204 protein-coding genes, 2 tRNA genes and 3 pseudogenes (1 of these 209 running past the window's edge) are annotated in these 227891 nt (G+C 72.0%); 112 read left to right on the plus strand and 97 right to left on the minus strand.

The window, feature by feature from the left end; all coding sequences use genetic code 11:
- A pseudogene (locus ACWENQ_RS17305) lies at positions 1-234 on the plus strand (IS5/IS1182 family transposase); the annotation flags it as partial.
- A 236-nt stretch (positions 235-470) separates the two neighbouring features.
- Here the strand turns inward: ACWENQ_RS17305 and ACWENQ_RS17310 are convergent.
- From ACWENQ_RS17310 to ACWENQ_RS17325, 4 genes are all read right to left on the minus strand, one after another.
- Positions 471-1139: an alpha/beta hydrolase family protein gene (locus ACWENQ_RS17310; RefSeq protein ID WP_452415037.1), complete on the minus strand. Its 669-nt coding sequence runs from the start codon at positions 1137-1139 to the stop codon at positions 471-473.
- A gap of 521 nt (positions 1140-1660) precedes the next feature.
- Positions 1661-2062: a hypothetical protein gene (locus ACWENQ_RS17315; RefSeq protein ID WP_354913471.1), complete on the minus strand. Its 402-nt coding sequence runs from the start codon at positions 2060-2062 to the stop codon at positions 1661-1663.
- A gap of 10 nt (positions 2063-2072) precedes the next feature.
- Entirely contained in the window at positions 2073-2474 is a 402-nt protein-coding gene (locus ACWENQ_RS17320; protein ID WP_449922766.1) for a hypothetical protein, read from the minus strand.
- A 766-nt stretch (positions 2475-3240) separates the two neighbouring features.
- The gene (locus tag ACWENQ_RS17325) at positions 3241-3582 is read right to left on the minus strand and encodes a histone-like nucleoid-structuring protein Lsr2 (protein ID WP_354913469.1); all 342 of its coding nucleotides are present in this window, start codon (positions 3580-3582) and stop codon (positions 3241-3243) included.
- 1248 nt (positions 3583-4830) lie between these two features.
- On the opposite strand from ACWENQ_RS17325, the gene ACWENQ_RS17330 reads away from it, so the two are divergent.
- The gene (locus ACWENQ_RS17330) at positions 4831-5478 is read left to right on the plus strand and encodes a hypothetical protein (protein ID WP_449922762.1); all 648 of its coding nucleotides are present in this window, start codon (positions 4831-4833) and stop codon (positions 5476-5478) included.
- 1164 nt (positions 5479-6642) lie between these two features.
- On the opposite strand, the gene ACWENQ_RS17335 is transcribed toward ACWENQ_RS17330, so the two are convergent.
- On the minus strand, positions 6643-6888 hold the full coding sequence (locus ACWENQ_RS17335) for a helix-turn-helix domain-containing protein (RefSeq protein WP_449922759.1): 246 nt from the start codon (positions 6886-6888) through the stop codon (positions 6643-6645).
- A 121-nt stretch (positions 6889-7009) separates the two neighbouring features.
- Here ACWENQ_RS17335 and ACWENQ_RS17340 point away from each other — a divergent pair, with 121 nt between their 5' ends.
- Entirely contained in the window at positions 7010-8221 is a 1212-nt protein-coding gene (locus ACWENQ_RS17340; protein ID WP_452415039.1) for a cytochrome P450, read from the plus strand.
- A gap of 441 nt (positions 8222-8662) precedes the next feature.
- On the opposite strand, the gene ACWENQ_RS17345 is transcribed toward ACWENQ_RS17340, so the two are convergent.
- Positions 8663-9622 (minus strand): GNAT family N-acetyltransferase, encoded by a 960-nt coding sequence (locus ACWENQ_RS17345; protein ID WP_452415041.1) that lies wholly within the window; start codon positions 9620-9622, stop codon positions 8663-8665.
- A 409-nt stretch (positions 9623-10031) separates the two neighbouring features.
- Here ACWENQ_RS17345 and ACWENQ_RS17350 point away from each other — a divergent pair, with 409 nt between their 5' ends.
- From ACWENQ_RS17350 to ACWENQ_RS17370, 5 genes are all read left to right on the plus strand, one after another.
- Complete coding sequence (locus ACWENQ_RS17350; protein ID WP_452415042.1) at positions 10032-10601, plus strand: GNAT family N-acetyltransferase; 570 nt, start codon at positions 10032-10034, stop codon at positions 10599-10601.
- 36 nt (positions 10602-10637) lie between these two features.
- On the plus strand, positions 10638-10907 hold the full coding sequence (locus ACWENQ_RS17355; RefSeq protein ID WP_452415043.1) for a hypothetical protein: 270 nt from the start codon (positions 10638-10640) through the stop codon (positions 10905-10907).
- Positions 10908-11227: 320 nt separating this feature from the next.
- On the plus strand, positions 11228-12148 hold the full coding sequence (locus ACWENQ_RS17360) for an alpha/beta fold hydrolase (protein ID WP_449922749.1): 921 nt from the start codon (positions 11228-11230) through the stop codon (positions 12146-12148).
- Between the two features lie 9 nt (positions 12149-12157).
- Positions 12158-12784, plus strand: coding sequence for a TetR/AcrR family transcriptional regulator (locus ACWENQ_RS17365; RefSeq protein WP_452415045.1), 627 nt, complete (start codon positions 12158-12160; stop codon positions 12782-12784).
- A gap of 187 nt (positions 12785-12971) precedes the next feature.
- Positions 12972-13817, plus strand: coding sequence for a hypothetical protein (locus ACWENQ_RS17370; protein ID WP_452415046.1), 846 nt, complete (start codon positions 12972-12974; stop codon positions 13815-13817).
- Between the two features lie 188 nt (positions 13818-14005).
- On the opposite strand, the gene ACWENQ_RS17375 is transcribed toward ACWENQ_RS17370, so the two are convergent.
- The gene (locus ACWENQ_RS17375; protein ID WP_452415048.1) at positions 14006-14443 is read right to left on the minus strand and encodes a VOC family protein; all 438 of its coding nucleotides are present in this window, start codon (positions 14441-14443) and stop codon (positions 14006-14008) included.
- Positions 14444-14518: 75 nt separating this feature from the next.
- Between ACWENQ_RS17375 and ACWENQ_RS17380 the strand changes: the two genes are divergently transcribed.
- Positions 14519-15154 carry a TetR/AcrR family transcriptional regulator gene (locus ACWENQ_RS17380; RefSeq protein ID WP_452415049.1) on the plus strand — a complete coding sequence of 212 codons (636 nt, stop codon included), beginning with the start codon at positions 14519-14521 and terminating at the stop codon, positions 15152-15154.
- 247 nt (positions 15155-15401) lie between these two features.
- Here the strand turns inward: ACWENQ_RS17380 and ACWENQ_RS17385 are convergent, their stop codons facing one another.
- Complete coding sequence (locus tag ACWENQ_RS17385) at positions 15402-16283, minus strand: alpha/beta fold hydrolase (protein ID WP_452415051.1); 882 nt, start codon at positions 16281-16283, stop codon at positions 15402-15404.
- A 128-nt stretch (positions 16284-16411) separates the two neighbouring features.
- Here ACWENQ_RS17385 and ACWENQ_RS17390 point away from each other — a divergent pair, with 128 nt between their 5' ends.
- Positions 16412-18424: an AfsR/SARP family transcriptional regulator gene (locus tag ACWENQ_RS17390; RefSeq protein ID WP_452415053.1), complete on the plus strand. Its 2013-nt coding sequence runs from the start codon at positions 16412-16414 to the stop codon at positions 18422-18424.
- A 156-nt stretch (positions 18425-18580) separates the two neighbouring features.
- Here the strand turns inward: ACWENQ_RS17390 and ACWENQ_RS17395 are convergent, their stop codons facing one another.
- Positions 18581-19825, minus strand: a complete 1245-nt coding sequence (locus tag ACWENQ_RS17395; RefSeq protein WP_452415055.1) for an MFS transporter — start codon at positions 19823-19825, stop codon at positions 18581-18583.
- Positions 19826-19897: 72 nt separating this feature from the next.
- Between ACWENQ_RS17395 and ACWENQ_RS17400 the strand changes: the two genes are divergently transcribed.
- Positions 19898-20740 (plus strand): LysR family transcriptional regulator, encoded by an 843-nt coding sequence (locus ACWENQ_RS17400; RefSeq protein ID WP_452415056.1) that lies wholly within the window; start codon positions 19898-19900, stop codon positions 20738-20740.
- Between the two features lie 73 nt (positions 20741-20813).
- On the opposite strand, the gene ACWENQ_RS17405 is transcribed toward ACWENQ_RS17400, so the two are convergent.
- A complete protein-coding gene (locus ACWENQ_RS17405; protein WP_449922734.1) occupies positions 20814-21221 on the minus strand; it encodes an HIT family protein in 408 nt (135 codons plus the stop codon).
- A 139-nt stretch (positions 21222-21360) separates the two neighbouring features.
- Entirely contained in the window at positions 21361-21999 is a 639-nt protein-coding gene (locus ACWENQ_RS17410) for a hypothetical protein (RefSeq protein WP_452415058.1), read from the minus strand.
- 132 nt (positions 22000-22131) lie between these two features.
- Here ACWENQ_RS17410 and ACWENQ_RS17415 point away from each other — a divergent pair, with 132 nt between their 5' ends.
- Positions 22132-22641 (plus strand): sigma-70 family RNA polymerase sigma factor, encoded by a 510-nt coding sequence (locus tag ACWENQ_RS17415; RefSeq protein ID WP_449922730.1) that lies wholly within the window; start codon positions 22132-22134, stop codon positions 22639-22641.
- Positions 22634-23275, plus strand: coding sequence for an anti-sigma factor family protein (locus ACWENQ_RS17420; RefSeq protein ID WP_452415059.1), 642 nt, complete (start codon positions 22634-22636; stop codon positions 23273-23275). Before ACWENQ_RS17415 ends, ACWENQ_RS17420 begins: the two co-directional genes overlap by 8 nt.
- 173 nt (positions 23276-23448) lie before the next feature.
- Here ACWENQ_RS17420 and ACWENQ_RS17425 read toward each other — a convergent pair whose 3' ends face one another.
- The 4 genes from ACWENQ_RS17425 to ACWENQ_RS17440 form a co-directional block, all read right to left on the minus strand.
- The gene (locus ACWENQ_RS17425; protein ID WP_452415061.1) at positions 23449-29556 is read right to left on the minus strand and encodes an RHS repeat domain-containing protein; all 6108 of its coding nucleotides are present in this window, start codon (positions 29554-29556) and stop codon (positions 23449-23451) included.
- 177 nt (positions 29557-29733) lie between these two features.
- Positions 29734-32994, minus strand: a complete 3261-nt coding sequence (locus ACWENQ_RS17430) for a LamG-like jellyroll fold domain-containing protein (RefSeq protein ID WP_452415063.1) — start codon at positions 32992-32994, stop codon at positions 29734-29736.
- 26 nt (positions 32995-33020) lie between these two features.
- Positions 33021-33548, minus strand: a complete 528-nt coding sequence (locus tag ACWENQ_RS17435) for a hypothetical protein (protein WP_452415065.1) — start codon at positions 33546-33548, stop codon at positions 33021-33023.
- Positions 33549-33589: 41 nt separating this feature from the next.
- On the minus strand, positions 33590-34654 hold the full coding sequence (locus ACWENQ_RS17440) for an FUSC family protein (protein WP_452415066.1): 1065 nt from the start codon (positions 34652-34654) through the stop codon (positions 33590-33592).
- Between the two features lie 335 nt (positions 34655-34989).
- On the opposite strand from ACWENQ_RS17440, the pseudogene ACWENQ_RS17445 reads away from it, so the two are divergent.
- Positions 34990-35166: pseudogene (locus tag ACWENQ_RS17445) on the plus strand (ATP-binding protein); the annotation flags it as partial.
- Positions 35163-35282 (plus strand): hypothetical protein, encoded by a 120-nt coding sequence (locus ACWENQ_RS17450; protein ID WP_452415469.1) that lies wholly within the window; start codon positions 35163-35165, stop codon positions 35280-35282. The pseudogene ACWENQ_RS17445 and the gene ACWENQ_RS17450, both read left to right, overlap by 4 nt.
- Here the strand turns inward: ACWENQ_RS17450 and ACWENQ_RS17455 are convergent.
- The gene (locus ACWENQ_RS17455; RefSeq protein WP_452415068.1) at positions 35243-35968 is read right to left on the minus strand and encodes a FadR/GntR family transcriptional regulator; all 726 of its coding nucleotides are present in this window, start codon (positions 35966-35968) and stop codon (positions 35243-35245) included. The two genes, ACWENQ_RS17450 and ACWENQ_RS17455, sit on opposite strands and share 40 nt — an antisense overlap.
- Positions 35969-36056: 88 nt before the next feature.
- On the opposite strand from ACWENQ_RS17455, the gene ACWENQ_RS17460 reads away from it, so the two are divergent.
- From ACWENQ_RS17460 to ACWENQ_RS17515, 12 genes and pseudogenes are all read left to right on the plus strand, one after another.
- Positions 36057-37565, plus strand: a complete 1509-nt coding sequence (locus ACWENQ_RS17460; RefSeq protein ID WP_354913421.1) for an ABC transporter substrate-binding protein — start codon at positions 36057-36059, stop codon at positions 37563-37565.
- Positions 37562-38500 carry an ABC transporter permease gene (locus ACWENQ_RS17465; RefSeq protein ID WP_449922714.1) on the plus strand — a complete coding sequence of 313 codons (939 nt, stop codon included), beginning with the start codon at positions 37562-37564 and terminating at the stop codon, positions 38498-38500. Before ACWENQ_RS17460 ends, ACWENQ_RS17465 begins: the two co-directional genes overlap by 4 nt.
- Positions 38497-39318: an ABC transporter permease gene (locus tag ACWENQ_RS17470; protein WP_452415070.1), complete on the plus strand. Its 822-nt coding sequence runs from the start codon at positions 38497-38499 to the stop codon at positions 39316-39318. The genes ACWENQ_RS17465 and ACWENQ_RS17470 overlap by 4 nt, the downstream gene beginning before the upstream one ends.
- Positions 39305-40207: an ABC transporter ATP-binding protein gene (locus ACWENQ_RS17475; protein WP_449922712.1), complete on the plus strand. Its 903-nt coding sequence runs from the start codon at positions 39305-39307 to the stop codon at positions 40205-40207. The genes ACWENQ_RS17470 and ACWENQ_RS17475 overlap by 14 nt, the downstream gene beginning before the upstream one ends.
- A complete protein-coding gene (locus ACWENQ_RS17480) occupies positions 40176-40961 on the plus strand; it encodes an ABC transporter ATP-binding protein (protein WP_354913413.1) in 786 nt (261 codons plus the stop codon). The genes ACWENQ_RS17475 and ACWENQ_RS17480 overlap by 32 nt, the downstream gene beginning before the upstream one ends.
- Positions 40958-42139: a M20 family metallopeptidase gene (locus tag ACWENQ_RS17485; RefSeq protein WP_452415072.1), complete on the plus strand. Its 1182-nt coding sequence runs from the start codon at positions 40958-40960 to the stop codon at positions 42137-42139. Before ACWENQ_RS17480 ends, ACWENQ_RS17485 begins: the two co-directional genes overlap by 4 nt.
- A complete protein-coding gene (locus ACWENQ_RS17490; protein ID WP_452415074.1) occupies positions 42136-43221 on the plus strand; it encodes a P1 family peptidase in 1086 nt (361 codons plus the stop codon). The genes ACWENQ_RS17485 and ACWENQ_RS17490 overlap by 4 nt, the downstream gene beginning before the upstream one ends.
- An 11-nt stretch (positions 43222-43232) precedes the next feature.
- Entirely contained in the window at positions 43233-44651 is a 1419-nt protein-coding gene (locus ACWENQ_RS17495; protein WP_452415076.1) for an aldehyde dehydrogenase family protein, read from the plus strand.
- Positions 44652-44706: 55 nt separating this feature from the next.
- Positions 44707-47730: a chondroitinase family polysaccharide lyase gene (locus ACWENQ_RS17500; protein WP_452415078.1), complete on the plus strand. Its 3024-nt coding sequence runs from the start codon at positions 44707-44709 to the stop codon at positions 47728-47730.
- Between the two features lie 178 nt (positions 47731-47908).
- Positions 47909-48493: a helix-turn-helix domain-containing protein gene (locus ACWENQ_RS17505; RefSeq protein ID WP_452415080.1), complete on the plus strand. Its 585-nt coding sequence runs from the start codon at positions 47909-47911 to the stop codon at positions 48491-48493.
- Between the two features lie 54 nt (positions 48494-48547).
- Positions 48548-48991, plus strand: a pseudogene (locus ACWENQ_RS17510) (DUF998 domain-containing protein); the annotation flags it as partial.
- Positions 48992-49047: 56 nt separating this feature from the next.
- Entirely contained in the window at positions 49048-49950 is a 903-nt protein-coding gene (locus ACWENQ_RS17515; protein WP_452415082.1) for an alpha/beta hydrolase, read from the plus strand.
- Between the two features lie 192 nt (positions 49951-50142).
- Here the strand turns inward: ACWENQ_RS17515 and ACWENQ_RS17520 are convergent, their stop codons facing one another.
- From ACWENQ_RS17520 to ACWENQ_RS17535, 4 genes are all read right to left on the minus strand, one after another.
- Positions 50143-51909, minus strand: a complete 1767-nt coding sequence (locus ACWENQ_RS17520; protein ID WP_452415084.1) for an ABC transporter ATP-binding protein — start codon at positions 51907-51909, stop codon at positions 50143-50145.
- Positions 51906-53639: an ABC transporter ATP-binding protein gene (locus tag ACWENQ_RS17525; protein ID WP_452415086.1), complete on the minus strand. Its 1734-nt coding sequence runs from the start codon at positions 53637-53639 to the stop codon at positions 51906-51908. The genes ACWENQ_RS17520 and ACWENQ_RS17525 overlap by 4 nt, the downstream gene beginning before the upstream one ends.
- 173 nt (positions 53640-53812) lie before the next feature.
- Complete coding sequence (locus ACWENQ_RS17530) at positions 53813-54487, minus strand: response regulator transcription factor (protein ID WP_354913397.1); 675 nt, start codon at positions 54485-54487, stop codon at positions 53813-53815.
- Positions 54484-55647, minus strand: coding sequence for a sensor histidine kinase (locus tag ACWENQ_RS17535; RefSeq protein ID WP_452415088.1), 1164 nt, complete (start codon positions 55645-55647; stop codon positions 54484-54486). Before ACWENQ_RS17535 ends, ACWENQ_RS17530 begins: the two co-directional genes overlap by 4 nt.
- Positions 55648-55811: 164 nt before the next feature.
- Here ACWENQ_RS17535 and ACWENQ_RS17540 point away from each other — a divergent pair, with 164 nt between their 5' ends.
- From ACWENQ_RS17540 to ACWENQ_RS17560, 5 genes are all read left to right on the plus strand, one after another.
- Positions 55812-57053 carry an alpha/beta hydrolase family protein gene (locus tag ACWENQ_RS17540; RefSeq protein ID WP_452415090.1) on the plus strand — a complete coding sequence of 414 codons (1242 nt, stop codon included), beginning with the start codon at positions 55812-55814 and terminating at the stop codon, positions 57051-57053.
- A 146-nt stretch (positions 57054-57199) separates the two neighbouring features.
- The gene (locus ACWENQ_RS17545) at positions 57200-58435 is read left to right on the plus strand and encodes a sensor histidine kinase (RefSeq protein WP_452415092.1); all 1236 of its coding nucleotides are present in this window, start codon (positions 57200-57202) and stop codon (positions 58433-58435) included.
- Positions 58428-59549, plus strand: coding sequence for a hypothetical protein (locus ACWENQ_RS17550; protein ID WP_449922686.1), 1122 nt, complete (start codon positions 58428-58430; stop codon positions 59547-59549). The genes ACWENQ_RS17545 and ACWENQ_RS17550 overlap by 8 nt, the downstream gene beginning before the upstream one ends.
- Positions 59519-60178, plus strand: a complete 660-nt coding sequence (locus ACWENQ_RS17555; protein WP_449922685.1) for a response regulator — start codon at positions 59519-59521, stop codon at positions 60176-60178. Before ACWENQ_RS17550 ends, ACWENQ_RS17555 begins: the two co-directional genes overlap by 31 nt.
- A gap of 112 nt (positions 60179-60290) precedes the next feature.
- Entirely contained in the window at positions 60291-61055 is a 765-nt protein-coding gene (locus ACWENQ_RS17560; protein WP_449922683.1) for a hypothetical protein, read from the plus strand.
- Between the two features lie 106 nt (positions 61056-61161).
- Here ACWENQ_RS17560 and ACWENQ_RS17565 read toward each other — a convergent pair whose 3' ends face one another.
- Entirely contained in the window at positions 61162-61926 is a 765-nt protein-coding gene (locus ACWENQ_RS17565; RefSeq protein ID WP_449922681.1) for an SDR family NAD(P)-dependent oxidoreductase, read from the minus strand.
- Positions 61927-62020: 94 nt separating this feature from the next.
- On the opposite strand from ACWENQ_RS17565, the gene ACWENQ_RS17570 reads away from it, so the two are divergent.
- Positions 62021-62410 (plus strand): GNAT family N-acetyltransferase, encoded by a 390-nt coding sequence (locus ACWENQ_RS17570; RefSeq protein WP_452415094.1) that lies wholly within the window; start codon positions 62021-62023, stop codon positions 62408-62410.
- 48 nt (positions 62411-62458) lie between these two features.
- On the opposite strand, the gene ACWENQ_RS17575 is transcribed toward ACWENQ_RS17570, so the two are convergent.
- The 4 genes from ACWENQ_RS17575 to ACWENQ_RS17590 are packed head-to-tail and all read right to left on the minus strand — an operon-like array spanning position 62459 to position 68072.
- Entirely contained in the window at positions 62459-62677 is a 219-nt protein-coding gene (locus ACWENQ_RS17575) for a cold-shock protein (RefSeq protein ID WP_449922677.1), read from the minus strand.
- A 7-nt stretch (positions 62678-62684) separates the two neighbouring features.
- The gene (locus ACWENQ_RS17580; protein ID WP_449922675.1) at positions 62685-63137 is read right to left on the minus strand and encodes a hypothetical protein; all 453 of its coding nucleotides are present in this window, start codon (positions 63135-63137) and stop codon (positions 62685-62687) included.
- Between the two features lie 5 nt (positions 63138-63142).
- Positions 63143-64771: an alpha/beta hydrolase gene (locus tag ACWENQ_RS17585; RefSeq protein WP_452415096.1), complete on the minus strand. Its 1629-nt coding sequence runs from the start codon at positions 64769-64771 to the stop codon at positions 63143-63145.
- Between the two features lie 31 nt (positions 64772-64802).
- Positions 64803-68072: an indolepyruvate ferredoxin oxidoreductase family protein gene (locus ACWENQ_RS17590; protein WP_449922671.1), complete on the minus strand. Its 3270-nt coding sequence runs from the start codon at positions 68070-68072 to the stop codon at positions 64803-64805.
- Between the two features lie 79 nt (positions 68073-68151).
- Here ACWENQ_RS17590 and ACWENQ_RS17595 point away from each other — a divergent pair, with 79 nt between their 5' ends.
- A complete protein-coding gene (locus ACWENQ_RS17595) occupies positions 68152-68604 on the plus strand; it encodes an Lrp/AsnC family transcriptional regulator (protein ID WP_354913374.1) in 453 nt (150 codons plus the stop codon).
- Between the two features lie 96 nt (positions 68605-68700).
- On the opposite strand, the gene ACWENQ_RS17600 is transcribed toward ACWENQ_RS17595, so the two are convergent.
- Entirely contained in the window at positions 68701-69525 is an 825-nt protein-coding gene (locus ACWENQ_RS17600) for an alpha/beta fold hydrolase (RefSeq protein ID WP_452415098.1), read from the minus strand.
- Between the two features lie 383 nt (positions 69526-69908).
- On the opposite strand from ACWENQ_RS17600, the gene ACWENQ_RS17605 reads away from it, so the two are divergent.
- The 12 genes from ACWENQ_RS17605 to ACWENQ_RS17660 all read left to right on the plus strand — a co-directional run bounded on the left by ACWENQ_RS17605 (position 69909) and on the right by ACWENQ_RS17660 (position 84408).
- Positions 69909-70187, plus strand: a complete 279-nt coding sequence (locus tag ACWENQ_RS17605) for an FmdB family zinc ribbon protein (protein WP_354913371.1) — start codon at positions 69909-69911, stop codon at positions 70185-70187.
- A 125-nt stretch (positions 70188-70312) separates the two neighbouring features.
- Positions 70313-70972 (plus strand): AmiS/UreI family transporter, encoded by a 660-nt coding sequence (locus ACWENQ_RS17610; protein WP_449922668.1) that lies wholly within the window; start codon positions 70313-70315, stop codon positions 70970-70972.
- Between the two features lie 87 nt (positions 70973-71059).
- Positions 71060-72307, plus strand: coding sequence for a formamidase (gene fmdA, locus ACWENQ_RS17615; RefSeq protein ID WP_354913368.1), 1248 nt, complete (start codon positions 71060-71062; stop codon positions 72305-72307).
- A gap of 371 nt (positions 72308-72678) precedes the next feature.
- Entirely contained in the window at positions 72679-73107 is a 429-nt protein-coding gene (locus ACWENQ_RS17620) for a hypothetical protein (protein WP_354913367.1), read from the plus strand.
- A gap of 205 nt (positions 73108-73312) precedes the next feature.
- Positions 73313-77416 (plus strand): hypothetical protein, encoded by a 4104-nt coding sequence (locus ACWENQ_RS17625; protein WP_452415100.1) that lies wholly within the window; start codon positions 73313-73315, stop codon positions 77414-77416.
- Positions 77417-77479: 63 nt separating this feature from the next.
- Positions 77480-77782 carry an antibiotic biosynthesis monooxygenase family protein gene (locus tag ACWENQ_RS17630; protein WP_354913363.1) on the plus strand — a complete coding sequence of 101 codons (303 nt, stop codon included), beginning with the start codon at positions 77480-77482 and terminating at the stop codon, positions 77780-77782.
- Between the two features lie 168 nt (positions 77783-77950).
- The gene (locus ACWENQ_RS17635) at positions 77951-79786 is read left to right on the plus strand and encodes an ABC transporter substrate-binding protein (RefSeq protein WP_452415102.1); all 1836 of its coding nucleotides are present in this window, start codon (positions 77951-77953) and stop codon (positions 79784-79786) included.
- Positions 79779-80786 (plus strand): ABC transporter permease, encoded by a 1008-nt coding sequence (locus ACWENQ_RS17640; RefSeq protein WP_449922661.1) that lies wholly within the window; start codon positions 79779-79781, stop codon positions 80784-80786. The genes ACWENQ_RS17635 and ACWENQ_RS17640 overlap by 8 nt, the downstream gene beginning before the upstream one ends.
- Positions 80783-81601 carry an ABC transporter permease gene (locus ACWENQ_RS17645; RefSeq protein ID WP_354913357.1) on the plus strand — a complete coding sequence of 273 codons (819 nt, stop codon included), beginning with the start codon at positions 80783-80785 and terminating at the stop codon, positions 81599-81601. The genes ACWENQ_RS17640 and ACWENQ_RS17645 overlap by 4 nt, the downstream gene beginning before the upstream one ends.
- Entirely contained in the window at positions 81594-82559 is a 966-nt protein-coding gene (locus tag ACWENQ_RS17650) for an ABC transporter ATP-binding protein (protein ID WP_452415104.1), read from the plus strand. Before ACWENQ_RS17645 ends, ACWENQ_RS17650 begins: the two co-directional genes overlap by 8 nt.
- The gene (locus ACWENQ_RS17655; protein WP_449922657.1) at positions 82556-83449 is read left to right on the plus strand and encodes an ABC transporter ATP-binding protein; all 894 of its coding nucleotides are present in this window, start codon (positions 82556-82558) and stop codon (positions 83447-83449) included. Before ACWENQ_RS17650 ends, ACWENQ_RS17655 begins: the two co-directional genes overlap by 4 nt.
- Positions 83446-84408 carry a S66 peptidase family protein gene (locus ACWENQ_RS17660; RefSeq protein WP_452415106.1) on the plus strand — a complete coding sequence of 321 codons (963 nt, stop codon included), beginning with the start codon at positions 83446-83448 and terminating at the stop codon, positions 84406-84408. The genes ACWENQ_RS17655 and ACWENQ_RS17660 overlap by 4 nt, the downstream gene beginning before the upstream one ends.
- A gap of 19 nt (positions 84409-84427) precedes the next feature.
- Here the strand turns inward: ACWENQ_RS17660 and ACWENQ_RS17665 are convergent, their stop codons facing one another.
- Positions 84428-85399 (minus strand): adenylate/guanylate cyclase domain-containing protein, encoded by a 972-nt coding sequence (locus tag ACWENQ_RS17665; RefSeq protein ID WP_452415108.1) that lies wholly within the window; start codon positions 85397-85399, stop codon positions 84428-84430.
- 44 nt (positions 85400-85443) lie between these two features.
- Here ACWENQ_RS17665 and ACWENQ_RS17670 point away from each other — a divergent pair, with 44 nt between their 5' ends.
- Together ACWENQ_RS17670 and ACWENQ_RS17675 are read left to right on the plus strand one after the other, a co-directional pair.
- Complete coding sequence (locus ACWENQ_RS17670; RefSeq protein WP_452415110.1) at positions 85444-86130, plus strand: sugar phosphate isomerase/epimerase family protein; 687 nt, start codon at positions 85444-85446, stop codon at positions 86128-86130.
- Positions 86127-87203: a Gfo/Idh/MocA family protein gene (locus tag ACWENQ_RS17675; protein ID WP_449922649.1), complete on the plus strand. Its 1077-nt coding sequence runs from the start codon at positions 86127-86129 to the stop codon at positions 87201-87203. Before ACWENQ_RS17670 ends, ACWENQ_RS17675 begins: the two co-directional genes overlap by 4 nt.
- A 40-nt stretch (positions 87204-87243) precedes the next feature.
- Here ACWENQ_RS17675 and ACWENQ_RS17680 read toward each other — a convergent pair whose 3' ends face one another.
- Positions 87244-88218 carry an aldo/keto reductase gene (locus ACWENQ_RS17680; RefSeq protein ID WP_354913343.1) on the minus strand — a complete coding sequence of 325 codons (975 nt, stop codon included), beginning with the start codon at positions 88216-88218 and terminating at the stop codon, positions 87244-87246.
- 62 nt (positions 88219-88280) lie between these two features.
- Here ACWENQ_RS17680 and ACWENQ_RS17685 point away from each other — a divergent pair, with 62 nt between their 5' ends.
- Both ACWENQ_RS17685 and ACWENQ_RS17690 read left to right on the plus strand, forming a co-directional pair.
- The gene (locus ACWENQ_RS17685) at positions 88281-89186 is read left to right on the plus strand and encodes a LysR family transcriptional regulator (protein WP_449922646.1); all 906 of its coding nucleotides are present in this window, start codon (positions 88281-88283) and stop codon (positions 89184-89186) included.
- 89 nt (positions 89187-89275) lie between these two features.
- Positions 89276-90250, plus strand: a complete 975-nt coding sequence (locus tag ACWENQ_RS17690) for an acetylxylan esterase (RefSeq protein WP_449922644.1) — start codon at positions 89276-89278, stop codon at positions 90248-90250.
- 19 nt (positions 90251-90269) lie between these two features.
- Here ACWENQ_RS17690 and ACWENQ_RS17695 read toward each other — a convergent pair whose 3' ends face one another.
- Positions 90270-90887 carry a bifunctional 4-hydroxy-2-oxoglutarate aldolase/2-dehydro-3-deoxy-phosphogluconate aldolase gene (locus ACWENQ_RS17695; protein WP_449922642.1) on the minus strand — a complete coding sequence of 206 codons (618 nt, stop codon included), beginning with the start codon at positions 90885-90887 and terminating at the stop codon, positions 90270-90272.
- Positions 90888-90972: 85 nt separating this feature from the next.
- Here ACWENQ_RS17695 and ACWENQ_RS17700 point away from each other — a divergent pair, with 85 nt between their 5' ends.
- The gene (locus tag ACWENQ_RS17700; RefSeq protein ID WP_449922640.1) at positions 90973-91917 is read left to right on the plus strand and encodes a sugar kinase; all 945 of its coding nucleotides are present in this window, start codon (positions 90973-90975) and stop codon (positions 91915-91917) included.
- Positions 91918-91924: 7 nt separating this feature from the next.
- Here the strand turns inward: ACWENQ_RS17700 and ACWENQ_RS17705 are convergent, their stop codons facing one another.
- The 5 genes from ACWENQ_RS17705 to ACWENQ_RS17725 all read right to left on the minus strand — a co-directional run bounded on the left by ACWENQ_RS17705 (position 91925) and on the right by ACWENQ_RS17725 (position 96383).
- Positions 91925-92215 (minus strand): HesB/IscA family protein, encoded by a 291-nt coding sequence (locus ACWENQ_RS17705; protein WP_354913333.1) that lies wholly within the window; start codon positions 92213-92215, stop codon positions 91925-91927.
- Positions 92216-92308: 93 nt separating this feature from the next.
- Complete coding sequence (locus ACWENQ_RS17710; RefSeq protein ID WP_449922638.1) at positions 92309-93358, minus strand: LLM class flavin-dependent oxidoreductase; 1050 nt, start codon at positions 93356-93358, stop codon at positions 92309-92311.
- Positions 93359-93442: 84 nt separating this feature from the next.
- Positions 93443-93697, minus strand: coding sequence for a hypothetical protein (locus tag ACWENQ_RS17715; RefSeq protein ID WP_449922636.1), 255 nt, complete (start codon positions 93695-93697; stop codon positions 93443-93445).
- On the minus strand, positions 93694-95202 hold the full coding sequence (locus tag ACWENQ_RS17720) for an FAD-binding oxidoreductase (RefSeq protein ID WP_449922634.1): 1509 nt from the start codon (positions 95200-95202) through the stop codon (positions 93694-93696). The genes ACWENQ_RS17715 and ACWENQ_RS17720 overlap by 4 nt, the downstream gene beginning before the upstream one ends.
- Positions 95202-96383: a (Fe-S)-binding protein gene (locus ACWENQ_RS17725; protein WP_452415112.1), complete on the minus strand. Its 1182-nt coding sequence runs from the start codon at positions 96381-96383 to the stop codon at positions 95202-95204. Before ACWENQ_RS17725 ends, ACWENQ_RS17720 begins: the two co-directional genes overlap by 1 nt.
- 74 nt (positions 96384-96457) lie before the next feature.
- On the opposite strand from ACWENQ_RS17725, the gene ACWENQ_RS17730 reads away from it, so the two are divergent.
- The 5 genes from ACWENQ_RS17730 to zwf all read left to right on the plus strand — a co-directional run bounded on the left by ACWENQ_RS17730 (position 96458) and on the right by zwf (position 101947).
- Complete coding sequence (locus ACWENQ_RS17730; protein WP_452415114.1) at positions 96458-97213, plus strand: FadR/GntR family transcriptional regulator; 756 nt, start codon at positions 96458-96460, stop codon at positions 97211-97213.
- Positions 97210-97911, plus strand: coding sequence for a PDC sensor domain-containing protein (locus ACWENQ_RS17735; RefSeq protein WP_452415116.1), 702 nt, complete (start codon positions 97210-97212; stop codon positions 97909-97911). The genes ACWENQ_RS17730 and ACWENQ_RS17735 overlap by 4 nt, the downstream gene beginning before the upstream one ends.
- A gap of 23 nt (positions 97912-97934) precedes the next feature.
- Positions 97935-98891: an acetylxylan esterase gene (locus ACWENQ_RS17740; protein ID WP_449922628.1), complete on the plus strand. Its 957-nt coding sequence runs from the start codon at positions 97935-97937 to the stop codon at positions 98889-98891.
- 70 nt (positions 98892-98961) lie between these two features.
- On the plus strand, positions 98962-100587 hold the full coding sequence (gene pgi, locus ACWENQ_RS17745; RefSeq protein WP_452415118.1) for a glucose-6-phosphate isomerase: 1626 nt from the start codon (positions 98962-98964) through the stop codon (positions 100585-100587).
- A gap of 4 nt (positions 100588-100591) precedes the next feature.
- Entirely contained in the window at positions 100592-101947 is a 1356-nt protein-coding gene (gene zwf / locus ACWENQ_RS17750; RefSeq protein ID WP_452415120.1) for a glucose-6-phosphate dehydrogenase, read from the plus strand.
- 3 nt (positions 101948-101950) lie between these two features.
- On the opposite strand, the gene ACWENQ_RS17755 is transcribed toward zwf, so the two are convergent.
- The 5 genes from ACWENQ_RS17755 to ACWENQ_RS17775 form a co-directional block, all read right to left on the minus strand.
- Complete coding sequence (locus ACWENQ_RS17755; RefSeq protein ID WP_452415122.1) at positions 101951-102790, minus strand: alpha/beta fold hydrolase; 840 nt, start codon at positions 102788-102790, stop codon at positions 101951-101953.
- 211 nt (positions 102791-103001) lie between these two features.
- Positions 103002-104006 carry a HEAT repeat domain-containing protein gene (locus tag ACWENQ_RS17760; protein WP_452415124.1) on the minus strand — a complete coding sequence of 335 codons (1005 nt, stop codon included), beginning with the start codon at positions 104004-104006 and terminating at the stop codon, positions 103002-103004.
- Positions 104007-104012: 6 nt separating this feature from the next.
- Entirely contained in the window at positions 104013-104681 is a 669-nt protein-coding gene (locus ACWENQ_RS17765; protein ID WP_452415126.1) for a HEAT repeat domain-containing protein, read from the minus strand.
- Between the two features lie 48 nt (positions 104682-104729).
- The gene (locus ACWENQ_RS17770) at positions 104730-105005 is read right to left on the minus strand and encodes a helix-turn-helix domain-containing protein (RefSeq protein ID WP_452415128.1); all 276 of its coding nucleotides are present in this window, start codon (positions 105003-105005) and stop codon (positions 104730-104732) included.
- 150 nt (positions 105006-105155) lie between these two features.
- Positions 105156-106346: an esterase-like activity of phytase family protein gene (locus tag ACWENQ_RS17775; RefSeq protein ID WP_452415130.1), complete on the minus strand. Its 1191-nt coding sequence runs from the start codon at positions 106344-106346 to the stop codon at positions 105156-105158.
- Between the two features lie 157 nt (positions 106347-106503).
- On the opposite strand from ACWENQ_RS17775, the gene ACWENQ_RS17780 reads away from it, so the two are divergent.
- Positions 106504-106860, plus strand: coding sequence for an arsenate reductase family protein (locus ACWENQ_RS17780; protein WP_354913306.1), 357 nt, complete (start codon positions 106504-106506; stop codon positions 106858-106860).
- Here the strand turns inward: ACWENQ_RS17780 and ACWENQ_RS17785 are convergent.
- Positions 106857-108812, minus strand: coding sequence for an alpha/beta fold hydrolase (locus ACWENQ_RS17785; RefSeq protein ID WP_452415132.1), 1956 nt, complete (start codon positions 108810-108812; stop codon positions 106857-106859). The genes ACWENQ_RS17780 and ACWENQ_RS17785 overlap by 4 nt on opposite strands.
- Before the next feature lie 82 nt (positions 108813-108894).
- The gene (locus ACWENQ_RS17790) at positions 108895-109452 is read right to left on the minus strand and encodes a TetR/AcrR family transcriptional regulator (protein WP_452415134.1); all 558 of its coding nucleotides are present in this window, start codon (positions 109450-109452) and stop codon (positions 108895-108897) included.
- A 987-nt stretch (positions 109453-110439) separates the two neighbouring features.
- On the opposite strand from ACWENQ_RS17790, the gene ACWENQ_RS17795 reads away from it, so the two are divergent.
- The gene (locus tag ACWENQ_RS17795) at positions 110440-110754 is read left to right on the plus strand and encodes a hypothetical protein (protein WP_449922608.1); all 315 of its coding nucleotides are present in this window, start codon (positions 110440-110442) and stop codon (positions 110752-110754) included.
- Positions 110755-110927: 173 nt separating this feature from the next.
- A complete protein-coding gene (locus tag ACWENQ_RS17800; protein WP_452415135.1) occupies positions 110928-112835 on the plus strand; it encodes an ArnT family glycosyltransferase in 1908 nt (635 codons plus the stop codon).
- 122 nt (positions 112836-112957) lie between these two features.
- Here ACWENQ_RS17800 and ACWENQ_RS17805 read toward each other — a convergent pair whose 3' ends face one another.
- Complete coding sequence (locus ACWENQ_RS17805; RefSeq protein ID WP_452415137.1) at positions 112958-114076, minus strand: ROK family transcriptional regulator; 1119 nt, start codon at positions 114074-114076, stop codon at positions 112958-112960.
- Positions 114077-114134: 58 nt separating this feature from the next.
- Here ACWENQ_RS17805 and ACWENQ_RS17810 point away from each other — a divergent pair, with 58 nt between their 5' ends.
- Genes ACWENQ_RS17810 through ACWENQ_RS17820 form a run of 3 tightly spaced genes read left to right on the plus strand, consistent with a single transcriptional unit; the run spans position 114135 to position 117325 of the window.
- Complete coding sequence (locus ACWENQ_RS17810; RefSeq protein WP_452415139.1) at positions 114135-116258, plus strand: alpha-galactosidase; 2124 nt, start codon at positions 114135-114137, stop codon at positions 116256-116258.
- Between the two features lie 4 nt (positions 116259-116262).
- Complete coding sequence (locus ACWENQ_RS17815; protein ID WP_452415140.1) at positions 116263-116613, plus strand: GerW family sporulation protein; 351 nt, start codon at positions 116263-116265, stop codon at positions 116611-116613.
- 46 nt (positions 116614-116659) lie between these two features.
- Positions 116660-117325, plus strand: coding sequence for a YoaK family protein (locus ACWENQ_RS17820; protein WP_452415142.1), 666 nt, complete (start codon positions 116660-116662; stop codon positions 117323-117325).
- Here ACWENQ_RS17820 and ACWENQ_RS17825 read toward each other — a convergent pair.
- Both ACWENQ_RS17825 and ACWENQ_RS17830 read right to left on the minus strand, forming a co-directional pair.
- On the minus strand, positions 117244-117945 hold the full coding sequence (locus ACWENQ_RS17825) for a hypothetical protein (RefSeq protein WP_449922598.1): 702 nt from the start codon (positions 117943-117945) through the stop codon (positions 117244-117246). The two genes, ACWENQ_RS17820 and ACWENQ_RS17825, sit on opposite strands and share 82 nt — an antisense overlap.
- 102 nt (positions 117946-118047) lie before the next feature.
- Positions 118048-119214 carry a cytochrome P450 gene (locus ACWENQ_RS17830; protein WP_449922597.1) on the minus strand — a complete coding sequence of 389 codons (1167 nt, stop codon included), beginning with the start codon at positions 119212-119214 and terminating at the stop codon, positions 118048-118050.
- Between the two features lie 86 nt (positions 119215-119300).
- Here ACWENQ_RS17830 and ACWENQ_RS17835 point away from each other — a divergent pair, with 86 nt between their 5' ends.
- Positions 119301-122699, plus strand: coding sequence for a phosphodiester glycosidase family protein (locus ACWENQ_RS17835; protein WP_452415144.1), 3399 nt, complete (start codon positions 119301-119303; stop codon positions 122697-122699).
- A 187-nt stretch (positions 122700-122886) separates the two neighbouring features.
- Here the strand turns inward: ACWENQ_RS17835 and ACWENQ_RS17840 are convergent, their stop codons facing one another.
- The gene (locus ACWENQ_RS17840) at positions 122887-123951 is read right to left on the minus strand and encodes a PfkB family carbohydrate kinase (RefSeq protein WP_452415145.1); all 1065 of its coding nucleotides are present in this window, start codon (positions 123949-123951) and stop codon (positions 122887-122889) included.
- A 153-nt stretch (positions 123952-124104) separates the two neighbouring features.
- Here ACWENQ_RS17840 and ACWENQ_RS17845 point away from each other — a divergent pair, with 153 nt between their 5' ends.
- The 8 genes from ACWENQ_RS17845 to tuf all read left to right on the plus strand — a co-directional run bounded on the left by ACWENQ_RS17845 (position 124105) and on the right by tuf (position 135385).
- Positions 124105-125088 carry a substrate-binding domain-containing protein gene (locus ACWENQ_RS17845; RefSeq protein WP_452415146.1) on the plus strand — a complete coding sequence of 328 codons (984 nt, stop codon included), beginning with the start codon at positions 124105-124107 and terminating at the stop codon, positions 125086-125088.
- 1 nt (position 125089) lies between these two features.
- Entirely contained in the window at positions 125090-126055 is a 966-nt protein-coding gene (locus ACWENQ_RS17850) for an ABC transporter permease (RefSeq protein WP_449922589.1), read from the plus strand.
- Positions 126052-126864, plus strand: coding sequence for an ATP-binding cassette domain-containing protein (locus ACWENQ_RS17855; protein ID WP_449922587.1), 813 nt, complete (start codon positions 126052-126054; stop codon positions 126862-126864). The genes ACWENQ_RS17850 and ACWENQ_RS17855 overlap by 4 nt, the downstream gene beginning before the upstream one ends.
- Positions 126865-126898: 34 nt before the next feature.
- Positions 126899-127918: a LacI family DNA-binding transcriptional regulator gene (locus tag ACWENQ_RS17860; RefSeq protein ID WP_452415148.1), complete on the plus strand. Its 1020-nt coding sequence runs from the start codon at positions 126899-126901 to the stop codon at positions 127916-127918.
- A 281-nt stretch (positions 127919-128199) separates the two neighbouring features.
- The gene (locus ACWENQ_RS17865) at positions 128200-130998 is read left to right on the plus strand and encodes a glycoside hydrolase family 2 TIM barrel-domain containing protein (protein WP_452415149.1); all 2799 of its coding nucleotides are present in this window, start codon (positions 128200-128202) and stop codon (positions 130996-130998) included.
- Positions 130999-131250: 252 nt separating this feature from the next.
- Positions 131251-132552: an erythromycin esterase family protein gene (locus ACWENQ_RS17870; protein WP_449922581.1), complete on the plus strand. Its 1302-nt coding sequence runs from the start codon at positions 131251-131253 to the stop codon at positions 132550-132552.
- Positions 132553-132624: 72 nt separating this feature from the next.
- Complete coding sequence (locus tag ACWENQ_RS17875; protein WP_452415151.1) at positions 132625-133866, plus strand: ATP-binding protein; 1242 nt, start codon at positions 132625-132627, stop codon at positions 133864-133866.
- 352 nt (positions 133867-134218) lie between these two features.
- The gene (gene tuf / locus ACWENQ_RS17880) at positions 134219-135385 is read left to right on the plus strand and encodes an elongation factor Tu (protein WP_354913266.1); all 1167 of its coding nucleotides are present in this window, start codon (positions 134219-134221) and stop codon (positions 135383-135385) included.
- Between the two features lie 170 nt (positions 135386-135555).
- On the opposite strand, the gene ACWENQ_RS17885 is transcribed toward tuf, so the two are convergent.
- Both ACWENQ_RS17885 and ACWENQ_RS17890 read right to left on the minus strand, forming a co-directional pair.
- Positions 135556-137715: an MMPL family transporter gene (locus ACWENQ_RS17885; RefSeq protein ID WP_452415152.1), complete on the minus strand. Its 2160-nt coding sequence runs from the start codon at positions 137713-137715 to the stop codon at positions 135556-135558.
- 24 nt (positions 137716-137739) lie between these two features.
- Complete coding sequence (locus ACWENQ_RS17890; RefSeq protein ID WP_452415153.1) at positions 137740-138288, minus strand: TetR/AcrR family transcriptional regulator; 549 nt, start codon at positions 138286-138288, stop codon at positions 137740-137742.
- A gap of 171 nt (positions 138289-138459) precedes the next feature.
- On the opposite strand from ACWENQ_RS17890, the gene ACWENQ_RS17895 reads away from it, so the two are divergent.
- The 9 genes from ACWENQ_RS17895 (at position 138460) to ACWENQ_RS17935 (ending at position 150453) form a co-directional block, all read left to right on the plus strand.
- Complete coding sequence (locus ACWENQ_RS17895) at positions 138460-140295, plus strand: S9 family peptidase (RefSeq protein WP_449922572.1); 1836 nt, start codon at positions 138460-138462, stop codon at positions 140293-140295.
- Positions 140259-141569: a serine hydrolase gene (locus tag ACWENQ_RS17900; protein WP_449922571.1), complete on the plus strand. Its 1311-nt coding sequence runs from the start codon at positions 140259-140261 to the stop codon at positions 141567-141569. The genes ACWENQ_RS17895 and ACWENQ_RS17900 overlap by 37 nt, the downstream gene beginning before the upstream one ends.
- A 9-nt stretch (positions 141570-141578) precedes the next feature.
- The gene (locus ACWENQ_RS17905; protein WP_452415155.1) at positions 141579-142904 is read left to right on the plus strand and encodes a serine hydrolase domain-containing protein; all 1326 of its coding nucleotides are present in this window, start codon (positions 141579-141581) and stop codon (positions 142902-142904) included.
- Positions 142897-143745, plus strand: a complete 849-nt coding sequence (locus ACWENQ_RS17910; RefSeq protein ID WP_449922568.1) for a serine hydrolase — start codon at positions 142897-142899, stop codon at positions 143743-143745. Before ACWENQ_RS17905 ends, ACWENQ_RS17910 begins: the two co-directional genes overlap by 8 nt.
- Positions 143746-143774: 29 nt before the next feature.
- A complete protein-coding gene (locus ACWENQ_RS17915; RefSeq protein WP_354913253.1) occupies positions 143775-145358 on the plus strand; it encodes a PucR family transcriptional regulator in 1584 nt (527 codons plus the stop codon).
- Between the two features lie 87 nt (positions 145359-145445).
- Positions 145446-147035, plus strand: a complete 1590-nt coding sequence (locus ACWENQ_RS17920) for an ABC transporter substrate-binding protein (protein ID WP_452415157.1) — start codon at positions 145446-145448, stop codon at positions 147033-147035.
- A gap of 3 nt (positions 147036-147038) precedes the next feature.
- Positions 147039-147968, plus strand: coding sequence for an ABC transporter permease (locus tag ACWENQ_RS17925; RefSeq protein WP_449922565.1), 930 nt, complete (start codon positions 147039-147041; stop codon positions 147966-147968).
- Complete coding sequence (locus ACWENQ_RS17930; protein WP_452415159.1) at positions 147968-149779, plus strand: dipeptide/oligopeptide/nickel ABC transporter permease/ATP-binding protein; 1812 nt, start codon at positions 147968-147970, stop codon at positions 149777-149779. The genes ACWENQ_RS17925 and ACWENQ_RS17930 overlap by 1 nt, the downstream gene beginning before the upstream one ends.
- Positions 149776-150453 carry an ABC transporter ATP-binding protein gene (locus ACWENQ_RS17935; RefSeq protein ID WP_452415161.1) on the plus strand — a complete coding sequence of 226 codons (678 nt, stop codon included), beginning with the start codon at positions 149776-149778 and terminating at the stop codon, positions 150451-150453. Before ACWENQ_RS17930 ends, ACWENQ_RS17935 begins: the two co-directional genes overlap by 4 nt.
- 68 nt (positions 150454-150521) lie before the next feature.
- Here ACWENQ_RS17935 and ACWENQ_RS17940 read toward each other — a convergent pair whose 3' ends face one another.
- The 4 genes from ACWENQ_RS17940 to menC all read right to left on the minus strand — a co-directional run bounded on the left by ACWENQ_RS17940 (position 150522) and on the right by menC (position 154038).
- Complete coding sequence (locus tag ACWENQ_RS17940) at positions 150522-151043, minus strand: universal stress protein (RefSeq protein ID WP_354913244.1); 522 nt, start codon at positions 151041-151043, stop codon at positions 150522-150524.
- Between the two features lie 42 nt (positions 151044-151085).
- A complete protein-coding gene (locus tag ACWENQ_RS17945) occupies positions 151086-151820 on the minus strand; it encodes a GNAT family N-acetyltransferase (protein WP_452415162.1) in 735 nt (244 codons plus the stop codon).
- Positions 151817-152845 (minus strand): dipeptidase, encoded by a 1029-nt coding sequence (locus ACWENQ_RS17950; RefSeq protein ID WP_452415164.1) that lies wholly within the window; start codon positions 152843-152845, stop codon positions 151817-151819. The genes ACWENQ_RS17945 and ACWENQ_RS17950 overlap by 4 nt, the downstream gene beginning before the upstream one ends.
- 89 nt (positions 152846-152934) lie before the next feature.
- Positions 152935-154038 (minus strand): o-succinylbenzoate synthase, encoded by a 1104-nt coding sequence (menC, locus tag ACWENQ_RS17955; protein ID WP_452415165.1) that lies wholly within the window; start codon positions 154036-154038, stop codon positions 152935-152937.
- A 205-nt stretch (positions 154039-154243) separates the two neighbouring features.
- Between menC and ACWENQ_RS17960 the strand changes: the two genes are divergently transcribed.
- The 3 genes from ACWENQ_RS17960 (at position 154244) to ACWENQ_RS17970 (ending at position 157140) form a co-directional block, all read left to right on the plus strand.
- Entirely contained in the window at positions 154244-155062 is an 819-nt protein-coding gene (locus ACWENQ_RS17960; RefSeq protein WP_354913236.1) for an MBL fold metallo-hydrolase, read from the plus strand.
- Positions 155063-155188: 126 nt separating this feature from the next.
- Positions 155189-156265, plus strand: coding sequence for a Gfo/Idh/MocA family protein (locus tag ACWENQ_RS17965; RefSeq protein ID WP_452415167.1), 1077 nt, complete (start codon positions 155189-155191; stop codon positions 156263-156265).
- A complete protein-coding gene (locus ACWENQ_RS17970) occupies positions 156262-157140 on the plus strand; it encodes a sugar phosphate isomerase/epimerase family protein (protein WP_452415168.1) in 879 nt (292 codons plus the stop codon). The genes ACWENQ_RS17965 and ACWENQ_RS17970 overlap by 4 nt, the downstream gene beginning before the upstream one ends.
- Before the next feature lie 116 nt (positions 157141-157256).
- Here the strand turns inward: ACWENQ_RS17970 and ACWENQ_RS17975 are convergent, their stop codons facing one another.
- From ACWENQ_RS17975 to ACWENQ_RS18000, 6 genes are read right to left on the minus strand one after another with little or no spacing between them, the layout of a single operon-like run.
- The gene (locus tag ACWENQ_RS17975; protein ID WP_354913230.1) at positions 157257-158216 is read right to left on the minus strand and encodes a M24 family metallopeptidase; all 960 of its coding nucleotides are present in this window, start codon (positions 158214-158216) and stop codon (positions 157257-157259) included.
- Positions 158213-159124, minus strand: coding sequence for an ABC transporter ATP-binding protein (locus ACWENQ_RS17980; RefSeq protein ID WP_452415170.1), 912 nt, complete (start codon positions 159122-159124; stop codon positions 158213-158215). The genes ACWENQ_RS17975 and ACWENQ_RS17980 overlap by 4 nt, the downstream gene beginning before the upstream one ends.
- Positions 159121-159954, minus strand: coding sequence for an ABC transporter ATP-binding protein (locus tag ACWENQ_RS17985; protein WP_354913226.1), 834 nt, complete (start codon positions 159952-159954; stop codon positions 159121-159123). Before ACWENQ_RS17985 ends, ACWENQ_RS17980 begins: the two co-directional genes overlap by 4 nt.
- Entirely contained in the window at positions 159954-160799 is an 846-nt protein-coding gene (locus ACWENQ_RS17990) for an ABC transporter permease (protein ID WP_354913224.1), read from the minus strand. The genes ACWENQ_RS17985 and ACWENQ_RS17990 overlap by 1 nt, the downstream gene beginning before the upstream one ends.
- Positions 160796-161932 carry an ABC transporter permease gene (locus tag ACWENQ_RS17995; protein ID WP_452415171.1) on the minus strand — a complete coding sequence of 379 codons (1137 nt, stop codon included), beginning with the start codon at positions 161930-161932 and terminating at the stop codon, positions 160796-160798. The genes ACWENQ_RS17990 and ACWENQ_RS17995 overlap by 4 nt, the downstream gene beginning before the upstream one ends.
- A gap of 6 nt (positions 161933-161938) precedes the next feature.
- A complete protein-coding gene (locus ACWENQ_RS18000) occupies positions 161939-163516 on the minus strand; it encodes an ABC transporter substrate-binding protein (protein WP_452415172.1) in 1578 nt (525 codons plus the stop codon).
- 119 nt (positions 163517-163635) lie between these two features.
- Between ACWENQ_RS18000 and ACWENQ_RS18005 the strand changes: the two genes are divergently transcribed.
- Complete coding sequence (locus ACWENQ_RS18005) at positions 163636-164262, plus strand: Lrp/AsnC family transcriptional regulator (protein WP_452415173.1); 627 nt, start codon at positions 163636-163638, stop codon at positions 164260-164262.
- Here the strand turns inward: ACWENQ_RS18005 and ACWENQ_RS18010 are convergent.
- Positions 164246-165739 (minus strand): glycoside hydrolase family 88 protein, encoded by a 1494-nt coding sequence (locus tag ACWENQ_RS18010; protein ID WP_452415174.1) that lies wholly within the window; start codon positions 165737-165739, stop codon positions 164246-164248. The genes ACWENQ_RS18005 and ACWENQ_RS18010 overlap by 17 nt on opposite strands.
- Positions 165740-165996: 257 nt before the next feature.
- On the opposite strand from ACWENQ_RS18010, the gene ACWENQ_RS18015 reads away from it, so the two are divergent.
- Together ACWENQ_RS18015 and ACWENQ_RS18020 are read left to right on the plus strand one after the other, a co-directional pair.
- A complete protein-coding gene (locus tag ACWENQ_RS18015) occupies positions 165997-168465 on the plus strand; it encodes a discoidin domain-containing protein (RefSeq protein ID WP_452415176.1) in 2469 nt (822 codons plus the stop codon).
- Between the two features lie 57 nt (positions 168466-168522).
- The gene (locus ACWENQ_RS18020; RefSeq protein ID WP_449922540.1) at positions 168523-169587 is read left to right on the plus strand and encodes an NAD(P)-binding domain-containing protein; all 1065 of its coding nucleotides are present in this window, start codon (positions 168523-168525) and stop codon (positions 169585-169587) included.
- Positions 169588-169597: 10 nt separating this feature from the next.
- On the opposite strand, the gene ACWENQ_RS18025 is transcribed toward ACWENQ_RS18020, so the two are convergent.
- Positions 169598-170197 carry a DUF4396 domain-containing protein gene (locus ACWENQ_RS18025; protein WP_452415177.1) on the minus strand — a complete coding sequence of 200 codons (600 nt, stop codon included), beginning with the start codon at positions 170195-170197 and terminating at the stop codon, positions 169598-169600.
- A gap of 140 nt (positions 170198-170337) precedes the next feature.
- On the opposite strand from ACWENQ_RS18025, the gene ACWENQ_RS18030 reads away from it, so the two are divergent.
- The 3 genes from ACWENQ_RS18030 (at position 170338) to ACWENQ_RS18040 (ending at position 174462) form a co-directional block, all read left to right on the plus strand.
- Positions 170338-172197, plus strand: coding sequence for a protein kinase domain-containing protein (locus ACWENQ_RS18030; RefSeq protein ID WP_452415179.1), 1860 nt, complete (start codon positions 170338-170340; stop codon positions 172195-172197).
- 104 nt (positions 172198-172301) lie between these two features.
- The gene (locus tag ACWENQ_RS18035) at positions 172302-173294 is read left to right on the plus strand and encodes a coiled-coil domain-containing protein (protein ID WP_449922535.1); all 993 of its coding nucleotides are present in this window, start codon (positions 172302-172304) and stop codon (positions 173292-173294) included.
- A gap of 13 nt (positions 173295-173307) precedes the next feature.
- On the plus strand, positions 173308-174462 hold the full coding sequence (locus tag ACWENQ_RS18040; RefSeq protein ID WP_452415180.1) for an aminotransferase class V-fold PLP-dependent enzyme: 1155 nt from the start codon (positions 173308-173310) through the stop codon (positions 174460-174462).
- A 3-nt stretch (positions 174463-174465) separates the two neighbouring features.
- Here ACWENQ_RS18040 and ACWENQ_RS18045 read toward each other — a convergent pair whose 3' ends face one another.
- Together ACWENQ_RS18045 and ACWENQ_RS18050 are read right to left on the minus strand one after the other, a co-directional pair.
- Positions 174466-175389, minus strand: coding sequence for a pirin family protein (locus tag ACWENQ_RS18045; protein ID WP_452415181.1), 924 nt, complete (start codon positions 175387-175389; stop codon positions 174466-174468).
- Between the two features lie 2 nt (positions 175390-175391).
- Complete coding sequence (locus tag ACWENQ_RS18050) at positions 175392-176504, minus strand: MBL fold metallo-hydrolase (protein WP_452415470.1); 1113 nt, start codon at positions 176502-176504, stop codon at positions 175392-175394.
- A 314-nt stretch (positions 176505-176818) separates the two neighbouring features.
- On the opposite strand from ACWENQ_RS18050, the gene ACWENQ_RS18055 reads away from it, so the two are divergent.
- The 3 genes from ACWENQ_RS18055 to ACWENQ_RS18065 all read left to right on the plus strand — a co-directional run bounded on the left by ACWENQ_RS18055 (position 176819) and on the right by ACWENQ_RS18065 (position 179987).
- Positions 176819-177565, plus strand: coding sequence for a hypothetical protein (locus tag ACWENQ_RS18055; protein WP_452415183.1), 747 nt, complete (start codon positions 176819-176821; stop codon positions 177563-177565).
- 220 nt (positions 177566-177785) lie between these two features.
- Complete coding sequence (locus tag ACWENQ_RS18060) at positions 177786-178655, plus strand: Cgl0159 family (beta/alpha)8-fold protein (RefSeq protein ID WP_452415184.1); 870 nt, start codon at positions 177786-177788, stop codon at positions 178653-178655.
- 105 nt (positions 178656-178760) lie between these two features.
- Positions 178761-179987 (plus strand): MFS transporter, encoded by a 1227-nt coding sequence (locus ACWENQ_RS18065; RefSeq protein WP_452415186.1) that lies wholly within the window; start codon positions 178761-178763, stop codon positions 179985-179987.
- Between the two features lie 188 nt (positions 179988-180175).
- Here the strand turns inward: ACWENQ_RS18065 and ACWENQ_RS18070 are convergent, their stop codons facing one another.
- Positions 180176-180502 (minus strand): hypothetical protein, encoded by a 327-nt coding sequence (locus ACWENQ_RS18070; protein ID WP_449922528.1) that lies wholly within the window; start codon positions 180500-180502, stop codon positions 180176-180178.
- A 145-nt stretch (positions 180503-180647) separates the two neighbouring features.
- Here ACWENQ_RS18070 and ACWENQ_RS18075 point away from each other — a divergent pair, with 145 nt between their 5' ends.
- Positions 180648-181808, plus strand: coding sequence for a cysteine desulfurase family protein (locus ACWENQ_RS18075; RefSeq protein ID WP_452415188.1), 1161 nt, complete (start codon positions 180648-180650; stop codon positions 181806-181808).
- Between the two features lie 40 nt (positions 181809-181848).
- Positions 181849-182376 carry a DinB family protein gene (locus ACWENQ_RS18080; RefSeq protein WP_452415190.1) on the plus strand — a complete coding sequence of 176 codons (528 nt, stop codon included), beginning with the start codon at positions 181849-181851 and terminating at the stop codon, positions 182374-182376.
- Positions 182377-182389: 13 nt separating this feature from the next.
- Here the strand turns inward: ACWENQ_RS18080 and ACWENQ_RS18085 are convergent, their stop codons facing one another.
- Entirely contained in the window at positions 182390-182713 is a 324-nt protein-coding gene (locus ACWENQ_RS18085) for an AzlD domain-containing protein (protein WP_354922206.1), read from the minus strand.
- Positions 182710-183387, minus strand: coding sequence for an AzlC family ABC transporter permease (locus ACWENQ_RS18090; RefSeq protein WP_449922521.1), 678 nt, complete (start codon positions 183385-183387; stop codon positions 182710-182712). The genes ACWENQ_RS18085 and ACWENQ_RS18090 overlap by 4 nt, the downstream gene beginning before the upstream one ends.
- A gap of 84 nt (positions 183388-183471) precedes the next feature.
- On the opposite strand from ACWENQ_RS18090, the gene ACWENQ_RS18095 reads away from it, so the two are divergent.
- Positions 183472-184008 carry a helix-turn-helix domain-containing protein gene (locus ACWENQ_RS18095; RefSeq protein WP_354922212.1) on the plus strand — a complete coding sequence of 179 codons (537 nt, stop codon included), beginning with the start codon at positions 183472-183474 and terminating at the stop codon, positions 184006-184008.
- A 16-nt stretch (positions 184009-184024) separates the two neighbouring features.
- On the opposite strand, the gene ACWENQ_RS18100 is transcribed toward ACWENQ_RS18095, so the two are convergent.
- A complete protein-coding gene (locus tag ACWENQ_RS18100; RefSeq protein ID WP_449922517.1) occupies positions 184025-184459 on the minus strand; it encodes a sensor histidine kinase in 435 nt (144 codons plus the stop codon).
- 161 nt (positions 184460-184620) lie between these two features.
- Here ACWENQ_RS18100 and hypF point away from each other — a divergent pair, with 161 nt between their 5' ends.
- On the plus strand, positions 184621-186894 hold the full coding sequence (gene hypF / locus ACWENQ_RS18105; RefSeq protein WP_452415191.1) for a carbamoyltransferase HypF: 2274 nt from the start codon (positions 184621-184623) through the stop codon (positions 186892-186894).
- Between the two features lie 10 nt (positions 186895-186904).
- On the opposite strand, the gene ACWENQ_RS18110 is transcribed toward hypF, so the two are convergent.
- The 19 genes from ACWENQ_RS18110 to ACWENQ_RS18200 form a co-directional block, all read right to left on the minus strand.
- Positions 186905-187300, minus strand: a complete 396-nt coding sequence (locus ACWENQ_RS18110; RefSeq protein WP_452415193.1) for a hypothetical protein — start codon at positions 187298-187300, stop codon at positions 186905-186907.
- Positions 187301-187324: 24 nt separating this feature from the next.
- Entirely contained in the window at positions 187325-188584 is a 1260-nt protein-coding gene (gene hypE, locus ACWENQ_RS18115) for a hydrogenase expression/formation protein HypE (RefSeq protein ID WP_449922511.1), read from the minus strand.
- Entirely contained in the window at positions 188581-189705 is a 1125-nt protein-coding gene (gene hypD / locus ACWENQ_RS18120; RefSeq protein ID WP_449922509.1) for a hydrogenase formation protein HypD, read from the minus strand. The genes hypE and hypD overlap by 4 nt, the downstream gene beginning before the upstream one ends.
- A 6-nt stretch (positions 189706-189711) precedes the next feature.
- The gene (locus ACWENQ_RS18125) at positions 189712-189990 is read right to left on the minus strand and encodes a HypC/HybG/HupF family hydrogenase formation chaperone (RefSeq protein ID WP_449922507.1); all 279 of its coding nucleotides are present in this window, start codon (positions 189988-189990) and stop codon (positions 189712-189714) included.
- Complete coding sequence (locus ACWENQ_RS18130; protein WP_452415194.1) at positions 189968-190330, minus strand: hydrogenase maturation nickel metallochaperone HypA/HybF; 363 nt, start codon at positions 190328-190330, stop codon at positions 189968-189970. Before ACWENQ_RS18130 ends, ACWENQ_RS18125 begins: the two co-directional genes overlap by 23 nt.
- Positions 190323-190940 (minus strand): hydrogenase maturation protease, encoded by a 618-nt coding sequence (locus tag ACWENQ_RS18135; RefSeq protein ID WP_449922503.1) that lies wholly within the window; start codon positions 190938-190940, stop codon positions 190323-190325. Before ACWENQ_RS18135 ends, ACWENQ_RS18130 begins: the two co-directional genes overlap by 8 nt.
- Positions 190937-192298 (minus strand): hypothetical protein, encoded by a 1362-nt coding sequence (locus tag ACWENQ_RS18140; RefSeq protein ID WP_449922823.1) that lies wholly within the window; start codon positions 192296-192298, stop codon positions 190937-190939. Before ACWENQ_RS18140 ends, ACWENQ_RS18135 begins: the two co-directional genes overlap by 4 nt.
- Positions 192299-192300: 2 nt before the next feature.
- Entirely contained in the window at positions 192301-192942 is a 642-nt protein-coding gene (locus tag ACWENQ_RS18145) for a DUF6084 family protein (protein ID WP_449922501.1), read from the minus strand.
- Positions 192935-193564: a DUF5947 family protein gene (locus ACWENQ_RS18150; RefSeq protein WP_452415196.1), complete on the minus strand. Its 630-nt coding sequence runs from the start codon at positions 193562-193564 to the stop codon at positions 192935-192937. Before ACWENQ_RS18150 ends, ACWENQ_RS18145 begins: the two co-directional genes overlap by 8 nt.
- The gene (locus tag ACWENQ_RS18155; protein WP_452415197.1) at positions 193561-194127 is read right to left on the minus strand and encodes a NifU family protein; all 567 of its coding nucleotides are present in this window, start codon (positions 194125-194127) and stop codon (positions 193561-193563) included. The genes ACWENQ_RS18150 and ACWENQ_RS18155 overlap by 4 nt, the downstream gene beginning before the upstream one ends.
- 12 nt (positions 194128-194139) lie before the next feature.
- Entirely contained in the window at positions 194140-195927 is a 1788-nt protein-coding gene (locus ACWENQ_RS18160; RefSeq protein WP_449922497.1) for a nickel-dependent hydrogenase large subunit, read from the minus strand.
- A gap of 16 nt (positions 195928-195943) precedes the next feature.
- On the minus strand, positions 195944-197017 hold the full coding sequence (locus ACWENQ_RS18165) for an NADH-quinone oxidoreductase subunit B family protein (RefSeq protein WP_452415199.1): 1074 nt from the start codon (positions 197015-197017) through the stop codon (positions 195944-195946).
- Positions 197018-197045: 28 nt separating this feature from the next.
- Positions 197046-197738, minus strand: coding sequence for a D-sedoheptulose-7-phosphate isomerase (locus ACWENQ_RS18170; protein ID WP_452415200.1), 693 nt, complete (start codon positions 197736-197738; stop codon positions 197046-197048).
- Positions 197735-197962: a HypC/HybG/HupF family hydrogenase formation chaperone gene (locus tag ACWENQ_RS18175; RefSeq protein WP_354922254.1), complete on the minus strand. Its 228-nt coding sequence runs from the start codon at positions 197960-197962 to the stop codon at positions 197735-197737. The genes ACWENQ_RS18170 and ACWENQ_RS18175 overlap by 4 nt, the downstream gene beginning before the upstream one ends.
- Positions 197959-198573: a D-sedoheptulose-7-phosphate isomerase gene (locus ACWENQ_RS18180; protein ID WP_452415202.1), complete on the minus strand. Its 615-nt coding sequence runs from the start codon at positions 198571-198573 to the stop codon at positions 197959-197961. Before ACWENQ_RS18180 ends, ACWENQ_RS18175 begins: the two co-directional genes overlap by 4 nt.
- A gap of 386 nt (positions 198574-198959) precedes the next feature.
- Positions 198960-199808, minus strand: a complete 849-nt coding sequence (locus tag ACWENQ_RS18185) for a universal stress protein (protein WP_452415204.1) — start codon at positions 199806-199808, stop codon at positions 198960-198962.
- 121 nt (positions 199809-199929) lie between these two features.
- Positions 199930-201714, minus strand: a complete 1785-nt coding sequence (locus tag ACWENQ_RS18190; RefSeq protein WP_452415206.1) for a DUF3152 domain-containing protein — start codon at positions 201712-201714, stop codon at positions 199930-199932.
- Positions 201715-201748: 34 nt separating this feature from the next.
- Positions 201749-202003, minus strand: coding sequence for an FAD-dependent oxidoreductase (locus ACWENQ_RS18195; protein ID WP_452415208.1), 255 nt, complete (start codon positions 202001-202003; stop codon positions 201749-201751).
- 53 nt (positions 202004-202056) lie between these two features.
- The gene (locus ACWENQ_RS18200; RefSeq protein WP_452415209.1) at positions 202057-202572 is read right to left on the minus strand and encodes an NAD(P)/FAD-dependent oxidoreductase; all 516 of its coding nucleotides are present in this window, start codon (positions 202570-202572) and stop codon (positions 202057-202059) included.
- Positions 202573-202635: 63 nt separating this feature from the next.
- On the opposite strand from ACWENQ_RS18200, the gene ACWENQ_RS18205 reads away from it, so the two are divergent.
- From ACWENQ_RS18205 to ACWENQ_RS18215, 3 genes are read left to right on the plus strand one after another with little or no spacing between them, the layout of a single operon-like run.
- Positions 202636-203988, plus strand: a complete 1353-nt coding sequence (locus tag ACWENQ_RS18205; protein WP_452415211.1) for a Tm-1-like ATP-binding domain-containing protein — start codon at positions 202636-202638, stop codon at positions 203986-203988.
- On the plus strand, positions 203985-204806 hold the full coding sequence (locus ACWENQ_RS18210) for a phosphoenolpyruvate hydrolase family protein (protein WP_354922272.1): 822 nt from the start codon (positions 203985-203987) through the stop codon (positions 204804-204806). Before ACWENQ_RS18205 ends, ACWENQ_RS18210 begins: the two co-directional genes overlap by 4 nt.
- The gene (locus tag ACWENQ_RS18215; RefSeq protein ID WP_452415213.1) at positions 204807-205214 is read left to right on the plus strand and encodes a cupin domain-containing protein; all 408 of its coding nucleotides are present in this window, start codon (positions 204807-204809) and stop codon (positions 205212-205214) included.
- Between the two features lie 28 nt (positions 205215-205242).
- Here ACWENQ_RS18215 and ACWENQ_RS18220 read toward each other — a convergent pair whose 3' ends face one another.
- On the minus strand, positions 205243-205674 hold the full coding sequence (locus ACWENQ_RS18220; protein ID WP_449922476.1) for a type II toxin-antitoxin system PemK/MazF family toxin: 432 nt from the start codon (positions 205672-205674) through the stop codon (positions 205243-205245).
- A gap of 40 nt (positions 205675-205714) precedes the next feature.
- A complete protein-coding gene (locus ACWENQ_RS18225) occupies positions 205715-205969 on the minus strand; it encodes a hypothetical protein (RefSeq protein WP_449922475.1) in 255 nt (84 codons plus the stop codon).
- Between the two features lie 421 nt (positions 205970-206390).
- Between ACWENQ_RS18225 and ACWENQ_RS18230 the strand changes: the two genes are divergently transcribed.
- The gene (locus tag ACWENQ_RS18230; protein ID WP_452415215.1) at positions 206391-206951 is read left to right on the plus strand and encodes a hypothetical protein; all 561 of its coding nucleotides are present in this window, start codon (positions 206391-206393) and stop codon (positions 206949-206951) included.
- 148 nt (positions 206952-207099) lie between these two features.
- Here the strand turns inward: ACWENQ_RS18230 and ACWENQ_RS18235 are convergent, their stop codons facing one another.
- On the minus strand, positions 207100-207804 hold the full coding sequence (locus ACWENQ_RS18235; RefSeq protein ID WP_452415217.1) for a TetR/AcrR family transcriptional regulator: 705 nt from the start codon (positions 207802-207804) through the stop codon (positions 207100-207102).
- A gap of 158 nt (positions 207805-207962) precedes the next feature.
- On the minus strand, positions 207963-208691 hold the full coding sequence (locus tag ACWENQ_RS18240) for a dienelactone hydrolase family protein (protein ID WP_452415219.1): 729 nt from the start codon (positions 208689-208691) through the stop codon (positions 207963-207965).
- 270 nt (positions 208692-208961) lie between these two features.
- Here ACWENQ_RS18240 and ACWENQ_RS18245 point away from each other — a divergent pair.
- The 4 genes from ACWENQ_RS18245 to ACWENQ_RS18260 all read left to right on the plus strand — a co-directional run bounded on the left by ACWENQ_RS18245 (position 208962) and on the right by ACWENQ_RS18260 (position 211467).
- Positions 208962-209034, plus strand: a tRNA-Gly gene (locus ACWENQ_RS18245).
- Between the two features lie 11 nt (positions 209035-209045).
- Positions 209046-209120: transfer RNA gene (locus ACWENQ_RS18250), tRNA-Ala, on the plus strand.
- 17 nt (positions 209121-209137) lie between these two features.
- Positions 209138-210388, plus strand: a complete 1251-nt coding sequence (locus tag ACWENQ_RS18255; RefSeq protein WP_449922467.1) for an SDR family NAD(P)-dependent oxidoreductase — start codon at positions 209138-209140, stop codon at positions 210386-210388.
- Entirely contained in the window at positions 210382-211467 is a 1086-nt protein-coding gene (locus tag ACWENQ_RS18260; RefSeq protein WP_452415220.1) for a ribonuclease inhibitor, read from the plus strand. The genes ACWENQ_RS18255 and ACWENQ_RS18260 overlap by 7 nt, the downstream gene beginning before the upstream one ends.
- 21 nt (positions 211468-211488) lie before the next feature.
- On the opposite strand, the gene ACWENQ_RS18265 is transcribed toward ACWENQ_RS18260, so the two are convergent.
- Positions 211489-212265, minus strand: coding sequence for a WXG100 family type VII secretion target (locus ACWENQ_RS18265; RefSeq protein ID WP_452415222.1), 777 nt, complete (start codon positions 212263-212265; stop codon positions 211489-211491).
- A 353-nt stretch (positions 212266-212618) separates the two neighbouring features.
- On the opposite strand from ACWENQ_RS18265, the gene ACWENQ_RS18270 reads away from it, so the two are divergent.
- Positions 212619-212843 (plus strand): hypothetical protein, encoded by a 225-nt coding sequence (locus tag ACWENQ_RS18270; RefSeq protein ID WP_452415224.1) that lies wholly within the window; start codon positions 212619-212621, stop codon positions 212841-212843.
- Positions 212844-212910: 67 nt separating this feature from the next.
- On the opposite strand, the gene ACWENQ_RS18275 is transcribed toward ACWENQ_RS18270, so the two are convergent.
- Complete coding sequence (locus ACWENQ_RS18275) at positions 212911-213966, minus strand: slipin family protein (protein ID WP_452415225.1); 1056 nt, start codon at positions 213964-213966, stop codon at positions 212911-212913.
- Between the two features lie 174 nt (positions 213967-214140).
- Between ACWENQ_RS18275 and ACWENQ_RS18280 the strand changes: the two genes are divergently transcribed.
- Together ACWENQ_RS18280 and ACWENQ_RS18285 are read left to right on the plus strand one after the other, a co-directional pair.
- Positions 214141-216063, plus strand: a complete 1923-nt coding sequence (locus ACWENQ_RS18280) for an amino acid transporter (protein ID WP_449922458.1) — start codon at positions 214141-214143, stop codon at positions 216061-216063.
- A 150-nt stretch (positions 216064-216213) separates the two neighbouring features.
- Positions 216214-216477, plus strand: a complete 264-nt coding sequence (locus ACWENQ_RS18285) for an SAV_915 family protein (protein WP_452415227.1) — start codon at positions 216214-216216, stop codon at positions 216475-216477.
- 259 nt (positions 216478-216736) lie between these two features.
- On the opposite strand, the gene ACWENQ_RS18290 is transcribed toward ACWENQ_RS18285, so the two are convergent.
- Positions 216737-217783: a magnesium transporter CorA family protein gene (locus tag ACWENQ_RS18290; RefSeq protein WP_449922455.1), complete on the minus strand. Its 1047-nt coding sequence runs from the start codon at positions 217781-217783 to the stop codon at positions 216737-216739.
- 422 nt (positions 217784-218205) lie between these two features.
- On the opposite strand from ACWENQ_RS18290, the gene ACWENQ_RS18295 reads away from it, so the two are divergent.
- Positions 218206-218997, plus strand: a complete 792-nt coding sequence (locus ACWENQ_RS18295; RefSeq protein ID WP_452415229.1) for a DUF2785 domain-containing protein — start codon at positions 218206-218208, stop codon at positions 218995-218997.
- A gap of 181 nt (positions 218998-219178) precedes the next feature.
- On the opposite strand, the gene ACWENQ_RS18300 is transcribed toward ACWENQ_RS18295, so the two are convergent.
- Together ACWENQ_RS18300 and ACWENQ_RS18305 are read right to left on the minus strand one after the other, a co-directional pair.
- A complete protein-coding gene (locus ACWENQ_RS18300) occupies positions 219179-219586 on the minus strand; it encodes an SRPBCC family protein (RefSeq protein WP_452415230.1) in 408 nt (135 codons plus the stop codon).
- The gene (locus ACWENQ_RS18305) at positions 219583-220416 is read right to left on the minus strand and encodes a helix-turn-helix domain-containing protein (protein ID WP_452415231.1); all 834 of its coding nucleotides are present in this window, start codon (positions 220414-220416) and stop codon (positions 219583-219585) included. The genes ACWENQ_RS18300 and ACWENQ_RS18305 overlap by 4 nt, the downstream gene beginning before the upstream one ends.
- A 407-nt stretch (positions 220417-220823) precedes the next feature.
- Here ACWENQ_RS18305 and ACWENQ_RS18310 point away from each other — a divergent pair, with 407 nt between their 5' ends.
- From ACWENQ_RS18310 to ACWENQ_RS18325, 4 genes are all read left to right on the plus strand, one after another.
- Entirely contained in the window at positions 220824-221189 is a 366-nt protein-coding gene (locus ACWENQ_RS18310; RefSeq protein ID WP_449922449.1) for a VOC family protein, read from the plus strand.
- Between the two features lie 492 nt (positions 221190-221681).
- Positions 221682-222269, plus strand: a complete 588-nt coding sequence (locus tag ACWENQ_RS18315) for an ArsR/SmtB family transcription factor (RefSeq protein ID WP_452415233.1) — start codon at positions 221682-221684, stop codon at positions 222267-222269.
- Positions 222266-222997, plus strand: a complete 732-nt coding sequence (locus ACWENQ_RS18320) for an SRPBCC family protein (RefSeq protein WP_452415234.1) — start codon at positions 222266-222268, stop codon at positions 222995-222997. Before ACWENQ_RS18315 ends, ACWENQ_RS18320 begins: the two co-directional genes overlap by 4 nt.
- Positions 222998-223260: 263 nt before the next feature.
- Positions 223261-223857, plus strand: a complete 597-nt coding sequence (locus tag ACWENQ_RS18325; RefSeq protein WP_449922445.1) for a dihydrofolate reductase family protein — start codon at positions 223261-223263, stop codon at positions 223855-223857.
- 301 nt (positions 223858-224158) lie between these two features.
- Here the strand turns inward: ACWENQ_RS18325 and ACWENQ_RS18330 are convergent, their stop codons facing one another.
- The 4 genes from ACWENQ_RS18330 to ACWENQ_RS18345 form a co-directional block, all read right to left on the minus strand.
- Positions 224159-224338, minus strand: coding sequence for a ferredoxin (locus ACWENQ_RS18330; RefSeq protein ID WP_449922443.1), 180 nt, complete (start codon positions 224336-224338; stop codon positions 224159-224161).
- The gene (locus ACWENQ_RS18335; RefSeq protein ID WP_452415236.1) at positions 224335-225486 is read right to left on the minus strand and encodes a cytochrome P450; all 1152 of its coding nucleotides are present in this window, start codon (positions 225484-225486) and stop codon (positions 224335-224337) included. Before ACWENQ_RS18335 ends, ACWENQ_RS18330 begins: the two co-directional genes overlap by 4 nt.
- A complete protein-coding gene (locus ACWENQ_RS18340) occupies positions 225483-227042 on the minus strand; it encodes an MFS transporter (RefSeq protein WP_452415237.1) in 1560 nt (519 codons plus the stop codon). The genes ACWENQ_RS18335 and ACWENQ_RS18340 overlap by 4 nt, the downstream gene beginning before the upstream one ends.
- 706 nt (positions 227043-227748) lie before the next feature.
- Positions 227749-227891, minus strand: partial view of an AfsR/SARP family transcriptional regulator gene (locus ACWENQ_RS18345; RefSeq protein WP_452415239.1) — the final stretch only. It continues 3100 nt past the right edge of the window; 143 of the gene's 3243 nt are visible here — the last part of the coding sequence; its start codon lies off the right edge, out of view; it ends in the stop codon at positions 227749-227751.

Consider the following 227891-nt stretch of genomic DNA (forward strand, 5'->3'; position numbering starts at 1 on the left):
CGCCACATCATCCCCGAGCCTCGTGATCAACGGGCCAACCGGCGCAGGCGCGGCTCGGCGGGAGGCCGCCCGGTCGGGTTCGACGCCGAGCGGTACAAGAAGCGCAACGTGGTGGAGCGGGCGATCAACCGGCTCAAGAACTTCCGCGCGGTGGCCACCCGCTACGACAAACGCGCCTACATGTTCCTGGGAACCGTCACGGTCGCAGCCTTGGTCATCTGGCTCCGCACGTGATCCAGGAAACAGCTCCTAGAGCCGTCCGCTGACCCTGCGGCGCGGCTCTCGCCGTCCCCACGTTCGGCGTGCCGGTGATCACGCCGAGTACACGGGAGCATACGGTAACCGTTCGGGCGCGGATAGTCCTTTCATGGCAAGATGCGAACGATGTTCTGTGACGATTCGCTGAGCACCGCCCGCTTGTGTGGCTTCGCGGCACCCTGTCGGGCCGTTCGGCAGGAGTCCGTCGTCTTCTATCCGGGCGAGGAGGTCAGCCGCGGCTTGTGGGTGTCGGCCATCACCCGGCCCGTCTTGGTCGCGCACGGCCGCTGGGGTTGTGGCGCCGCAGGTCGGGCAGGGATTGTCGAACGCTGCGATCTCCTGCGCGCGGGATCCGTCAGGATCTTGGAGTGCCTTGGTTCGCTGTGAGGAGAACGGTAATGGGCTCCCTGGATGACGAACAAAGGTGCCGTGATCCCGTCGGCGTGGGTGACGGGGCTGCGCTCCAGGAGGTGCTCGGCGCGGGTGTCGGGGTCGCCGAGGACGGTGGCGACGAACGTCTTCCAGGTAGGAGGTGACGCCTTCGCCAAGGTGAGGAGGTTGCTGGGACCGCACATGGAAACACTCGCGGCCCACGGGTAGGGAAGGCGGGCCAGGCAGGACAGAGCAGCGAAGCCACCGTAGGAAGCACCCATGACGGCAAGGCGGTTCGGGTCGGCCCAGTCGAGGGTGTAGAGGTGTTGGACGGCGTGGTCCAGGTCGTCGAGGTCGATGCCGCCCCCGTCGCAGTAGATGAGCTTCTGGTGGGCGGTGCCGTAGTGGGTGGATCCGGCGAAATTGGGGGCCAGGATGGCGATTGTGGAGGAGATGCTGGTAGAGGCCGGAGCGGGCGTAGATGGGGCGTTCCTGGGATTCCGGGCCACCGTGGATGGACAGCAGAACTGGATGGGGGCCGGGGCGACGCGCCTCCATGCGGTCGCGCTCCCGGCGGCGGGCAGCGCGACGTGAGCGCATTCAACGTCAGCCATGCGAGACCAATCGGCGCGGAGCGAGTGCTCGCAGGCTGCTTGGCCGGCGCTGTCACCAGGACCCGCGCACCCCGCTCCGGAGGCCGATCCGCGATCTCTCCGTGGCCTGGCTCTTGTGCATCATCTGGCAGCCTCCTGCCCGCGTGGGGGCTCGAACCGCCCTGAGCGATGGCTTGTCAGCCCCGTCCAGCTACAACCGCATCACCGGCCCATGCGCCGAGCCCGCCACCCGGCGCGTCACCGACGCTGAAAGGACCGGCTCCATCGCCCCACCCCAGCCTGGACTCAAGATCCTCGCGCTGCAAGCGCAGGAAGAGGCCACCCGCCACGCCATTGGCCGTTCGGCTCCGGGCCCGTACCTGATGGGCGATCGTCGGCGCGCGGTACCTTTCATTATTCCGGTGTTGCTCAAGCCCCTATTCGACGCGTTCGGCGTTGGAGTCGTAGCCGCCCCCGTCCGGGTAGACCCAGGCTCCGGTGAGGCTGCGGCCGTCGGGGCTGAAGACGCCCTGGTAGTAGGCAGGGGAGCCCCGATCCCCGGCCCAGATGGTGAGGGTGTCGCCCTCTAGCTCATAGGTGTAGTCGAGGGTGCTGCCGTCATCGCCGTAGTAGCGAGACTTGATGTCGGCGCTGGGCTCGGCCATCAGCGTCCGTTCCCGGCCGATGATCTCGATGCCGTGTGCGCCGCCCAGGTGGACATCCTGCTGAAGGAAGAAGTCGTTCAGCCAGCGGTAGGTCACGCTTCCCTCGTGCCCTCCTGTGATCTTCCACGTACCGATGAGCCTGGCCAGGGCCTGCAGTGCTGGGTCGTTGGTCATCGCATCCCTCTCAGAGTGGGTCGTTACCTCTCCAGACCGGCCTCAGAAGGATCTCACCGGTGTCAAGAGCGTACAAGCCCGAGTAGCCCGACAGCGCGCATCCCACCACTCCGCCCGAGGAAGTGGTGCAGACCCGCGCGACACCTACCAGGTCCTCGGCCAGGTCGTACGGCTCCGCGACGAGCAACCCGGCCCCGACCTGACCGGCGCCCTGATCGCCGCCCCGCGCGACGACCCGGACATGCTCACAGAGGAACTGGTCGGCACCCCGTGGCTGAATGATCGCCGCTGGACATGAAGCCACCTCAGCCGGCTCCTCAACGCCGTCCGCGCCCTGCTCGCCCATCTCGCTCCGCTGGGAACGGCACGCCAGCGAGCCGTCGCCGATCCGGCGGGCAACGAGCCCGCCCACAAGATCTACACCAGGGTCAGGTTCCGGCTCGGCGATGCGCGTAGCCAGAGGAAGCCCCTGGAGGCTTGGGTCTGCGGACCAGCGGGATGCGGGCGGCGATCGCTGGGGTCGTCACGCTGCTCCCCTCTACGGCCAGTCGACGACGAGTCGGCTGTAAGTTTTGTCAATGACGAAGCGCGGGTCGCTGGCTTTCAGCATCTCCCGGGCGGTGCCGGTGGCCATGCGGAAGCCGGGGCTGGGGCGTTGTTGCCGTAGTCGCGGTCCAATCATCCGGCGATGTTGACGAGGCCGACGCTCTCATAGAAAAGGGGCACCGAGTGTGGCCGAGGCCGATGGCCGGCCAGGTGACAAAGCGCCGCAGGTCTTGCCGGTTTACCGTGCTGGAGCGCACTTCGCGCACGGCGGGATCGACATAGCGGTCGATCCACTCGGCGAGGCTGTCGGGCGTTTCGGTGAGGCGCTCCGAAACCGGGACACCCTTCGTGAAGTGATTTTGCTGCGATCCTGGCTGCCGCCCGACGCGGCGGAGTTGGAGCTGGGCGCGGGGACGTGGCCATGCGTCAAAGTCGTTCTTATGCTCCTGCTATCCGTCGAGATCAATAGGGGAGTGGCATCTTCAAGCTTTCAACGACAGTCACGCCGCAGCTATTCGCGCGGCTGGCGCAGGCATGGTCGATTCCCTCATTGGCGCTGCGCTCGTCGGCGCCGTCTGCTCTCCATAACGCGAAAGCCCCCTCCGAAGAAGGAGGGGGCTTTCGCGTTCGTCCTAGTGGGCGGCCTCGTACTGCTCGACCACGGACGAGGAGATACGGCCACGCTCGCTGACCTGAAGGCCGTGCGTCTTGGCCCACTGGCGAATTTCGGCGCTTTTCTCCCGGCTCATGGCAGTGCTGCCGCGTGAGCCACCGCGACCGGCTCGGACGCTGCGAGGCTGCACGACCTTCCGCGCCTTGACGATGTAGGGAGCGAGAGCTTTCTCCAGCTTCTCGCGGTTCGCTCCCGACAGGTCGATCTCGTAGTTCTCGCCGTCGAGAGCAAACTTGGTGGTCCGCTCAGCAGCAGTCCCGTCAAGATCATCAATGAAAGTCTGTACGATCTGTCTAGCCATTGATCGGTCCCCAAATCGGTATGCTAAGACGAGCTCAGCTGGCTTCTCCAACGCTATACCGTGCAGGCATAGCGGTAATCCATACTTCAACAGCCGTCGGCGTGTTGCACGAACCCTATACCTACGGAAGCGCTTGCCGGCAGACGACTTCAGCATTCTCGTGCTCTGCTTCTTTTGACAAGCTCGGGCAGTCATCATGACCATCAGCGGGTTGTGTGGCAGGGGGCGCCACTCACACACGAGCAGGCGCAGGCCGCCGAGTACAACGGAAGCAAGACAGCCGCGCGACCAAGATAGGGCCACATGAGGCGTGCCACCAACGCGAACCGGCAACTGAGCCGCGGGTGGCTGATCTGCCGGCATGTTCTCGACCGCGCGACGGCCGGGACTTTCTGGAGCCGTTGCTGGCCGATGGGTGGATTCTGGCCGCCATCGCTCGGCACGCGGTGGACCCGCTCGCTGAGCGCGTCGATCGAACCGTTCATCGCGGCGCCGCCGCGGCCGATGGTGCTCTTCTTGTTTGTGGAAGCAGGTCCTCAGGGTGAAGCCGTCGCCGGTGACGTAGGCAGCGGGCGCGCGGATGTGGCCGTGCTTGGCGTGGGAAACGCGCAGGGCCGCCGTGGCCACGCTCGCGGCCGCCCCCAGTGCATCCCGAGAGCCTCCAGCGCCTGGACATCGTCCACTGCGAGGGTATGAGTCGTTCTCGGGATGGACCCGCGACGCAGAAGGCTGTCGCAGGCTGACCATTCTCCACTGGTCACGCATCAGCTCAGCTCGCGCTCCTGAGGAGCAGGTCAAGATGGAGCGCCCGGAGGCAGAGCCGAGGACGAACGAGGCTGACCGGAGCCGATCAGCACCTACGCGCGCGTGAAATCACCGCAAACACGGCATGGCACACAACGATGTCGCCAAGGTGATCAGCGGCACCATAGGCTCGCCATCGACAATCGGCCTGACTCGCGCGAAGGAGTTGAACGCCGTGACGACGTTGCCCCTTTCGTCCGCCACCGGCACCGGCACCGGCACCGGGTCGGGTCGACTGGTGCTGCGTGATCCCGCGGTTAGGTCACGCTCGAATGTCCGGCCCCTCGCAAGTTCGTCGAGCGAGTCCCCGCCTCTGCCGAGCCGGCCAGCACCACAGCGCCCTCGGATAGCCGTGTCATCACGGATGGGACCGAAGGACCGGTCGACAGGGGTTGCGCACGACGCGCAGCCGGCCCTCGCCGCCGTCGTGAGCTCGTTCCAGGCATGGTGATCCGCAAGCGCGCCGCGCGGTCCGCGCAGCGAATCGACGTGATCCGCCTTCCCGAGGACGTCGTGGCACTCATCGACGCCCTCGAGCCTGGTGAGGAACTGGTGGTCACGCGTGACGGCGCGTCGATCGCGACGATCTCCAGCACCATCGACGTGGTGCAAGGCGCCATCGTCGATCGCGATGCGCCAGACGAGGCCGATGATCAAGCACCGATCGACTACGACAGTGTGACGGTCGTGGCCACCGCGATGGAGCTGTCGGCCGCGGCTCGGGTGGCGCTGTCGACCCAACTCGGCGCGGACTACGTCGTGCTCGACATGCACGCAGCTCCCAAGACAACCGACGTGCTGCTGGTACCGCCAGGCAGCCCGCAGTTGATCGGAGCGCTCCGATCGATGTTCCCGGAAGCTCGCGTCATCGTCACCGAAATCGAGGATCACGAGCTCGGAGTCAATTACCACGGTCCGGTCCGACGCCTGCTCAACGCCGGCGCTGATGCGTATCTACCTCCGGCGAGCCTCCCGCGCCTGGCCAGGCAGCTTGACTACACGCTCAATCACGCTCACGAGATCACCGGCGGGGCCGCCGCACCACTGCAGATCGCGGCGGGCACGGAGCCAGCAGGCCCCGACGACGAATAGTCCACCGCTTCTCCTGGAGAACGAGATCAGCTCGCCAGTCGGACGCCGGCCGCATCCGCCGACAACGCAAACAGCCCGCGTCCACCCCTGACTGCCTCGGCATCACCGTCGCCAGCCACATCCTCGGCTACGCGGTCCTGACCGCCACCGCAGAGATCCTCGCCTGACCGTCGAAGCCGTAGCTCCTCGATGAGCGGTTCGGTCAGCCCGGTCGCGACGCGCAGCCGTACACACTCGGCGACCAGTGGGGCCGGCGCGGGCAGGACACGGGTGCACAGCAGCCCCGAAGGGCCGGCCAGGTGCACCGGCGCGCGCGCCACCGGACGAGCGCAGCACCGTCGAGCCGGAGCTGACAGACCAGCGCACGGCACTGACCCCCGCCATCCACTGACACCACGGTGAACCCGGGCCCGCTGAGGAGGTGGTGCAGGTCCGCGACGGTGACACCAGCTACGCCCACACGTCTACGGCGGTCGCCGGCTCGTACGGGCCCGACGGCTCCCGGGGCCACGCCTGGGAGGGCCTGGCCGACGCAATCGCCTCTGCTCTCTGAAAGCCATCCCCGCGCGGTTCCCTATTTCCGACGACGTGGATCACCCCGATCTGGCCCAGATGACGCAAGGGACGGGCCGTCCGCTTGAGCGCGGGCGGCCCCTCGAGAGCCGGACTGGCCGACCGGGACGATGCCGCTGGCGCCGAAGAACTCGCTGATCGGGAGAGCATCCTGGTCGAATACCCGCGAGAGGGGGCTACTTCTTCGACTACTTGCGCCGCGAGCAGGAGCAGCTTCGGGAAGTCCCCCCACCAAAGCTCGCTCGTGTCATGAACAGCAAGAACTTCGCGACGACTCCGCACCACCCGGCGAGGAGATCGACTCGCCCGGCAGACGGGCAGCTGGAGCGGTCTGATGGAGGCACAGTCGACCTGGTTGCGGGCGGGGCTGCTGAGCACAGCCCGCCCGGCTCGGCCGAGGCGGTTGAGCAGCGATGGGCCGTTGCGATGAGGCGTCGCAGTGCCGCGTGGGCGGGTGGGCCCCACGTGGCCTTGCCGCCTGGGAGGCCGCGGACGCCGGCTTCTCCGATATGGATGCCGCCGAGGGCGCGGCGTACCGCCCATTCGCGTGCGCGGCGCAGGGTGGCGGCGTCCAGGGCCGGCTGGTAGGCGTCATGAAGGCGGTCGGCGGCGCCGTCCGGCAGCAGGTGGCAGCAGGTCGTCGCACTGCGGCCAGCGCCGGTAGAGCATGGGACGACTCGTGCCGGCGCGGGCGGCGACCGCTTCGTAGGCGGAGCCGTGACATCCCTGCTCGACCAGCACGTCCCATGCGGCGTCGTGGGGTTCGAGGCCGTGTCGACAGGATGCGCCGCCGCCTGCGCGTCGATCGCCCCGCGATCCGCCCCACTTAGGATCCACTTGCGTATCTTATCGCGCTGACTTACGGTGTCCACCATTAGATGCAGCTGTGTACTCTAAGGCCCTTCTAGAACAGGACGTGCTGATGGCCGACAACAGCTTGACCGGGAAGTCTCCAGGCGTGAGCACCACGACGATGCGGCGGATCCTGCCGATGGACATGGTGGAGCGGGGGCGTAACCCGTTCGATCCGCCGCCGGGGCTGCGGGGAGAGGGCGCGGTCCGGCCGCTGGATCTGCTCAATGGCGCGCGGGCGTGGCTGGTGACGGGGTTCGAGGAGGCCCGTACGGTGTTGTCGGACGCGCGTTTCAGCGCCGACAAGGTGCGCCATCGGGACGCGACGTCGCCGCAGCCACACAAGACGGCCGGGACGGCGGAGCGGGAGGACGGGCTCTTCGTCTTCATGGACCCGCCGGAGCACACCAGGTTGCGGCGGCTGCTGACGGGTCAGTTCACGGTGCGGCGGATCCGGGAACTGGAGTCGCGAGTGACGGAGATCGCGGTCGAGCACATCGAGGCGATGAAGGCGGCGGGCACCAAGGCCGATCTGGTGCCGGCGTTCGCGTTGCCGCTGCCGTCGCTGCTCATCTGCGAGTTGCTGGGCGTGGACTACGCCGACCGCGCGGAGTTCCAGGAACGTACGGCGGTCGGGCTTAGCGCGAACTCGACCCCGCAGGAGGTGGCCATGGCGCGCGCCGGGCTGTCTGCGTTCATGCGGCGGCTGGTCTCCGTCAAGCGCTCGAACCCCGCCGACGACCTGCTGTCAGGGCTCATCCACGACACCGATCCGCCCCTGACGGACGCGCAGCTGGTAGATGTCGCACTCGTCCTGCTCAACGCGGGCCATGAGACCACGGCGAACATGCTGGGTCTGGGGATGTTCGCGCTGCTGGAGCATCCCGACCAGCTCGCGGCGCTGCGTGCCGATCCAGGCCTGATCGACAACGCGGTGGAGGAACTGCTGCGGTTCCTGTCGATCATCCAGCTTGGGGTCAGCCGGGTCACCACGGAGCCGGTGACGCTGGGTGGTGTGGACATCCCGGCCGGCGCGACCGTCGTGATCGCCACGCCCGCGGTCAACCGGGATCCGCGGCACTGGCCCGCTCCCGACGCGCTCGACCTGCGCCGCTCGCGTACTCCGCACCTGGCCTTCGGGCATGGGGTTCACCAGTGCCTGGGTCAGCAGCTGGCCCGGATCGAGATGCGGATAGGGCTGGGCGAACTGATCTCCCGTCTACCGGATCTGCGCCTGGCGGTGCCGGCCGAGCAGGTGCCGGTACGCAACGAGATGCTCATCTTCGGCGTGCAATCGCTGCCGGTCACCTGGTCCTGAGACGGCCGAGGGAAAGGGCACCCACGAGCTACAGCGGGAGCCGGGTGGCGATGGCCGCGACCCGTCGATGCGCCCCACGGCAAGGCTGCCGATGCGGCTCAGGATTTGATGGATAGGTCCTTGCCTACCTGTTCCAGGTCGGTTTCCCAGATCCACAGCCGGTGCGGGGGCGGCACCCGGTGGTAGCCGTAGGCCGACCTCGGTGAGGGTCCGCAGGTTCACACACACGCGCTGGTAGGCCTGACCGCTCGCCTCGGCCGCCGCCTTGCCCGCGGCCAGGTGCCGCGTGGCGGCGTCAGGGGGATCGGGGCTACCAGACAGTCGCGCAGCGCCTGGTGGGGGAGCGCGTTGTAGGTACCGTCCAGCCGCCGCGCCTCGGCGCTCCAGAGCAGGTCTTGTTGTCGGTTGACCGACGCTTCGGGGAAGCCGTGGGACGGCCAATCAGAAAGCGTGAACATAGGTGGTGACAGCCTTGAAGGTGGTGAAACCGGCGCGCTCATAGATCGCGACCGCGCCGGTTTCGTTGGCGGCGTCGACGCTCAGCCCCGCCGTCGCGTACCCCTGCGCCTTGAACGAGGCGAGGGCATGTGCGATCAGTGCGCTCGCTATGCCCCTGCCGCGCCACTCCCCGATAGTCCCGATGATCTGGACCCAAGCCTCCCGTACGCCGGTGGCCACGATGTCGACCTCGCGGCAATGGGTCAGCAAGCAGCCCACCGCCTTACCGTCCGCCGTCGCCAGGAACGAGGATTTAGGGCGGAAAGCTGCTGTGCCGGTGATGAGGCGCTTCCAGCTCTCAGGTGTATGCGGCGTGCTGCCCCAGTGGTCATGGAAGGCGGCGTTGCGCACCTCGCGCGCCTGCTCGTCCAGCCCCGGTGTCCAGGTGACAATCGTGACCGCATCGGGAACCCGGGGCGGTGGGATCGGCACGGCTAGATCGCGCCGCTTGCCTTGGAAGACGCGGGCGGCTTCGAATCCTGCCTCGCCAGCGAGTTTGGCCAGGTCATGGTTGCCGTCATCGACGTGCAGGTGAAGGTGGAGTGGTTTCCCGGGATGGCATCTTTCGTGCAGGACGGGTGCCGTTCTGAGCGACCAGTCGATGATCTGCCGGCCGTATCCGCGCCTGCGATGGCCGGGATGCACGCCGCCGCCCCATAGATCCATCACGTGGACGGGATCCGCCGCCTGCCTGACCGGGACCAGCCCAAGCGCGACGATCCGGCCGCCCTGCCTGGCGGCGAGCGTACCCTCCGGCAGGTCAAGCAGCGGGTTGGCCAGACGCTCTGCCATCTGCTCCACGGTGACCGGGCTGCCCGTCCTGTCCACCGCTTCGACCGCGGTGGCGAACTCAGCCCAGGCCGGGGCGTCGCGCGTGGTGAGCGGCCCCCACTCCACGTCCATGATCTCAGGCTAGGGCAAAACGGTTCCGTCAACTCAACCCCCGCACCGCTACCAGGTGATCGACCAGGGAACCCATTCGCCTGGCCCTTGATCACCCGAGGCCAGGGACCGCCCTGCCGGGGAAAGGCCTCGAGCGTTTGCCGTCAGGCCCAGAGCAGCAGCACACCCACCATAAGAACCGCGCTGGCGGCGTACGAGACCTCCGAGCGGTTCGACCATGAACGACAGCCCCGCGTTGGCACAGCGCGGCACCTCCGACGGCGAGCATGTGTCTCTGGTGCGCCTGGACCAGCGAGCAATCAAACCTGATTGCCGCCACCAGCCTCGTCATGCACAATCATCGCCGTGATCTCTCAACGCCGTGACCTCGACCGATCGGACATCACCACACTCATTAGGGATCACCGTCTTGAGCTATGTCATACGCGAATATCGACCAGCGGATGAGGCTTCTTGGCTCCGCTGCCGAGTGCTCGCCTTTCTGGGCACCGCCTACTTCGACGCCGTTGAAAAGAGCAAGCCCCACATCCCCGCTCCGGGCTTCGAGTTGATCGCAGTCGCAGGAAGTGGCGTCGTGCTCGGGATTCTGGACGTCACTGTCGACGGCGAACTGGCCACCATCGACACCGTCGCAGTTCATCCCGACCACCAGTACCGAGGTATCGGCCGCGCGCTCCTGGGGGAAGCTCTCCGCCGGGTCGCCGCGCTCAACGTATCGACGCTCGATGCCTGGACCAGGGACGATCCCGGCACATTGCGTTGGTATCGCGCCAACGGCTTCTCCGAGAGCGAGCATTACCTGCACGTCTACGCCAACTACTACACCGACGCAGAGGAGCCTGATCGCGCCATCGGCAACCGCCGACCAGGTCTTCGGCCTATCGCGCTCTTTCTGCACGCAAAGCTGCAGGAGGAGCAGTCGATGCGTGAGCAGTTCGCTCGTGTCCACATCTGCCGACGGTTCATGATGGAACTCTGAGACGCACGCGATACTGCCCCGGCGGGGTCGGTGGTGGTGGCGCTGATGGCCTGCGGCCGCCTCGAGGTGTTCGACGACGACGTGATCGCCTACGCCTGCACTCTGCGCGCCTGCGGCGTCCCAGGGCCCGAGATCGCCCGCAAGCTCGTCATCCCCAGCGGCAAGAACAAAGGCCGAAACCCTTCCGTAGCCCGCCTCTGCCGCATACTCGCCGACGACGGGCGCTTCGTCCTGACATCCTGCGTCGACACCGGCCCGAGCGGTGGGTCGTCCGGATCGCATCGACCGGTTCATCGAGCGTCCTGACCCCTCGCGATCCGGAGTAAGTCGTTGCCGCTGTTCGGCCTACGGTCGCCTGCGAAGTCATCAGATCCGGCCGGGCCCCCTGCACCGGCGGGTCTCTGGCGCTTCCTCTATTCCGTCTCATGTGAGGTCTCGAGGCTGAGCTGTACGGACTGGACCGGGTTGAAGGGCCGGTTCACGTGGACATCGCTGAGTTGACGGCCTGACCAGCGCGAAAAATGCGCCACAGGTCGGGACGGGTTCGGTGGATTTCGTGATTGCCGCAGGATGGGGTGGCACCGTTAGGATACGACTGTATCCATTCGAAGGGGATGAGGTCAGCCATGCGCACACCCGACCGGCCGTCAGCCTTCACCAGCGACTCTGCCCGTGACAGGTACTACGCCGTCTATGACCGAGTGCTCGGCGAGCTGTGGCCGGTGCCGGTGGACGCCATCGACGTGGAGACCCGCGCCGGCATCGTGCGGATCCACCGGGCCGGGCCCGCCGAGGGGGATCCCGTGGTCCTCCTGGCCGGTGCCGGCGGGAACGCGCTGGCCTGGTACCGCTACATCGAGCCGCTGGCGCGCACGCGCCCGGTCCTTGCCGTCGACCCGCTCGGCGAGCCCGGCCGCTCGGTTCAGACGCAGCCGCTCGCGACCGGTGCCGAGGTCGGTGGCTGGATCACCGACGTACTGGCCGCAGTCGGAGCCGAGCGCGCACACGTGGCGGGTTTCTCTGCCGGCGGCTGGGCCGCAGTGGAACAGCAACTCGGCGGGGGCGGCCGGGTCGCGGCGCTGACGCTGGTGGACCCGGGCGGCTTCGCGCCGTTGCCCAGGCGGTTCATCCGGTGGGCCCTTGCCGGCGCCATCGCCTCCATGCTTCCCCGGACGCTGCGACACCGCATGGCCGGCGTAGCGGACAACGGGGTGCTGCGCGAGGATGGGCTGGTGGAGCTGATGCGGGCCGGCTGGTCCTTCCGCCGGCGTGTGCCCATCCCGCCCGCCTACACCGACGAGCAGATACGCGAGGTGTCCGTGCCCGTGCAGGTGCTGCTGGGCGCCCGCAGCGCGCTGCTCGACGCGCAGGCGCTGGCCGCGCGGCTGGCCGACATCGCGCCGTCCTGGCGCGTGGAGATCGTGCCCGGCACCGGACATTCGCTGCCCGTCGAAGCTCCGGACCTGGTCGCCGAGCGGATCCTCGCCTTTCCCGGCCAGGCGCGGCCCGGGACCGCAACGCCGAAGCACAGCACGGACAACAGGTAGGAAACGGGCATGCCCCGACAGGTGGATCATGATGAGCGGCGGCGCCAGTTGACCGAGGCGCTGCTGCGCATCGCCAGCACCCGCGGCCTGCAGGCGGTGTCGATGCGTGAGATCGCCGCCGAGGCCGGAGTCTCGCTGCGCGTCGTCCAGTACTACTTCACGAACAAGCTGGCCCTGCTCGAGTCCGGCCTCACCGAGCTGGGTGCCCGCATGGACCGCCGGGTCAAGCAGCGGGCCGGCGCCGCCGCGGGCGAGCTGACACCACGCGGCGTTTTCGCCGCCGTCCTTGGCGCGATCCTGCCCTTCGACGAGCAGAGCAAGCTGGACTCTATGGCCTGGACCGCCTACTACACCGCCGCCCTCACCGACCCGGCGCTCGCCGCGGTCGGGCTCACCTTGCCCAACGCACTGGAAGACTTCCTCACCGTACGGTTGACCGCCGCGCAGCAGGCCGGGGACGTCGCCTCCGATCGCGACCCGCGCACCGAGGTCGCCACCCTTCTGGCTCTCGCCAATGGCCTGACCGCCAGCGTCCTGGGCCGGCAGCGCAGCCACGAGGCCGCCGTCGCGATCATCGATTACCACCTCGACCGCCTCTTCGGGCCGGCGGCCACACGACGGCCGCCCCCGGACTGAGCCGCACCGACCCGGGCTCCTCACCTGCACCCCGACCAGCCGTTCGGTGTCTTCTTCAACGCCGACCTGCTCGAACAGGCCGGGCAGAGCGTGCCGGCGAAGGGACGGGCCAGGGAGGAGGCCGTCAAGATCGCGTCAGCCGTACAGGAGAAGACCGGCAAGCCATGCCTGCCCCTCGGCGCCACCGGTGACCGTGGTCCAGGTCTTCAAGAACGTCGGGCTCAACATGGAGCTCTTCCTGGCGGCGCTGCAGGGCGTGCCACAGGAACTGTTCGAGGCGGCCCGGCTGGACGGCTACATCGCCGTCGTCGTCACCGTCGGCACGCCGGCGGTCTCCACGCTGGCCGGCTACGCCTTCGGGTGGGTCCGCTTCCGCGGCTCGAACGTGCTGTTCGTGATCGTGCTGACCGGCTTGCTGATCCCGAGCGAGGTCACGATCGTGCCGCTGTTCCAGCTCTTCCACGGCGGGGGCCGACCGACACGTACTGGCCGCTCATCCTGGTGCCGGTACTGGGCGCTCCGAGCGTGCTCGCCACCTTCATCATGCGGGCCTGGCCCACACCGGTCTGAAGGGGTGACGGACGCCGACCGACGCCGAGAAGCCTGGCGGCGGTCGGAGTGCCTGCACTGTTGGAGGGATCATGGACGGGTGAGGGCGGAGATGCTCGCGGATCTGTCGGCGGCCGATCCCGGTATGCGAGCCGAGGCGCTGCGGTGGTTCGCGACGCACGGGGACTCCGGCGACGCGGCGGTCGTGGTGCCTCTCGTGCAGGATCCGGGCGAGTTCGATGATCGGGACCATGACGATCTGCCCGAATCGGCTCGGACGCGCGTCCGGATGGTCGCCCTCGAAGCGCTCGCCCAGCTGCGGGCACCGGGGATGTTCGCCGGGGTGTTCGATGATGCGCTTCAGGATGACGATCTCCGGGTTCGCGCGCGGGCCGCGCTGGGCGCATCGGCGGAGGCGCTGGTGGCGCGGCTCGCCGTTGAAGGCGGTGCGGTACCGGATCGCGGTCGAGCTGCTAGCCGGTGACGTAGGCCGTGACCGGGCGGTCGCGGCTCTCGAACAGCTACGCGGCGGCGGCGATCGGGCAGCGGTCGCCGCCGCCTTCGTCCTCGACGCGGCGACACGCCTCTCCTAGCCCGCCGGCAGACCGCGGCGGCCCGGACCGGCTGGGATCCGGTCCGGCGAAGGTGGTCGGCCAGGCGCCAACCCCAGTGTCACGCGCCGGTGAGCAGCTCCGCCGCCCTGCGGGCGATCTCGTCGGCCGGTACGTCCCTGACGTGCTGGTTCAGTGCCCATCGGTGGCCGTAGGGGTCCAACAGCTGGCCGGTCCTGTCGCCCCAGAAGGCGTCGTGCACCGGCTCGAAGACCTCCGCGCCCGCTGCCATCGCCCGCTCCCACGCCGCGTCGACGTCGGCGACCGGGACGTGCAGGGCCGCGGAGGTGGCGCTGAGCCCGATGGGGGCGCGCATGCCCCTGCCGGGCATCTCGCCCGCCACGGCCAGGGTGGTGTCGCCGAGGCGGAGTTCGACGGTCAGCGTGGTGCCGTCGGGGAGGGTGAGCCGACTGGTCTCCCTGGCGCCCAGCGCCTCGGTGTACCAGGCGGCGGCCTGGTCCGCGTCGGTGACGACGAGGTGAATCGCGACGTGTGTCATGGCAAGACCATACACACTGTATGGACAACACGTCCATACAGTGTGTCCGGACACTCCGTGCGTAGGATGAGGCGCATGTCACGCCCGCGTTCACCCCGTCGATCCGACGCCGCACCCGCCTCCGCCGACCTGCGCGAGCGGATCCTGACCGCCACCCGTGACCTGCTGGAACGGCACCGCTTCGACACCCTGAGCGTGGCCGACATCCTCACCGCGGCCGAGGTCTCCCGCGCGAGCTTCTACTTCTATTTCCCAAGCAAGCAGGCCGTGCTCGGCGAGCTCGTCCGGGAGGCCGTCGCCCAGGGGCAGCAGGCCGCGCAGCCGTGGATCGGCCACGAGCAGGAGCCGGTGGCCGCGCTGCGATCAGGCGTGAGTGACGGCGCCAGGCTGTGGCGCGACAACGCGGGTGTCCTCATGGCGATCGTGGAAAGCTGGGGCTCCGACGCTGACCTGCGCGCGCTGTGGCTGGCGCAGATGGACCTGTTCACCGACGCCGCCGCGGCCCGCATCCAAGCCGACCCGCGGGCTCTCGAACGGCTCGGCGACGTGGACGTCCGCGCGGTCGCGGCGTCGCTGACCTGGTTGGGCGAACGGCTCTACTACCTCGCGGCGAGGGGCGTCCCGCCGTTCGACGACGAACAGGTCCTGGTGGACACCCTCACCAAGGCCTGGACCTCGCTCCTCTACGGCGACGACGCCCCCCGCTCCTGAAGGCGGCAGAAGCCCGCCCCGCCGCAGTCCGCCCGGCCCTGGCCGGACCGGCCGGCGCAGGAGCGACCCGGCGTCCGCCGAGCCGGCGCACCGGAAGGTCGCGGCGTTGCGCGTGCCCACGCGGCATAGCTGCCGGGCTCGCGGCCGAGGCCCCGCTCGACATCGGGGCTGACGCGCTGTCTCGGCCGGGCTCGTGTGTCTCTCCTGACCTGTGACCACCGCGACCGGGCTGCGGCATGCCGCGGGGTCAGCGGGCGAGCAGGTCCCGCAGAGCTCTGCTGATGTCCGCGGGGGCTTCCTCGGCCATGAAGTGGCCGCAGCTGACGGTGCTGTGATGGAGGTCGGGCGCCCAGGCGCGCCACAGCGTGGCCGCGTCGAAGCCCAGGACGGCGCCCCAGTCCTGCTGGAGGACGGTGACCGGCATGCGCAGGCGGCTGCCGGCGTCCTTGTCGGCCTGGTCGTGCTCGACGTCGATGGTGGCGGAGGCGCGGTAGTCGGCCACGATCGAGGGCACCGCGTTCCGGCAGGCGTCCAGGTAGGCGGCGCGGATGTCGGTGGGGATGGCCTGGGGGTTCTGGTGCCAGATGTCGAGGAAGTGGCCGAAGAAGGCGTCAGGAGCCGCGGAGATCATCTGTTCGGGAAGGCCCGGAGGCTGGGCCATGAGGTAGAGGTGGAAGCCGATGGCGGCGGTGGTGCCGTGCATGACCTGCCACATGTCCAGGGTGGGCAGGACGTCCAGGCAGGCCAGGTGAGTGATCGCCGCGGGGTGGTCGAGGCCGGCGCGGAAGGCGACCAGGGCGCCGCGGTCGTGTCCGGCCAGCGCGAAGCGGTCGTGGCCGAGGGCGCGGGCCAGGGCGACGATGTCGGCGGCCATGGCGCGCTTGGCGTACGCGGTGCCGTCAGCCGTCCCGGCGGGCTTGTCGCTGGCGCCGTAGCCGCGCAGGTCGGGGCAGATGACGGTGTGGTCGGCCGCGAGGTCGGCTGCGACGTGCCGCCACATCAGGTGGGTTTGCGGGAAGCCGTGCAGCAGCACGATCGGGCTGCCGGTGCCGCCGACTGCCGTGTGGAGGGCGACACCGTCGGCGACGGGGACGCGGTGGTAGTCGAAGTCGGGAATGGTCGGTGCCATGGTGAGCCGTTCTTGTTCACTCGAAGGGCGCCCGCCGGTCGGCGGACATCATCGAGCGTGCCGCCCGCGAATCAGCATCCGGTCAGCGCGTACCGTGAGGGCCGGAAGCGCGCTGGGGAGGTGAGGGGATGGAGCGGGTCACGTTCGGGGTGCTCGGCCCGGTGGTGGCCTGGGACGGCGGCGGTGCCGCCGTGGCGTTGAAGGGCCCGCGGCACCGCGCGGTGCTCGCGCGGCTGATCATCGCCCGCCGCCGCGTGGTGCCCCTCGCCCGCCTGGTGGAAGACCTGTGGGACGAGCCCCCGAAAGGTGCGGCCGGCGCCGTGCAGACCTTCGTCGCAGACCTGCGCCGCGCTCTGGAGCCGGACCGGCCGCCGCGGGCCCCCGCCCGGTTGCTCGTCACGGAGGGGCCCGGGTACGCGCTGCGCGCGGCGCCGGACGGCGTCGATGCCTGGCGGTTCGCGGCGGCGGTCGGCGCCGCGGCGTCGTCGCCGCCTGCCCAGGCGCTGGAGCAGGTGAAGGAGGCGATGGGATGGTGGCGAGGACCTGCCTACGCCGAGTTCGCGCAGGAGAAATGGGTCGGCGGTGAGCGCTCCCGCCTGGCCGAATTGCGGCTGCAGGCGGTGGAACTGCAGGCGCAGGCCCGGTTGGACCTCGGACTGGCCGCCGAGGCGGTGCCTGACCTGGACGCGCACCTCGTCGAGCACCCTTGGCGCGAGGATGCGTGGCGGCTGCTGGCGCTGGCGCTGTACCGCATGGGCCGCCAGGGCGACGCGTTGAGCGTGCTGCGCAGGGCCCGTACGACTCTGGCCGATCAGCTGGGGCTGGACCCGGGCCCGCGGCTGCGCCGTCTGGAGGCGGACATCCTGGCCCAGGATCCACTCCTGGACGCTGCGCCCGGCCCGGTGCCTGCGGCGGCCCGGCTGTGGGAGCAGGCCACGGCGACGTACCACCGTACGGTCGCGGCCGGGGCTCGGACCCGGCTGGAATCGACGGTCGGCCTGCTCCGGAACCTCGCCATGACCGGAGGCGGCGGTCTTCGGGCGGCGCGGGAGCACCGGCTGGCGGCGGTCATGGCGGCGGCGGAGTTCGGTGACCCCGAGCTGACCGCCCGGGTGATCGGCGCCTTCGACGTGCCCGCCATCTGGACCCGCAGCGACGATGCGCAGCAGGCGGAGCGGATCGTGGCCACCGCCGAGCGCACGCTGGCCGCCTTGCCCGGCGATCCGTCGTATGACACGGCACGCTGCCGCCTGCTGGCCACGATCGCGCTGGAGATGCGCGGCACCCGCTCAGAGCGCGGACCGCAGGCCGCACGCGAGGCGGAGGAGATCGCCCGCCGCCTGGACGACCCGGCGCTGCTCGCGTTCGCTCTCAACGGGGTGTACATGCAGTCGTGCACCCGGGCGGGCCTGGCGCCGCGGCGCGACACCGTCGGCGCGGAGCTCCTCGCGCTGGCCACCCGGCACGGTCTGGTGACCTGCGAGGTGCTCGGGCACCTGATCCGGTTGCAGGCCCGCAGTGCGCTCGGCGACTTCCGGGCGGCGGACGCACACGCCGCCGCAGCGGACCACCTGGCGGAGCGCTACGAACGGCCGCTGGTGGGTTGCTTTACCGACTGGTATCGCGCGCTGAGGTTGGCTGCTGTCGGGCAGCCCGCGCAGGCGGAGGCCGCTTACCGGGTCGCCGCCACGCGGCTGGAGGGCGCCGGGATGCCTGGGGTGGAGCAGGGCCTGCTGCCCTTGGCGCTGTTGTGCCTGCGTCTGGTGGACGGCACCCGGTCCGCGCTCGAGGCGGCCGAGCAGGTGGACCTGGAAACCGACTGGGGCCCCTACCGTCCCTGGGCCGAGCCCTTCGCCTTGCTGCGCGGCGGGCATCGCGCCGATGCCCGGGCAGCGCTGCGGGCGCTGCCCGAGCCGCCCGCGGACCTGATGTACGAGGCGCTGTGCTGCCTGCAGGGCGTGGTCGCCCTGGAGGTGGGCGATCAGGTCGTGCTCGCCCAGGCGCGCGCTCGGCTGTTGCCTGCCGCCGGTCAACTGGCGGGCGCGGGCAGCGGCATGATCACTCTCGGGCCCGTCGACAGGTGGCTCGCGGCCTTCACCGCTGCGCTCGGTCCTTCGTCGTCACCGGGTGCGCGAACATGAGCTAGGCCGCGACCAGGCTCCAGGGGCGTGGGCGAGTTGCGCGCGCCGTGAGACGGCCGACCGGATGGCCGCCCGTCTCACGACCCTCGGGCTGCGTGCCCGCGGTCGCACGGACTCGTCACCGGAGCGGCGCGGCCGTAGGCGCGGGCCCGTACTTTATGCGCCAGGCCGGGCGCCGGCTGCGCACGGCTCAAGGTCCGGTTCCCCGGCGAGGCCGGGATCGCTGAGGGGAGACCGCGTTCGGGCGGGCGCGCGGCGGGACAGCAGGTATCCGGTCAGCGCGGCGGCGAGGCCGGCCAGCCCGGCCGCCGCGAAGCCGCCCGCCGGCACGGAGACGTCGATCGCCACCCCGACGAGCGGGGATCCGAGCGCGAAACCCGCGCTCGCCGCCGAGGATTGCAGACCTGTCGCCTCGCCCCGCACGCTGGCCGGCGCCAGCCGGCTCACCGCGTCGGCCACCGTGGAAAGGGTCGGCGCGGTGAGCAGCCCGGCGCCGACAACGGCCACGCACAACCAGGGCCAGTCGTGGGCGAGCCCGGCGGGAATCGTCACGAGCCCGAGCAGGCCGAGCAGCAGCCACGTGGGCAGCGGCCGGGACAGCGCGCCGTAGACCAGCCCGCCGGCGACGGAGGCCGCGCCGAACACGGCTATGACCACGGCGGCCCAGGACACCTGGCCTGCCTCTTCGAGCGTGGCGACGATGGCGAGATCGACGCCGCTGAGCAGCGTCGTGGTACCGAACGCCATCGTCAGTACGGCGATCATGCCGGCGCCCAGCCACTCCCGGCGTGGGGGCCGTCCGGCCGCGCCGGCATCCGCCTCGTCCTCGGCCCGCAGCGGCGGGTTGAGCAGGGCGATCCCGGCTCCGCCGGCCACGATCGCGGCGCCGACCCCCCACGCCACCACACCGGGGGACATGGTCGCCGCACACAGGATCACCACCGCCGGGCCCACTATGTACGACAGCTCGCCCTGCACCGATTCCAGCGCGAACGCGGCCCGGCGCTGTCCCGCCGTCGTCATCGCGGCGATCGCCTGCCTGGTCACCGGCTGGGCCGGCACCATCAGCAGACCCGCCGCGAAGGCGGCGCCCAGCAGGATCCCGTACGGCAGGAGCGGCACGCTCAGCCAGAACACGGCCTGCAGCGCGACGGTGGCCAGCAGCACGGTACGCAGGCCGCGCCAGTCGATCATGCGGCCGAGCAGCGGCCCGCCCAGCGCCACCCCGGCGGTCAGAGCCGCCGCGACGCCACCCGCTGCCGCGTAGCTCATGCCCAGGCCCAGCACGACATACATGGTCAGCGCCATCACGTCAGCCGTGATCGCGGCACGGGCGAGCAGCGAAACGCCCAGCAGCGACGCCATCCCTGGCACGGCGAGTACCTGTCGGTATCTGGTCACCTGCGCGACGCTAGGTCATCCGTTATGCCATAGGAAGTGGCTAATTCGTTGGGGCTGGCATAATCAGTGCTTATGGCCCGAGATCTTGAGATCACGTTGCTGCGGTCGTTCGTCACCGCCGTGCGGGCGGGCAGCATCAGCCGCGCCGCGACGGCGCTCGGACACACCCAGCCCGCGCTCAGCCAGCAGTTGCGCAAGCTCGAGAGCACCGTCGGCCGTCCGCTGCTCTACCGGTCGCCATCGGGCGTCTCGCCCACCAGGGCCGGTGAGGAGCTCCTGCCGTACGCCGAACGCATCCTTTCGCTCTCCGCACAGGCGCTCACCGAAACCGGGCGCGCGCTGACCGGCCGCTGCGGCGTCGGGTTGCTCGAGGACCTCGCCGCGTCCCAGCTTCCGCAGGCCCTCGCCGACCTGGCCCGGCTGCACCCCGGCGCGACGCTGGAGGTGCTCAGCTGTTCCAACGCCGCGATGCGGGAGGCCTACGACACCGGCCGCGTCCAACTCGTGCTCGACGAGGTGCCGGACCTCCCCGGGCCGCCGCGCTGGACGGTGCGCCGCCCGCTGGTCTGGGCGATCGGCCAGGGTGTGGACGTGGCTGCCGATCCGCTGCCGGTGGTGCTGTTCTCGAACACGTGCTCCTGGCGTACGTCGGTGCTGGAAACGCTGGAACGCGCCGACCGGCCCTGGCGGGTGGCGTTCGAAAGCAACAGCCTGGTCGGTGTGCTCGCCGCGCTACGGGCCGGGCTCGGCGTCGCGGCGCTCATGCCCGCGAACCTCGAGCCTGCCATGGCCTGCCACGACGCGGACGCCCTGCCCGCCCTGCCGGACGTCGAGCTGGGTCTCGCACGGCACCCACGGACCAAGGGTGATCCGCTGATCGATGCTGTGGAGACCGCGCTACGACGCATGATCTGAGTTTCCCGGCCGGTCAGCGTTATCGGGTCCCCCGGCTGCCCGGAGTGTTCGGAGCCCGTCCTGGCGCTCGCCTTCAGCGCCAGGCTCTGATCTCCTCGGCCAGTCCCTTGAGGGACTCGACCGGGTGCTCGACCTCCGTCCAGGGCGGCGTGAGATCGGTGGGCTCGAAGCGGGGCACCACGTGGAGGTGGAAGTGGAAGACGCCCTGCCAGGCCGTCTCGCCGCTGGCGTGCCAGAGATTCACGCCAGGAGCCCCGAGGGCGCCGACGATCCGTCGGGACACCTCGACCGCGGTCCGCATGACGTGTGCCGCCGTCTCCGCTGGGATCTCCCCCAGGTCTCGGTGGTGCGCTCTTGGGACGACCAGGGTGTGCCCCCTGGTGGCCTGGGCGATGTCGAGGAAGGCGATGGCGTGCTCGTCCTGGTGGATGGTCTGCGACGGCTCGGTGCCGGCGACGATGCGGCAGAAGACGCAACTCATGACCGGCATGATCACAGCAGGCCGAGCCTGCCGGCAAAGGCGTTTCAGACAGTGATGGCCACTGCTCAGGCCGGCCGGCACCCGGGCGGTGTGTCCGGGAAGGGCGCACGGGTGCCGGCGGGATGCGCTACCGGGCCTCTCAGGCCGCCGAGCCGGTGATGCGGAACGGCACCTCGGCGATGTTCGACATCACGCCGAGCTCGCGCAGGTCCTCGGCGTCGATGCGGCCGTCGCCGGTGAGATCCTTCACCGTGTCGGGTGCGTCGTCGAGCACGCCGTTGCGGTTCAGGTCGGCCACGACCGCGACGGTGAGCACGCTACGGACGTCCTTTCCGAACAGCGGCTTGCCGACCAGCCAGGAATCCCACAGCTTCACCGCGCTGCCGGCCTCGTCCCGCCCGGCCACGCCGGTGACGTTGAACAGGTTGGCCAGGTTCGTGCCCGGTCCTGAGAAGCCGGTCGTCGTGGAGAGCAGCACCACGAGGCCGGGCAGCTTGTCGTCCTTGCCGGGGCCGAACGTCCCTGTCCCACCCTGGGGGCCGGTGACCTGCGGTCCGCTCCATCCGGCCGCCTTCAGCCCGTCGCGGTAGCCGACGGAGAGCTCCACCATCCAGGCGGCACCTTCCACACCGGTCGCCGTGTCGGCCTTCGGCGAGTGAACCTGCACGTGGGCGCGCCGCTCGGACCCGCTGTCCCGCTGGGCCAGGGCCGGCACCGCGAGGGTGGCGGCGGCGGTCACGGCGACTCCGAGCACCGCTGTCCGGACAACTGCTCGCATGGTTGTTCCCTTCTCTGTCGCTGATGACGAGGGGGTGTACGGAGGCGAGGCGGTCGGTGTTCACCCGACAATGGATGAACGCCGCAGCGATGTGTTCCGTATGTCCATCGGAACGGCAGGGCAGGAGGAGACGTGCGGCTGGATGACGAGACCACCTTGCGGGCGGTCTATGACGACTACGGAGGCGAGTTGTTCGCCTTCGCCAGGAGGTCCCTGGGCGACACGGGGTCGGCCGAGGACGCGGTGCAGGAGACCTTCGTGCGGGCGTGGCGTACGGCGGGGCGGTACGACCACAGGCAGTCGTCTCCCAGGACGTGGTTGTTCGCGATCTGCAGGAACGTGGTGATCGACCTCTTGCGTGCGCGTTCCGTGCGGCCGCAGCTCTCCGACGGCCAGGAGAGCGATGTGCCCGGAGACACCGGCCTGGAAAGGTTGCTTCTCGGCATGCAGGTCGAAGAGGCGTTGCGGCGGTTGTCCCCCGAACAACGGCACATTCTCGTGGAGGTGCACCTGCGAGACCGCGCGCCCGCCGAGGTCGCCGCCGAGCTGCGCATACCCTCGGGTACGGTGCGCAGCAGGGTGTTCTACGCGCTCAAGGCACTGCGCCTGGTGCTGGAGGAGATGGGGTGGGAAGGTGACTAGCTGCCGCGACTATCACGCTCTGCTGGGTATGCACGCGCTGGGGCGCCTTCCCGAGGCCGAGTTGGCGACCCTGCTGGCCCACACCGACGGCTGCCCCGCGTGCAGGGCCGAACTCGCATCCCTCGACCAGGTGGCCGGCGCCCTCGGTCACGCCAATCCTGACCGGGTCGCCGCTCTTCCCGCGCCACCGCCCTGGCTGCGTGACAGCGTGGTGGCCGCCGTCGGCGTCCGGCACCTGAACCGGCGCAGGCGCAGGCGCTTGCTGGCGTGGTCCGGCGGGCTCATGACCGCCGCGGCCTCGGCCGCCGTCGTGGTGACGGTGCTCGTGTCCGGCGCCGGAGGACACACGGTGACCTACGGGGCGCGGGGTATGCAGATCACCGCCGAGTTGGCCGCCCGCCAGTGGGGTACGGCCGTGAACCTGCAGGTCAGCGGCCTCGACAACGGCCAGCGTTACCTGGTCTGGCTCGAACGGGCGGACGGCAGCCGGGTCCCCGCGGGCAGCTTCACCGCCAGAGGCGCGGGGGCGACCATGGAGCTCTCGGCGGCCGTCCAGGGTGACGACGCCGTCGCCCTGGGGCTGAGCACCGTGCCCGGCGGCCCGGCCGTCCTGCGCGCCCCGATCAGTGGCTGACGGTCGGCTGATCGGCTCCTCGGCCCGGCTTCTGCTCATGTCCGCCATGGGCGCCCCCGGGCCCGGAGGACGCCCGCCGGGGAGAACCCGAGCCCGAAGGGCCGGCTGGGACGCCGCCCGCGCGGGGCCACGAGGGCCCCGCGCCGGTCGGTGCTCAGCGGAAGGACGTGCTGTCAGCCCATGCCGCCCATTCCACCGAACCAGGTGTCGAACAGATCGATGATGTCGTCGGCGATCTTCTGGCCTCGGGCGCCGAGTTCGGCGGTCGCGGCACCCCTCCGGTTCGTCTCGATCTCGTACTTCTCCGGCTTGAAGATCTGCTTCTCAGCCTGGCCGGAGCCGCCGCGCGGCAGGTTCGACGGTGGCCTGCCCTGCGGATACATCCGGCCGTTGCCGTAGACGGTGTAGGACTGGGTGGGCTGGACGGAGCCGTCGTTCCGGTAGACCTGGCTCGGCCGTGGCTGTGCCGGCTGCCGGTTCGCCTTGGGCGGCGAGTGCCGCTGCTGTGCCCGGTGGCTGGTGGGCCGGCTGGCCGGGCGCGAGCGCGCGTGCTGGATCCCGCGGGGGATCCGGCCGGCCCGCTGGTTGCGCCGCTGGGCGGCCAGTGCCATCCGCCGCTTGGCCGCCGCCTCGCGGGCCGCCTTCCTGGCCTGTCTCCGGGCCGCCATCGCGGCCCGTCGCTTCGCCGCGGCCTCCCGCGCCTTCCTGGCCGCCTCGGCCGCCTTCTTCCTGGCCGCCGCCAGCCGCCGCTTCTTCGCCTCGGCGAGGGCCCGCTTCCTGGCCGCCTCCCTGGCCCGCTTCTTGGCCTCCTCCTCGGCTCGCTTCCTGGCCTCGGCCAGGGCCCGCTTCCTGGCCGCCTCCCTGGCCCTGCGGATCGCCGCCTGCCTGAGGGCGCGCTGGGCCGCTCTCTTGGCGAGGTAGCGGGCCCCGAGCCGGACACCGACGGCGACCACGACCCAGACCCACTGCCCGTCGGGGTCGCTCATGCTCACGGGGCTGTTGTTGGCGTAGGCGTAGGCGTTGAGCTGCTGCGGGTCCACGTCGTCGATGATCGGGTCCACCGACAGGAAGCGGCCGTTCTTGGGGTCGTACTCGCGGGCGCCCAGGTGGACCAGCCCGGTCGTGGCGTCCTGCGTGCCGCCGACGAATCCGCGCTGCCTCGGCCACCACGGCGGCGGCGCGCCCCGGTTCTCGCCGAACGGAGTCGTCCTCCGTACGGCCAGCTCACCGCTCCCGGCGTTCACCGCGGCCTGCGCGGTGCCCTGGTGGTCGTTGGCCAGCAGGTAGACCTGGTTGTCGTGGGTGCGTACCGCGATGGGCTGGTCGTTGACGGTGTAGTAGCGGGTCTGCTCCACCGCGTCCTTGGCGACGTCGAAGCGCAGCTCCATGTCGTCGACGTAGAGCGTGGCGTCGGCCGGCGTCCTGCGGATCAGCCGGTCGCCCTCCGCGTCGTAGACGAAGGACGTCGTCCTGCCCGCCTCCGTCACCGACTCCAGGTTGCCTTCGGCGTCCCAGACCAGGCTCTGGTCGGAGGTGCCGACCTTGCGCCTGGTGGTGTTGCCCGCGGCGTCGTACTCGAAGAGGTCCGTGCCGACGGTCTGCAGCGCGTGCGGCTGATTGCCGCCCGCCGGCGGATAGGTGTAGGAGCGGACCGTCTCGCCCGCGCCGCCCCAGGCGTGCCTGGTCTCCTTGGTCCGGTTGCCGGTGGAGTCGTAGGCGTAGCTGACCGCGTACGGCGCCACGCCGCCGATCGTGTCCGGCTGCGGGCCGCCGGCGGCGCAGTCGTCGGTGGCCGTCCAGGCGGAGGTCAGGCGGCGCAGATGGTCATAGGCGAAGCACTGCGTGTCCTGACCGCTCGCCCCCTTGTCGGCGATCTTGGTGATGTTGCCGACCGCGTCGTAGGTGTAGCCGAGGTCCAGGTCGGTCGCGGCGGCGCCCTCCCTGTCCAGCCGCATGCCGGTCAGCCTTCGGGTGGACTCGTCGTGGGTGTAGGTGATCCAGGTCTTCCTGCCTCCGGTGCCCAGCTCGTACTGCAGGGTCTCGCCCAGCTTGGAGTAGCGGGCCGCGGTGACGTACGACGACAGGCCGGTGACCTTGGTCGGCTGGCCCAGCTCGTCGTAGCTGTAGACGACCGACTCCGCCTCCAGGCCGCCGGCGGCCGGGAAGGTGACGGACTGGACCTGGTCGTCGAGCGTGTAGCGGGTGTTGAGGACGTACGAGCCCGCCAGCTTGCCCTCCCGCTCGGGGATGGTGACGGTCTCGCGCAGCGGGCGGTAGTCGGCGTCGACGGCGTTGATCTCCGCCTTGTACGCCTGCCCGCCCACGTACCGGATGCTGGCGTTCTTGTGGCCCTTGGCCAGCGCGTCGTACTTCCATTCGGCCAGCAGCGGGCCGGTCGCGGAGTTCTCGCGCAGCTCCTTCTCCCGGCCCAGCTCGTCGTAGACGTACCACAGGGTCCTGCCGCGGGCGTCGGTGGTGCTGACGAGCTCGTCGGCGTCGTTGTACGTCATCGTCGTGACGCCCTTGTCGGGGTCCTCGGTCTTGATCTCCCGGCCGCGCAGGTCGTAGTGGTGGCGCCACACGTTGCCCGCCGAGTCGGTCACCGTCGACAGCCGTCCGGCGTGGTCGTAGGTGTACCTGGTGGACTCGTACTCGCCGGTCGGGGTCGCGCCCTTGTACTGGCGCAGCTCGATCAGGCGGTCCTCGGCGTCCCCGATGCGGGTGGTCGCCGTGCCGCCCGGGGGCGGCGTCACGTGGATCCTGTCGCCCTCCTGCCTGGACGAGACCCGGTACTTCTCCACGCCCTTCGCCTTGAAGATCTGGGCGTTGACCTCGCCCACGCCGTCGAAGAGGGACACGACCTGCGTGGGCACGTCGGCGTCGGCCACCGCCAGCAGGTCGGTGGAGGGCGTCCCGGTCGCGAAGTAGCCGGTGCTGGCCTTGGACTGCTCGCCCAGGGAGTTGTAGAAGGTGTCGGTGATCGTGCGGCCGTCGCGCAGCGCGGGGTCCTGCGCCTGGTCGTCCCTGGGCGCGGGTTCCTGGGTCTGGCGCTCGCGGGTCAGGCCGTCGTACAGCTCGTGGCTGGCGGTGTAGCCGCCGTCGGCGCGCAGCGTCCTGGTGGTGACGACGCTGGGGCCGTCGGCGCGCATGACGTAGGAGTACTCGGTGCTGGGCGACTGTCCTGCCGCCTTGCTGCGGTCGGCCTGCCAGACCTTGGTCAGGCGGCCGAGCGCGTCGTACTCCAGGTCGACGCGGCGGTTGTTCACGTCGACCTCGGCCACGGGCTCGCCCCAGGCCGGTTCGAGGAACGTACGGTCGACGTGGCCGAGCTGGTTGGTCTCGGTCATCTCGGCGGGAAGGACGCCGGTGGCCGGGCTGTAGGCGGTCACCGACCTGGTGCCGACCGCGTCGGTCTCGCTGGTCTCGCGGCCGTAGACGTCGTAGGTGTGGGTGCTGTCGGTGATCGTCGCGCCGTCCCCGGAGACGAGCTGCTGGACCGTGGTCACATCGCCCTTGGTCGGGGCCTGGCCGTACGCCTTGCCGTCGTACTGGACCTTCTCGTCGGAGATCACGTCACCGGCGGCCAGCGCGGACACGGCGGTGCCGCAGCTCGCGGCGACCTTCTGGACGCGGCTCGGGTAGTCGAGCATCCAGCTGGCGTCGTCGCGGGCGTAGGTGTAACGGGTGCACTGGTCGTCGTCGGGCGCGGCCAGGTCGCCCTTCTCCTCCACCTGGGTGAGCAGGCCCTTGGTGTCGTACGCGCGCTCCTCGCCGGTACGCCGCCAGGTCCCGCCGGGCAGCGCCGTACGGGTGACCATGGACTTGGCCTCGACCACGTGCGCGGCCTTGGTGACGCCGCCCTGCGTGGACTGCGCGGTCCGCACCGACCACGGCTGCTCGACGGCCGCCTTCAGGACGGCCCCGCCGTCGCCGTCGTAGAGGATCTCCTCGTGCTCGAAGCCGGAGTACTGGTCGAGGTCGTCCAGCTTGGCGCCCTCGGAGTCCTCGACCTGGACGCTGCGCCTGGATCCGTCGGCCTGCTTGTCGCCGTCCATGCCGCGGAAGTACCGGAACTCGGTGAGCGTGCGCTTGGTGTCCTGCCCGTCGCCCTCGCGCACCCGTACCCGGCCGAACCCGCGGAAGTCCGACCACGTGCGGTGCTCGGGCTTGACGAGGATGTTCTCGGCGAAGTGCCAGGCGGCGCCGTCCAGGTACTCGTAGCTGGTGACCACGTTGGGCGAGGCGGCGACCCGGTCCACCTCCACCGTCTGCGCCACCACGTACTTGTGGAACCAGTCGGTGACCTCGGTCTCGTTCTGCGGCGTCCAGCGCTGCGGGAAGCACCGCTTGGTGTTCTTGTCAGCCGCCGGCAGTTCGCCGGGCCTGCACTCGGCGGGGGCGTAGTTGATCCTCAGCTCGCCGCCGGTCCCGTTGTCGACCGCCTGGACGCGCCACTTGACCAGCGGGGCGCGGCCTTCGGTGGCGTCGACCCGGTTGGGCAGCTGGACGCCGACGAAGGTGGTCCTGGGCAGCGTGATCGTGCCGCCCACATGGCCGGTCTGCTGGATCGAGGCCAGCCACAGCGACGGGCTGAGGCCGTCACCGGTGGCGGGGAACTGGTGGGTCAGCGCCCAGGAGTCCACCGCGTAGTACTGTCCGGAGCCGTTGCGGACCTGGGTGGTGACCTTGGTCAGCCGCTTGCGGGTGAAGAACGTCGGCGTGAGGCGGTCGACGCACTTCACGCCGGCGTCGCAGATCTGGTCGAACGGGACGTCCGGCCAGTGGCCGGCGGTCTCCTTCTTGAGCTGGTCGGCGGCGCAGGTGACGGTGCCGCTGGGCAGGCAGCGCTCGGCCACCTCGAACAGCACGCGGGCCGCGGGGGCCGTGGTGAACAGCTCGTTCTGCAGGTAGCCGTAGTCGATGCGGGTCAGGTAGGCGCCGCGGACGTACTGGGTGCCCAGCTCAGGCTTGGAGTTGCGGCCGTAGTGGTTGGTCTCGCGCTCGTACCAGTACGTGGTCGCGTTCCCGTGGGTGTCCCTGACGTGGTCGAGGTTCCACCGGTAGGCCTGCTGGCACCAGGCGTTGGCCGGGGTGCTGGAGTAGCAGGGTTCGCCGCTGTTGTTGCCGAACACCGGCACCGTCTGCACCGACTTGGTCTCCGGCTTGCCGCTCGCCCAGCCGGGCAGGCGGTTGAGGCCGAAGGTGTACTGGGTGCCGTCGGCGGTGGTGACGCGCCAGTACTCACCGTTGTCGTCGCCGTTGGCGGCCCCGGTGAGGTACTCGATGCGGGTGCCGTCGTCGCGCTTGGGCCGCCACTGCCTGGTCGTGGCGTCCTTGACCAGCTCGACGGCGGAGCTGCCGAGCGCCAGGATGGCGTTGTCCTGGTCCCAGCACAGGTCGCCGGTCTTCTTGCCGTCGATCATGCAGGACTTGTAGCGGCGCTCGACATAGCCGCCGGGGTTGAGCTCGAAGCCGTCACCGGCCCAGGACGCCTGGTTGTTGGTGGAGGCGGTGCGGCCGTCCACGCTCTGCGAGGAGTAGGCCAGCGAGATCTCCGGCTCGTCGCCACCCAGCGCGGGCGGCGTGCGCAGGTCGTAGTCCCAGGTGAAGTCGCCGGTCTGGGTGCCGACGCTCCAGTCGGCGGAGGGCGACAGGGAGGTGGCCGAGTGATCGCCGGACTGGCCGGAGGCGGCGGCCGTGAGCGCGTACACGGCGCCGGTCTCGACCTCGGCGGTCAGGGTGCCGGCCTTGGCGTCGTTCTCGCTCTTCACCGGCTCGGGCGGCGCGCAGTCGGTGGCGGCCGCGTCGAGCGCGCACTCGTCCAGCCTGACCATCCGCAGCCGGGCGCCGTAGTCGCCGCCGTAGGCGTAACGGAAGCCGGAGTAGTCGATCCGCAGGCGCGTCTTCCCGCCCGCCTTTGCCGTCGCGACGCCCTGGCCGGGGGAGACGCGCATCGCCAGGCCGAGCCGGTCGGTGTCGAGCAGTTCCACGCTCACCGGCTCGGCGGCCGCCTTGGCCTCCCCTCGCCGGGGGGCCAGCTTCACCGGGAACCCGGCCGCCACGGTGGTGGCGCCGCCCAGCTCGGCCTTCTGGGGTTCGGGCCAGGTGATGCGCGGCGGCGCCTTCCACGCCTGTTTCTGCACGGGATCGGCCATGGGCGGCTGGACAGGGACCGGCTGTCCCTTGACCGGCGTCTCCTTCTGCACGGCCGGGGCCGGGCGAGGGGCGGCCGCGGCGGGCATGGCGTACACCAGCGGCACCACCAGGAGGACGGGGAGCATGGTCGCGAGCCTGCGTGGCCAGGGCGACTCGCGCCTGGGCTCCTGGAAACGGTTCCAGGACAGGTCGGGAAGGTCAGGTTCCGTGGACGGCGGAAAACGATTCCAGCGGGATTCGGGCAGCTCTAACTCATCCGGCAGATCCATGAACTCTCCCAGTCGGGGGGTGCGGTGCGGGAGTTACTGGGCGGCTAGCTGGGCGATGTGCTCGGCGCTCAACACGCCGTCATAGGCGCGGACGTCGTCCACCGTCCCCGGCCAGAAGCCGGTGAAGGCGCCCGCTGTCCTGGTCCGGCCCAGCTGCAGCGGGCCAGTGGCGTTCCATGCGCTCACGTGGTCGGTGACGGTGGTGGTGGACAGGCGGCCGTTGACGTAGATGCGGAGCTGACCGGCCAGCGGGTCGTACACGCCGGCGATGTGGGTCCATTCCAGCGGGTTGGGGATGTCGTCGGAGCGGGTGCGGACGAGGGCGGCGGTGTCGGTGTCGGCGGCGGCCATGCCGAGGGTCCACCGTTGCCGTTCCTTGTCGAAGCCGAGCTGGAAGCCGGCCGCCCTGGCGCCCGGCTGGGCCACGGCCGCGCTGTCGCGGGTGGGCAGGTAGTCGAGCTGGGTCCAGGCGGCCACGGTGAACCCGTTCCTCGTGTTGACCACGGGTGCGCCGGTCTGGGCGTACCCGTCGACGCCGTCGAGCGCGAGCGCGCCGTCCAGCCAACCCGACGTCCACGAGGCGGCTCCGGACAGCGTCGCGGCCGTCGCCCGGCCCGAGGAGTCGGCCGCCGACAGGCCGGACTCCTCATCCAGCTTCCAGTGGCCGACCAGCGTGGCAGCGCTGTTGACCAGGTCGGCGAGCTCGTCGGCGAACAGGGCGCGGCCGTAGACCCGCACCTCGTCGACGTCCCCGGGCCAGTGCTCCGCAGCCGCCCCGCCGACCTTCCCTCGGCCGATCGTGAGGGGGCCCGCGGCGTTCCACGGCGGCGTGACGGCCACCGTGGCCTCCAGCCTGCCGTTCACGTAGAGCGACACCTGGCCCGCCGCCGAGTCGTAGACGCCGGCCAGGTGGGTCCACTCGTTCAGCCTCGGCGCGGCCGCCGACAGGGCGCGCACCACCGGCGCGCCGTCGGTGTCCGAGCCCGCCACGGTCAGCGCCCAGCGGTCGTCGGCCTTCGCGTACTGCAGGGCGAACGCGCCCGTCCTGCCGCCCTCCTGGGTGACGGCGGTGGCGGAGGCGGCCGTGCCGGTCAGGCGGGCCCAGGCGCTGACGGTGAAGTTGCGGCTGGTGTCGATCACCGGGCCCGAGGTCTGGGCGTAGGCGCCGGCCAGCCTGAGCGCCGTGCCGGTCCTGCCGGAGGTCCAGCTCGCCCCGTACAGCGTCGCCGGGTGGGCGTTCCCGGTGTCGGCCGCCAGGGTGCCCTGGCCCTCGTCCAGCGCCCAGTGGCCGCTGGGGCCCCGGCCCGCGTTGACGTTGAAGACGTAGGTGCGGATCGGGCCGAGTTGGCCCGCGCGGTCCTTGCTGCGTACCGACAGCACGTTGGGGCCGTCGTGGCGCGGCGTCAGCGCGATGGTGGCGCTGCCGTCCTGGCCGGGCCCGGCCTCCGTGGCGGGCGCGGAGTCCAGGCCCCAGACGTAGGCGGCGACGTCGGGGACGCCGTTCGGGGCGAACGTGAACGTGCCGGCGAGGCCGACGCCGTCGCTCCAGCCGTTCTCGGCGTACTGGGGCGAGGAGATCTCCGGTTCCCTGCCGGGGGCCGTGGTGTCCACGGTGGCCTCGCACCAGGGACTCCACGCGCTGGTGGCCTTGCCGTCCTCGGCGCGGACTCGCCAGCGGATCAGCGCGCCGTCGGCGTACAGGCTCGACGGGATCGTCGCGTAGAAGGCCGTGCCCGTCGACCCCATGGGGGTGAGGTGCTCGCCCGTCTTCACCCCTGCGGCGTTGTACCACTCGAAGCGGCCCTGGACCGAGTTGTCGGTGTCCTTCAGCTTGGCCCACAGCTTCGGTGTGGCGGTGCTGACGATCGGCCGTCCGTCGCCGGAGACGCAGGGGCCGCCAGGGTCCGACCAGACGTCGGCCGCCACCGGGTTGCCGGGCAGCGAGTTGTACTCGATGACCAGGCTCGGGTTGTTCTTGAACTTCTTCCAGGCGTAGACGTCGGTCTCGCTGGTGGCGCGCAGGCCGATGGTGACGTTGGGCCACTTCTTGGCGGCGGCGTCCACGACCTGCGAGGTGACGTCGAACTCGACGCCGCCGGGCATGCAGGCCGAACCCCAGCCCTTGGCCACGTTCACCGTGGACAGCAGCCTGACCCACGTGGGCTGCTTGTTCCAGGTGGTGCTCGCGCTGATGGGGTTGGTCGCCCAGGCCTCGACCTTGCGGGCGCTGCACGAGTAGGACCAGGTCTCGTACGTGCGCAGCGTCGCCTTGATGATCTGCTTGCCGTGGATGGTCGAGCCGGTGTTCATCTGGAAGAACGAGCGGTTCGTCTGCGACTCGACGTGGCCGACCCTGGCGACGTCGCTGGAGTTGAGGTAGTTGGAGTTGGGCCAGTTGCTCCAGACGGCCGTCCAGGCGTTGCGCGCGGCCGAGAAGTACGGGTCCAGGTAGACGGGGAAGCGGGTCTTCGGATCCGTGAGCATCTTCCTGTCGGGAAAGAGCCGCAGCTGCCGGCCCGACAGCCGCACGCCCATCGCGGCCTCGCGGGCCTCAGGGGAGCGGCCCTCCCTGAGCGCCTGCGGGCTGGTGATCCCCTCGGAGTCCCACATCTTCGGGGTGGGCGCGACGAAGATCGTGCCCTCGTTCCGGTCGACGGCCTCGAGGTTGCCCGCCTGGTCCGCCGCCACCGACAGGCCGGAGGCGGACAGCGGGAACGTCAGCTCCGTCATGCGCGCCGCGGCGGCTCGCGACTTGACCACCAGGACGTGGGAGAAACCGTCCACGTCCGCGGTGACCTGCAGGTCCACGCCCGGCATGACCTCGGCGTAGGTGGCGGTGTCGCCCTTCAGCGTGGGCCTGGGCAGCGTGCCCTGCCAGCCGAGTTCCAGGGACTTGGCGCCGCGCGACAGCCTGGCCAACGGGGCGCCGCCGCCACCGGAGAAGGTCAGCCCCACCGCCGCCGCGGCCGGGCTGACCGTGCCGTCGGGGTTGGGACGGAGGGTGGTGTCGACGGGGACCCAGCCGCCGGACCCGCGTACGCGTACCGGGCGTACGTGCTGCTCCATCGTGAGCGTGCCGTCCGGCTGGGCGAAGACCTGGCGGGTCTCCGTACGCATCGACTCGATCTCGACCTGCCGGCCGGTGCGGCGGGCCGCCGCGACCGCGGACTCCTCGCCGTTCGGACGTTCCTGGACGGTCTTCGGCGGCTCCGGCCCGTCGCCCGCCCGGGCGGGCACCGCCGGACAGATCGCCAAGACCAACGTCGCCGTGAGCAGCCCACGCAGTACCCGCATACGTCCTCGTCCAAGGTGAGCAGGGGTTACGCGCGGGACGGGCCACCCGCCCGGCGTCTCCACGATCTTCGATTGACGATCGGATTTTCACCCGGCCCCAACTGTCTGTCCAGGGTTCGGGTCATTCTCCTTAAAGGTTTCTTCAGGGATCGAATCCGTATGAAGATATTCGCCGGACGGCTCGGACGTGCCGCTCCGGCATCGCCTTGGTCGAAGGCGTTCGCTCTCAGGACGACCCGGTTGAGCTCCGGCCTGATCCCCATCGCCACGACCGCTGATTCGCTGATCGGCCCAGGCTCCTCCTCCATCAGCGCGGTCAGTGCGGCGTGGCTGTTCTCCGCCGGCCGTGGCAGGGGCGTGATCCGGAAGGGGCGCTGGAACGGCCCGATGCCCTCGTAGGACCTGCGGAGCACGGGGGAAACGGGCTGACAGTAGACCTCCACCGCGTCAGCCGTCGCGGGCTGCAGGATCACCCGCCCCTCGCCGGGCAGGAACTCGGGCGCGGCCGTGACGACGTAGAGCGCGAACACTGTGAAGATCACCTTCAGTCGCATGCGCGACGAGTGTCAGGGCTCGGCTGCCGCGGTGGGGCGGGTCAGTCGGCGAGGGGCGGGAGGGCGGCGACGGCCTCCTCGCGGGTCGTGCCGGTCGCCTGGAGCAGGTCGATGACGATCGACCGGAATTGCGCGACCAGCACCCCGGCCGTGAACCCTTCGCTGTCTCCCGTGGGCGCCGCCGCCACCCGGACAAGGGTCTGCCGCGCTTCCAGCGCGTCGCGGCCCGAGGCAAGCTCGTCGCACAGCAGCCGGACGGCGGCCGCCAGGGCGCGCAGCGCGCCGGGCAGCCAGTCCGGGACGGCCAGGCCCTGGTCGAGGGCGACCAGCGCGCGGCGGGCCAGGACGCGGGCGTTGCGCAGGGCGTGGTCGACGGGCGTGGCCGCGGTCTCGTACCTCCGCAGCAGCTCCCGCCGCCGCCTGCGGCCCAGCGGGGAGATCACGGTGATCTCCCTGCTGGTCTGCAGGGCCTCGGCGAACAGTTCGACCGACTTCTGGGTGCCGCGCGCCTCCTCGAGCGCCGCCGCCGCCAGGTCGGGGTCCGACTTCTCCAGCGCCTCGGCGGTGTCGTCGAGCGCCGCGGCCAGCGCGTCCAGGGCCGCGGCGGCGTGCCGGTGCACGATGGTGGTGGTGCTGGGCGGCATCAGCGCCACCGCCGCGATGCCGAGGACGCCGCCGAGCAGGGCGTCCACCATCCGGTCCAGGCCGCCGGTGCCGGAGGGCGGCAGCAGGGTGGCGACGAGCACGGCCGACGAGCCCGCCTGCAGCACGATCAGTGAACCGCTGTCCAGGAGCACCGCCACCACCATGGCCAGCGCGACGACGAGCGCGATCTGCCACGGCCCCGACCCGATCCGGGAGATCAGCAGGTCGCCCACGCCGACGCCGAGCCCGACGCCGACCACCAGTTCGGCCACCCGGCGCAGCCGGGCGCCGAGCCCGACGCCGATGCAGAGCACCACGGCGATCGGCGCGAAGAACGGGCGCGCGTGGCCGAGCAGGTCCTTGGCCACCAGCCAGGCCACCGCGGCCGCCAGCGCGCACTGGATGATCGAGGGCGCCATGAGGCCGAGCCGGTCCATCCGCCCCCGCAGGTCGAGTCTCACGGCGCCAGCATGCCCGCAAAATATGACAAAGCGGTTACCTGGGGAAGCCTGGCAGCCGGCTGAACGCTCGCTGTCAGCCCTCGGGCCGGCTCCCGTCGGGGAACTCGCCCGTGCCGCTCTCGCCCGCACCACCTGGTCGCGGTCGTTCAGGCCGGTTTCGATCTGCACGTACTGGTCGCCGCGCACCCCGACCGGCTGCTCCCGCCGGCCCGTGGCCGACGACCTGCTCCTGCTGGCCAGGCTGGACCAGCGCCGCCCGCTCGACCGGCGGCCGGTCGACCTGCTCAGCCTGGCGGCGGGCGCGGTGATCGACGCCAGGGCCGGACGGCACGCCGTTCACCGTGCGGGTCGGGGTGACGGGAGGGCAGGACGTGGTCGAGGTCGCCGACGAGGGCCCGGGCCTGCCCGGTGACGCCCTCGAGCGGGTCTTCGAACGCTTCTACCGCGCCGACCCCGCCCGGGGCTCGACTCCGGCGGCACCGGGCTCGGCCTGTCGATCGCCGCGGCGCTGACGGAGGCGCACGGCGGCACGATCAGCGCCGCCTCGCCGCCGGGCGGGGGCGCGCTGTTCCGGATCGGGCTGCCGGTCTACTCCAGCAGCTCCTCCAGCGCCCCCGCGGGCAGGTAGGGGGAGTAGAAGTCGCTGAGCGCCTGCCGGGCCAGCCGCGCGGCCAGCGGGCCATCGCCCGTGCGGACGGCGGCCAGCGCCTCCTCGTGGTGGGCGATGCTGCGCAGCCGCTGCTCCGGCGCCCTGATCTTGTCGGCGATGAGGTCGAGCACGATGGAGCGGACCACGTCGCTGCAGATCTGGATCAGCTTGTTGCCGCTGGCCCGCGCCACGGCGTCGTGGAAGTCGACGTCGGCGGCGCTGAACGACTCGTAGCCGTCGGCGGCCCGCATGCGAGCGACCGCCTCGTCCATCTCCGCCAGCTGCGCAGGGGTGCGCAGCCTGGCGGCCAGCAGGTAGGCCGCGCCCTCCAGCACCATCCGGAACTGCACCAGTTCGGCGAGCGACAGCTCCTCCACCCTCGCCAGAGTGGTCATCGACTTGTGCAGCGCGGCCGGGGTGAACGGCAGGACCTCGGCGCCGTTCGGGTCGCCGGGACGCGACCTGACCAGGCCGCGCGCCTGCAGCACGCGCAACGCCTCGCGCACGGTCGACCGGCTGACCGAGAACTGCACCATCAGCTCCCGCTCGCTGGGCAGCCGCTCGCCCGGCCGCAGCTCACCGCGCTCGACGGCGTGCTCGACCTGCTCGACGACACGCTCGTACGCGCGCACGGTTCGCACGGGCTCGAACTGAGGTCCGCCCATCAGCGCCCCCTCTTGACCGAAAAGTCCTGGGCTGGCAGTGTGCGTAGCCTACTGGTCAGGCCAGTGCACTAGCCAGGAGGCTTGAGGCATGAGGCGCATCGGCATCTGGGTCGCCCTCGGCGGGCTCCTTCTCAGCACGGCATGCGGCGGCGGTGGCGGCGACGGCGCGGGCGACCGTGGCGCCGGGCCGGTGAGCTCGCAGCCCTCCACCCTGGCCGTCGGCTTCGTCGCCGAACCGGCCAACCTCGACTTCACCGCCACCGAGGGCGCGGCGATCCCGCAGGCGCTGCTGGTCAACGTCTACGAGGGCCTGGTCAAGCTCGACCAGGACGGCAGGATCCAGCCGCTGCTGGCCGAGAAATGGGACGTCTCGTCCGACCGCAGGACCTACACCTTCACCCTCCGCAAGGGCGTGACCTTCACCAACGGTGCCCCCTTCACCGCCGACGACGTGATCTTCTCCATCGACAGGGTCAAGTCCGACTGGAAGCTGAAGATCAAGACCCAGATGGACGTCGTCGACACGGTGGAGAAGAAGGACGACCACACCGCCGTGGTCACGCTCAAGCGGCCGAGCAACGGCTGGATGTACGCCATGGCCACCAGGCTCGGCGCGATGTTCAGCCGCACCGGCGTCGCCGACCTGGCCAACAAGCCCGTCGGCACCGGCCCCTACCAGCTCGGCTCGTGGCGGCGCGGCGACTCCATCCAGCTCGTCGCCAACGACACGTACTGGGGTCCCAAGCCGCAGGTCTCCCGGATCACCCTGAAGTACTTCAAGGACGCCACGGCGATGAACAACGCGCTGCTCACCGGCGGCATCGACGTCATCTCCGCCGTCCAGGCGCCCGAGTCGCTCGCCCAGTTCGCCGACCCCAACCGCTTCCAGGTCGTCGAGGGCACCACCAACGGCGAGGTCGTGCTGTCGATGAACAACGCCCGCCCGCCCTTCAACGACAAGAAGGTACGGCAGGCCGTCCGCCACGCCATCGACCACAAGGCCCTGCTCGACACCGCGTGGGCGGGACGCGGCCAGCTGATCGGCAGCATGGTGCCGCCCACCGACCCCTGGTACGAGGACAGGACCGGCGACTACCCCTACGACGTGGCCAAGGCCAAGGCGCTGCTCGGCGGCAGGACCTACACGGTGAAGATGCGCATCCCCAACCTGCCGTACGCGGTCGCCGCCGCGCAGGTGGTCAAGTCGCAGCTGGCCCAGGTCGGCATCACCGCCGAGATCGACCCGCTGGAGTTCCCCGCCCGCTGGCTGGACGTGGTGTTCAAGCAGGGCGACTACGACATGTCCATCATCAACCACGTCGAACCCCGCGACCTGGGTATCTTCGCCGACAAGTCCTACTACTTCCACTACGACAACCCAGCGTACGGCGCGCTCCTCGCCTCGGCCGACGAAGGGTCGGAGCAGCAGCAGGTGGACGACCTGAAGAAGGCCGCCAAGCTGCTGTCCGAGGACGCCGCGGCCGACTGGCTCTTCCTGTTCCCCAACCTCATCGTGGCCAAGAAGAACATCACCACCGGCCTGCCGAAGAACGCCATCGCCGAGTCCTTCGACTTCACGGGTCTCACCAAGCAGTGATCTGGTTCCTGGTCAGGCGGGTCGCGGTACTCCTCGCGAGCACCGCGGCCGCCGGTGTGGTCGTCTTCGCCTTCATGGCGCTGCTGCCCGGCGACCCGGCGGAGGTCGCCCTGGGCGTCAACGCCACGCCGGAGGCCGTCGCGGAGCTGCGCAGGCAGTTCGGCACGGACCGGCCCGCGCTCGCCCAGTTCTCCGACTGGGTGGGCGGGCTGGCCACCGGCGACTTCGGCACCTCCTACGTCACCAGCTCGCCGATCGGGCCGCAGATCGCCGACCGGCTCGGCGTCACGCTCGCGCTGGTGCTCGGCGGCATGGTGATCGCGCTGCTCGTCGCCGTCCCCGCCGGCACCTTCGCCGCCGTCCACCACCGCAACCCCCTCGGCGCCGCCATCAGCGCCGTCAGCCAGGTCGGCGTCGCCGTCCCCGCCTTCCTGGCCGGCATCCTGCTGGTGTTCGTCTTCGCGGTGCAGGCCCAGGCGCTGCCCTCGGGCGGCTACGTCCCCTTCGCCGAGGACCCCTCGCTATGGTTCCGGTCGCTGCTGCTGCCGTGGCTGTCGCTCGGGCTGGTCCAGGGCGCCCTGCTCACCCGCTACGTCCGCAGCGCCGTCCTCGACGTGATGCGCGAGGACTACCTGCGCACCGCCCGCGCCAAGGGCAGAGGGCGGATGGGCGCGCTGTGGCGGCACGGGCTGCGCAACGCGGCCATCCCCGTCGTCACCGTGCTCGGGCTCCAGCTGGCCACCCTGCTCATCGGAGCGGTCGTGGTCGAGCGGGTCTTCGTCATCCCCGGCCTGGGCGACCTGCTGCTGAACGGCGTCGCCCAGCGCGACCTGCTGCTCGTGCAGGGAGTGGTCATGCTGCTCGTCGTGGCCGTCCTGCTGGTCAACTTCGTGGTCGACCTCGCCTACGCCGTACTCGATCCGAGGTTGCGATGAGAGGAAACCTGATCACCGGGGCCGTCCTGGTCGGGCTCACGGTCCTGGCCGCGCTGGTGTCGTTCGCGTGGACGCCGCACGACCCGACGCTGGTGGACGCCGCGCACCGGCTGGCCCCGCCGGGCGGCGACTATCTGCTCGGCACCGACAAGTTCGGCCGCGACACCCTCAGCCAGCTCATGGTCGGCGCGCGCACCATGCTCTACGTGGGCATCGTCGCGGTCGGCATCGCCGCGCTCGTCGGCACGCCGCTTGGCATGGTCGCCGGCATGACCCCTCGCGGCTGGCTGTCCGACCTGATCATGCGGGTGAACGACCTCGTCTTCGCCTTCCCCGCGCTGCTGCTGGCCGTCATGCTCGGGGCCGTCTACGGAGCCGGCACCCTCACCGCCATGATCGCGATCGGCATCGCCACCGTGCCGGCCTTCGCCCGCGTCGCCCGCGCCGCCACCATGCAGGTCATGGTCACCGACTACATCCTCGCCGCGCGCTCCGCCGGGCGGCGCCGCCTCGCCATCGCCGGCCGCCACGTGCTGCCGAACATCGGCTCGATGCTCATCGTGCAGGCGTCGGTGTCCTTCGCCATCGCCATCCTGGCCGAGGCGGCGCTGTCGTTCCTCGGGTTCGGCACCAGGCCGCCGACCCCCTCGTGGGGCCGCATGCTGCAGGAGGCCCAGGAGCTGCTGTTCTCCACGCCGCGCCTGGCGCTGTGGCCCGGCCTGGCCATCGCGCTGGCCGTCCTCGGCTTCAACCTGCTCGGCGACGGGCTGCGCGACCACCTCGACCCCAAGCTCAGGAGGATCGGTGCTGAGCGTTGAGGGCCTGACCGTCCGTGCCGGCGACCTGGAACTGGTGCGGCAGGTGTCCTTCGACATCGCCCCCGGCGAGCGGGTGGGCCTGATCGGCGAGTCAGGCTCGGGCAAGTCGCTGACCGCGCTGTCGCTGATGGGCCTGCTGCCCGAGGGCGTCACCGCCACCGGGACGGCAGTCCTCGAGGACCGCCCGCTGGTCGGCGTCCCCGACAGGCGGGTCAGGAACCTGCGCGGCCGCGTGGTGTCCATGGTCTTCCAGGAGCCGATGACCGCGCTCAACCCCACCATGCGCGTCGGCGCGCAGGTCCGCGAGGTCATGACCCTGCACGGCAGGCCGCGCGCCGAGGCCCGGGCCCGCGCCCTTGACCTGCTGCGCCGCGTGGGCGTCGAGGCCCCCCGCGCCTACCCGCACCAGCTGTCCGGCGGCCAGCGCCAGCGCGTCATGCTCGCCATCGCCCTGGCCAACGAGCCCTCGCTGCTCATCTGCGACGAACCCACCACCGCGCTCGACGTCACCGTGCAGAAGCAGATGCTGGAGCTGATCGCCGAGCTCGCACCCGCCGTCCTGTTCATCACGCACGACCTGGCCGTCGTCGCCTCCGTCTGCTCGCGGGTCCTGGTCATGTACGGCGGGCGCGTCGTCGAGAGCGGCCCCATCAGGGAGGTGTTCACCGACCCCCGCCACCGCTACACCGAGGGCCTCATCGCCGCCTCCAGGCTCACTCCCCGCGGCACCCGCCTGCCCACGATCAACGGCAGCGTGCCCGCCGCAGGCGAGTTCCCCGACGGCTGCGTCTTCAGGAACAGGTGCGCGCACGCCCTGCCGACGTGCGCGCAGGAGCCCACGCTGGAAGGGAACGGCCATGCCTACGCCTGCTGGCACCCCCGTGATTGAGGCCCGCGACCTCACCAAGGTCTACCGCACCTCGCTGTTCAAGCCCGAGGTGCACGCCCTGCGCGGCGTGTCCCTCGACGTACGGCGGGGCGACCGGTTCGGCATCGTCGGCGAGTCCGGCTCGGGCAAGTCGACGCTGCTGCGCCTGCTGTGCGGGCTGGACCGGCCGACCAGCGGCTCGATCACCTTCGAGGGCCGGCAGATCGTCGGCCGCCGCGAGCGTGACCTGCGCTTCCTGCGCGACGACCTGCAGATCGTCTTCCAGGACCCGATGAGCTCGCTCGACCCCAGGATGAGGGTCCGCGACATCATCGCCGAACCGCTGGTCGCCCTCGGCCGCCCCGTCGAGGGACGCGTCGCCGCCCTCCTGGAGGAGGTCGGCCTGCCCGCCTCGGCCGCCGACCGCTACCCCCACCAGTTCTCCGGCGGACAGCGCCAGCGCATCGCCATCGCCCGCGCCCTGGCCCCCCGGCCCAAGGTGCTGGTGGCCGACGAGCCCGTCAGCGCCCTCGACGTGTCCGTCCGCGGCCAGATCCTCAACCTGCTGGCCGACCTCATCGACACGCACGGGCTCACCCTGATCTTCGTGTCGCACGACCTGTCCGTCGTGCGGCACGTCTGCGAGAGCGTCGCGGTCATGCACGGCGGCACCGTGGTCGAGCGCGGCCTGGTCGACGAGGTCTGGGCCGCCCCGCGGCACGACTACACGCGGACGCTGCTGCAGGCCGTACCCACCTTGGAGGGACTGCTGTGATCGAGATCGATGCCCGGGGAGTCGTGGAGTTCACCCAGCGGCTGGTGCGCATCCCCAGCACCAACGACCCGGCCAGAGGGCGCAACGAGCTGCCGGCGGCCGAGCTGGTGGCCGCCAGGATGCGGGAATGGGGCTGGGACGTCGTCGTCGACGAGGCGGCGCCCGGGCGGCCGAACGTGGTGGGCATCGTCGAGGGCGGCGGCGGCGCGGGCCCGACGCTGATGTTCGAGGGCCACACCGACGTGGTGACCGAGGGCGACCTGTCGGAGTGGACGGTGGACCCGTTCGGCGGGGAGATCCGTGACGGCAGGCTGTGGGGGAGGGGCAGCGCCGACATGAAGTCGGGACTCGCCGCGGTGCTGTACGCCACCCGGGCGGTGCAGCTGGCCGGGCCGTTCCCCGGACGGATCAAGGTGTGCGCGCTGGCCGACGAGGAAGGGTTGATGATCGGCGCGCACCGCTTCGTCGGCTCCGAGCTGTCCGCCGACGTGGACGCGGCCATCGTCGCCGAGCCGGAGGCGGGCGAGATCTGCGCCGTCGCCAAGGGCGCGCTGCGGCTGCGGATCGACTTCACCGGCAAGATGGCCCACGGCGCGATGCCGCAGCACGGACGCAATCCCATCCAGGCGGTGGGCGCGCTGCTGGTCGCCCTGCGCTCCTACCAGGACGCGCTCCAGTCCGCCCATCCGGCGCACGAGCACCTCGGCGAGGTCTACGTCACCCCGACGGTCGTCCAGGCGGGCTCGCAGGAGCAGGTCAACGTCATCCCGGCCACCGCCTCCGTCTTCGTCGACGTACGGACCGTCCCTGGGCTCGCGCACAAGGAGGTGGCCGACAGGGTGGAGGAACTGGCCGCCTTCGACGGCGCCGAGGCGAAGGTCACGATCCTGGTCGACCGGCCTCCCGTGGACGTGCCGGTTACCCACCCCGTCGTGACCGCCCTCGCCGCCGCGCACACGGCGGTCACGGGGCAGGAGCCGGTGTACGGCGGCGTGCCGGGCTCCACCGACGGCACCGTGCTCACGCACTGGGGCGGCATCCCGTCGGTGGTCTACGGCCCCGGCGGCAAGTGGATCGCCCACCAGGCCGACGAGTACGTCGAGGTCGAGGAGATCGTCCGCTGCACCCGCGTCTTCGCCGAGGCGGCGCGGATCTTCCTGTCCGGCGGCGCGGCGTGACCGGCCGCACCGGCCACGCCTGGAGCGTCCCGATGCGGCCGGGGCCCACGAACTCGATGGCCGACGTCGCCGGGCTCAGGGTCGGGCACGCCCAGCGGGTCGGCGAGGGGTACCTGACCGGGGTGAGCGTCGTCGTGGCTCCGCCCGAGGGGGCCGTGGCGGGCGTCGACGTGCGAGGCGCGGCGCCCGGCACCCGCGAGACCGAGCTGCTCGACCCGCGCAACCTGGTCGAGCGCGTCCACGCGATCGTCCTGACCGGCGGGAGCGCCTTCGGCCTGAGCGCCGCCTGCGGTGTCATGCAGCGCCTGGCCGACGAGGGGATCGGCTTCCCGGTGGCGGGCGGCGTCGTCCCGATCGTGCCCTCGGCGGTCATCTACGACCTGGGGCGCGGCGGCGGCTTCCGCGCCACACCCGACGGCGAGCTGGGCGCCGCCGCCTACGACGCCGCCGTCGCCGCCACACCGTCCGCCTCGTCCGTCTCCGCCTCGTTCGCCCCGGCCGCGGCCGCTCCGGCGCGCAACGGGTCCATCGGGGCGGGCACCGGCGCGGTGGCGGGCGGGCTGGCCGGCGGCGTCGGGACGGCGAGCGCCGTCCTGCCCTCGGGCGTCACCGTGGCCGCCCTCGCCGTCGTCAACGCCGCCGGATCCGTCCTCGACCCCGGCAGCGGCCTGCTGTCGGGCACCAGGTACGGCCTGGCCGGCGAGTTCGGCGACGTCGGCGAGCCCGACCTCGACGAGGTCGCCCGCTGGCAGCCGGTGAAGGCGCCGTCGTTCAACACCACGATCGGCGTCGTGGCCACCGACCTCACGCTGTCCAAGGCCCAGTGCGGCAAGCTGGCCGGAGTGGCCCACGACGGTCTGGCCAGGGCGATCAGGCCCGCGCACACCATGGTCGACGGCGACACCGTCTTCGCGATGTCCACCCGCGGCCGGCCCGGCGCCGACACCGAGCTGCACGACGTGCTGGCCGCCGGGGCCGACGTGTTCAGCAGGGCGGTCGCGCACGCCGTCCTGCACGCCACGGGCAGGGAGGGCGCGCCCGCGTACCTGGATGTGTTCCCGAGCGCACGCAAGCGAGGATGAGGGGGTCGGACATGACCGAGGGGCTTCCGATCGGAGACGGGTGGGTGCCGGTGGCCGACAGCGCCCCGGTCGTCTTCCCCTACGACGGCACGACGGTGGCGCACGCGCCCGTCGGCACCGTGGCGCTGGCCGGAAGAGCCGTCGACGAGGCGCTCGCCGTGGCGCCCGCGATGGCGCGCACGCCCTCGCACGCCCGCCGCGCCGCGCTGCTCGGGGCGCACGACGCGCTGGCGGCGCGCAGGGCGGAGTTCGAGCGGCTGCTGGTGCTGGAGACCGGCAAACCGCTGGTCGACTGCCGGGTCGAGGTCGCCAGGACGCTGGTCACGCTGGCCACCGCGGCCGAGGAGGTGGCCAGGCTGCACGGCGAGACCGTGCCGATGGACCTGCTGCCCGCGGGCGAAGGGCTGGTCGGGTTCTGGACCAGGCGGCCGATCGGGGTGGTGGTCGGGATCACCGGCTTCAACTATCCCCTCCTGCTGGCCGCGCACAAGATCGCACCGGCGGTGGCGGCGGGCTGCCCGGTGATCGTGAAGCCGGCCCCCTCGACGCCGCTGGCGACGCTCGGGCTGGTTGAGCTGCTGCGCTCGACCGGCGCGCTGCCGGACGCCGCCGTCCAGCTGGTCACCGGCGATGTCGAGGTCGGCAGGGCGCTGGTGGAGGACCGGCGGATCGGCGCGGTCTCCTTCACCGGGTCGGCCGCGGCCGGGCACGCCATCGCGCGCAACGCCGCGCCCACCAAGGTGCTCCTCGAGCTGGGATCGAACGCGGCGCTCGTCGTGGCGGCCGACGCCGACCTGGCGGCCGCGGCCGACGCGGTGGTCAGGGGCGGCTACTACGCCTCGGGGCAGGCCTGCATCTCGGTCCAGCGGGTCGTCGTCGAGCAGAGCGTGCGGGCGGAGTTCCTCGACCTGCTGGCCGCGCGGATGAAGGACGTCGTGGTCGGCGACCCGCGCTCGCCGGAGACCAGGGTGGCGGCGCTGATCGACGAGCGGTCCACCTCGCGCGTGCTGTCGTGGGTGGAGGAGGCCGTGGCGGCCGGGGCCGAACTGGTCACGGGCGGGACGCGTGAGGGAACGGCGATCGTGCCGACCGTGCTGGCCGACGTGCCCGACGGGGTGGCCGCGTGGGACGAGGAGATCTTCGGGCCCGTGGTGTGCGTGCGGACCGTGAACGGCATCGAGGAGGCCTTCGAGACCGTCAACAGGTCCCGGTACGGCCTGCACCTGTCGGTCTTCACCAGGTCGCTGGCGACGGCGTTCGCGGCGATCGAGCGGCTGGAGGCGGGCGGGGTCGTGGTGAACGAGGTGCCGGGCTTCCGGGCCGACAACATGCCGTACGGAGGGGTGAAGGACTCGGGCGCCGGGCGCGAGGGGCCGCGCTTCGCCATCGAGGAGTTCACGGTGACCCGGATGGCCATCATCCGGCCGTGACCGCTCCCGCGGCCGGTCCTGGACGTGAAGATAGTTTTCCCGTTTGATGGTGATCGTGGCGAATATCTCGCGCAGGACCGTCATCAAGGGCGCGGCGCTCGCCCCCGCGCTTCCCATCGACGCTGTGACGGCCGGTCCGGACGTGCCGGCCGTCACGGACGTGCCCGCGGACCTCGAGCAGCGGGCGATGGCCATGGACCCGCCGGTGTTCCTGCTGGAGTCGGCCGTCCCCCCGCACGTCAGCGGCGACGGCCTGTCCATAGCCGGCCAGGTCGCCGTCTGCGGGAAGCACTCCCTGCGCTGGGACCACGCCGAACGCGCCGTCATCACCGTGCGCGCCCCGCTCAGGTGGGCGCCCGACCCCTACCGGCTCGGCGACGACCAGGCCTGGCAGGGACTGGTCGACGCCTTCTGCGTGTGGATCCACAACGACACCCCCGTCGACGACGTCGTGCGGTTCGAGTTCGGCCGGGGCGACCGGACGGACGTGTGGTTCGAGTTCCACCTGAACTACTCGGGCTGGCGCACGGCGTGGGTGCGTTACGCCTACGACATGCACGGCAGGCCCAGATCCGACATGGACACGCTGCGGATCGTGGCGCCCGGCCGTACCGGACGGCTGCATCTCGACCAGCTCATGCTCAACGTGCCGCTGCGGCCCGACGCGCCGTGCCGCGACCACCAGCTGCCCGACATCGCCCCCGAGGGCGACGAGTACGACAACCAGCACTGGCAGGCCCTCCACCTGTTCGACCGGCTGCTGTCAACCCGGAAGCCGCAGGTGCGCCCCCCGACGCGGGAGGAGAGCGCCGACCTGCGCGCGCTGGTCACCCGCTACCACGACGAGTACCTGATCGCCCAGGTCAAGCCCGACCTGGCCGCCCTCACCGCGCAGGCCGACGCGCTCACGGGCCGTCCCGTGCACGCCTACCAGTCGCAGATCTACCCCGCCGAGATCGCCGCCGAGCTGAAGGCGTTCGTCGACCCCGTCACCCTGCGCGCCTGCACCGACCTCATGAAGACCATCGCGCAGGGACACCAGGCCAGCCCGCCCGACCGGCCCGCGCTGGCCGCCCTCTACCTCAGGATCGTCGACCACCTGCGCGAGCAGGGGTGGACGCGCGGCAGCTGCCAGGGCACGATCCACCACCTCGGCTACGACGTGCGCGGCTACTACGACTCCGTCTACCTCATGCGCGACGCGCTGCGCGAGGCCGGCCGGTTCGAGCAGGTCCGCGCCGACCTCGACTGGCTGACCGGCCTCGGCAGGATCTTCCGCGGCTGGAAGCACCGCATGGCCCACGGCTCGATCATGGACCTGTTCAACACCACCGTCCGCGGCATGCTGGCCGCGGTGCTCCTGCGTGACACCGAGGCCGAACAGGTCGCCTACCTCAAGGCCCTGCGCGACTGGCTCGACACCGCCCTGCTGCCCACCGACGGCATCCAGGACGGCATCAAGATCGACGGCACCGCCTTCCACCACGTCGGCTTCTTCCCCGACTACGTCCGCGACGGGTTCACCGGCCTGGCCCCGCTGGTCTACCTCATGCACGGCGGCGCCTTCGCGCTCTCCTCCGAGGCGTCCGGCTGGCTGAAGAAGGCCCTGCTGGCGCAGCGCGTCTACGCCGGACGGACGCAGTGGCCGATCTCCATCAGCGGCCGCAACCCCGGCGGCACCACCGCCCTGTCCATCGTGCCCTTCCAGTGGCTGGCCCAGATCGACGACGAGATCGGCGCCGCCTTCCTGCGGCTGCTGCCGTCCTCGCCCACGCCGCAGCAGCAGGAGATCGCCGGCAGGCTCGCCGCCAGGGGCGTCACCGCCGAGCCTGCGCCGAGCGGGAACTGGGCGCTCAACTACGCCGCGCTCAGCGTCCACCGCCGCGGCGAGTGGCAGGTCACCGTGCGCGGCCACAACCGCTACCTGTGGTCCACCGAGATCTACGTCGGCGCCAACTGGTACGGCAGGTACAACACCTACGGCCAGATCCAGGTCGTGCACCGCGGCACCAACCTCGACAGCGGCTACGCCCAGCCCGGCTACGACTGGAACCGCAGGCCCGGCACCACCACCATCCACAAACCCCTCGACGCGCTCAAGGGCGACCTCACCGGCGCGATCGAGGAGATGCTGCTCACCGACTCCCGGTTCGGCGGATCCTGCGCCATCGACGGGCAGCACGGGATGTTCGCCATGGACCTCCACGAACACCCCAAGTACGAAGGCACCCACCGGGCCAGGAAATCGGTGTTCCTGTTCGACGACCGCATCGTGGCCCTCGGCACCGGCATCGCCAACGCCGACAGCGGCCACGAGACCGAGACCACCCTCTTCCAGACCACCAGGACCGGCCGCGTCGTCATGGACGGGACCGACGTCCCCTTCCCCTACGAGCGGCTCGACCTCGCACCGCGCTGGCTGCTCGACGACAAGAACATCGGCTACTACCTCGCGTCCGGCCAGCGCGTCGGCCTGACCCGCGCCACCCAGGCCTCCCGCCACAACGCCACCGAGGCGCCGACCGGCGGCGCCTTCTCCACCGCCTGGATCAGGCACGGCGCCGCGCCCCGCGACGGCTCCTACGAGTACGCCATGGTCGTCGACACCACCGCCGAGCGGATGGCGGCCTTCGCTGCCGACGTGCCGTACACGGTGGTCCGGGCCGACGCCGCCGCGCACGTCGTCGCCGACCGCGCCACCGGCGTCACCGGCTACGCGGTCTTCGAGCGGGTACGGCTGGCCGGCCGGGTGCTCGCCGTCGACACCCCGTCGCTGCTCATGACCCGCCAGGACGGTGCCGACCTCGTCCTCGCGGTGGCCGATCCCGACCTGCGCCTCTACAACGGCATCGACACCGACCAGTACGAGCGGGGCCGGTACGTCGGCCACTACAGCCCCTGGTCGCGGCCGTGGCTGACCAGCCCGAGCCACCCCCACCTGCTGCGGGTGACGCTCGCGGGACGGTGGCGGCGCGCGGAGGGGCGGTGCCGGGCACGGATCACCGGGGACCGGACCGTCGTCGAGTTCGAGACGGTCCACGGCATCCCGATCCAGGTCCGCCTCACCCCGTCGACGTGACGCCTCCGTCCGGCCGTGGCCCCACATGACCACCGGCGTCCCAGCCCTGCGCTCCGGGCCGCGGCTCGCGCTTCGGCCCGGGCGTCCAGGGCCGTCAGGTTCCACGGCTGGTCGGCGCGGACGGGCTGCGCCGCCGAGTGGATTGCACGTAGTGCAATTCTTGCGTATTGTGCAAATCATGGATGCGGTGGAAGAGCGTCGCAGGCGCAACAGGGCACGCAAGCGACGGCTCATCGGAGACGCGGCGGTGGGCCTGGCTTTGGAGGGAGGGCTGGAGAGCCTGACCGTCGAGGCGATCGCCGAGGCGGCCGACATCTCCACCCGGACCTTCTTCAACTACTTCTCCACCAAGGAGGAGGCCCTGACGGTCGGCCCCTCCTGGTCGGCGGAGGAGCTGGCGGCGCTGGTGGCCGCGCGTCCCGCGGACGAGCCGGCGGTCCGGTCGATGCGGGTCATGGCCAAGGAGATCGCCGAATCCTACGTGCCCAGCCGCGAGCAGGTCGCGCTGTGGCGCCGCAACCCCGAACTGCTCACCCGGGCGCGCAGGCCCGCCGACCAGGAGCAGGTCTTCGTGACCCTCATGCGGGCCGTGGCCGACCGGACGGGGGCCGACCTGCCGCATGAGGTCTACCCCAGTGTGCTGGTCGTCACGACGTTCTCCCTCATCGAGTGGGCCGTACGGGCCTCCTGGCAGGACGGCGTCGGCAAGCCTCTCGACGATCTGATCGACGAGGCCTTCGACCTGATCGAGCACGGCCTGTAGAAACCCGCCTCGCGGGAACCGGAGGATCCACAGACGGTCTGCTCGCCGCGGCACGCCCTGATGAACGGCTCGTTCATCCTGCTGGGGGTGCTGCTGGGAGCCGGTCTCGCGCTGACCCGGCGCGCCTGGCCGCAGGGCCGCGGCACGGTCGTCGGACGCGCGCTGGTCGCGTCGGCCGCCGTGAGCTGGATCCTGGTCGGCCTGGCGCCGGAGAACGAGAACATCGTCGTGCACGGTCTGGGCGCCTTAGGGATCTTCGCCCTCGGGAACGCGAGAGCGCTGGTGCTCGGATTCGCCACCCGCGGCGCCCCCGGGTGGCGGGTTCCCGCGGTGCTCGGCCTCCTCGCGGGCGCCTTCGGGCTGGTCATGGCGGTCCTGTTCCTGTGCAACCAGTTCCTCGGGCTCGGGCTCGGCACGATGGAGCGGCTGGTGATCTACCCGCTGATCGTCTGGGCGGCGACGGCGGGCGCGTTCATGATCGTCGGACGGCGACGGTGAGCGGGCGCGCGCCCGGCCGTCTCAGCGCCGTCACCTCCACCAGGGAAAGGTCCCCCATGACACCGAGCATGCAGGCGCGGCTGACCACCGTCATGGTCAGGCTGATGGGCGTCAAACGGCGCATGTACGGCAGCGCGGAGAAGGTGCACCGGAGCATCGCCGCCGACCGCCGGCGAGGCCCCGCCGTACCGCGCTTCAAGGACCGGCTCTGCGTCGAGGAGCAGCACGTGGCCGGTCACCGCGTCTACACGGTGAGCCCGAAGAGCGGGCGCGCCAAGCGTCACCTGCTGTACCTGCACGGCGGCGGCTGGTCCCTGTCGATCACCTCGCTGCACTGGGACCTCATCGGCACGCTGGCCGAACGGCTGGGCTGCTCGATCACCGTCCCCCTGTACCCGCTGGCCCCCGAGCACACCGCCCGCGACGTGTGGGCCATGCTCCTGCCCCTCTACCGGGAACTCGTCGAGTGGTTCTCCTCTGAGGGCCTGACCGTGATGGGCGACTCCTCGGGCGGCAACCTGTCCCTGTCCCTGGCCATGCAGGCCAGGCAGGCCGGTCTGCCGCAACCGGCGCACCTGGTGCTGGTGTCGCCGTGCGTCGACATCTCCATCAGCGACCCGGCCATGCCGGCGCTGGAGCGGGTCGACCCGATCCTCGCCCGCGAGGGCGTGCGCGAGGCCGGCCGCCTGTACGCCGGAGGCCTGGACCCGCGGGATCCGGTGGTCAGCCCCCTGTACGGCTCGCTCCGCGGACTGGCCCCCATCGCGGTCTTCACCGGCACCCGCGACATCCTCAACGCCGACGCCCACCGGCTCAGGGACAGGGCGCGCCAGGAGGGCGTGTCCGTGGACGTGTTCGAATACCCCGGCATGCTGCACGTCTGGCCCCTGTATTCCCTGCCCGAGTCCAGACGGGCGATCGACGAGATCGTCGCGATCGTCGAGGGGGGCCGCGACTGACACCGCCGGACGGTCCTCGCCCACCACGGAGAGCTGTCCTGCCCCGTCCCCAGGACGGCGACTCGACCGCCAGGCCTCGCCGCGCCCGACGGTCGAGCCGCGGTCATCAGCGCGGTCATCAGCGCGGTCATCGGCGTCTGCCTCCTGCTCGCCGTCACCGAAGCCCGCGCCGAAGCCCGCGCCGAGGGCCCGTCAGTCGCCTTGGCCTTCCTCGGCGGCCTGTCGATCGGGCGCGGCCTTGATGCGCCAGCCCGTCGCGGCCTCTCGCGTCTTCCAGAGGGTGGCGTAGAGACCGCCCGCAGCCAGCAGGCCGTCGTGGGTGCCGCGCTCGGCGACCCGGCCGCCGTCCAGCACGACGATCTGGTCGGCGTGCCGTACGGTGTTCAGGCGGTGGGCGACCATCAGCACGGTACGGCGCCGCGCCAGCGCGCGCACGGCGGCCGCGACCGCGGCCTCGTTCTCCGCGTCGAGCGCCGAGGTGGCCTCGTCCAGCAGCACGATGGGGGCGTCCTTCAGCAACGCCCTGGCGATCGAGACGCGCTGGCGGTCGCCGCCCGACAGCGAGGCCCCGCGCTCGCCGACCTGTCCTGCCCATCCGCCGGGCAGGCGCTCGGCGATCTCGTCGCAGCGGGCCAGCCCGGCGGCCTGCCGTACCTCGGACTGGCTCGCCTCGGGCCTGCTGAGCCTGATGTTGTCCTCCAGGGTGCCCTCGAACAGGTAGACGTCCTGGGAGACGAGCGAGACGTGGTCCATCAGGTCGGTGAACGTCAGCTCTCTGACGTCGGCGCCCGCCACGCGCACGCTGCCCGACGAGACGTCGAAGAACCGGGCGACCAGGTGCAGGATCGTGGTCTTGCCGGCGCCGGAGGGGCCGACGAGCGCGGTGACGGTTCCGGGGGCGACGGTCAGGCTGACGTCCCGCAGGAGCGGGCCATCGCCGGTGTAGGAGAAGGACACGTGGTCCAGCTCGACGGAAGGCTCGCCGAGCGCCGCCGAACGTGCGGGTTCCGGAAGCGGCGGCGTGGCGAGCAGGCGTTCGAGCCGGTCCAGGGAACCCGCGCTCATCCGCAGGACGGCGCTGATCGCGGCGGCGTCCCGCATCGGCTCGACGTACCTGGCGGCCAGCACCATCGCGGTGATCAGGGCTGCCGCGTCGAGGCTGGTCGCGATGGCCGCGGCGGTCAGCAGCAGAACCGCGAACGCGCCCTGGATGGACAGGCCGAGCGCGGTCAGGGCGGGCAGCGCGGTCCGGATGCGCCGCGTGGTGGCGCGGCGGTGCTCCTCGACCGCGGCGGCGAGCAGTTCCAGACCCTTGCCGGTACGGCCGGCCGCCCGCAGCACGGGCTGGGCCTGGGCGAACTCGACGGTTCTCGCGCCCAGCTCGGCGGTGGCGGCGTCGATGTCGTGGTCGGCGACGGTGATCTTGTCGCCCATCCAGCGGGCCGCCAGCCAGACGATCGGGGCGACGGCCAGCGCGGCCAGCGCCATCCGCCAGTCGGTCGCGGCCAGCACGGCGATCGTCACCGCGGGCGCCACGGTCGCTGCGGCCAGCGGCTCGAGCAGGTGGGCCGGGGTCTGCAGGATGTTCATGACGCCCGCTCCCGCCAGGCGGCCGAAGGGGCCGACGCGGGCCTGGCCGAACCAGCCGAGCGGCAGCCGTACGACGTGGTCGCCGAGACGGTCCAGCAGGAGCCGGCACAGGCCGTAGCCGGCCCGGCGCGCCTTGATCATCGCGGCCCGGTGGACGAGGCCGTAGAGCGCGGTCAGCGCGAGCAGGCACAGCAGCGGTGCCGTGGCGTTCGCGCCGGTGAACAGCGCCCGCAGGATCGGCAGCAGCAGGCCGAGGACGGCTCCCATGAGCGCGGCGGAGGCGGTCATCGACACGACGGCCAGGCGCAGGTCGCGGGCATGGGTGGGGGCAGGGGCATGGTCGGCGAGGGCGATCAGGCGGCGGATCACGCGGCCACCGCCTGCTGCGCGGCCCACAGGCGGGCATAGCGCCCGTCCGCCGCCAGCAGGTCGTCGTGGGTGCCGCGCTCGGCGACGCGGCCGCCGTCCAGAACGACGATCTGGTCGGCGAACTGGACGGTGTACAGCCGGTGGGCGATGACCAGCAGGGTCCTGCCGCGCATGAGCCGCGACAGCGCCTCCTGCACCGCGACCTCGGACTCGGGGTCGGCGAAGGCGGTGGCCTCGTCGAGCACGAGGACCGGGGTGTCGGCGACCAGGGCGCGGGCGATCGAGACGCGCTGCGCCTCACCGCCGGAGAAGATCGCCTCCTCGCCGACCACCGAGCCGTAGCCGCGGGGCAGTTCCAGGACGCGGTCATGGATCAGGGCCGCACGGGCCGCGGCGTGCACCTCCTCGTCGGAGGCGTCGGGCCTGGCCAGGGCGATGTTGTCGCGCACGCTGGCCCGCAGCAGCCGCACGTCCTGCAGGACGAAGCCGACCCGCCGGTACAGCTCGGCGTCGGGCAGGTCGCGAAGGTCGACGCCGCCGACGCTGATGGTGCCCCGTGAGCCCTCGTGCAGGCGGGCCAGCAGGGCGGCCAGCGTGGACTTGCCCGCCCCGGAGGGGCCGACGAGCGCCGTCACCGTGCCGGGGGAGAGGGTGAGGTCGATGCCGTGCAGGACCTCGTGCTCGCCGTACCCGAAGCGGACCCCGGCGAAGACCACCTCGCTGCCGCTGGGCGCGGGGCCTGCGGGAGGGTCGGTCCTGGTGGGCGTGCGCAGGAGGCCGCCGATCTCGTCGACGGCGGTGCGGGCGAACTGGATGTCCTGCAGGGTGTATCCGAGCGCGAGCAGCGGCGCGGTCAGGCCGGGCGCCAGCAGCAGGTACGGCACGACGTCGGCGGGCGCGAGCGCGCCCAGCCAGACCAGCAGTCCGCCGCCCGCCAGCGCGGTGGCCGTCGCGACGGGAGCGGAGTAGACGACCGTACCGGTCACCATGGGCCGGTCGACCGAGCGCGACCAGTCGTCGAGGTAGCGGCTGAACGCGCCGGTCGCGGCCCGCCAGCGCCCGTGCTCGCCGCCGGTCCTGCCGAACACCTTGACCACCGCGATGCCCTGGACGAACTCCACCGCGGCCGCGCCCAGCCGGGCGAGGGCGTCGTGGTAGCCGGCCATGCCGGCGGTCGCGATGTCGTTGACCTTCTTGTAGAACACCGACCCGACGACGACGGGGAGCAGGACGATCCCCGTCAGGGCCGGGCTCACCCACAGCATGTACGCCAGGGACAGGGTGGGCACCAGCAGGGCGCCGACCGCGTCCATCAGGCTCTGCGCGACCAGCCGGTGCAGGGAGGCCACGTCGTCGGTGACGGCCTTGCGCACCCGGCCCGAACCCTGTCCGCCGAACCAGTCGAGCGGCATCCTGGCCAGGTGCTCGGCCATCCTCGTGCGCAGGTCACGCTGCAGGTCGTTGTCGGCCACGTTGGTCAGGACCGTGACCCCGACCGTGCACACCGCCCTCACCAGCAGGGCCGTCGCCGCCACCGCCGCCACCCACCACGCCGCCGCCGGCGAACCGCCGGCGAGCAGGTGACGGGCGAACTCCGCGATCGCCACCGGCGGGGCCACCGTGGTGACCGCGACGATCACCTGCAGGGCCGCGGCCGCGGCGAGCTTGCCGCGGATGGGGCGAAGGAGCCGTGCGAACACCACGTACGAGGAGCCAGGTTGTAAGGCCATGGGGGGAGGTCGCCTTCCAGGTCATGGATTCGGTCGGCGCGGCACGGAAGCACGCGCGCCTTCTTTGATGCTCACCTGGATCCACATTCAACCCCGGCGGGGCGCGGCCCGACGAGGGTGCCGGGCAGGGGCCGCCTCAATCGGCGTCCGGCACGCCCGCTCGTCGGGCCGTGTCAGGCGTCGTGGGGTCTGGCGGGGCGGACGAGGCCGCTCTCGTAGGCGAAGACCACGACCTGTGCGCGGTCCCTGAGCCCCAGCTTCAGCAGGACCCGGCTGAGGTGCGTCTTCACGGTGGCCTCGGCGAGGTGCATCGCCGTGGCGACCTCGGCGTTGGACAGCCCGCGCGCCACCTGGATGAGCACCTCGTGCTCGCGGGAGGTGAGCAGCCCCAGCCGCTCGTCCCGCTCGGGGGCGCCCGGCGCGAGCTGGGGGGCGAACTTCTCCAGCAGGCGCCGGGTGATCCGCGGGGAGACCGCCGCGTCGCCCGCCGCCACGTTGCGGATCGCGGCCAGCAGTTCCTCGGGCCGGGTGTTCTTCGGCAGGAAGCCCGAGGCGCCGGCCTTCAGCCCGGCGAAGGCGTACTCGTCCAGGTCGAAGGTGGTCAGGATGAGCACGCGTGAGCGCGGGGAGTCCCTGACGATCCGGCGGGTGGCCTCGATCCCGTCGACGCCGGGCATGCGGACGTCCATCAGCACGACATCGGGGCGTAGCAGCCGGGTCATCCGGGCGGCTTCGTCGCCGTCACCCGCCTCGCCCGCCACCTCCATGTCCGGCTCGGCCTCGAACACCATGCGGAAGGCCATGCGGAGCAACGACTCATCGTCGGCGATCAACAGCCGGATCGTCACGCCGTGCCCTTCCCCGCCAGGTCCGCGGCGAGGTCGAGGCTCGCCGCGACCCGCCAGCCCCCGTCACGCAGGGGGCCGGCATGGAGGGTACCGCCGTAGGCGGCGACGCGCTCGCGCATGCCGGCCAGGCCCCGCCCTGGCGCGCCTTCCGGCGTCCGCCCGGCGCGGCCGTCGTCGGTGACCTCCACGTCGGCGCGCCGCGGCGTCAGGTGGACCCGGACCTCGGCCGTCGCGCCGGGGGCGTGCCTGAGCGTGTTGGTCAGGGCCTCCTGGGCCAGCCGGTAGACGGTGAGCTGGGCGGCGGCGGGGACCGCCGCGGGGTCACCGGTCACCTCCAGGCGGGTCGGCAGCCCGGCCGCGCGCATCCTCTCGGCGAGCGGACCGAGCTGGGCGATCCCGGGAGCCGGATGGAGCAGCTGGCCGGACTCGCCCTGCTCGCCGGAGCCGAGGGAGCGCCGCATGTCGGCCAGGGCCTGCCGCCCGGTATCGGCGATCTGCTCCATGGCGGCGGCCGCCCGGTCCGGGGCGCGGTGCCGGATGTACGCCGCGCTGTCGGCCAGCGCCACCATGACCGACAGGTTGTGGGTGACGATGTCGTGCATGTCGCGCGTCATCCGGGCGCGCTCGTCGGCCACGGCCAGCCGCGCCCGCTGCTCGCGGTCATGCTCCAGCGACGAGACGTACGCCCGCCGGGCGCGCGTCCACAGGCCCGTGGTGAGGGCGGCGGCGGCCATCGCGGTCAGCGCGGCCACCGTGAACGGGAACTGGCCGGGCGGCGCCCACCGCGCCGCGGCCAGCAGCACCCCCGCCTCCAGCGTGAGCCCGGCCGCCAGCGCCTGCCGCCAGGGACAGTAGGCGCCGACCGTGTAGAGGGCGACCAGCAGCGCGGCGTCGGCGGGGAGCTGCACGTCGGCGGCCCATTGGATCGCGGCCGCGGCGGTGATCGCGCCGAACGTCGCCAGCGGCGCGCGTCGCCGCCACGCCAGGGGCGTCACCAGGGCCACCTGAAGCAGCAGCGACCACGGCTGGCCGCGTGTCAGGACCTGGCCGGGCCCGAGCGTGGCAAGAAAGATCACGGCCGCCAGCAGCGCGTCGGCAGGCACGGACGACCATCGAGTGAGCGCTGCGAGGCAGGCCACGGGACGATCGGCGCGTTTCATGCCGCTCACCCTAGTTGTCCTGGGGATTCACTCCCCATCCTCCTCAAGGAGGAACATCCGGGCACCTCAACCAGAAGTCGTAGATGTGGATCAGTCGTACGCCGCTAGCTCGGCGCCGCGCCCCGCTGCCAGCCTCGTGGCACTCATCTCGTCAGGAGGCTCACATGCCCTTCATCACCAAGGCCGCAGGCGTCGCCGCGTTGGCGATGGCCGCGGCCATCGCACCCACCACCATCCACGCCGCCTCGGCCGTCCCGACCCGGCAGGAGCAGGCCGCGCAGCGGATCACGATGACCCTGCCCGCGCCGACCGAGCCGAATCCCGTCGGCACCATCGCCGTGCGACTGGTGGACCGCTCGCGTCACGACCCCCTCGTCAGGTCGAAGCCCTACCGGGAGCTGATGGTCAGCCTGTGGTACCCGGCGAAGGACGGCGGGTCCCTGCCCGTCGCTCCCCAGATGGCGCCCTTGGCCGCGGCTGACTGGGACCGTCATTCCGCGCCGCCCATGGGCATCGCGGCGGGCAAGGTGGACTGGGCCGCCACCCCCACCCACGCCCGCGTCGGCGCGCCGGTGGACCGCCGGGCCGGCAGGCTTCCCGTCGTGGTCTTCGGCCCCGGCGACGGGGGCCCGCGGACCCTCGGCACCTCCTTGGTGCAGGACCTGGCCGCGCGCGGCTACCTGGTCGTCACCGTGGACCACACCTACGAGGCCGACCAGGTGGAGTTCCCCGGCGGGCGGGTCGTGCGCGCTCTGCCCCTGCCCAGCAAGCTGACTCCGCGCGTCATCGCCAAGCTGCTCGCGCAGCACTCGCAGGCCCGTATCGCGGACATGCGCTTCGTCCTGGACCAGATCGCCGCGCTGGGAGAGGGCCGCGGCTTCGGCGAGGAGGGCGGGCAACTGCCCGCCGGGCTGAGCGGCGCCCCCGACCTGTCCCGGGTGGGAATGCTCGGCCAGTCCCTCGGCGGGTCGGTGGCCGCGCAACTCGTCCACGACGACCGGCGCGTGGTCGCGGGCGTCAACCTCGACGGCGGCTACGTCGGACGGGTGGCCAAGACCGGCGTCGCCAAGCCGTTCCTGCAGCTCGCGGCCGAGGCGCACACCCGGGCGAGCGAACCGAGCTGGAAGTCCTTCTGGGCTGCCACCACCGGCTGGAAGCGGGAGCTGCGCTTCGCGGGCGCGGCCCACGGCTCGTTCACCGACCTGCAGGTGATGATGCCGCAGATCGCGGCGAAGCTGCCCCAGGTGCCCGTCGCCGACTTCGTCGGCACGATCGACCCCCGCCGGTCCGTGTCGGCCCAGCGCGCCTACGTCGCGGCCTTCTTCGACCTGCACCTGAACAAGAAGCCCACCAGGCTCTTCGACGCCCCCGACGCCCGCTACCCCGAGGTCTCCCTCATCCCCTGAGCCGCCTGGGCTCCACCGCCGGATCTCCGGCCGGACCCGCCGGCGCGCGTCCGCCGTTCGCCGTGTCCGGCCGTGGGCGGGTACCGGCCGCCTGCTGGTTCCGGACGCGGCGCGGCTGAGGTGTCGGTAGGGTGCCCCCGGTATGGGTGGTAGTTCGGACATGTCGTGAGAAGTGGGGGTGCCGTCGCATCGGGGTCCGGCAGGCGCCGCGCCTGGGCGGGAAGCCGGGGCGCGTCGATCAGTCACCGACCGGCAAGGCGGGTCCGGCCGAGCGGGAGCTCAACCGGACGGCGGTCCGGTACGCGGTGTGGCTGCGCTCGGCGGTGAGCGCGGCCTGCGCGGTGTTCGGGGTCCTCGAGGTGCCGGTCGAACGCCGGCCGGCCGCGCTCGCGGTGATGGCGGTCGTGCTCGGCTGGTCCGCCGTGCGCCTGGTCACCCTCGGGCGCCGCACCAGGGGGAGGATCGGGGGCCTCGTCGCGATGGACGCGGTGGCGCTCGTCGTGATCGGCGCAGGTCAGGTGGTGGCCGGCCCGGGGTACGCGGGCGGGTGGGCGTTGGCGCTGATCTCCATCACCGCTGTGACCTCGTCGTACGAGTGGCCGGACAGGCCGCTCGTCGGCATCGGGCTGGCCCTGCTCGGGCTGGGCGCCAACGTCGCCGGCTATGCCGCGCAGTCCGGCGCGTGGGCGCCGGCGGCCTTGCCGGGCCTGCGGGTGCTGGTCGAGATCGCCCTGTCCCGGCTGTCGTACCTGCTGGTCCGGTCACAGGCGCGGGCGGCGGACCGGCTCGGCGAGCGGATCGCCGCCCGCCGCAGGCAGGCCGCCGTCGTGGCGGCCAGGCGGGCGGCCGAGCGCGAGTACGTGGCGACACTGCACGACACGGCGAGCACGACCCTGCTGATGGTCGCCGAAGGGCACGGCCGGGCGGGAGTGGCCGAGCGGGCACGCCACGATCTGGAGGCGATCGCCGGCGTCCCCGGCACGGACGCCGGCCACGTCGAGCTGGCCGCTCTTCTCGCCACCGCGGCACGCCACGACGACGTGCGGGTCCACGAGGCGATCGACGCCATGCCGTCGCTGCCCGCGGCGCCCGCCCTCGCGATCTTCCACGGCGTCAGGGAGGCGCTGACCAACGTGGCCAGGCACGCGGGCGTCGCCGAGGCGTCGTTGCGAGCCGGGCTCGACGAGCGGGGCAGGGTGGTCGTCGAGGTGCGCGACCGCGGCCGCGGCTTCGTACCCGACGACGTGGGACCGCATCGGCGTGGCCTGTCCGGTTCGATCGCGGGGCGGATGGCCGGCGTCGGCGGCCGGGCGACGGTGGCCTCGCGGGTCGGGTACGGGACCACGCTGCGCTGGATGTGGCCGGTGGAAGGCGATGACTGACGAGAACGCCGACCGGCTCGCCGCCCAGATCGGAGATCGGCTGCTGCGCGGCGTGCGGATCTCCGTGCTGGCGGTCGCGGTGACCGTGCAGTTCAGCCTCTCCCTGCCCGAGCTCCTGCGGAACAGCTCCCGCTACGCTCCGCTGTGGCCGCAGGTCGTGGCGTTCGCGCTGTTCGCTGTGGTGGCCGTCGGCTCCGCGGCTTTCCTCGCCCGCGGCGGGCGCATCCCGCGCCGCGCCCGGGTGGCCGGGCTGTGCCTGGCGCTGCTGGCCGTCGCCGCGGCGGCCGGGTCGGCACCGCCGGGCAGCCACCTGGAACCGGCCGACTGGTACTTCGGGCTGGCCGGCTGGCACGGCGTGCTGCTGTTGTTCGACCTGCGCCTGCGCTTGCTGGCCGCCTTCCTCGGCGCGACCCTCGTCATGACCGTGGTCAAGATGGTGGCACCCGGGATGCCCGACCTCAGGGCATGGGCGGCGATGGCCGTGGCCGCGGTGTCGGTCTACGGCTTCCAGTTGGCGCTCGGGCTGCTGGCCCACGGCGTCCAGCGGATCTCCGTCCGGGCGCGGGAGGCCGCGGCGGAGGAGGAACGGATCCGGACGGAGGAGGAGACGGCGGAGCACCGGCACCGCGATCACCGGCGGCGGTACGCGGCGCTGCTTCCCACGCTGGTCCCGCTGCTGGCCGGGCTCGGGTACGGCTCGCTCGACCCTGCCCATCCGGACGTCCGGCGCCGCAGCGCGCACGAGGCGGCCAGGATGCGCCGGATGTTCGCCGAGAGCGACGACGTGCCCGACCCGCTGATGCACGAGCTGCAGGCGGTGATCGAGGTGGCCGAGCGTCGTGGGGTGGCGGTGCGGTTCGCCGCCCGGGGCGTGCCCAGCACGCCGCCGAAGGAGGTCAGGCGCGAACTGATCGAGCCGGTGTCGGCCATGCTGGCCGCGGTCGCCTCCGACGCCCGGGTCACCCTGGTCCGCGCGTCCGACCAGGTCCGGGTCAGCGCGGTCGGCGACGCACAGGACCACACGCACCTGGCCCGCCGGCCGGGGCGAGTGAAGGTTCATCACATGGTGACGGAGGATCGAGCATGGGTGGAGACGGTCTGGCAATCACGGTGACGCTGGTCGACGACCATCCGGTGGCGCTGGCCGGGGCGGAGGCCTGGTTCGCCGCGGCGAGCCCGCCCATCGACGTGGTCGCGGCCGGGGCCTGCGCGCAGGTCGCCTGGACACCGCCGGGCGACTCCGCCGCGGTCGTCGTGCTCGACCTGCAACTGTCGGGGCCGCAGCCGGCCTACGCCGACCTGAGGCGACTCGTCGACGACGGCAGGCAGGTCATCGTCTACACCATGCGCGAGGACGAGAACACCGCGCTCACCTGCCTGGACATCGGCGCGTTCACGTTCCTGACCAAGGCCGAGGGCAAGGAGCACCTGGTCGCGGCCACGGTCGCGGCCGCCCACGGCCGGCCGTACACGCCGCCGGCGCTGGCCGGGGCGTTCGGCGTGAACACCCGGCCCGACCGGCCGCAGCTGTCCCAGCGCGAGCAGGAGGTGCTGATCGAGTGGTTCCAGTGCGAGTCGAAAGAACTCGTCGCCGAACGGCTGGGCATCACGCCGCGCACGGTCAGCTCCTACCTGGACCGCGTGCGGATCAAGTACGCGAGCGTGGGCAGGGAGGCCAGGACCAAGGCGACCCTCGTCGCGCGCGCCCTGCAGGACGGCCTCATCGGCATCGACGATCTGTGATCGGACGGGCGCGTAACGCATTGCGGGTCGAACGACCGTCACCCGCGAAGATCACCTTTTCCTAGGGTGTGGGGCCACGCCATAACGAGAAGATACGGAGACGGTGTTGTCGATGGCTTCACTCAAGCGAGCGGTACTGGGTGGTCTGGGGGCGGGCGCCCTGCTGACGGCGGTCATGGGGGTCTCGCTGTCGCCTGCCGCCTGGGCCGACCCGGCCGACAACAAGCTGACCGCGGGGGAGACGCTCAAGCCGAACCAGACCGTGAAGTCGGCCAACGGCGAGTACAAGCTGATCCAGCAGACCCAGGGCAACCTCGTCCTGTACGGCCCGGGCAACGAGGCCCTGTGGTCGAGCCCCACCGCGGGCGCCCCGGCGTACGCGACGATGCAGCGCGAGGGCAACCTGGTGATCTACAGCGACACGAACAAGCCGCTGTGGAGCACCAACACGGCCGGCAATCCCGGCGCGTACCTCGCGGTGCAGAATGACGGCAACCTCGTCATCTACTCCGCCGCCAACCAGGCTCTGTGGTCGAGGCAGGGCTACCTCGGCTCGCTGCCCTCCGGCCACACGCTCAAGGCCGGGCAGGGTGTCCAGTCGCGCAACGGCGAGTACCGGCTGATCATGCAGAAGGAGGGCAACCTCGTCCTCTACAACCGGGCGAACAAGCCGCTCTGGACCACGCCGACGGCGGACCAGGCGGGCTCTCGCGCCGTCATGCAGAAGGAAGGGAACCTGGTGATCTACAACGCCGCCAACCAGGCGGTGTGGACCACCAAGACCGCGGGCAACCCCGGCGCCTACCTCGCGGTCCAGAACGAGGGCAACGTCGTGATCTACACCAAGGACAACAAGCCGCTCTGGTCCACCCGGTAACCGGGCAGGCGTGGGCCGCCAGGCGCGGCCCACGCCCGCTCCACCGGGTTTGGCGCGTTTCGCGGAGGTGGGGGCCGGTGGGCACGGGGCCGCGGCCTCGGGCGGGTCAGTTCGGCGGGTCGAACCGGCCGTCGACCGCGGTCCAGCCGCCGTCGACGTAGAGCACCGAGCCCGTGACGAAGCTCGCCGCGTCGGAGGCCAGGTAGACGACCGCCCCCGCCATCTCGGGAGCCTGCGCCCACCGGCCCAGCGCGGACTTGGCGGCATAGGCGTCGTACCAGGACGGGTTGTCCTTGATCTGACGGGTGAGCGGCGTCTCCACCACGCCGGGGGCCACCGCGTTGACGCGCACGCCGTACGGGCCGAACTCGGCGGCGGCCGTCCTCAGCAGCTGCACCAGGCCCGCCTTCGTCGCCGAGTAGACGCCCTGGCCCGGCTCGGTCACCGACGCCCTGATGGAGGCGAAGCCGACGATCGAGCCCCCGCGGCGCTCCACCATGCCGGCGCCGAACGCGCGGACCACCTCGAACGAGGCCCGCAGGTTGAGATCGACCACCCGCTCGAACTCCTCGGCGGAGTAGTCGAGCAACCGCTTGCGGACGTTCGTGGCGGCGGTGAAGACCAGCACGTCCACCGCGCCGAGCTGCGCGGCGGCGGCGCGCACCGCCGGGCCGTCCAGGACGTCGAGCGGGACGGCCGTGCCGCCGCACAGGCCCGCGGTCTCCTCGGCGGAGGGCAGGTCGCGGTCGGCGCACACCACCTCGGCCCCGTGCGCGGCCAGGGCCAGGGCGGACTCCCTGCCGATGCCGCTCCCCGCGCCGATGACAACCGCCCGCCGCCCGTCCAGCCGGAACAACCGCTCGTAGTCCATGACCGTCACCCTACCCACTGGTCCGACCAGTGCACTAGGTACGCCTTGGCTTCCGCGATGACCTCTCCTTCGCGGACCGTCATAGGCTGCGTGGGTGCTGATCGAGGAACGCGCACCCGGCGACGGTGAACTCCGGTCCCTCCTGGAAGCCGCCTTCGCCGAACTCGTCGCCCGCTACGGACCCGAAGGACGGTCAGGCGTGGACCCGGCGGCCCGCTTCCTGATCGCGGTCGCCGACGGCACGGCGGTGGCGTGCGGAGCCCTCCAGCCGGTCGACGCGGTGACGGCCGAGGTGAAGCGCATGTACGTGCGGCCCTCCCACCGAGGGCTCGGAGCGGCCAGGGCCCTGCTCAAGGCGCTGGAGTCCATGGCCGCGGACGCCGGGTACGCGCGCATCCGCCTGACCACCGGCATCAGGCAGCCGGAGGCGATCGCGCTGTACGAGAGCTCCGGGTACACGCGGATCCCGGCATACGGGAAGTAGCCGACGAGCCGGCCAGCAGGAGCTACGGGAAGGACGTGAGGCGGTGGCTCAGAGCTTGCGGACGTTGGTGGCGCAGAAGTCGAAGCTGTCCTGGCTGCGTTCGACCAGGTCGAACTCGACGGGGTCACCGGCGTGGAGCACGCGGTAGCCCGCGCCGACGATGTCGCTGAAGTGGGCGAAGGCGTCCTTGCCCGGCGGGAGGTCGGGCGAGGAGATCGCGCCCCAGCCTTTCTCCGGCTTCCAGAACTTGACGGTGCCTCGGGTCATGCAGAGATCATTCCACGTCGGGCCAGATGCACGTCGAGGTGACGCCGATACCGAGGACGTCGCCCTGGGTCCACGACAGGGAAAGGATGAAGTCGTCGGGACGGCTCTGGGCCGCAATGTCAGGCTGTCCGATATCCAGACCGGTCGCTTGGGTGATGGTATGCCCTTGATCGCGCCAGTGGCCTCTGACGCGCTCCGCGACAGCCACAAGGCGGTCTTTCGGGATGCCCCTCAGGTAATACGTGCGGGTAACGATGATGCGATCCTCGGATCCGCCGTCTGTGGCCCCCACGCAGTAACGGCGGTTGAGACTGGGCCGATAGAGATCGAGATCGGGCTTCGGGTGCATGACCGAAACGGTGTCTTGGATGAGTTGTTCGACGCGGTCCACTGCCTGCTGTTCGTTCATCGTCGTTGCCTTCGCGCACGCGGTGAGGATCAGGAAGAGAAGCAGGATCATGCGAGTCAAGGCTGCTCTCCGGCGTTCTGGGTGACTCTGTGGTATTCGCCGTTGACGATGTGGGCCAGATTTCTCAACGACTGTGAATGGTCATTCCAGTAGTCGGAGTGGGCTTTGAAGGTCAGGTAGAAGGGGCCGTCTTCGACGTAGAACCGGCGGGCGCCGAAGCTGTCGTCTCCTGGGTCGTTTCCGAAGCGCGCCAGGTCCCCCACCGGGTCTCCCGCAGCCTCTCCCGCCCACACCCTCCCAGGACCGACCCCCAGTTCCTCCGCTCGCCGTACCCCCACCCCGGGGCTGCCGACGAAGACCAGTTCGTCGGCGAACCGCCCGTGCCGTAGGAGGGCCGCCTTGCCGGTCACCAGTGACCCGTAGCTGTGCCCCAGCATCGTGAGTTTCGCCTTTCCCGAAGGGTCGTGGCTGGCTCGCAGCCCGTCCACGAGTGACGCCAGCGCGCGAGCGCCCGTGTCGGCGGCGCCGTCCGTCGCCACGCTCCGGCCGGGGACGGTCAGCTGCCAGTCGATCTGTGGTGCCCGGTAGCCCAGCCAGGCGATGGAGGCGATCTTCCGGCCGGGCGCGAAGTAGTGCGCCTGGTCCCACAGCACCGCGGCCCGGTTCAGGTCCTCGTGGAAGGAGGCGAGCCTGGTGTTCATGCCGGGCACGTACGTCACCACGCGGTCCGCCGTGTCGGGGTCGCCGAAGGAGATCGCGGCCTCCCCGAGGGAGCGGACGTCGAAGGACAGCAGGTAGGCCGGCGGCCGGCCGTTCCTGCCGCCCTGGGCCAGGCCCTGCTCGATGACCTTCACGTGGTCGAGTTCGCGCATCACCCGGTCGAGGACGGCCGGCCACGTGAGCGCGAGGTGCGGGTCGGGCGGGACGGTGGTGAGCAGCGCGGCGAGCCTGGCCTTCTCGGTGGCCAGCAGCGCCCTGTTGGCCCGGTCGCGGACGGTCACGGGCAGCCCGTCGAGGAACCCGGCGGCGGGCAGCGCCTTGAGCACCTGGTCGCGGGCCGTGCTGTCGAGCATGCGCCACCACGCGCTCACCCGGGCCGCGAGCGTCGGCTCGGCCGCCTGCCGCTGCAGGTCGAGCAGCCGGGCGAGGGCGGCGGTGTCGCCCGCGGCGGCACCGTTCAGCAGGCCGGTGGCGGTGGAGGGGGCGTGCCCGCCGTACAGGCCGAAGGCGACCAGGGGCGCGGGCGCGAGCTCGCCGCCGTCGCGCAGGATGAGGGCGAGGCGGCGGCGCAGGTCGCCGGCCTGGGCGGCCGCCCACGCGCCGATGGCGGCGACCTCGGGGGCGCCGAGGCCGGCCGCGGCGCGCGGCAGCTCGTCGGCCGCGATGGTCAGGCCGGTGATCAGGCGGCGGAGCTGGGCGCGCTCGACTCCGGCGAACGAGCCGTGGACGGCGCTCACCGCGGTGGCGGGCCGGCCGAGGGAGGGGACGGCGTCGCCTTCTGCCGCGATCCTGCGCAGGGCCGACTCCAGCGCCGCCACGAGGGCGGCGCGCTGCCTGGCGAGGTCGGCGGCGAACGCGGGCGCGCCGCCGCCGACCCAGGCCTGGGCCGCCAGGGCCCGTGCGGGCTCGTCGAGGATCCCGGCGACCTCGGCGGCGTGCCGTACGGCATGCTGAAAGCCCACCATGGCCACACAGAGTAGCCGGGCGGCTACCGGATCAGCTCGCGGATTCCAGCAATGCGGCCGCCCGGGCGCGGTAGTCGGCCACCCCGCGCAGCTTGACGTGCTCGTAGCCGCGGATCACGTCGGGCAGTTCGGCCAGCTGGAGCACCTTCTCCTCCGGCAGGCCCGACGACAGGGCGCGCAGCAGGTCGCCGGTGTACTCCTCGGCGAGGCTCCGCTCGGTGCTGCGCACCTCGCCCAGGCCGAACGGGTCGAGCTTGGTGCCGCGCAGCTTCCGCATGCCGTACAGGGCCTTGAAGGCGGGGTCGAACCACGGGCCGAGGGTGAGCTTGCGCTTGAGCCCGAGCGCGCGCAGCACCGGCGGGTGCAGGTTGTAGGCCACGCGGGTGCCGGGGCCGAACTCTGCGGCGATCCTGGCCCGCTCGGCCGGGTCGAGGTGGAGGCGGGCGACCTCGTACTCGTCCTTGTAGGCCATCAGCTTGTACAGGTGCGTGGCGTAGGCCTCGGTGACCGCGGCGGGCGCCATGCCGTGCACCTGGCGCACGGCCGCCAGGTAGCGCTGCGCGTAGCGGGGGTTCTGGTAGGCGACCAGGTCGGGCACTCGTACGGCCAGCAGCCGGTGCAGCTCGCTGCCCTCGCCGGCGAAGGCGATGCGCCGCAGCACCTCCGCCGACGGCGCGGCCGGGACCGGGGCGGGGAAGAGCGCGTCCACCGCCGACGGCGCGGCGATGACCGCGCGGCCCCAGTGGAAGGCCGTCGCGGACCTGCCGAGGGCCTTCTCCATCGACGCCAGCGACAGCGGGATGAGGCCGAGCTGCCAGGCCGCGCCCAGCACGATCGTGTTGGCCTGCATGTGGTCGCCGAACAGCGTCTGCGCGAGGCGTTCGGCGTTGAGCGCCACGACCGAGCGGGTGCGCGCCTCCAGCGCGGTCAGCTGCGGCCCGAGGTCGGTGACGTGCGTGGACGGGTCGACGACCATGCCGCCGGTGGGCGACAGGTGCGTGGAGACCACCGCGACCGTGCGCGTGGGGGAGGCGGTGCGAAGGTGCCTGGGGTCGGTCGCGCCGATCACGTCGAGCGCCAGGTAGGCGTCGACGGAGGCGGCGGTGGCCTGGCCCGACCTGTCCTCCTCGCCGTCGAACAGGCGGAGGTCGGAGACGACGGTGCCGCCCTTCTGCGCCAGTCCGGTCTGGTCGAGGCCGCGCGACTGGCGTCCGTCCATCAGGGCGGCCTTGCCGAGCAGCCGGGCGACCGACACCACGCCGGTGCCGCCGATGCCGACCAGCCGGATCGTGGTGTCCTTGGGGTGGATGTCCGGCAGGGGCAGGTCGGGGGGAGTGGGGACGGTCGTGCGCTTCTTGGCGCCCGGAATGATCGTCAGGAACGAGGGGCAGTCACCCTCGACGCACGAGTAGTCCTTGTTGCAGGAGGACTGGTGGATCTCGGTCTTGCGGCCGTACTCCGTCTCGACCGGCAGCACCGACAGGCACTCCGACTTCTGCCCGCAGTCGCCGCACCCTTCGCACACCCGCTGGTTGATCGCCACCCGCTTCACCGGGTCGGGCAGCTCGCCCTTCTTGCGCAGCCGGCGCTTCTCCGCCGCGCACTGCTGGTCGTGGACCAGCACGGTGACGCCCTCGACGGCGGCCAGCTCACGCTGCGCCTGTTCGAGCTCGGCACGGTCGCGCAGCGAGGCGATCGGCGACAGCCGTACGCCCTGGTAGCGGGACGGATCGTCGCTCGTGACGATCACCTTGCGCACACCCTCCAGCTCCAGCCAGTGGGTCAGCGACGCCACCGACAGCGCCGGTGTGATCGTCTGTCCGCCGGTCATGGCGACCGCGCTGTTGTAGAGGATCTTGTAGGTGATGTTGACGCCGGCGCCGACCGCCGCCCTGACGGCCAGCGAGCCGGAGTGGTGGAAGGTGCCGTCGCCGAGGTTCTGGAAGATGTGCCGGGTGCCGGTGAACGGGGCCTGCCCGATCCACTGCGCGCCCTCGCCGCCCATCTGGGTGAGCCCGGCGAGCCGGCCCTTGCCCTCGGGGTTGAGCACGACCATGGTGTGGCAGCCGATGCCCGCCGCCACGACCGAGCCCTCGGGAACGGCGGTGGAGCGGTTGTGCGGGCACCCGGAGCAGAAGAACGGCGTGCGGGTGGGGCCGAGCAGCTTGAGCGGCTCGCGCGGGCGCGGCAGGTCGATGGACAGCCGGTCGGCCAGCACGCGGGCGACCAGGTCGGCGTCGACGCCGCCGTGGTGCGGGACGACCGCCTTGCCGGTGACGGCGGGCGCGTCGGGCGTGCCGTACAGCACGTCCTTGACCAGGCCCTCCAGCAGCGGCGCCTTCTCCTCGACGACGATGATCTCCGACAGGCCCTCGGCGAACTCCCGCACGATCTCCGGTTCCAGCGGCCACAGCATGCCGATCTTCAGCAGCCGGATCTCGTCGGTGAGGCCGAGCTTCCTGCACGCCTCGCGCACGTCGTAGTAGGCGGTGCCGGCGGCGACGACGCCGATCGTGGCGCCCGGCGCGGCGCAGGTGATCTGGTTGAGGCCGTTGGCGCGGGCGTAGGCGCGAGCCAGCTCCAGGCGCGGCCCGACCAGGGTGCGCTCCATGTCCAGCGAGTACGGCGTGAGCAGCGTGGCGTCGGGCGTGTGCCGGTACGGCCTGCCCTGCCACATCACCTCCGGCATGACGGGCTTGACCCGGTCGGGATCGAGGTCGACGGTCGCGGTGGCGTCCACCACGTTGGCCACCGCCTTGATCGCCACCCACAGGCCGCTCGCCCGGGACGCGGCGATCGCGTGCCTGCCGAGGTCGAGCAGCTCCTGGACGGTGCCGGGGAAGATCACCGGCATGCCGAGGGCGGCCAGCGTGCTCTCGGTGGCGCTGGGCAGGGTGGAGGACTTGCAGGTCGGGTCGTCGCCGCAGAGCGCGATCAGCCCGCCCTCGGGGTGCGCGCCGACGAAGTTGCCGTGCCGGAGGGCGTCGGCCGCCCGGTCGACGCCGGGGGCCTTGCCGTACCAGACGCCCAGGACGCCCGTCTTGCGCGGGTCGGGCAGGGAGGGGACCAGCTGGCTGCCCCACACCGCGGTGGCGCCCAGCTCCTCGTTCTGGCCGGGACGGTGGACCACGCCCTCCGGCTTGGTCCTGGCCAGCTCCTGGTCGAAGCCGCCCAGGGGCGATCCCGGGTAGCCGGAGACCATGGCGCCGGTGTCCAGGCCCGCCCTGCGGTCCGCGGCCAGCTGGTCCTCGATCAGCCGCACCAGCGCCTGCGTCCCACTCATGAAGGCGTCGCTCGTCATGCCGTGAGATTATTTCAAGGATCGCGGCAGGTGATGTCAATACTTGCGGTGGTTTACGCCCCGGTTAGCATCTGTGGTCATGGATGCTACGGATCGCGCAATTCTTCGCCTCCTGCAGGAGGACGGTCGGCTCAGCAACATCGAGTTGGCCGACCGGGTACGGCTGACGCCGTCGCCCTGCCTGCGCCGGGTGCGCAACCTGGAGGACAGCGGGGTGATCTCCGGCTACCGCGCGGTGGTGGACCCGCCGTCGGTCGGGCGCGGCTTCCAGGTCCTGGCCTACGTCGAGCTGGAGGGCCAGGACGCCGAGACCGTCACGGCCTTCGAGTCCGCGGTGATGGAGGTGGAGGACGTCATCGAGTGCCTGCGCATGTTCGGGCGGCCCGACTACGTGCTACGGGTCGCGGTGGCCGACATGGACGCCTACAGCCGCCTGTGCCTGGAGAAACTCGGTCGGCTGCCCGGGCTCGACAAGCTCACCTCGCAGATCGCGATGAAGGCGCTCAAACCGGGCGGTTCGCTCCCGCTGTGACGCCCCCGCGGGGGACGAGGGGCTGCGAGCGGCGGGGCCAGGCGGCACGGGGAACGGCGCCGGCCTGGCCTCCTCCGATCGTGCGTTCGGTCCATCTCAGCCGCGCAGCACCTCGTCCAGCCTGGCGGCGAACGGCCCGGCCGCCGTGGTGAACCCGGCGTGGTCGCCGGGGAAGACCACCGGCTCGACGCCCAGGGCCTCGGCCAGCGCGATCGCCGTACGGCGGGCCAGCTGCCCGTCGGTGGTCTCGCCGATGCCGACCACGATCCTGGGCCGGCCGGCCCGCAGCGTCTCCACGTCGGGCCGGAAGCGGCTCAGCGGCCTGACCCCGTGCGCCAGGAAGAAGGCGAGGTTGCCGCCCATCCTGCCGAACATCTCCATCTGCTCGGGTGTCGGCGGCTCCTGCGGCGGGGTGGGGGCGTTCTCGCCCATGCCGATGAGCTCCTCGAACCGCTTCATGCCCGCCGGCACCCCCTCGCGGTGGTAGGCCGCCTCGACCTCGAGCATTCCCGCGGTGACCGTGTCGGCGTCGGGCAGCAGCGCGACGCACGGCGGCTCGTGCGCGACCAGCGTGTGGACCAGCGAGGGGTGCCTGGCGGCCAGATTGAGGGCGATCTGGGCGCCGCCGCTGCTGCCGAGCACGTACGCGGGCGCGCCGCCGAGCGCGGTGAGCAGCGCCGCCGCGTCGTCGCCGTGGACGTCGACGTCCTGGTCGAGGGTGGGGTCGTCGGGAACGCTGCGCGAGTTGCCGCGCGGGTCGTAGGAGACGACCGTGTAGCGGTCGGCGAGCGGGGCGGCGATGGCCGAGAAGATGCCCGCGTCCGTGGGGCCGCCGGGGATCATCAGCAGGATCGGGCCCGAGCCCTGCACCTCGTAGTAGAGCTGCGCGCCGGGCACCTGCAAGGTCTCTGTCTTCGTCATGCGAGGAGCCTCTCACCGACAAATTTTTTTGTCAAGGGCCTCTCGTTGGCCGGGCCCGGCGACCGCGCGGTCTCCGGGGCGCCGGACTGCCGCGACGACCGGGCCGGATCCGTCAAACGTCCGGCAAATCCTCACGCGTCATCGGAAGAGCAGTCGGCGTCGCGTTAAAAACCTGGCTACATCCCACCGGCATGCGCGGCGGTTGAGTTACAGTTCTCCGCTTTCCCCCTCAAAACAGCGCGCCGAGCCGCCCTTACCGCCGGATTGACATGGCGTTGAGGAAGAGGTTGCCTGAAGTATGCCTAGATCGCCGTGGACCGGCGACGGGTCTGCGGTGCCGAAGGCCGGAGAAGTGCGAGCTTGATCTCTGGCGGAGGATGCCTATGGCAATCTACGAGTACCGCTGCGCCGATTGCGGGCGATTCGAGGTGCGGCTGCCGATAGGCACCGCCACGACGACGTGCGACTGCCCCACCTGTCAACGCCCTGCCCAACGGGTCTTCTCCTCGCCGTACCTCAGCCGGGTCGCCCCGGCCGTGGCCGCCGCGCGCGCCAGCGAGGAACGCAGCCAGGAGGCGCCCGAGGTCGTCACGAGCGTGCCACCGGCGCGGCGGCGCAGGTCGCCGCCGCACCCCGCGCTGTCGCGCCTGCCCCGGCCCTGACAACGGAATCAACGCGGACACGCGTGCGTGAACCGCTCACGCGCGCGTACGAACACGGCGGCACCCACCGGGCCGTCCGGCGTGGGTGATGCCGCCACACCACAACACCAGGAGGTGCGTCGCTCATGGGAGCCGTCGGACTGCTCTACGTCGGCGCGGTGCTCTTCATCAACGGACTGATGCTCCTGAAGAAGGTGGAACCGCGCGCGGCAGGCGTCTTCAACCTCTTCGTCGGGACGCTGCAGGTGATAACGCCCACGGTGCTGATCATCACCAGCGGTGGGGACGCGTTGACGATCCTCGGCGCGTCGGGGATCTATCTCTTCGGTTTCACCTACCTCTACGTCGGGATCAACCTGCTCGGCGGGTTCGACTCGACTGGAGTCGGCTACTTCTCGCTGTTCGTGGCCATCATGGCGCTCGGGTACTCGTGGGCGAACTTCCAGCTCCTCGGTGATCCGGCGTTCGGCGTCATCTGGCTCTACTGGTCGTACCTGTGGTTCCTCTTCTTCGTGCTGCTGGGCCTGAAGAACGAGCAGATCACCACGTACACGGGCTGGGTCACGGCGATCGAGGGATGGGTCACGGCGGCGATCCCCGCGTTCATGGTCCTCACCGGCTACTGGCGGAACACCAACGTCATCGCGATCGTCCTCGCCGTGTTCGGCCTGGTGGTCTTCATCGCGCTGTGGCCGCTGACCCGCAAGCGGGAGCCCGCCCCCGCCGAGCCGACGCCGAGCGACCAGCTGGGCGCGGAAGGCAGGCGCCGGCCCCGTTGGACGTGAGACGAGGAGATCCGCAACCGGGAAGGAGGTGATGCCCGCGCCGCCATCGAGTCTCCACCGACACCATCAGCAAGGAAGGCATGCACCATGCCCAATGTCGTCTTCGGCGTCGACCAATCGATGTCCATGCGCGACCAGAAGATCCCCGGGCACAACCGCTGGCACCCGGACATCCCGGTGGCCGACATGGTACGTCCAGGGGACGAGTTCCGAGTCGAGTGCAGGGAATGGACCGACGCCCAGATAGGCAACAACGACTCCGCCAACGACGTACGCGACGTCGACCTGACCGTCGCGCACGTGCTGAGCGGACCCATCGGGGTGGACGGCGCCGAGCCGGGCGACCTGCTGGTCGTCGACATCCTCGACCTCGGCGCCGTGCCACAGCAGGTCGGGGACGCGCCAGGACAGGGATGGGGGTACACCGGCATCTTCGCCAAGGCGAACGGCGGTGGATTCCTGACCGACTACTTCCCTGACGCCTACAAGGCGATCTGGGATTTCCACGGACAGGTCGCCACATCCCGTCACCTGCCAGGTGTCCGCTACACCGGCATCACCCACCCCGGGCTCTTCGGCACCGCGCCATCGGCCGAGCTGCTCGCCGCCTGGAACCGCCGGGAGCAGGCACTCATCGACACCGATCCGGATCGGGTCCCGCCGCTCGGCCTGCCACCGCTGGCCGAGAACGTCATCGCCGGTACGGCGGGCGGCGACGTGGCCCAGCGGGTCGCCAGCGAGGGCGCCCGCACCGTTCCGGCACGGGAGAACGGCGGAAACCACGACATCAAGAACTTCACCCGCGGGGCCAGGGTCTTCTACCCCGTGCACGTGAAGGACGCGAAGCTCTCCGGAGGTGACCTGCACTTCAGTCAGGGCGACGGCGAGATCACCTTCTGCGGGGCGATCGAGATGGGCGGTTACATCGACTTCCACGTCGACCTCATCAAGGGCGGCATGGAGAAGTACGGTGTCACCACCAACCCGCTCTTCATGCCCGGCAACGTCGAGCCTCGCTACTCGGAGTTCCTGTCGTTCATCGGGATCTCCGTCGACCACGACACCGACACCAACTACTACCTCGACGCGACGGTGGCCTACCGCAGAGCATGCCTCAACGCCGTCGAGTACCTCAAGAGGTGGGGCTACTCCGGAGAGCAGGCCTACCTGCTCCTCGGCTCGGCGCCGATCGAGGGGCGTGTCAGCGGCATCGTCGACATTCCCAACGCTTGCTGCTCGCTCTACCTGCCCACGGCGATCTTCGACTTCGACGTCCGTCCGAACCCGGAGGGGCCCGTCAGGAAGGAACGCGGGCAGTGCGCGGTGACGAGCTGACCGCCACCGAGGGCCGGACGGCCCTCGCGGACAGGAACGGCCGCCGCGCGATCCTTGATCGGTGAGGAGGAGCAACACGGAGCGCGCGGCGGCCGTGATCGCGCCATTTCCGGCTATTGACCGGCCTGCCGGTTTATTAAAGTTTTGGTCTGTTTATCGGTATCTTGGGTTTCCTGGGTGATTCGGGGTCAAGCGCCTTCCGTGCCAGGTCGGAGGCGCTTTCGCGGTGTGTCGCGATCATTCTGTCGACAGTCAAACCGGCCGACCAAGTACGAAGAATGCGCAAAAATCCGGTTATTCTCGCGTGTAGTCCGCAACCCCAGCCAACTCCCGGCCACGAGTACGCGCCGGCCACGTCGAAGGGTTGATTCATGAACAATGACGCCGTGTGGGTCCGTAGCGTGACGGGCATCCAGTTGCACCACACCACGGACCTCCAGGACGCCAGCCGATTCCTGGGCAACGCGGTGATGGCGCTGCGAGCCGCGCACGTACGAACGGGCGACGGCCGGTACTTCGACCTCGCCGACCAGCTCAAGGTCATGGTGGCCGAGGCGCGCACGCTGGAGGGCCAGGCCAGGGAGCGCATGCAGGCGCTGCACTCCGCCGACCCCCAGCAGTTCGTCCGCTGCCGCGAGGGCGAGGAGCCCTGGCCCGACGAGATCCAGGCGGGCTTCGTGCCCCGCCATACCTGCAACGATCGGTGCCTCTACCACGATCACGACGTGCTGGACGCCATCATGCAGTGCATCTGCGCCCGTCCCCCGTGCCGGGCCTGCGCCATCGCCGGCGCCCCGTGACGCGAGCGGTACGGCTCGTCACCCGGCACACCCCTGCGCGGTGAACCTTCTGCGCCCGGCGTGCGAAGGTCCCTGAGCGCCACGGTGGACAGGCGCGGACTTGACCCGATCCGTCAGTAAATCCGGACTTGACGGATTGTGGGCAGGTATGGTCGGCTCTTACCTTTCGTGATCAGTCGGCCACATATCCGGGGGAAAGCCAGTCATGCCGCGGCTGTCCTGTGTCCTGCTCGTCTGCGCGCTGGTCGCCGGCGTGCCCACGGCGGCGCACGCCGTACCCGTGACCGGGCGAGCACCGGCCGGTGCGGCGGAGGCCGGATGGCGCGCCGCCGCCGAGGACGGCAGGCCGCGGATCGAGCTGGTACCCCGGGTGCGGGTCCCGGCGGCGGCGCAGGCGGGTACTGCACGCAGGCCCTCCCTGGCGGCAGGGGCCGGAGCCGAACGGCCCCAGGGCCCGGGCGAGCCGGCCGTGACGATCCCCGCAGGCCCTACGCTGGTCGACCAGGTGATCGCCGAGGCCGGCAAGCGGATGTCGGGGCCGGCCCCCTCACCCGAGCTCGTCCTGCCCGCCGCCGAGCCGGGCGGGCTGACCCTGCTGCCGGTCCCGAAGGGCCACAGGCTTCCGCTGCCGCCCGAGATCCGCCTCCCCGTGGTGGGAGAGGGGGTGCCGGTGGCCACGTTCAAGCTGTGCGCGTCCAGTGCCGCGCTGCCCGCCGCGTGCTCCTCCGCGCGGCCGGTGGCCACGCCCGTCCAGGCGGACGTCACCGGCGACGGCATGCCCGACCTGCTCGCCACGCTGGTGCCGCAGCAGGCCGAGGGCGAGCGGGCCGGCATCGGCTTCGGCGTCGTTCAGCTCGGCGGCCCCGTCAAGGCGCAGGTGTGGGCGGAGTACGCGGTCGGTTCCGGCACGGTGGTGAAGGTCGGCTTCGACGGCTACCGCAGGGGCACCGCGCTGGCGGGCCGCGACTGGGGCGTCTTCACCGTCGACCTGCCCGCGCTCGCGGCCGGGCGCGTCGACGTGCGGGCGACCGTACGGCGCAGCGCCCCCGGATCCTCCGCCGCCACCATCGCGGGACTGGAGGGCAAGGCCGTGGTCAGCCTGCGCCAGACGCCTGCCACCGAACGCTTCAGCGCCCACGCCAGGCTCGACGGCGGCCGCAGCGCGCTGACCGCCACCGCCTCGGCGCCCGCCGAGCTCGACGCCCTCGTGGTCGCGGAGCGGCGCCGGTTCACCCAGGTGACGGTGGACCGGATGGGCACCCGGCTGACCGCCGAGCTGACCAGGCCCGGTGCCGTCCACTTCGCCGGCACCGCGCCCATCGCCAGGGCGAGCTTCCACGACTACGTGTTCAGCGACGGCAGGCTGTCCAGGGCCGCCGGGCTGTCGATCACCCGGCTGCCGCGCGAGTTCCGCGCCACCGCCACACCCCAGGGGCTGTCGGTCACCTCCGGCGCGCCCCGGGCCAAGGCCGCCGACCTGAGCTTCTACGACGCCGCCAGGGACCAGACGGTCGTCAGCGCGCGCCTGACCGGACTTCCGGCGACCATGACCGTCGAGCACGACGCCGCCGCCAACCGGATCGTCCACACCGCCAGCTCGCCCATGGGTCAGCTGACACTGCTGCTCCAGCGCGGGCAGGGCGCGATCGCCGCCCTGCCCGGCGACCATGTCACCATGATCAAGGACGGTGGCCGGCTGGGGGTCTCGGGCAGGCTGGCCGGGGTGGCGGGCTTCGACGCCACGTACGGCGCCGCGCCGCGCGTCCGGCTCGAGCTGGGGTCTGGCGGCAGGCCGTTCACCGGGGCGGCCGACATCGACGGGACGCACCTGGCCAGGCTGGAGATCTCCAACACGCCCGCGAAGGTGACCGCGGACCTGGATCCCGTCGCCCGCACGGCCCGCTACACCGCGCGCGGGACCATCGAACGGCTGCGCGCCGCCTACGCCAACCGGAAGACGGGTCTGAGCGTCGACGCGAGCGTGCGCGGAGTCAGGGGGCGCGTCAAGGCGTCGTGGGCGCTCGGCCCGACGACGACCGTGGAGGTGGCCGCCCCCGGCAGGCTCGGCCGGATCGACCTGCACGCGGGCGCGCCGCAGGGGGTGGTGCGGGCGAGCGTGAAGGGGGTGCGCGGGCACCTCACCGCGGTGGCCGACACGGTGGGCAGGCGGCTGGAGTGGACCGCCGACGCGCCTGTCGCCTCGGTCGTGGCGTCGGCGAGGGCGGGGGAGCTGCGCGCCGGTTTCACCGTCACGGGGGTACCCGCCCGCTGGGCGGCCACCTGGGCCCTCCCCGGCACCCCGCCCTCACCCGGCACCCCGCCCTCACCGGGCACCCCGCCCTCACCGGGAACCGCGCCCTCGCCTGGCACCCAGCCTTCCGTCACTCCGGCGGTCACCCGCACTCCGGCGGCCACCGGCACCCCCGCCGCCACCCAGGTGAGCTTCCGGGGGCTGTCCGGCCCCATCGGCTCGGCGACGATCGCCGTCGCCAACCACGCCGACGCCACCGCGCCCACCGGCCCGCACCTGGCCGCCCACCACGACGCCGGCACCGGCAGGTTCGACGCCAGCGTCCGCCTCGACGGCCTGCGCAGGGCCGACCTCGCCGGGAACGCGACCGGCACCGGGTTCACCGCCGACGTGCAGGCCGCCCGCCGTCCCCTCGCCGTGGACGCCGACCTGCGCACCGCCACGGGAGACCGCTTCGGGGCCGCGGCCACGCTCGGCCCCGCCCCCGGCCGTATCGCGATCTCCAGCGCGAACGGCCGGCTGACCTACGACGCCTCCACCGTCAACCTCGCCGGCCAGGTGTGGCTCGGCAACGCCGCCGATGTCCCCGACGCGCCGCACGTCAAGGGCGGGATCTCGCTCGTCGACGGCGGCACCCCCGCGCGGCCCGGCCTGCGGGCCCACGTCGACCTCGAGGGACTGCCCGGCACGGTGGACGTCGACCTGGCCAGGAAGACCTTCACCTTCTCCGGCTTCCACCCGGCGGGCCGCAGACTGGCCCTCTACCTCGACAGCCGCGTGCTGGCCCCGGTCCCGATCAGGGCCAGCGCCACCCTCACCGGGCTGCCGTCCGCGGTCACCCGCATGACCGTCGGCCCGTTCGCCCTGCAGGGGCAGTCCGTCACGGCCGGCTACGCCGTCGAACCCGCCGCCACGCTCGGCAGCCTGGAGGTCCGCGCCGAGGCCGACCAGGGCAGGCTGCGCGGCCGGGTGCTCGTCGACCCCGTGCCCGCCGCGGTCTCGGTCACCGGCGCGTACGGCGGCCGCACCAGGATCCGGGTGCGCAACTCCGCCCCGGTGGAGCGCCTGGAGGCGGCCGTGACGTCGGGCGCGGCGACGGGATCGCTGCGGTTCACGGACGTCCCCTCGGTCTTCGGCCTCGACGCCGACACCAACGCCTCGGCCCTGCGGCTGCCCACGCTCACCTACAAGGCCGACGCCGGCACCCTCGACGGGCTGCTCGCCGTCCAGGCGGGACTGATCGAGAAGGTCTACCGGCCGTCGCGGGGCCGTGTGCTCGACACCGTCCTGGAGGTCGGCGACCTGGCCGCCGACACCACCGCCAGAATCAACCCCGACCTGTCCATCGACCTGGCCTCCAAGCCATCGCCCACCCGGTTGCTGCGCGCCCGCACGGGGCTGGAGCTGGAGCCCGTGCCGGCGCGGAAGGTCTCGGCCCGCAAGGACGTGCCGTACGCGGGCGGCTTCCTCGCCTACCGGCTCGACGGCCGGTTCGGGCTCGGTCCGAGCAGGATCGACGAGGTGACGATCGCCGTGCACGCGATGTCGTGGCTGCGGATCCGTCCCGGCAAGGTGCCTTTCGGGGCGGCGGCGCCGGCGGCCTTCGGGTTCGTCTCGCCCGGGTTCGAGGGCGGCTACGACCGGCTCGACCTGCGGGCACGCGGGGTGGACCTGCGGCCCGACGTCCGGCTGGACGTCAAGGTCACCCGGAGCGTCGGCGCCGACGTGTTCGCCGAGCGGGTGCGGATGGGCAGGGCCACCTCGCTGCGGCTGCGCCGCTACGACCAGCGGATGCGGCCCATCAGCTCCAGGCAGGCGATCACGGCGGGCAGCGTGCCGCTGGCGTGCGTGACGGTCGGCACCAAGCCGGGCGTCGTGCCCGTCCGGCGGGGCGACACGCTGACGCTGCGCGGGGCGGAAGGGCCGCAGATGGTCTCGCTGCTCGACCCGGGTGGCCAGGTGCCCGGGTACGCGATCGACCTGCTCACCCACTTCATGTCGCCGTTCCCCGGGGCGGAGTGGAAGGTCTCCTCGGTCGAGGCGGGCCGCTGCGACTAGGCCGGGCATCCGGGCGGGCCGCGGGCATCTATGAAGGGACACCGCACCCGTACGGAGGAACCCATGATCGCCCGGATCTGGCACGGCGCCACCCCGATCGAGAAGTCAGCCGACTACCTGAGACTGATGCGGGAGGTCGCGATCCCCGACTACCGGTCGACGCCGGGCTGCCGGGGCGCCTACGTGTTGCGTCGTGAGGAGGGCGACGTCGCCCACTTCATCACGCTCACCTTCTGGGACAGCGAGGAGTCGGTCGCCGCGTTCGCGGGCGACGACGTCACCGTCGCCAAGTACTACGACTTCGACGCCGACTACCTGCTGGAGCAGGAGCCTCGGGTGACCCACCACGACCTGTACGACCGGTGAAGCCGCCGCTGCCGGCCGGCTGGCACCGGGGCGCCGCCGGCTGGCTGCCGGCCGCCGCGCAGCCTCGAAAAGTTGAGGGGTGAGGCTCACAAGCGTTCACGATCGTTGGGGTGATGCTCGCGGGTCGCCAGCATTCCTACATCCCCACCCCCCGAGGAGCACACCCCGATGTGGATTGGAAAAGCGCTGCTCGCCTCCGCGCTGCTGACCACCGCGGCCGTCCCCGCCGCGACCGCCTCCGCCGCGACCGCGCCCGCCGCCACCGCGCCCGCCCGGGAGACGACGCTGCGGGTGAAGATGTCGGGATCGGGCGTCGACACGCTCAACCCCTTCCTCGCCTTCTTCAACGGCGCGCTCGACATCTTCGGCACGATCTACCCCTCGCTCAACTCCCTCGACGAGAACGGCAAGCCCGGACCCTACCTGGCGACCTCGTGGACCCAGGGCCCCGACCAGCTGACCTGGACCTTCAAGCTGCGGGAAGGGCTGAAGTGGAGCGACGGGCGGCCGATCACCGCCGAGGACGCCGCCTGGACCCTCGAGCTGATCAGGACCGACACGGTGGCGGGCACCGCCAACGGCTCGCTGGTCAGCAACTTCGAGAAGGTGACCGCGCCCGATCCCACCACGCTGGTGATCAAGACCAAGAAGCCGCAGGCGAACGTCATGTACGTCAGCATCCCGATCAGCGGGATCCCCATCGTGCCCAAGCACGTCTGGGAGCCGCAGGTGAAGGGGCTGAAGGACTACAAGAACGACGCCTTCCCCGTCGTCGGCTACGGGCCGTGGACGCTCACCGACTACAAGCCCGAGCAGTACGCCAAGTTCGACGCCAACAAGGACTTCGTGCTCGGCGCGCCCGGCTTCGACCACATGGTCCAGCAGAGCTTCAAGGAGTCGGACGCGGCCGTGGCTGCGCTGCGCAGCGGCCAGCTCGACTACATCAACGGCGTCAACCCGACCCAGTTCACCGCGCTGAAGGGCGACCCGTCGCTGCTGGCCGTCCAGGAGGTGGGCAACGGCTGGACGGGCATCGAGCTGAACCCCGGCGCCAAGACCCGCAGCGGCAAGCCCATCGGGACGGGCCACCCCGCGCTGCGCGAGCAGGTGGTGCGTGACGCGATCGCGCTGGCCATCGACAAGCCGACGCTGGTCACCAAGGTCATCAACGGCCTCGGCCAGCTCGGACACGGCTACCTGCCGCCCGCCTGGCCGCAGTGGAGCTGGAAGCCCACCGCCGAGGAGGAGCAGCGCTTCGACCCCGCCAAGGCCAACCAGCTGCTCGACTCCGCCGGCTACGCCAAGGGCGCCGACGGCGTCCGGGTCGACCCGAAGAGCGGCAAGCCGCTGGCCTTCAGGCTCGGCACCCACTCCGACGACTCCGCCGACGCGGCCATCTCCACCTACCTCGTCGGCTGGCTGCAGGCGATCGGCATCAAGCTGACCATCCAGCCGCTCAGCATGAGCGCGCTCAACAGCGACCTGGCCAAGGGCGACTGGGACATCCTGATGGACGGCTGGACCACCGGGCCCGACCCCACCTACCTGCTGGGCATCCAGACCTGCGCCGTCCTGCCGAAGGACGACGGCACCGGCGGCAACACCGAGGCCTACTACTGCGACAAGGACTACGACGCCCTGTTCGAGCGGCAGCTCACCAGCGCCGACCCCGCCGAGAGGGCCGGGATCGTCGCGGAGATGCAGCGCATGCTGTACCGGGCGAACGTCGACCAGATCCTCTACTACGCCAACACCCTCGACGTGGCCCGCACCGACACCGTGCGGGGCATCGTCACCGGCACGCCGAACGCCGAGGGGCTCCACCCGGCGCAGACCGCCTTCTGGAGCTACCTCAAGGCCAGCCCGCCTGCCGTGGCCAAGGCGCCGGCCGCCGGCGGTGGCGGCGGCTCAGGGGTGTGGCTCGGGCTGGGCGCGCTGGTGATCGTCGCCGTCGGCGGCGTGCTGGTGGTCCGCCGCAGGAAGACGGCGGGCGACCGTGAGTAGCCTCGCGTCACGCGGCGGGGCGGCCTCCGGTACGGCGGTGCGCGGCCTCGGCCGCCACCTCGCCGAGAAGCTCGCCGCCGCCGTGGTCAGCTTCTTCGTCACGCTCGTCATCGGCTTCGTCATCTTCAGCCTCATGCCGGCCGACCCGGTCAGGACCCTCACCCGGGGCCGTCCCACCAGCGAGGCCCAGCTGGCCCAGCTGCGCCTGCAGCTCGGCCTCGACGATCCGCTGTGGCGGCGCTTCCTGTCCTTCGTCGGCGACACCCTGCGCGGCGAGCTGGGCTACTCCTGGCAGTTCCAGCAGCAGGTCTCCACCCTGGTCGCCGATCGGCTCGGCCCCACGCTGCTGCTCATGGGCACCTCGGCGGTCATCTCGGTCGCGCTCGGGCTGTGGCTGGGCATGCGCAGCGGCTGGCGGCAGGGCAGCGTGTTCGACAGGATCACCTCGGGCGCCTCGCTCACCCTCTGGTCGGTGCCGACGTTCTGGCTCGGCATGATCCTGCTGGTGGCCTTCAGCATCCCGGGGCTGTTGCCCGCGGGTGGGATGAGCGACCCGTCGCTGCCCGGGACCGACGTGCTCGACGTGGCCCGTCACCTGGTGCTGCCCTGCCTCACCATGGTTCTGGTGATCTTCGCGCAGTACGTGACGATCATGCGGTCCTCGATCATCGACGAGCGGGGCGCGGCCTACCTGCTCACCGCCCGCGCCAAGGGCCTCACCGACGGGGGCGTGCGCCGCAGGCACGCCGCGCCCAACGCCCTGCTGCCCTCGGTCACCATGATCTTCATGCACCTCGGCACGCTGGTCAGCGGCGCGATCACCGTCGAGGCCGTCTACTCGTGGCCGGGACTCGGCTACCTCACCTACCAGGCACTCAAGATCCCCGACCTGCCCCTTCTCCAGGGCACGTTCATCATCTTCAGCGCGAGCGTGATCATCATGAACCTGCTGGCCGACCTCGCCTACCGCTTCCTCGACCCGAGGGTGCGTGCCCAATGAGGTCGCTGTTCTGGGGCGTGGGCGTGCTGGCCGCCTTCGCGCTGCTGGCCCTCACCGCCCCCCTCTACATCGGCGACGCCGACCTCAACGTCGTCAAGGTCACCGGACCGCAGCTGTCGCCGCCCGTGGGCGGCTACCCGCTGGGCACCGACCAGGCCGGACGCTCGGTGCTGCTCCTGGTCATCTGGGGCGCGCGGGAGTCGCTGGCCATCGGGCTGATCGCCACCGCGCTCACGGTACTGCTCGGCAGCGCCGTCGGCCTGCTGGCCGGGCACTACCAGGGCATGATCGGCAAGGCGCTCATGCACGTCACCGACTGGTTCATCGCGCTGCCCAGCCTCCCGCTGGCCATCTCGCTGTCGGCGGTGCTCGGCCAGGGCGCGGCCTCCATCACCATCGCCATCGCCGTCACCTCGTGGACGGCCACCGCCCGCCTGGTCCGTGCCCAGACGCTCGCCGTGGAGGCCAGGCCGTTCATCGAGCGGGCCAGGGTCCTCGGCGCCGGCAACGCCCAGGTGATGCTGCGTCACGTGCTGCCCAACGTCCTGCCGCTGATCCTGGTCTCCAGCACGCTGACCGTCGCGTCGGCGATCCTGTCGGAGGCGACGCTGACCTTCCTCGGCCTGGGCGACCCGACCAGCGTGACCTGGGGCTCCATGCTGCAGGCCGCGTTCGCCGGCGGGGCGGTCACCGCGGGAGCGTGGTGGTACCTGCTGCCGCCCGGCGTCGCGATCCTCATCGTCGTGCTCGGCTTCACGCTCACCGGGCGGGCCGTCGAGCACCTGCTCGACCCCAGGAGGTCCGCTCATGCTTGAGGTGCGCGACCTCACCGTCAGCTACGGCACCCGTGACGGCGCCGCCCAGGCCGTGCGCGGCGTGAGCTTCACGCTCGAGCGCGGCCAGACGCTCGGCGTCGCGGGCGAGTCGGGGTGCGGCAAGTCGACGATGGCGCTCAGCCTGCTGCGGCTGCTGCCCGCCACCGCCCGCGTCACCGGCCAGGTGCTGTTCGAAGGGGAGGACCTGCTCACCGCGCGGTGGGACAGGCTGCGGGCCGTCCGCTGGAACGCCGTCTCGGTGGTCTTCCAGGGCGCGATGAGCGCGCTCAACCCGGTCCGCACGGTCGGCGACCAGATCTGCGAGCCGATCCTGCTGCACGACAGGGTGGGCGTGAAGGCCGCGCGCGGGCGGGCCGCCGAACTGCTGGAGGCGGTGGGCGTGCCCGCGCGGAGGGCGGGCGACTACCCGCACGAGTTCTCCGGCGGGCAGCGGCAGCGCATCATGATCGCGATGGCGCTGGCCTGCCGCCCCGACCTGATCGTCGCCGACGAGCCGACGACCGCGCTCGACGTGATGGTGCAGGCGCAGATCCTGCGGCTGCTCGGCGACCTGGTCCGCGAGTCGGGCATCGGGGTCATCATGATCAGCCACGATCTGGCGGTCCTGGCGCAGATGTGCGAGCGCCTCGCGGTCATGTACGCGGGCCGGATCGTCGAGACGGGCCCGGCCAAGGAGCTGATCGCCGACCCCCGCCACCCCTACACCAGAGCGCTGGCCAGGGCCTTCCCCACCATCGGCGACCCGGCCTCGAGGCTGGCGCCCGAGGGACTGCCGGGCGACCCGCCGCGGCTCGCCGACCTCGGCGACGGCTGCGCGTTCGCGCCCCGGTGCGAGTCGGCGGGGCCCGCGTGCCGTACCGGGGCGATGGAGTTGTGGCCGAGCGGCGAGGGTCGCGCGGCGGCCTGCGTGCACGTGCTGGAGGGAGGGGCGTCATGACGCCGGTGCTGGAGGCGCGCGGGCTGGAGATCGCCTACGGGCGGGCCCGCGCGGTCGACGGGGTCGACATCGAGGTACGGCAGGGCGAGATCGTCGCGCTCGTCGGCGAGTCGGGCTGCGGCAAGTCCAGCCTGGCCCGCGCGCTCGTCGGCCTGGTCAGGCCCACGCGCGGCGAGGTCCGCTACCGGGGCGCGCCCCTGGACTACCGGCGGCTCAAGGAGTACCGCCGCCACGTCCAGCTCATCCTGCAGGACCCGGGCGGCGCGCTGAACCCCCGGCAGACCGTCAGGGCGGCCGTCGCCGAGGGCCCTCGCCTGCACGGGCTGAAGGATGACAGGGTGACCTCGGCGCTGGCCAGGGCGGGGCTGCGGCCACCCGAGGACTACCTCGGGCGCTACCCGCACGAGCTGTCCGGCGGGCAGCAGCAGCGCGTCGTCATCGCGGGCGCGCTGGCCCTCGAACCCTCGGTGATCGTCGCCGACGAGCCCGTCGCCTCGCTCGACGCCTCGGTCAGGGGCGAGATTCTCAAGCTCATCCTCGGCCTCAGGGACGAGCTCGGGATGTCGGCCCTGGTCGTCACCCACGACCTCGGGCTGGCCTGGAACATCGCCGACAGGGTCGCGGTGATGTACCTCGGCCGGATCGTCGAGTCGGGCACCGTCGAGGAGGTGCTGATCAGGCCCCGCCACCCCTACACCAGGGCCATGCTCGCCGCCGCGTCGGGCACGGCGACGCCGCTGCAGGGCGAACCGCCCGACCCCGCCCGCATCCCCGCGGGGTGCCGCTTCCATCCCCGCTGTCCCAGCCGTACCGACGAGTGCGGCACGATCGACCCGCCCGTGCTCGCGGGAGTCGCCTGCCATCTCACGCCTTTGGAGGAGATTTCGTGATCCGTCCACCCGCTCTGCGTCCCGGCGACCGCGTGGCGGTGATCGCCGCCAGTGGCCCGCCCAACCAGGCCAACCTCGACAGAGGTCTGCGCGCCATGGAGACGGTGGGGCTCAAGCCCGAGGTCTTCAGCGCCGTGCGCATGGGCGGCACCGAGTACGACTACCTGGCCGGCGACGACGTCACCCGGGCGCGCGAGCTGACCGCCGCGCTCGCCGACCCCTCCTTCGCGGCCGTCTTCTGCGCCTGCGGCGGGTACGGCATGCAGCGCACGCTCGAACTGGTCGACTGGTCGCGCGTCCCCGCCGACCGGCCGAAGGTCGTGGTCGGCTACTCCGACGTCACCGCCCTGCTGGAGGCGCTGGCCGCCAAGCTCGGCTGGGTCTCCCTGTTCGGCCCCATGGTCGCCTGCGACGGCTTCTACGAGGGACCGGGACAGTACGACTTCGACCAGCTGATGAAGCTGCTGTTCACCCCCGAGCAGGTGCGCGAGCTGACCTTCCCCGACTTCAGGACCGTCGTGCCCGGCGTCGCCGAGGGCCACACGCTCGGCGGCACCGCGACCCTGCTGGCCGCCTCCCTCGGCACCGACACCAGCCTGCCCGCCCGCGATGCCATCCTCTTCCTCGAGGACGTCGACGAGGAGCTGTTCCGGCTCGACCGCTACATCACCCAGCTGCGCCGCGCCACCTACAGCGACGGGGTGGCGGGCATCCTGCTGGGCACCTTCACCGACTGCGGCGAGCCGCGCGACGTCGAGCGCATGCTGGTCGAACGGCTCGGCGACCTCGGGGTGCCCGTCATGGCGGGCGCCGACATCGGCCACGGCATCGCCATGCAGACCTACCCGATCGGCGTGCGGGCCCGCCTCGACACCGAGCGCGGCACGTTGACCTTCCTGGAGCCCGTGCTCACCCCGCCCGCCGTCCACGACGAGGCCGGCGGAGCCGAGCCGGCCTGAGAGCGCTCCGCGGGGCGCCTCAGTCGCGGGGCGCCCTGCGGACCACGGACGGCAGCAGCTCGCCCAGCCCCTTGGCGGTCATCGGCTCGGCGGGCACCAGGGTGAAGCCCGGGGAGGCGGACAGGTCCTCGGCGAGCGCCGGGTCGGCCAGGACGCCACCGGCGGGCGCCAGCGACGTCAACCTGCTGGCCAGGTTGACGGTCGTGCCGAACACGTCGCCCATCCTGCTGATCACCGGGCCGATCGCCAGGCCCACCCGCAGGTCGGGCATGGCCCGGTCGGGGGCGTGCACCTCCAGCAGCCGCAGCGCGATCTCGGCGGCCACCCGGGCCAGATCGGCCACGAACAGCACCGAGTCGCCCAGCGTCTTGACCACCCTGCCGCCCGAGGAGGTGACGACGTCTGCCGACCGGCCCTCGAACCGCTCCACCAGCCCCGCCAGCTCCTTCTCCGCGATCTGGCGGCTGAGCCTGGTGAATCCGACCATGTCGGCGAAGCCGACGGCCAGCCGTACGGTGCCGACCTCCTGGTCCACGATGCGGCCCGCGGCCGAGGCGAGCTGGCGGCGCCAGGTGTAGACCAGCAGCTGTTCCAGGGAGGGCACCACGCGGTCGGCGCGCGCCCGCCAGGCCTCCGGGCGCTTGGCCAGCGGCACGCCCGCCAGGTCGAGCGTCTCGGCGCCCAGCTCGGCCTGGGACTCGGCCAGGCTCGCCGTCGCCCTGCCGAGCGCCCTGGTCACCAGGAGCATGTGCTCCTCGTCGTAGCAGCCGTCGCTGACCAGGGCGACCAGCGTCTTCAGCGCCTCGACGTCGGCCTCGGTGAAGACGACCGCGTCGTCGGCGACGTTCGGGAATCCCAGCGCGCGCCAGTAGCGCCGCGCGCGGTAGACCGGCACCCCGGCCATCGCGGCGACCTGACGGCTGGTGTAGCGCCTGGGCTGGCGAAGGAAGGCCTCCGACAGCAGGTCGATCTGGGACTCGTCGACCGTCATGGGGACATTGCACCACACACCTGGCGTAGTTAGCGTTCAACACCATGAGGTCTTATGCCGTCCAGCTCTACACCCTCCGAGACCATCTGGCCGCCGACCCCACCGCCACCCTTTCCAGACTCGCCTCCCTCGGCTACGAGGCGGTCGAGCCGTTCACCCTCACCCCCGTCGAAGGCTTCGAGATCCACTCCGCGCACGCCCCGCTGCTGGGCCCCGACAGGGAGGAGTACCTGAAGATCGCCGGCACGCTCATCGTGCCCATGGTGGACCCGGCGGAGTTCACCACCGCGGAGGGGATCAGCAGGACCGCCGACGCACTGAACGCCGCGGCCGCCTGGGGGACGGAACGCGGGGTGCGCGTGGGCTACCACAACCACCACTGGGAGCTGGCCTCGCACGTCGGCGGGCGGCACGCCCTCGAGGCGCTGGCCGACCTGCTGGACCCCGGAGTGATCCTGGAAGTGGACGTCTACTGGGCCGCGGTCGGCGGCGCCGACGTCCCCGAGCTGCTCGGCAGGCTGGGGGAGCGGGTGCGGTTCCTGCACGTCAAGGACGGCCCGGCCAACCTGAAGGACCCGATGACCGCCGTGGGCGCGGGCACGCTGCCCATCCCCGACATCCTCGCCGCCGCGCCGCAGGCCATGCGGGTGGTCGAGCTCGACCGGTGCGCCACCGACATCTTCGAGGCGCTGGCCGACTCCCTCGCCTACCTGCGCGAGGTGGACCGGTGACCGGTGTCGCGATCGTGGGGTGCGGCAACATCAGCAGGCGCTACCTCGACAACTTCGCCGCCATGCCCGAGCTGCGCGTGGTCGCCTGCGCGGACCTGGACGCGGACCGGGCCAGAGCCGCCGCCGAGAAGTACGGCGTGCCTGTCGCGGGAGAGGTGTCGCAGGTCCTCGACCACCCCGACGTCGAGATCGTCGTCAACCTGACCGTGCCCGCCGCGCACGCCGAGGTCGCCATGGCGGCCGTCGCCGCCGGACGGCACGTCTACAACGAGAAACCCCTCACGCTCGACCCCGCCACCGGCCGCGAGCTGCTGGCCGCCGCCGAGCGGGCCGGGGTCAGGGTGGGCTGCGCGCCCGACACCTTCCTCGGCGCGGGACTGCAGACCGTCGCCCGCGCCCTGGCGGACGGCGCCATCGGCAGGCCGCTGTCGGCGATCACGATCCTGCAGGGCCCCGGCCCCGAACGCTGGCACCCCAGCCCCGAGTTCTTCTTCAAACCCGGCGCCGGACCGCTGTTCGACATGGGCCCCTACTACCTGACGGCCCTGGCCGTGCTGTTCGGCCCCGTCACGAAAGTGGCGGCCAACGGCAGCAGGGCGCACGCCCGGCGCACGGTCGGCTCAGGCCCGCTGGCCGGCTCCGTCTTCGACGTCGAGGTGCTCACCCACGTCAGCGCGCTGCTGGAGTTCGCCGGCGGGCAGCGCGCCACGACCGTCTTCTCCTTCGACTCGCCGCTGGCCCGCGGCGACTTCCTCGAACTCACCGGCACCGAGGCCACGCTCGCCGCGCCCGACCCGAACAACTTCACCGGCCCGGTACGGCTGCGCCGTACCGGAGCGCCCGATTGGACCGACTTACCGGTGGAGGGCACCACCCTGGGACGCGGCATCGGCGTGCTCGAGATGGCCCGCGCCATCGCGGCGGGACGGCCGCACCGGGCCTCCGGCGAGCTGGCGGCGCACGTGGTGGAGGTGATGGCGGCGATACTCCAGTCGGCGGAGGAGGGACGCTTCGTCCCCGTCACCTCCACGTTCGTTCCTCCCGAGGTGTGGGAGGACCACCCGGCCGGCTGACCCCGGCTGGTGAGGCGGTCGCGCCACGTGCTGCCGCGCCCTACAGCAGCGTGGCGCCGACCGCCTGGAAGCCGGCCAGCGCGCGGTCCAGCCGGGCCAGCGTGTCAGGGTGCAGGGTGATGCCGGCCGTCTCCAGGTTCTCGGTGATGTGCGCGGGCGTCCTGCTGCCGGGGATCGGGACGACGTGCTCGTCCTGGTGCAGCAGCCAGGCCAGCGCGAGCTGGGCCGGGGTGATGCCGAGCTCGACGGCCAGCGTCCTGATCGGCGCGAACCTGTCGTTGTTCGTGGCCAGGTTGGCCGGGTCGAAGCGCGGCGCGTTGTGCCGGAAGTCGCCCTCCTCGAGCTTGGTGACGCCTCCCGTGAGGAAGCCGGAGCCCAGCGGGCTCCAGGCCACCATGCCGACGCCCAGCTCCCGTGCCGTCGCCAGCAGGTCCGGCTCGATCGGGCGCCACATCGACCACTCGACCTGCACCGCCGTGATCGGCAGAACGGCGTGCGCCGCGCGCAGCTGCCCGGCGGTCACGTTGGACAGGCCCGCGTGCCGTACCAGACCGGCCCGCACCAGGTCGGCGACCGCGCCCATGGTGTCCTCGACGGGCACGCCGGGGTCGGGGTAGTGCAGGTAGTACAGGTCGATCACGTCCGTGTCCAGGTTGCGCAGGCTGCGCTCGGCGTACCCTCGCACCAGCGAGGGGTCGGCGTTGCCGCGCAGCTCGCCGAAGGCGTAGCCCACGGGGATCGAACGGGTCTCCACCCCGGGCGGGACGGCCAGCCCGAACTTGGTCGCCACCACGACCTCGTCCCGCCTGCCCTTGACGGCCCTGCCGACGAGGCGCTCGTTGTGCCCGTCGGGCCCGTAGGCGTCGCTGGTGTCGATGTGGGTGCCGCCGTGATCCATGGCGTGCCGCAGCGCGGTCAGCGCCGAGTCGTCGTCGATCTGCCCGTAGATGCCGGGCGAAAGGACCATCGCCCCGAAGCCGATCGGCGGGACGGTGAGCGTGCCAAGAGTTCTCATGTCTCCGAGCATCCGCCCCCGGGTCCGGGCCGGTCCAAGACATGCCGGTATAACCGATGGTTATGGACATCCATCTGCGGGAGCTGCGGTACTTCGTCGCCGCCGCCGAGGACCTGCACGTGACACGGGCGGCCGAGCGGCTCTTCGTCTCCCAGCCCGCGCTGTCCAAGCAGCTCAGGGCGCTCGAGCGGCAGATCGGCTGCACGCTGTTCGACCGGGTGCCGGGCGGCCTGGCGCTCACCCGCCAGGGGGCGGCGCTGCTGCCCGTCGCCCGCGACCTGCTCGCCCGGTGGGACGAGGGTCTCGACCTGGTACGGCAGGCCGCCCCCACGGGAACGCTCGTCGTCGGCCTGCAGACCGCCGTCGGCAGGGGCATCCAGGCCGAGGCGCTGCGCCGCTTCAGGGAACGCATGCCGGGCTGGACGGTGTCGCTGCGCGTGGTCGGGTGGGAGGACCCGAGCGCGGGACTGGCCGACGGCACCTCGGACGTGGCCTTCCTGTGGTTGCCCGCGCCCGAGGGGATCGCGACCTTCGTGCTGTCGACCGAGCGGCGCTTCGTCACCCTGCCGGAGGCGCACCCGCTGGCCGGCCGGGAGGAGATCGCCTTCGCCGACCTCAGGGACGAGCCGTTCGTCGCGCTGCCCGCGGCGGCGGGGCCGATGAGGGAGTTCTGGCTCGGCAGGCCCGACGCGGTCGTCGGCGCGGAGGCGAGCTCGGCCGACGAGGTCTTCGAGGCGGTGCTGGCCGGGCTGGGCCTGGTCCTGCTGGCGGAGGGCAACGCCCAGCTGTACAAGCGTCCTGGGCTGGTCAGCCGGCCGGTCGGCGGGCTGTCGCCGGCCCGCCTGGCCATCGGGTGGCGGGCCGGCGACCACCGCCCCGCGGTGACCGCCTTCCTGGAGGCGCTGGCCGCCGTGGTCGGCCCGGACGGCCCGCACGGCCCGGAGGACCCGCACGGCGCGGACGGCTGATCATGGCGCAGGGCGGGAGTCCGGATAGCGCTTTCAGTGACGGGTGAGGTGGAATGTCAGGAGTTGACCTCTGACCTTCGGGAGACCCTGTGCCCCTGTTCGACCTCCCCCTCGACCGGTTGCGCGAGTACCGCCCGGAGCGTGACGAGCCCGCCGACTTCGACGCGTTCTGGAGCGACACTCTCGCCGAGGCCGCCGAGCACGATCTGGCTCCCTCGTTCACGCCCTACGACATCCCGCTGACCGCCGTGGACGTCTACGACACCTCCTTCGCCGGCTGGGGCGGCCACCGGATCAACGCGTGGCTGATCGTGCCGCGCGGGGCCGAGGGCCCCCTGCCCTGCATGGTGCAGTACATCGGCTACTCGGGCGGCAGGGGCTTCCCCCACGACCACCTCACCTGGCCGGCCGCGGGCCTGGCCGTCCTGGTGGTCGACACCCGCGGGCAGGGCGCGCACAGCCCCACCAGCCCCGGCGCCACCGCCGACCCGCACGGCGGCCGGTCGCCGCAGGCGCCCGGCATGATGACCAGAGGCATCCTCGACCCCGCCGACTACTACTACCGACGGGTGTTCACCGACGCCGTGCGGGCGGTGGACGTGGCCGCGGGACACCCGGCCGTCGACGCGGGCAGGATCGTGGTGTCGGGCGCCAGCCAGGGCGGCGGCATCGCCCAGGCGGTCGCCGCGCTGCGTCCCACGGTGCGGGGGGCGCTGATCGACGTCCCGTTCCTCACCCACTTCCGCAGGGCGGTCGAGATCACCGGCCGCGACCCCTACCAGGAGATCGTCCGCTTCCTGGCCACCCAGCGGGCCGACGCCGGCACCGTGTTCCGCACGCTGTCCTACTTCGACGGCCTGAACTTCGCCGCGCGCGGCCAGGTGCCGGCGCTGTACTCGGTGGCGCTGATGGACGACGTCTGCCCGCCCTCGACGGTGTTCGCCGCCTACAACCACTGGCAGGCGGACAAGGAGATCACCGTCTGGCCGTGGAACAACCACGAGGGTGGCGGCGGTTTCCAGCGGGAGGAGCAGCTCAGGTACGTGGCCAAACTCCTGGCCTAGGCATACTCGGCGTGGATCGTCAGCGGGCGGCGCGGAGCGCCGCGAGCAGGCCGTGGACGCGTGAGGGGGCCTCGCGCGGCGCGCCGCGGGTGAGCTCGCCGCCGATGCCGACGGCCACCGCGCCCGCGGCGATCCACTCGGGCGCGGTGGCGGCGCTGATCCCGCCCGTCGGGACGATCGGCGCCTGCGGCAGCGCCTGCAGGATGTCGCGCAGCGCCTGCGGGGAGCTCTGCGTCGCGGGGAACAGCTTGACCAGGTCGGCGCCGGCCTCCAGCGCCCTGACGATCTCGGTCGGCGTCAGGGCTCCGGCGACCACCGGCACGCCGTGGCGGTGGCCCGCGCGGATCACGCCCGCGTCGAGCGTGGGGCAGACCAGGAAGCGGGCGCCCGCCTCGATCGCCATTCCGGCCTGGACCGCGTCGAGCACGGTGCCCGCGCCGACGAGCGCGCCGGTGGCCAGCTCGCGGACGGCGGCCAGCGCGCCGGGCGTCGACAGCGACACCTCGACGGCGGCAAGCCCGGCGGCCGACAGCCGCCTGCCGTACGTGACGGCGGTCTCGGCGGACGGTGCGCGGATGATGCCGATCACGCGGTCGGCCACCAGGCGTTCGGTCAGCCGCCACCGGAAGTCACGCACCGGGAGCCCCCGTCCACAATCATGAGTGATGAGATGATTTCCCGGCACTGGTGGAAAAGCAAACCCGCGAGCGATGGGGGATGTGGTGACGCGTCCTGACGTGGTCGGTGTCGGAGAGGCGATGGTGCTGCTCCAGCCCGCCGAAGGAGAGCGCCTGGCGACCGCCGGGCGGATGGGCGTGCACGTCGGCGGCGCCGAGCTGAACGTGTGCGCGGCCGTCGCCCGGCTCGGCGGCACGGCCTGGTTCGCCTCGCGCGTGGGCGCCGACCCGTTCGGCGAGCGGGTCCTGGCCGTCGCCGCGTCCCTCGGCGTCGGCACCTGCCTGGTCGGCCGCGACGGCACCAGGCCGACCGGCGTGTTCTTCAAGGAGGTGCTGCCGGACGGGGTCAGGCGCGTGCACTACTACCGGTCGGGGTCGGCCGCGGCCGGGATGGACGACAGCGACGCCGCCGCGATCCTCGACGCCCGGCCGAGGGCGATCGTCGTCAGCGGCATCACGATCGCCCTCGGCGAAGGGCCCGAGCGGCTGGTCCGGGCCCTGGCCGAAGGCGCGCGCTCAGCGGGGGCGCTGCTGGTCGTCGACCCCAACCTGCGCCCGGCGCTCGGCCGCCAGGACCGCGTGCTGGCCACGGTACTCGACCTGCTGCCGCGCACCGACCTGCTGGTTCTCGGCCAGGACGAGGCGGAACCGCTGTTCGGCGCCACGGCACCCGCCGACGTGTTCGCCGCCGCCCTGGCGCGCCGCCCCGAGGGCGTCGAGGTCGTGCTGAAGGCCGGCGCGGACGGCGTCTACTATCACGGCGAGGACGGCGCGGCCGGCCACCTGCCGAGCGCCGCGCGGGTGGTGCGCGACCCGGTTGGCGCGGGAGACGCGCTGCTCGGCGGCTACCTGGCCGCCAGGCTCTCCGGCGCCACGCGCGAGCACGCCGCTCGGGTGGGCAGCGTGCTCGCCGGGCGCATCGTGGAGGTGCACGGCGACGTCGAGGGCCTTCCCTCCGCCGCCGAGGCCGCCGCGCTCCTGATGGTGTGATCGCCTCTCACGAGGCGTCCTGCTGACCCGTGACGTGGAAGGCGACCCCGCCCTCCCCGTCGGTGTCGGCGTCCAGTGACTTGTCGTCCAGGACGCTGGCCGCCACCGGGTCGAGGTAGACCCTGGCTCCTTCCTTCTCCACCACCTCATCGGTCGGTTCAGGCGCGTCGGCCATGCTGAGCACCAGGGATCCCTGGTCGTCGCCCTGTGACGAGATGCGGATACCGCTGGCCTCCGCATCCTGCCGGGCGGTCAGATCCTTGATGACCTGGGCTGCGTTTGGCGTCAGAGTGAGCACTACGGCTCCTCCTCGTTCTCGGTTGCAGGGTTTCGGGGTCCTTGCCCCGCCAGCTCCGCGCTACACACCTTCTCCGCTGCCGACGGGCACCGGTCACGCGAAGGCGGGCATGATCCGGTCATGGATCAGCCGCAGCTGCTCCTCGACGGAGGCCACCTCCGGCAGGTCGCGTCCCATGAACTGCTTGACCAGCGTCGCGTCCGTCACCGCGAGGATCATGTGGTTGACCCCCGACGGCTCGATCTCGCGCCTGATCTTCTCCACGCACTCCTCGGGAGTGCCGGCGATCGACAGCCGGTCGCCCAGCTCCGGGCTGGTCAGCTCGATGGCCCTGGCCAGGTCGCCGGCCCCGAGCGCGTCGACGACGGGCTTCATCACGTTCGGGTCGACCCCGTTGCGCTCCAGCTGCTCGGCGGGCATCGACGAGGCGTAGAGGCCGACCATGCTGCGCGCGGCCTCCTTGGCCACCGCGGAGTCGGGTCCCGTGGCGAAGACGACCCAGGCTCCGATGTCCATCGCCGTCCAGTCCTTGCCCGCCTTCTCGGCGCCGGCCCTGAACTCCGACACCAGGTAGTCGTAGGCCTCGCGGGTGTAGCTGAGCGCGTGGTGCACGCCGTCGGACAGCTCTCCCGCGGCGCGGAAGGAGCGGGGGCCGCGCATCGCGCCGAGCTTCACCGGCACGTGCTCCTGCACGGGCCTGGCGAAGGTGAACAGGCCGTTGTAGCGGAAGAACTCGCCCTCGAAGGTGATGGCGCCGTCGTCCAGGAGCGTGCGGACGACGTGCGCGGCCTCCTTCACGCGTGACAGCGGCCTGGTGGTCGCCCAGTCGATGCCGTACTGGGCGAGCAGCCCGAAGTTGCCGCTGGACAGGACCACCTCGGCGCGGCCGTCGCTGAGCTCGTCGAGGGTGGCGGCGGCCTGCGCGATGAGCGAGGGCTCGCGCAGCACCACCGAGGACAGGCTCGGGCCGAACCTGACCCTGCTGGTCTGTTGCGAGGCGGCCGCGAACAGCAGCCAGAGGTCCTTGTGCCAGGTCTCGTCGGCCGCGTAACAGGCGTGGAAGCCCAGCTCGTCGGCGACCTTGATGGCCTCCAGCGACTCCTGGAGCGGGTAGTCGGGCAGCATCACGTAACTGAACTTCATCGCTCCTCCTGGGGAATGGCGTCGCCCGCCGGGGCCACACCGAGTTCCTGCGGTCTGGCCACGGCCAGGTCGGCCAGCCTGCTGTCATCCGTCGAGGTCATCGAGCAGCTCCTGCCCCGAGATCACCTTGTGCGCGAAGTGCCGGTGCATCCAGGCCAGGTGGTCGGCGCGGGAGCGGGCCAGGCGCAGCGTGTCCCAGTTGGGGAAGGTCTGCTGGGTCACGTGCTCGGTCATGAGGGCCGGATCCACCTCGTAGACGTGCTCGAACCTGGTGATCGCCACCTCCGAGGCGCGCTCGGGCGGCGGCGGGGTCATCTCGTCGTGGTAGCGGTAGCTCACGGCTCCTCCAGACCCGGCTCGTAGGCGCGGTCGAGCAGGTACTTGCCCGGGTTCATGATGTTGTGCGGGTCGACGGCGCGCTTGACGGCGAGCATGATCTCGAAGCCGCCGCCCAGCTCCTCCGGCACCAGGTCCACCTCGCCCTCGCGGCAGGAGCCGTGGCACGCGCTGATCGAGCCGCCGTTGGCCAGCGCCACCGCCGCCAGGTCGCGCTTGGCGGCCACCCACGCCGTCCAGGCCGCGTCGTCCAGGCGCTGCTCCCAGATGCCGATGTCGATCTCGGTCAGGTAGTCGGCGCCGGTGGAGCCGTTGGTGTAGGCGAACATGCCCCAGTCGTCGAACACGTCCGACTCCCTGCGCAGCCGGTCGGCGATCTCGTGCCATGCCAGCCGTACGGCCGGCAGCCGGGAGTAGTTGATCGAGGCGTCCTCGCAGTGCCAGCTCATCGGCACCACCTGCCCCGAGCGCGTCCGCCCGTGCAGGGGCGTGGCGTAGCGGTCGTGGCGGGCGGCCCAGTCGCCCTCGGAGATCTCGTCGCCGAGGTAGCGGGCGCCCGACGAGCGGGCGATCCGCAGCAGCCGCCGGCCGCCGGCGCGCACCTCGTCCTCGTAGCCGTACAGGGCCGCGCAGACCAGTGCCTTCACCGACGCCGGCTGCGGGATGTAGGCCTCGTCGTCACGCCGCAGGTAGGCGACCTTCCACTCGTCGAACAGCACCGCGCCCGCGAACGTGGCCACCCCGGCCCGGGCCAGCCGCCCGACCGCCGCGTAGGCGCTGTCGTAGTCCTCGAAGGCCCAGAACGGCGAGAACTCGGCCTCGGGCTTGGGGAACAGCTTCAGTGTCGCCTCGGTGGCGATGCCGAGCGTGCCCTGGTGCCCCATGAACAGGTGCTTGAGCTGGTAGCCGCTCGACGACTTGGTGATCTTCCGGCCGATGCCGTCGCCGACGTGGATGACCTTCCCGGTCGGCAGCACGTGGTCGAAGCTCAGCACCAGGTCGCGGCTGTGGCCGTACCGGGAGCCGATGAGCGACCAGCCGCTGGTGCCGATCCTGCCGCCGACCAGCGAGCACGGGTAGGAGGCGGGGTCGTCGGGAAAGATCAGGTCGTGGCGTGAAAGCACCTCGTTGAGCTTCAGCGCGTTGATGCCCGTGCCAACTGTGCAGGTCCTGTTCTCGAGGTCGATCTCCTTGATCTGGTTGATGCGCTTCACATCCACGACGATGCCTCCGCGCAGCGGCACCGCGCCGTCGGTCAGCCCGGTGCCGCCGTCGCGCGGCACCACCGGGATCCGGTAGGCGTGCGCGAGCCGCAGCACCTCCGCCACCTCCTCGGTGGAGCCCGGCAGGACCACCAGGTCAGGCATCCGCTCCGCCCACCGGTGCACGGGGAAGGGGGCGGGCACGCGCGTGCGGTTGAGCCGGTCGGCCCGGCCCGTCAGCACGTGCTCGGGGCCGAGGACCTGGCGCAGCTCCTCCAGCACCGGGTCGTCCATGGCGATGGTCATCAGGCCACCCCCAGCGATTCGGCCAGCAGTTCGTGCAGGTCGACCACGCCGATGGCGCGGGCGCCGCCCGCCTCGGTGAGCGGCCGCTCGGCCCACGGGCAGGCGGTGACGAGAGTGTCGACACCGAGCTCGGCCGCCTTGTCCATGCGCATCCGGCTGATCCTGGCGGTCAGCTCCGGCTTCTCGACGCCCAGCCCGCCGCCCGCGCCCGAGCAGTACGACCACTGGCTGACCCGGTCCACGTCATGGAAGGTCAGGCCGGGGATGGCGCGCAGGATCTCGCGCGGCTCCTGCCAGATCCCCTTGCGCTTGTTGAGCCGGCACGGGTCGTGGTAGGTCACCGTCCGCTCGACGGGCACGTGCGGCACCAGCCGCCCGTCCCTGAGCATCGCGGCCAGCAGCTCGACCACCAGCACCACCTCGATGTCGAAAGACTCCCCGAAATACCTGGGGTAGTCCTCGGTGAAGGTGATGTAGTCGTGCGGGTCGAGCACCAGCACGCGCCGCACGCCGCTCGCCCGCCAGTCCTCCAGGTTGTGCCTGGCGAAGCGGAGCGCCTGCTCCTCGTAGCCCATCTCGGCGGCGGGCCCGCCGCAGCACCACTGCTCGTTCATCAGCCCGAACGGGTAGCCCGCAAGCTCGAGCATCCGCGCGACCGCCCGGGGCGCCGTCGTCCGGTGGAAGGCGGCCTCGCAGTCGACGAAAAGGATCGTCTCCCCGCCCACCGGCAGGTCGAGGCCCTGGGCCCAGTCGCGCACCCGATCCTGGGACACCCCCGAGGTCACGGGTTCGTGCGTCAGCTCGTCGGTCAGCAGGTTCCACCGCTGCCATCCCGGCTGGTGCACGCCCTCCCGTACGGCGAGGGCGCGCACGGCCTTGACCAGGTCGACGGTCCTGGTGCGGAAACGGTAGAAGTCGCCGGTGAACAGCGAGTTGGGACAGCGCAGCTCGCACGCGCCGCATCCGGTGCAGTTGACGTAGTCGGCCGCGACGTCGGCGACCTCGAGGGAGCCCTGCTCCATCGCCACCACGTTGGCGTGGAAGGCGGTGGGGCTCCACGACTCGTTGCGCGTGACCTGCAGGACCGGGCAGACCTCGCGGCAGAACTTGTGGCCTGAGGAGAAACAGTTGTAGGCGGCGTTGCGCCACTCCTCAGCGAACCTCTTCTCGGGATCAGGCACGGGTCGGCCTCCCTCAGATCGGGTTGCGATTAAAACTATGAGTTCATATTTCAGAATGCAATATGCTGGCTGCCGTGGATCAGCTCCCCGACGCCGCCGTCTTCGCCCCCGTCGACGACGGCTCCGGCAGGGTCGAGGTCGTCGTACGGCGCCTGGCCGAGGCGATCGCGCTCGGCCTCATCGCCGACGGCGACCAACTGCCCGCCGAGCTCGACCTGGCCGCCTCGCTCAACGTCTCCACCGTCACCCTGCGAGCCGCCCTGGCCGCGCTGCGCGAACGCGGGCTCGTCGAGACCAGGCGCGGCAGGGGTGGCGGCACGTTCGTGCGCGGCCCAGCCGACCCCTCCACCGCCAGGCTCAGGACCAGGCTGCGCGAGCTGACCAGCTCCGAGCTGCGCGAGATGGGCGACTACCGGTCCGCCATCGCCGGCGCCGCCGCCCGCCTGGCCGCCATGCGCGCCTCGGCCGACCAGATCGCCCGGCTCCACCACGTCGTCGACCGCCTCGAAGCGGCCGCCACGGTCGGCGAGCGCCGCCGCGCCGACGGCCGCTTCCACATCGAGGTCGCCGCCGCCGCCCAGTCCGTCAGGCTCACCCGCGCCGAGATCGACATCCAGTCCGAGGTGGGCGAGCTGCTCTGGCTCCCGTACGGCGAGGCCGTCGACCGGGAGGAGGTGGTGCGCAGCCACCGGCAGGTCATCGACGCCATCACCGCCCGGCAGCCCGACCGGGCACGAACGTTGACGGAGGAGCACCTCGACAGGGGCACCGAGCGTCTGATGGAGTTCCATTGGCGACTTGTCACCCAGGACCAACGGGAGTGGCGATGAGCGATCCACATGTTGCCCTCGTGGCCGCCAGGGTCCACGCGATCGTCGAGGACGTCTTCCGCGCGCTGGAGGAGATCAGGACCGGCGTCGAGAACAGCTACCGGTCCCGCTTCACCGCCGCCGACCTGGCCGGCGTCCGCCCCCAGATCTTCGGCTGCCTGCGCCGCCTGCACGGCATCGCCGCCGGCGCCGGTGTGATCGTCGCCCCCGGCGTGCTCGCCGACCGCCCGCGCTGGCTCGACTGGTGGCAGACGCCGCCGGAGGACGACCCGATCTTCCTGGACGTCGACCTCGACCCCGAGAGCCTCGACTTCTACGACTACACCGCCGCCGAGTGGTTCGCGGTGCCCCAGCGCACCGGCCGCCGCCACGTCGTCGGGCCCTACGTCGACTACGGCGGCACCGACACCTACATGCTCACCTTCACCACGCCCGCCCGCGCCGGCGACCGCTTCCTCGGCGTGGTCGGCGCCGACGTGCGCGCCGCCAGGTTCGAGGCGCTCCTGCTGGGCGTGCTGGCCGCCTGCCCGACCCCGGTCACCCTGGTCAACGCCGAGGGGCGGGTGGTGGCCGCCAACTCGCCGCGACTGCCCGCCGGATCGCTGCTCATGGCCGAGACGGCCGACAGCGAACGGCTGCCCGGCGCACCGTGGAGCGTCGTTTCCGGCGTCCGGGAAAGGGCAGTTAAGCTGGCCTGACGATCTTGCATGGAGGGCTGGCTTTGATCCCGCGGCACGAGTTCACCTTCGACCCGACGTACGGCTACGACCTCGACGCGCTGCTGGCCGTACCGGCTCCGCCGGCGCCCGCCGACTTCGCGGCGTTCTGGCGCGGCACACACGAGCAGGCGATGGCGGTCAGCGTCGCGCCCAAGCTCGGCCCCGCCGAGTGGGAGGCCGACGGCCTGCGCTTCCACGGCGTGACCTACACCTCCGTCGACGGGTTCAGGATCGGCGGCTGGCTCAGCCTCCCGCTCGACGGCCGCGTCACCAGGGCGCGCGTCGTCGCCCACGGCTACGGCGGCCGCGACCACCCCGAAGTCAGGGTCAACATCCCCGGCACGGCCACCATCTGGCCGTGCGCCCGCGGCCTGCCCGCCCGCAGCCTGCATCCCGGCATCCCCGCCGACGCCCAGCGGCACGTGCTGCACGGCATCGGCGCCCGCGAGACCTACATCCACGGCGCCTGCGTCGCCGACATGTGGTGCGCCGCCACCGCGCTGGCCGAACTCGTCCCCGAGGCCGCGGCCGTCCGGCTCGACTACATCGGCTCCAGCTTCGGCGGCGGCATCGGCCCGTTCGTCCTCGCCTTCGACGACCGGTTCACCAGCGGCGCCCTGGTCATCCCCAGCTTCGGCAACCACCCGCTGCGCGTGACGCTGCCGTGCACGGGAAGCGGCGCGGCCGTCCGCGACCACTACGCCGCCCACCCCGAGGTGCTCGACGTCCTGGCCTACTTCGACGCCGCCACCGCCGCCACCTTCGTACGCCGCCCCGTGCACGTGGGCGCCGCCCTGTTCGATCCCTCCGTCCCGCCTCCCGGGCAGTTCGCCATCTACAACGCGCTCGCCGGCCCCAAGGAGCTGTTCGTGCTGGAGACCGGGCATTACGCGCACCCGGAAGAAGCAGCGCAGGAGGCGGCGTTGACGCAGTCGCAATATCGGTTCATGACCGCTTGATAACCTCCCCGCGGTGCGATGGATCATCCATCGCGGGTAGGTCGTCAGGTTGAGAGTGCGAGGAGGAGACGTGGACATCACTCGGAGCGGCGAGTGGGCGGCGCTGAAGGCCAACCACGAGGCCGTGGCGGGCAGGCACCTGCGCGAGCTGTTCGCCGAGGACCCCGGCAGGGTCGAGCGGATGAGCATGACCGCCGGTGACCTGTACCTCGACTACTCCAAGCACCGCGCCACCGCCGAGACGATGGAGCTGCTGCTGGCGCTGGCCGAGCGGGCCGGACTGCGCGAGCGGATCGAGGCCATGTTCTCCGGCGAGCACATCAACGTGAGCGAGGACCGGGCGGTCCTGCACGTGGCGCTGCGCATGCCCGCCGACGCCAAGCTGGTCGTCGACGGGCAGGACGTGGTCGGCGACGTGCACGCCGTCCTGGACAAGATGAGCGACTTCAGCGCCAGGGTGCGCTCGGGCGAGTGGAAGGGCCAGACCGGCCAGGCCATCAGGACCGTGGTCAACATCGGCATCGGCGGCTCCGACCTCGGGCCCGCCATGGCCTACGAGGCGTTGCGCGACTACGCCGACGCCGGCATCGCGGCCAGGTTCGTCTCCAACATCGACCCCGCCGACATCCACGGCGCGCTGCGCGACCTCGACCCCGCCACCACGCTGGTCATCGTCAGCTCCAAGACCTTCACCACGCTCGAGACGCTGACCAACGCCAAGGTGGCCCGCCAGTGGCTGGTCGGCGCGCTCGGCGAGGAGGCCGTCGCCAAGCACTTCGTCGCCGTCTCCACCAACGCCGAGAAGGTGGCCGAGTTCGGCATCGACACGGCCAACATGTTCGGCTTCTGGGACTGGGTCGGCGGCCGCTACTCCTACGACGGCGCCATCGGCCTGTCGCTGATGATCGCCATCGGGCCCGAGCGCTTCCGGGAGATGCTCGACGGCTTCCACACCATCGACGAGCACTTCCGCAGCGCGCCCTTCGAGGCCAACATGCCGGTCATCATGGGCCTGCTCGGCATCTGGTACGCCGACTTCTTCGACGCGCAGACCCACGCCGTCCTGCCCTACAGCCAGCGCCTGCACCGCTTCCCCGCCTACCTGCAGCAGCTGACCATGGAGTCCAACGGCAAGTCGGTGCGGGCCGACGGCACGTCGGTGACCGTACCGACCGGCGAGATCTACTGGGGCGAGCCAGGCACCAACGGCCAGCACGCCTTCTACCAGCTGCTGCACCAGGGCACGCGGCTGGTGCCGGCCGACTTCCTCGGCTTCGCCGAGCCGTTCGAGGACGCCGACGGCATGCACGACCTGCTCACCGCCAACCTCCTCGCGCAGACCTCCGCGCTGGCCTTCGGCAAGACGGCGGAGGAGATCGCGGCCGAGGGCACGGCCGCCGAGATCGTGCCGCACAAGGTGATGCCGGGCAACCGGCCCACCTCCACCATCCTCGCGCCCAAGCTGACGCCGGCCACGCTCGGCCAGCTCGTCGCCCTCTACGAGCACATCGTCTTCGTCGAGGGCACCATCTGGGGCATCGACTCCTTCGACCAGTGGGGTGTCGAGCTGGGCAAGAAGATGGCGCTCGACCTGGCGCCCGCGCTCACCTCGGCCGAGGCCCCTGCACAGGCGCCCGACGCCTCCACCGCCGCGCTCGTGCGCGCTTACCGGAGGCTCAGGGGCAGGAAGGTGTGAACCCATGGCGCTGGTCCTGTTCGGCATCACCGGCGACCTGTCGAAGAAGATGCTGTTGCCGGCACTCCACCGGCTCGCCGAGACGGGCCAGCTGAAGGAACCGGTCGTCGGGGTCGCCAAGACCGACCTCGGCCTCGACGGCCTGCGCGCCTTCGCGCGCCAGGCCGTCGGGCAGGACCTGTCGCCGCACCTCGACCTGCGGCTGGTCGCCGGTGACCTCGCCGACCACGGCACCTACGAGCGGCTGCGCGATCAGGTCAACGGCCTCGGCCACCTCACCCACTACCTGGCGGTGCCGCCGTCGCTGTTCGCCACCGTGGCCAAGGGCGTGGCCGCGGTGGGGCTCAACACCGGCTCGCGGCTGGTGGTGGAGAAACCCTTCGGGCACGACGTGGAGTCGGCCAGGCAGCTGAACGCCGAACTCCTCACCTGCTTCGAGGAGGAGCGTCTCTTCCGCGTCGACCACTACCTCGGCAAGGAACCCGTCGAGGACCTGATCGTCTTCCGCTTCGCCAACACCATGCTCGAACCCATCTGGACGCTGCGCACCTACGTGCGCAGCGTCCAGATCACGCTGGCCGAGACCTTCGGGGTGGAGGACAGGGGCGCCTTCTACGACCGGGTCGGCGCGCTGCGCGACGTCGTGCAGAACCACCTGCTCCAGCTGCTGGCCTACACCGCCATGGACGCCCCGCCGTCGGCCGACGCCCGCGCCGTGCTCGACGAGAAGTGGCGGGTGCTGCGCTCGGTCCGCGCCGTTCAGGAGTCCGACGTGGTGCGCGGGCAGTACGAGGGGTACCGCGACACGCCGGGGGTCGCGAAGGACTCGCGCACCGAGACGTTCGTCGCGTTGCGCGCCACCATCGACAACTGGCGCTGGGCGGGCGTGCCGTTCTGCGTCCGCACCGGCAAGTGCCTGCCCGTCGACGCGCTGGAGATCGTCGTCGAGCTGCACCGGCCGCCGGTCGCCTACTTCAGCGCCCGGCCGGCGCCCAACCTGCTCAGGTTCCGGATGCACCCGGACGCCGGCGTGACCTTCGACCTGCTGGCCAAGGAGCTGGACGTGCTCGACCGGACGCACGAGGTGGCGGTCTCCGTCGACTTCGCCACGGCGCTCGGGCCGGCCGAGGCGGCCTACGAGCAGGTCCTGAAGGACGCGCTCGCCGGCGACCCCCGGCACTTCGTGCGCTTCGACCTGGTGGAGGAGTCCTGGCGGATCGTCCAGGACCTCCTCACCTCCGACGTCGAGCCCGAGTCCTACGCGCCGGGGACCTGGCCCGAGGCCGCCTCGCGGATCGCGCCCGGCGGGTGGCACAGCGTGGGGGCGACGACCGGCGAGAGGGCCTCGCCGGGCCGCTAGCGCTCATGCCCGGAGGAACTCGGCGATCGGCTCGGCCTGGCCGAAGACGGCGTGACCGACCTGGGGGAGCAGGTTCACGGTCGAGTGCGAGACGCACTCACGCACGCGCCGCGCGGTCTGGTGGGAGTCGAACATGGCGTCACGGTCACCGACGATGACGAGTACGGGCATGGTGAGGCCGCGCAACGCGTCGTCGGAGAACACCGGGAGCTTCTCCCTGCGCGGGTTGAAGTGCGTGAAGGTCAGGACGACGGCGTCGAGCGCCTGCCGGTCCTTCTCCCCGTCCAGTCCTGCGACGGCCATCGCCGACTCGCGCAGTCCGCCGCGTCGGAACGGGCCGGTCAGGAGAGCCTTGAAGATCCAGCCGACCTTCTGCCGTCCCACGCCGCCGGGGCACATCAGGGCCAGGCGGGTCACTCGCTCTGGACGGCGGATGGCGTAGTCCAGGGCCGTCCAGCCGCCGAGGGACGTCCCGACGAACGCGGCGCCGGTGATCCCGAGCCCTTCCAGTACGTCGTCCAGCCAGAGTGATACGGCGTCGGAGCCCAGGGCGGGGCGCGAGGGCGCGCTCAGGCCCGGCTCGCCGACGAGGTCGACGGCGTACGTGCGGAAGTGCTGAGACCAGGTGGCGACATCTTCCCGCCACATCGACGCGTTCGCGCCGGAGCCGTGCAGCAGCACCAGGGGCGGCGCGTCCTGCGGGCCGGAGACGAGGACGAAGGTCTCGCCCTCGCGAGTCGGCACCCGTACGTGCTCGGCGGGCACCGGCCAGGCGTCCAGTACCTGCCGGTACTGGTCGAGGAGTTCGCGTCCACCGGCCTCGGACTTGTAGATCATGGTCATGACACCTGCACCGCCAGCCGCGCGTCTCGCGCATCGAGATTTGGAACGAACCACACGAGGTCGGCCATCGGGACCACCTCCTTGGCACCAGCGAAGACCTTGTCACCGTGTCAAGGTCAAATGGGTTCACGCCGCGGGATCACCAGGCATTCGCTCCGCGGCGAGCAGAGGATCCCCTTGTCCAGGCACCCAGCACCCCGGGAAAGATCCGTCATCGCGCGTCGCGGATCCCGAGAATGTATGTCGCGGTAAGCGCGACGGCACGGTCTTCGTCATGTGACAGATCCGCGAGGGCTCGTGACGCTGTGGTTCCCGGGATGTCCGCGAGCGCCTGTGTCAGCCGTCGACGTGCAGCCGATTCAACGGCGCCGTGGGCGAGGCGATCGACGAGCCTGGTAGCGATCTGATCCGCCAACGCGGGGCGACCCGCCAGCGCGCTCAGGGCATCGGCCGCATCGACGTCATTCGTCCCCTCGACGACCATGTCGATGAGCGTCGGGACCGCGTCGGCTCCGCCCCGTGCCCCGAGTGCCAGAGCCGCGTACCCGCGGACCACGATGTCGGGGTTCGTGAGGGCGTCCCGCAGCAGCGTGGTCGCCTCGCCGTTCGGAAACTCGGCGATGGACTGGACGGCACGTTTGCGCACCTCGGCCACTGGTGAGCCGAGGCCCTCCGCCAGCAGCGCCAATCCGGCATCGCCCGATCGCGCCAGAGCCCATCGGAGGGCTCCGGCGACGTTCGGGTCCGTTTCGCTCAGCGCTGCCTCGACCAGTGCTTCCACCGGCACCGGAACCTCTTCGGCTGAGGACAAGGCCGCTCGCTGGCGCTTCCCGGCGCTCTTCGAGCGCAACGCCTGCAGGAGCGCGACGACCTGGAGGACATCCTCCCAGCCGGCGGGTTCTACGGCGTCGATCCGACGCAGTCGCGTGAGCAGTTCCGTCTCAGCTGCGATGCGTGCTCGCGTCTGGCGGATGAGGTCGTCGACGAGCTCTGAGGGCGTGAAGTGGGGATCGTCGAGCGCGCGCCCGACGTCACGCAGCGACAACCCCAAGGACCGCAGGCTCTCGATATGGAAGATCCGCCGAACGTCCTCGCTGGAGTACTCCCGATAGCCTGCGCCGCTACGACCCGTTGGCCGCACCAGACCAAGTGAGTCGTAATGCCTGAGCATGCGGGCGCTGACCCCGGACCGTCGTGCCACGTCACCGATCAACACTGCCCATCACTCCTCCTTGCTGACGCTGCCGAGCGCTACGACGCGCTTGGCCTCCTCGATCGCGAACTCGAATCCGGCGTCCGGGTCGCGCAACAGCCGTTCCGTGGCGATCGCGTGCGCGCGCACCCGTGGGTCGAGATCCGTCATCGCGGTGCGCAACGTCGGCACGATCACCTCACCGAGCGCGATCAGCGCCCGGCTGAGGCTCAGCTGCATCTCGCGTCCGCCGCGCCCGAGCTGTGTCGACAACACCGCGGCCAACTCGGGCTCTTCCCCTTCAGGCACCAGCACGACCGCCGCCCGCCAAGCGCTCCGCGCCACCTCGTCGTCGGCGTCGGACAGAAGCGCCCGTGTGATCGCCGGCCACGCTTGCCGATCCCCGATCTTGGACAGCGTGTGCAATGCCTGGCTTCGTGCCTGCGCACGTTCCGAGCGGACTTCCTTGAGAAGCTCTGGGACCGTCATCGACGCCGAGTGGCGAGTGAGTGCCCACGTCAGCATGTCGCGCACATGGAATTCGGGCTCGATCGCGCATCGTTCGATGAGCTTGTCGATGAACCGCGGGTCAGGGGTCGTGCCGACCGCCAGCGCTGCCCGCAGCCGCACCGACGAGCTGCTGTCCTCCAGTCCCTGGAAAGCTCGAATCGTATCCGTGTCCTGTTTCTGTACGGCCATCGGGACCACCTCCTTGGCACCAGCGAAGACCTTGTCACCGTGTCAAGGTCAAGTGGGTTCACGCGGCGGGCAGGCGATGCGGAGACGCCAGGAGCTTGCGGACGGGCCAGCGGGTGAACCGGGTTCGGTGGTCGTCTGGATGACGAAGGCTTCGTCGTCATCACTGAGCAGACGGGGCCGGCCTCCCGGCCGCCGAGGGTCCCGGCGGGCCGGCCCGATCTGGTTGAAGCAGTGGATCACATCGCGGACGGTGTCCTCATCGGCCCGCACCAGCCGGGCGATGACCGGCACCGTGTTGCCGCCGGCCGAGGCCGGCACGATCATCGCCCGCCGACAGCGCGTCGTACTCGTGCCGCCTCGCCACCCTGCTGGATCCGTGAGCCCGCGGACCCTGACCGTTCGGGCCATCCTGCCTCCGAACGCCGATCGCACGCGATCGGCGCCATCCAGGTGGCAGAAGCGCCCTCCACGCCACTAGCGATAGACCCTGTCGTCGGCGTGGAGCGGGCGGGCCAGGCGGATGGTGATGAACTCGTTGTCGTCGGGGCTGCCCGGCCTGCGACCGGACGAGAACGGGAAGTTGTTGTCGTTGAGGAGGCCGAGCGTCCGGTCGTCGAGGATGATCACATCCTCGATCGTCTGGAACGGGAACCGGAACGTCCCGGCGGGCGAGGCGAGGTCGAGCAGGTCGGCGACCAGCGTCTTGTCGAGCGCGCCGTCGCCGTCCCGATCCCGCATGTCGGCCAGGTAGACGCGCTTGACCTTGGCCGCGTCGCCCTCCAGGTTGTCCCGCTCGATGATCAGGAACCGGTGCCTGTCGACGGCGATCGCGTCGCCGATGGCGTGCGACGGGTCGTCGAGGCGGTAGGTCCACCGGCGGTCGGTGTAGGCGCGCCTGCGCAGGTCGAACTCGTACATCCGCAGGGTGCCCGCGGGATCGCCGCTCACCGTGCCCTCGAGCAGGGGATACAGCCGCCGGCCGTCCACCGACCTGGCCAGCCCCTCGAAGCCCTTGCTCCTGCCGAGATTGGGCTGGGCCCCGTCGAGGCCCGGATTCTCCGGCGCCTTGACACCCGGCAGTTCGATCGGGGCGTCGACGAGCTCGCCCCGCCCGTTGACGTGCAGCAGGAACGGGCCGAACTCGTCACCGATCCAGTAGGTCCCGTCGGCGGCCCGCACGATCGACTCGACGTCGAAGTCGGCGCCGGTGAGCGTCCGGTCGGGCCTGGTCAGCGGGAACGGCACCAGGCCACGGGGGTCCGACAGGTTGAAGCCGCCGAGCACCCGCACGGTCTTCGTGGCGAAATCAGGCTTGATCTGGTGCACGCGCAGCAGGAAGTCGGCACTGTTGGCCTTCGCGCCGAAACCGTTGTCCGACAGGACGTCGAAGACACCGTCACCGCGGCGCGCGATGCCGCTGAAACCCTGCACCGGCTGCCCGGGGAAGGGCGGCGTCACACCGTTGATCGGGGTGGTGCCCAACTGCGCCCCGGACGGCGGGCTGCCCGGGACGAAGGTCCGCGCCGGCAGCGAGGCGAAACCCGTCAGCGTCGCCCTGCCGTCGCCCCCGGGCCTGGGGTCGGCACCGGGGTCGGCAGCGGCGGCGGGAGCGGTGGCGCCGAAGGCCAGCGCGCCCGCGCACATCATCATCGCGATACGTCTCATGGCGGGCACCTTAGGGATGTCACATGTCCGGCTGCCGAACGGCGGGCGACGCGCAGCCGGCGGGGCGTCTCGCGTGCGGAGGCGGGCCGCCGATTGGCGCGCCCGACGGCCGGCTTGCTATACCGGGCAGGTCCCCGCATGAGAAAGCGTTGAGGTCATGGAAATCTGGATCAACCCCGACTGCTCCAAATGCCGGTCCGCGCTGTCCATCCTGGACGCCGCGGCGGCGGACTACACGGTGCGCCGCTACCTGGAGGACCCCCCGACCGCGGACGAGATCCGTGACGTGCTGTCCAGGCTCGGCCTCGAACCGTGGGACATCACCAGGACGGGCGAGGCCAGAGCCGTCGAACTCGGCATGAACGACTGGCCGCGTGACCCGCACGATCGCGAATCCTGGATCAGGGCGCTGGCCGACAACCCGATCCTGATCCAACGGCCGATCATCACCGCCGACGACGGCTCGGCGGTGATCGGGCGTAACGAGGAGGCCGTGCGCTCCTCCCTCCGCTAGTCTCGCGCCCGCACCCGAGCCCGGCTTTCCCGGCGCGCTGCGTCGGCGACTTCGGCGGGGTGGGTGAGCTGCGGGTGATGTCCCGCTCCCGGGATCTCGGTCACCGGGTGGTCGACGGCCGTCACCAGGGGGTCGGCCGATCCCACGACGATCTCCACCGGGACGGTGACCCTGGCGAGCAGCCGCCGCGACGTCTCACGTTCGGCGTGAGCCGTACGGAGCGCGGCGATCACCCGGCGGGCCACGCCGGGCCTGCGCAGGTCGGCGGCGGCGCCGGACACGGCCGGTCCCTCGGGCAGGCCCAGCGTGCCGGCCAGGCGCGCGGGCGACATCCGGCGCGCCAGCAGGGCGGCCGGCCGCGACCGGGTGAGCCGTGCGGCGGGCCGCTGCAGGAAGGCGGGGGAGACGAGCACGAGCTTGGCGATCCGCTCCGGGTGGTCGACGGCGAAGCGGAGCGCGGGACCGCACGCCAGGGAGTGGGCCACCAGCACCGGCCGCGTCGTGACCGGGCCCATCAGCTCGGCCAGCCACGCCTCCGTCGATGCCTCCCTCGACGCCTTCCTTGATGCCGCTCCCGCCCGTCGTCGGCCATGCCCACGCGTCTCAACGGCTGCGGTGCCCACAGCTGCGGCGGCCACGGATGGGGCGGCCACGGACGGGGCGGCCACGGACGGGGCGGCCACGGATGGGGCGGCCACGGATGGGGCGGCCACGGATGGGGCGGCCACGGATGGGGCGGCCACGGACGGGGCGGCCACGGACGGGGCGGCCACGGACGGGATGTCAGCGGGTGGGATGGGGCCGGCCGGGAGAGGGCCGGAGCGGCCCAGGCCGGGGAGGTCGGCGGCCAGGACGTCGCCCGGCAGGTGCGCGGCGAGCGGCGCCCACACGTCCGCGTTCATGGGCAGGCCGTGGAGGAGCACGTAGGCCGGACGGCGCCGCTCGCCCATCACCCAGGTGCGGCTGCCTGCCACCGCCTGGTAGCCGTACGGCCGCAGCCACGGCGTGGCGGCGCCGAAGCGGGCGGCCACCAGGTCGTCCGCCCACCGGCGGAGGGCGTCGGCGACCGGCGGCATCTCCAGGCCGGCGGCGGCGGCGAAGGCGCGGGCACTGGCCGTCGGGTAGCGGTCGGCCGACAGGAACGACAGCGTCTCCGGGTCCGCGCCGGTCAGCCTGCGCGGCAGCCGCCGGACCAGGCCGGCGGGAACGGTACGGCGCGGCGCCCGGACGCCGGCGTGGTCGGCGATCGTCCTGACCAGGTCGGGCAGGAGGGGAGTGGCCTCGTCGAGCACCCAGTAGTCCTCGCCCGCCTCCCGGGCCGGGATCTCCGCCAGGAAGCGCGCGAAGTAGTCGATCGTGACGACCGGCAGGAAGACGTCGGGCCCGCCGGGAAGCACGGGCAGCCGGCCGTTCCACAGGTCGGCCACCAGCGCGGCCAGGCCGATGTACTGGCCCGGCCCGATCACCGTGCTGGGGTTGGCGATGGTCAGGGGAACGCCCAGTTCGCGCGCCCGCCCGCGGACGGCCAGGTCGGCCTCGAACTTCGACGCCTCGTAGGCGCCCAGCCTGCCGTAGTCGGGACGGCCCTCCGACGCGCTCACCCGGTAGCCGCTGATGTGCACGAGCCGCCGCAGGCCCGGCAGGGTGGCGGCCCACTCCAGCACGTTGAGCGCGCCGGTCACGTTGACGGCTCGGGCCTCGGCGACGCCGAGTCCGAAGGCGAAGCGGGCGGCGGCGTTGTAGACGTCGCGGACCTCGGGCAGGCCGTCGAGTGGCCGGGTGAGGTCGGCGCCGACCACGGTCAGTCCGGCGGTGCCGATCCCCTGGGCGGCCAGCCAGGGGGTGAGGGTGTCCTCGCGGACGGCCGCCGCTACCCGCTGTCCCCTGGTGAGCAGCTCGGCGATGAGGGCGCGGCCGACGAAGCCGGTCGCCCCGAAGACGATGGCGTCCATGATGCCTCCGTTAATAGATCGGTCTACATATTTTGCGGTCGTAGTAGGGCCCGTGTGCGTGACCCGGGTGCTCGGGCGGGGTTCAGCGCAGCAGCGTGGCGATCCGGCGCCCGACGCTGCGCAGCGGCTCCCTGCTCCGGTGCGCCCTGGCCAGCAGCAGGGCTCCCTCGATCAGGGCCAGGACGGTGACCGCGAGGTCGCCGGCGTCCGGGCGGCCGGCCAGCATGCCACGCAGCGCCGACTCCCAGCCGGCGTAGACCTCCGAGCAGACCTCCTGCAACGGATCGCTGGTGGCGGCCATCTCCAGCGCCACGGTGGCCACCGGGCAGCCCCTGCGCCACCCCGACTCCTCCAGCCGGTCGCCGAGCCACTCCAGCACCGCCGCGACGAACTCCTCGGCGGACGCGGCGGTCGCCGCCAGGTCGTCCATCGCCTGGCCGATCTCCCCGCCCGCCCGCCGTACGGACTCGCCCACCAGTTGGTCCTTGCCGCCGGGGAAGTGGAAGTAGAGCGATCCCCTCGGTGCGCCGCTGGCCGCGATCACCTGGTTGAGCCCGGCGCCGAAGTATCCGCCGCTCTCGATCAGCTCCTGTGTCGCGTCCAGCAGCCTGGCCCGCGTCTCGGCGCCCTTCTGTCCCATGGAGCTTAAAGTAGACCGGTCTGCATATTTTGCGCAAGCCCCGGGATCGGGCGCTCCCGGCGGGGGCGGGTCGGGTCCTGAAAAGGGATAAAAGGGAACAGGGTCGCCAAGTATTTCGATATGGCGGCACGGTCGAGGGTATCCGTATTTGAGATCTCTTTGCTTCTCAATGATGTGATCGGCAGATTCTCTCACTGTTTCCAGGGTATTTCCGAGCGTGCCGTCGCAGGTCGAGCGCGGTCGAGATGCACGTTTGTCAGAACCCCGAAGTCACCTGGAAGTCAGATGTCCCTTAGTAATATTAAATGGACAAAAGGCCTCGGTCGGAACCGCCGCGCCCTGGCGTGGGCCGCCACCGCGACGATCGTCCTCGCCTCGTCCCTTCAGGCATCAGGAAACGCCAGCGCCGACATCGGCCGGGCCGCGGCCGGCGGCGCGAGGTCGACTGGGCTCGCTTCGCAGGCGAACGCGGGGCTCGTCACGCGCTCGTGCTTCCCGTGGGAGAAGAACTGCAAGCCGTGCCAGTGCCGCCATGGCTCCTGCAAGTGCCCGCCGGGGGCCAGGGGGCCCGTCGGGCCGAGAGGTCCCCAGGGTCCGAGAGGATTGACCGGCCCCAGGGGCGAGAGCGGCGAGACAGGTCCCACCGGCCCCACGGGCCTGACCGGGGAGACCGGTCCGACGGGTCCGTCCGGCGCGACCGGGGACACCGGCGCGACGGGCCCCACCGGGCCGAGAGGCGCCACCGGCGGGACCGGTGCCACCGGACCGCGAGGCGCCACGGGTCCGACCGGACCCAGGGGTGTCACCGGTCCGACCGGGCCGAGGGGTGTCACCGGTCCGACCGGGCCGAGGGGTGTCACCGGTCCGACCGGGCCGAGGGGTGTCACCGGCCCCACCGGGCCGAGAGGGGCCACGGGGTCGACCGGCCCGTCCGGTGCCGCGGGTGCCACGGGCGCGACCGGCCCGACGGGTCCGCAGGGTCCCGCCGTGAGCATCGACAGCGCGCAGTCCAACAACAACTACTTCACCCTGCTGGTGCCGGCCACCGGGGGCCTGTTCATCCGCGACTCGAACAAGACGCCCACGTGGCAGAACCTCACACCGATCGTCCCCGCGGGGGAGACGGTGGTCGCCGCGACGATCGTGGACCAGGGGCAGCCGCCGAGCAACGACGTCCACATCTCCATCCTCACCGCCGACGGGCAGGTCTTCCAGGCGGCCTGCATCGTCACCGGCACCTACACCTGGCCGGGCAACTGCGGGCCCTTCGTGAACAACACGCCGCCGAACCTGCGGCAGTGAAACGAAATGGGCGCCGTGTCCGGGAATGTTTCCCGACGCGGCGCCCGCGCGTCATTACCGCGTTTATGTGAAACGCATATCCGCCGGTGGTGCCCGGCATTCTCGGGACGGCAAAGGCGCGCGGATATGGTGTTACCGCACCGGAATTCACTCCCGCCGTTTCAGGGGCCATCGTGGGACCGACGACCGCCACCACTCCGCCGCTCCGTGCCCTTGCGCGCGCCCGGAGAACGGCCCCGCCCCGCCGGTTCTGGGGGGCGGCGCTCGCGGCCGGCTGGCTGGTCCAGGCCGTGCTGCGCGCCGCGCTCGGATTCCAGCACGCCGCGCCCCTGCTCATCCCCGACGAGTCCGGCTATCTCCTGGCCGCGCGGCTGCTGTCCGGCGGCGCCCCGAGCGACCTGTCCTGGCGGACGTTCTACCAGGGCGGCTACGCCCTGCTCATCGCCCCCGCCTACTGGATCAGCGACGACCCCCACACCGTCTATCGCCTGGTGGTGGTCGTCAACGCGCTGATCGGGGCCGGACTCGTGCTCCTGGCGTACGCGGCCTTCCGCCGGATCGGGCTGCCGCGCGGCACGGCCTACCTTCTCGCGCACGTGACCGCGCTGGTGCCGTCCGCCGTCTACTACGCCCAGTTCGCGCTCACCGACGCCGTCCTGCCGGTGATCGTGCTCGGCTGGCTGCTCCTGCTGCACGCCTGGCTCAGCGGCGGCGGCAGGCCGTACGGCGTGGCGGCCGGCGCGACGATCGCCTTCGCCTCCAGCACGCACGCGCGGGGACTCGTCCTCCTGCTCGTGCACGCGTGCCTGCTGGCCTTCGTCGTGGTACGGCACCGCCGTACCGTGGGACGGGGCAGCTGGCTGCCGGTCGCCGTCACGGCGGGCGTGGCGGGCGCCGGATGGGCGTTGAACGCCTGGGTGCGCAGCCAGATCTACCCGAGCGGGGTCGCGCCGCTCGGACAGTGGCTCACCACCCGGCTCAGCACCCTGGACGGCCTGGCGTGGACGCTGTCGGTCGCGGCCGGCCAGCTCTGGCACACGGTCGTCGCCACCGGGGGACTGGCGGGCGCCGGCCTGGTCGCGCTGGCCGCGCTCGTCCTGCGCCGTGGCGGGCCGTCCGGTGGCCGTCCAGCGCGGATCGGGTCGCCTGGCGGGCCGTCCGCCGGTCATCCGGCGCCGTTCGGGTCGCTCGGGGGACCGTCGGGGTCGCCTGGCGGGCCGTCCGCCGGTCATCCGGCGCCGCCGTCGGGGTCGTCCGGCGGACCGGCGGCCGACCGGATGGTGGCGGGGACGACGCTGGCCGCCGTCGCCGGCATCGCCCTGGCCACCTCGGCCGCCCTGCCGAGCGAGGGCACCGTCGCCAACCTCGCCTACGGCAGGTATCTGGCCTGCCTGACGCCGGTGCTGCTCGTCGCCGGGCTGGCGGTGCTGGCCAGGGCCCGGCGGGCGGCGGCGGCGCGAGCGGCCCTGGCGACGGGGGTGCTGACGCTGCTGGCCATGGCGGTCGTGCGGCTGCACGCGGGGGATCGGCTGTCCCGGGACTTCTTCGGCATGTTCGACTTCCCGGAGATCTGCTTCCTCACCTGGAACTGGGACTCGCTCAGCCTGGGCCAGGCCACGGTGACCGCCGTGCTCGCGCTCACCGTGGCCGTCCTGGTGACGACGCTGGTGCGCCGCACGACCGCGCTGGTCCTCATCGCCGGCGTCTGCGTCGCGGCGGAACTGGCGATCGCCGGGGTGACCGTGTCGAAGGTCACCGCGCCGTGGGGACGCATCCTGGCGTTCGCCACCGACCTGACCCCCGCGGGGCTGCGGGCGGGCGATCGGGTGGGGATGGACTACGCGGGCGTGCACTGGCGGATCTGGGTCTCGCAGGCGTACCAGGTGCCTGCCAGGCTCGTGCCCGTCGACCCGGACCACCCCGAGTGGCTTCCCGCCGACGTCAGCCTGGTCGTGATGCCGTGGCCGGTGGGGACGGACATCAGGCGCACCTGGCCGGCCGCCCCGCCGGGCTGGTGGCCGATCACCGGCAACCGTAACCACACCGGTGACTGGGTGGCCTGGCGCCGCGCCCTGACCTGAGAGGCCCCGAGATGGACGAGCCCCGAGATGGACGAGCCCCGAGATGACGGTCCGGACATGACGGGCCCCGAGATGACGGTCCGGACATGACGGGCCCGTGACGGGCGGCGCGGGCGCGCGCGTCAGGGGACGCCGAGGTCGTGCCTGAGGGCCATCACCGCCGCCCCCCGCGCCCACTCGGTGAACGCGAACGGCTGCACCCGCACCTCCACCGGGTCGCTCGTCCAGTGCGTGTGCTCGGCCAGCGCCGCCTCGAACGCCGGCGCGCACACCGCGTGCATGTGCACCGTCTCCCCGGACAGCACCACCACCTCGGGCCCGATCAGGTTCGCGATCGTGGCCACGATCCGGCCCAGTGCCCGCCCCGCCTCGTCGAAGATCCGCCGCGCCACCAGGTCGCCGGAGCGGGCCAGCTCGAGCGCCTGCTCGAAGGTGAGCCGGGGGCGGTCGAGCGCCGCCCTGGCCGAGCGCCTGATGGCCGGCGCGGCGAGGTAGGCGCGGGCGCAGCCGCGGTGCCCGCGCTCGCAGATCGGCCCGCCCTCGTCGACGGCCAGGTGCCCGATCTGCCCGCTGACGCCCGCCGTGCCGGTCACCAGGCGGTCGTCGACGACGATCCCGCAGCCGAGCCCCTCGCCCACGGTGACCAGCGCGAACGTCCGGTGCCCTGCGGCCGCGCCGAACCAGTGCACGGCCGCCGTCAGGGCGCGCACGTCGTTCTCCAGGACGGCGGGCAGCCCGGTCGCCGCGCTCACCAGCGCGGCCAGCGGAACGTCGTGCCAGCCCAGGAACGGCGAGCGGTGGACGACCGCGTCCGCCCGCGACGCCGTCCCGGCCAGGCTGACGCCCACCGCCGCGGGCGGACCGCCCGCGGACAGGACCGCCACCGCGTCGGCGATCCGGCCGACCACCGGCGTCACGTCGTGCCCGTCGAGCGGCATGCGCACCTCCGCGGTGACCGCCGCCCCCATGTCGGTGCGCACCGCGAACAGCTCCGTCTCGGTCAGCTTGATCCCCACGTACGCGCGGCGCGAGCGCTCGACCCGCAGCGGCACGGACGGGCGGCCGGGGACACCGGCGGGCCCCGGCTCCTCCACCAGGTACCCGGCCTGGAGAAGCGGCCTGGTCAGCTTGGTCAGCACCGAGGGCGACAGGTCGAGCCGCCGGGCCGCCTCGGCTCTGGAGAGCGGGCCGTGCAGGAGCAGTTCGACGAAGACGGCCCGCGCGGCGGGAGAGAGATTCATGGAGTGAACGAAACTTCCCCTCTGGCGACGAAGGAGGCGATCTGCTCTCATGGGGTTTGTGTCTAGTGTGAATATACTCTCGGTTGGTGACCGCGCCTGGGCGGCTCTCACGGCGACCTCCGCGTACGTGTTCGGCGTCGAGGCGGCGGGTGAGGACACGCGGGTCGTGCAGTGGTACTGGGGGCCGCGGCTGCCGGAGGAGGCGCTGGCCGAGGTCGTCGGGCAGGTGCCGAGGCGGGTCGGCTCGGGCTTCCACGACCCCCGCGACATCGACGAGCTGCTTCCCGTCGAGGGCGGCCGCCGCTGGGGGGTGCCGTCGTTGCAGGCCACGTACGCCGGCGGGGTCCGCTCGGTCGAGCTGTCGTTCGCCGAGGCGGTGCTGTCGGACACCGAGGTCGAGCTGGTGCTGCGCGACCCGCTGGGGCTGCGGGTGGGCCTGCACGTGAAGGTGGCAGGGGAGGTCGTCGAGCGCTGGGTGAGCCTCGCCAACGAGGGCGCCCACGCCGTACGGCTCGGCCGGGTCGACTCGGGCAGCTGGGTCGTCCCCGAGCAGGCGGGCTATCGCTACACCGGCGTCGCGGGCGCCTGGGCAGGGGAGACCCAGCTGCACCGGGCCGAGCTGCCGGTCGGCGAGACCACGTTCACCAGCAGGACGGGCACCACCTCGCACCGCGCCAACCCCTGGATCATGATCGACGCCGGTGACGCGACCGAGGAACGGGGCGAGGTGTGGACGGTCGCGCTGGCGTGGAGCGGTTCGTGGCGGCTGACCGCGCAGCGCCGTCCCGAGGGCGACGTCGCCGTCACCACCGGCTTCGGCCACGACGGCCCCGCGTGGGTGTTGGAGCCGGGCGAGAGCCTCGTGACGCCGCCGGCGCTGGGCCTCTACAGCGACGGCGGGTACGGCGCGGCCAGCAGGGCCTGGCACGACTACGCCCGCCACCACGTCCTGCCCACGCCGTTCGAGGAGCGGCCCGTCCTGTACAACTCGTGGGAGGCCACCTGGTTCGACGTGCGGGAGGACGGCCAGATCGAGCTCGCCCGCAGGGCCGCCGACCTGGGCGTGGAGCTGTTCGTGGTGGACGACGGCTGGTTCGGCGCCCGCACCGACGACAAGCGCGGCCTGGGCGACTGGTGGCCGAACCCCGACCGCTTCCCGCAGGGCCTGACCAAGCTGTTCGACACCGTTCGCGAGCTCGGCATGCGGGCCGGTCTCTGGGTCGAGCCCGAGATGGTCAACCCCGACAGCGACCTCTACCGCGAGCGCCCCGACTGGGTGCTGCACTACCAGGACCGGCGCCGCGACACGCTGCGCAACCAGCTCGTGCTCAACTACGGCAGGCCGGACGTGCGGGCCTGGGCGGTCGGCTGGCTGTCGGGGCTGGTGTCGGAGTACGGGCTCGACTACTTCAAGTGGGACATGAACCGCAGCTTCACCCAGGCGGGCTGGACCGAGGCGGGGGAGCGGGCCGACCTGCTGTGGATCGAGCACACCCGCGGCGTCTACGAGGTCATGGACACCCTGCGCGAGCGCCATCCGGGGCTGCGCATCGAGTCGTGCTCGGGCGGCGGCGGCCGCGTCGACTTCGGGATCATGCGCCGCACGGACGAGATGTGGACCTCCGACAACACCGACGCCCGCGACCGCCAGGCCATCCAGGACGGCTACTCCTACCTCTACCCGGCGGGGACGATGTCGGCCTGGGTCACCGACAGCCCGAACCCGCACACCAGGCGCGAGGTGCCGCTCGCCTACCGCTTCCACGTGGCCATGGCGGGCGTGCTCGGCATCGGCGGCGACCTGACCAGGTGGTCGGCCGCCGAGCTGGACCAGGCCCGCGAGCTGATCGCGGCCTACAAGGCGGTGCGCCCGGTCATCCAGCACGGCCGCCTGCACCGCCTCGCCGGCACCCCCGGCGTGACCGCCTCGGCCGTGCAGTACGTCCACGAGGACACCGTGGTGGTGCTCGCCTACCACCCGTTCGCGCTGTCGAAGCAGCCGCCCCGCCGGGTACGGCTGGCGGGCCTGGACCCGTCGGCCGTCTACGAGGACGCCTCGGGCGGGCGCCTGCACGGCCAGACGCTCATGTCGCACGGCCTGGCCCTGCCCACCTGGTTCATGAACGGCCCCGACTACCGCAGCGAGATGGTGGTCCTGCGCCGGGTCAATGGATATAGATGACCTCATGGACATGATGGAACTGGTGGAGAAGACGAAAGACGCCGCCACCGTCCGGCGCGTCTTCGGCGAGCCGGTCACCAACGGTGACGTGACGGTCATCCCCGTCGCCAAGGTGGCCCAGGGCGGCGGGGGCGGCGGCGGCAAGCAGGAGGGCGAGCAGCCGCGCCAGGGCTCGGGCGGCGGCTACGGCCTCGGCGCCACCCCCGCGGGCGTGTACGTCATCAGGAACGGCGAGGTCACCTGGCGGCCCGCCGTCGACGTCAACCGCATCGTGGTCGGCGGCCAGGTCGTCGCCGTCGTGCTCCTGCTGACGATCAGGACCATCGTGAAGCACTGGCGGAAGGGGCGGCGATGATCGTCCCGGGCCTGCGGCCGGCCACCTCGACCCGGCCGTAGCTCCCGTGCTGCGCCGCGTCGCCACCTGGCTGCTGCCCGGCGACACCGACCGGCACGGCGTCCTGCCGGCCCTGCTCATCCCCCTGACGTTCGTCACCGGTCTCGTCGACGCCGTCAGCTTCCTGGGGCTGAGCAGGGTCTTCGTCGCCAACATGACGGGCAACGTGGTCTTCGTCGGCTTCGCGCTGGCGGGCGCGCGGCAGCTGTCGCTGTGGTGGTCGCTGCTGGCGATCGGGGCGTTCATGGCCGGGGCCTGGACGGCGGGGCGGCTGATCGCCCGCTCGGCCGTCGAGCGGGCCTTCACCCCCGTCACGGCCGTCCACCTGACGCTCGTGGCGCTGGCGCTGGCGGTCTCGCTGCTGTTCGGTCACCGGGGCGACGGCGCCCAGATCGCGCTCATCTCGCTGCTGGCCGGTGGCATGGGCATGCAGAACGCGATCGTGCGCAAGCTGGCCGTCCCCGACATGACGACCACGGTGCTCACGACCACCATCACCGGACTGGCCAGCGAGGCGCCGGGGACCGCCGCCCGGCGCCGGCTCGTCTCAGTGTTCGGGATGTGCGGCGGCGCGTTGTGCGGCGGGCTGCTTCACTTCCACGTGGGCCCGCCCGCGGCGCTGGCGGTCGCGGTGGCGGTGCTGGCCGGTGTCACGCTGGCCGGCCGGCGCTGATCCCTCGGGATCATCGCGTCGCACTCGGCGATCGCGCCGGCCAGGAGCTCGCGCAGGATCGAGTCGGGATCCGGCACGCAGGCCTGCGCGATGCCCACGACGGCGAGCTGCACCGCGTTCGGCGCCGCGTACCTGCGGAAGCCCTTGTCGGTGATCTTCGCGGCGCGGCTGAAGCGCCTGGCCGACTCGGCCGCGTGCGGCGCCTGGGCGAAGGCCCGCCTGCTGCGCTCCTCCAGCCCCGCGGGACGGCCGTCCAGCCTGGCCAGCATCTCCTCGGCGGCCAGCACCGAGACGGCCAGCGCGAGCTGCCGCTCGGCGGCCGCTATGGGCAGGGCGGTGGTCGCGGCGCGCAGGGCCAGCCTGGCATCGATCCGCAGGTCGTCACCGGTCAGCCCGATGATCGAGGGGACGAGCGGGACCAGCTTGCTCCTGTTCTCGTCGGTGGTGTGGTCGTTGACCAGGCGGGCCAGGCCCGCGAGCAGGGGGTGCGTGCACGCGGGATGGTCGCTCCACCGCTCGCCCGCCAGATAGGAGGCCAGCTCCATGAAGCAGGCGCCCTTGCGCGGGTTACGGTGCCTGCCTCGCGACAGGATCGGCATGTGATCGTACAGAGTGTCCACGGCTGCTCCACGCGTTCTGCGCTGATCTGCCCTTTCAGTCTGCGTTCACGTCTGCCCGAAAGCCAGAGGTTGAGACACACGGCAAGCGGCGGATGTCGGCGCTCACCAGGTGAGATGGACGGCTTCGGGGGAGCGGTGGATGAGGGTCGGCAGCATCGCGACCTCGCTGTCGGCCAGCCTGAGGCCCGGGTACCTGGCCGTGAGCTGCTCCAGTGTGAGGCGGACCTGCTCGCGGGCCAGCTGCGCGCCGGGGCAGGCGTGCGCGCCGTGACCGAACGACAGGTGCCTGAGCGGCTCGCGGGTGATGTCGAAGGTGCCGGCGCGGTCGAAGACCGCCTCGTCGCGGCCGGCCGAGCCGTAGGAGACGAAGATCTGCTCGCCCTCCTTCAGCTCGTGGCCTGCGAGGGTGCAGGGCCTGGTGACCGTACGGCGGAAGCCCTGGACGGGGGCCTCGAACCTGGCGCCCTCCTCGATCGCGGCGGGGATGAGGGCCGGCCGCTCGCACAGCAGCTCCCACTGCTCGCGGTGGCGTAGCAGGTTCAGCACCAGCGTGCCGAGCAGGGCACTGGTGGTCAGGTGCCCCGCCAGCAGCAGGTTCTGCAGGTTGGAGACCAGCTCGTGCGGGTCGTCCCTGGTCAGCGCCCTGACCATCTCGCCCACGAGGTCGTCGCCGGGCTCGCGCAGCGCGTAGCCGTGGAGCAGGTGCTGGAGCCCGACGGTCGCGCGGGCCGCGCCTGCCTGCCCGGCGGGCGAGAGCGGCCGGAACAGCAGCGCCTCGGCCTGCCTGCCCGCCTCGACGGCAGGGTGCACGTCGGCCGGGTCGAGGCCGAACAGGTGGCCGAAGACCTCGGCCGGCAGCGGCCTGGCGTAGGCCGCCATCCACTCCACCGGCCCGTCGTCGGGGAAGGCGTCCAGCAGCGCGTGGACCCTCCCGGTGACGTACGGCAGGGCCGCCGCGACCCGCGCGGGGGACAGCCCGCGCGAGATCGGCCGCCGGTAGCGCTGGTGGGCCTCGCCGTCGGTGCTGAGCACGGTCCTCGTCTGCAGGAATCCCTTGGCCAGCTCGGCCAGCGCCTCCTGCCCCGGCACCTGGTCGGGCCGCAGCGCTCCCGCGGAGGAGAAGAGGTCCGGCCTGCTCAGCGCCTCGCGCACGTCCGCGTGGCGGGCGACGAGCCACGCCCCGAGCTCGGGGACGAACGTCAGACCCGGCGTCCGCCTGGCGATGGTGTAGACAGGATGGGGATCGCGGTAGAACGCGTCGAGGTCCACGCGCCCCATCGTGCAGGGGCCGGACGGGACGAGACAAGATCTGAAATTTTCTTTTAGTTCATGACTAAGTCTTGAAACTTGTCACCATGGCACGATTGAGTGCCGTCGTGCAGACCCTCCGCTTCATGGCGTCCGCCGCGCTGGCCTTAGGGCTTCTGGCCAGCCCGGCGCAGGCCGATCCCCCCGCTCCCGCAGAGGACGCGCCTCCCGCGTCGTCCTACAGCTCCGACTCCACCCTCCTGCTCAACGCCCCCGCGAGCCGGTCGCTGGAGACGGCCAAGAAGGTCCGGCCCGTCGCGCCGGGCCTCACGCTCACCTCCTTCGACCGCTTCGACGCGGCAGGCTGGCTGCGCGCCGACGCACTGTCGGCCGACCTGTCGGGCGGCGTCACCACCGGCTATCTCAACTCGGGCGAGGTGTCGAAGACCGAGCCGCTGTCGGGGCCCGCCGATCGCGCCCGCGCGGTGGCCGCCGTCAACGGCGACTTCTTCGACATCAACCGCTCGGGCGCGGCGCTCGGCGTCGGCGTGAAGGACGGCGCGCTCGTCCAGTCGCCCGTCCAGGGCTGGAACAACGCGATCGCCCTCAACGAGGGCGTCGGCCGAGTCCTGCAGATGCACTTCGACGGCACCGCCACGCCCGCGGGCGGCGCACCGATCACGCTCACCCAGTTCAACCAGCTCGTCCAGACCGGCGGGGTGGGCCTGTTCACCCCGCTGTGGGGCTCCTACCGGCGCTCCGACTCCGCCAAGGTCACCGAGGTGGTGCTCGTGGACGGAGCCGTCACCGAGGTGCGCACCGGCGCAGGCCAGGGCCCCATCCCCGCCGGGACCACCGTCCTGCTCGGCCGCGAGGCGGGCGCCGACGCGCTGGCCCAGCTCAAGGTGGGCGACCGGGTCGAGGTGAAGTACCAGCCCAAGCCCTCCGACGGCGGCGCCGTCCAGACCGCGCTCGGCGGCAGGAACGTCCTGGTCAAGGACGGCAAGGCGCAGCCGTTCACCGACACCGACAGCCACCCCCGCACCGCGGTCGGCTTCTCCGCCGACGGCAGGAAGATGTACCTGCTCACCGTGGACGGCCGTCAGGCCGACAGCCGCGGCCTGACGCTGCGCGAGATGGCCGCGCTCCTGGTCGAGCTGGGCGCCCACAACGCGCTCGAACTCGACGGCGGCGGCTCCTCCACCATGCTCGCCCGCGAGCCCGGCAGCGCCGACGTCCAGGTGGAGAACAGCCCCTCCGACGGCGGCGAGCGGCACGTCCCCAACGGCCTGGCCCTCTACGCCCCGCAGGGCAGCGGCGAGCTGAAGGGCTTCTGGCTGGAGACCGCCAGCGACCCCGCCAAGGCGCCCGGCGTCGGACCGGTCGCCGGCGGCCGTCCCGACCGCGTCTTCCCCGGGCTCACCAGGCGGCTGACCGCCGCCGGATACGACGAGACGTACGGCCCGGCCGAGGGCGCGCCCTCGTGGCAGACCTCGACCTCCGTGCACGGCCGCGTCTCCAAGGAGGGCGTCTTCCACGCCTGGGTCCCCGGGCAGACCACGGTCACGGCCAGGCACGGCGCGGCCAAGGGCACCCTGGACCTGACCGTCCTGCAGCCGCTGGCCCGCCTCGGTGTCACCACCGACCGGGTGGGTCTGGCGGCGGCCGACGCCACGGGCAGCTTCGGCGTCGTCGGCTACGACCGCAACGGCAACTCCGCGCCCATCGAGCCGGGCGACGTGAAGCTCGACTACGACACCTCGCTGCTCGAGGTGAAGCCCGCCCCGCACGGGTTCTTCACCGTCAAGGCGCTCAAGGGCACCGGATCGGGCCTGATCACCGCGCGGGTGGGCGCGGTGAGCGCCGCCGTGCCGGTGACCGTCGGGTTCGAGGACGTCGCCGTCGCCGACTTCGAGAACGCCGGCTCGTGGACGTTCGCCGCGGCCAGGGCCACCGGCTCGCTGGCCGCCGGCCAGGGGCAGAGCGGCGGCGGGCTGAAGCTCACCTACGACTTCACCCAGTCGACCGCCACCCGCGCCGCCTACGCCTCGCCGCCCCAGCAGATCGTGATCCCCGGCCAGCCGCAGGCGTTCGGGCTGTGGATCAACTCCGCCGGCAAGGGCGAGTGGCCCAGCCTGGAGTTCTACGACTCCCAGGGGCAGTCGCAGATCCTGCGCGGGCCGTACCTGACCTGGAGCGGCTGGAAGTACGTCGAGTTCACGGTGCCGCCCGGGGTGAGCTACCCGCTCAAGCTGCGCCGCTTCTACGTCGCCGAGACCAGGGCCGACGCCACGTACACCAACGCGATCACCATCGACGGGCTGGTGGCCAGGGTGCCTCCCTCGGTGCAGGCGCCGCCCGCCGCCCGGGTGAGCGACCCGGTGGTGAAGCCGTCGGTCACCGCCATGCCGTGGCGGTTCGCGGTGATGTCGGACGCCCAGTTCGTGGCCCGGCAGCCCGACAGCGACATCGTCAAGAACGCGCGCAGGACGCTGCGCGAGCTCAAGGCCGCCAAGCCCGACTTCCTGCTGATCAACGGCGACCTGGTGGACGAGGCCTCGCCCGAGGACTTCGCGCTGGCGAAGCGGATCCTCGACGAGGAGCTGGGCGGGAGCCTGCCGTACCACTACGTGCCCGGCAACCACGAGGTGATGGGCGGCAAGATCGACAACTTCCGGGCGGTGTTCGGCGACACCTCCAAGGTCTTCGACCACAAGGGGACCAGGTTCATCACCCTCGACACCTCGCGGCTCAACCTGCGCGGCGGCGGCTTCGAGCAGATCGAGCTGCTGCGCGACCAGCTCACCGCGGCGGCCGGGGACGGGAACGTGGGGTCGGTGGTCGTGCTGTTCCACGTGCCGCCGCGCGACCCGACGCCCGGCAAGGGCAGCCAGCTCGGCGACCGGAAGGAGACGGCCCTCGTCGAAGGATGGCTGGCCGACTTCCAGCGGACGACGGGCAAGGGCGCCGCCTACATCGGGGCGCACGTCGGGACGTTCAACGCCGCTCGCGTCGACGCGGTGCCGTACTTCATCAACGGCAACTCGGGCAAGAACCCGGCCACCGCCGCCGACGACGGCGGGTTCACCGGGTGGTCGCTGTGGGGCGTCGACCCGGTCACGCCGAAGGAGGCCGAGCACGTCAGGCGCAACTGGTTCGTCGACGCGCCCAGCTGGATCGGCACCCAGGTGCGTCCGCACGTGGACACGCTGACGCTGACCGCGCCCGCGTCGGTCTCCGTGGGATCGCCCGCGACGGTGAAGGCGTCGCTGACCCAGGACGACCGGACGGTCCCCGTGGCCTACCCGGTGTCGGCCGAGTGGTCCGGCTCGCCGAACCTGCACATCGGGCCGCTGTCGAAGGCCAGGCCCTGGCACGTCGCCTCGCTTGACCCGGCGACCGGGACGCTGACCGCGCTACGGCGCGGGCAGGTGCTGGTGGCGGTCACGGTGAACGGGGTCACCAAGGAGGCAACGGTCGCCACCGCGTCCAGCGCCGCCGCCTGACCCTCGCACCCTGAGGCGCCCGCTTCCCCACCGGGAGGCGGGCGCCTTCCGCGTCCGGCCACCACCGCCGGCCGTCACCCCGGGCCGCCCGGCGTCGGCTGTCACGGTCGGCCGTGCCGCCGGGCGGGCCGCCGCGGTGGCCCGCCCGGGGCAGGGGCAGTCCCTCCGCCGCCATCCCGGCTCCGGGTCAGGCGTCCGGCTGGGCGAGCTGGTCGGCCCACGGCGGGTCGGCGCCCGGCACGGCGCAGGTCAGCGCCGCCACCCTGGCGCCGAACGCCGCGGCCTCGGCCGCTGCGGCCAGGTCGAGCCGCTCCAGCCGCCCGCCCAGCAGCCCCCTGCTCTCCAGCCGGTGCAGCAGGCCCGCCGTGAACGAGTCGCCCGCGCCCACCGTGTCCACCACCTCGACGGGCACCGCCGGCACCGTCGCCGTCTGCGCCGCAGTCGGGACCACTGTCGGGGCCGCTGTCGGGGCCGCTGTCTGCACCGCTGTCGGACCTGCTGTCTGCACCCCTGTCGGGCCCGCTGCCGGACCTGCTGTGGGGCCTGCTGTCGGGGCCGCTGTCTCCCCGTCCAGCGACACCAGCGCCCCCTCGGCTCCCATGGTCACCACCACGAGCCGGGCCCCCCACGTGTGCCAGAGCGCGCACGCCTCGGCCACCGAGGCGCCGGGCAGCAGGAACGCCACGTCGTCCGCGCTGAGCTTGAGGATGTCGGCCAGCTCGCACCACCGCGGCATCCGGCTCAGGTAGTCCTCGCGCGAGGCCAGGCTGGGCCGTACGTTGGGGTCGATCGAGACGGTCGCCGTCGCGGCGGCGCGCGCGGCGAAGTCGGCGACCGCGCTCGCTCCCGGTTCCCTGACCAGCGCCAGCGAGCCGGTGTGCAGGCAGGACGCGCCGTCCAGCCGGTCGGCCGACAGCTCGGCGGCGCTCCACTGCCAGTCGGCGGTGCCCTCGGCGTGGAAGGTGTAGCGCGCCTGCCCGTGGGCGTCCAGGGTCGCGACGGCCAGCGTGCTGGGCTCGCGGGCCGGCACGCACGCCGACAGGTCCACGCCGGAGGCGGCCATCCGCTCGCGGAACAGCTCGCCGAACACGTCGTCCGACAGCCGGCCGAGGAAGCCGGCCGGCGTGCCGAGGCGGGCCAGGGCGACCGCGGTGTTGGCGGGCCCGCCACCGGGCAGCACCCGCAACATCAGCTCGCCCGGACGTTTGCCGGCGAAGGCGTCGGCGACGCACTCACCCAGGACGGCGATCATGTGCCTGCCTTTCCGCTGTTGCCGTTTCGTTACGGGCGGGGGGCATTGACGTTTCCCGAAACGGAGTTCATCATCGCAGCACAGCGGATGTCAACGTTGACATATGTCAACGATGACACCGGGTCCGCCCAGCTCATGTGAGGAACACCCGCCATGAAGCGACTCATCGCAGGCCTCTCGGCCGCTACCCTTCTCACCGCCGGATGCGGCGGCGGCACCACGTCCGGCTCGGCTTCGGAGCCCGTCAAGGTCGGCCTCATCACCAAGACCGAGACCAACCCCTTCTTCGTCAAGATGAAGGTGGGCGCCACCGCAGCGGCCAAGGCCCAGGGCGCCCAGCTCATAAGCGCCGCGGGCAAGTTCGACGGCGACAACGCCAGCCAGATCACCGCCATCGAGAACATGGTCGCCGCGGGCGTCAAGGGCATCCTCATCACGCCGAGCGACACCAAGGCCATCGTGCCCGCCATCAAGAAGGCCAGGGACGCGGGCGTGCTGGTCATCGCCCTCGACACCCCGACCGACCCGCAGGACGCCACCGACGCGCTGTTCGCCACCGACAACTTCAAGGCCGGCGAGCTGATCGGCGCGTACGCCAAGGCCGCGATGGCCGGCAAGGCCGCCAAGATCGCCACCCTGGACCTGGCTCCCGGCATCACCGTCGGCAAGCTGCGCCACGACGGCTTCCTCAAGGGCTTCGGCGTCGCCGAGGGCGACCCGTCGATCGTGTGCTCGCAGGACACCCAGGGCGACCAGGCCAAGGGCCAGACGGCCATGGAGAACTGCCTGCAGAAGGCGCCCGACATCAACCTCGTCTACACCATCAACGAGCCCGCCGCGCTGGGCGCGCACACGGCGCTGAAGGCCAAGGGCGTCGACAAGAACGTGCTCGTGGTCTCCGTCGACGGCGGCTGCACCGGTGTCAAGGCCGTGCAGAACGGCTGGATCGGCGCCACCTCCCAGCAGTACCCGCTGAAGATGGCCGAGATGGGGGTCAAGGCCGTCACCGACTTCGCCAAGAGTGGGAACAAGCCCAGCGGGTACACCGACACGGGGGTCACCCTCATCACCGACAAGCCGGTCGCCGGGGTGGACGCCAAGGACACCGCCTACGGCCTGGCCAACTGCTGGGGCTGACATGGCCGTTACCGAAGCGAGCCTGCCGCGCAGGATCCTGACCACACCGACGGCGGGGCCGCTGGCCGCGCTGATACTGGCCTGCGCCTTCTTCTCGCTGAACAGCGAGCAGTTCCTCACCGGAGGCAACTTCTCGCTCATCATCCAGCAGGTCATGGTCGTCGGCACGCTGGCCATCGGCCAGACGCTGATCATCCTCACCGCGGGCATCGACCTGTCGAACGGGGCGATCATGGCCTTCGGCGGCATCGTGATGGCCAAGCTGTCCCTGTCCATCCCGCCGCTGGTGGCGATCGGCGCGGGCCTGGCCGTCTGCGCCGCGTTCGGCCTGATCAACGGGCTGCTGGTGACGAAGATCGTGCTGCCGCCGTTCATCGTCACGCTCGGCATGCTGAACGTGGTCTTCGCCCTCACCCACATCTACTCCCAGGACCAGACGGTCACCGGGCTGCCGCCCGAGCTGACCTTCCTCGGCCAGACCTTCCAGCTCGGCGACACCCGCGTCACCTACGGCTCGGTGCTCACCATCGCGCTCTTCCTGCTGTTCGCCTACCTGCTGGGGCACACCGCGTGGGGCAGGCACGTCTACGCCCTCGGCAACAGCCCGGAGATCGCCAGGCTCACCGGCATCCGCACCGACCGGCTGACCGTGGGCGTCTACAGCCTCGCCGGCCTCGTGTACGGCATCGCCGCCCTCCTGCTGGTCTCCCGCACCGGCGTGGGCGACCCCCAGGCGGGGCAGACCGACAACCTCGACAGCATCACCGCGGTCGTGCTCGGCGGCACGAGCCTGTTCGGCGGGCGCGGACAGGTCCTGGGCACGCTCATCGGCGCGCTGATCGTGGGAGTGTTCCGCAACGGGCTCCAGCTGATGGGCGTCCCGTCGATCTACCAGACGCTCATCACCGGCATCCTGGTGATCCTCGCGGTCGCCGTCGACCAGCTCTCCCGCAGGAGGACCCGATGACCACCGCAGTTCTCCAGGCACGGGGCCTGGTCAAGCGTTACGGACACGTCACCGCCCTCGACGGCGCCGACTTCGACCTGATGCCGGGCGAGGTGCTGGCCGTCATCGGCGACAACGGCGCCGGCAAGACCACCCTCATCAAGGCGCTGACCGGCGCCATCCAGCCCGACTCCGGCGAGATCCTGCTCGACGGGAAAAGGGTGCGCTTCGGCGACCCGCTGGAGGCGCGCAGACACGGCATCGAGACCGTCTACCAGGACCTGGCCATCGCCGCTTCGCTCGACATCGCCACCAACATGTTCCTCGGCAGGGAACTGCGCAGGCCGGGCGTGCTCGGCAAGGTCTTCAGGATGCTGGACAAGCCGCGCATGCGGGCCGCCTCGGCCGAGTACATGGCCGAGCTGAAGATCGGGCTGCGCTCGCTGTCCGTGCCCGTGGAGTCGCTGTCGGGCGGACAGCGGCAGGGCGTGGCCGTCGCCAGAGCGGTGGCGTGGGCCTCGCACGTGGTCGTCATGGACGAGCCCACCGCAGCCCTCGGGGTGAAGGAGTCGGGACAGGTGCTCGACCTGATCCGCAGGGTCCGCGACCGGGGCCTGCCCGTCGTGCTGATCAGCCACAACATGCCGCACGTCTTCGAGATCGCCGACAGGATCCACGTCCAGCGGCTCGGCCGCAGGGTCGCGCAGCTCAAGCCGGGCGAGCACAGCATGGCCGAGGTCGTGGCCATCATGACCGGCGCGCTGACCGTGTCCGAGGGCAAGGCGGTCATCGCCGACAAGGACGCAGCGGAGGCCATCGGCCTGTCGTGATCCCTTACCCTGTTCACGACAACGGGGAGGTTCGATGGCGAGCGCGCGGCGCCCGACGATGACCGATGTCGCCCGAGAGGTCGGCGTCACCGCCAAGACCGTCTCCCGCGTCCTCAACGAGGACGGCCCCGTCGCCCCCGAGACCCGTGCGCGGGTCATGGAGGTCGTGCGCAGGCTCGGCTACCAGCCCAACCTGATGGCGCGCAACATGCGGGTCGGCGCGAGGGACGCGGCGATCGGGCTGGTCATCCCCGACATGGGCAACCCGTTCTTCGGCACCGTCGCGGGCGGCATCGAGAGCGCCGTGCGCGAACGCGGCCTGACCGTGATCGTGGGCTCCTCCAGCGAGACCAGGGAACTCGAGCGCTCCCTGGTGGCCACCTTCCTGGCCCGCAGGGTGAGCGCGCTGCTCGTCGTGCCCTCGGCGGCCGGCGACCACCGCTACCTGCGCGCCGAACGCGAAGCCGGGCTGCCCATCGTCTTCCTCGACCGGCCCGCGGTGGGGCTGGTGGCCGACTGCGTGGTCAGCTCCAACCGGGAGGGGGCGCGCGACGGCACCGCCCACCTCATCGCCCACGGGCACCGCAGGATCGGCTTCATCGGCGACCTGCCCACGACGCTCTACACCAGGCGCGAACGCCTGCAGGGCTACCGGGAGGCGCTGGCGGCGGCCGGCCTGCCGTTCGACAAGGCGCTGGTGGAGACCGGCCACTCCGCCGCGGCCGCCGCAGCGGCGGCCGAACGGCTGCTCGGCCTGCCCGACCCGCCGACCGCGCTGTTCGCGGCCAACAACTTCGCCGCCACCGGGACGGTGGTGGGGCTGGCCAGGGCGGGACGCAAGGACGTGGCCCTGGTCGGCTACGACGACCTGCCGCTGGCCGAGGTTCTCGACCCGCCCCTGACGGTCGTCGCGCAGGACCCGGCGGCGATGGGGGCGGCGGCGGCGGCGCTGGTGCTGTCCCGGCTGGCCGGCGACCGGTCACGCACGGCCAAGACCCAGATCCCCACCCACCTGATCCCTCGCGGCTCCGGCGAACTCCCCCCGCGTCACTGAACCCCCGTCCTGCCTGCCCGGTCCGGCCGTCCGGTGCCGTCCTCTCCGCTACCGCGAGCCCGCCCGTGCCGTGCTTCCTCCCGTACGGCGCGGCCACCCCGGCTCTTCCTTCCCGTACGGCGAGCCCACCCGGCCGCCACCCTGGGCGCCGGGCCGGGGCGCGTCCAGGGGCACGCGTCCAGGGGCACGCGTCACCGAGCGCGCGTGGCGGGCCGTCGCGACGTCGCCGGACCCGCTGAACGTCTGGACATGTGTGATTAATTCGGAAAACATCGGTTTTTGTGTACTTCGCCGATTTCGCTCCGGGAGCGGGCCGACTGGACCCGCGTGCCGCGCTCCGCTCCGACGCCCCTTCGATCGATCTCAACGGTGACTGGCGCTTCCGCCTGTCGGCCACCGCCGACGCGCCCGACGACTTCGCCGCCCCAGACTTCGACGACGCGGCCTGGGACACGCTTCCCGTTCCCTCCCACTGGCCGCTGCACGGGTACGGCAGCCCGGCCTACACCAACGTCTCCTACCCCTTCCCCGTCGACCCGCCGTACGTGCCCGACGAGAACCCCACCGGCGACTACCGGCGCGCGTTCGAGCTTCCCGAGGGGTGGAGCGGCGGGCGGCTGCGGTTCGAGGGCGTCGACTCGTGCGCCAAGGTCTGGCTGAACGGCCACGAGCTCGGCTTCACGACCGGCAGCAGGCTGCCCGCCGAGTTCGACGCCAGGCCGTACCTCAGGCCGGGGCGCAACGTGCTGGCGGTGCGGGTGCACCAGTGGTCGGCGGCCAGCTATCTCGAGGACCAGGACATGTGGTGGCTGCCCGGAATCTTCAGGGAGGTGACGCTCACCCGATCCACCGCTGACGTGTTCGTGCACGCCGCCGCCGACGGCACGCTCAGCTTCGAGGGCGCGGGTCTGCTGTCCGTCCCTGAGCTGGGTGTGACCGACCTGGCGCCCGGCACCGAGGTGCGCGTGGCCGCGCAACCGTGGTCGGCCGAGACGCCCCGCCTGTACGAGGCCGTCTTCTCCACCGCCGAGGAGACCGTACGGCTGCGCATCGGCTTCCGCACGATCACGATCGAGGACGGCGTGCTCAAGGCCAACGGCGTCCCGCTGGTCTTCAAGGGCGTCAACCGGCACGAGTTCCACCCCCGGCACGGCCGCGCGGTGCCGTACGAGACGATGGTCGAGGACGTGCTGCTGATGAAGCGGCACAACGTCAACGCCGTCCGCACCAGCCACTACCCGCCGCACCCCGCGTTCCTGGACCTGTGCGACGAGTACGGGCTGTGGGTGGTCGACGAGTGCGACCTGGAGACGCACGGGTTCGGGCAGGTCGGCTGGCGCGGCAACCCCACCGACGACCCTCGCTGGAGCGAGGCGCTGCTCGACCGGATGAAGCGGATGGTCGAGCGCGACAAGAACCACCCCAGCGTGGTCATGTGGTCGCTCGGCAACGAGGCGGGCGTCGGCGCCAACATGGCGGTCATGGCCGGTTGGACGCGCGAGCGTGACCCGTCGCGGCCCATCCACTACGAGGGCGACCCGTCGTGCGCCGACGTGGACGTCTACAGCAGGATGTACGCCTCGCACGCCGAGGTGGAGGCGATCGGCCGGGGCGCCGAGGACCCGCTCGACGACCCCGGGCTGGACGCGCGGCGCAGGGCGATGCCGTTCGTGCAGTGCGAGTACGCCCACGCGATGGGCAACGGCCCCGGCGGCCTGGCGGAGTACCAGGAGCTGTTCGACACCTATCCGAGACTCGCGGGCGGGTTCGTCTGGGAGTGGATCGACCACGGCCTGGCCCACGACGAGTACGGCTACGCCTACGGCGGCGACTACGGCGAGCCGCTGCACGACGCGAACTTCGTCGTGGACGGCCTGGTCTTCCCCGACCGCCGGCCGTCGCCGGGGCTGCTCGACCTGAAGAAGGTGTTCGAGCCCGTCACGGTCACCTTCTCGGACGGGACGGTGACCGTGACGCGGGCGGTGCCGTACCCGCTGGAGTTCTGGTGGGCGCTGACGGCCGGCGGCGTTGCGGTCGCCGAGGGCGTCCTGGACGTGCCCGAAGGGGAGCGGGCCGAGGTCAAGCTCCCCGACCTGCCGGAGACGGACGAGCCCGGCGAGGTATGGCTGACCGTGCAGGCCGTCCTGGCGGCCGACCTGCCGTGGGCGGAGAAGGGACACGAGATCGCCTGGAGCGAGCTGAAGGTGGGCGACGGCTCGCCCGCCCCCGGGCGCGGCGAAGGACCCGCTCCCGCGGGGCGGGCGGAGCTCGTGGTGCGGGGGGAGAGCGCCGAGCTGGGCGGAGGGGTGTTCGAGGCGAGGACAGGACGGCTGACCACGCTGTTCGGGCTGGACGTCGAGGGGCCCAGGCTGGACCTCTGGCGGGCGCCCGTCGACAACGAGCGTTTCGGCGGTCTCGACTGGAACTGGCGCAGCCTCGGACTGCACCGCCTGACCCACCGGGTCGTCGCCGTCACCCACGAGGACGACGCGCTGACCGTCCGCGCCCGCGTCGCCCCCGCCGCCACCGACCTCGGCATGCGCGTCACCTACCGGTGGACCGCCGACGAGGCGGGACTCGCGCTCGACGTCCACGTGGTGCCCGAGGGGGAGTGGACGTTGCCGCTGCCGAGGCTCGGCGTGGCCATGACGCTGCCGTCGAGCCTGTCGGAGGTCGTCTGGTTCGGCAGAGGCCCGGGCGAGTCCTACCCCGACACGGGCCTGGCGGCCCGGATCGGCGGCTTCGGCGCCACGATCGAGGAACTGCAGACGCCGTACGTGTATCCGCAGGAGAACGGGCAGCGCGCCGACGTGCGGTGGGCCATCCTCGTCGACGGCCAGGGCCGGGGCCTGCGCATCGCGGGCGAGCCCGCGTTCGGGCTGACCGCACGCCGGTGGAGCACCGCCGAGCTGGAGCGCGCCGCCCACCTGACGGACCTGCGGGCGGGGGAGCGGGTGCACGTCCACCTCGACCACGCCCAGCACGGCGTCGGCAGCGCGGCGTGCGGCCCCGGCGTCCTGCCGCGATACGAGCTGCGGGCGCGGGAGGCGCGCTTCGGCTTCCGCTTCTCGGCGGTGTGACCGCCGCGCCGCCACGCGGGCCGGTCCTCTCACCCGGAGGGGACCGGCCTTACGTCGTCCGAGGTCGCGGCGCTGATAGTGTCGCTTCCATGGCCACGGGCAGTCTTTTCCTCTGACGCCGGAGCGCGTTCGTCTCCGGCCGGATGACGCGGGGGCCACGGCCCCGTCTCCCTTCGCCGCCGCTCGGCTCCTTCCGCGCCCCCTTTTCGGTGACCTTCCGACGTTTCCATACCGAGAATCGAGCGACTCGCCATGACGACCGACCGGATGTCCGCGGACCTTCTCGCCACCTGGTTCCGGACGCACACCAGCATCCTGACCGGCCTCGATCCCGACGCGCCGCTCGACGACCTCGAGCCGCTGCGCGAGATCATCGGTGATGCCCGGGTCGTGGCCGTGGGGGAGGGGGCCCACTTCGTGAGGGAGTTCACCCAGGTCCGCCAGCGGGTGCTGCGCTTCCTCGCCGAGCGGTGCGGGTTCACCGTCCTCGCCTTCGAGTTCGGGTTCAGCGAAGGCCTCGCCCTGGACGAGTGGTTGCGGGGCGACGGCGACGAAGCCGATCTGGCCGCCCTCAGCGGCACCACGAACGCCGGGATGAACCCCGACATGGTGCGCTGGCTGCGCCGGCACAACCTCACCAGCGCGCATCCGGTGCGCTTCGTCGGAGTCGACACCCCCGTGGCCGGAGGGCAGCTGCGCCCCGCGCTGGAGCCGCTGGCCGGCTACCTGCTCGACGTCGACAGGGAGGCGTTGGGCCAGGTCGAGCGGGCCATGGCGATCGCCGACCGGTTCACCGGCAGATCGGTCGCCGTGGCGGCGCCCCGGTGGGCGCGCCTGGGGGCGGGTGAGCAGGACGCGCTCACCGCCTCGCTGACCCGGCTCCTGCTGCGCTTCCGGGCGCTGGAGCCGCTCTACGTCTCGCGCAGCGACCAGCACCGCTACGACGTGGCGCGGCGCCATCTGGAGGCGGCGCTGCACGCCGACTACATGTTCGGGGCCATCCGCGCCCTCTTCGCGGGTGAGGGACTGCCGGGGGACGCGTCCGTACGGGACCACTACATGGCCCGGTCGCTGCGCTGGCATCTCGACCGAGCCGAGCCCGGCGCGCGCATCGTCCTGGCCGCCCACAACCAGCACATCCAGAAGACGCCCGTGTGCTACGGCGGCGAGCTGGCCGCCCTTCCCATGGGGCACTACCTGAGCCGGATGCTCGGCGACGGCTACCGGGCGCTCGCCCTGACCCACACCGCCGGCAGCGTCGCCGAGATGCACCTGGACGAGAAGAGCGAGGCCGGCTTCACCGTCGCCGAGGAGCAGCTCGCCGCGCCCGAGCCGGGAAGCGTCGAGGCGGCGCTGGTCGATGCGGGATTCGGCACCGCCGTCAGCCTCACGAACCTGCGCCACGCCCCGCAGGGCGCGCTGGACCGCATTCGCAGCCAGAGCGCCAGCGTGCTGACCCCCATGCGGGAGGCGTTCGACGGGGTCATCACCACCCCGACGGCCACCACCTCCTTCTCGACGAGTCTGGGCGGAGCGCCCTTCGACCAGCCGTGACGTCCGGCCTCCGGCGTTCCCCGCGTTTAGGTCACCCCAAAAAGGACAAAAAATGCCAAAGGGGGCTGGGGTATGCAGGTAAAGATCGATTACGAGGCGGTGTTCACGGCCGCCCCGTCCCTGTCGGCGGTCCTGACACCGGACTTCGTCATAACGGCGGTCAACGACTCCCTCCTCAGGGTGCTCGATCGCACCCGGGCTGAACTGATCGGCCAGGACGTCTTCGCCGCCTTCCCGATGAACCCGAACATCCTCGACGACCCGGGCATGCAGGGCGCCAAGGCGCTGCGCGCCTCGCTCGAACAGGTCGCGGCCACCGGCCAGGCCGACGTCATGTCGGCGCAGCGCTACGACATCGAAGAGGTGGGCCGGCCCGGCGTCTTCGAGGAGAGGTACTGGAGCACGGTCAACACGCCCATCCTGGGGCCGAAGGACGGGGTCGACTGGATCCTGCTCAGCAGCCAGGAGGTCACCGGCTTCGTCAAGGCGATGAAGCGGTACGGCATGCGGAACGCCCCCGGCCGCGACGTGGAACCGGACGAGGTGAACGCCGATCTCTACGCGCGCGCCTGCGAACTGCACAACCTCGCCGGACAGCTCCAGGAGACACACGACCGGCAACGGGCGACCATCTCGGCGCTCCAGGAGGCCGTCCGCCGGCAACGCCAGGCGGTCTTCGACACCTCGCACGACCTGCGCAACCCCATCACCGGACTGCTGACCGAGCTCGAGGCCGCGCTCGCCGAACCGCACATCGACCAGCGGCAGATGCTGCGCAAACTGCTCCGCAACACCGAGCGGCTGAGCGAGATCGTCGCGGACGTGCTCGACCTGGCCCGTCCCGACAGCGGCACCACCGCCGACATGGAGGTGCTCGACCTGGGCGTCTTCGCCGCCGACGAGCTCGAACGCCGCGCCCCCGCCGCCACCGTCGTCACCGGCCTGGAGCGCGAGGTCCTGGTACGCGCCTCCCGGATCCGCCTCGCCAGGCTGCTGGGCAATCTGCTGGACAACGCCGAGCGGCACGCCTCCACCACGATCGAGGTCCACGTCACCACAGCCCCGCCCGAGGCGATCCTCGAGGTCGTGGACGACGGGCCAGGCATCGCGTCGGCCGACCGCGAACGGGTCTTCGAACGCCTGTACCGGCTGGACGACGCTCGCCACCGCGACCCCGGTGGCACCGGACTCGGCCTGGCCATCGCGCGCGAGATCGCCCGCGCGCACGGCGGCCAGTTGCACGCCGCCGATCACCCCCGCGGGGCTCGCTTCGTCCTGCGCCTTCCCCTCGCCGCCCCGCCCGTCCGGAAGTAACGGCGGCCTGACAGGCCCGTCCGGAAGTAGCGGCCGCCTGACAGGGCCCGTCCGAGAGTAAGGGCCGCCTCACAGGCCCGTCCGGGAGCGGCGGCCGCCTGACAGCGCCGTGCGGCCGGGCGGGACGCGGAATAATCCGTTGCCGCCGGGCATTCCACACCGACATCATGGTCATCATGTTCCGGTACGTCCTCCAGCTCACGCCTGCGGCAGCAGGCGCGCTGGGCCGTGCCGCGACGCTCCGCGACGGCCTGGAGCGCTGACCCTTTCCCGTGCGTCCGATCGTGACCCGGCGGGGGAGGGTTGACGACCCGACGGGTCACCAGGCATCGAGCGTCGAAGGAAAGGGACGATGGCCAAGCAGGCCTACGTGCGGAACAAGCCGCACCTCAACATCGGCACCATGGGGCATGTCGACCACGGCAAGACCACGCTGACCGCCGCGATCACCAAGGTGCTCGCCGAGCGGGGCGGCGCGACGTACACGCCGTTCGAGCGGATCGACCGCACGCCCGAGGAGGCGCAGCGGGGCATCACGATCAACATCTCGCACGTCGAGTACGAGACGGCCACCCGCCACTACGCGCACGTGGACATGCCCGGCCACGCCGACTACGTGAAGAACATGATCACGGGGGCGGCGCAGCTCGACGGCGCCATCCTGGTCGTGTCCGCGCAGGACGGCATCATGCCGCAGACGCGCGAGCACGTGCTGCTCGCCCGGCGGGTCGGGGTCGAGCACCTGGTCGTCGCGCTGAACAAGGCCGACGGCGCCGACCCGGAGCTGGCCGACCTGGTCGAGCTCGAGCTGTCGGAGCTGCTGGCCGAGCACGGCTACCACGACGTGCCCATGGTCCGCGTCTCCGGGCTGCGGGCGCTGGAGGGCGACCCCACGTGGACGGCGTCCGTCGAGGCGCTGCTCCAGGCGGTGGACGACCACATCCCGGTCCCCGTCCGCTACGTCGAGGCGCCGTTCCTCATGCCGGTGGAGAACGTGCTCACCGTCACCGGGCGCGGCACGGTCGTCACCGGCGCGATCGAGCGCGGCTCGGTCAAGGTCGGCGACACGGTCGAGGTCGTCGGCCTGGGCGAGGGTTTCACCGCGGTGGTGACCGGGGTGGAGACCTTCGGCAGGACCATGGAGCGCGGCGAGGCCGGTGACAACGCGGCGGTGCTCCTGCGCGGCGTGCGGCGCGAGCAGGTACGGCGGGGCCAGGTGCTGGCCGCGCCCGGCTCCCAGCGCGCCCACACGCGCGTCACCGCCAGGGTCTACCTGCTCACCGAGGCCGAGGGCGGGCGACGCCGGCCCGTCGGCAGCGGCTACCGGCCGCAGTTCTACCTGCGCACGACCGACGTGCCCGGCCAGATCGTCATGGACGGGCCCGCCGCGCCGGGCGACACGGTGGAGGCGGTCGTCGAGCTCGGCCGGTCGGTGGCCGTGGAGCCCGGGCTCGGCTTCGCCATCCGCGAAGGCGGGCTGACGGTCGGCGCCGGCACGGTGCTGTCCATCCTCGACTAGCACGTCCGGCCTGGCGGGCGGCCGGGTCCCCCACCGGGACCCGGCCGCCGTCGCGCCGGAATCCGCACCCGGGCCGCGCCACCGCCGCGCCGGAATCCGCACCCAGGCGACGCCACCGCCGTGCCACGGCCGCGACCCCGCCGGGAGCGAGCGGGCGGCCGGGCGGGACGTCAGACCCCGGCGGTCTCCCTGGAGTCGTCGCGGTGCCGGTCGGCGGGGTGCTCGTGAAGGCCCTCGCCCTCGACGTCGAGGTTCGGCAGGACCCGGTCGACGGCGCGGGGCAGCCACCATGCCGCGCGGCCGAGAAGGGACATCACGGCAGGCACCAGGGTCAGCCGGACGAGGAACGCGTCGACGAACACCCCGACGGCCAGCGCGAAGCCGATGGACTTGATGATCGGGTCATCCATGAACACGAATCCGCCGAAGACGGCCACCATGATGAGAGCCGCGGCGGTGACGACGCGGGCGTTGTGGCCCAGCCCGTTGACGGTCGCCTGGCCCGGACTGTCGCCGCGGACGAAGTCCTCCCGCATGCGGGAGACGAGAAAGACCTCGTAGTCCATGGCCAGCCCGAACAGGATTCCGATCAGCAGGATCGGCAGGAAGCTCACCAGCGGCCCGGGGACGTCGACGCCCACCAGGTCGGCCAGGTGTCCCTGCTGGAAGATGGCCACCGTGATGCCGAACGTGGCGCCGACGGTCAGCAGGAAGCCCAGCGCCGCCTTGAGCGGCACCAGCAGCGAGCGGAAGACGAGCATGAGCAGCAGGATCGACAGGCCGACGACGAGCAGCAGGTAGACGGGCATCGCCTCGGCGAGCTTCGCCGACACGTCGATGCCGATGGCCGTGGCGCCGGTCAGCGCGACGGTGGCGCCCTCGACGCCGGACACGCGCTCCCTGATCAGGCGCACCGCCCGCTCGGTGGTGGCGTCGGTGGGGCCGGCCTTGGGGATGACGGTCATCAGCGCGGTGGTGCCCTGCCTGTTGGCCTGCGGCGGGGAGACGCCGAGCACGCCCTCGGTGCCTTGGATCAGCAGTGCGGCCTGCTTGGCGGCCGCGCCGGTGGATGTGGCGTCGTCGCCGGAGACGACGGCGACCAGCCGGCCGTTGAAGCCCGGCCCGAAGCCTTCAGAGATCAGGTCGTACGCCTCGCGGGCCGCGGAGCCGGAGGCGGCGGTGCCGGCGTCGGGCAGGGCCAGGCGCATGTCCTGGGCGGGCAGCGCCAGCGCGGCCAACCCCACGACACCGGCCGCCAGAATCGGGACGCGCAGGCGCGTGACGATCCGGCCCCAGCGGTAACCGAAGCCCTCGCGGCCGGGGCCGGCGGCCCTTCCACGGCGGTGCGCCCTGGGCATGACGCGGGGGCCGGCGAAGCCGAGCATGGCGGGCAGCAGGGTGAGGGCGACCAGCACGGCAAGGGTGACGGTGCCGGCCGCGGCCAGGCCCATGACGGTGAGGAAGGGGATGCCCACCACGGCGAGACCGGCCAGGGCGATGACGACGGTGGCACCGGCGAAGACCACGGCCGAGCCCGCGGTGCCGGTCGCGCGCCCGGCGGCCTCCTGCTCCTCGACGCCCTCGGCGAGGTACTGCCGGTAGCGGGAGGTGATGAACAGCGAGTAGTCGATTCCCACGGCCAGCCCCAGCATCAGCGCCAGGATGGGCGCGGTGCTGGTCAGGTCGAGCACGCCGCTGAGGGCGAACAGCCCCGACATCCCCGCGGCGACGCCGGCGAGCGCGTTCAGCAGCGTCATGCCGGCGGCCACGAGGGAGCCGAAGGTGACCACCAGGACCACGGCGGCGACCAGGACACCGAGAGCCTCGGTGGAGCCGATCTCGGCTCCTGCCGTCATCACCTCACCGCCGTGCTCCACCCGCAGGCCGTGCGCCGAGGCGCCGACCTTCTGGTAGGCGGCGCGCTGAGCGTCGGTGATCTCGCTGACGGCGGTGTCGAACTGTACCTGGACCAGCGCGTAGCGGTCGCGCGAGACCGCGCCGACCTGGAAGGGGTCGACGGCGGCGATCACACCCGGGACCCGGCCGGCCTCCTGCACGATGGCGGCGACGGCGGCCCTGTCGAGTTTCCTCCCCTCGGGTGCGGCGATGACGATGGTGCCGGTCGTGCCGCCGGCCTGCGGCAACTGCCGTCGCACGGAGTCGAGCGCCTGCTGCGACTCCGTGTCGGGCATCGTGAAGTCGTCGCTGGTGGGGCCCATGAAGGCGGCGGCCGCCCCGCCCAGCAGGGCGAGCGCGAGCAGCCAGACGGCGAGGACCCGCCCCCGGCGGCGGAAGGAGTACCGGCCGAGCCGGTAAAGCAGAGAAGCCATGAACGTGGGTGTCTTTCCTCGTGTTCAGGGGGTTTCGCGGTCGAGTGTGCGCAGGGCGCCGCGGATCAGCTCGGCACGCAGGTCCTGGTCCGGCACCGGCAGGTCGCTGGCGCAGGTGACGGAGACCGCGCCGATGACCATGGAAGCGGTGACCAGGCCCTTGGCTCCGGCCGAGCCCTCGGCCATCGCGGCCATCAGCCGCGCGATGACGGCGGGTACGGCACCCAGCGCAGGGTGGCCGGTGAGCCCGGGGATGTCCTGGAACAGGACCTTGACCTCGCGCCGGAACCGCATGGCCAGGTCGACGAAGCCGGTGACGGCCGCTTCCGCGGCCGGGATCCCTTCCACGCCTGCGAGCCGGGCGTCCAGCGTGCCCAGCTCCTCGCCGGCGGGGGTGAGCAGCTCGGTGAGGATCGCCTCCTTGCTGACGAAGTAGTAGAGCAAGGACGCCTTGGAACAGCCCACCACCTGGGCGATGTCGTGCAGCGAGGTGCCCTTGTAGCCGCGCGTGGCGAACAGGTCCAGCGCCGCGTCCAGGATGTGGCCGCGCAGGGCGGAAGCGGGACGTGCCATGCCAGAACAATAACTGTCCGATCGGTCAGGTCTGACCGATCGGACAGGATTAGGGTGTGGCCTTGATCACTTCGCCGATGGGGTGCCCCCTCGTACGACGGCACAATGAACGGCGTCCGCTTCGTGCGCGCGGCCGAAGATGCGTCCTGGCCTCTCACCTACCGTTCGATCATGTCCCGCCTCTCCCTGAACGATCTCTTCCGCATCGCCGTACCCGGTGATCCGCAGGTGCGCCCGGACGGCGGCGCGGTCGCCTACACGCTGACCACCGCGGACAGGGACGCCGACGACAACCGCTGCGAGGTGTGGCTGGCCGAGCCGGGCCACGAGCCGCGCCGGCTGACCGGTGGCCCCGCGGACCTGGCTCCCCGCTGGTCGCCCGACGGCCGAACGCTCGCGTTCGTCCGCCCCGTTGACGGCAAGCCGCAGATCCACCTGCTGCCGATGGACGGCGGCGAGCCGCGTGTGCTGGCCACCGACGGCGCGGGCCCGCCCGTGTGGTCGCCGGACGGCCGCCGCCTGGCCTTCACCGCCCCGTACGGCGAGGCGCAGGCGCACGACCCGGTCGTGGCCGACACCCTGGAGTACAAGGCCGACGGCGCCGGCCTGCTGCGCGACCTGCGCACCCACGTGGTGGTCGTGGAGGTGGACTCGGGCGCTTGGCGCAGGCTCACCGAGGGCGACTTCCACGCCGGCGAGCCCACCTGGTCGCCCGACGGGCAGAGTCTCGCCTTCGTCGCCGCCATGGAGCCCGACCGGGACCTGGTGCCCGGCGGCGCCGTCTACCTCGTCGACCTCGACGGCGGGCAGCCCAAGCGGCTCACCGAGCAGGGCGTGACCTGCACGGGCGTGTGGTGGCTCGGCGAGCGCCTGGTGGTGACCGGATTCACCGGCGAGCCCGTCGGCCACACCCGCCTGTTCGCGCTCGAGGCGGGCGGCCTGGTCGAGATCGAGACCGGCCTGGACCGCAACGTCATGGTGGGCGCCCCCGGCTACCCGGGCGCCCCGCCGCTCCTGCTGGGCGACGAGCTGCTGTTCTGCGCCCGTGACGGCGGCCTCACCCACCTGTTCGACCTGGACGGCCGGGCGAGGGTGGGAGGGGAGTTCGGCGTGTCGGGCGCCACGGCCGCGGCCGGCCGCCTGGCCTACGTGGCCGCCGGCCCTGGCAGCGCCGGCGACGTCTACCTCGACGGCCGGCGGCTCACCGATCACGCGCTGCCCGACGTGGAGCTGTTCCCGCTCGAACGCCGCGTGTTCACCGCCCCCGACGGCACCCCGGTCGAGGGCTTCCTGCTGCGCGACCCGGCGCTGAAGCAGCCGGGACCGCTCCTGCTCGACGTGCACGGCGGCCCGCACAACGCGTGGGCGCCCGTCTTCGACGGCGTCCACCTCTACCACCAGGTGCTCGCCGCGCGCGGCTGGAGCGTGCTCACGCTCAACCCGCGCGGCAGCGACGGGTACGGCGAGGCCTTCTACACCGCCGCGATCGGCGCGTGGGGCCTGGCCGACGCCGGCGACTTCCTGGCCGCGCTCGACGACCTGGTCGAGGAGGGCGTGGCCGACCCGGACCGGCTGGCCGTCACCGGCTACAGCTACGGCGGCTACATGGCCTGCTGGCTGTCGGCCACCACCGACCGGTTCAGGGCCGCCATCCCCGGCGGCTGCGTCAGCGACCTGACCAGCATGTCGGGCACCTCGGACGCCGGACACCTGCTCAAGACGTTCGAGTGCCGCGGCGACCTGGCGGCGCAGTCGCCGCTCACGCACGTGGCAGGCGTGCGCGCGGCCACCCTCGTCCTGCACGGCGAGCGCGACGACCGCTGCCCCGTCGGGCAGGCCGAGCAGTGGTTCGCCGCGCTGCGCGAGCGCGGGGTGCCCGCCAGGCTCGTGCGCTACCCGGGTGGTTCGCACCTGTTCATCCTCAACGGACGCCCGTCCCACCGGCTCGACTACAACGAAAGGATCGTCGCGTGGCTGGAGCAATGGGTGATCGGCTCGCAGAGCTGATCGCCGAATACGACGTCCCCGGCGCCGCTGTCGCCTACCTCCACCAGGGGGAGGTGCACGAGAGCGCGGCCGGTGTCCTCAACCGCCGCACGGGCGCGCAGGTGACGCCCGACTCGCTCTTCCAGATCGGCTCGGTCACCAAGGTGTGGACCGCCACCCAGCTCGCCCTGCTGGCCGAGCAGGGCGCGCTCACCCTCGACACCCCCGTCGCCGAGCTGCTGCCCGGCTTCCGGGTCGGCGACCCCGAGGTGACCGGGACGGTGACCGTCCGTCACCTGCTCAGCCACACCTCGGGCATCGACGGCGACCTGTTCCTCGACACCGGCCGTGGCGACGACTGCATCGAGCGGTACGTCGCCGCCTGCGCCGACCTGGCGCAGAACCATCCGCTCGGCGCCACCCAGTCCTACTGCAATGCGGGGTTCGTCATCGCCGGCCGTGTCGTCGAGCACCTGACGGGCAAGGTATGGGACCAGGCGCTGCGCGAGCAGATCATCGAACCGCTGGGCCTGACCCACACCTGGACCCTGCCCGAGGACGTGCTGCGCTTCGGCGCCGCCGTCGGTCACGTCGACGGGGAGCCCAGCCCCGTGTGGGGACTCATGCGTTCCTGCGGCCCGGCCGGGCTGATCACCGCCAGGCCCGCCGACGTCGTCGCCTTCGCCCGCGCCCACCTGGAGGGCGGTCTGCTCAAGGACCCGCGCGCCCTGTGGGAGCCGCAGGTCGCCCTCCCCAACCCGTACACGCTGGGCACGCACTGGGGCATCGGCTGGATCCTCGACGAGTGGGACGGCCGGCGGGTCGTCTCCCACGGCGGCAACACCATCGGCCAGTCGTCGATGCTGTGGATGCTGCCCGACACCGGCACCGTCGTGTGCGCCGTGGCCAACGGCGGGCACAGCGCGGCCTTCTTCCACCACCTGGCCACCGAGCTGTTCCGCGAGCTGGACGGCGTGGCCGTCCCCCCGGTGCTCGGGCCGCCCGAGCAGCCGGTCGAGGTGGACGCCGAGCGGTACGCCGGGGTGTACGAGCGGGTCGGCGCGCGGCTGACGATCACGGTCCGCGACGGCGGCCTGCGGCTGCTGATGGAGTCCACGGGCGCCCTGGCGGACCTGTCGGAGCCGGCCGAGCTGGACCTGCTGCCCGTCGACGACGTCACCTTCGTCGGCCGCCTCCCGGACGACCCGCAGTGGCTGTCGGCGGTCTTCTACGAGCTGGCCGACGGTTCCCCCTACGTCCACATGGGCGTCCGCGCCACTCCCAAGATCGCCTGAGGAGCATCCATGGACCTGCAGCACCGCCTCGACGAGGCCGCGCGCGACCACAACGTCCCCGGAGCCGCCGTCGCCGTGTGGGCGGACGGCCGGTTGATCGAGGCGGCCACCGGCGTCGTCAACCGCGACACGGGCGTGGAGACGACGACCGACAGCCTCTTCCAGGTCGGTTCCACGACCAAGATCTGGACGGCCGCCCTGGTCATGCGCCTGGTCGAGGAGGGCGCGGTGGACCTCGACGCGCCCGTGCGCAAGTACCTGCCGGAGTTCGGCCTGGCCGACGCCGCCGCGGCCGAGACGGTCACGGTCAGGCACCTGCTGACCCACACCGGCGGGTTCGCCGGCGACCTGTTCGAGGACACCGGGCGCGGCGACGACTGCCTCGACCGCTTCGTGAGCTTCCTGCACGGCGCGCCGCAGGTCTACGAGCCGGGCGCGATGTTCTCCTACTGCAACTCGGGGTACGTCGTGCTCGGCGCGCTGGCCGCCAGGTTGGCCGGGGGCACGTGGGAGCGGGCCATGCGCGAGCGGCTGATGAACCCGCTCGGCGTCACGCACGGGGCGCTGCTGGCCGAGGAGGCCGTGCTGTTCCGCGCCTCGGCAGGGCACCTCGGGCCCGGCAACGCGGTCAACCCGAACTGGCAGATGCCGCGCTCGAACGCGCCCGCCGGGTCCACCCTGTGCCTGGCGCCGCGCGAGCTGGTCCGCTTCGGCCGGATGTTCCTCGACGGCGGCGTCACGCCCGGCGGCACCAGGCTGCTGGAGGAGGAGACGGTCGCCGCGATGACCACCGCCCAGGTGGACGTGCCGGGCGTGCCCGGCCTGCTCGCCGACCGGTGGGGGCTCGGCTTCGAGCTGTTCGACTGGGGCGCGCCCGTCTTCGGCCACGACGGCGGCACCGTCGGGCAGAGCACGTTCTGGCGGATCGTCCCCGGCAGCCGCTTCACGATCGCGATGAGCTGCAACGGCGGCGACGTGCCCGCCATGCTCGATGACCTGGCCTTCTCACTGGTCCGCGAGCTGGCGGGGGTGACCCCCACCCCGCTGCCGACCGTGCCCGACCGGCCCGCCGCGGTGGACGCCACCCGCTACGCGGGCACCTACCATGGGCCGGCCGCCGTGCAGGAGGTGGCCGCGGTCGGCGGCGGCCTGGAGGTGACCACCATTCCCGGCGAGTTCATGCGCCAGGCGGGCATCGAGCGCACGACCGAGAGGTTCGTCCACCACTCCGACGAGTCCTTCATCGACGTCGAGGCCAAGACGACGATCACCTTCCTGGAGCGGGACGGGCGGATCTTCCTCCACAGCGGCGGCAGGGCGGTGGCACGTGCGTGAGCTGTTCGCGGCCGCCGAGGTCGAGGGATTCCTGCACGCGCGGGAGATCGACGGTGAGCGCGAGGTGTGCCACGGGGCCGACGACCCCGTGGTGCTCGCCTCCGTCTTCAAGATCCCGATCGTCCTGGAGTACGCCAGGCAGGCCGCCGCGGGCCTGATCTCCAGGACCGAGCGGCTGCCGGTGACCTTGGAGCACCGCGACGGCGGCATCGGGACCTCCGGCTGCGCCGACGAGATCGAGCTCTCCCTGCGCGACCTGGCCCTGTTCATGATGTCGATGAGCGACAACGCGGCCACCGACGTGCTGCTGGAGAAGGTGGGGGTGGAGCGTGTCAACGCCACCCTCGCCGAGCTCGGGCTGAAGGGCACGCGCCTGGTCGGTGACTGCCGCGTGCTGCTGGGCAGTGTCCTGTCCGAGCTCGGTGCCGGCTCGTTGGAGGAGGCGGCGGCCGCGCCGCCGGAGACCATGCGCACGCTGTCGGTGCTCGACCCGGCCAGGACCTCCGCCTCCACCCCCCGCGAGACCACCACGCTGCTGGCCAAGATCTGGCGCGACGAGGCGGGCCCGCCGCAGGCCTGCGCGGAGGTCAGGCAGATCATGGGACGGCAGGTCTGGCCGCACCGGCTGTCGTCGGGCTTCGGCGACGACGTCCGGATCTCCGCCAAGACCGGGACGATCTTCGGCGTCCGCAACGAGGCGGGCGTCGTGGAGTACCCGGACGGGAGGCGCTACGCCGTCGCCGTCTACCTCCGGCCGCGCTCGCTCGGCTACCGCCTGCCCAAGGCGGATGCCGTCATCGGCGCGGTGGCCCGCGAGGCGGTCGACGAGCTACGCGGCTGATGTCAGTTTTCGTCCACTATCGTGAGGAGATGACGACTCGGCCGCGGGCCAGTCTGCGCCGGATCCTCGACGATCTGGGCAGCACGGTGCTCGACGTGGCCGCCTCGCCCGGCGACCTCGACGCCGAGGTCACCGGCGTCCACATCTACGACCCCCTCGACGAGCTGCTGCTGCCCCCGGGCGGCCTGCTGCTCGGCGTGGGGGTCGAAGGCGCCGAGGCGATCTGCGACCTGCTGGAGGGGGCCCGCCCCGGCTCCGGCATCGTGATCAAGCAGCCCGTGGCGGCCGACGAGCGGGTGCGGGCCAAGGTGCTGGAGACCGGCGTTGCCGTGCTCGGCCTCACCCGCGCCGCCTCCTGGTCACAGGTGGCGGCGCTGCTGCGCTCGCTGCTGGCCGAAGGCGATCTGACGGAGTCCGGCCAGCAGCCGCCCGACGATCTGTTCTCCCTGGCCAACGCGCTGTGCGCGCTGCTGGACGCGCCGGTCACCATCGAGGACCGCTCGGCCCGGGTGCTGGCCTTCTCCGGCCGCCAGGAGGAGGCCGACTCCAGCAGGATCGCCACCGTGCTCGGCCGCCAGGTGCCCGAGGTGTACCAGCGCATGCTCGACGAGCAGGGCTGGTTCCGCAAGCTCTACCAGAGCACCGGGCCGATCTTCATCGAACTGTCCGAGGGGCTGCCCCGGGTGGCGATCGCCGTCCGCTCCGGCGACGAGATCCTCGGCTCCATCTGGGCCGCCGTCCGCGAGCCGCTCAGCGAGCAGCGCGAGTGGGCGCTCGTCGACGCCGCCAAGATCGTCGCCCTGCACCTGCTGCGCCAGCGCGTGGGCGCCGACACCCGCCGGCGGCTGCAGGCCGACCTGCTGTCCACCATCCTGGAGGGCGGCAGGGACGCCGCCGAAGCCGCCGGCCGCCTCGGGGTGGCCAGCGAACGGCTGTGCGTGCTGGCCGCGCAGCTCACCGAGACGCGGGCCGACGCCGCCCAGGCCGAGGCCGACCGGCAGCGCTTCTGCGACGCGCTCGCCCTCCACGTCGGCGCCATCCATCCCAGGGCCGCCGCCGCCCTCGTCGGCTCGGTGGCCTACGCGCTCCTGCCGCTGCACGCCAGCGGTGAGGAGGAGGCCAGGGCCGTACGCGTCGCCGAGAGCTTCCTGTCCAGGGTCGGGCCCCGCCACAGCGCCAACATCGGGGTCGGCAGGCTCGCCGCCGACCTGGGCGAGGTGGCCAGATCGCGGGCCGACGCCGACAGGTCGCTGCGCGTGCTGCGCTCCAGGGGCCTCTCAGGACAGGTGGCGGGCTACAGCGACGTGCACTTCGAGTCGCTGCTGCTCCAGCTGGGCGACCTGGCCGCTGCCGAGGAACAGGCCCCGACCGGGCCCTACCACCGGCTGCTGCGCTACGACGCCGAGCACGGCACCGAACTGGCCGCCACCCTCGGCGCCTATCTCGACAGCTTCGGCGACGTCAACGCCGCCGCCGCGGCCGTGCACGTGCACTCCAACACCTTCAGATACCGGCTGCGCCGCCTGACCGAGATCAGCGGTCTCGATCTCGCCGACGCCGAGGCGCGGCTCGCCGCCATGCTCATGATGCGCATCTTCGGACGGCGGCACTAGAGGAGCAGCCGCTTTCGTCGCCGCGCACGAAGAATCCCGCGAGGCCACAGGGGAGGGTGAGGCCACCCCTCCAGCCGGGAGCTTCGCATGAACGCAACCACCGCGGCGACCGTGCTCGCCCTGACGGGACTGCTGGCCGCCTCCTGCGGCGCGGCGCCGTCCACCCCTGGCGCCGGCGGCCTCGCCGACGACGCCACCTTCACCGCCGCCATCCCCGCCGATCCGGGCGCTCTCGACCCCGCGACGGCCATCCTGTCGGTCACCAACGAGGTGCTGAACTACGCCTACGACACCCTCGTCGGCATGCGGCCCGACGGGACGCTCACCCCCGCCCTGGCCGCGAAGTGGGACGTCAGACCCGAGTCGGTCACCTTCACCTTGCGCAAGGACGTCACCTGCGCCGACGGCTCGCCCGTCACCCCGTCGGTCGTGGCCGAGAACTTCACCCACATCGCCGACCCCGCCACCAAGTCGCCCATCTACGGCGTATTCGTCCCCGCCGGGATGACGGCCAAGGCCGACGACGCGGCCGGGACCGTCACCCTGACCATGCCCCAGCCCTTCTCCTTCATCGTGGAGAGCGCGGCCATGGTGTACATCGTCTGCGGCAAGGGACTGAAGGACCGCTCGCTGCTGGCAAGGCAGACCTCGGGCTCGGGCCCGTTCCAGCTCGCCGAGGCCGTCTCCGGCGACCACTACACCCTGACCCGTCGCCAGGACTACGCCTGGGGCCCCGGCGGCGTCACCGCCAGGACGCCGGGGCTGCCGGCCAAGGTCGTGCTGAAGGTCGTGCCCAACGAGCAGACCGCGGTCAACCTGCTGACGTCGGGCGCGCTGAACGCGGCCGACATCCAGGGGCCCGACAGGCAGCGCGTGGAGGCCGACCGGTCGATCCAGAAGACCGTCCTCGGCGCCGCCAACGGCCAGTTCTTCTACCACCAGGGTGAGGACCGGCCGACCGCGGATCCCGCCGTGCGCAAGGCGCTCACCCAGGGCGTCAACCTGACGGAACTGGCCGCGATCGCCGCCTCGGGCACCGGACGGAAGGCCACCAGCCTGGTGCTCGAGCCGCGCCCCTGCAAGGGCGACAGCGTCAGCGGGCACGTGCCGGCTCACGACCCCGCGGCCGCGGCCGCCGCCCTCGACGCCGCCGGATGGCGGCCCGGTCCCGACGGCGTCAGGGTCAAGGACGGCAAGCGGCTGACGCTGCGCTACCTGTACGCCACGACCAGGGGCCAGGGTGTGCTCGCCGCGGCCGAATACCTCGCCGCCACCTGGAAGAAGCTGGGCGTCGAGGTACGGCTGAACGGCGTCATCGACACCAAACTCGCCGAATCGCTCAACGTCACCCAGGACTGGGACGTCGTCTGGCTGCCCATCGGCGTGTTCCTGCCGTCGCAGCTGACCGGCTTCCTGAGCGGGCCGAGCGCGCCCAAGGGCGCCAACTTCGCCCACATCGACAACAGCCGCTACAACGAACTGGTCGCCAAGGCGTCGGCCAGGCCTGCCGCGGAGAGCTGCGCCGACTGGCTGGCGGCCGAGTCGGCCCTGTTCGAGGCCGCCGACCTGGTCCCGGTCGTGGAGAACACCGTGGTCGTCGCGACGAAGGGCGCCACCGTGGACATCGTCGGCAGCCTGGTCATGCCTACCTCCATCCGCATGACGAAGGCGGGTTGACCCTTGCTCCTGCCGCGCCTGGTCAGGTTCGCGGCGGCCCTGGCCGCCCTCATGGTCGCGACGTTCGCGATGATCCACCTCATTCCCGGCGACCCCGTCAGGGCCGCCCTCGGGCCCGCCGCGCCCCCGGAACTGGTCGCCGCCCGCACCGCGGCGCTCGGCCTGGACCAGCCCCTGCCGATGCAGTTCGTCACCTACGTCAGGGGCGTCTTCACCGGCGACCTCGGGACCTCGTTCCTCACCGGGGAGCCGGTGGGCCAGACCATCCTGGAGCGGCTGCCGAACACGCTGACCCTGGCCGTGCTCGCCACCCTCGTCGCGCTGCTGGTCGCGGTGCCCCTCGGGCTGTGGGTGGCGATCCGCACCGAGAACGGCCGCCACCGCGGCACCGAGCTCGGCTTCACCGCCGGCACCGGCGCCGCGGTGGCCGTCCCCGAGTTCCTCTACTCGATCGCGCTGGTCGTGGTCTTCGCCATCACGCTGGGCTGGTTCCCGCCGGCCGGCAAGGAGGGCGCCCTGTCGTTCGTGCTGCCGATCGCCGCGCTGGCCATCGGGCCCGCCGCGCTGATCGCCCGGCTGGTCCGCGTGGAGACCGCACGCGAGCTCGGCAAGGACTACGTCAGGCTGGCCAGGGCCAAGCGGCTGCCGGCCGCCAGGGTCAACGTCAGGCACGTGCTGCCGAACGCGCTGACGGCCACGCTGACGACGGGCGGCCTGCTGCTCGGCGGGCTCATCGCCGGCAGCGTGCTCGTCGAGTACGTCTTCGCCTGGCCCGGCCTCGGCATGCGGCTGACCGAGGCGATCACGCAGAAGGACTTCCCCGTCGCCCAGGGCGTGATCCTCGTCTACGGCGCGATCGTGCTCGTCGTCAACCTGGCCGTGGATCTCGCGCTCGGCGCGCTCGACCCCCGCTCGACCATCAAGGAGGGCTGATGCGGACCCCTGCAGGGCTGGCCGGAGCGGCCGTCGTCGCGCTCATGCTGGTGCTGGCCGTCGTCGGGCCGCCGATCTGGGGCGACAGGGCCGAGCTCATCGACCCGGTGGCGGCCCTGTCGGGCGCCTCGGCCGCGCACCCGCTGGGCACCGACAACCTCGGCCGCGACATCCTGGCCAGGGTGCTGGTGGCCACCAGGATGTCGCTGCTGCTGGCCGTGCTGGCCACCGCCATCGGCGCGGCGATCGGCGTGGTGCTCGGCACGCTGCCCTCCGTGCTGCCGCGCCGGCCGGCGCGGCTCGTGACCGCCACCGTCAACGCCCTGGTGGCCTTCCCCGGGCTGCTGCTGGCCATGTTCACCGCCGTCGTGGCCGGGCTCGGCGCGCGCGGGGCGGTGCTCGGCATCGGGGTCGCCGTCGCCCCCGGCTTCGCCAGGCTGACCCAGACGCTGGCCGCCTCCGTGGCGGCCGCCGACTACGTGGCCGCCGCCAGGCTGCTCGGCGTGTCCAGGACCAGGATCGTCACCAGGCACGTGCTGCCGAACATCGCCGAACCCCTCATCCTCAACCTCACCACCATGATCGGCGGCAGCCTGCTCGGCCTGGCCGGGATGTCCTTCCTCGGGCTCGGCGTGCAGCCGCCCGGCTACGACTGGGGGCGGCTGCTGTTCGACGGCTTCGCCCGGATCTACGTCAACCCCGTCGTGGCGCTCGGTCCCGCGCTGATGGTGGTGCTGGCCGGCGTCGGGTTCAACCTGCTGGGCGAGGCGCTGGCCAGGACCGCGAGCCGCGCGGAGGTCCACCGGGCGGCCCCGGCCGTCCCGCCGCCCCCGGCGGACGAGGACGGGCGGCACGACGACGAGGCGGTGCTGGAGGTCAGGAACCTCACCGTCACCTTCCCCGGCGGCGTCACCCCGGTGCGCGAGGTCTCGCTCACCGTCCGCCCCGGCGAGATCGTCGGCGTCGTGGGGGAGTCGGGCAGCGGCAAGAGCCTGACCGCCTACGCCGTCGGCGGCCTGGTACCCCACCCCGGCGTGGTCGGCGGCGGGCCGGTGCTGCTGTGCGGCCAGGACGTGCACGCGCTGCCCGAGGAGCAGCGCAGGAAGGTGCTCGGCACCCGCCTGGCCATGGTCTTCCAGGACCCCATGGCCTCGCTCAACCCGGCGCTGAAGGTCGGCGGGCAGCTGGCCGAGGTGGCCACCGTGCACCAGCGCGCCGGCCGCGCCGACGCCTGGCGCAGGGCCGTCGACCGGCTCGGCCACGTGCGGATCACCGACCCTGAGCGCCGCGCCCGCCAGCACCCGCACGAGTTCTCCGGCGGCATGCGCCAGCGCGCCGTCATCGCCATGGGGCTCATGGGCGCGCCCCGGCTCGTCATCGCCGACGAGCCCACCACCGGCCTGGACGTCACCGTGCAGCAGGAGATCCTGCGCCTGCTGCGCGAGGTGACCGAGGAGAGCCAGGCGGGAACGCTGTTCATCTCGCACGACATCGCGGTGGTCGGCGCGCTGTGCGACAGGGTCGTCGTCATGTACGCCGGCCGGGTGGTCGAGGAACTGCCCGCCGACCGGCTCGCCGCCGCCGCCCACCCCTACACCAGGGCGCTGGTCGCCTCGGTGCCCGACATGACCACCGACAGGTCGCTGCCGCTGGCCAGCATCCCCGGCCGCCAGCCGGGGCCGGCCGAGGTCGGCGAGGGCTGCGCGTTCGCGGGCAGGTGCCCGCTGGCCACCAGCCGCTGCGTGGCCGAGCGTCCGCCACTGGAAGAGCATGGCAAGGCGCACCGTGTCGCCTGCTGGGAGGTTTCGTGATCATCAACGGCCTGACGGTCAGGTTCGGCGCGTTCACCGCCGTGGACGACGTCTCGCTGGAGATCCCGCCAGGGCGCGTCGTCGGCCTGGTGGGCGAGTCGGGCTCGGGCAAGTCGACGCTGGCCAGAGCGGTGAGCGGGCTGGTGCCGTACACGGGGGTGATCGAGGACGGCGGCGGGGTGCAGATGGTCTTCCAGGACCCCTACGCCTCGCTGAACCCGCGGATGACGGTGGGCGCGTCGGTGGCCGAGGGCCTGCGCTGTCCCGACGCCCAGGAGGTCGAACGGCTGCTCGCCCTGGTGTCGCTGCCGGCGCAGACGGCCGCCCGCTATCCGCGCGAGCTGTCGGGCGGCCAGCGCCAGCGCGTCGCGATCGCCAGGGCGCTCGGCGCCGCGCCCCGCCTGCTGGTCGCCGACGAGATCACCTCGGCGCTGGACGTGTCGGTGCAGGGCGCCGTGCTGAACCTGGTGCGCTCGCTGCGCGCCGAGCTCGGCCTGTCGATGCTGTTCATCTCGCACAACCTGGCGGTGGTCCGCTACGTCGCCGACGACATCGCCGTCATGCGTCACGGCAGGCTGGTGGAGTACGGGCCCGCCGACCAGGTGGTGGAGGCGCCCGCGCACGACTACACCCGCGCCCTGCTGGCGGCCGTGCCGCGCCTGCCCACCACCTGAGCGCCGGCGCGCGGCCGCCTCACCCCGCGAACCGCCTCCCGTGGCGGGCCGCCACGAGGCGGGACGCCTCACTCGGCGGGGTGGCGCGGCGACAGCCAGCGGATCCACGCCGGACGGGAGAGCGCTCCCGTCCGCTGGTCCGCGGCCGGCGGCGTCGGCACGACGACCACCGGGCAGCGGGCGTGGCCGGTGCAGTAGCGGCGGGTGGACGGCATCAGCAGCCGGTCCAGCCCGCTCCGGTGCCCCCTGCCCACGACCAGCAGGTCGATCGGCCTGGCCAGCTCCACGAGCAGGGGGCCGGGCTCGCCGAGCCTGGCGACGGCGAGCGTGTTGATGTCGGGCGGGGCGCCGCCCGTCATGTCGTCGAACAGGGTCTGGATCAGCTCGACGCTCCTGGCCTCCTCCATCTGCCTGACGGTGTGCGTGTACGGCAGCGCCTCAGGGAAGGGATGCACGGGCGCCCTGCTGACATGGACGGCGACCAGCGCCATCCCCCGCAGCCTGGCGGCCTCCACCGCCCAGAGCAGTGCCCAGCGAGAGGCGGGTGTGTCGTCGACCCCGACGACCACGCGCGGTCCTTCGGATAGCATCGCGTCCTCCTCAACAGAGGTACGCGTCCCATACTGCGCCCCTCAGGGCCGCTCCACCACGTAATGGGATTTCATATGGAAACCTGTTACCCGGGCGCCGTCCTCCAGCAGCCCCCCCAGCACCTCGCGCACCGCGTGCCGCCAGGCCTTCGCGGTGCCGGGATCCCGCCGGCGAAGCGCCTCCACGTCGGCGGGCACCGCGACCAGCAGCACCTTCGCGTCCGTGTCGCCCACGACGGGCCTGCCGTCCTCCTCCTTCAGCGCCACGCCCGCCCCCTCCACCGTGTACGGCACCGGCGGCTCGGCCAGCCGCCACACCGCCAGCAGCCGGTCGGACTCGTCGCCCCTGTTGACGGCGTCCTGCATGACGCCGTAGAAGCCCGGCAGGTACTCCTCGGGCCTGGCGCCCAGCTTGGCCAGGTTGAAGTGCGCGTTGCGGCGGACCAGCGGGTCGTAGGTCCAGGTGACGCGGTTGATGCCGCGCGCCAGCGCCCACGCGCGCTGGTGCTGCTTGAGCGCGAAGCCGACGCCCCGGCCGGTGACCGCGCCGGTGATGTGGGAGTGGAGCGCCCCGCCTTCGGCGAAGAAGGCGACGGAGGCGCCCACCATCCGCGTGCCCTCGTAGGCGCCGGCGACGTAGTTGCCCGCGTGCGCCAGGGCGCGCATCAGCTCCGGGTTGATCGGCTGGTTGCTCTGCTCGAAGCCCCAGATGCCGGTGAAGACCGCGAAGGCCTCACCGAACTCCTCGAGGCTGTGCAACTCCCTGATCTCGGTCATCGCAGCGCCTCGCCGAGGAGCCGGTGCACGTTGCCGCCGAGGATCTTGAGGATGTCCTTCTCCGGCACGCCCCTGCGGGTCAGGGCCTCGGTGACCAGCGGCAGGCCACGCGGGCCGTCCAGTCCCGGCAGGGTGGCCAGGGGGTCGATCTCGCCGTAACCGAGCTCCTCGCAGCAGGGCGGGGTGGTGTCCATGAGGACCTCGCGGACGAAGTCGGGACCCAGACCGACGTGGTCGACGCCGGCGACGGCGGCGATGTGCTCGATGTGGTCGACGAGCCGGTCGAGGGTGTGGCCGGCCGGGTCGTCGGCCAGGAACGCGGGGACGAAGTTGACGCAGACCACACCGCCGGTCGCGGCGACGCCTCTCAGCTGGTCGTCGGTCAGGTTGCGGTGGTGGTCGCGCAGGGCGCGGGCCGAGGAGTGGGTGGCCATGAGCGGCCTGGTGGCCAGCTCCAGCACGTGCGCGACGCCTGAGGCGCCCAGGTGGGAGATGTCGAAGACGATACCGAGCCGTTCCATCTCCTTCAGCGCGGCGACGCCGTGGGAGGTGAGGCCGCTGCCGGTGGCGTCCTCGCCGCTGCCGTCGGCCAGCGGGGTGCGGCCCCAGTGGGCGATGGAGGCGATCCGTACGCCGAGCCGGTACACGGTGGAGATCAGCTCCACGTCGGCGTCGAGGCCCGGCATGCTCTCCATGGCCAGCACCAGCGCGATCCTGCCGTCGTCGAGGGCGGCGTCGATCTGGGCCGCGTCGGTGCAGAGCGCGACGGCGTCGGCGTTGCCCTCGGCGACGACGTGCGCGCACTCGATCATGCGGAGCGTCTCGCGCAGCGCGCCCTCCGGGCGGAAGGCGTCGTCGATGAAGACGGGCAGCACCTGGAGATCGACCCCGCCCTCCCGCAACTGGGGCAGCCACCGGTCGCGGAAGAAGCCCGCCCAGCGCTGCGGCGGGCGGGCGGCGACGGCCATGAGCAGGTCGTTATGCGTGTCCGCGACGAGGGCGCGGTGGTGGAGATCGAACGGCATGCCGTGACGGTATGCCAAGGGGCCGCCGGAGGAACTCGTCGGGAAACATCAAGACGGGGGGGTCGGTTCGTCCGGCAGCCCAACCGGCCTCAGCCGAGGCCGATCCACTCCGTTGCCGTGGTGACCTCCTCCAGGATGTCCTTGATCGGCTCGACGCCGAGACCGGGGCCGGACGGCACGTCGAGGTGACCGCCGTCCAGCTCGAAGGGCTCGGTGATGTCGGTGGCGTAGTAGCGGCGCGAGGCGGAGGTGTCGCCGGGCAGGGTGAAGCCGGGCAGGGCGGCGAGGGCCACGTTCGCGGCCCGGCCGAGGCCCGTCTCCAGCATGCCGCCGCACCAGACCGCGATCCCGTGCGCCCTGCACAGGTCGTGGATGCGCCGCGCCTCCAGGTAGCCGCCGATCCGGCCCGGCTTGATGTTGATGATCGAGCAGGCCTTGAGCGAGATGGCCGCGGCGGCGTGCTCGGCCGACTCGATCGACTCGTCGAGGCAGATGGGCGTGCGCAGCCGCTTGGCCAGCTCGGCGTGCTGCACCAGGTCGTCGTTGGCCAGCGGCTGCTCGATCAGCAGCAGCCCGAAGTCGTCCAGCCTGGCCAGCTGCTGGGCGTCGACGAGCGTGTAGGCGGCGTTCGCGTCGACCTGCAGGAGCACGTCGTCGCCGAACCGCTCCCTGACCGCGCGCACCGGCGCGACGTCCCAGCCCGGCTCGATCTTCAGCTTGATCCGGACGTAGCCCTCGTCGAGGTAGCCCTCCACCGAGTCGAGCAGCTGCGGGATGGAGTCCATGATGCCGACCGACACCCCGCAGGGGACCCGGTCCCTCGCCGAGCCCAGGAAGTGGCCGAACGACTCGCCCGAGGCCCTCAGCTGCGCGTCGAGCACGGCCGTCTCCAGCGCCGCCTTGGCCATGCGGTGGCCCTTGATCGGCTCCATGGCCCTGCCCACGCCGTACGCGTCCAGGTCGTCCGGCAGCAGGGGCAGCAGGAAGCGCCGGATCACCTCCGCCGCGCCCTCCACGTACTCGGAGGAGTAGAGCGGTTCCGACATCGCCACGCACTCGCCCCATCCCTCGGCGTCCGGCGTGACCACTCTGACCAGGAGCACGTCGCGGGAGGTCTCGGTGCCGAAGGAGGTGCGGAACGGCGCGACCAACGGCATGGCGATCCGGCGCAGTTCCACTCCGGTGATCTTCATTGTCTCTCCACTTCGTCGCAGGGCTCCGTCCGACGCTAGGCCACGACGACCCTCCACCGATTCGTCCGGCAAGCCGGAAAATCAGGCGTCGCTTCGTCTCCTACCCCAAGGCGTCGCCCGGGCGCGGCGGGCCCGCACCGCGAAATCACCAAGTCTGGACGAAACTCCGCCTTACGACTTGACCCTGGTCGGGAATCATCCCGGCATGCCCACAGTGCGCTTCAGCGTTCACACAGCAGGGGAGACGGGCCTGGGAAAGACGTCCGTCCTGGTGGCCGGCGAGCAGCAGGCGCTGCTCGTCGACGGCCAGTTCACCCTCGCCGAGCAGCACCGCGTCCTCGCCGACGTCATCGACAGCGGCAAGCACCTGTCCACCGTCTTCGTCAGCGCCGCCGACCCGGACTACTATTTCGGCCTCCAGGTGGTCAGGCAGGTCTTCCCGCGGGTGCGCGTCCTGGCCACCCCCGACACCGTCGAGCGCATCGAGGCGACCTGGCGGTCCAAGCTGGAGATCTGGAAGCAACTGGGCGGCAACCTCGCCACCGACGTGGTCATCCCCGAGCCGCTCCTCGGCGGCCACCTGGAGCTCGAGGAGCACGTCTTCGAGGTGCGGGCGGGCGATCCGGCCGTCGAGTGGCGCACCGGGTACCTGTGGAACGCCGAGCGGCGCGCCGTCCTCGGCGGCGCTGCCCTGTTCAGCGGCGTCCACCCGTGGACCGCCGACACCCCCACGCCGGAGGAGCGCGAGGGCTGGCGGCGGGCGCTCGACGAGATGAGCGCGCTCGAGCCGGAGTACGTCGTGGCCGGCCACCGCGCGTCGGGCGGGCCCTTCGACGCCTCCGTCATCCGTTTCACCCACGACTACCTCGTGGCGTTCGAGACGGAACTGCGCGACGCCAGCCGCCGCGACGACCGGGCCAGGGCCCTGCGCAGGTCCATGACCAGGCGCTATCCCGGGCTCGGCGGGCTGGTCAACCTGGAGCTCGGCGCCAAGGTGGCCACGGGGGAGATGTCCTGGAGCTGACCGTACGGCTGCCGCCACCACGTGAGGACCACACATGAGAACCACCTAATGTCTTAACAAATGTTTGACACCTCGGTGGGAGAGTCGATAGAAAAAGCTGATCCCATCGAGTCAAGGAGCACGCCCATGCGCCTCGGCGTCATCGGTCTCGGCCTCATCGCCCAAGCCGTGCACCTGCAGAACCTGCGGGCGCTCCGCGAGAAGTACCAGGTGACGCACGTCTGCGACCTGTCGCCCACGCTGGCGGCGCAGATCGCGGCCGAGCACGGCGGCCCGGTGCGGCACTCCACCGACGCGGCGGACGTGCTGGCCGACCCCGAGGTCGACGCGGTCCTGCTGCTCACCCCTGGCACCCACGCCGACCTGACCCGCAGGGCGCTGGAGGCGGGCAAGCACGTGCTCGCCGAGAAACCGTTCGCGCACACCGTGGCCGAGTGCGTCGAGCTCGGCTCCACGGCCGCCGCCAAGGGCCTGGTGCTGCAGGTGGCGTACATGAAGATGTACGACCCGATCATGGCGAGGGCCAGGGCGGAGCTGTCGCGACTCGGGGCGATCCGGCTCGTGCGGGTCACCGTCCTCCACCCCGCCGACCAGCCGCAGTACTCCCACCAGCGCTTCCTGCGCCATTCCGACGCGGTGGTCCCCGCCGACGGTCACGAGCGGCGCAAGGCCGTCGAGGCCGTCGGCGACCTGGGCGAGCCGTACCTGTCGATCTACGCCGACGTGCTGCAGGGCTCGGTCGTGCACGAGCTGTCGGTGCTGCGCGCCCTGTTCGGCGAGCAGCCGCTGACGATCGCGCACGCCCAGGCCGCCGGGCTCGAGCCGGGCGTGAAGCTGAAGGAGCCGCCACAGCTGCAGGCGCTCGGCACGTTCGGCGAGGCCCAGCTGTCGCTGTCGTGGAACTGGCTGCCCGACTATCCCGACTACGGCGAGGAGATCGCCGTCTTCGGGTCCGCCGGACGCCTCTACCTGAACATGCCAGGCCCCTACCTGCGCGACGCCCGCGCCTCGCTGGTGGTGCAGACCGCCCAGGACGGCGAGCGGGCCACCGCCGAGTTCCGCTGCGACCACCGCACCGGCTTCCTGCACGAGCTGCTCGCCTTCCACGCCTCCGTCACCGAGGGCGCGCCCGTCCTGTCCACCGCCGCGGGCGCCGCCTACGACACCGCGGCCCTCCAGCAGATCGCCAGGAGCCTCGCATGAACAAGATCGCCTCCGCGCCCTGCAGCTACGGCGTGCACAGCGGGCACGGCATCGGCATGAAGCCGGTCGAGCTGCTCGAGGCCATGGCCGCCGCCGGGTACACGGGCAGCGAGCTCGGCCCGCCCGGCTTCTTCGGCTCACCCGAGGAGACCGCCCGCGCGTTCGCCGACAACGGGCTGGCCGTCGTGGGCGCCTACGTCCCGCTGAAGCTGTCGGCGCCGCACGAGGTGCCGGACGCCGACCTGGCGGCGATGCGCCACACGCTGGAGGAGCTTGCCGCCTCCGGCAACCCCGACGTGGTGGCCGTGCTGGCCGACGACGGCGACCAGGCGCTGCGCGCCGACCCGTGGCGTACCGGCGGCCGGTGGGACGCCGCCGCCTGGCGCCGCGCGGCCGACCGCGTCGCCGCCGCCTGCGAGCTGGTCACCTCGTACGGCGTGCGGCCCGTCTTCCACCCGCACTACGCCACCTACGTCGAGCGGGCCGACGAGATCGACACGCTCATGGAGCTGACCGACGTGGCGCTCTGCCTCGACAGCGGCCACTTCGCGCTGGGCGGCGCCGAACCGGCCGAATACGCCCGCAAGTACGCCGGCCGGGTGCACCACGTCCACGTCAAGGACGTCCGCCACGCGGTCGTCGCGGACGCCGAGGCCAGGGGCGAGGCGCGCCTGGACGCGTGGTGGGGCGAGGTCGCCAGCCCCCTCGGCCGTGGCGACGTCGCCCTCGAACCCTTCCTCGCCCAGCTGAGGGCCGACGGGTACGCCGGCTGGTACGTCATCGAGCAGGACAGCCCCCCTGTCACCCCCGACACGTGGGCCGCCACCCTCGCCGACCAGCGGCACAACCTCACCTGGCTGGCCGAACGCCGATAGGCGCCCGCCCCGCCGGGCCCACGCCGCCGGGAAGGCCCTCACGAACCAGGACAGGCTCGCGGCGCCCTCCCGGCGAGACCACGGCGCGCCGCCCGTCCGCCCGGCCGGGCGGCGGGTCAGGCGTCGAGCACGTGGAGGGCGGGGGAGCTGGAGCTGAGCAGGACGGGGCCGCCGGCGGCGCAGGCGACCGTGTCGGCCACCCGGGCGCCGAACAGCCCCGTCAGGTGGATGGCCGGGGCGACGCACAACGTCATCCCGTCGGCCAGCGGCTCGGGGTCGGCCAGCGACGGGCCCTCCTGGTGCCCCCAGCCGACGCCCCTGCCGCTCACGTCGGCGAACCCGCCGTAGCCGCTGTCCTCGATCACCTGGCGGGCGCGGGCGGCGACCTGCTCGGCCGGGACGCCGGGCCGTACCGCGTCGAGGGCGGCGGCGCGCGCGGCGAGCACGACCGACAGCATCGCCTCGAAGTCCTCGGGCGGCTCGGCGACCGCGAAGGCCCTGGCCACCTCCGCGCACAGGCCGTCCCACCTGCCGCACACCGAGACCTGCAGCGCGTCACCCGGGTTGATGACCCGGTCGGTGGGCCGGTGGTCCCTGGCCGCGGTGTGCTCGCCGGCGCCCACGCGTACCGACAGGATCTCCTCGCAGCCCGACTCGATCAGCAGCATCCGCAGCCGGCGCGCCATCTCCCGCTCGGTCGCCCCGAACCAGGCCAGCTCCCGCGCCGCCGTCACGACCGCGTCGGCGGCCGCGGCGGCCCTGGCCACGGCCTCGACCTCCTCCGCCGACTTGCGCAGCCGCAGGTCGCGCAGGACGGCGGAGGCCGGGACGATCTCGGCGTCGATCCGCATGCCGAACAGCTCGGCCACCCGCATCTCGTCGTCCACCCCCACCCGGCGGGCCCCGCGCGGGATGCACGGCACCGGGTCGCCGGTCTCGACGGGCGGCCCGTCGAGGGTGACGACGAGGAACCCCTCGCCGGCGCCGCCGAGGAAACGGAAGTCGGGGGAGGGACGCAGCACCAGCGCGTCCACCCCGGCCCCGGACATCGCCTGCCTGACCAGCTCCTCCCTCATCGCTCGGGGGCGTGCAGCCAGCAGGCGACGGGACCGAAGTCGGGCTCCTTCACCCGGCACACGTCCATGGCGAGGGGGCAGCGGGGGTGGAAGCGGCAGCCGGGCGGCGGGTCGGCGGGGTCGGGGACGTCGCCGGACAGCTCCGCCGGCAGCACGCCGAGCCCGTCGGGCTGGGGGATGGCGGCCAGCAACGCCCGGGTGTAGGGGTGGCGGGGGTCGGCCCACACCTCCTCGGTACGGTCCACCTCGACGATCTTCCCCAGGTACATCACGGCGATCCGGTCGGCGATCAGCCGTACCACCGACAGGTCGTGGCTGATGAACAGCAGGCCCGCGCCCGAGTCGACGGCCAGGTCCCGCATCAGCCTGGCCACCTGCGCCTGGGCCGAGGCGTCCAGGGCGGAGATCGGCTCGTCGCCGATCAGCAGCCGCGGCCTGGCCGCCAGCGCCCTCGCGATGGCGATGCGCTGCCGCTGTCCGCCGGAGAACTCGTGCGGGTGCCGGCCGGCGAACTCGCGCGGCAGGCCCACCCGCTCCAGCAGGTCGGCAGGGGCCGTGGTGGTGTCGCCCGCGGTCCGCAGGCCGTCGGCGATCTGGTCGCCGACGCGGCGGCGCGGGTTCAGCGACGCGTAGGGGTCCTGGAAGACCATCTGGATCTCGGTCAGCGCCCGCCTGCGCAGGCCCAGCGGGGTGACCTGGCGCCCGCCGAAGGTGATCTCGCCCTCGGCCGCCGGGTGCAGCCCGCAGACGGCTCTGGCGAGCGTCGACTTGCCGCAGCCCGACTCGCCCACCAGGCCCACCACCTCGCCGGGGGAGACGGTCAGGCTCGCGCCCGCCACCGCCCTTACGACGGGCCGTCCGGGGGAGCGGTGCTCCACCACCAGGTCGCGGATGTCCAGCGTCGTCATGAGCTCTCCCCGTCGGCTCGGCGCTCTTGCTGTGCGGGCCGCTCGGCGGGGCCGGCCGCGAGAGGCGCGGGCGCGTCCGGCAGCGAGTCGAGAAGCGCGCGGGTGTAGGGGTGGGCGGGTTCGCGCAGGACCCGCGTGCGCGGGCCCGTCTCGACGACCAGGCCGTCCTTCATCACGCTCACCTGGTCGGCCACCGCCGACATCACCCCGAGGTCGTGCGTGACCAGCAGGACGGCCAGGCCCAGGTCGTCGCAGAGCCCGCGCAGCAGCCGCAGGATGCCCGCCTGCACCGTCACGTCCAGCGCGGTCGTCGGCTCGTCGGCGATCAGCACCTTGGGCGAGCAGGCCAGCGCGATGGCGATCGCGATGCGCTGCCGCATCCCGCCGGAGAACTGGTGCGGGTAGCGCTCGAACGCCTCGCCGGGGCCGGGGATGCGCACCTTGCCCAGCAGTTCCACCGCCCGCGCGCGGGCCTCGGCCCGGCCGAGCCCGAGATGGTGGCGCATGTGCTCGGTCAGCTGCCTGCCCACGGTCAGCATCGGGTGCAGGCTGGTCGCGGGGTCCTGGAAGACCATGGCGACCTGGCCGCCGCGCACCTTGTTCAGCTCCTTGGCCGGCAGGCCGAGCAGGTCCCTGCCCTCCAGCGCGATCGTGCCGGTGGCCCGCGCGCCGTGCGGCAGCAGCCCGAGGACGGCCAGACCGGTCATGGTCTTGCCGGAGCCGCTCTCGCCCGCCAGGCCGTGCACCTGACCTTCGCGGAGCGAGAGGTCGACGCCGCCGAGGACGGTCCTGCCGCCGATGGTGACCTTGAGGTCGGTGATGTCCAGCATCAGAGGGCACGCTCCTTGATGGCGCGGGCCGTACGCGGGTCGAGGGCGTCGCGCAGCGTGTCGCCGAGGAAGTTGAAGGCCAGCACGACGGTCAGGATCGCCAGGCCGGGGAAGGTCGCCACCCACCAGCTGTCGAAGACCTCCACGCCGCCGGCGACCATCGCGCCCCATTCGGGGGACGGCGGCTTGGCGCCCAGGCCGAGGAAGGACAGGCCCGACAGCAGCAGCAGCGCGGTGCCGATGTCGAGGGTGGCCAGGACGAGGACCGGCCCGGTGACGTTCGGCAGCACGTCCACGCGTAGCGAGCGCCAGACCGAGAAGCCGAGCAGCCGCCCGCTCAGCACGAACTCCCGCTCCCGCACGCCGAGCACCAGCCCGCGGGTGACGCGGGCGTAGGCGGGCCAGGCCACCACCAGGACGGCGAGCACCGCGTTGCCCAGGCTCGCGCCGAGCGCCGCGGCCACCACCATGGCCAGGATGACCGTGGGGAAGGCGAACACCAGGTCGGCCACCCGCATGATGGTCTCGTCCACCCAGCGGCCGAAGTATCCGGCGCAGGCGCCGAGCAGCCCGCCGACCAGCACCGACAACACCACCAGCAGCAGCGTCAGCGGGATCGACACGCGCGCGCCGTACAGGACCCTGCTGAGGATGTCGCGGCCGAGCTGGTCGGTGCCGAACCAGTGGCCAGGGCCTGGCGCGGCCAGGCGGGGCAGGTCCTGTGCGAGCGGGTCGTGCGGGGCCAGCCACGGGGCGGCCAGCGCGATGACCAGCCAGGCGAGCGCGACGGCCCCGCCGATGATGGCCAGGGGCTGCCGCCAGGCTTCGGGGAGTCGTCGTCTCACTGCAGTCTCACTCGGGGGTCGATGACGCCGTACAGCACGTCCACGATCAGGTTGATCACCAGGTAGACGCCGCCGACCACGAGGCCCACGCCCATGACGGCGGGCAGGTCGAGGGTGGTGGCGCTCTTGTAGGCGTACTGCCCGACGCCCGGCCAGGCGAAGATCGCCTCGACCAGCACCGTGCCGGACAGCAGGCTGCCGAAGGCGAGCCCGGCCACCGTGATGATCGGCACGAGCGCCGAGCGCAGCACGTACCTGAACAGGATCACCCGGCCCGGCAGGCCCTTGGCCCTGGCCGCCCTGACGTAGTCCTGACCCAGCACCTCCAGCACCGCGCTCCTGGTGAAGCGGGTGAGCAGGCCGATGGTGTAGAGGGCGAGCACCAGCGCGGGGGTCAGCAGGTGACCGACGGCGCTGGCGAAGACGTCCCACTGCCCGGCGAGGGCCGAGTCGACGGTCGCCAGGCCCGTCACGGGCGGCGGCGCGGTCAGGCCGGGGTCGATGCGCCCGCTGCCCGGGGTCAGCTGGAGGCGGTAGAAGAAGACGTAGAAGGCCACCAGGGCCAACCAGAACGTCGGCACCGAGATGCCGATCAGGCTCAGCACGCGCAGCAAGTGGTCCGACAGCCGGTCCCTGCGCAGCGCCGCCACGACGCCGAAGGCCACTCCCAGGACCAGCGAGACCAGGATCGCCGCGCCCGCCAGCTCGAGGGTGGCCGGGACGGTCTCGGCGAGGTCCTGGCTGACCGGCCGGTGGCTCTGCTGGCTGGTGCCGAGGTCGCCGCTCAGCAGGCCCCGCAGGTGCAGGAGGTACTGCTGGGGCAGCGGCTTGTCCAGGCCGTGCTCCTGTCGCCACTGGGCGACGATCGCGGGATCGCCGAGGGCGCGCTGGCCCAGGTTGGCGGCGGCGGGGTCGCCGGGCACCAGGTTCGTCAGGACGAAGGTGACCAGCGTGATGCCCCACGCCAGCAGGATCGCGATGAGCACCCGGCGCAGCAGGAAGCGCGCCAGCGGGTGCCTGCGGGCGCGTGCCCCGCCCGCACGGGGGGCGGGGGCGGGCGCCTTGCCGGGGGAGCCCCCGGCCGCCGCCCCCGCGGCGGGGGGAGCGGCCGAGGTGTCCTCGGGGACGGTCATCGCGGCCTACTTGGCGCCGAGGTCGGCCACGTCGACCGTCCAGACCGGGTGGTACTCCAGGCCGGTCACCGACGCCGCGGTCACGATGTTCTGGCTCGGCTGGATGAGCGGGACGAACGGCCCGGCCTCGTTCAGCTTGTTCTGGACCTCGGCGTACGCCGCCTTGCGCGCGTCGTCGCCGATCGTGGTGGCCGCCTTGTCGCCGGCCGCCGAGACGTCCTTGGCCGCCCCGTCCTTCCAGCCGGCGCGCAGGCCGACGAGCTTGCCGGGCAGGAAGGCCAGGTAGTCGCTGGGGTCGGGGTAGTCAGGGCCCCAGTACCACAGGCCCAGCTCCTCCTTGCCGTTGCGGTAGTTGTCCAGCGCGGTGGTGACGGGCGCGGGCGAGAGGTCGACGGTGATGCCGACCTCCTTGAGGTTGGCCTGGATGCGCTCGGCCAGCGGCTGGAACGACAGGCCGTTGACGGTCAGCTCGCTCGGGTACTCGAGCTTCACCGTCGGGTTGGACAGCCCGCTGGCCGCCAGCGCCGCCTTGGCGCCCTCGACGTCGCGCTTGGCCGCCTGGTCGGCCGGCAGCGCGCCGAGCAGCTGCGAGGGGATGATGCCCGGCGCCTGCGTTGAGCCCTCACCGGCCAGCTCCAGCAGCCCGGCGTAGTCGATGCCCTTGCGCAGGGCCTCGACGAACTTGGCGTTCGGCGTGGTCTTGCTGATCGCCGAGTCCTGGTTGGCCAGCAGGAAGATGACGTTCGCCGAGGCGGTCTTCTTCACCTGCAGCGTCGCGGGCATGCCGGTCACCTGGTCACCGGACAGGTTGAGCGCCACCTGGCTGTCGCCGCGCTGGACGTTCAGCTTCTGCGTGGCCGCCTCGACGTTGCGGATGACCACCCGGTCGTAGGCGGGCTTGGTCCCGTAGTACTTCGGGTTGGCCTTGAGCACCACCTGGCTGGTCAGGTTGAACGACTCGATCACGTACGGGCCGGAGCCGGCCGAGGCCGAGTTGAGGTACTGCTCGGCCTTGTCGGAGGCGTCGGTGGTGGCCCCGTGCTCCTTGGCGACCTTGCTGTTGATCACACCGAGGGCGGGGTTGGGCAGGATGTACGGCAGGGCCGGGTTCGGCGCCTTCGAGGTCAGCGTGACGGTGGTGGCGTCGGTCTTGGCCACTTCGACCTCGTCGAGCAGGAACGAGGGGGTGCCCTTCATGTCGCGCACCCTGGTCAGCGAGAACACCACGTCGTCGGCCGTCACGGGGGAGCCGTCGGCGAACGTGGCGCCCTGCCTGAGCTTGAGGGTCAGCGCCTTGCCGTCCTCGGACAGCTCGTAGGACTCGGCCAGGCCGGGCACCGGCTTGGTCACGTCGGAGCCGTCGAAGGTGAGCAGCGTCTCGTAGACGGCCTTGCCGACGATGAGCCCGGTCGGCTCGTAGGTGCGGCCCGGGTCGGCGGTCTTCAGGTCGAAGGACGTGTCGATGACGAGGGACTTGGCGCCGGACTGCGGGGCTGCCGACGACTTGACGCCGCCGGCGGAGCAGGCGGCGAGCGCGAGAGCACCGACGACCAGCAGTGCTGCCGTCTGAGAGCGGGTCGCCATGGGGTGTCCTCCGAAGCTGGACGGGTGGTTGGGGTTGGTCGAGGATTGTGCGGCAGAATGTCCAGCTCACGTCATATGAGTGAGACGGTACTGAAGAAATTGGCTACACAATGAGTGAAATGTCTGGGAATAGCGGGAGGCTTGGGGATCCGACTGGACGGATCGGTATCGGGCTTGATCTCGACGCCACCCACATGAAGATCCTCGAGGTCCTGCGGGAGAACGGCCGGATCTCCGTCGCCGCGCTGGCCGAACGGGTGGGCATCTCGCGGGCCAACGCCTACACCCGCTTCGAGGCGCTGCGCGCCGACGGCGCCATCAAGCGCTTCACCGCCGAGATCGACCACGTGCGCGCCGGGCTCGGCATCACGGCGCTGGTCTTCGTCACCGTGCGGCAGCAGATGTGGAAGCAGTTCCGCGCCGAGCTGGCGCGGATGCCGGAGGTCGAGTACTGCGCGATCACCACCGGGCAGCACGACGCGATGATCCAGGTGCGGGTCGCCGACGTGGCCGAGGTGCACCGGCTGGTGACCGAGCGGATGGCCAACATCCCGGCGGTGAAGGCGACCGAGACGGTCTTCATCCTCGACGAGGTGCTCAGGCGGCCCTACGTGCTGCCCACCGATCGCGAAGGCGCGGGCCGGACCGGCAGGAGGACCGCGCCCGAGCCCGCGGACGTGCCGCTGGGCAAGATGCGCTTCGTCGGCGCGGCCGAGGGCCGCGCCGCGCTCAGGAAGGACGGCTGACCCGGGCCAGCTGCTCGTTCATGATGAGGAAGGCGCCCAGGCCGTGGAAGTCGTTGACCGGCCGCGCCCTGCCGTAGTAGTAGCCGGTGACGTCGTCGACGTTGGTGCCCTCGCCGATGTCGGTGATCGTCGTCCGGCCGTCCGCGCCGAGCGACACCTTCGCCAGCACCCCCTGGTAGCCGCGGGCGGCGACGGCCGCGTAGGAGGCGTCGACGTGGCCGCGCTCGACCGCTCGCGAGATCGTGTAGGTGTACATCGCCGAGCAGGAGGTCTCCGTCCAGTTGGCCGGGTCCCCCGGCTCGGTGACCACCTGGAACCACCTGCCGGTGGCGGGGTCCTGCCAGTGCGCATAGGCCTGGACGAGCGTGCGCAGGATGTCTACCAGGGCGGCCCGGCGGGGATGGTCGGCCGGCATGATCTCCAGCAGCTCGGTGGTGGCCATGCCGTACCAGCCGATGGCCCGGCACCAGGACAGGCCGTTGGTGTTGCCGAGCGACGGGTTCACCCACGAGGCGGTGAGCCCGCCTGGCTCGTCGTAGGCGTGGTAGAGCAGCCCGCCGGGGCGCCTGAGATGGCTGAAGTAGACCTCGAGCTGCCTGGCGGGTTCGTCGCGGGTGAAGGAGTCGGCGGCGACCCACGCCCCGTAACGGGCCACGAACGGGTTGACCATGAAGACGCCGTCCGCCCACAGCTGGCCCTGGCGCGAGTCGGAGGTGGCGTGCCACCACCCGCCGTCGCTCGTCCTCGGATAGGTGTTCAGCCGGTTCCTGATCTTGGCGGCGGCGGTCCGGTAGCGGGCCTGGCCGGTCTCCCGGTAGAGGGCCAGCAGGATGTTGCCCGACTGCATGCTGTCGAGGTTGTCGAAGCTCTGCCCGATGCCGCCCGAGGCGTCGACGAACCGGTCCGCCCAGTCCTTGATGAAGGCCAGGTGGCGAAGGTCCCGCGTACGCTGCCACACCAGGTACTGGCCCCACAGGTACAGGCCGCGCGTGTAGCTCCAGCCGCCCAGCGTGGCGGGCGTGTGGCGGGCCATCGTCGACTCGACGACCTCGCGCGACCAGTCGACGGGCTCGACCCGCAGCGAGTCGAGGTTCGGCCCGCCGACCGCGGCAGCGGCGGTGGCCTTGACGGTGTTGGCGCCGGCCTCGAGCCTGGCGCCGACGACCGCGGTCCGCCAGGTGGTCCACGCGCCCGTCGGCGGGAAGTCGACGGCGACGGCGGTGCCGTTGACCGACACGCTCATCGGCCGGTTGGCGGTGGTGCCGTTCGCGTAGCGGAAGGTCAGCGTGTGGGTGCCCGCCTCCGCCGCCTCGACCGCGAACTCCACCGAGGAGCCGGCGACGTTGTGGTAGTTGACGAAGCCGGACCCGGTGAACCCGGCGTGGTTCGACTCGACCACGCCTTGGGAGATCGTGGCGGCCTCCGCCTCCAGCAGCAGCGCCACCGCCGCGGCCAGATGACGGAATCTGAGTGACATGCGCACGAGACCTCCCATGTCTCATGGACGGCTTGCGGGCGGCTGATGGCGCGTTTTCTCCCGGATGCCTCTGCTCAACTCATACGTCATCATGGTCAACGCGTCCATGAAAGTTAGGAAGGTTTCCTAAATTGGGCCCCTTTTCCCGTTGACCACCGTGACTATGTGTGGGATCACGGTGCAAAGCTCCAATCTCTCCGCGGAGATCGCCACCACCGCCGACGGCACCCGACCTCGACCACCTGGAGGTGGTGTAGATGCGCTCCCGCACCCTGCGGATCGCGCTGCTCGCGCTCCTTTTGAGCCTGCCGGCCTTCGCGCCCGCCGCGGCCGACCTGCAGCATCCGCGGCAGGCGTTCCTGCGCGACGCCGTCGCCGGGCTGTTCCTGCACTGGGGGCTGCGGACCGCGCCCCAGCACACCGACTGCGCCCAGTGGGAGGCCGACGTCACCAACGGCGGATGGGACGCCGGCTACTGGGTGCGCGAGGCCGAGAAGCTGCACGCCGAGTACATCGTGCTCGCCACCTTCCACAGCAGGCTGGGCTACGCCAGGCCGTACCCCTCGCAGATCCCCGGCTCCTGCCGTACCGGCAGGGACTTCCTCGGCGAGCTCATCGACGCGGCCGACGCCCGTGGCCTGAAGGTCATCTACTACATGACCGACGACCCGCAGTGGCATCGGGAGGGGCTGGGCTCGGGGTCGTGGCTGAACTCGGCGGCCTTCTCCGCCTACGTGGGCCACAGCGTCGACCTGAGCACCCGCGACGGCTTCGGCGAGTTCAGCTACCTGCAGTTCTTCGAGCAGATGCAGCGCTACCCCAAGCTGGCCGGGTTCTGGATCGACAACGACAACGCCTACTGGGAGCGCAACAACCTCTACGCCAAGATCTACCAGCAGCGGCCCGACATGACGCTGTCGAACAACAACGAAGACACCGCGATCATGGACATGATCAGCAACGAGCAGAAGACCGGGATGACGCCGCCCTACGACTACCCGCAGGCGGTCTACACGGCGCTGCCGAGACTCATCGAGGCCGACTTCAAGCTGCCCACGTCGGGCGCCTGGTGGTACGACGGGTCCGACCCGGGCGTGGACCGCATGCTCACCCTCGGCCGGCTGATCAGCAACGCCGGATCCTCCGTCAAGGCGCTCATGGCCGAGACCGCGCAGGTCAACGGCACCTTCCCGACCAACCAGGCGGCCTTCAACACCTTCGCCGACGGCTACCTGGACGCCATCTGGGAGTCGCTGAAGGGCACCGAGGGCGGCGGCTACATGCACGGCGGGCTCAAGCCCGGCTTCTGGAACGACGGCGCCCACGGCGTCACCACGATCAGCAGGACCGACCCGAACCTGCACTACGTGCACGTCCTCACCAGGCCGACGGGCGGCACGCTCGCGCTGCGCGACAACGGCTACCGCATCACCTCCGTCACCGACCTGCGTACGGGCGCGCCGGTGACCTTCAGCCAGGGCGGCGGCACCCTCACCCTCACCGGGATCTCATCATGGGACCCCTACGACACCGTCTTCAAGGTCGTCTCCAGCGGCCGGGAGGGCATCCTTTCCGGCGTCACGACCTCGGCCGCCGCCGCGGGCGACGGCGACTACCTCACCTACTGGGACGCCGGCACGACGCAGCCGGTCTCCCTCCGCTTCGATCTCGGCTCGGCCAAGCAGGTGCGCTACCTCGCCGTCAACCAGCGTGAGGACTCCGCCACCCACCCCGTCACCCAGTCGGCCCGCATCCGCGACTACCGGGTCTACGTCAGCGACGACGGCTCCACGTGGGGCTCGCCCGTCAAGACGGGCACGCTGCCCAACCACCGCGGCGTGCAGATCATCGACCTGCCCGCCTCCACGACCAGGTATGTCCGCCTGGAGAAGGTCAACAGTCACGGCGTCGCCAGGCTTCGCGTGGACGAGGCGTGGGTCGGCACCTCCTACCCCGGCAGCGCGCCGCCCCCCGGACGCCACGAGGCCGAGGACGGGGTGATCGGTCAGGGGGTGGTGGAGTCGAATCACGCCGGGTTCTCGGGTCGTGGGTTCGTCAACTACGACAACGTGGTGGGTTCGTCGGTGGGTTTCCAGGTGAGTGCCGCGGTTGCGGGGCAGGCGTCGTTGACGTTCCGGTATGCCAACGGGACGACGGCGAACCGGCCGATGGCGGTGGCGGTGAACGGGACGGCGTTGCCAGTGGACTTCCCCGGGACGGGGTCGTGGACGGCGTGGCGGGAGGTGTCGGTGCCGGTGCCGTTGAATGCCGGGGTGAACGCGGTGACGGCGACGGCGACGACCGCGGGTGGGGGGCCGAATCTGGATTATCTGGAGGTGTCGGGTGCGGCGCCGCCGGTCTCGGCGTACGAGGGGGAGGCCGGGGTGCTGGGCGGGGCGGCGGTGGTGTCGTCGTGCGGGGCGTGTTCGGGCGGGTCGAAGGTGCGGTTCATCGGGAACGGTCCGGCGAACGCGGTGACGTTGTCGGTGGTGTCGGCGTCGGCGGGTGCGCGTCAGGTGACGGTGGCGGGGACGGTCGGGGGGACGCGGTCGTTCTCGGTGAGTGTGAACGGCGGGGCGCCGGTGGCGGTGACGTTGACCGGGCCGGACTTCAACACGCCGGTGTCGGCGGTGTTCACCGCGTCGCTGCAGGCGGGGTCGAACACGTTGCGGTTCTTCAACGACACCGCCTACGCCCCCGACCTCGACAGCGTCACGCTCGGCTGAGGCCGTACCGGGCCTTCCCCGAGGGCGGGAAGGCCCGGCGCGCCCGCGTGGTTGGTGATGGACGTGAACGAGACCGACGTCGTGGTGATCGGAGCGGGCCAGGCGGGCCTGTCCAGCGCCTACTTCCTGGACCGCTTCGGCCTGGGACCCGTGGTGCTCGACGCCGCCGAGGGGCCGGGCGGCGCGTGGCGGCACCGCTCGCCCTCGCTGACCATGAGCAAGGTGCACGGCATCTTCGACCTGCCCGGAGTCCACCGGGAGCCGTCCGCCGACGGGCTCGCGCCCGCCGCGCTGGTCGTCCCCGAGTACTACGGCGCCTACGAGCGGCAGGTGGGGCTGACCATCGTGCGGCCCGCCCAGGTGAGCGCGGTGCGGCGCGGCGCCGGCGACAGGCTCGTGGTCTCGTCCGGCGCGGGGGAGTGGGCGGCCAGGGCGGTGGTCAACGCCACCGGCACGTGGACGCGCCCCTACTGGCCCTACTACCCGGGAGGAGCGGGCTTCCTCGGCAGGCAGCTCCATTACGCCGCCTACCGTGGACCGGCGGAGTTCACCGGCCGCAGGGTCGTCGTGGTGGGCGGCGGCGCCTCGGCGATGCACGTGCTGTCCGAGCTGGGCGGCGTCGCGGCCGGCACGCTGTGGGTCACCCGCCGCCCGCCGGTCTGGCGCGACGACGACTTCGGCGAGGGGGCGCGCAGGGAGGCGGTGGCCAAGGTCGAGGAGCGGGTACGGCAGGGCCTGCCGCCGCGGAGCGTGGTCAGCGTGACCGGCCTCGGCCACACCCCCGTCGTGCTCGAGGCGATGGAGAAGGGCACCCTGCACCGGCTGCCGATGTTCGCCAGGATCGAGCCGGACGGGGTGGCCTGGGCCGACGGCCGGTTCGAGCCCGCCGACACGATCGTGTGGGCGACCGGCTTCCGCTCGGCGCTCGACCACCTGGCCCCGCTACGGCTGCGCACGCCCGGCGGGGGCATCCAGGTCGACGGCACCCAGGCGGTCGCGGAGCCGCGCCTGCAACTGGTCGGCTACGGCCCCTCGGCCAGCACGGTCGGCGCCAACCGCGCGGGCCGTACCGCCGCCGTGAACGTGCGCAGGTTCCTCGGGGCCGCCAGGGTCGCCGCCTGACCGGCGGATCTCAGTGGTAGGCGTGCACCACCGCGTGGCCCTTGCCCTTGCCGATGAGCCACTTGTTGATCGGCGTCGTCACCAGGAAGGCAATCGCGAACGCCACCGCCAGCGCCCCCCAGAACAGGCCCGTGGCCAGCCCCGCGTCCATCGCGCCCGGGATGACGAGCATGACGCCGTTGTCCACGATCTCCATCACCACGATGGAGACCGTGTCGGCGGCCAGGGCCACCCGCAGCGCGCGCCCCCAGCTCAGCCCGGCCCTGCGCACGGGGATCATGGTGAGCAGGTAGCCGAACACGAAGGCCAGGGCGATGGCCAGGGCGATCGTCGGCGCGTTCGACCAGCTCAGGGCGGTGCCGATCACCATGCCGAGCACCTCTCCGATGGCGCATCCGGTGAGGCAGTGCAGGGTCGCCGTGGCGGCCATGCCCCAGGAAACGCCACCGCCGTGCGCGGCATGGCTGCCGTGCCCGGCATGACTGCCGTGCTCAGCATGACTGCCGTGCCCGGCATGATGGTCGTGCCCCGCTTCGTGCTCGTGCGCGGCGTGGCGGGCGGGCGCGGCATGTTGGCCGTGCGTGCCGTGATGGTCATGCGCATCGTGCATGTCGGACATTTCATACTCCGTCAGCGTCCAGGGGGAGAGGGGTACGGGTGCCCCCTATAGGTAATCGGCACAGGGTACTACAGCGCATAGTTCGACAACGGATCTCGACATGGTGTGGGACGGCGGGTTAACGTCCGGGCATGCAGGTGCCTGGCTACACCGAGATCAGGGAGCTTGGCCACGGCGGCACGGGGCGGGTCATGCTGGCCCTTCGCGACACCGACCGATTACCCGTCGCGATCAAGCACCTGTCCGACCCCGAACTGGTCGATCGATTCAGGACCGAGGCCGCGCTCGTCGCCGGCCTGGACAACCCGCACATCGCCCGCCTGCTGGAGTACGTCGAGGGTGAGCGGGGCGCCGCGATCGTCATGGAACTCGTCGACGGAGTCACCCTGCGCCGGCTGCTCACGCGCGAGGGCGCGACCGGCCCCGAGGCCGCCATGACCGTGCTGAAGGGCGCGCTGCTCGGGCTGGCCGAGGCGCACCGCGCGGGCGTCGTGCACCGCGACTTCAAGCCCGAGAACGTGATCGTCACCTCGGACGGCGACAGCCGCCTCGTCGACTTCGGCCTCGCCGGCTCGTGCGGACAGAGCGGCCCGCCGGCCGGCACCCCGCCGTACATGGCGCCCGAACAGTGGAACGAGGCCCCCGCGAGCCCCGCCACCGACGTCTACGCCGCGACCGTGGTGTTCTACGAATGCCTCACCGGGCGCCGTCCCTTCGACGGCTCGACCACGGCCGCCCTCGCCTACCAGCACCAGTACCTGCCGCCGCCGCTGCGTGACGTGGCCGAACCGGTCAGGGCGCTCGTCGGGCACGGCCTGGCGAAGGACCCCGCCGCCCGGCCCGCCTCGGCCGAGGCGTTCATCGCCGAACTGGAGGCCACCGCGGCCGCCGCCTACGGCGAGGACTGGGAACGGCGCGGCCGTACCGGTCTGGCGGCGCTCACCGTGCCGTACACCACGCTCTTCCCGCTGGCCGGGCCCACCATCGCCGAGACCACCAGCACGCTGGCGCGGACCACCCTCGCGCCCGCGGGCAAGCTGGCGGTGACGGCCGCCGTGACCGTGGCCACGATCGCCGCGGTGCTCGCCACCTTCACGATCTGGCGGGACCCGCCGGCGGAACCGCTGTCCGGACGCCGCCCGACGACCGGCCCTGCGGCCCTGCCCGCCCCTGCCTCCGGTACGGCGGCGCCGGCCGTCCCGGACCCCGACACGCGCCCCGGGCGGCCCGGTGAACCGGAGTGGCCGGCCGAGCCGCGGCCCGCGGACACCGCGCACCGGCAGCCTCCCGGTGTCACGGACCCGCCGCCGGCCCGGCCCAGCCCGCCGCCCGCCACCCCCGGCCGGCGCCCCACGCGCACCCCTGATCCCGGACCGACCCGCACCTCTGATCCTGGACCGACCCGCACCAGGGCCCCCGAACCCAGCCGCATCCCGGCGCCCGAACCCACCCGCACGCGCACCGCCGCCCCCGAACCGACCCGCGCCAGGACCACCCCGCCGGCCGATCCCGCGACCCCCGCTCCGGCCGATCCCGGGCCGGGGCAGCAGGGATCGGGTGACCCGGGGCCGGGCGACCAGGGGTCCGGTGATCCGAACCCGGGTGATCCCGGAACGGGTGGGCCGAACCCGGGCGACTCCGGTTCCGGTGGCTCGGGTTCCGGTGATACGGGCTCCGGCGACTCGGGCTCCGGTGACACGGGTTCCGGCGGCCAGGCGACCACGCCCGCCGGGCGCCCGATCGTGTCCGCCGAGGTGTCGGTCTCGGTCGAGGTCCCCCTGCTGGGCGGCGAGGGTGACGGCCTCGTCAACGCGGGACTCGGGGTCACGGTCGGCTCCGGACTGCTCGGCGGCGCGGCCTTCCCCGGCGTGCTGCTGCTCGGCCGCCGGATGGCCGTCACCCGCCGTCGCCGTCGCCTGGCGCCGTCGTCCGGGGCCGCCGCGGACCGTGGGCGGGCCGGCGGCGCGGCCCGTGAGCAACCGTGGCCCTGACGCGGCGTCAGGGCCGAATGCCGCACATCTGACCGGATCCTCTACTATCGTCCATCGGACAGAACGGCGCTCTCCCCGCGCCATCCCCCGGACGAAGGAGAAGCGTGGCGGTTGCGGCCCCCGGCGACCGGCGGCGCGCCCCGCTCCGCATCGTGCTCGCGGCCGGTCTGGCGGTGACCATGCCCCTGGCGTCGCCACCGGCCGAAGCGTGGGCCAAGCCCAGGCCGAGCGTCAAGCAGCTCAAGAAAGAGCTGGCCGCGCTGCAGAAGAAGTCCGACAAGCTCATCACCGAGTACTACAGCAGCCGCGTCGAGCTGCAGAAGGTGGAGAAGGTCGAGAAGACCGCCCGCGAGCGGCTGAAGGTCGCCCAGGCCGACTTCGACAGGGAGTCGGCGCAGCTGCGCCTCATGGCCACCGAGCAGTACATGTCGGGCGGGCTCGGCATCGTCCCCGCCTTGCTCGGCCAGGTCGACCTCGACGGCATGGCCGTGCTGACGGCGATCGGCGAGGAGCAGGGCGCGCGCCTCGAGGGGTTCACGCGGGTACGCGACGAGCACCGGCAGGCCAAGACCGACGCCGAGCGGCGGGCCGACGAGCTGGGCGCGCGGATCAAGGAGCTCGAGGTCCAGAAGAAGGACGCCGAGAAGGTCATCGCGAAGATCAAGGACAGGATCGACCTCCTCTACCCGACGCCCGGCGTGCGCAGGCCCGACGGGTCGTGGGTGCCGCAGCTGCCCTCGGGTCCCGACAACATCACGCCGAGGATGCGGCTGGTCAAGAAGCTCATCGCGGAGCGGTTCGGCGTGCCGTACGGGATCGGGTGCTACCGGACCATCCAGGACGGCGGCGAGCATCCGCTCGGGCGCGCCTGCGACTTCATGCTGAGCCGCGGCGGCGCCATGCCGTCGGCCCAGGAGGCGCAGCGCGGCCACGAGATCTCCGCCTGGGTGGTCAAGAACGCCGAACGGCTCGGCATCATGTACGTGATCTACCGGCAGCGGATCTGGCACGTCAGGACCAAGACCTGGCGCACGATGTCGAACAGGGGCGGAACCACCGCCAACCACTACGACCATCCGCACATCTCGGTGTATTGATAGCGTGTGACATGTGATCGACATTGACAAGGCGCGTGCGGAGACCCCTGGCTGCGCGCATGTGATCCATTTCAACAACGCCGGCGCGGCACTGCCCCCGCGCGTCGTCATGGACACCGTCAAGGAACACCTCGACCTGGAGTCGGCCATCGGCGGCTACGAGGCCAAGGACCGGGAGGCCGAGCGGCTGGAGGGCTTCTACGACTCCGTCGCCACCCTGCTCGGCGCCCACCGCGACGAGATCGCCTACGTCGAGAACGCCACCCGCGCCTGGGACATGGCCTTCTACGGCATCCCCTTCCAGGAGGGCGACAGGATCCTGACGACCACCAGCGAGTACGTCAGCAACGGCATCGCCTTCCTCCAGATCGCCCGCTCGCGCGGCGTCACCGTCGAGGTGATCCCCGACGACGCCGACGGCACCATCGACCTCGACCGCCTGGAGTCCGAGCTGGGCAGGGGCGGCGTGCGCCTGGTGGCCATCAACCACGTGCCCACCCACAACGGCCTGGTCAGTCCCGCCGCCGAGGTCGGCAGGCGGTGCAGGGACGCCGGCGTGTTCTACCTCCTCGACGCCTGCCAGTCCGTCGGCCAGATCGCCCTCGACGTCGACGAGATCGGCTGCGACTTCCTGTCCGCCACCGGGCGCAAGTTCCTGCGCGGCCCGCGCGGCACCGGTTTCCTCTACGCGCGGCGCAGCGCGATGCGCGGCCTCGAGCCGCCCTTCCTCGACCTGCACGCGGCCAGCTGGGTGACCCCCACGACCTACGAGATCCGCGACAGCGCCCTCAGGTTCGAGACGTGGGAGCGCTATTTCGCCGGCCAGCTCGGACTCGGCGCGGCCGTCGACTACGCGCTGGCGATCGGTCTGGAGGAGATCGAGGCCAGGGTGGCCGAACTGGCCGAGACCCTGCGCGCGGGACTGGCCGGCAAGCCCGGCGTGACCGTGCACGACCGCGGCGCCAGGCGTTCGGGCATCGTCACCTTCACCGTGGCGGGCCAGGACAGCACCGCGGTGAAGCTGCGGCTGCGCGAGCAGGGCATCAACGTCAGCGCCACCGAGCCCGACCAGCGTTTCGACACCGTGTCGCCCGGGTCGGCCGTGCGCGCCTCGGTGCACTACTACAACACCGAGGACGAGATCGGCCGCCTGCTCGAGGCCCTGTGACGGCTAGCGGGTCCGGCCGCGCGGCTTGAGACGGGCCGTGGGGAGGGCGGGAGCGCGCAACGGGTCGCCGTCGAACCCGGTGACCCGGCCGAAGAGCGTGCCCTCCGCCCACTCCTTGCGGAAGGTCTCGATCTCCTCGTGCGTGCGGCCGACGAAGTTCCACCACATCACGATCTCCTCCTCGAACGGCACGCCGCCGATCAGCAGCAGCCGCCCGGTGCCCGACACCCGCAGCGCGGACCGGCCGAGCCCGAGATACAGCAGCGGCCCGGCGGGCAGCGCCTCGCCGTCGACGGTCAGCGTGCCGTCCAGGGTCAGCGCCGCGTGCTCGAAGTCGGGCCGGATCGGCAGCTCGGCCGTGCCGTCGACCGACACCTCGACGCCGACCAGCGGCGTGTAGGTGCTCGCGGGGGAGGCGGCGCCGCCGAAGGAACCCATGAGGACCGTCGCCGCGTGTCCGGGCCCACGTACCACCGGCAGGTCGCCGTGGTGCTCGAAGTGCGGCGCCATGTGGCGCGCCGCCTCGGGCAGCGCCACCCACAGCTGCACGCCGTGCAGCTCCGTCCGCGGCGACTCCTCCGAGTGGGAGATGCCGCGCCCGGCCGTCATCAGGTTGAGCTGGCCCGGCCGTACCGGCTGGAGGCTGCCGAGGCTGTCACGGTGGAGCACCTCGCCTGCCACGAGCCAGGTGACGGTCTGCAGGCCGGTGTGCGGATGCGGCGGCACCCGCATCCGGGCCGTCTCGGGGCCGTACTGGTCGACGAAGCACCACGCGCCCACCATGCGCCGCCCCACGGCGGGCAGGGTGCGGGTGACCGTCATCGCGCGCGGCCCGCCGAGCGCGACCTCGTGCCCCCGCACCAGCTCGCGGACGGGCTCGCCCGCCGCGCACACCGTCTCCTGCGGGTTCGGTTCGATGTTGCTCACGCCTACGACTGTACGGCCTGCCACCAGGCGTCGACCGCCGGCACCGAGGCGGTGTCGACCAGCTCGCCGGGACGCGGGACCACGATCGAGACGTCGCGCGCCTTGGCCTCGCGCCACAGCCGGTCGACCGGCTCCGACCACGGGTGCAGGGCCAGGGTGAACGTCGCCCAGTGCACCGGCAGCAGCACCGAGCCGCCCAGGTCGACGTGGGCGTTCACCGCCTCCTCCGGGTTCATGTGGATGTCGGGCCATGCTGGGCTGTAGGCGCCGATCGGCATGAGCGTGAGGTCGAACGGGCCGTGGTCCGCGCCGATCGTGGCGTATCCCTCGAAGTAGCCCGAGTCGCCGGCGTAGAAGACCCTGCGCCGGGCGCCCGCGACCACCCACGAACCCCACAGCGTGTCGTTGCGGGTCACAGACCGGCCGGAGAAGTGGCGGGCGGCCGTCGAGACGAAACGCAGCCCCGCGACGATCGCCTCCTCCTCCCAGTCCAGCTCGATGATCCGGTACAGCGGCACGCCCCATCGCTCCAGGTGCGCGCCGATGCCCAGCGGCACCAGGAACGGCGCCTTGGAGATGCGGGTGAGCCGGCGCACCGTCGCCAGGTCCAGGTGGTCGTAGTGGTCGTGCGAGATGACGATCGCGTCGAGCTTCGGCACCTCCTCGATGGCGACGGGCACCGGGTGGTGCCGCCGCGGGCCGACGAACGGCGTGGGGGAGACCCGCCTGCTCCACACCGGGTCGAACAGCACCCGCCTGCCCTCGATCTCCACGAGCGTGGAGGCGTGGCCGTACCAGACGACGCTCAGCCCGGTCGGCGACGGAGGCGTGGCGGCGGGCGTGCGCAGCGGGATCGGGCCGGGGGGACGGCGCGACTCGCGGTCCCTCATCAGCTCGCGCAGCAGGCCGGGGGACGGCGCGCCCACCCTGGTCGGCTCCGGCATGGGGTTGTAGAAGACGCCGTCCCTGAACTGCCGCGAGCGGCGGATCCTGCCGGCCCGCTCCTCGCCCGAGGTCAACGGCCGGACGCCCAGCTCCGCGGGCACGTCGCGCAACGCCCAGCCCGCCGCGGCCAGCGCCGCCCCACCCGCGAGCAATCGGCCCACTGTCCGCATCGCCGCCATCGCTCAACCTCCACAAGCCAGTATCTCCGGGACAACCACCGCCGGAGGATCACATGTTCCCGGTTAGGACGATATATCGCGATATGTTCGCCCGCGCGGCCGAACCTGAGACCACTCTCAGCAGGAAGGGCCGGGCGGATCCCCGCCTGCGAACCCCTGCGAGGATCCGGCCTCGGGGAGCGCTCGCCCCCGGTGGCTGCAGGAGCGGCACTGGCCTCACGCGCGCACCGGACGCCGGCCGCGGAGATCACCAGTGCTCCGTGAGACGATGACGGAACGGGGACCCGCCGCGAGGGGGCACCAGGATGGACACCACCGTCACCGAGGTCGCGCCGGACGTCTACCGGATGTCCACGTTCGTCCCTGACGCCGGCATCATGTTCAACCAGTACCTGATCGACGCCGAGGAGCCGCTGCTGTTCCACACCGGGTTGCGCGCGCTGTTCCTCCCGGTGTCGGCGGCCGTCGACCGCCTCATCGGTCTGGAGCGGCTGCGCTGGATCACCTTCGGTCACGTCGAGGCCGACGAGTGCGGATCGATGAACGCCTGGCTGGCCGCCGCGCCCCGGGCCCAGGTGGCGCACGGCCGCGTGGGGTGCCTGGTGTCGGTGAACGACCTCGCCGACCGGCCGCCCCGGCCGCTGGCCGACGGCGAGGTCATGGACCTGGGCGGCAGGCGGGTACGGCGGATCGAGACGCCGCACGTCCCGCACGGCTGGGACGCGGGCCTGTTCTACGAGGAGACCGCCGGCACCCTGCTGTGCGGCGACCTGTTCACCGCGATGGGCCCGGCGCCCGCCATGACCGACAAGGAGATCGTCAGCCCCGCGCTGGCGGCGGAGGACGCCTACGGCGCGACCTGTCTCACCCCGTCCACCGGTCCCACCATGCGCGCGCTGGCCGGGCTGGAGCCGACGGCGCTCTGCCTCATGCACGGGCCCGTCTACCACGGCGACTGCGGGTCGGCGCTGCTCGACCTGGCGGGGGCCTACGAGTCTCGGCTCTCCCTCGAGGGGGTGCGCCTGCACGGACCCATCACGCCGACCGGCTAGAGGACGACCGACGGTCCCGGTCGCTGCCTGCCCCGGGTGGGACGGGCGCGCTTCCGTGCCGGTTCGGAGCGCCACCCGACCTCCGCGTTCCGCGGCTCGCAGGGTGCGGACCACGTCGCCCGGCCGTCGATCCGCTTCGCATTGACGCGGGGTTTGCCGGCTGATAAGTCTTGTCAGGACAAAACTATGTCCTGACAAGCTGCCCCTTTGGAGGAGCACCGTGGCTGCCAGGGTGGCCGAGATCGTGCGGACACGCGTGCACAACCCCGAGGCGATCGCCGAGGCCGCGAGGCTTCGCATGCCGGCGCCCTCCGTGCTGGGCGAGCACGGCCGAGTGATGATCATCGCCGCGGACCATCCGGCGCGCGGCGCGCTCGGCGCGGGCGGCGATCCGATGGCCATGGCGGATCGGGGCGATCTCCTGGACCGGCTCTGCACGGCGCTCGAACGTCCAGGCGTCACCGGCGTGATGGGCACCGCCGACATCCTGGAAGACCTGCTGCTGCTGGGCGTCCTGGACGGCAAGTCGGTCTTCGGGTCCATGAATCGCACCGGCTTGGCCGGCTCGTCGTTCGAGATCGACGACCGTTTCACCGGCTACGACGCGGAGACCATCGCGGCCATGGGCTTCGACGGGGGCAAGACGCTGACCAGGATCGCGCTGGACGACGACGCCACGCCTTCGGTGCTGGAGAACACCGCGCGGGCGGTGAACGAGCTCAACGACCGCAAGCTGATCGCGATGGTCGAGCCGTTCATCTCCCGGTGGATCGACGGCAGGATCCGCAACGACCTGTCACCGGAGGCCGTGATCCGGTCGATCGTCATCGCATGCGGGCTGGGTCGGCGCAGCGCCTACACCTGGCTGAAACTCCCCGCCATCGACGACATGACCCACGTCCTGGCGTCCTCGACCCTGCCGGTGTTGCTGCTCGGCGGCGACGGCACCGATACCGAGCGGATTTTCGACCGATGGAAACGCGCGCTGAGGATGCCGACGGCGCTCGGCCTGGTACCCGGCCGGTCGCTTCTCTATCCGGCCGACGGAGACGTGGCGGGCGCCGTTGACCGGGCCGTCAGCCTGTTGTAGGCGGGTTCCGGAGTGTCCTCGAAGCCGCCCGGCGCATGTTCGCGGCCGCCACGTCAGCGCTCGTCGAGTTCGCGCTCCGGGCAGAGAAGCCGGGGGACTGGCATCGTGCGGCTCATACCGGCGGGCATCGATCTGACGGCACTGCGGAATCCCGCCTTCCGGATGATCGCGCTGGCGCAGCTCGGCTTCGTGGTGGGCGAGCAGGTCCTCGCGGTCGCCGTCACCGTCTCGGTGCTCAGCGCCGGGGGCGACGCGGCCACGGTCGGCGTCGTGCTCGCCGCCAAAGGCGTCGCGTCGTTGTGCCTGCTCCTGGTAGGGGGAGTCTGGTCCGATCGCCTGTCGCGACGGCGGATCCTGACCGTCATGCTCGCCGTCGACGCCGCCGCGGCGAGCGTGCCCATCGTCGTGGGCGGGCACACCGCCGCCGTGTGGCTGCCGGCCACCGTCCTGTTCGTGGTCGGCGCCGCCGAGGCGTTCATCCGGCCCGCGTTCAACGCCATCCTGGCGGGCTCGCTGGACGAGGACCGGCGGATGTCCGGCCGGGCCCTGGTCAACATCTGCACCCGGGTGGGGGTCATCACCGGTCCGGTGATCGGCACGCTGCTCGCCGGCGGGAGCCAGGTCTTTCCCTTCGTGCTGGCGGCGCTCGTGTTCGCCGCCGCCGCGCTCGCCCTCCGCGGGGTCGCGGAGCCGTCATGGACGCCGGTCGCCCGCCGTTCCCTCCTCAAGGAGGCGACGGCGGGATTCGCCGAGGCGGGGCGCCGACCGTGGCTGACGGCCCTGCTCCTGTTCTCACCGGTCAGCCTCATGTTCGTGATCGCGCCCAGCCAGGTGCTCCTGCCCGTGCTGAGCCGGGACATGTTCGGCTCCTACACGGCGTACGGCACGGCCCTCGCGTGCTACGGCGCCGGCGGGCTGATCAGCAGCGTCACGATGATGGCCTGGCGCCCCCGGCGCTCGGGAGTCGTGGCCATGTGCTCGATGTCGCTGTATGCCCTCGTCCCTCTCGGCCTGCTGTACGCCCCTTCGATCTGGGTGCTCTTCTGCTGTTACCTCATCGCCGGCTTCGGCGTGGAGACGTACGCCCTGTGCTGGGACGTCGCGATGTACCGCGAGGTACCCGACCACCTGATCGGGCGGATCACCTCGCTGGCCTGGCTCGCCACCTTCGGCCTCATGCCGTTCGGCCAGGCGGTGACCGGGCCGCTGACGAACCTGACCGGCGACCAGGCCGTCCTTCTGGGCGCGGCGGGGCTCGTGCTGGTGATCCCGCCATGCCTGCTTCTCGTCCCCGGGATGACCCACCTGCGAGGCACGCGCACGCCGGGGTAGCGGCCGGCTGGACCGGGCAGCGGGGGTGGCGTTCCGCGGGCGCGAGCGCCGCATGCCGCGCGGGGCCGCGTCATCCGGTGATCGTCACCGTCCTGTGCACCGTTCGGGGTAGGGGCTACACCGAACGGTGTACGCCCGGCGCCGGTGGAGGGCCGCCGCGCCCTCGCGGGCACGGCGGGAGGGGACCGTCAGCGGATCACCCGGCACACCAGGGCGTCGGAGGTGCCGCGGAAGGCGCTCATGACCACGTCGGTCGTGAGGAACTTGCAGGCCAGGTACGGGTCACCGGACCCGGCGTACTGCAGGCCGCCTCCGGGGCCGCTGCCGTAGCACCGCAGGCCGCTCGACTCGTAGAAGCCGATCCAGGCGGAGGAGGAGACCTTGGCGCGGCAGTAGTCGCCGATCGAGAGAGGGCCGAAGGGGACGTCGACGACGGCGGCGGAGTGGGCGGGGGTGGCGAGGGTGACCAGCGCGGCACACAAGCCGGCGGCCAGGACGAGGGGGCGGAGACGCATGTGTGCTCCAATGGGGGGAGAGGGACGGTCGAGTCCACTCTTTATAAAGAAACTTTCCTAAGCAATGGCTTGACTTCCCGGGGGGAGCCCCTCCTGCTACGTTCGGCCGGGATCGCGATCTTCATCCGCTCCCGAGGAGGCCGCCATGACGCATCCCGCGCTCGCGGGCGCGCCCGTCTACCTGGACTACAACGCCACCACCCCGGTGGACCCCGAAGCGCTGGAGGCGGCGCTGCCGTACCTGACGGCCCACTTCGGCAACCCCTCCAGCGGCCACGCCTACGCCCGCGCGCCGCGCGCGGCCCTCGACCGTGCCCGCCGGCAGGTGGCCGAGCTGCTCGGCGCCGAGCCCTCAGAGGTGATCTTCACCGGCGGCGGCTCCGAGGCCGACGCCCTGGCCGTCCGCGGCGCCGCCCTGGCCGTCCGCGCCGGCGACCCCGGGCGGCGGCGGGTCGTCGCGCCGGCCACCGAGCACCCCGCCGTGCTGCGGTCCTGCGACGGCCTGCGGGTCGAGGGCTTCATCGTGACGCCGCTGCCGGTGGACGGCCACGGCCGCGTCGATCCCGGCGACCTGCGCGCGGTCGTGCGGCAAGGGGACACCGCGCTGGTGTCGGTCGCCTATGGCAACAGCGAGACCGGCACGATCCAGCCGATCGCCGAGCTGGCCGCCGTCGCGCGGGAGAGCGGCGCGCTGTTCCACACCGACGCCGCCCAGGCCGTCGGGAAGGTGGCCGTCGATGTGGCGGCGCTCGGTGTGGACCTGCTGACCGTGGTCGGCCACAAGATGTACGCCCCGAAGGGGGTGGGCGCGCTGTACGTGCGTGCCGGCACCCCGCTTCGTCCCGTCATCCCGGGCGGCGGCCAGGAGCGCGGCCTGCGGGCCGGCACGGAGAACGTCGCCTTCGCCGCCGCCCTGGGCCAGGCCGCCGAGACCGCCCGGCGCGAGCTGCCCGGCAGCGCCGTACGGCTGGCCGCGCTGCGCGACCTGCTGCAGGCGGAGCTGGAGGCCCGGCTGCCGGGCCGGGTGCGCCTCAACGGTCACCCGGACGCGCGCCTGCCCGGCACGCTGAACGTCAGCATCGACGGCACCAGCGGCCGTGCCCTGCTGGCCGCCGTGCCTGAGATCGCCGCCTCCACCGGCTCGGCCTGCCACGAAGGCGTCGACGCCCCCTCGCCCGTGCTGCTGGCCATGGGACTGCCGCCGGAGCGCGCGCTGGCCGCGCTGCGGCTGTCGCTGGGCCGCTGGAGCACCGAGCAGGAGGTACGGCACGCCGCCACGCTGATCGCCAAGGCGGCCGCGGGATAATCGGTGGTAGTCCCCCGCCGTCGCTGCCAGACTCCCGCGCATGACTGTGGCCCGTATCGACCTCCTCCTGCGCCAGCTCGACATCGCCTGGGCGCTGTTCGACCACCACCTCAAGGACATCGACGACGCGCTGTGCCTGTGGGAGCCGGCGCCGCACTGCTGGAGCGTGCGTCAGGACGGTCGGGGCCGGTGGGTGGCCGACTGGCAGGTGCCCGAGCCCGACCCGGTGCCGGCGGTCACGATCGGCTGGCTGACCTGGCACATGGGCTTCTGGTGGACGACCACGCTCGGGCACTGCTTCGGCGACGGCGCGCCACCGCGCGAGGAGATCATCTGGCCGGGTGGCGCCGGCGCGGCGGCCGAGTGGCTGCGCGGGCTGAAGGCGGACTGGCAGGAGCGGCTGTCGTCGCTGACCGACGCCGACCTCGACTCCGCCGACCGGACCGCCGGGCTGTGGGGGCAGGAGCAGACGCTGGCCGACGTGGCGGGCTGGCTCAACGTGGAGCTGACCAAGAACGTCGCCGAGATCGGCCTGGTGCGCATCCTCCATGGAGCACGAGCGCGGTGACCGCGGCCGGCGGTCATGGCACGCCGAGCAGCCGCAGCCCCGCGGTGACCGCGGCCGCGGACAGGACGATCACCAGGAAGGGCGCCCTGCGCCAGGCGAGCACCCCGGCGACCGCGACGCCCGCCACCCTGGCGACACCCGCCAGACCCCCCTCCTCGGTCAGGGTCGTCGTGGCCACCAGCGCGGCCAGCAGGACGACGGCGCCCGCCGCCATGAGCCGCTCCATCCGGGGCGGGAAGGTGACACGGTCACGCAGCAGGGGGCCGGCCAGCCGGAAGGCGAACGTGCCCGCGGCGAGCACCAGCGCCGCGGCCACCAGCACGACGGGGCTGTTCATCGGGAGGCCTCCGCACGTGTGGCGATGAGCGCCAGCCCGGCCAGCGAGAGCAGCACGGGCAGCCCCGCGGGCAGGAACGGCGTGGCGGCCAGGGCGACGACGACGCCGGCCAGCGCCGCGTGGCGCTTGTCCCTGTCCCGCAGGGCCGGCAGGACCAGCGCCAGCAGGACGGCCGGGAACATCGCGTCGAGCCCCAGCGCCCCGGTGTCGTCGATGAGGGCCCCGGCCAGGCCGCCGGTCACGGCGCCGAGCGGCCAGCAGATCAGGATGCCGATCCCGCAGGCCCAGTAGGCGGCCCGCTTCCGCGCGGGCTCCTCCTGCGAGAGGGCGAAGACGACCGACTCGTCGTTCATGAGGTGGGTGCCGAGCAGCCGCCGCCAGCCGCGCCCGAGCACGTCGGGCAGGGCCAGCCCGAACGGCAGGTGGCGCGCGTTGACCGCGAGCCCGGCCACCACCGCGGCGATGGGACTGCCGCCCGCCGCGATGATCCCGATGAACAGGAACTCGGAGCCCGCGGCCAGTACGAGCAGGCCGAGGATCGCCGGCAGCCACAGCGGGAAGCCGGCCGCCACGGCGGTCGCCCCGTAGGAGATGCCGACCACACCGATCGCCAGGCTCACCAGCGCGATGTCGCGCAGCAGCCCGCGGTCGAGTGTTCGTACTATCGAACGCATGGAGTCCAGAATGAACACTTCTGTCCGTGTTCGTCAAATCGAACGGCTGGATGATATTCTGAACGCATGGAGCGGGACGTTCCCATGAAATCCATCGCGGCCGCCCTGCGCCGCGAGCGCGGCGCCGCCGGCCTGTCCCTCACCGAGGTGGCCCGCCGGGCCGGCATCGCCAAGTCGACCCTTTCCCAGCTGGAGTCCGGACAGGGCAATCCCAGCCTCGAGACCCTGTGGGCGCTGTCGACGGCGCTGAACGTGCCGTTCTCCCAGATCATCGACCCGCCCCGGCCGCGGGTCCGGGTGATCAGGTCGGACGAGGGCGTGGCGGTCGCCTCGGCGCAGGCCGACTACCGGGCCGTCCTGCTGGCCGCCAGCCCCCCGGCCGCCCGCCGCGACATCTACCGCATCGAGGCCGAACCCGGCACCGTGCGCTCCTCCGATCCCCACATGCCCGGCGTCATCGAGCACGTCGTCCTGGCCACCGGCCGGGCGCTGGTGGGCGTCGTCGACGAGCCGGTGGAACTGCGTCCCGGCGACTACATCTCCTATCCGGGAGACCTGCCGCACGTCTTCGAGGCGCTGGAGCCGTCGACCAGCGGGATCCTGATCTCCGAGCACACCTGACGGCCCGCCCGCCTCGCTAGAGGCCGCGCAGGGCGGCGCGCGGGATCACCCCGCTGACCGTCGTGCCGCCGCCGAGGGTGCTGGTGACGGTGCAGCGTCCGCCCACGGACGCCAGGTGCGCGCGCATCGCGACGATCCCGCGGCCGGCGGCCGGCCCGACGAAACCCCTTCCCTCGTCGCTGACCGTGAGGCGCAGCCCCTTGTCGCCTACGGTCACGGCGACGGAGACGACCCGCGCGCCGCTGTGCTTCTCGACGTTGGACAGCGCCTCGGCGAAGCAGCCCAGAACCGCCTCGACCACCCGCCTGGGCACCCGCTCGGAGGGCAACGCCCAAGTCTCGACGGCGATCCCGGTACGCCGCGACCACTCGGCCAGCTGGTGGTCGAGCTCGCCTGCGAGGTCCGTGGCGCGCCGCTGGACGATGCCGCGCAGATGCTTGCGTCTTTCCATGGGTTTCCCGGTGTTCGCCTCGACGATGCGCACGTCAGGTGCGCCGGCCTGGAAGCTTCATTTGAGCACAGACCTTGTCGACGGTTCTGTACGACCATAACCAACTTTCCCTTGCCGCCCCCCGCTTCTCGCCCGTCCGGGTCCGGACGGACAATGAGGAGGTGAGCAGGCGTGTCCGCGCCATGGTCCTGGTCGAAGGCGTCGTGCAGGGGGTCGGGTTCCGGCCCTTCGTGTACGGCCTGGCCACCGGGCTCGGCCTCGACGGGCTGGTCGGCAACGACGAGCGGGGGGTGTTCATCGAGGTCGAGGGTGCGCACGCCCGGGTCCAGGAGTTCCTGGCGACGCTGCGCGCCAGCCCGCCCCCGCTGGCCTCGATCGAGCGCATCAGCACGGGGGCCATCCCCGCCACGGGCCAGGCGGGCTTCGTCATCGCGGGCAGCGCCACCGGCGGGCGGCGCCGGGCGCTCGTCTCACCCGACGTGGCGACCTGCGCCGACTGCCTGCGCGAGATGGACGACCCGGCCGACCGCCGCCACGGCTACGCCTTCACCAACTGCACCAACTGCGGGCCGCGCTTCACGATCGTCCGCGGCGTGCCGTACGACAGGGCCCGCACCACGATGGCCGCCTTCGCCATGTGCGCTGACTGCGCGCGCGAGTACCACGATCCGGCCGACCGCCGCTTCCACGCCCAGCCGGTGTGCTGCCCGGCCTGCGGGCCCGGCCTGCGGCTGCTCGACCGCGAGGGGCGGCAGGTCGACGGCGATCCCGTGGAGGGCACGGCGCGGCTGCTGGCCGGCGGCGCCGTCCTGGCGATCAAGGGGCTGGGCGGATACCACCTGGCCGCGGTCGCCGCCGACGACAGCGCGGTCGCGGCGCTGCGCCGCCGCAAGCACAGGGAGGACAAGCCGTTCGCCGTCATGGTGCCCGACCTGGCCGCCGCCCGCCTGCTGTGCGAGGTCGGCGGGGAGGAGGAGCGCCTGCTCACCTGCCGGGCCCGCCCGATCGTGCTGCTGCGCCGCCGTCCGGACGCCGAGGTGGCCGCCCCGGTGGCCCCCGGCAACCACTGGCTCGGCCTGATGCTGCCCTACACCCCGCTGCACCACCTCCTGCTCCGCCGGCTCGCCACCCCCATCGTGCTGACCAGCGGCAACGTCTGCGACGAACCCATCGTGTACGTCGACGAGGAGGCCGTGCCCAGGCTGGGCGGCATCGCCGACGCCTTCCTCACCCACGACCGGCGCATCCACATGCGCACCGACGACTCGGTGGTACGCGTCTTCCGCGGCGAGGCGCTGCCCGTGCGGCGCTCCCGGGGGTACGTGCCCCAGCCGCTCGAGCTGGCCTGGCCCTTCCCGCGGCCCGTCCTCGGCTGCGGCGCCGAACTCAAGCACACCTTCTGCCTGGCCAGGGACGGGCACGCCTTCGTCTCCCACCACATCGGCGACCTGGAGAACTACGAGACGCTGCGCTCCTTCACCGAGGGCGTCGAGCACTTCGGGCGGCTGTTCGACATCGTCCCCGAGGTGCTGGCGCACGACCTGCACCCGGAGTACCTGTCCACCAAGTACGCGCTGGCCAGGGACGGCCTCGACCTGGTCGCCGTGCAGCACCACCACGCGCACGTCGCCTCGTGCCTGGCCGACAACGGCGTCGCGGGGCCGGTCATCGGCGTGGCCTTCGACGGGCTCGGCTACGGCGAGGACGCCACGCTGTGGGGCGGCGAGTTCCTGATCGCGGACCTGACCGGCTTCCGGCGGGCCGGCCACCTGGCGACGGTGCCGATGCCCGGCGGCGCGGCGGCGATCAGGCAGCCGTGGCGCATGGCCGCCGCCCACCTCGACCTGGCCTACGACGGCGACGTGCCGGCCGGCCTCGACGTCGTCCGGCGCAACGCGGAGCGCTGGGCGGCCGTCGTCGCGCTCGCCCGCCGCGGCGTCGGCGCCCCTCCCACCTCCAGCATGGGCAGGCTGTTCGACGCCGTCGCGACGATCGTCGGCGAGCGCGACGCGATCACCTACGAGGGCCAGGCCGCCATCGAGCTGGAACAGTGGGCCGACCAGGCCGAGGACGGCGCCTACCCGTGCCGCCTGGTGGGGGAGGAGCCGTTCGTCGTGCCCGGCGCCGAACTGGTCCGGGCGGTCGTGGAGGACGTGCGGGCGGGCACGGACCGGGCAGTGACAGCCGCCCGGTTCCACAACGCGATCGCGGCTGCCGTCGCCGACGGCTGCACCCGGCTACGGCAGGCCGGCGGCCCGTCCACGGTGGCGCTGTCGGGCGGGGTGTTCCAGAACCTCCTGCTGCTCGGGCGGGCCACGGCGTTGCTGGAGGAGCGCGGCTTCCACGTCCTGACGCACCGGCGGGTGCCGCCGAACGACGGCGGGATCAGCCTGGGACAGGCCGCCGTCGCCGCGGCCCGCGACCGGCTTCGCTGAGCGGCGCGGGTCAGCCGCCCTGGTCGCCCGAGGGCAGGGTCGGGCTCTCCCCGTCCTGCGGCTCCTGCGGCCCCACCCCCGTGGAGTCCTCGGCGCTCGAGCCGCCGTACGGCCGGCCCGACTCGCCCTTCACCCCGATCGTCTCCCTTCCGGCCTCCTCTTCCTCCTTGGCGATCTCCTCCGCCCGCCTGGAGGTGCTCTCGCCCACGCCGTGCGGTGTGCCCGGCTCGGTGTCGGTGGCGGAGACACCGGCGCGTTCCTCCTCGGACGGCGCCCGCCCTTCGCCGGGCGGAGCGGCCCGCTCGGGCGTGAAGGCACGGTCACCGGCCTGGCGGGCCTCCTCGCTCCCGCGTCCGACGTCGGGAGAGAACCCGTGCTGGTCCTCGGGCTCGCGGGGCTCTGACATGTTCAGCACCTCCGTCAGAAGTCATCAGCAGATGCGGGGGAGCGGGTCGCCGACCAGCAGGTCGACGATGCGGGTGCCGCCGAAGGCGGTCTTCAGCAGCACCAGACCCGCCGGATCGTCCTTGACGTGGCCGACCAGCGCGGCGCCCTCGCCCAGCGGGTGCCCTCGCAGGGCCGCAAGGGCGGTGTCGGCCGCCGCGCCGTCGACGACCACGACCATGCGGCCTTCGCAGGCGACGTAGAGCGGGTCGATGCCGAGCAACTCGCACGCGCCGCGCACGCCCGGCCGTACCGGGACGGCCTCCTCGTCGACGACCACGGCCACGCCCGAGGCGCGCGCGATCTCGTTGAGTATCGTCGCGACCCCGCCGCGGGTGGCGTCGCGCAGACAGCGCACCGCGCCCCCGCCGCCGGCCCCGCCACCGTCCTCACCGGCGCCCGCGCCGTCATCCTCGCCGGCGCACGCGTCGAGCAGCGCCGCGGTCAGGCCGTTCAGCGGCGCGGTGTCCGACGTCAGGTCGGCCTCGATGTCCAGCTCACCCCTGGCGAGCATGATGGTGACGCCGTGCTCGCCGATCGGTCCCGACACCAGGATCGCGTCGCCGGGACGCGCGCGGGAGACCCCCAGGTCAAAGCGCCGGTCCATCAGCCCGACACCGGCGGTGTTGACGTAGCAGCCGTCGGCCTTGCCCCTCTGCACGACCTTGGTGTCCCCGGTCACGATGAGCACGCCCGCGGCGGCGGCCGCCGCCGCCATCGAGGCGGTGATGCGCCGCAGGTCCTCGACGGGGAAGCCCTCCTCGAGCACGAATCCGGCCGACAGGTACAGCGGGCGGGCGCCGCACACCGACAGGTCGTTGACGGTGCCGTTGACGGCCAGGTCGCCGATGTCCCCTCCGGGGAAGAACAGCGGCGACACCACGTAGGAGTCGGTGGTGAAGGCGAGCCTGGCCGTACCGACGTCCAGCACGGCGCCGTCCTCGAGCGGCTCGAGCAGCGGGTTGCGGAACGACTCCAGGAAGACCGCCTCCACCAGCGTCTGCGTCGCCTTGCCGCCCGAGCCGTGGGCCATGGTGATGTGCTCCTCCTTGACCCTGGCCTTGCGGCGGCGCGCCCGGTCGATCCGTTCGAGCACCTGCTCCTCGCGGCTGGGTCCCTCGGCTTCGGCCGCGTGCTCGCGCACGGCCGCCTCCGCCCAGTCGGCGGTGCCGCCGATGCCCGTTCCGCCGAGGTCCGTCCCGCCGAGGCGGGCCCGGTCGGTGCCCGTCCTCTCCACGCCGGTCACCGCGTCGCCTCCCTCACCCGCTCGCGCGAGAAGCGGCCGAAGTTGTAGTACGCGGCGCAGGCGCCCTCGGAGGAGACCATGCAGGTGCCGATCGGCGTCTCCGGCGTGCAGGCGGTGCCGAACACCTTGCACTCCCACGGCTTGAGCACGCCCTTCAGCACCTCGCCGCACTGGCAGGCCTTCGGATCGGCCACCCTGCCGCCGGGGATCTCGAAGATCTGCTCGGCGTCGAAGGCGGCGTACTTCTCCCGCATCCTCAGCGCGGAGTGGGAGATGAAGCCGAGACCCCGCCACTCGAAGTACGGACGCAGCTCCATCACCTCGTTGATGACCTTGAGCGCTGTGAGGTTGCCCGCCCAGGGCACCACGCGCGCGTACTGGTTCTCGACCTCGGAGCGGCCCTCGGCCAGCTGCACGAGCAGCATGTAGATCGACTGCAGGATGTCCAGCGGTTCGAAGCCCGCCACGACCAGCGGTTTGCCGTAGTCGCGGGCGATGAACTCGTACGGCCGGCAGCCGATGACGGTCGAGACGTGACCAGGGCCGATGAAGCCGTCCAGCCGCAGGTCGGGCGAGTCCAGGATGGCCTTGATCGCGGGGATGATCGTCACGTGGTTGCAGAAGACCGAGAAGTTGCCGAGGCCCTCTGCCGCCGCCCGCAGCACCGTCATGGCGGTGGACGGCGCCGTGGTCTCGAAGCCGATGGCCATGAAGACCACGCGCTTGTCCGGGTTCTGCCTGGCCACCTTGAGCGCGTCCAGCGGCGAGTAGACCATGCGGATCGCGGCACCCTGGGCCATGGAGTCGAAGAACGAGCCGCGCCCGCCCGGGACCCGCATCATGTCCCCGAAGGAGGTCATGACGACGTCGGGCTGCTCGGCGATGTGGATGGCGTCGTCCACCCGCCCCATCGGGATCACGCACACCGGGCAGCCGGGCCCGTGCACCAGCGTGATGGTCTCGGGCAGGTAGTCCTCCAGGCCGTGCTTGTAGATGGTGTGGGTGTGGCCGCCGCACACCTCCATGAACTTGTAGGCCCGGCCCGGCTCGCACAGGCTCGCGATCCTGGCGGAGAGGGCGCGTGCCTTCTCGGCGTCGCGGTACTCGTCGACGAAGCGCATCGCGCCTCACCCCCGGTCGATCGATGACGTTCGAAGCGCCGCCAGTTCGTCGTCGTAGGCCTGGCCGATGCCCTCCAGGAAGTCCAGCGCGGCCCTGGCCTCCTCTTCGTCGATCTTCGACAGCGCGAAGCCGACATGGATGAGGATCCAGTCGCCGGGCTGGAGCCGCTCGTTCTCCAGCAGGCCGATGTTGACGGCCCGCCGTACCCCGCTCACGTCGACCTTGGCCAGGTCGGCGTGGTCCGGCAGGATCTCCACGATCTCACCGGGGATTCCCAGGCACATGGTGTCCCTCCGCCATCTGGATCGATTCGAGGACCAGGGCGTCGCCGCCGCGCAGGTCGACGTCGTCGCCGCCGCAGCCGCCGCACACGGCCAGCGCGTCGGCCGTCTCCTCGTGGCGCCCGCAGGTCCTGCAGGTGAGCTGGACGGGCACCACGGTCAGGTCGATCGTGGCGCCGTCGGCGACCGTCCCCTGGGCGACGAGGGAGAAGGCCTGGTCGAGCGCCGGCCCGGTGATGCGCAGCAGCGCGCCGGCGCGGACCTTGACGTGTGCCACCCGTCGCCCGACGGCCCGGCGTTCCACGGCGTCGAGCACCGAGGCGGCGATCCCGAACTCATGCACGGCTCACATCCCCCTGATGTGGAGGTAGCGCTTGATGTCGGGTATCGACTGCCACACCAGCACGGCCAGCACGGCCACGCACAGCACGATCAGCAGACGCTTCAGCATCGTCGGGCCTTCCTTCCTGTCGCGGTCCGAAAAGTTCGCGCACCAGCCCGGCGGCGCGCGGCACCGCTCGCGCGACCGCCTCGCTCAGCTCCATGCCAGGTGAGACGTCGGCGGGCTGGCAGCCGACGATGACCACGCGGCCGATCGTGACCCCGTAGGCCCGCATCAGGCCGAAGATCGCCTCGGGGGTCATGCCGTGGGCGTCGGCGAGAGCCGCCCGGGCGAGCACGTCGTCGGCGGGCCCGTGCTCGTCGAGCGCCGGCTCCAGGACCGCCAGCGTTCCCGGCGGCTCGTCCATCGGCAGCGCGTCGATCATGATCATCTCGTCGTAGCCGGAGAGCAGCTCGTAGGCCAGGTGCACGCCGCGGATCCCGAAGTCGGCCACGACCGCCTCGGCCGGCAGACCGCCCTCCGACAGCAGCCGCCTGGCGACCTCGACGCCGAAGCCGTCGTCACCGAGGAAGACGTTGCCGACCCCCGCGACCAGGACCTTCCGGCTCATCCGCCCTCCTGCCCGCCCGTCAGGGGCTCCACCTCGTCGGGCGCGAAGTAGAGGAACCGGCCCTGCTCGCGCAGCAGGTCGGCGCCCGGATCGTCGTCCAGCGTCACCGCCAGGTGGCGCTCGCCGTCCACGTCGAGGAACACCGCCTCGACCGTCGCCCGCCGCCCGGCCAGGAACATGTCGTGGGCGTCGGCCCGGCGGGCGCGCGAGCCGCCGCGCGCCGGCAGCAGGCGCACGGCGCTGCCCCTGGCGAGGGTCACCCCGTCGACCACGACGCTGTCGCTCTCGGGCGAGACCGACCGGTCGGAGCCCGGATCCCACCACGGCGGAGCGGCCTGCGCGGCCGGATGCAGCCGGTGGACGGCGCCGTGGAGCCGTTCGAGCACCTCCGCCGGGAGGTCGCCCACCCGGTCGATGATCTCGGCGGCCCTCGGGTCGGTGGCCCTGGCCTCGCGCTTCTCCGCATCGGTGAGGGCGAGCGTGCGCAGGCTGAGCAACTCGTCGATCTCGGTCGCGTCGAACAGGTCGCCCGGGCTCTCCCGCGCGATGGACGGGTGGTCGTACAGGATGATCGGCGCGGACAGCATCACGTCACGCCGTCCGGGCTCGCCGGCCAGCACCGGCCAGGTGCGCAGGTTCTCGCACGCCGCCGCCGCGGCCGCCGCCCAGGCGGGCGGGTCGAGCAGGGACACGAACGCCGCCGACCCGGCCTCGAGCAGCGTGTGCGCGGCGATCAGCGAGCAGTGCAGCGCGTCGTCCCTGGAGGCGTCGGGATCGTCCCACTCCGTGGTGTTCTCGACCCGGACGCGCAGCCTCACCAGCCCGTACGGCCCGTCCACCCGCTCGGCCCGCACCCGCAGCACGGCGTCGAGACGCCGGTCCTCACGCACGATCCGGCCGAGCGGCTCGCCGCCGGGGCCGGTCAGCGGCTCCACCGCACGCGCCCCCGGGTGGCCCACGTCGTAGGTCCTCTCGGCGGCCAGCACCTCCTCCAGCGCCACCACCGTGTCACGCTCCCGCTCCACGGCCTCGTCGAAGGTGAGGTAGGTCTGCCCGGCGATCTCGAGCGCGGGGACGGGGCGGTGCCCGCCGGCCTCGGCGCGCTCGACGGTCCTGGAGCGGACCTGCAGGAAGCGCAGGTCGATCCGCACCACGGCGTCCTCGGCGCCGGGGGCCACCTCGAGCAGGCACTCGGTCTGGCAGACGGGGTGCTCGGCCGTCGCGGTGTAGGCCGGCGGCACCAGCACCCCGAACTGCCAGCGCGCCTGGTTCTTGGTGGCCGAGGCCCGGTAGGGGTAGAGCAGGTACCCCTCGTAGAGCACCGCGTCGGCGACCTCACGGGCGATCCGCATCGACATGGTCACGACGTCGCCTCCTTCGCCCGCGCCAGCAGCGCCTCCACGGTGTCGTCCCACGTCGCCAGCGCATGGGCGGACTTGAACAGGTGCAGGGCGCGCAGCGTGTCCGTGCGCAGCCGCAGCCATCCCTCCCCGGGGAAGTAGCGGTCCATCAGCTCCCGCCAGACCGCGACGGGCAGCCGGTGGCGGGTCTCGCGGTCCCACGGCACCTGCTCCACGGCGAAGCCGGTGGGCGTCCTGGCGAAGACGGTGCCGCTGAAGAGCAGCAGGAGCGGGATCTCGCCGTCGTCGAGCGCGGCGAAGTACTTGCCCGCCGCCACCTCCAGGTCGTAGGAGACCGGCACCGGCAGATCGACCTCCGTCGACCCGGTGAATCCCGGCACCATGAGCGAGACGGTGGCGAACTGCAGCGGCCGAAGCGTCTCTCCCCAGCGCGACGGCGCGCCGAACAGATCGGTGAGCAGCTCGGCCTCGGCGGCGGAGTAGCGGCGCCGCTGGGGCTCGATGCGGATCTGGCAGCGCAGCGCGACGGCGTGCACCGCGCCGCCGCCCGCCTCGCTGACGCGCAGCGGGAAACGCAGCGTCGGCGCCGCCGCGAACCGGTCGGCACGGGCGTCGAGGCAGGTGAAACCCAGGTCAGCCATGCTCGGTCCCCACCTCGCGGCTGCGCGCCCGCAGCTCGCCGAAGAAGGCGTCGATGGCCTGCCAGGCCTCCTGACCGCCGTCGAAGCCCTTCCACGTGGTCCTGACCAGGCCGACCAGCTCGTAGCAGGCGTCGATGGGCACCAGGTGGCACACGAAGCCGCCGGGCCGCCGGTCCACCAGCAGCGCCTCGACATCGGGGGCGGCGTCGGCCAGCGCGGGGTTGGCCGCCATGATCCTCTCCCACGTCGACAGGGAGAGCTGCGACTCGGTCGCCCCGCCGGGGCTCGGATAGAAGGCGACCGTACGGCCCAGCGCCGAGTTGTGGAAGAAGAACGCCATGCGCACCGGGATCTGCAACTCGTCCCAGTCGGCGACGGACATGGCGAAGCGCGGCGCGTACAGGTAACGGTCCGGCACCGCCAGATACCGGCCCATGGCCGCGCCCGGCACCGTGAACAGCAGGTAGCAGCCGCGGCACGCGCACATCAGGGCCCTGCTCTCCACGTTGACCACATGGCGGTGCCCGGCGTCGATCGGTTCGGCGCACAGCTCGCAGCGCTCGCCCGCGACCGGAACCCCGGCGGGGCGCGGCTCGCGGAAGCGCCGCAGCCCGGTACTCATGGCAGCGCCCCCTCCGGCACCGGACAGGGTCCGGGCGGCGGGTGCGTCTGGATCTGGTACAGCTGCTCGCCCGGCTCGACCACGCCGTCCACCTCGACGCGGGCCACCTCAGGCGCCGCCCTGGCGATCGCCTGCTCGATCGCCGACGTCACCGTGACCCGCGAGGAGGGACAGCCGTGGCAGGTGCCCGCCAGGCGCAGCCGTACGACGCCCGGCTCCTCGATGCCGACCAGCTCCACGTCGCCCGCGTGGCTGCCGAGGTAGGGCCGGACCCCCTCGAGAGCCGCCCGCACCCGCTCCTCGGTGCTCAGCGGGTGGAGGTCGTGCACCACGAGCAGGCCGGAGACGAGGTCGTCGGCGACGAGCCGGCGAAGCGTCTCGGCCTCCCCGGACTCGGCGACGACCTCCATGATGCGCTCCAGCGCCGCGCCGTACAGCTCGACCAGCACCCGCACCAGCTCCTCGGCCTTGTCGCGGATGGCCTCGTCGCTGAGCGCGCCCAGCTCGGCGAGCAGCACCTCCACCCGCTCGCCTGCCGTGACGGCCTCGATCCTCCCAGGCATCGCACCACCCCGTCAGGACCCGCCGAAGGCGTGCGGGCTGTGCAGCTTGCGCAACTGCCTGCCGCCGCCCAGGTACATGTGGACCCCGCACGGCAGGCACGGGTCGAAGCTGCGGACCGTCCGCATGATGTCGATGCCCTTGAAGTTCTCCGGCGCGTTCTCCTCGAAGATCGGCGTGTTCTGCACGGCGTCCTCGTACGGCCCCGGCGTGCCGTAGGAGTCGCGGACGCTGGCGTTCCACGGCGTCGGAGGATAGGGGTGGTAGTTGGCGATCTTGCCGTTCCTGATCACCATGTGGTGGGACAGGACGCCCCGCACCGCCTCGGTGAAGCCGCAGCTGATCGCCTCCTCGGGCACCGTGAACGGCGCCCAGGTCTTGGTGTGTCCGGCGCGCACCTCGGCCAGCGCCTGCTCGACGAAGTACAGCGCGCACGCCGCGGCGTAGGCCTGGAAGTACGTCCTGGCCCGGTTGCGTTCGATGGTGTTGGAGTACAGCTCCCCGCCGCGCTCGGGGATCTTCCACTCGAAGGTCGTCTCGGGCCTGGTGGCGGAACGCGGCAGGTTGATGAGCACGCTGTGGCCCGTGGCCTTGACGTAGCCGATGTCGACCAGTCCGGACAGCGCCGTGGACCACAGCCTCGCGAGCGGGCCGCCCCCGGTGTCCAGTGCGAGCATCTCCTTGCCGTCGAACCAGCGGGGCGACATGACCCAGCTGTACTTGTCGGTGAAGTCGCGCTTGCGCGGATGCGGGATGGTGTGCTGGTTCCACGGATGCCGCATGTCGACCGGGTTGCCCAGCGGGTCCTGGGTGACGAACGGCTCCTGGTCCTCCCAGTCGTCGTAGTACGAGCTGCCCAGCAGGATCCTGATCCCGAGGTTGATGTCGACGAGGTCGTTGGTGACGACCCTGCCGTCCATGACGACGCCCGGGGTCACGAACATGCGCCGGCCCCAGTCGCTCATGTTCTCGTAGGTGAAGTCGCAGTACTCCGGGTCGTTGAGGCTGCCCCAGCAGCCCAGCAGCACCCGCCGCCTGCCGACCTGCTCGTAGCCGGGGATGGCCTCGTAGAAGAAGTCGAACAGGTCGTCGTGCATGGGCACCACGCGCTTGAGGAACTCCACGTAGCGCATGAGCCTGGTCAGGTAGTCGGTGAACAGCTGCACGGTGGCCACCGTGCCGACGCCGCCGGGGTAGAGCGTGGAGGGGTGCACGTGCCTGCCCTCCATGAGGCAGAACATCTCCCTCGTGGTACGGCTGACCTGCAGCGCCTCGCGGTAGAACTCGCCCTCGAGCGGGTTCAGCGAGCGCATGATGTCGGCGATGGTCCGGTAGCCGTGCTCGCCCGCGTGCGGCGCCTCGGTGCGTTCGGCCTGCTCCAGCACGCCGGGATTGGTCTCGCGGACCATCTTCTCGCAGTAGTCGACCCCGACCAGGTTCTCCTGGAAGATGTTGTGGTCGAACATGTACTCGGCCGACTCGCCCAGATTGATGATCCACTCGCCGAGGTGCGGCGGCCGCACCCCGTAGGCCATGTTCTGGTTGTAGACCGAGCAGGTCGCGTGGTTGTCGCCGCAGATCCCGCAGATCCTGCTGGTGATGAAGTGCGCGTCCCTGGGGTCCTTGCCCTTCATGAAGATGCTGTAGCCGCGGAAGACCGACGAGGTGCTGTAACACTCGGCGACCCGCTGGTTCCTGAAGTCCACCTTGGCGTAGATGCCCAGGCTTCCGACGATCCGGGTGATCGGATCCCATGCCATCTCGACGAGTTCCTCGCCGGCCTGCTGTGGTGTGGTCGTCATGTCAGCCTCGCTGGGGTTACCAAGGGGCCCTGTAGCCCGTGAGCAGCTCGCGGCCCTTCCGGCGCCACCTGGGTTCCTTGTCGACGGTGCGCTGGGTGACGTGGCGCAGGGTGCGGATCATCGCACCGTAGGCTTCGCTGGCCGTCGAGGAGATCTTGGCTCCGGGCGGCTCGTCCATGAACGGCATGAACTTGTCGGGGAAGCCGGGCATCGTGCAGGCGATGCAGATGCCGCCGACGTTGGGGCAGCCGCCGATGCCGTTGATCCAGCCCCGCTTGGGGACGTTGCACTTCACCACCGGACCCCAGCAGCCGATCTTGACCAGGCACTTCGGCGAGCCGTACTCGGTGGCGAACTGTCCCTGCTCGAAGTAGCCGGCCCGGTCGCAGCCCTCGTGCACCGTCTGCTGGAACAGCCACGTGGGGCGCAGCGCCTCGTCCAGCGGGATCATCGGGGCCTGCCCGGCGACCTGGTAGAGCAGGTAGAGGATGGTCTCCGACAGGTTGTCGGGGTGGACCGGGCAGCCGGGCACGTTGACGATCGGCAGACCGGCCTTCGAGCGCCAGTCCCAGCCGAGGTAGTCGGCCACGCCCATGGCGCCGGTCGGGTTGCCGGCCATCGCGTGGATGCCGCCGTAGGTCGCGCACGTCCCCGCGGCCAGGATGGCCGTCGCCTTGGGCGCGAGCCGGTCCAGCCACTCGCTGGTGGTCATCGGCTGACCGGTCTCAGGGTTGTTGCCGAACCCGCACCAGTAACCCTCGCTCTTGATCGACTCGTTGGGGATCGAGCCCTCCACCACCAGCACGAACGGGTCCAGCTCGCCGCGGTCGGCCTTGTAGAACCATTCGATGAAGACGTCGGCGCCCTGCATGGGGCCGCACTCGAAGTCGATCAGCGGCCAGTGCACGGCGATCCGCGGCAGACCTGGCAGGGCCCCGAGCGCGATCTCCTCGATGCTCGGCTGGGTCGCAGCGGTGAGCGCGACGGAGTCGCCGTCGCAGCTCAACCCCGCGTTGATCCACAGAATGTGGAGGAGAGGCTCCTCCTGTGCCTGTGATGTGGTCTCTTGCGACTCGGTCGGCGCGCTCATGCGCCTCACCACCTCGCGGGTCTGGTGTTCAGCTGGAACGCGGCGGCGGCACCGCGCCCCGCCGCCCGAGCGCGTCCTGGGTGAGCTCCCAGAGCGCGTGGTAGACCGTGGTCTGGGCCTCCTGGATGCGGTGCACCGAGGACGACGGGACCACGAACAGGTGGTCGATCGTGCCCAGCTCGGCCATCTGGCCGCCGTCGTAGCCGGCCAGCCCAACGGTGATCATGCCGCGTCTGTCCGCCTCCTGGAATCCGGCGATGAGGTTGCGGGAGTTGCCGCTCGTCGACAGCCCGAACGCGATGTCCCCCGCGCGGCCCGAGGCGGCCAGCTGCCGGGAGAAGACCACCTCGAACCCGATGTCGTTCGACAGCGCCGTGACCACCGCCACGTCCGCGGTCAGCGCGAACGCGGGCAGCGGCCGGGCGGCCTGCCCCGTGCCGAGCGAGCCCGGGTTGAGGAACAGGGCGGCCACGTCCTGGGCGTCGGTGGAGCTGCCCCCGTTGCCGAAGGCGAACAGCCGCGCCCCCGCCTCGAAGGCGGCGGCCATGACCTGCGCGCAGGCGGCCATCCGGGCGCCGTCGCGCTCGAGGACGCTCTGGCGCAGGGCGACGATCTCGCCGGCCTTGTCGACCGTGGACTGGCGCACCGCGGTCAGCACGGCGTCCAGATCGCTCCCGCCCGAGTAGAGGAACGGGTACAGCGACTCCATCGGCTCACTCACGTCGGGCCCTCCTCGACGACCACCGCGATGGCCTCCTTGGCGTGCACCAGGACCGTGTCACCGACCCGGGCCGTCACCAGGGCCACGCTCACCTCCTCGGTGCCCTGCCCGGTGTCCACCACGGCCAGGCCGTCCTCCAGCAGCCTGACCACCGTCACCGGCACCGCCTCGTCGGAGCAGGTGACGCACACCTCCTCGTGGCAGGCCCTCCCGTCGGCGCTCATGCGACCACCTGAGGGTCGAGCACGCCAGGCTGTTCGAAGAACACGTGAACCAGCTCCCACAGGATGTGGTACGTGGTGACGTGCACCTCCTTGATGATCCGCGGATCGGTGGAGCGGGCGATCAGGACGTGGTCGACCGAGGGGCTGCGGGCGATCTGCCCGCCGTCGCCGCCCACCAGTGCCAGGGTCAGCATGCCGAGCTCCCTGGCGCTCTCCAGCGCCTTCAGCACGTTCACGCAGTGCCCGAACGGCGAGACGCCCAGCGCCATGTCCTGGCCCGCCGCCAGGTGCCTTAGCTGGTGGGCGAAGACCTCGTCGAACCCGGCCTCGGCGGCGATCCCCGTGATCGCGGCCACGTCGCCGGTCAGCGAGAACGACGGCAGCGCGCGCTTGCCGACGATCACCGGATGCACGAACTCGACCGCGATGTGCTGGGCGTCGGTGGCGGACTCCCCGTTGCCGAAGACGATGAGCCTGCCACCGCCGTGGAATCGCGTCGCCATGGCGTGACAGGCACGTGCCACCTTCTCGGCCTCGTCGGCGAGGCCGCAAGCGGGTTCTACGCGGCGTGCGAAGACCTCCGAGACGGAGGCCAGGACCGTCTGGTCCATAGCGGACCACTTCCCCCACGTTGCGCGCTTCTTGATTCTCGTGCTGGAACGTCCCCCGTTTACCGACCGTACGCCAGGGCGAGACGGCCGAAAGAAAACAGATGTCGGAAATTTCGCAAAGTTGGGATCCATCCGCGAAACCTCCGGCGAGCTGCGCGAACGCCCGCCACTGTCGATCGGGAGGCGGTCGCCGCTGTCCCTCTGGCGACGGTCATCGCGGTCGGTTCGGAGGCGGTCGCGGCTGTCCCTCTGGCGAGGGTCATCGCGGTTGATCCGGGGACGGTCGCGGCTGTCATCTGGCGAGGGTCATCGTGGCCCGGCCATCGGGGCGCGCCGGTGGTGCGGGCGGGTGGACGCGCCCGCGGCGGGGCCGTTCGCCGCCCGGGTCAGGCCGGGGTGCGGACGACCGCCACCGGGCCCGGCGCGCGGTGGAGCAGGGCGTGGGAGACCGAGCCGAGCACCATCCCCGCCAGCCCGCCGCGCCCCCGCGAGCCGATCACCAGCAGGTCGGCGCCGCGCGCCGCCTCCGTCAGCGCGTCGACGGGATGGCCCTTGACGACCTCGGGAATGACGGTGACGTCCGGATAGCGTTCGCGCCGGCCGGCCAGCGTCTCCTCCAGCTGCCTGAGCTGGCTCTCCTCGACCGAGCCGCCCCCGCGCGACGGCGGGATCCGGCCGCCGGCCTCGTGCCTGCTCCACACGTGCAGGACGCGCAGCTCCGCCCCGCGCAGCGCCGCCTCCCCGAACGCGAACTCCAGCACCGGCCCGCCGCGCGGGGAGCTGTCGAGGCCGGCCAGGATCTCCCCGCTCGAGGCGGCCGGGTTCTCCCGCACGACCACGACATGGCAGGCGGCGTGCCCGGCCACGCCGTAGGCGACGGAGCCCACCAGCAGCCCGCGCACGGCACTCAGCCCGTGGTTGCCGACCACCAGCAGATCGGCCCGCTCGCTCTCGCGGATCAGCGCCTCGCGGGGATCACCGGGCAGGATCTTCGCCTCCGCCTTCAGCTGCGGCTGCAGGCGGCGGGCCGTCTCGACACCGGCGGCCAGCACGGTCTCGGCGCCCTGCCGCATCCACTGCGCGACCTCCGCGTAACGGCCGGGCCCTGCCTCGGCCGCCCAGCGGTGGATGGCGTGCACCACCCGCAGCGGCACGTCCCGCAGCGCGGCCTCGTTCGCCGCCCAGGCGACGGCCTCCAGACCGGCGCGCGAACCGTCGACACCAACGACGATCATGAAAGTCTCCCTTCGACCGCGCTCCCACGGGACGGCCAGGAGCGCTCCCACGGGACGGCCGGGAGGAGGACACGCACGTCCCAAGGGCCGGAGAACCTCGGGCCCGAGGACCTCCGTCAGGTCAACCATTCCCCGCCGGCGGGCGCGGCCACGGGTTCGGCAGGCAGCGTTCGAGTGACTTCGACTGCTGCACCATGACCGGCGCGGGCAACCCCCTGCTGGGACAGTGCGCGTGGGAATGGCCGAGCCCGTGCCCGACCTCGTGGTTGATCACGTACTGCCGGTAGGCGGTCAGATCGCCGCGATAGGACGGGACGCCGACCGCCCAGCGCAACGCATTGATGACCGACCTGCGGCCGTTCCAGCACGACAGCTCGCCGCCGGTACGCAGCGGCAGGCACTGCGCGTCGGTGGTCAGCGGGCTGGTCAGCGCGACGCTCAGCCGTACCGGCGGGTGGTCGACCCGGCGGAACCTGCCCCAGCTGCGCGGGTCGTTCAGCGTGGCGTGCACGGTTGCGGCGAACGCGGCGGGAGCGAAAGGGAGGCCGCCCTCCACCTCCACGAGGTAGCGGACCACCGGTCCGCGCCCCTTCCTCGGCGCGGCGCCGCCCGCGACCACCCGGTAGGCGCCACTGCCCCTCCTGGGCACCCTGACGTACGGCGTGGCCTCCTCGCGAGCGGCTCCGGCGCGCCCCACGTCCGCACCGGCCATGCCATAGGGGACGACCCCGCGCCCGACCTGGCCGAACGGCACCAACCAGTGTCCGGTGGGGTCGGACGGCACGGCTTCACGATGGATCGGGTCGTACGGTGCGATCCCGCGACCGGTCGGCCCGAACGGCGAGGCTTCACGATGGTTCGGGCCGTAGGGTGCGATCCCGCGACTGGTCGGCCCGAACGGCACGACCTTGCGCCCGACCTGGCCGAACGGTTGGGCCTCGCGAGCGGTCCGGCCGTACGGGACGGCTTCGCGGCCACTCCCGCCGGGCGGCAGGGACCGGCGGCCACCCCGGCCGAACGGCTCCACATCGCTGCTGGGCAGGCCGTTCGCTTCGGCTCCGAAGCCCGACAGACCGAACAGACCGGAGAGACGGGACAGGCCACGCAGGGAGAGAGGCCGACCGGGCATGCGGGGTAGGGCGAGAGGCAGGCCCGGCATGTGGGCCAGTCCGGGCGGGGCGGGAGGCTGATCGGGCAGGCGGGGTAGGGCGGGAAGCAGGCCCGGCATGTGGGCCAGTCCGGGCGGGGCGGGAGGCCGATCGGGCATGCGGGGTAGAGCGGGCATGCGGGGTAGGGCGGGAAGCAGGCCCGGCATGTGGGCCAGTCCGGGTAGGGCGGGAAGCAGGCCCGGCATGTGGGCCAGTCCGGGTAGGGCGGGAGGCCGGCCGGGTGTGTAGGTCAGTTCGGGCGGGACGGGAGGCTGATCGGGTATGCGGGTCAGGCCAGGCAGGCCGTACCGGCCGGGCAGACGGGGCCAGCCGCGCAGGCCGTGCCGGCCGGACTGGCGGGAGGGGCCGGGCCAGGTGGGCCGGTCAGGGCGCAGGCCCGGCGGTAGGGACAGGCCGAGCAGACCGGCGGGGCTGGTCAGGCCGGTCGGGCTGATCGGGCCGGTCGGGCTGGCGGGGCTGGTCGGGCCGGTTGGGCCGGGCAGACCTGGCAGGAGGGGCAGGGCGGGCAGGACGCCGGGACTGGCCTGATCGAGGCGGGCCTGGTCGAGCCGGGCGCGATCGGGACGGGCGTGGTCGGGGCGGCGGCGCGGGGCGGACTGGGCGCGAGGGATCTCCGGGCGGACGCCGGGCCTGGCGGGTTCGATCACCGGCGGTGACGTTCCGGCCGTCGGCACCAGGGCGGGCGCCCCGCACCCGGCCGGCAGGAAGGCCACGGCAGCGAGCGCCAGAGCGCGCACGTCATCCCCCTCGGATCGCTGGGGGAGTCACCGATCATAGACCGTAGGGCGCCAGGTCGAGCGGAGGCTTCTCGCCCATGGCGAGCGTGGCGGCCAGCAGGCCCGCGTAGGGGCCCGCGGTCAGCCCGTAGGCGCTCATGCCGGTCGCGACCACCACTCCGTTGGCGACCCTGGCGATCAGCGGCCGGCCCGCGGCCATGACGGGACGCAGCCCGACCCGCGCCTCCACCGGAGTAGCGGCGCCCAGCCCGGGGGCCACGGCCATCGCGCCGGACAGCACCTCGGTCACGCCCGCGACCGTAGTCCGCGGATCGAAGCCGGCCTCCTCCACCGTCGCGCCCATCACCACCCGCCCTCCGGGGAAACCCAGGAGGTAGGGGCCGCGCCCCGCCGTACCGCGGCTGCCAGCAGGTCGTCGCGCACCGCGCGCCCGTCGACGCGCGCCGCGCCCGGCACCAGCAGCGCCTTCAGCCGGGGATCGAGCGGCGGGAACAGTTCGGCGGGCCGGTCGACCGCGGTGACCTCGCCCATCTCCGGCGCGCCGGCACGCCTGGCGGCCAGCAGCGCGCGCACCGGCTCGAGCTCCGCCCGGTCCCGCGCCACCAGCAGCGCGCCCACCCGGGCGTGGCCGCCCGCCGCCGGCGGCAGGTCCGTGTAGTGGCGCGCGCCCTCGCGGGCCAGCAGGTACCAGGCCTCGTCGTCCTCGTGGTCCATCCACGGGCACACGATGCCCGCGCCCGCCGGTGTCGCGGCGCCGGGGCGGCCCGCGTCGACCACGGTCACGGCCACACCGCGGTGGGCCAGGTGGTAGGCGGCGGCCGCGCCGACGATTCCGCTCCCGATCACGGTGATCCTCATACCTCGATGATCTCAAAAGGGTTAGGTTGGCCGAGGGGGCGGCGCGGAGCGGAGGTGCGCGGAATGGCAGTGGTACTCATCGGCACACTCGACACCAAGGGCATCGAGTACGGCTGGCTGCGGGAGCGGCTGGCCGACCTCGGCGCCGAGGCGATCGTCGTCGACGTGGGCCTCGGCCCGGAGAGCACGGGCCCCGGCAGCGCCTTCGGCGCGCCCGCCTCCGCTTCGGCCGAGGACATCTCCAACGAGCGTGTCGCCGCCGCGGCGGGCGCCGACGTGGCCGCCCTGCGCGCGGCGGGCGACCGGGGCGCAGCGGTCACCGCCATGGGTGAGGGCGCCGCCCGGGTGCTGGCCGAGCTGCATGAGGAGGGCCGCGTCGACGGCGTGCTCGCCGTGGGTGGCAGCGGAGGGTCGGCCATCGCCGCGCGGGCCGTCAGGGACCTGCCGATCGGGCTGCCGAAGCTGATCGTGTCCACCATGGCCGCTGGGGACGTCTCGCCGTATGTCGGGGCGAAGGACGTCACGATCATGTACAGCGTGGTCGACATCGCGGGCATCAACCGGGTCTCACGCCTGGTCCTGGGCAACGCGGCGGCGGGGATCGCGGGCATGGCGGCGGCCTACGCCGCCCGCACCGCGGCCGAGGCCGCGGCGGCGGTGCGCGGCCCACGCATGGGCACAGGCATGGGAACGGGCACGGACGCCGGCACGGGGGCGGGCACGGGCACGAAGGCGGCGATCGGGACGGCGCGGGCTGACGACAGGCCGCTGGTTGCCGCGTCGATGTTCGGCGTGACCACGCCCGCCGTCGACGCCGCCCGCGAACGCCTCACCGAGCTCGGCTACGAGGTGCTCGTCTTCCACGCCACCGGCGCCGGCGGCAGGGCCCTGGAGGGCCTGGCCGACAGCGGCCTGCTCGCCGGCGTCCTCGACCTCACCACCACCGAACTGGCCGACGACCTCGTCGGCGGCGTCCTGTCGGCGGGGCCCGACCGGCTGACCGCGGCCGGACGCCGCGCGATCCCGCAGGTGGTCGCCCCCGGCGCGCTCGACATGGTCAACTTCGGGCCGGCCGACACGGTGCCCCCGCGATTCGAGGGGCGCGACTTCCACGTGCACAACCCGACCGTCACACTCATGCGCACCACTCCCGAGGAGATGGCCGAGCTGGGCCGCCGCGTCGCCGCCAAGCTCGCCGCCGCGACCGGTCCGGCCGCGCTGTTCGTGCCGCTGCGCGGCGTCTCCGCGCTCGACGCGCCCGGCATGCCGTTCCACGACCAGAAGGCCGACGACGCCTGCTTCGCCGCGCTGGCCGCCTACCCGGACACGACCCGGCTCGACCTGCACATCAACGACCCGGCCTTCGGCCGCGCGATGGCCGACCGGCTGCACGACCTGATCAGGGGTGAGGGATGAACCGCCAGACCGTACTCGAACGGCTCCGCCGTACCGTCTCCGAAGGCCGGCCGGTGATCGGCGCCGGCGCGGGCACGGGCCTGTCGGCCAAGTGCGCCGAGGCCGGCGGCGTCGACCTGATCATCATCTACAACTCGGGGCGCTACCGGATGGCAGGGCGCGGCTCCCTGGCGGGGCTGCTGCCGTACGGCGACGCCAACCAGATCGTCGTCGACATGGCGGGCGAGGTGCTGCCCGTGGTCAAGGACACGCCCGTGCTGGCGGGCGTCTGCGGCACCGACCCGTTCAGGGTGATGCCGCGCTTCCTCGACTCGCTCAAGGCGATGGGCTTCGCGGGCGTGCAGAACTTCCCCACCGTCGGCCTGTACGACGGGGTGTTCCGGCAGAACCTCGAGGAGACCGGCATGGGCTTCGACCTCGAGATCGAGATGGTACGGCTGGCGCACGAACGCGACCTCGTCACCGCCCCCTACGTCTTCGACGCCGCGCAGGCCCGCGCCATGGCCGAGGCGGGGGCCGACGTTCTGGTGCCGCACGTCGGCCTCACCACGAAGGGCTCGATCGGCGCGGGCACGGCCCTGTCGCTCGACGAGGCCGTGGCCGCCGTGCAGGAGATGCGCGACGCCGCGGCGGCGGTCAGGCCGGACATCCTGGTGCTGTGCCACGGCGGGCCGATCGCCGAGCCGGCCGACGCCGCGTACGTGCTGTCGCGCACCAAGGGGGTCGTCGGCTTCTTCGGCGCCTCGTCCGTCGAGCGGCTGCCCACCGAGATCGCCATCACGCGGCAGGTGGCCGCCTTCAAGAATCTGGAGATCTAGATGCTCGTGAGCCCGTCCCACGTCCCGACGATGACCTTCGACTGGGGGTCCATCAAGTGGTTCGTCACGCCGTCCGCGATCCCGGGGGCGGCCAGCACGCTCGGCGAGGTCATCGTCAACCCGGGCCGGGGGCACGCCCGGCACAACCACCCCAACGCCGAGGAGATCATCTACGTCATCTCCGGGGAGGCGATGCAGATGGTCGACGACGGGGAGCCGTTCCCGATCAGGGAGGGCGACACCGTGCACATCCCGGCGGGAGCGTTCCACTCGACGTTCAACACGACGTGGCGGCCGTTGCGGCTGATCGTCACCTACACGCCCGGCGGGGAGGAGAAGGCGCTGCAGGGCGCCCCCGACTACTGCCTGCACGAACCCGGCGACATCGCCGAATGGCGCCAGGTCTGACCGGCCCGCCGTCCCGCCCCGGCTGGGGTCAGCCGTCGGCCGCCCAGCCGTGGGTCCGCATGAGCACCTTGGCGACCACGGCGAACCTGTCAGGGTGCAGGACCGCCCCCTCCCGCCTGATGTCGTCCTCGTCCAGCGCGAACACCCGGTCGAGACGCAGGTAGGACACCCGGCCGTCGGAGCCCCACGAGCCGATCTCCAGCCACTCCGGGCCGTCGTCGCCGCGGCTGGACAGCATCATGCCGAGCAGCCTGCGACCATGGCGGCCGACGATCAGCAGCGGCCTGTCCTTGCCCCGCGCGGCGTCCTCCTCGTACGGCACCCACGCCCACACGATCTCGCCGGGGTCGGCCATGCCGTCCAGGTCGGGGGAGTAGGCCAGGCTCGCCGCCCGGTCCACCGAATAGATCTCCCTCACCGCGCCGCGGGCGGGACGCGGGTCATCCTCGTGATCTCGCACAGCCGGAGCCTAGACCACCGCACGGGGGTGGGAGGAGTCGTCAGTGCTTCGAGTTCTTGTCGCACGACTGCAGGAGCCACGTCCCGTCGTCACTGACGCAGTACAGGCACCCGCCTTTCCATGCCCACCGCTCGTGCGAGCCGCACGGTCGGCCGGCTACGCACGTCCTGCCCACGGCCTGCTGGTCGGAGATCGCGGGGGCGGTGACATCAGCGGCGGCGAGCGGACCGGCCGCCGTCCCGACGGCGAGTACCGGCGCCGCCAGCGCGGTGATCAGGAGCAGGCGCTTGAGCATCAACAGATCACTTCCCGGGGGATCCGGCGGGCCGGTGTCGTGGCCGGATCGCCGGATCGAGTGTCCCTATGACCGCGCCGAAAGGCGCTCTGTCCTTCACAGGGTAGGCATGGGCCGACGGCTCGGCGCGGCCTGCGACGCAAAGCTTCCTTGGGTCTTTCCCCACCGAAACCCGCAGGTGGCGGCCGGTTGATCGATGACCGCAGACCGGGGCGGGACCGCACGCATGCACGTAGGTCCCGCCGGATCACCACCCCGCCGCCCGCGGACGGCAGACCTGGCGCGCCGGTCATGATCCTTTGACCCCGATTTTCACCACGGCGGCGATTGCGGCGCGGTGATCGGGCGGTAGAACCCCCGCAGGCGGCCGCGGTGCCGCCCTCCCCTCGATCCGCCCGACCGCCATCGAGGGAGAACATCCATGCGTCGCACGCCCGCCCTCCGGCGCGCTGTCGTCACCGTGGCCGCCGCCACGCTGCTCGGCCTGGCCGCCGCGCCGCTCGTCACCGGCGCCCACGCCGTGCCGTTCATGACCGGCGCCGCGCCCGCGCCGAGCGCCGCCGCCGCCGCTTCGGCGCCGAGCGCCACCGCCGCCACGCCAGGGCCACGCACCACCCCCGCCGCCGCCACCCCGGCATCGAGCGGCACCGCCGCACCAACGAGCGGCACCGGTGGGGCGCCCTCGTCGAACGTCACCGGCGCCGTGCCCTCGTCGAGCATCAGCGGTGCCGCGCCCGGGTCGAGCCCCACGGGAGCCGCTCCCGCTCCCGCCTCCGCCGCTCCCGCCTCGGCTTTCCCCGCCTCCGCTGCTCCTGCCTCGGCTTCTCCCGCCTCGGCTTCTCCCGCCTCGGGGGCTGACGTGACCGCGCCGCCCTGCCCGCCGTCCGGCTGCGAGCAGACGAGAGTGGAGCAGTTCAAGCAACTGTTCAAGCAACTGGTGCGCTTCGCCGTCCTGCGGACGGTGCGCGGCATGTTCCGCTAGCCGTTCCGCACGGTGGTAGCCATCTAGCGGAGCCCCCGTCGCGGTTGGCGATGGGCCTCGCCGCGGCGACCGCAGCGATGGTGATGCACACGAACGGAAACGACGACCCGGCGACGGCCGGCTCCGTACGGATCCTCGGTCGCGCCGGTCAGTCGGCTGGGGGCGGGGGCGGGGGCGGGACGGCGGGCAGCGTGGTGAGCAGGCCGGTGAGGGCGGTGACGGCCCATTCCTGCCACCGCGCGTGCTCCCAGCCGCGCTCGCGCACCAGCAGGTTGTAGGTCTCCGGCGACAGCAGCGCCATCGCCACGTCGGCGGCCTCGTCCGCTGTGAGGCCCTGGGGGAGCGGCGTCTTGCGGGCCAGCGCCTCGACGAAGACCCGTTGGACGGCCAGCCGCTGCTGGATGTTGGCCGACCACACCTCGGCCAGATCGGGATCGGTGGTCGCGGCGCTGCGCACGACGTCCAGCAGAGCAGCGGCCCGCAGGTAGATGTCTCCCGCGCCGGCGACCTGCCCCCGGAGCTGGCCGTACGGGTCGGGGTCGGCCAAGGCGTCGAGCGCCCATGGTCGCTCGAGCGTGGGCCTGGGTTCGTCGTCGCCGGCCACGGCCCGGTCGAGTGCCGCGGCGAGGACGGCCTTCTTGGTGCCGAAGGCGTAGTAGACGGTCTGCTCGCCCACCCCGGCCGCGGCCGCGATGGCGCCGATGCTCGTGACCGTGTAGCCGGTCGAGGTGAACAACCCGGTGGCCGCGGCCACGATCCGGGCCCTGGTGCCGCGCGCCCGCGCGGCACGCCCGTCCTCACGCTCCGGGGCCCCGGCCACCCCCCGGCCGCCCCGCGGCGATCGTCCACTCACGAGCGCTGACCATAGCACCACTACGGAAACCTTCTTGTAGCGTGACTTCAGAAAGGCCCTTCTGCGCGGTGTCCACGCTCGGCATGCCGAACAGGCTGGACCGAGCGCGCCGGCCGGGAACGACTTCCGGCCGGCGCGCCGGGCACCGCGATCTCGTGTCAGCTCAGCTGCCGGACGAAGAACCCCAGCGAGTTTTCCACTTCGAACGACGGCACGTCCCCGTGCTTGCCAGGGTTGGCATGCAGCGTCTTCTCAGCCGAGGCCAGGGCGTCGAACAAGGCCAGACTCTGGTCCCGCGGCACCATCTGGTCGTCCCACTGCACCAGGAACTGCACCGGTACGGTGATCCGCACGGCGTCTTCGGCCAGCCCGTGCACGCCGAGCAGGCCCAGCACCGCGGCGCGGATCCGGGGCTCCGCGGCGATGAGCGGGATGCCGAGCCCGCAGCCCATCGACATGCCGCAGTACCCCACCGGGCCGACACCGACCTGGTCGAGGCGCTGGACCGCGGTCAGGACCGCCTGCCAGTCCGCGACGGCCTGGCCGGCCAGATGGCTGTGCATGCCGGCGACCAGCGCGCCCGGGTTCTCACCGGCGGCCATGCCGGCCCGCATGTCGGCCGCGATCCGGTTGAACTCCTCGTCCCTGGGCCGGTCGCCGTGGTTGGGCGCGTCGATCGCGACGACCGCGAAACCCTCGGCGGCGTAGCGGCGCGCGCGGGACACGATGCCGAGGGCCGTCTTGTGCTGCCCGCCGCCGTGACCCAGCAGAATCAGGGGCCGAGTACTGCAGGCGTCTTCCGGCGTCCACAGCACGCCGGGGATCTCGTCGAGGGTGAAGAACTGCTCGGTGACACCGTCTGACGATGTCTGGGAGGTGAAGCGCATCAGCGTTTCAAGCCTTTCGGGATGCCTCGCGCGGGCGCTCCCTAGGCCATGCAAGGGAGGGAGCCCCGACCTGTCGCAGTGTTGATCGGTCTCACCTCCTTGAATTCGCAGTGGTGCACGGCGACGCCGAAGGTATCACAATGATCGGCATTCGCACCTCGTCGGGGCGAATGCGGCACTCAGCGGGCGGGCTGGACATCCCATGCACCCTCACATGCGTGCCGTCACCGTACCGGCGGACTGATCGTCAACCGGTAGGTTGCACCGGTGGGATCCATAGCGCAGTGGCCGTCGCGCCGCCTGGCCAGGGCGGAGGACGCCGGTTCGAATCCGGCTGGATCCCACGCCTGGCAAGGGGCCCGTAGCGCAGTCGGCCGTCGCGCCTCCATCGCATGGAGGAGGACGCTGGTTCGAATCCAGCCGGCCCCACTCGCGGGAGGAGAGTAGTGGACGTCTCAGCCGTGTTGCGGCAGCTCGGACAGGCGCGTGAGCTTCCGCTCGACGATCCCGACCGCCTCCTTCTGGAACACGCGGCCCTGGCACTGGTGCGTGACGGTCAGCGGCGCCGCCGCAGGAGACGCGAACGGGCCACGGCACAGGCTGACGCTGAGGTCCTGGCGACGACCGCCATGGGATCACGCGGCCGAGTCGTCGACGCGCCCGTCGAGGCGACGACGTCCACGGGTCACCTGAGAAGAACGCGCACCTGCTACATCTGCAAGACGGGGTACACCCGGCTGGACGGCCTCTACCATCTGCTGTGCCCGGCGTGCGCGTCGTCCAACGCCGCCCGGCGTACGGCTCGCACTGACCTGACCGGCCGGCGCGCGCTCATCACGGGTGGACGTGTGAAGATCGGCCACCACCTCGCGCTCAAGATGCTCCACGATGGCGCCCACGTCACCATCACCACCCGCTTCCCCAACGACGCCGCCCGTCGTTTCGCCGCGGCCGGTGACTGGACCGGGCGCCTGCAGATCATCGGCGTCGACCTGCGCGACCCTCGACAGGTCATCGCGCTGACCGACCGGCTGCGGGAATCCGGTGACCCGCTGGACATCCTGGTCAACAACGCCGCCCAGACCATCCGCCGCCCCGCTTCGTCCTACAGCGCGCTGGTCGAAGGGGAGCTGCACGAGGCGCTGCCCGGCGTCGCCGTGCTCCCTGCCGCCGAGGGGGACGCGGGCCTGCCGGACGTGTCCGGGCTGCTCCCCGACCTGTCCCCCGCCAACTCCTGGTCGGCCAGGATCGGTGCCGTCGACCCTGCGGAACTGCTGGAGGTGCAGCTCGTCAACGCGGTCGCGCCGTTCCTGCTGATCGACCGGCTGCTTCCGCTCCTGATGGCCTCGCCCGCCGAGCGACGCTACATCGTGAACGTCTCGGCGGTGGAGGGTCAGTTCGCGGTCGCCAACAAGACGGGCCGCCACCCCCACACCAACATGGCCAAGGCCGCCCTGAACATGGTGACCCGCACCAGCGCCGCGGACCTGGCCCGCCACGGTGTCCACCTCTGCAGCGTGGACACCGGCTGGATCACCGACGAGCAGCCCGTGCCTGTGAGGGACCGGCTGGACCGCCGTACCCCCCTGGACGTGATCGACGGCGCGTCCCGCGTTTACGACCCGATCGTGAGCGGCGAGGCGGGTCACCCTGTCCACGGGGTCTTCCTCAAGGACTACCAGGTGGCGCCATGGTGAACGACCTGCTCGCGTGGCTGCGCAGTGGCGAGCCGGTGACGCGCCGTACCGACTTCTCCGTCGGTACGGCGATGCCCGACGGGCGGCTGGACCTGTGCAAGCAGGCGCTCGGACCGCACGGCGTGCGACTTGTCACTGACGCCATGCCGGTCGGCGGCCCCACCAGACACCTCCTGATGGGCACCGACGAACTCGGCGACGAAGGAGCCGACACCGCGGCGGCCGGGGCCGTCGGCTCGGGCGTATCGACCCTGTACCTGGGCTGCAACGCCATCACCGCCGCAGGGGCCTGCCGGATCGCCGACCGTTTGATCGCCTCGCCCGGGATCGTGCGCGGGCTCTGGCTCAAGCGCAACTCCTTGGGCTCTGACGGCGGGCGGATCGTCGGCGACGCCGTAGGGACGGGGCTGAGCACGATCGACCTGGTCCAGACAGGCCTGGACGCGGCCGGACTCGCCGTTCTGGTGGACCGTCTGCTTGCCACCGGGCACGCAGGGCGGTTGTTCGTCAGCGGCAACCGGCTCGGCCCTGAGGGCGCGTCAGAACTGGCCAGGCTGATCGCCTGCGACGGCGTCGAGGAGCTCTTTGTCTCCGCGGCCGGTCTGGGCGACTCAGGAGCCGGCATCCTGGTTCGCGCGCTGCGGCCGGGACGGTTGCGTCGCCTGTCGGCGGCCAGCAACGGTATCGGCCCGGCCGCGCTGGCCGAGCTCGTCGCGGCTGCCGCCAAGGCCGGGATCGAGGCGCTCGATCTGGGCCGTGTCCCCGCGGCCCGGCACCTGGGAGCCGCCGACAACCGCCTGGATGACGCGACCGCCGACCTGATCGCGCAGGCGCTGTCCGGCGCTCCGCACCGGCTGGCCCTGCTCGACCTGCGCCACACCGGGATCACCAGCCGAGGCGCGCTCCGCCTTCTCGCCGGCGCCCATGAGGCGGTTTCCCCGACGAGGTACGTGCTCAGAGGAGGGTTCGCCTCGCGGGTGAAGCGCGACCTCAACGCCCTGGCGGCGGACGCGCCCGAGCTCCACCCCCATCCGGATGTCGCCGCGGTTCGCAGCGTTCACCGGACCAGCCGCTCTTGACGGACACCGGCGCCGAAGCGGTCAGCGGTCGTCCGGGAGGTTCCAGTCGAAGTCCTCGCTTCCCGGAGGGAGTCGCTGGGGCATGCCCGGCCGGCGCTCCGGCGGGCGCTGGAAGGGAGGCAGCCCCTCGGTCCTGATCCTGGCCGAGTCGAAGGAGATGGCCCCGCTCCCGCTGGGCAGGACCGTCTTGATGTTCAGCAGCTCGCTGCGGAGCTGGGCCAGGTTCGTCGCGGTGTAGGAGACGAAGGCGCCCAGCTGGCCGAGGAGCGCGATGACCGTGATGTTCGCCGTCCTGACGGCCACCGCCTCGCCGAAGGCCGCCGTCGCGGCGGTGGCGGGGAACAGCCGGGCGATCATCAGCCCGGCGAGCGCGGTGATGAGCGAGGCACCCGTCAGCCGCAGGGCCATGTCGAAGTCCGCGTAGGCGCCGGCGAGGTGGCCGAGCCCTTCGCCCAGATACTCCAGCGCTGTCTTCAACGCGCCGACCTGGCTGTTGAAGGCGTTGAGCGCGGCCTCGAAGGCGTCCTGGTCGGCGGCGTTCCATCCGTCCGTCGCCCGGCGGACGGTCTCGATGCCCGGCATGATCTGCCCCTCGACGCCGAGCGTGCCGCCGAGGGCGTTGATCCAGCTCGTCTTGGCCTGCCTGATCGCCTCCTCGTTGCCTTGTGCGCCTTCCACGAGCAGGTAGGTCGCCACCGCCATGACGCTCATGCCCGAGGCGATCCGCCAGGTCCGCACGGCGGCCGACGGCGTCTTGGGGACGGACGACGGGGGCGGCGGGCCGTACTGGCCCGGCACGGGGCGGGGCCGCGGGGCGGGGAAGGGCGACGACGGGTGGCCAGGCGGGACCGGTGGGCCGAAACCCGCGGGTGGCGGCGGACCGAAGCCCCCGGACGGTGGGCCGGGTGGGCCGAAGCCTGAGGGTGGCGGCGGACCGAAGCCCCCGGGCGGTGGTGGGCCGAAGCCTGCGGGTGGTGGGCCGAAGCCGGGAGGGGTCGTCACCGGCCCGGCCCGATCGCGGAGGCGTTCGCGGTGTTCAGGTCCTCGGCGGTCCGCCAGTTGCGCCGCGCGTACTCCAGGTCCCGCTCCCATGACTCGGTGGCCGTGACAAGCGGCTGCTGCGGGTGGGCCTGGACCCGAGGGCGATGCGCATGGACAGCGGGACGCTCGCCGAGTCGGTCACCCAGGCCGTGCAGGCGGCTCAGGACGACGCGACCCGGCGCTGCCGGGAACTCCTCGACCGGGCGCTGGGCGAGAACGCTCCCGCGCCCTTCGACCTGGACGCGCTGCGCGACCACCTCGACTCCGTCCAGGACGCCTTCACCCGATCGCTCGACGACCACACCGACGCCTGGCAGGCCCGGAGGCGTTCCTGATCACCGACGTGTCGGCAACGCGCCTTGACACGATCACCCGTCAGCAAGGCGCGGGGAGAGCCGGCCGTCAGAGCGGTGCGCTCCCGTCGCCGTCCTTCAACAGGCCGGCGGATGCGCGGTCACCGGCCTGCTGAAGGGCGGCAGGCCTTCCGTCGGGCCGCTGGAGGACCGCAGGCTCCACACCGGCCGGCTGCGGCACGGCGAGCCCCCCGTCGGTCCGCTGGAGGGCGGCCGACTCCGCGTCGGTCCGCTGGAGGGCGGCGCGGACGGGCTCCTCGCCGGCGCCGGACGGCGGCAGCTCCGGCCGGGCGGCGCCGTCCGGCTCCTGCGGGGGCACGCCGGTGGCGGCCGCCTGGCCGGCCGCCGCGTCCTGGGTGGCACGGTCGAAGAAGCGCAGCAACTCCACCGGCAGCGGCATCACCAGGGTGGAGTTCTTCTCCGCCGCCACCTCGACCACCGTCTGCAGCAGGCGGAGCTGCAGCGCGCCTGGCGTCTGCGCCATGATCCCGGAGGCGTCGGCCAGCTTCTGCGCCGCCTGCAGTTCGCCGTCGGCCACGATGACCCGGGCCCGGCGCTCCCGCTCGGCCTCGGCCTGGCGTGACATCGAACGCTTCATGGCCTCCGGCAACTGCACGTCCTTGATCTCCACCCGGTCGATGTGGATGCCCCAGCCCAGCGCCGGGCTGTCGATCATCAGGGCCAGGCCGCGGTGCAGTTCCTCGCGGTTGGACAGCAGGTCGTCGAGCTCGCTCTTGCCGATGACCGAGCGCAGGGAGGTCTGGGCCACCTGCTCGATGGCGAACAGGTAGTTCTGGACCTCGATCGCGGCGCGCATGGGGTCCTGGACGCGGAAGTAGACGACGGCGTCCACCCGGACGGAGACGTTGTCGCGGGTGATGCCCTCCTGCGTCGGGATCGGCATGGTGACGATCTGGACGTTGACCTTCTTCATCTGGTCGACGATCGGGATGAGAAGCCTGAGCCCCGGCTGGCGTACGCGCCGCTGCGCCCTGCCGAACCGGAAGACGATGCCGCGTTCGACCTGGTTGACCACCCTCACCCCGGTGGCGAGGGCCAGGAAGAGGAGTAACGCGACGACGCCGAGCACGATGGTGATGTCCATGGTGGTGTCCCTTCCGCTTCGAGGCTAGATCGGGACGGCCCGTCACAGGCGTATGAAAAACGTCAAGATCCGTGGTCAGCGGCCCATTCGTCGTGGTCAACGCCGTATGGTGCACGATGAATACGGCCCTATACGGATCTTTTACGCATACATCGCACCAGGGGGTGGATCGGGGTGAACGTTTCGGCCCCGGTACGGACCGAGTCCGGACTACGTCAGTGGCTGCTGCACGGGCTGCCACGCTCCGACCCCAGGACGACGGGCCCTCATCACGAGGAGAGCCCCGGCCACCAGCACGCCTGGTGGCAGGTGATGTGCCTGACCGGCGTGGACTACTTCTCCACGCTCGGCTACCAACCCGGCATCGCCGCGCTGGCCGCCGGAACGCTCAGCCCCATCGCCACCCTGCTGCTGGTCGCCCTGACTTTGGCGGGAGCCCTGCCCACGTATCGCGCCGTGGCCGAACAGAGCCCGCACGGGCTGGGCTCGCTGTCGATGCTGGAGAACCTGCTGCCCGGCTGGCGCGGCAAACTCCTGGTGCTGTTCCTGCTCGGCTTCGTCGCCACCGCCTTCATCGTGACCATCACCCTGTCGGCGGCCGACGCCACCGCGCACGTGCTGCACAACCCGTTCGTGCCGGAGTTCTTCTCCGACTGGCAGGTGCCGGTCACGCTGGCGCTCATCGCCGCGCTCGGCGGGGTCTTCCTGATCGGCTTCAGCGAGGCCATCTCGATCGCCGTCGTGCTGGTCGCCGTGTACCTGTCGCTGAACGTCGTCGTCGTCGCCGTGGCCCTCCAGCGCGTCCTGGCCTCCCCGGACCTGGTCGCCGACTGGCAGCGGGCGCTGACGGTCGAGTACTCCAGCCCGGTCGCGATGATCGCCGTGTCGCTGTACGTCATGCCGAAACTCGCGCTCGGCCTGTCCGGCTTCGAGACGGGCGTGGCCGTCATGCCGCTGGTCAAGGGTGACCTCCGCCACCGGATCGCGGGCGCCAAGAAGCTGCTCACCACCGCCGCGATCATCATGAGCGGCTTCCTGATCACCTCCAGCTTCGCCACCACCGTGCTGATCCCGGCCGAGGAGTTCGCCGAGGGCGGCAGCGCCAACGGGCGGGCGCTCGCCTACCTGGCGCACGAATACCTGGGCGACTGGTTCGGCACCGCCTACGACATCAGCACGATCGCGATCCTGTGGTTCGCCGGCGCGTCCGCCATGGCGGGGCTGCTGAACATCGTGCCGCGCTACCTGCCCCGCTACGGCATGGCGCCGAACTGGTCCAGGGCCGCCCGGCCGATGGTCCTGGTCTTCACCGCCATCTCCTTCGTCATCACGGTGTCGTTCGGCGCCGACGTGGAGTCGCAGGGCGGCGCCTACGCCACCGGCGTCCTGGCGCTGATCCTGTCCGCCGCCGTCGCCGTCACCCTGTCGGCCTGGGTCATGGGCCGCACCAGGCCGGCCATCCTGTTCGGCGTCGTCGCCCTGGTCTTCGCCTACGCCACCGTGGCCAACATCATCGAACGGCCCGACGGCCTGGTGATCGCGCTGCTGTTCGTCCTGGCGATCGTGGTGACCTCGCTCATCTCCCGCGCCACGCGCTCGACGGAGCTGCGGGTCACCAGCATCACGCTGGACGACCTGGCCCGCCGCTACATCAACGAGGCCGGCGACATCCGCCTGATCGCCAACGAGCCCAACGCGCGCGACTGCGCCGAGTACGTCGACAAGACCAGGGAAGCCTGGGAACTGCACCGGCTCCGCACGGCCGAGGGTCCGCTGTTCCTGGAGGTCACCGTCCCCGACGCCTCGGAGTTCGAGAGCGAGCTGCGCGTGGTGGGGGAGGAACGCCACGGCTTCCGCGTGCTGCGGATGGAGAGCACCACCATCGCCAACTCGATCGCCGCGCTCCTGCTGTACCTGCGCGACGAGACCGGCAAGACGCCACACGTCTACTTCCACTGGGCGGCGGAGGGCAACCCCATCGGTGCGCTGCTGCGCTACCTGGTCTTCGGCGGCGGCGACATCCCGCCGCTCACCCGTGAGGTCCTGCGGCAGGCCGAGCCCGAGACCGCCCGCCGTCCCGTCGTCCACGTGGGCTGACCCTCCGGGCGGCCGCCGGGGCGGCGTCGGCGTCAACCGCGCGTCAGCGTTCCGGCCGTTCCCGTCGCGATCCCGTAGCGATCGCCGCCCGGCGCACCCGCAGCCCCTAGCGTCACATGCGGACGAATCCCCCGGTGAAAGAAGCCGAAGATGTCAGATGTGCCGCTATGCGTCCCGGTCCGACAGGGCCGGTTCAGCGCCTCGCTGAGGTTGTTCCGCACCGCGTCGGGCGGCAGGACCGCGGTGGCGTTCTCGTCCCCGCTCCGCCTGGCGCAGGTGCTCGGCACCCGGCAGCCATGGGTACGGCTCAGCGAACCCGCCCTGCGGGGCATGATCCGCGACCTCGGCGTCACCGGCGTCGTCGTCGACCCCGCCGGTACGACGGCCGCCCTCGCCGCCTCCGGAACGGCCTGATGTGCGCCCTCGAGCAGGACCTCGCCGCATCAGAACCTGACACGGCCGCCGACCCGCAGGCCGCGGTCGGCCCGCACTGCCCGGTCGGCCCCGCACTACCCGGTTGACCCGCGCGACCGGGTCGACCCGCCCTACCCAGTCGACCCGGACTGGCCGGTCGACCCGCACGACGGCCCGCGCGTCCACCCGGACGACTCGGTCGACCCGGTCGAGCGCCGGGTCGGAAGGGCCGTCGCGCCCCCGCTCGCGCGCGGTCCCGTCAGAGCCAGCCCCGCCGTTTGAAGACGAGGTAGAGCACGGCGGACGCCAGCACCATCGTGACCAGCGCCAGCGGATAGCCGAAGACCAGGTGCAGCTCCGGCATATGGGCGAAGTTCATGCCGTACACGGTGCCGACCAGCGTGGGGGCGAAGAAGATCGCCGCCCACGCGGAGATCTTCTTGATCTCCTCGTTCTGCGTGTAGCTCGCCTCGGTCAGCAGCTTGACCTCGGCGTTCTGGGCCTGGCCGACCAGCGCGGCCTTGATGGTGAGGGTGGTCTGGTAGAACTCGATCACCCCCTGCAGGTACTCGCGCTCGCCGTCGGCGAGGCTGCGCATCCGGTCGAACTGGTCGGTGATGTCGACCACCAGCCGCTGCCCCTCGGGTGAGATACGGGTGAGGTTCGACATCCGTCCGTAGATCGCCTCGCCCAGCGCCGCCATGGTGCGTACGGCCAGCAACCCGTGCCGGGCGCGGAACAGCTCGTTGAGGAACTCCTCGGGATCGCCCACGCGCTGGCCCGTGACCCGCTGCTCCAGCTGCCACACGTCGACGGTCACCTCCTCGACGTACGCCTCCTGGAAGCGGATCAGCGCGGAGACGATCGCGTACGACAGCTCCATGGGCGTGGCCGGATGGACCCGCCCCGCCTGCAGCCTGGCGAGCACGGCGCCGGTCTCGCGGAGGGGGACCCCGGGCGCGACGGCCGGGTTGACCGGGCCGTGCACGGTCACCAGGTAGTTGCGGCCCACGAACTGGTCGAGCTCGATGTAGTGCACGTGGCCGGCCGCGCCGCGTTCGGGCGAGTGCAGGACGACGAACACGTGGTCCAGGTAGGCATGCACCTTGGGCACCCGGTTGCGCTCCACGCACTCCTTGACGGCCATCGCGTGGAACCCGAACACCTCCGACAGCACCCGCACCGCGTCCTGGTCGCACACCGGCATGTCCACCCAGACCAGGCCGTCCTCGCCGTCGAGCAGCGCCGGCAGTTCGTCGACGGAGCGCTCCTCGACCTTGTCATCGTGTACGAGACGAACGTCCATACGGCTCGCACCCCCCGCCATCACAGCGCCGCCAGGGTGGTCGGTGCCCTTCTCTTCCACCGTAGGCGCACAACCCGTCACCGGCCAGCCACGCGCACCGGGGCGCAGCCGTTCGACCGGTTCCGAGTCAGCGAGGAAGGCCGGCCCAAGGGAGACGAGGCCGGCTCCGCCCTCCGTCTGCCGCCGTAAGTCCGCCGTCCTCCGCCCTCCATCCGCGAGAGCAGCGGGCAGCGGACCGGACCGGGCCGGGTCGGACCGGGTCGGGTCGGGACAGGGTCGCAGCGGGTTGGCGATCAGCGTGCCCGGCCAGGACCCGCGGATCTCCCGGACAAACGGCCGTTCCGCGGCGGCGAAGACGACGTGCAGGCGCGTCTGGCCAGGACGGTTCCATCCCTGCCGTCCGTTTCCGGCACAATGCCGGGATGACCGACTGGAAGGCCGTCCACGCCGACGACTGCGCCGTTCCCGGCGACCGTCCCCTCGACGAGCTGGTGGAGGAGCTGGCCCTGGCGTTGCGCGACCCCGACCCCGGCATCCGGGACGGCGAGCCGTACGTGGTGCTGCGCACGTGGATCGAGCGGGACGTGATCGATGCCGGGCGCCGGGCCAAGCTCGGCGCGGTGATGGCGGAGCGGTTCGCGGACCCGGAGATCCAGGCCAGGACCTTCGCCCCGCTCGTCCTCGACATGATCGTCAAGCGTGGCGACTTCGACCCGGAGTGGCTGGCAGCCTTCGCCCGCTGGTACGCGGCCGAGGCTGACCTGCGCGGTCACGACCCGCGACTGGGCTGGCTGCACGCCGTGGCCCACGGGGCCGACCTGCTGGGAACGTTCGGCGTGCATCCCCGCGTCGACCCGGCCGCCATGCTCGATCTGGCCGCCGCCCGGCTGCTGGCCCGCACCGGTTACCTGTTCGCCGAGCAGGAGGACGACCGCCTCGCGCAGGCCGTCGCCCGCGTCCTGACCCGTCGCGAGCTCAGCGAGGAGCAGTCGCTGGCCTGGCTGGACCCGATCGAGGCCGACTTCGCGGCGATCGGCTCGGGGCCCACACCGGTGTACGCCTCCAACGGCATGCGCACCCTGCGGACGCTCTACATCCTGGCCGACCTCGGCGTCCGGACGAGCCGCGGCGCGCGGCCGGTGCCGCTCAGGCACGCCGCCGCGATCAAGGCCAGGCTCGCCGAGGTGCTGGCCCTGGTCTTCCAGCACTCCTGAGGAGATCCGCGCGGCGGGTGACCAGGCTGCTTGCGGGCGTCCGCCCGTGGGCCGCCGGACCGGTGTGGATCGGCGCGAATCGGTCGAATGGGTTTACGGGACGGTGTACCCGGTGGGCGGAGCCTGCTGGTTCGGCGCCAGCCGGTGGGCGCCAGCGCGGACACGTCAGCCCCCCGGACGGTCACGACTCGACGTGGCGGCGCAGATTGGCCAGGTGAACCCGCCACCCTGCCCGATGGTCGGCCGCCATCGCGACCCCGTCGGGAAGGCCCTCCCACCCTGTCTCCCTGATCCGCACCTCCGTGCCGGAACCATGCGCCATGAGAACGATCTCCACATCGGTCGAGGCGGGCTGTCCCTCGTCGGACCAGCTGAACGCCAGCACCTCAGGCGCTGCGGCACGCGTCACCAGCCCCCGGGTCACCACCGGCTCGCCGTGCTCATCGGTCCAGCGCTCCTCCAGCGAACCACCCGGGACAGGCTCGATGAACAGGTAGTCCCACCACTCGGCCCGATCGACGTGGTCGGTGAACGCCCGCCACACCCGCTCGACGGGCGCGGCCACGACAGCGGTCTCGTCAACGATCACTGGCGGGCCCCTCCGGACAGCAGGCGCCGCAGTGCCGTGGGCGTGTGGCCGAGGTGGCTGCGAACGGTGCGGGTCAGGTGCGCCTGGTCGGCGAAACCCAGCTCGGCGGCCAGCTCGGCCAGGCCCGCCGCGCCGTTCTCCAGCCGCTCGAGTGCCCGCCCCACCCGCACCCTGTTGCGGTAGTGCGTCAGCGAGACGCCCATTTCCCGGGTGAAGGCCCTGCTCAGCTGGTACGGCGAGGCGCCGAGGAACTCGGCCAGCGAGATGAGCCCCTGGGCGGCGGGATGGTCGGCGATGATCGCCTCGCGAGCCGCCGAGACCAGCCGCCCACGCGCCTTCGACGAGCGAGGCGCGGCCATCGCGGCGGGCGGACCGAGGTCGGCCGATGCCTGCCTGAGAGTCGCGCCCAGCAGGCCCAGCAGCCCCTCGGCGAGCGCGTAGCCCGCGTCACCGCTCTTGGTCGCGCGAAGGAAGGCGCGGTGCGCCAGCTCGACCCGGGCGTCCACGTAGACGGTCGGGCGCAGCCGTCCCGCCCCCTCGCCGGTCATCGAACGCCAGAGGGTGGGGGAGAGACTGAGCGCGGTGCACACGTCGCCGCCGGAGGGATGGGAGAACCGCTCCTCCTCGCCGGGAACACCCAGATAGGCCATCGTCGGATCCGCGAGCGCCGCGACCCCGCCGGCCATCCGCCCGAACCTGCCGCTGCGGACCAGCACCAGCCGGTAGTCGTCGTGGACCTCGACCTGCGACCAGCCGCGATGGTCGTCGGCGCAGGTCACGGCATCGACGGTGAAGCCTGGTCCGATGCCGAGACGACGGTTGGAACGCATGATGCGTACGGTACGCGCCACCACTGACATTTCCGGGCGAAGGCCCGCCCGCTGTCCTCCCGGCCGGGCATGCGCCCAACGCCGTTCTGGGCTGAAGGGACTGGTCCCGCCGGCTTTCTGGGTTCGCCTGATTTCCGCGTCCGGTGGCGGGCCTCGCCGGCCTTCTGGGGGCTGGCCTTCCCCGCCCCGCGACGGGCCCCGCCGGTCTTCCGGCGGGCGGATGTCTTCCCAGCTTGAGCCATACGCATGCCTCCCTGCCGGCGATGCACCTCCGCCCATCATCCCGGCCGCACCCAAGGCGAAGACGACGGGTGCACATCGCGACATGTCAGCAGAACCTCGAGTAGCCAGGTCAGCGCGCAAGGATGTTCAAGACCCCGCCCCTGGGCGCCGAGCAGCCTGGACCCATGGCAACGAACACCGCCGCACTCGCGGAAATCTCCACCATCGTCTTCGACTCACTCCGCCCTGCCGCGTTGGCCGAGTTCTATCGCACCGTGCTCGGCGGCCAGGTCACCCACAGCGACGACGACTACGCCGCGCTCGACGCGGGCGCCGTCCAGCTGGCCTTCCCGCGGACCGAGGACTACCAGGCCCCGGCGTGGCCGGGCGGCACCAAGCAGATGCATCTCGACCTCAAGGTGGCCGACCTCGACGCCGCCGAGAAGGAACTGCTCGACCTGGGCGCCACCAAGCCCGCCTTCCAGCCCGGCGGCGGTGACTGGGTGGTGCTGGCCGACCCCGAGGGACATCTGTTCTGCATCTCGTCCTGAACCGGGATCCCGAACGAGTGACAGGGGATCCCGAGCCAGGGACCGGGAACCCGAACCGCAGACCGGAATCCCGAACCGGGGTTCCCGGCCCCGCCAAGGCACAGCGAGAGCCGGGAACCCGTCCCGCCAACGCTGGAACACCCTTGTGCCGACGAGGACATCTGCAGGAGCGGCCCGCCGATCGCGCGGGCCGCTCCTGCGCGCACGTCCGCAGAGCTGCGGACGTGGGCAGCGTGCGTCGGTCCTGTTCGCGTTCTGAAGGCGGCAGGGGCACCGACGGACCTCCAGCAAGGACGGTGACCGTACAGATCAGCGCCATCGCCCTCAGCTCCACGCCGCATCGGCCGATCCACCCGGAACAGGAGCAGGCGGGAGAGGTACGTCTGGCACATTCCAAGGGGCCTGTCCCCTGAGGCAGGCACTCGGCGGAGTGTCGCTTCGGGCAAATCTCACTGTCTTGACAAGAAAATTAGTCGGCCATAGTCTGCAGTCATGCAGGATGTCGCTGTGATCGAGGACCCGGCCGCCGCCGAGATCTCACTGGACCCCATCAGGACCCGGCTGCTCGCGGAGCTGAGCGAGCCCGGCTCCGCGACCATGCTGGCCGCCAAGATCGGCTTGCCCCGGCAGAAGGTCAACTACCACCTCAAGACGCTCGAGGCGCACGGGCTCGTCGAGATGATCGAGGAGCGGCGCAAGGGCAACGTCAACGAGCGCATCATGCGCGCCACCGCGGCGTCCTACGTGATCTCCCCGGCCGCGCTGGCGTCGGTCCAGCCCGACCCGGCCCGCTCTCCCGACCAGCTGTCGGCGAGCTGGTTGCTGGCCGTCGCGGCCCGGCTGGTCCGTGACGTGGGGGCGCTCATCCGAGGCGCCGCCCAGGCCAGCAAACGCGTGGCGACCTTCGCGATCGACGGCGAGGTGCGCTTCGCGTCGGCCGCCGACCGGGCCGCGTTCGCCGAAGAGCTCGCCGGGGCCGTCACGGCTCTGGTGTCCAAGTACCACGACCAGTCCGCCGAGCACGGCCGCGACCACCGGATCGTCGTCGCCGTCCACCCCAGCATGAAGGAAGCCCGATGACGCACCCGTTCGAGCTGAACCTCGAGGTCGAGCTCGGCGCCACGCCCGAGCAGGTCTGGGACGCGATCGCCACCGGACCTGGTGTCGACTCCTGGTTCATGGGACGCACCGAGCTCGGCACCGCCCAGGGCGGCCCGGCCAACCTGACCATGCTGGGCCACACCGAACAGGCCACGATCACCGCCTACGAGCCAGGCACCCGCCTCGCGACCCGCGGCGCGGAGGCCCCCGACGGCCGGTTCATGGCGCTCGAGTACCTGATCGAGGGGCGCGGCGGCGGCTCGACCGTGCTCCGGATCGTGCAGAGCGGCATGCTCGGCGACGACTGGGAGACCGAGTTCGAGGCGATGAAGGCCGGCTGGCCCATCTACCTGGAGACCCTCAGGCAGTACCTCACCTACTTCGCCGGCCGTGCTCCCTCGGTCACGACCGCCTTCCGCCGTGGAGCGGGCGGCCCGGACACCGTCTGGAAGATCGTCACCCAGTCGCTGGGCGCCACGCCGGACGTCGCCGAGGGCGACGCCGTGCAGCTCCCCGACGGCTCCGCCGGCGTCGTCTACTACGCGAACCTGCCCGTCAACCTCGGCGTCCGGACCGACGCGGGTCTGTACCGCTTCATCCACTCCGGTACGGCCCGCGGCGACGCCCTGGTGCTCGGCCACCAGAACTTCGCCGGCCGCGAGGAGCAGGCCGCATGGGACGCCTGGATGGCCGAGCACTTCGGCTGACAGTACGGAAGGAGGCGAACGCCTCCCGGCGGGGTCCTGGTCATCGCGTGACCGACCCCGCCGGTCCCGACAGACCCGTGGCGATGCGCTCGTCCCGGTGCCCGCCGCCGACGTGAGGCCAGGCCAGGGACGTGCCCTCGCGCGCCCACCCGCCTTCCGTGACCACCTCGAATCGGTCACGCCAAGCAAGACCTTCATCGTCGCGCCGCGACGCGATCAGTGATGCCAACACTCAGCGACACCATCCCGGAGGAGAGAGTCCCATGCGTATCGTTGCTACCGAGTTCATGAGCCTGGACGGCGTCGTGCAGGCCCCCGGCGGCGCCAAGGAGGACACCGACGGCGGCTTCGCCCACGGCGGCTGGACGCACCCCTTCTTCGACCCGGACGTGGTGGGCGGCGCCTTCGACGACGCCCTCGCCAAGGCTGATGCGCTGCTGTTCGGGCGCCGCACGTGGCAGACGATGGCCGCGGCGTGGCCCGGGCGAGCCGGTGACCCGTTCGCCGACCGGATGAACGCCATCCCCAAGTACGTCGTGTCCGAGACGCTCGGCGACGACGAACTGACGTGGAACAACACCACGCGCATCCCCGGCGGCGAGGCGGTCGCCCGCATCAGGGAACTGCGCGACACCGACGGCGGCTCCCTCCTGATCATGGGCAGCCCGTCGCTCGTTCGGGCCCTCCTCAGCGAGGACCTGATGGACGAGCTCCGCCTCATGATCATGCCGGTCCTCCTCGGCGGGGGTAAGACGATCTTCCCCAGCGACGGTGCGCTGCGCACACTCGAACTCACCTCCACGGTCATCAGCGACGCGGGCGTGCACGTGTGCACCTACCAGTCGGTCGCCAAGAACTAGGCCGAACCCGCGCCGGGAGCCGACCAGCCGCCGGCACCCTTTCCCGGCGCGCGTCGCCGGTCGAGCGTCAGCGCAGGCCACCGAGCGTGGGTCGCCGGTCGAGCAGCAGCGCAGGCAACCTAGCGCGGGTAGCGAACTGATCGCTTCTCCGGGCTTACCCGCGCGGGCTGCGGCGCGGCTTCCGGCCGACGGCCCACGCCGGGTAGAGACGCGACCTGCTCAGGCGGACCCCGACCGTCCACACCGCGCAGCCCTTCCCGGGGGTGAGCGGCGTGGGCGACGTGGGGGACACCGCCTCGGCTCAGTCCGATCTGATCGCCTGGGTCGGGCAACCGGTTACGGCTCGCCCTATCGCGGGGCCCGTGGCCGTCTCGTCGAGCAGCACCACGCGCCCGTCCTCCTCGTCCTGCGTGAACGCCTCCGGTGCCGACAGCGCGCACTGCCCCGAGGAGGCGCACCGCTCGCGGTCCACCCTGATCACCACTCCACCTCCAACCGGTGCACGCCGTAGATCGCCATGTCGTTCTTGAACGGCACCTCCGCCAGGGGGACGGCCAGCCGCAGCTCGGGTAGGCGCCGGAACAGCGCCGGGTAGGCGATCTCCATCTCCATCCGCGCGAGGTTCTGCCCGAGGCACTGATGCGGTCCGAAGCCGAAGGCCACGTGCGGTGACTTGGGCCTGGTGACGTCCAGCTCGTCGGGCCGGTCGACCAGCGCGGGGTCGCGGTTGGCGGCGGCGAGCGAGCAGGTGACGAAGTCCCCTTCGGGGATCACCTGCCCGCCGAGCTCCATGTCGGCGCTCGCCCGCCGGAACATGCCGACGTCGACGATCGACAGGTAGCGCAGCAGCTCGTCCACCGCGGTCCTGGCCGCGTCCGGGCTCTGCCGTACCAGAGCCAGCTGACCGGGATGCCGCAGGAGCAGCAGAGTGCCGAGGCTCAGCATGTTGGCGGTGGTCTCGTGGCCCGCGACCAGCATCAGCACCGAGATCCCGATCAGCTCGTCGTCGCTCAGATCGGTGTCGAGCAGGTCGTCGAGCAGGCCCTCACCGGGCTCGGCGCGCTTGCGGTCGATGAGCCCGGCCAGGTAGCCGGCGAACCTCATCAGCGTCGCCTCCTGCTCCTCCACCGTGCTGGTCAGGCTCAGCAGCCGGGCGCCGGCCTCCCGGAACTCCTCGCGCTCCGCGTACGGCACGCCCAGCAGCTCGCAGATCACCAGCGAGGGGATCGGAAGCGCGAAATGCTCCACCAGATCGGCCGGTCGCGGGCGCCGTTCGAGCGCGTCGAGCGTGTCGGTGACGATCTGCTCGACGCGCGGGCGCAACTTGTTCATGCGCTGCACGGTGAACCGGCCGGTCATCAGCCGCCGCAGGCGGGTGTGCCGGGGCGGGTCCATCTGGATGAACATGCCCGCGTCCGGCTCCACGGCACGCAACGGCGAGCCGAGGAAGCCTCCCTCGATCTCCGAACTGAAACGCGTGTCGGCCAGCACCTGCCTGACCAGGTTGTGCCTTGCCACCAGCCAGACATGATCGCCGTTGGCCAGCCGCACCTTGCCGAGCGGTTCATCGGCCATGCCCGCGGGCGGGTCGAACGGGCACGTGCCCCGTTCGGTGGGAATCGCTCTCATCTGTCAGCTCCTTGTCGTGTGACAGTTGCCGATGGGTCGAGTGGGTGCTCGTCGACGACGCTGGGCAGGCCGCGCAGTGTGAACAGCGCCAGCACCGCCACGACCGCGACCAGCGCGCCGCCGATCAGCGAGGTGATCTGGACGGCGTGGACGAAGGCCTCGGCCGCCGCCGCGAACACCTGCCGGGACAGGTGGGCCGGAAGCTCGGCCGCCGCCTGGAGCGCCGCCCCGATCGAGTCGCGTGTCGCCTCGGCCGCCTGTTCCGGCAGGCCGTCGGGCAGCTGCAGCATCCGGCGGTAGAGGCCGCCGAGCAGGCTGCCGAGCAGCGCGATCCCTAGCGCGGCGCCCAGCTCGTAGGCGGTCTCGGCGATCGCGGACGCCGACCCCGCCCGCTCCTTGGGCACGGTGGCGATCACCGTGTCAGCGGTGACGGTGAACGACAGGCCCGCGCCGATGCCGATGAGCACCAGCGAGCCGAGAACCACGGGGTAGCCGGATTCGACGGGCAGCGTCACCAGCACCGCCAGGCCCGCCGCTGACAATCCGAGCCCGAGCGAGATCACCGCCGCCCTGCTCCACACCATCGCCAGCCGCCCCGCCACCAGCGCCGCGACCGTGGAGGCGGCTATCGCGGGCAGCTGGGCGAGTCCGGCTCGCAGCGGTGTCCAGCCGAGCACGAACTGCATGTGGAGCGAAAGGAAGAACAACGTGCCGACCAGCGCGAACACCGCCACCATGTCGCCGCCGACCGCGCCCGAGAACGCCCTGCGACGGAACAGGCGCACGTCGATGAGTGGATGGGCGAGCCTGGTCTGCCGTCTCCAGAAGGCCGCCAGCGCGCACAGCCCGACGACGGCGGCGACGATAACGGCGGTCTGGCCTGGGCCCGCGTGCGCCGCCTCCTTCACGGCGTAGATGAGCCCGATCACGCCGACGACGGACAGCAGCACGCTCGGCATGTCCATGGGGCCCGCGTCGGGATTGCGCGACTCCGGCAGCGTGACGGCCGCCACGAGCAGGACCACCACCATCACCGGAACGTTGATCAGGAAGACCGAGCCCCACCAGAAGTGGTCGAGCAGCAGCCCGCCCAGCAGCGGCCCCGCCGCCGCGCCCGCCGTGGTCACCGAGCTCCACAGCCCGATCGCGGTCGTGCGCTCGCGCGGGTCGGTGAAGATGTTGCGGATGATGGACAGGGTCGAGGGCATGATCGTCGCCCCGGCCACCCCCAGGACCCCTCGGGCCACGATGAGCAGCTCGGGGGTGGGCGCGTAGGCCGTGGCGAGCGACGCGAGGCCGAAGACGGCCACACCGATGAGCAGGACGCGTTTCCTGCCGAACCTGTCGCCGGCGTTGCCTGCGGTGATCAGCAGGCCGCCGAGCACGAACCCGTAGATGTCGGCGATCCACAGGACCTGCGTGCTGGACGGCCGCAGCGCCTCGGTCAGGCTCGGGATGGCGAGGTGCAGCACGGTGCCGTCGATCACGATCAGCGAGACGGTCAGGCACAGGGTGGCCAGAGCCGCCCAGCGTCTCGTCCTGCTCAAGGGTGTCATGCCGTCAACGGTGGACCGGGGCGCGCACGCGGCCCGCACGCCGCCCGCACGAGCGCGCACGCCGCCCGCACGGGCCCCGCACGAGCGCACGCTGTCCGCACGGGCCCATACGAGCGCACGCTGCGCGTATGCGCCCCGCACGAGCTCGCACGCTGTCCGCGCGCGGCCCGCAAGCGCCGACCGGACTCTCCGCGCGAGCTCACGCGCGCGGACGTTGGTTCGGCACTCACGAGTGCGGCGTGTGGGCGTCAAGCCGACGCTCACGTGTGTGGCGCGGGTGGCGGGTCGGGTGCCCACAAGTCGGTTCGGCACTCACGTGTCTGGCGTGGACGTCCGGTTGGGAGCGCTTGAGCGTCAGGTCGGGGCGCCCGAGTGGGGTGGGAGCGGCGTCGCTTCGGGCGCTTGCGAGATCGGCAGGCGTGGCGTCGGGCCGGTTTCACATGAATCGGGTCCGGCACGCGCGAGCGCGCGCGTGGTTTCGCAGCGTCGGTCATTCACGACTGCGGCGCTGCGGGCGGCCACAGGAACGGTGGCTGCCGACACCGCGGGGAACGCACGGTGCGGCAACGCGGTGCGGCGGGTGTCATCGGCTGCGGGCACCTGCGGCAGGGGCGGTAGGCAGACGCTCTCGACGACTCTCCTGCCCTGCGTGCGGCGCTTGGCCATGTGGGCGTAGCCGGGCAGGCCGTTCCAATTCCGGGGCCGATCAGTAGGGCAGCGCGTCGGGGATCTGGTCGCGAGGCGTTTCGCGCCCGCGTCGATACGCCCGGTCGAATGCCGCGTCGCCGAGCTCGCCGCGCGCGTCAGCGGCCGTACGCGCCACATCAGGCCCGTCGGGCAGGCACACCC

Source organism: Nonomuraea sp. NPDC004354 (genome assembly GCF_053602555.1).

Bases quoted from the DNA above. Each gene is read 5' to 3' on its own strand.
- ACWENQ_RS18225 (WP_449922475.1), bottom strand. From the start codon at position 205,969: ATGCTCAAGCGCCTGCTCCTGATCACCGCGCTGGCGGCGCCGGTACTC.
- ACWENQ_RS18335 (WP_452415236.1), bottom strand. From the start codon at position 225,486: ATGAGAGCGATTCCCACCGAACGGGGCACGTGCCCGTTCGACCCGCCC.
- ACWENQ_RS17985 (WP_354913226.1), bottom strand. From the start codon at position 159,954: ATGCTGGACATCACCGACCTCAAGGTCACCATCGGCGGCAGGACCGTC.
- ACWENQ_RS18230 (WP_452415215.1), top strand. From the start codon at position 206,391: ATGCGTCGCACGCCCGCCCTCCGGCGCGCTGTCGTCACCGTGGCCGCC.
- ACWENQ_RS18310 (WP_449922449.1), top strand. From the start codon at position 220,824: ATGGCAACGAACACCGCCGCACTCGCGGAAATCTCCACCATCGTCTTC.
- ACWENQ_RS18030 (WP_452415179.1), top strand. From the start codon at position 170,338: ATGCAGGTGCCTGGCTACACCGAGATCAGGGAGCTTGGCCACGGCGGC.
- ACWENQ_RS17360 (WP_449922749.1), top strand. From the start codon at position 11,228: ATGCGCACACCCGACCGGCCGTCAGCCTTCACCAGCGACTCTGCCCGT.
- ACWENQ_RS18240 (WP_452415219.1), bottom strand. From the start codon at position 208,691: ATGCGCTTCACCTCCCAGACATCGTCAGACGGTGTCACCGAGCAGTTC.
- ACWENQ_RS17965 (WP_452415167.1), top strand. From the start codon at position 155,189: ATGCGCCTCGGCGTCATCGGTCTCGGCCTCATCGCCCAAGCCGTGCAC.
- ACWENQ_RS18050 (WP_452415470.1), bottom strand. From the start codon at position 176,504: ATGCGGACAGTGGGCCGATTGCTCGCGGGTGGGGCGGCGCTGGCCGCG.
- ACWENQ_RS17680 (WP_354913343.1), bottom strand. From the start codon at position 88,218: ATGAGAACTCTTGGCACGCTCACCGTCCCGCCGATCGGCTTCGGGGCG.
- ACWENQ_RS18140 (WP_449922823.1), bottom strand. From the start codon at position 192,298: ATGTCGATGCGGATCGCCCGTGAGGTCGCCGACGCGGTGCTCTACGAG.
- ACWENQ_RS17970 (WP_452415168.1), top strand. From the start codon at position 156,262: ATGAACAAGATCGCCTCCGCGCCCTGCAGCTACGGCGTGCACAGCGGG.
- ACWENQ_RS18070 (WP_449922528.1), bottom strand. From the start codon at position 180,502: ATGCGTCTCCGCCCCCTCGTCCTGGCCGCCGGCTTGTGTGCCGCGCTG.
- ACWENQ_RS17555 (WP_449922685.1), top strand. From the start codon at position 59,519: ATGGGTGGAGACGGTCTGGCAATCACGGTGACGCTGGTCGACGACCAT.
- ACWENQ_RS18000 (WP_452415172.1), bottom strand. From the start codon at position 163,516: ATGGCGACCCGCTCTCAGACGGCAGCACTGCTGGTCGTCGGTGCTCTC.
- ACWENQ_RS17835 (WP_452415144.1), top strand. From the start codon at position 119,301: ATGGCACGATTGAGTGCCGTCGTGCAGACCCTCCGCTTCATGGCGTCC.
- ACWENQ_RS17975 (WP_354913230.1), bottom strand. From the start codon at position 158,216: ATGAGGGAGGAGCTGGTCAGGCAGGCGATGTCCGGGGCCGGGGTGGAC.
- ACWENQ_RS18285 (WP_452415227.1), top strand. From the start codon at position 216,214: ATGTCAGATGTGCCGCTATGCGTCCCGGTCCGACAGGGCCGGTTCAGC.
- ACWENQ_RS18270 (WP_452415224.1), top strand. From the start codon at position 212,619: ATGGACAGCGGGACGCTCGCCGAGTCGGTCACCCAGGCCGTGCAGGCG.
- ACWENQ_RS17625 (WP_452415100.1), top strand. From the start codon at position 73,313: ATGCCGCGGCTGTCCTGTGTCCTGCTCGTCTGCGCGCTGGTCGCCGGC.
- ACWENQ_RS17605 (WP_354913371.1), top strand. From the start codon at position 69,909: ATGGCAATCTACGAGTACCGCTGCGCCGATTGCGGGCGATTCGAGGTG.
- ACWENQ_RS17630 (WP_354913363.1), top strand. From the start codon at position 77,480: ATGATCGCCCGGATCTGGCACGGCGCCACCCCGATCGAGAAGTCAGCC.
- ACWENQ_RS17995 (WP_452415171.1), bottom strand. From the start codon at position 161,932: ATGACCGTCCCCGAGGACACCTCGGCCGCTCCCCCCGCCGCGGGGGCG.
- ACWENQ_RS17635 (WP_452415102.1), top strand. From the start codon at position 77,951: ATGTGGATTGGAAAAGCGCTGCTCGCCTCCGCGCTGCTGACCACCGCG.
- ACWENQ_RS18010 (WP_452415174.1), bottom strand. From the start codon at position 165,739: ATGTCACTCAGATTCCGTCATCTGGCCGCGGCGGTGGCGCTGCTGCTG.
- ACWENQ_RS17685 (WP_449922646.1), top strand. From the start codon at position 88,281: ATGGACATCCATCTGCGGGAGCTGCGGTACTTCGTCGCCGCCGCCGAG.
- ACWENQ_RS17735 (WP_452415116.1), top strand. From the start codon at position 97,210: ATGAGCGATCCACATGTTGCCCTCGTGGCCGCCAGGGTCCACGCGATC.
- ACWENQ_RS17455 (WP_452415068.1), bottom strand. From the start codon at position 35,968: ATGGGCGGACCTCAGTTCGAGCCCGTGCGAACCGTGCGCGCGTACGAG.
- ACWENQ_RS17805 (WP_452415137.1), bottom strand. From the start codon at position 114,076: ATGAATCTCTCTCCCGCCGCGCGGGCCGTCTTCGTCGAACTGCTCCTG.
- ACWENQ_RS17550 (WP_449922686.1), top strand. From the start codon at position 58,428: ATGACTGACGAGAACGCCGACCGGCTCGCCGCCCAGATCGGAGATCGG.
- ACWENQ_RS17600 (WP_452415098.1), bottom strand. From the start codon at position 69,525: ATGACGAAGACAGAGACCTTGCAGGTGCCCGGCGCGCAGCTCTACTAC.
- ACWENQ_RS17665 (WP_452415108.1), bottom strand. From the start codon at position 85,399: ATGACGGTCGACGAGTCCCAGATCGACCTGCTGTCGGAGGCCTTCCTT.
- ACWENQ_RS18055 (WP_452415183.1), top strand. From the start codon at position 176,819: ATGGACACCACCGTCACCGAGGTCGCGCCGGACGTCTACCGGATGTCC.
- ACWENQ_RS17930 (WP_452415159.1), top strand. From the start codon at position 147,968: ATGCGGACCCCTGCAGGGCTGGCCGGAGCGGCCGTCGTCGCGCTCATG.
- ACWENQ_RS17385 (WP_452415051.1), bottom strand. From the start codon at position 16,283: ATGGCACCGACCATTCCCGACTTCGACTACCACCGCGTCCCCGTCGCC.
- ACWENQ_RS17950 (WP_452415164.1), bottom strand. From the start codon at position 152,845: ATGCCGTTCGATCTCCACCACCGCGCCCTCGTCGCGGACACGCATAAC.
- ACWENQ_RS17315 (WP_354913471.1), bottom strand. From the start codon at position 2,062: ATGACCAACGACCCAGCACTGCAGGCCCTGGCCAGGCTCATCGGTACG.
- ACWENQ_RS17525 (WP_452415086.1), bottom strand. From the start codon at position 53,639: ATGGCCTTACAACCTGGCTCCTCGTACGTGGTGTTCGCACGGCTCCTT.
- ACWENQ_RS17720 (WP_449922634.1), bottom strand. From the start codon at position 95,202: ATGACCATCGCCATGGACGACCCGGTGCTGGAGGAGCTGCGCCAGGTC.
- ACWENQ_RS17885 (WP_452415152.1), bottom strand. From the start codon at position 137,715: ATGGCTTCTCTGCTTTACCGGCTCGGCCGGTACTCCTTCCGCCGCCGG.
- ACWENQ_RS18160 (WP_449922497.1), bottom strand. From the start codon at position 195,927: ATGACGACCACACCACAGCAGGCCGGCGAGGAACTCGTCGAGATGGCA.
- ACWENQ_RS17390 (WP_452415053.1), top strand. From the start codon at position 16,412: ATGGAGCGGGTCACGTTCGGGGTGCTCGGCCCGGTGGTGGCCTGGGAC.
- ACWENQ_RS17380 (WP_452415049.1), top strand. From the start codon at position 14,519: ATGTCACGCCCGCGTTCACCCCGTCGATCCGACGCCGCACCCGCCTCC.
- ACWENQ_RS17915 (WP_354913253.1), top strand. From the start codon at position 143,775: ATGACGACTCGGCCGCGGGCCAGTCTGCGCCGGATCCTCGACGATCTG.
- ACWENQ_RS18145 (WP_449922501.1), bottom strand. From the start codon at position 192,942: ATGGCTGACCTGGGTTTCACCTGCCTCGACGCCCGTGCCGACCGGTTC.
- ACWENQ_RS18325 (WP_449922445.1), top strand. From the start codon at position 223,261: ATGCGTATCGTTGCTACCGAGTTCATGAGCCTGGACGGCGTCGTGCAG.
- ACWENQ_RS18320 (WP_452415234.1), top strand. From the start codon at position 222,266: ATGACGCACCCGTTCGAGCTGAACCTCGAGGTCGAGCTCGGCGCCACG.
- ACWENQ_RS18340 (WP_452415237.1), bottom strand. From the start codon at position 227,042: ATGACACCCTTGAGCAGGACGAGACGCTGGGCGGCTCTGGCCACCCTG.
- menC (WP_452415165.1), bottom strand. From the start codon at position 154,038: ATGAAGATCACCGGAGTGGAACTGCGCCGGATCGCCATGCCGTTGGTC.
- ACWENQ_RS18205 (WP_452415211.1), top strand. From the start codon at position 202,636: ATGGCAGTGGTACTCATCGGCACACTCGACACCAAGGGCATCGAGTAC.
- ACWENQ_RS17945 (WP_452415162.1), bottom strand. From the start codon at position 151,820: ATGACCGAGATCAGGGAGTTGCACAGCCTCGAGGAGTTCGGTGAGGCC.
- ACWENQ_RS17535 (WP_452415088.1), bottom strand. From the start codon at position 55,647: ATGAAACGCGCCGATCGTCCCGTGGCCTGCCTCGCAGCGCTCACTCGA.
- ACWENQ_RS17585 (WP_452415096.1), bottom strand. From the start codon at position 64,771: ATGGTGGGCTTTCAGCATGCCGTACGGCACGCCGCCGAGGTCGCCGGG.
- ACWENQ_RS17840 (WP_452415145.1), bottom strand. From the start codon at position 123,951: ATGATCGCCGTCCTGGGTGAGTGCGTCGCCGACGCCTTCGCCGGCAAA.
- ACWENQ_RS17430 (WP_452415063.1), bottom strand. From the start codon at position 32,994: ATGCGGGTACTGCGTGGGCTGCTCACGGCGACGTTGGTCTTGGCGATC.
- ACWENQ_RS18215 (WP_452415213.1), top strand. From the start codon at position 204,807: ATGCTCGTGAGCCCGTCCCACGTCCCGACGATGACCTTCGACTGGGGG.
- ACWENQ_RS17940 (WP_354913244.1), bottom strand. From the start codon at position 151,043: ATGCTATCCGAAGGACCGCGCGTGGTCGTCGGGGTCGACGACACACCC.
- ACWENQ_RS18155 (WP_452415197.1), bottom strand. From the start codon at position 194,127: ATGCCTGGGAGGATCGAGGCCGTCACGGCAGGCGAGCGGGTGGAGGTG.
- ACWENQ_RS17345 (WP_452415041.1), bottom strand. From the start codon at position 9,622: ATGGACGTGGAGTGGGGGCCGCTCACCACGCGCGACGCCCCGGCCTGG.
- ACWENQ_RS17375 (WP_452415048.1), bottom strand. From the start codon at position 14,443: ATGACACACGTCGCGATTCACCTCGTCGTCACCGACGCGGACCAGGCC.
- ACWENQ_RS17620 (WP_354913367.1), top strand. From the start codon at position 72,679: ATGAACAATGACGCCGTGTGGGTCCGTAGCGTGACGGGCATCCAGTTG.
- ACWENQ_RS18110 (WP_452415193.1), bottom strand. From the start codon at position 187,300: ATGTCAGAGCCCCGCGAGCCCGAGGACCAGCACGGGTTCTCTCCCGAC.
- ACWENQ_RS18185 (WP_452415204.1), bottom strand. From the start codon at position 199,808: ATGATCGTCGTTGGTGTCGACGGTTCGCGCGCCGGTCTGGAGGCCGTC.
- ACWENQ_RS17755 (WP_452415122.1), bottom strand. From the start codon at position 102,790: ATGACCATGATCTACAAGTCCGAGGCCGGTGGACGCGAACTCCTCGAC.
- ACWENQ_RS17980 (WP_452415170.1), bottom strand. From the start codon at position 159,124: ATGACGACGCTGGACATCCGCGACCTGGTGGTGGAGCACCGCTCCCCC.
- ACWENQ_RS18175 (WP_354922254.1), bottom strand. From the start codon at position 197,962: ATGAGCGCCGACGGGAGGGCCTGCCACGAGGAGGTGTGCGTCACCTGC.
- ACWENQ_RS18075 (WP_452415188.1), top strand. From the start codon at position 180,648: ATGACGCATCCCGCGCTCGCGGGCGCGCCCGTCTACCTGGACTACAAC.
- ACWENQ_RS18135 (WP_449922503.1), bottom strand. From the start codon at position 190,940: ATGAGCCGGAAGGTCCTGGTCGCGGGGGTCGGCAACGTCTTCCTCGGT.
- ACWENQ_RS17405 (WP_449922734.1), bottom strand. From the start codon at position 21,221: ATGAGTTGCGTCTTCTGCCGCATCGTCGCCGGCACCGAGCCGTCGCAG.
- ACWENQ_RS17410 (WP_452415058.1), bottom strand. From the start codon at position 21,999: ATGCGAGCAGTTGTCCGGACAGCGGTGCTCGGAGTCGCCGTGACCGCC.
- ACWENQ_RS17920 (WP_452415157.1), top strand. From the start codon at position 145,446: ATGAACGCAACCACCGCGGCGACCGTGCTCGCCCTGACGGGACTGCTG.
- ACWENQ_RS17505 (WP_452415080.1), top strand. From the start codon at position 47,909: ATGGATGCGGTGGAAGAGCGTCGCAGGCGCAACAGGGCACGCAAGCGA.
- ACWENQ_RS18005 (WP_452415173.1), top strand. From the start codon at position 163,636: ATGTCTGGGAATAGCGGGAGGCTTGGGGATCCGACTGGACGGATCGGT.
- ACWENQ_RS18020 (WP_449922540.1), top strand. From the start codon at position 168,523: ATGGACGTGAACGAGACCGACGTCGTGGTGATCGGAGCGGGCCAGGCG.
- ACWENQ_RS18275 (WP_452415225.1), bottom strand. From the start codon at position 213,966: ATGGACATCACCATCGTGCTCGGCGTCGTCGCGTTACTCCTCTTCCTG.
- ACWENQ_RS17645 (WP_354913357.1), top strand. From the start codon at position 80,783: ATGAGGTCGCTGTTCTGGGGCGTGGGCGTGCTGGCCGCCTTCGCGCTG.
- ACWENQ_RS17875 (WP_452415151.1), top strand. From the start codon at position 132,625: ATGCAGGTAAAGATCGATTACGAGGCGGTGTTCACGGCCGCCCCGTCC.
- ACWENQ_RS17495 (WP_452415076.1), top strand. From the start codon at position 43,233: ATGACCGAGGGGCTTCCGATCGGAGACGGGTGGGTGCCGGTGGCCGAC.
- ACWENQ_RS17855 (WP_449922587.1), top strand. From the start codon at position 126,052: ATGACCACCGCAGTTCTCCAGGCACGGGGCCTGGTCAAGCGTTACGGA.
- ACWENQ_RS17815 (WP_452415140.1), top strand. From the start codon at position 116,263: ATGGACATGATGGAACTGGTGGAGAAGACGAAAGACGCCGCCACCGTC.
- ACWENQ_RS17575 (WP_449922677.1), bottom strand. From the start codon at position 62,677: ATGACCCGAGGCACCGTCAAGTTCTGGAAGCCGGAGAAAGGCTGGGGC.
- ACWENQ_RS17580 (WP_449922675.1), bottom strand. From the start codon at position 63,137: ATGATCCTGCTTCTCTTCCTGATCCTCACCGCGTGCGCGAAGGCAACG.
- ACWENQ_RS17400 (WP_452415056.1), top strand. From the start codon at position 19,898: ATGGCCCGAGATCTTGAGATCACGTTGCTGCGGTCGTTCGTCACCGCC.
- ACWENQ_RS17470 (WP_452415070.1), top strand. From the start codon at position 38,497: ATGAGAGGAAACCTGATCACCGGGGCCGTCCTGGTCGGGCTCACGGTC.
- tuf (WP_354913266.1), top strand. From the start codon at position 134,219: ATGGCCAAGCAGGCCTACGTGCGGAACAAGCCGCACCTCAACATCGGC.
- ACWENQ_RS17330 (WP_449922762.1), top strand. From the start codon at position 4,831: ATGGTGATCCGCAAGCGCGCCGCGCGGTCCGCGCAGCGAATCGACGTG.
- ACWENQ_RS17540 (WP_452415090.1), top strand. From the start codon at position 55,812: ATGCCCTTCATCACCAAGGCCGCAGGCGTCGCCGCGTTGGCGATGGCC.
- ACWENQ_RS18210 (WP_354922272.1), top strand. From the start codon at position 203,985: ATGAACCGCCAGACCGTACTCGAACGGCTCCGCCGTACCGTCTCCGAA.
- fmdA (WP_354913368.1), top strand. From the start codon at position 71,060: ATGCCCAATGTCGTCTTCGGCGTCGACCAATCGATGTCCATGCGCGAC.
- ACWENQ_RS17780 (WP_354913306.1), top strand. From the start codon at position 106,504: ATGGAAATCTGGATCAACCCCGACTGCTCCAAATGCCGGTCCGCGCTG.
- zwf (WP_452415120.1), top strand. From the start codon at position 100,592: ATGGCGCTGGTCCTGTTCGGCATCACCGGCGACCTGTCGAAGAAGATG.
- ACWENQ_RS17610 (WP_449922668.1), top strand. From the start codon at position 70,313: ATGGGAGCCGTCGGACTGCTCTACGTCGGCGCGGTGCTCTTCATCAAC.
- ACWENQ_RS17590 (WP_449922671.1), bottom strand. From the start codon at position 68,072: ATGACGAGCGACGCCTTCATGAGTGGGACGCAGGCGCTGGTGCGGCTG.
- ACWENQ_RS18080 (WP_452415190.1), top strand. From the start codon at position 181,849: ATGACTGTGGCCCGTATCGACCTCCTCCTGCGCCAGCTCGACATCGCC.
- ACWENQ_RS17785 (WP_452415132.1), bottom strand. From the start codon at position 108,812: ATGGACGCCATCGTCTTCGGGGCGACCGGCTTCGTCGGCCGCGCCCTC.
- ACWENQ_RS18125 (WP_449922507.1), bottom strand. From the start codon at position 189,990: ATGTGCCTGGGAATCCCCGGTGAGATCGTGGAGATCCTGCCGGACCAC.
- ACWENQ_RS18085 (WP_354922206.1), bottom strand. From the start codon at position 182,713: ATGAACAGCCCCGTCGTGCTGGTGGCCGCGGCGCTGGTGCTCGCCGCG.
- ACWENQ_RS17565 (WP_449922681.1), bottom strand. From the start codon at position 61,926: ATGGACTACGAGCGGTTGTTCCGGCTGGACGGGCGGCGGGCGGTTGTC.
- ACWENQ_RS18260 (WP_452415220.1), top strand. From the start codon at position 210,382: ATGGTGAACGACCTGCTCGCGTGGCTGCGCAGTGGCGAGCCGGTGACG.
- ACWENQ_RS17460 (WP_354913421.1), top strand. From the start codon at position 36,057: ATGAGGCGCATCGGCATCTGGGTCGCCCTCGGCGGGCTCCTTCTCAGC.
- ACWENQ_RS17435 (WP_452415065.1), bottom strand. From the start codon at position 33,548: ATGCGACTGAAGGTGATCTTCACAGTGTTCGCGCTCTACGTCGTCACG.
- ACWENQ_RS17425 (WP_452415061.1), bottom strand. From the start codon at position 29,556: ATGCTCCCCGTCCTCCTGGTGGTGCCGCTGGTGTACGCCATGCCCGCC.
- ACWENQ_RS18315 (WP_452415233.1), top strand. From the start codon at position 221,682: ATGCAGGATGTCGCTGTGATCGAGGACCCGGCCGCCGCCGAGATCTCA.
- ACWENQ_RS17860 (WP_452415148.1), top strand. From the start codon at position 126,899: ATGGCGAGCGCGCGGCGCCCGACGATGACCGATGTCGCCCGAGAGGTC.
- ACWENQ_RS17655 (WP_449922657.1), top strand. From the start codon at position 82,556: ATGACGCCGGTGCTGGAGGCGCGCGGGCTGGAGATCGCCTACGGGCGG.
- ACWENQ_RS18290 (WP_449922455.1), bottom strand. From the start codon at position 217,783: ATGGACGTTCGTCTCGTACACGATGACAAGGTCGAGGAGCGCTCCGTC.
- ACWENQ_RS17710 (WP_449922638.1), bottom strand. From the start codon at position 93,358: ATGAAGTTCAGTTACGTGATGCTGCCCGACTACCCGCTCCAGGAGTCG.
- ACWENQ_RS18305 (WP_452415231.1), bottom strand. From the start codon at position 220,416: ATGCGTTCCAACCGTCGTCTCGGCATCGGACCAGGCTTCACCGTCGAT.
- ACWENQ_RS18100 (WP_449922517.1), bottom strand. From the start codon at position 184,459: ATGGAAAGACGCAAGCATCTGCGCGGCATCGTCCAGCGGCGCGCCACG.
- ACWENQ_RS18090 (WP_449922521.1), bottom strand. From the start codon at position 183,387: ATGCGTTCGATAGTACGAACACTCGACCGCGGGCTGCTGCGCGACATC.
- ACWENQ_RS17870 (WP_449922581.1), top strand. From the start codon at position 131,251: ATGACGACCGACCGGATGTCCGCGGACCTTCTCGCCACCTGGTTCCGG.
- hypD (WP_449922509.1), bottom strand. From the start codon at position 189,705: ATGCGCTTCGTCGACGAGTACCGCGACGCCGAGAAGGCACGCGCCCTC.
- ACWENQ_RS17595 (WP_354913374.1), top strand. From the start codon at position 68,152: ATGGATGCTACGGATCGCGCAATTCTTCGCCTCCTGCAGGAGGACGGT.
- ACWENQ_RS17650 (WP_452415104.1), top strand. From the start codon at position 81,594: ATGCTTGAGGTGCGCGACCTCACCGTCAGCTACGGCACCCGTGACGGC.
- ACWENQ_RS17790 (WP_452415134.1), bottom strand. From the start codon at position 109,452: ATGGGACAGAAGGGCGCCGAGACGCGGGCCAGGCTGCTGGACGCGACA.
- ACWENQ_RS18095 (WP_354922212.1), top strand. From the start codon at position 183,472: ATGAAATCCATCGCGGCCGCCCTGCGCCGCGAGCGCGGCGCCGCCGGC.
- ACWENQ_RS18025 (WP_452415177.1), bottom strand. From the start codon at position 170,197: ATGCACGATGCGCATGACCATCACGGCACGCACGGCCAACATGCCGCG.
- ACWENQ_RS17775 (WP_452415130.1), bottom strand. From the start codon at position 106,346: ATGAGACGTATCGCGATGATGATGTGCGCGGGCGCGCTGGCCTTCGGC.
- ACWENQ_RS17480 (WP_354913413.1), top strand. From the start codon at position 40,176: ATGCCTACGCCTGCTGGCACCCCCGTGATTGAGGCCCGCGACCTCACC.
- ACWENQ_RS17515 (WP_452415082.1), top strand. From the start codon at position 49,048: ATGACACCGAGCATGCAGGCGCGGCTGACCACCGTCATGGTCAGGCTG.
- ACWENQ_RS18165 (WP_452415199.1), bottom strand. From the start codon at position 197,017: ATGAGCGCGCCGACCGAGTCGCAAGAGACCACATCACAGGCACAGGAG.
- ACWENQ_RS17765 (WP_452415126.1), bottom strand. From the start codon at position 104,681: ATGGCCGTACAGAAACAGGACACGGATACGATTCGAGCTTTCCAGGGA.
- ACWENQ_RS17895 (WP_449922572.1), top strand. From the start codon at position 138,460: ATGTCCCGCCTCTCCCTGAACGATCTCTTCCGCATCGCCGTACCCGGT.
- ACWENQ_RS17850 (WP_449922589.1), top strand. From the start codon at position 125,090: ATGGCCGTTACCGAAGCGAGCCTGCCGCGCAGGATCCTGACCACACCG.
- ACWENQ_RS18200 (WP_452415209.1), bottom strand. From the start codon at position 202,572: ATGAGGATCACCGTGATCGGGAGCGGAATCGTCGGCGCGGCCGCCGCC.
- ACWENQ_RS17845 (WP_452415146.1), top strand. From the start codon at position 124,105: ATGAAGCGACTCATCGCAGGCCTCTCGGCCGCTACCCTTCTCACCGCC.
- ACWENQ_RS18180 (WP_452415202.1), bottom strand. From the start codon at position 198,573: ATGGACCAGACGGTCCTGGCCTCCGTCTCGGAGGTCTTCGCACGCCGC.
- ACWENQ_RS18150 (WP_452415196.1), bottom strand. From the start codon at position 193,564: ATGAGTACCGGGCTGCGGCGCTTCCGCGAGCCGCGCCCCGCCGGGGTT.
- ACWENQ_RS17560 (WP_449922683.1), top strand. From the start codon at position 60,291: ATGGCTTCACTCAAGCGAGCGGTACTGGGTGGTCTGGGGGCGGGCGCC.
- ACWENQ_RS17365 (WP_452415045.1), top strand. From the start codon at position 12,158: ATGCCCCGACAGGTGGATCATGATGAGCGGCGGCGCCAGTTGACCGAG.
- ACWENQ_RS17960 (WP_354913236.1), top strand. From the start codon at position 154,244: ATGCCCACAGTGCGCTTCAGCGTTCACACAGCAGGGGAGACGGGCCTG.
- ACWENQ_RS17905 (WP_452415155.1), top strand. From the start codon at position 141,579: ATGGACCTGCAGCACCGCCTCGACGAGGCCGCGCGCGACCACAACGTC.
- ACWENQ_RS17890 (WP_452415153.1), bottom strand. From the start codon at position 138,288: ATGGCACGTCCCGCTTCCGCCCTGCGCGGCCACATCCTGGACGCGGCG.
- ACWENQ_RS17325 (WP_354913469.1), bottom strand. From the start codon at position 3,582: ATGGCTAGACAGATCGTACAGACTTTCATTGATGATCTTGACGGGACT.
- ACWENQ_RS18295 (WP_452415229.1), top strand. From the start codon at position 218,206: ATGACCGACTGGAAGGCCGTCCACGCCGACGACTGCGCCGTTCCCGGC.
- ACWENQ_RS18015 (WP_452415176.1), top strand. From the start codon at position 165,997: ATGCGCTCCCGCACCCTGCGGATCGCGCTGCTCGCGCTCCTTTTGAGC.
- ACWENQ_RS17670 (WP_452415110.1), top strand. From the start codon at position 85,444: ATGAGGTCTTATGCCGTCCAGCTCTACACCCTCCGAGACCATCTGGCC.
- ACWENQ_RS17770 (WP_452415128.1), bottom strand. From the start codon at position 105,005: ATGATCGTGCCGGCCTCGGCCGGCGGCAACACGGTGCCGGTCATCGCC.